Annotated in this window: 220 protein-coding genes, 6 tRNA genes, 3 rRNA genes and 2 pseudogenes (2 of these 231 only partly in view); 142 read left to right on the forward strand and 89 right to left on the reverse strand. The window is 38.6% G+C overall.

Features of this window, described 5'->3' with window-relative positions; translation table 11 throughout:
• Both TOL5_RS02150 and TOL5_RS02155 read left to right on the forward strand, forming a co-directional pair.
• Positions 1-681, forward strand: partial view of a TetR/AcrR family transcriptional regulator gene (locus TOL5_RS02150; protein WP_004826499.1) — the 3' portion only. It extends 21 nt beyond the left edge of the window; only the last 681 of its 702 coding nucleotides appear in the window; the start codon falls outside the window, past its left edge; it ends in the stop codon at positions 679-681.
• A gap of 146 nt (positions 682-827) precedes the next feature.
• A complete protein-coding gene (locus TOL5_RS02155) occupies positions 828-1,784 on the forward strand; it encodes a 2-hydroxyacid dehydrogenase (protein WP_121775465.1) in 957 nt (318 codons plus the stop codon).
• A 124-nt stretch (positions 1,785-1,908) separates the two neighbouring features.
• Here TOL5_RS02155 and TOL5_RS02160 read toward each other — a convergent pair whose 3' ends face one another.
• The 10 genes from TOL5_RS02160 to TOL5_RS02205 all read right to left on the reverse strand — a co-directional run bounded on the left by TOL5_RS02160 (position 1,909) and on the right by TOL5_RS02205 (position 11,463).
• Positions 1,909-2,574 carry a hypothetical protein gene (locus TOL5_RS02160; RefSeq protein ID WP_121775464.1) on the reverse strand — a complete coding sequence of 222 codons (666 nt, stop codon included), beginning with the start codon at positions 2,572-2,574 and terminating at the stop codon, positions 1,909-1,911.
• A gap of 212 nt (positions 2,575-2,786) precedes the next feature.
• A complete protein-coding gene (locus tag TOL5_RS02165) occupies positions 2,787-3,506 on the reverse strand; it encodes a hypothetical protein (protein WP_121775463.1) in 720 nt (239 codons plus the stop codon).
• A gap of 746 nt (positions 3,507-4,252) precedes the next feature.
• A complete protein-coding gene (locus TOL5_RS02170) occupies positions 4,253-4,633 on the reverse strand; it encodes a hypothetical protein (protein WP_121775461.1) in 381 nt (126 codons plus the stop codon).
• 87 nt (positions 4,634-4,720) lie between these two features.
• Positions 4,721-6,034, reverse strand: a complete 1,314-nt coding sequence (locus tag TOL5_RS02175) for a reverse transcriptase/maturase family protein (protein WP_199934952.1) — start codon at positions 6,032-6,034, stop codon at positions 4,721-4,723.
• Positions 6,027-6,587, reverse strand: a complete 561-nt coding sequence (locus tag TOL5_RS02180) for an SLATT domain-containing protein (RefSeq protein ID WP_121775742.1) — start codon at positions 6,585-6,587, stop codon at positions 6,027-6,029. The genes TOL5_RS02175 and TOL5_RS02180 overlap by 8 nt, the downstream gene beginning before the upstream one ends.
• Before the next feature lie 339 nt (positions 6,588-6,926).
• Positions 6,927-7,313, reverse strand: coding sequence for a hypothetical protein (locus TOL5_RS02185; RefSeq protein ID WP_121775743.1), 387 nt, complete (start codon positions 7,311-7,313; stop codon positions 6,927-6,929).
• A gap of 8 nt (positions 7,314-7,321) precedes the next feature.
• Positions 7,322-7,915, reverse strand: a complete 594-nt coding sequence (locus tag TOL5_RS02190; RefSeq protein WP_121775744.1) for a DUF6036 family nucleotidyltransferase — start codon at positions 7,913-7,915, stop codon at positions 7,322-7,324.
• Between the two features lie 2 nt (positions 7,916-7,917).
• Positions 7,918-9,987, reverse strand: coding sequence for a glycine--tRNA ligase subunit beta (gene glyS, locus TOL5_RS02195; protein WP_121775745.1), 2,070 nt, complete (start codon positions 9,985-9,987; stop codon positions 7,918-7,920).
• Positions 9,987-10,964: a glycine--tRNA ligase subunit alpha gene (gene glyQ, locus TOL5_RS02200; RefSeq protein WP_004826512.1), complete on the reverse strand. Its 978-nt coding sequence runs from the start codon at positions 10,962-10,964 to the stop codon at positions 9,987-9,989. The genes glyS and glyQ overlap by 1 nt, the downstream gene beginning before the upstream one ends.
• Before the next feature lie 106 nt (positions 10,965-11,070).
• Positions 11,071-11,463 carry a hypothetical protein gene (locus TOL5_RS02205; protein ID WP_199934993.1) on the reverse strand — a complete coding sequence of 131 codons (393 nt, stop codon included), beginning with the start codon at positions 11,461-11,463 and terminating at the stop codon, positions 11,071-11,073.
• A 262-nt stretch (positions 11,464-11,725) separates the two neighbouring features.
• On the opposite strand from TOL5_RS02205, the gene TOL5_RS02210 reads away from it, so the two are divergent.
• Positions 11,726-13,204 carry an FAD-binding oxidoreductase gene (locus tag TOL5_RS02210; protein WP_121775747.1) on the forward strand — a complete coding sequence of 493 codons (1,479 nt, stop codon included), beginning with the start codon at positions 11,726-11,728 and terminating at the stop codon, positions 13,202-13,204.
• Here TOL5_RS02210 and TOL5_RS02215 read toward each other — a convergent pair.
• Entirely contained in the window at positions 13,173-13,535 is a 363-nt protein-coding gene (locus tag TOL5_RS02215; RefSeq protein ID WP_227544181.1) for a hypothetical protein, read from the reverse strand. The two genes, TOL5_RS02210 and TOL5_RS02215, sit on opposite strands and share 32 nt — an antisense overlap.
• Before the next feature lie 114 nt (positions 13,536-13,649).
• Here TOL5_RS02215 and TOL5_RS02220 point away from each other — a divergent pair, with 114 nt between their 5' ends.
• Together TOL5_RS02220 and TOL5_RS02225 are read left to right on the forward strand one after the other, a co-directional pair.
• Positions 13,650-14,066 carry a lysozyme inhibitor LprI family protein gene (locus TOL5_RS02220; protein WP_373866529.1) on the forward strand — a complete coding sequence of 139 codons (417 nt, stop codon included), beginning with the start codon at positions 13,650-13,652 and terminating at the stop codon, positions 14,064-14,066.
• Between the two features lie 121 nt (positions 14,067-14,187).
• A complete protein-coding gene (locus TOL5_RS02225) occupies positions 14,188-15,288 on the forward strand; it encodes an HPP family protein (protein WP_005035527.1) in 1,101 nt (366 codons plus the stop codon).
• An 82-nt stretch (positions 15,289-15,370) separates the two neighbouring features.
• Here the strand turns inward: TOL5_RS02225 and TOL5_RS02230 are convergent, their stop codons facing one another.
• Positions 15,371-15,631, reverse strand: coding sequence for a PspC domain-containing protein (locus TOL5_RS02230; RefSeq protein ID WP_005035529.1), 261 nt, complete (start codon positions 15,629-15,631; stop codon positions 15,371-15,373).
• 346 nt (positions 15,632-15,977) lie between these two features.
• Here TOL5_RS02230 and TOL5_RS02235 point away from each other — a divergent pair, with 346 nt between their 5' ends.
• The gene (locus TOL5_RS02235; RefSeq protein WP_121775757.1) at positions 15,978-16,640 is read left to right on the forward strand and encodes a hypothetical protein; all 663 of its coding nucleotides are present in this window, start codon (positions 15,978-15,980) and stop codon (positions 16,638-16,640) included.
• A 23-nt stretch (positions 16,641-16,663) separates the two neighbouring features.
• Here the strand turns inward: TOL5_RS02235 and TOL5_RS02240 are convergent.
• From TOL5_RS02240 to TOL5_RS02265, 6 genes are all read right to left on the reverse strand, one after another.
• Positions 16,664-16,739: transfer RNA gene (locus TOL5_RS02240), tRNA-Lys, on the reverse strand.
• A 161-nt stretch (positions 16,740-16,900) separates the two neighbouring features.
• Positions 16,901-16,976: transfer RNA gene (locus tag TOL5_RS02245), tRNA-Lys, on the reverse strand.
• Between the two features lie 90 nt (positions 16,977-17,066).
• Positions 17,067-17,142, reverse strand: a tRNA-Lys gene (locus TOL5_RS02250).
• Between the two features lie 88 nt (positions 17,143-17,230).
• Positions 17,231-17,306, reverse strand: a tRNA-Lys gene (locus TOL5_RS02255).
• A gap of 130 nt (positions 17,307-17,436) precedes the next feature.
• Positions 17,437-19,278, reverse strand: coding sequence for a long-chain-acyl-CoA synthetase (locus TOL5_RS02260; protein ID WP_121775750.1), 1,842 nt, complete (start codon positions 19,276-19,278; stop codon positions 17,437-17,439).
• 331 nt (positions 19,279-19,609) lie between these two features.
• Complete coding sequence (locus TOL5_RS02265) at positions 19,610-23,017, reverse strand: Rne/Rng family ribonuclease (RefSeq protein ID WP_121775751.1); 3,408 nt, start codon at positions 23,015-23,017, stop codon at positions 19,610-19,612.
• Between the two features lie 767 nt (positions 23,018-23,784).
• Between TOL5_RS02265 and TOL5_RS02270 the strand changes: the two genes are divergently transcribed.
• The 4 genes from TOL5_RS02270 (at position 23,785) to TOL5_RS02285 (ending at position 27,033) form a co-directional block, all read left to right on the forward strand.
• A complete protein-coding gene (locus TOL5_RS02270) occupies positions 23,785-24,723 on the forward strand; it encodes an RluA family pseudouridine synthase (protein ID WP_046760427.1) in 939 nt (312 codons plus the stop codon).
• 199 nt (positions 24,724-24,922) lie between these two features.
• Positions 24,923-25,591, forward strand: a complete 669-nt coding sequence (locus tag TOL5_RS02275) for an HAD-IA family hydrolase (RefSeq protein ID WP_042088484.1) — start codon at positions 24,923-24,925, stop codon at positions 25,589-25,591.
• A 77-nt stretch (positions 25,592-25,668) separates the two neighbouring features.
• Complete coding sequence (locus tag TOL5_RS02280; RefSeq protein WP_009586092.1) at positions 25,669-26,379, forward strand: helix-turn-helix transcriptional regulator; 711 nt, start codon at positions 25,669-25,671, stop codon at positions 26,377-26,379.
• Positions 26,380-26,427: 48 nt separating this feature from the next.
• Entirely contained in the window at positions 26,428-27,033 is a 606-nt protein-coding gene (locus TOL5_RS02285) for a glutathione S-transferase family protein (RefSeq protein ID WP_042088481.1), read from the forward strand.
• A gap of 156 nt (positions 27,034-27,189) precedes the next feature.
• On the opposite strand, the gene TOL5_RS02290 is transcribed toward TOL5_RS02285, so the two are convergent.
• The 3 genes from TOL5_RS02290 to TOL5_RS02300 all read right to left on the reverse strand — a co-directional run bounded on the left by TOL5_RS02290 (position 27,190) and on the right by TOL5_RS02300 (position 29,804).
• A complete protein-coding gene (locus TOL5_RS02290) occupies positions 27,190-27,867 on the reverse strand; it encodes a DUF1345 domain-containing protein (protein ID WP_009586086.1) in 678 nt (225 codons plus the stop codon).
• A gap of 290 nt (positions 27,868-28,157) precedes the next feature.
• Positions 28,158-29,063 carry a DNA-binding transcriptional regulator HcaR gene (gene hcaR / locus TOL5_RS02295; protein WP_100886031.1) on the reverse strand — a complete coding sequence of 302 codons (906 nt, stop codon included), beginning with the start codon at positions 29,061-29,063 and terminating at the stop codon, positions 28,158-28,160.
• Positions 29,064-29,354: 291 nt separating this feature from the next.
• Complete coding sequence (locus TOL5_RS02300; protein WP_005035550.1) at positions 29,355-29,804, reverse strand: GNAT family N-acetyltransferase; 450 nt, start codon at positions 29,802-29,804, stop codon at positions 29,355-29,357.
• Between the two features lie 128 nt (positions 29,805-29,932).
• On the opposite strand from TOL5_RS02300, the gene TOL5_RS02305 reads away from it, so the two are divergent.
• The 4 genes from TOL5_RS02305 (at position 29,933) to TOL5_RS02320 (ending at position 33,265) form a co-directional block, all read left to right on the forward strand.
• Positions 29,933-30,871 carry a cation diffusion facilitator family transporter gene (locus TOL5_RS02305; RefSeq protein ID WP_121775752.1) on the forward strand — a complete coding sequence of 313 codons (939 nt, stop codon included), beginning with the start codon at positions 29,933-29,935 and terminating at the stop codon, positions 30,869-30,871.
• Between the two features lie 2 nt (positions 30,872-30,873).
• Positions 30,874-32,004, forward strand: coding sequence for an MBL fold metallo-hydrolase (locus TOL5_RS02310; protein ID WP_004826549.1), 1,131 nt, complete (start codon positions 30,874-30,876; stop codon positions 32,002-32,004).
• A 24-nt stretch (positions 32,005-32,028) separates the two neighbouring features.
• Positions 32,029-32,547: a hypothetical protein gene (locus TOL5_RS02315; RefSeq protein ID WP_009586173.1), complete on the forward strand. Its 519-nt coding sequence runs from the start codon at positions 32,029-32,031 to the stop codon at positions 32,545-32,547.
• Positions 32,548-32,614: 67 nt separating this feature from the next.
• Complete coding sequence (locus tag TOL5_RS02320; protein ID WP_121775753.1) at positions 32,615-33,265, forward strand: hypothetical protein; 651 nt, start codon at positions 32,615-32,617, stop codon at positions 33,263-33,265.
• 2 nt (positions 33,266-33,267) lie between these two features.
• Here the strand turns inward: TOL5_RS02320 and TOL5_RS02325 are convergent, their stop codons facing one another.
• From TOL5_RS02325 to TOL5_RS02340, 4 genes are all read right to left on the reverse strand, one after another.
• On the reverse strand, positions 33,268-33,666 hold the full coding sequence (locus tag TOL5_RS02325; protein ID WP_042087430.1) for a DoxX-like family protein: 399 nt from the start codon (positions 33,664-33,666) through the stop codon (positions 33,268-33,270).
• A complete protein-coding gene (locus TOL5_RS02330; protein WP_151779018.1) occupies positions 33,644-34,099 on the reverse strand; it encodes a thiol-disulfide oxidoreductase DCC family protein in 456 nt (151 codons plus the stop codon). Before TOL5_RS02330 ends, TOL5_RS02325 begins: the two co-directional genes overlap by 23 nt.
• Before the next feature lie 91 nt (positions 34,100-34,190).
• Positions 34,191-35,711, reverse strand: a complete 1,521-nt coding sequence (locus TOL5_RS02335) for a catalase (protein WP_004826559.1) — start codon at positions 35,709-35,711, stop codon at positions 34,191-34,193.
• A 528-nt stretch (positions 35,712-36,239) separates the two neighbouring features.
• The gene (locus TOL5_RS02340; RefSeq protein WP_121775755.1) at positions 36,240-36,875 is read right to left on the reverse strand and encodes a TetR/AcrR family transcriptional regulator; all 636 of its coding nucleotides are present in this window, start codon (positions 36,873-36,875) and stop codon (positions 36,240-36,242) included.
• 81 nt (positions 36,876-36,956) lie between these two features.
• Between TOL5_RS02340 and TOL5_RS02345 the strand changes: the two genes are divergently transcribed.
• Complete coding sequence (locus tag TOL5_RS02345) at positions 36,957-38,615, forward strand: acyl-CoA dehydrogenase family protein (protein ID WP_221260653.1); 1,659 nt, start codon at positions 36,957-36,959, stop codon at positions 38,613-38,615.
• Between the two features lie 212 nt (positions 38,616-38,827).
• Here TOL5_RS02345 and TOL5_RS02350 read toward each other — a convergent pair whose 3' ends face one another.
• Positions 38,828-39,022: a hypothetical protein gene (locus TOL5_RS02350; RefSeq protein ID WP_004718119.1), complete on the reverse strand. Its 195-nt coding sequence runs from the start codon at positions 39,020-39,022 to the stop codon at positions 38,828-38,830.
• Positions 39,023-39,405: 383 nt separating this feature from the next.
• Positions 39,406-40,431: an OmpA family protein gene (locus TOL5_RS02355; RefSeq protein WP_121774962.1), complete on the reverse strand. Its 1,026-nt coding sequence runs from the start codon at positions 40,429-40,431 to the stop codon at positions 39,406-39,408.
• Positions 40,432-40,758: 327 nt separating this feature from the next.
• Between TOL5_RS02355 and TOL5_RS02360 the strand changes: the two genes are divergently transcribed.
• Positions 40,759-40,947 (forward strand): DUF7230 family protein, encoded by a 189-nt coding sequence (locus TOL5_RS02360; RefSeq protein ID WP_004826569.1) that lies wholly within the window; start codon positions 40,759-40,761, stop codon positions 40,945-40,947.
• Positions 40,948-40,965: 18 nt separating this feature from the next.
• On the opposite strand, the gene ptsP is transcribed toward TOL5_RS02360, so the two are convergent.
• Complete coding sequence (gene ptsP / locus TOL5_RS02365) at positions 40,966-43,260, reverse strand: phosphoenolpyruvate--protein phosphotransferase (protein ID WP_004826571.1); 2,295 nt, start codon at positions 43,258-43,260, stop codon at positions 40,966-40,968.
• A gap of 81 nt (positions 43,261-43,341) precedes the next feature.
• Positions 43,342-43,842, reverse strand: coding sequence for an RNA pyrophosphohydrolase (locus TOL5_RS02370; protein WP_005035569.1), 501 nt, complete (start codon positions 43,840-43,842; stop codon positions 43,342-43,344).
• Positions 43,843-44,026: 184 nt separating this feature from the next.
• Between TOL5_RS02370 and TOL5_RS02375 the strand changes: the two genes are divergently transcribed.
• Positions 44,027-44,677, forward strand: coding sequence for an HAD family hydrolase (locus TOL5_RS02375; RefSeq protein ID WP_009586099.1), 651 nt, complete (start codon positions 44,027-44,029; stop codon positions 44,675-44,677).
• 352 nt (positions 44,678-45,029) lie between these two features.
• Positions 45,030-45,272 (forward strand): DUF2789 family protein, encoded by a 243-nt coding sequence (locus TOL5_RS02380; RefSeq protein ID WP_004826578.1) that lies wholly within the window; start codon positions 45,030-45,032, stop codon positions 45,270-45,272.
• A 64-nt stretch (positions 45,273-45,336) separates the two neighbouring features.
• On the opposite strand, the gene TOL5_RS02385 is transcribed toward TOL5_RS02380, so the two are convergent.
• On the reverse strand, positions 45,337-46,194 hold the full coding sequence (locus TOL5_RS02385) for a LysR family transcriptional regulator (RefSeq protein WP_005035575.1): 858 nt from the start codon (positions 46,192-46,194) through the stop codon (positions 45,337-45,339).
• 208 nt (positions 46,195-46,402) lie between these two features.
• Here TOL5_RS02385 and TOL5_RS02390 point away from each other — a divergent pair, with 208 nt between their 5' ends.
• Positions 46,403-47,272: a hypothetical protein gene (locus TOL5_RS02390; RefSeq protein WP_171428656.1), complete on the forward strand. Its 870-nt coding sequence runs from the start codon at positions 46,403-46,405 to the stop codon at positions 47,270-47,272.
• 26 nt (positions 47,273-47,298) lie between these two features.
• Here the strand turns inward: TOL5_RS02390 and TOL5_RS02395 are convergent, their stop codons facing one another.
• Positions 47,299-47,541: a DUF2061 domain-containing protein gene (locus TOL5_RS02395; protein ID WP_004826583.1), complete on the reverse strand. Its 243-nt coding sequence runs from the start codon at positions 47,539-47,541 to the stop codon at positions 47,299-47,301.
• 532 nt (positions 47,542-48,073) lie between these two features.
• Between TOL5_RS02395 and leuC the strand changes: the two genes are divergently transcribed.
• From leuC to leuB, 4 genes are all read left to right on the forward strand, one after another.
• The gene (gene leuC / locus TOL5_RS02400; protein WP_121774961.1) at positions 48,074-49,507 is read left to right on the forward strand and encodes a 3-isopropylmalate dehydratase large subunit; all 1,434 of its coding nucleotides are present in this window, start codon (positions 48,074-48,076) and stop codon (positions 49,505-49,507) included.
• Between the two features lie 20 nt (positions 49,508-49,527).
• Positions 49,528-50,178: a 3-isopropylmalate dehydratase small subunit gene (leuD, locus tag TOL5_RS02405; RefSeq protein WP_005035580.1), complete on the forward strand. Its 651-nt coding sequence runs from the start codon at positions 49,528-49,530 to the stop codon at positions 50,176-50,178.
• Positions 50,179-50,284: 106 nt separating this feature from the next.
• The gene (locus TOL5_RS02410) at positions 50,285-50,854 is read left to right on the forward strand and encodes a hypothetical protein (protein WP_004826588.1); all 570 of its coding nucleotides are present in this window, start codon (positions 50,285-50,287) and stop codon (positions 50,852-50,854) included.
• 41 nt (positions 50,855-50,895) lie between these two features.
• Entirely contained in the window at positions 50,896-51,975 is a 1,080-nt protein-coding gene (gene leuB, locus TOL5_RS02415; RefSeq protein ID WP_121774960.1) for a 3-isopropylmalate dehydrogenase, read from the forward strand.
• 71 nt (positions 51,976-52,046) lie between these two features.
• On the opposite strand, the gene TOL5_RS02420 is transcribed toward leuB, so the two are convergent.
• Positions 52,047-52,454, reverse strand: coding sequence for a hypothetical protein (locus TOL5_RS02420; RefSeq protein WP_058968181.1), 408 nt, complete (start codon positions 52,452-52,454; stop codon positions 52,047-52,049).
• A gap of 379 nt (positions 52,455-52,833) precedes the next feature.
• The gene (gene infA, locus TOL5_RS02425) at positions 52,834-53,055 is read right to left on the reverse strand and encodes a translation initiation factor IF-1 (RefSeq protein WP_004718087.1); all 222 of its coding nucleotides are present in this window, start codon (positions 53,053-53,055) and stop codon (positions 52,834-52,836) included.
• 228 nt (positions 53,056-53,283) lie between these two features.
• Here infA and TOL5_RS02430 point away from each other — a divergent pair, with 228 nt between their 5' ends.
• Entirely contained in the window at positions 53,284-54,294 is a 1,011-nt protein-coding gene (locus TOL5_RS02430) for an AraC family transcriptional regulator (protein WP_004826594.1), read from the forward strand.
• Between the two features lie 92 nt (positions 54,295-54,386).
• Here TOL5_RS02430 and truA read toward each other — a convergent pair whose 3' ends face one another.
• The 5 genes from truA to asd all read right to left on the reverse strand — a co-directional run bounded on the left by truA (position 54,387) and on the right by asd (position 60,394).
• The gene (truA, locus tag TOL5_RS02435; protein WP_004826595.1) at positions 54,387-55,184 is read right to left on the reverse strand and encodes a tRNA pseudouridine(38-40) synthase TruA; all 798 of its coding nucleotides are present in this window, start codon (positions 55,182-55,184) and stop codon (positions 54,387-54,389) included.
• Positions 55,185-55,192: 8 nt separating this feature from the next.
• The gene (locus TOL5_RS02440) at positions 55,193-56,167 is read right to left on the reverse strand and encodes an asparaginase domain-containing protein (protein ID WP_121774959.1); all 975 of its coding nucleotides are present in this window, start codon (positions 56,165-56,167) and stop codon (positions 55,193-55,195) included.
• Between the two features lie 93 nt (positions 56,168-56,260).
• Positions 56,261-57,595, reverse strand: a complete 1,335-nt coding sequence (locus tag TOL5_RS02445; protein WP_221260654.1) for a hypothetical protein — start codon at positions 57,593-57,595, stop codon at positions 56,261-56,263.
• A 48-nt stretch (positions 57,596-57,643) separates the two neighbouring features.
• Positions 57,644-59,113, reverse strand: coding sequence for a FimV family protein (locus tag TOL5_RS02450; protein WP_121774957.1), 1,470 nt, complete (start codon positions 59,111-59,113; stop codon positions 57,644-57,646).
• Between the two features lie 162 nt (positions 59,114-59,275).
• Positions 59,276-60,394: an aspartate-semialdehyde dehydrogenase gene (gene asd / locus TOL5_RS02455; protein WP_005035594.1), complete on the reverse strand. Its 1,119-nt coding sequence runs from the start codon at positions 60,392-60,394 to the stop codon at positions 59,276-59,278.
• Positions 60,395-60,579: 185 nt separating this feature from the next.
• On the opposite strand from asd, the gene TOL5_RS02460 reads away from it, so the two are divergent.
• The 3 genes from TOL5_RS02460 (at position 60,580) to TOL5_RS02470 (ending at position 62,877) form a co-directional block, all read left to right on the forward strand.
• On the forward strand, positions 60,580-61,719 hold the full coding sequence (locus TOL5_RS02460) for an endonuclease/exonuclease/phosphatase family protein (protein ID WP_121774956.1): 1,140 nt from the start codon (positions 60,580-60,582) through the stop codon (positions 61,717-61,719).
• A gap of 313 nt (positions 61,720-62,032) precedes the next feature.
• Entirely contained in the window at positions 62,033-62,350 is a 318-nt protein-coding gene (locus TOL5_RS02465) for a hypothetical protein (RefSeq protein ID WP_121774955.1), read from the forward strand.
• 77 nt (positions 62,351-62,427) lie between these two features.
• Positions 62,428-62,877, forward strand: a complete 450-nt coding sequence (locus tag TOL5_RS02470; protein WP_227544025.1) for a membrane lipoprotein lipid attachment site-containing protein — start codon at positions 62,428-62,430, stop codon at positions 62,875-62,877.
• Between the two features lie 97 nt (positions 62,878-62,974).
• On the opposite strand, the gene TOL5_RS02475 is transcribed toward TOL5_RS02470, so the two are convergent.
• A complete protein-coding gene (locus TOL5_RS02475; protein ID WP_121774954.1) occupies positions 62,975-63,910 on the reverse strand; it encodes a lauroyl acyltransferase in 936 nt (311 codons plus the stop codon).
• Between the two features lie 115 nt (positions 63,911-64,025).
• Between TOL5_RS02475 and TOL5_RS02480 the strand changes: the two genes are divergently transcribed.
• Both TOL5_RS02480 and TOL5_RS02485 read left to right on the forward strand, forming a co-directional pair.
• Positions 64,026-64,577, forward strand: coding sequence for an O-acetyl-ADP-ribose deacetylase (locus TOL5_RS02480; protein ID WP_042085077.1), 552 nt, complete (start codon positions 64,026-64,028; stop codon positions 64,575-64,577).
• A gap of 33 nt (positions 64,578-64,610) precedes the next feature.
• Positions 64,611-65,588: an acyltransferase family protein gene (locus TOL5_RS02485; RefSeq protein ID WP_121774953.1), complete on the forward strand. Its 978-nt coding sequence runs from the start codon at positions 64,611-64,613 to the stop codon at positions 65,586-65,588.
• A gap of 124 nt (positions 65,589-65,712) precedes the next feature.
• Here the strand turns inward: TOL5_RS02485 and TOL5_RS02490 are convergent, their stop codons facing one another.
• Complete coding sequence (locus tag TOL5_RS02490) at positions 65,713-65,928, reverse strand: hypothetical protein (protein WP_010590781.1); 216 nt, start codon at positions 65,926-65,928, stop codon at positions 65,713-65,715.
• Between the two features lie 390 nt (positions 65,929-66,318).
• Here TOL5_RS02490 and TOL5_RS02495 point away from each other — a divergent pair, with 390 nt between their 5' ends.
• Complete coding sequence (locus TOL5_RS02495) at positions 66,319-66,771, forward strand: GNAT family N-acetyltransferase (RefSeq protein WP_121775426.1); 453 nt, start codon at positions 66,319-66,321, stop codon at positions 66,769-66,771.
• 181 nt (positions 66,772-66,952) lie between these two features.
• Here the strand turns inward: TOL5_RS02495 and TOL5_RS02500 are convergent, their stop codons facing one another.
• Positions 66,953-68,860 carry an ATP-binding cassette domain-containing protein gene (locus TOL5_RS02500; RefSeq protein ID WP_121775427.1) on the reverse strand — a complete coding sequence of 636 codons (1,908 nt, stop codon included), beginning with the start codon at positions 68,858-68,860 and terminating at the stop codon, positions 66,953-66,955.
• A gap of 35 nt (positions 68,861-68,895) precedes the next feature.
• Here TOL5_RS02500 and TOL5_RS02505 point away from each other — a divergent pair, with 35 nt between their 5' ends.
• The 8 genes and pseudogenes from TOL5_RS02505 (at position 68,896) to TOL5_RS02540 (ending at position 77,890) form a co-directional block, all read left to right on the forward strand.
• Positions 68,896-69,141: a SlyX family protein gene (locus TOL5_RS02505; RefSeq protein WP_004826619.1), complete on the forward strand. Its 246-nt coding sequence runs from the start codon at positions 68,896-68,898 to the stop codon at positions 69,139-69,141.
• Between the two features lie 126 nt (positions 69,142-69,267).
• Positions 69,268-70,179 (forward strand): LysR family transcriptional regulator MumR, encoded by a 912-nt coding sequence (gene mumR, locus TOL5_RS02510; protein ID WP_004826621.1) that lies wholly within the window; start codon positions 69,268-69,270, stop codon positions 70,177-70,179.
• 339 nt (positions 70,180-70,518) lie between these two features.
• Positions 70,519-71,770, forward strand: a pseudogene (locus tag TOL5_RS02515) (NRAMP family divalent metal transporter).
• Positions 71,771-71,804: 34 nt separating this feature from the next.
• Complete coding sequence (locus TOL5_RS02520) at positions 71,805-72,563, forward strand: LamB/YcsF family protein (RefSeq protein WP_121775428.1); 759 nt, start codon at positions 71,805-71,807, stop codon at positions 72,561-72,563.
• A gap of 12 nt (positions 72,564-72,575) precedes the next feature.
• Positions 72,576-73,382: a putative hydro-lyase gene (locus TOL5_RS02525; protein WP_009586102.1), complete on the forward strand. Its 807-nt coding sequence runs from the start codon at positions 72,576-72,578 to the stop codon at positions 73,380-73,382.
• A gap of 19 nt (positions 73,383-73,401) precedes the next feature.
• Positions 73,402-74,982 carry an urea amidolyase family protein gene (locus TOL5_RS02530; protein WP_121775429.1) on the forward strand — a complete coding sequence of 527 codons (1,581 nt, stop codon included), beginning with the start codon at positions 73,402-73,404 and terminating at the stop codon, positions 74,980-74,982.
• Between the two features lies 1 nt (position 74,983).
• A complete protein-coding gene (locus TOL5_RS02535) occupies positions 74,984-76,723 on the forward strand; it encodes an acetyl/propionyl/methylcrotonyl-CoA carboxylase subunit alpha (protein WP_121775430.1) in 1,740 nt (579 codons plus the stop codon).
• A 129-nt stretch (positions 76,724-76,852) separates the two neighbouring features.
• Positions 76,853-77,890 carry a hypothetical protein gene (locus tag TOL5_RS02540; RefSeq protein WP_058968146.1) on the forward strand — a complete coding sequence of 346 codons (1,038 nt, stop codon included), beginning with the start codon at positions 76,853-76,855 and terminating at the stop codon, positions 77,888-77,890.
• 73 nt (positions 77,891-77,963) lie between these two features.
• Here the strand turns inward: TOL5_RS02540 and TOL5_RS02545 are convergent, their stop codons facing one another.
• Positions 77,964-78,710, reverse strand: coding sequence for an SDR family oxidoreductase (locus TOL5_RS02545; protein ID WP_004826634.1), 747 nt, complete (start codon positions 78,708-78,710; stop codon positions 77,964-77,966).
• A gap of 149 nt (positions 78,711-78,859) precedes the next feature.
• On the opposite strand from TOL5_RS02545, the gene TOL5_RS02550 reads away from it, so the two are divergent.
• The 6 genes from TOL5_RS02550 to TOL5_RS02575 all read left to right on the forward strand — a co-directional run bounded on the left by TOL5_RS02550 (position 78,860) and on the right by TOL5_RS02575 (position 84,763).
• Positions 78,860-79,198, forward strand: coding sequence for a winged helix-turn-helix transcriptional regulator (locus TOL5_RS02550; protein ID WP_004826637.1), 339 nt, complete (start codon positions 78,860-78,862; stop codon positions 79,196-79,198).
• Between the two features lie 106 nt (positions 79,199-79,304).
• Positions 79,305-79,754, forward strand: coding sequence for an ammonium transporter (locus TOL5_RS02555; protein WP_004826640.1), 450 nt, complete (start codon positions 79,305-79,307; stop codon positions 79,752-79,754).
• A 26-nt stretch (positions 79,755-79,780) separates the two neighbouring features.
• A complete protein-coding gene (gene topA, locus TOL5_RS02560; RefSeq protein ID WP_121775431.1) occupies positions 79,781-82,423 on the forward strand; it encodes a type I DNA topoisomerase in 2,643 nt (880 codons plus the stop codon).
• 79 nt (positions 82,424-82,502) lie between these two features.
• A complete protein-coding gene (locus tag TOL5_RS02565) occupies positions 82,503-83,300 on the forward strand; it encodes an NYN domain-containing protein (protein WP_121775432.1) in 798 nt (265 codons plus the stop codon).
• A 5-nt stretch (positions 83,301-83,305) separates the two neighbouring features.
• Complete coding sequence (locus tag TOL5_RS02570) at positions 83,306-84,064, forward strand: hypothetical protein (RefSeq protein ID WP_121775433.1); 759 nt, start codon at positions 83,306-83,308, stop codon at positions 84,062-84,064.
• Positions 84,065-84,199: 135 nt separating this feature from the next.
• On the forward strand, positions 84,200-84,763 hold the full coding sequence (locus tag TOL5_RS02575) for an HdeD family acid-resistance protein (protein ID WP_004826648.1): 564 nt from the start codon (positions 84,200-84,202) through the stop codon (positions 84,761-84,763).
• Positions 84,764-84,899: 136 nt separating this feature from the next.
• On the opposite strand, the gene TOL5_RS02580 is transcribed toward TOL5_RS02575, so the two are convergent.
• Positions 84,900-85,352 carry a carboxymuconolactone decarboxylase family protein gene (locus TOL5_RS02580; protein WP_005035639.1) on the reverse strand — a complete coding sequence of 151 codons (453 nt, stop codon included), beginning with the start codon at positions 85,350-85,352 and terminating at the stop codon, positions 84,900-84,902.
• A gap of 100 nt (positions 85,353-85,452) precedes the next feature.
• On the opposite strand from TOL5_RS02580, the gene TOL5_RS02585 reads away from it, so the two are divergent.
• The 5 genes from TOL5_RS02585 (at position 85,453) to TOL5_RS02605 (ending at position 90,315) form a co-directional block, all read left to right on the forward strand.
• On the forward strand, positions 85,453-86,589 hold the full coding sequence (locus tag TOL5_RS02585) for a glycerate kinase (protein WP_121775434.1): 1,137 nt from the start codon (positions 85,453-85,455) through the stop codon (positions 86,587-86,589).
• Positions 86,590-86,783: 194 nt separating this feature from the next.
• Positions 86,784-88,775, forward strand: coding sequence for an ATP-dependent helicase (locus tag TOL5_RS02590; RefSeq protein ID WP_121775435.1), 1,992 nt, complete (start codon positions 86,784-86,786; stop codon positions 88,773-88,775).
• 85 nt (positions 88,776-88,860) lie between these two features.
• Complete coding sequence (locus TOL5_RS02595; RefSeq protein WP_004826655.1) at positions 88,861-89,112, forward strand: RNA recognition motif domain-containing protein; 252 nt, start codon at positions 88,861-88,863, stop codon at positions 89,110-89,112.
• 312 nt (positions 89,113-89,424) lie between these two features.
• Complete coding sequence (locus TOL5_RS02600) at positions 89,425-89,928, forward strand: DUF6586 family protein (protein WP_004826657.1); 504 nt, start codon at positions 89,425-89,427, stop codon at positions 89,926-89,928.
• Positions 89,929-90,036: 108 nt separating this feature from the next.
• Positions 90,037-90,315, forward strand: coding sequence for a hypothetical protein (locus TOL5_RS02605; protein ID WP_004826658.1), 279 nt, complete (start codon positions 90,037-90,039; stop codon positions 90,313-90,315).
• Between the two features lie 99 nt (positions 90,316-90,414).
• On the opposite strand, the gene TOL5_RS02610 is transcribed toward TOL5_RS02605, so the two are convergent.
• The 4 genes from TOL5_RS02610 to TOL5_RS02625 form a co-directional block, all read right to left on the reverse strand.
• The gene (locus TOL5_RS02610; protein WP_005035651.1) at positions 90,415-92,133 is read right to left on the reverse strand and encodes a cation:proton antiporter; all 1,719 of its coding nucleotides are present in this window, start codon (positions 92,131-92,133) and stop codon (positions 90,415-90,417) included.
• Between the two features lie 182 nt (positions 92,134-92,315).
• Positions 92,316-92,471 carry a 50S ribosomal protein L33 gene (gene rpmG, locus TOL5_RS02615; protein ID WP_003654787.1) on the reverse strand — a complete coding sequence of 52 codons (156 nt, stop codon included), beginning with the start codon at positions 92,469-92,471 and terminating at the stop codon, positions 92,316-92,318.
• Between the two features lie 12 nt (positions 92,472-92,483).
• Positions 92,484-92,720, reverse strand: coding sequence for a 50S ribosomal protein L28 (rpmB, locus tag TOL5_RS02620; protein WP_000048256.1), 237 nt, complete (start codon positions 92,718-92,720; stop codon positions 92,484-92,486).
• 165 nt (positions 92,721-92,885) lie between these two features.
• Positions 92,886-94,334 carry a coniferyl aldehyde dehydrogenase gene (locus TOL5_RS02625; RefSeq protein ID WP_009586118.1) on the reverse strand — a complete coding sequence of 483 codons (1,449 nt, stop codon included), beginning with the start codon at positions 94,332-94,334 and terminating at the stop codon, positions 92,886-92,888.
• 111 nt (positions 94,335-94,445) lie between these two features.
• Between TOL5_RS02625 and TOL5_RS02630 the strand changes: the two genes are divergently transcribed.
• The 5 genes from TOL5_RS02630 to TOL5_RS02650 all read left to right on the forward strand — a co-directional run bounded on the left by TOL5_RS02630 (position 94,446) and on the right by TOL5_RS02650 (position 98,179).
• Positions 94,446-95,138 (forward strand): TetR/AcrR family transcriptional regulator, encoded by a 693-nt coding sequence (locus tag TOL5_RS02630; protein ID WP_004826666.1) that lies wholly within the window; start codon positions 94,446-94,448, stop codon positions 95,136-95,138.
• 83 nt (positions 95,139-95,221) lie between these two features.
• On the forward strand, positions 95,222-96,088 hold the full coding sequence (gene purU, locus TOL5_RS02635) for a formyltetrahydrofolate deformylase (protein ID WP_221260655.1): 867 nt from the start codon (positions 95,222-95,224) through the stop codon (positions 96,086-96,088).
• A gap of 219 nt (positions 96,089-96,307) precedes the next feature.
• Positions 96,308-97,123 carry an energy transducer TonB family protein gene (locus tag TOL5_RS02640; RefSeq protein WP_221260656.1) on the forward strand — a complete coding sequence of 272 codons (816 nt, stop codon included), beginning with the start codon at positions 96,308-96,310 and terminating at the stop codon, positions 97,121-97,123.
• 28 nt (positions 97,124-97,151) lie between these two features.
• On the forward strand, positions 97,152-97,775 hold the full coding sequence (locus TOL5_RS02645; RefSeq protein ID WP_004826672.1) for a MotA/TolQ/ExbB proton channel family protein: 624 nt from the start codon (positions 97,152-97,154) through the stop codon (positions 97,773-97,775).
• The gene (locus TOL5_RS02650) at positions 97,775-98,179 is read left to right on the forward strand and encodes an ExbD/TolR family protein (protein WP_004826673.1); all 405 of its coding nucleotides are present in this window, start codon (positions 97,775-97,777) and stop codon (positions 98,177-98,179) included. Before TOL5_RS02645 ends, TOL5_RS02650 begins: the two co-directional genes overlap by 1 nt.
• A 90-nt stretch (positions 98,180-98,269) precedes the next feature.
• Here the strand turns inward: TOL5_RS02650 and msrA are convergent, their stop codons facing one another.
• The 3 genes from msrA to TOL5_RS02665 form a co-directional block, all read right to left on the reverse strand.
• On the reverse strand, positions 98,270-98,791 hold the full coding sequence (gene msrA, locus TOL5_RS02655; RefSeq protein ID WP_121775436.1) for a peptide-methionine (S)-S-oxide reductase MsrA: 522 nt from the start codon (positions 98,789-98,791) through the stop codon (positions 98,270-98,272).
• A 366-nt stretch (positions 98,792-99,157) separates the two neighbouring features.
• Entirely contained in the window at positions 99,158-99,412 is a 255-nt protein-coding gene (locus TOL5_RS02660) for a hypothetical protein (protein WP_227544123.1), read from the reverse strand.
• Positions 99,413-99,608: 196 nt separating this feature from the next.
• Positions 99,609-99,947, reverse strand: a complete 339-nt coding sequence (locus TOL5_RS02665) for a TIGR01244 family sulfur transferase (RefSeq protein WP_004826681.1) — start codon at positions 99,945-99,947, stop codon at positions 99,609-99,611.
• Between the two features lie 126 nt (positions 99,948-100,073).
• Between TOL5_RS02665 and TOL5_RS02670 the strand changes: the two genes are divergently transcribed.
• The 3 genes from TOL5_RS02670 (at position 100,074) to TOL5_RS02680 (ending at position 101,845) form a co-directional block, all read left to right on the forward strand.
• The gene (locus TOL5_RS02670) at positions 100,074-100,970 is read left to right on the forward strand and encodes an alpha/beta hydrolase (RefSeq protein ID WP_004826684.1); all 897 of its coding nucleotides are present in this window, start codon (positions 100,074-100,076) and stop codon (positions 100,968-100,970) included.
• Entirely contained in the window at positions 100,971-101,402 is a 432-nt protein-coding gene (trxC, locus tag TOL5_RS02675) for a thioredoxin TrxC (RefSeq protein WP_004826686.1), read from the forward strand.
• Positions 101,403-101,476: 74 nt separating this feature from the next.
• Positions 101,477-101,845: an acyl-CoA thioesterase gene (locus TOL5_RS02680; protein ID WP_227561569.1), complete on the forward strand. Its 369-nt coding sequence runs from the start codon at positions 101,477-101,479 to the stop codon at positions 101,843-101,845.
• 71 nt (positions 101,846-101,916) lie between these two features.
• Here the strand turns inward: TOL5_RS02680 and TOL5_RS02685 are convergent, their stop codons facing one another.
• From TOL5_RS02685 to TOL5_RS02695, 3 genes are all read right to left on the reverse strand, one after another.
• Positions 101,917-102,432 carry a nuclear transport factor 2 family protein gene (locus tag TOL5_RS02685; RefSeq protein WP_121775438.1) on the reverse strand — a complete coding sequence of 172 codons (516 nt, stop codon included), beginning with the start codon at positions 102,430-102,432 and terminating at the stop codon, positions 101,917-101,919.
• Positions 102,433-102,570: 138 nt separating this feature from the next.
• On the reverse strand, positions 102,571-103,074 hold the full coding sequence (locus TOL5_RS02690) for a DUF4442 domain-containing protein (protein WP_009586131.1): 504 nt from the start codon (positions 103,072-103,074) through the stop codon (positions 102,571-102,573).
• A gap of 28 nt (positions 103,075-103,102) precedes the next feature.
• A complete protein-coding gene (locus tag TOL5_RS02695; protein WP_004826694.1) occupies positions 103,103-103,591 on the reverse strand; it encodes a YajQ family cyclic di-GMP-binding protein in 489 nt (162 codons plus the stop codon).
• A gap of 91 nt (positions 103,592-103,682) precedes the next feature.
• On the opposite strand from TOL5_RS02695, the gene TOL5_RS02700 reads away from it, so the two are divergent.
• Positions 103,683-103,997 (forward strand): rhodanese-like domain-containing protein, encoded by a 315-nt coding sequence (locus TOL5_RS02700; protein ID WP_005035678.1) that lies wholly within the window; start codon positions 103,683-103,685, stop codon positions 103,995-103,997.
• Between the two features lie 41 nt (positions 103,998-104,038).
• On the opposite strand, the gene mnmC is transcribed toward TOL5_RS02700, so the two are convergent.
• From mnmC to TOL5_RS02720, 4 genes are all read right to left on the reverse strand, one after another.
• Entirely contained in the window at positions 104,039-105,949 is a 1,911-nt protein-coding gene (mnmC, locus tag TOL5_RS02705) for an FAD-dependent 5-carboxymethylaminomethyl-2-thiouridine(34) oxidoreductase MnmC (protein WP_121775439.1), read from the reverse strand.
• Positions 105,950-106,234: 285 nt separating this feature from the next.
• Complete coding sequence (locus TOL5_RS02710; RefSeq protein WP_121775440.1) at positions 106,235-106,759, reverse strand: hypothetical protein; 525 nt, start codon at positions 106,757-106,759, stop codon at positions 106,235-106,237.
• A 4-nt stretch (positions 106,760-106,763) separates the two neighbouring features.
• Entirely contained in the window at positions 106,764-107,066 is a 303-nt protein-coding gene (locus TOL5_RS02715; RefSeq protein ID WP_004826704.1) for a YciI family protein, read from the reverse strand.
• Between the two features lie 27 nt (positions 107,067-107,093).
• Entirely contained in the window at positions 107,094-107,708 is a 615-nt protein-coding gene (locus TOL5_RS02720) for an inner membrane-spanning protein YciB (RefSeq protein ID WP_004826707.1), read from the reverse strand.
• 44 nt (positions 107,709-107,752) lie between these two features.
• On the opposite strand from TOL5_RS02720, the gene TOL5_RS02725 reads away from it, so the two are divergent.
• Positions 107,753-108,604, forward strand: a complete 852-nt coding sequence (locus tag TOL5_RS02725) for a PHP domain-containing protein (RefSeq protein WP_004826709.1) — start codon at positions 107,753-107,755, stop codon at positions 108,602-108,604.
• A gap of 312 nt (positions 108,605-108,916) precedes the next feature.
• Here TOL5_RS02725 and ybeY read toward each other — a convergent pair whose 3' ends face one another.
• From ybeY to miaB, 3 genes are read right to left on the reverse strand one after another with little or no spacing between them, the layout of a single operon-like run.
• Positions 108,917-109,402 (reverse strand): rRNA maturation RNase YbeY, encoded by a 486-nt coding sequence (gene ybeY, locus TOL5_RS02730; RefSeq protein ID WP_121775441.1) that lies wholly within the window; start codon positions 109,400-109,402, stop codon positions 108,917-108,919.
• Between the two features lie 9 nt (positions 109,403-109,411).
• On the reverse strand, positions 109,412-110,521 hold the full coding sequence (locus tag TOL5_RS02735; RefSeq protein WP_121775442.1) for a PhoH family protein: 1,110 nt from the start codon (positions 110,519-110,521) through the stop codon (positions 109,412-109,414).
• A gap of 38 nt (positions 110,522-110,559) precedes the next feature.
• Complete coding sequence (gene miaB / locus TOL5_RS02740; RefSeq protein WP_121775443.1) at positions 110,560-112,014, reverse strand: tRNA (N6-isopentenyl adenosine(37)-C2)-methylthiotransferase MiaB; 1,455 nt, start codon at positions 112,012-112,014, stop codon at positions 110,560-110,562.
• Between the two features lie 286 nt (positions 112,015-112,300).
• Between miaB and TOL5_RS02745 the strand changes: the two genes are divergently transcribed.
• From TOL5_RS02745 to TOL5_RS02760, 4 genes are all read left to right on the forward strand, one after another.
• Positions 112,301-114,274 (forward strand): lytic transglycosylase domain-containing protein, encoded by a 1,974-nt coding sequence (locus TOL5_RS02745; protein WP_009586130.1) that lies wholly within the window; start codon positions 112,301-112,303, stop codon positions 114,272-114,274.
• A 37-nt stretch (positions 114,275-114,311) separates the two neighbouring features.
• Positions 114,312-114,971, forward strand: coding sequence for a ribonuclease T2 family protein (locus TOL5_RS02750; protein ID WP_009586073.1), 660 nt, complete (start codon positions 114,312-114,314; stop codon positions 114,969-114,971).
• Positions 114,972-115,229: 258 nt separating this feature from the next.
• The gene (locus TOL5_RS02755) at positions 115,230-116,216 is read left to right on the forward strand and encodes a malate dehydrogenase (RefSeq protein ID WP_004826724.1); all 987 of its coding nucleotides are present in this window, start codon (positions 115,230-115,232) and stop codon (positions 116,214-116,216) included.
• A 235-nt stretch (positions 116,217-116,451) separates the two neighbouring features.
• Positions 116,452-116,709: a DUF2789 family protein gene (locus tag TOL5_RS02760; RefSeq protein ID WP_009586096.1), complete on the forward strand. Its 258-nt coding sequence runs from the start codon at positions 116,452-116,454 to the stop codon at positions 116,707-116,709.
• A gap of 103 nt (positions 116,710-116,812) precedes the next feature.
• On the opposite strand, the gene TOL5_RS02765 is transcribed toward TOL5_RS02760, so the two are convergent.
• Complete coding sequence (locus TOL5_RS02765; protein WP_004826727.1) at positions 116,813-117,340, reverse strand: hypothetical protein; 528 nt, start codon at positions 117,338-117,340, stop codon at positions 116,813-116,815.
• A 187-nt stretch (positions 117,341-117,527) separates the two neighbouring features.
• Entirely contained in the window at positions 117,528-118,130 is a 603-nt protein-coding gene (locus TOL5_RS02770) for a 2OG-Fe(II) oxygenase (protein WP_058968113.1), read from the reverse strand.
• A 115-nt stretch (positions 118,131-118,245) separates the two neighbouring features.
• On the opposite strand from TOL5_RS02770, the gene TOL5_RS02775 reads away from it, so the two are divergent.
• The 9 genes from TOL5_RS02775 (at position 118,246) to TOL5_RS02815 (ending at position 127,676) form a co-directional block, all read left to right on the forward strand.
• Complete coding sequence (locus TOL5_RS02775) at positions 118,246-119,103, forward strand: 23S rRNA (adenine(2030)-N(6))-methyltransferase RlmJ (RefSeq protein WP_005035691.1); 858 nt, start codon at positions 118,246-118,248, stop codon at positions 119,101-119,103.
• A 163-nt stretch (positions 119,104-119,266) separates the two neighbouring features.
• Positions 119,267-120,094 (forward strand): CDP-diacylglycerol--serine O-phosphatidyltransferase, encoded by an 828-nt coding sequence (pssA, locus tag TOL5_RS02780; protein ID WP_004826732.1) that lies wholly within the window; start codon positions 119,267-119,269, stop codon positions 120,092-120,094.
• 34 nt (positions 120,095-120,128) lie between these two features.
• Positions 120,129-121,214, forward strand: a complete 1,086-nt coding sequence (locus tag TOL5_RS02785; protein ID WP_058968110.1) for a DUF6670 family protein — start codon at positions 120,129-120,131, stop codon at positions 121,212-121,214.
• Between the two features lie 436 nt (positions 121,215-121,650).
• A 16S ribosomal RNA gene (locus tag TOL5_RS02790) occupies positions 121,651-123,189 on the forward strand.
• A gap of 59 nt (positions 123,190-123,248) precedes the next feature.
• A tRNA-Ile gene (locus TOL5_RS02795) sits at positions 123,249-123,325 on the forward strand.
• A 44-nt stretch (positions 123,326-123,369) separates the two neighbouring features.
• A tRNA-Ala gene (locus tag TOL5_RS02800) sits at positions 123,370-123,445 on the forward strand.
• Positions 123,446-123,802: 357 nt separating this feature from the next.
• Positions 123,803-126,693, forward strand: a 23S ribosomal RNA gene (locus tag TOL5_RS02805).
• A gap of 170 nt (positions 126,694-126,863) precedes the next feature.
• Positions 126,864-126,978: ribosomal RNA gene (gene rrf, locus TOL5_RS02810) — 5S ribosomal RNA — on the forward strand.
• The 16S, 23S and 5S rRNA genes sit together here with 2 tRNA genes alongside, the layout of an rRNA operon.
• Before the next feature lie 113 nt (positions 126,979-127,091).
• A complete protein-coding gene (locus tag TOL5_RS02815; protein ID WP_009586409.1) occupies positions 127,092-127,676 on the forward strand; it encodes a hypothetical protein in 585 nt (194 codons plus the stop codon).
• A 492-nt stretch (positions 127,677-128,168) separates the two neighbouring features.
• Here the strand turns inward: TOL5_RS02815 and TOL5_RS02820 are convergent, their stop codons facing one another.
• Complete coding sequence (locus tag TOL5_RS02820) at positions 128,169-131,525, reverse strand: DEAD/DEAH box helicase (protein ID WP_121773930.1); 3,357 nt, start codon at positions 131,523-131,525, stop codon at positions 128,169-128,171.
• A gap of 194 nt (positions 131,526-131,719) precedes the next feature.
• Here TOL5_RS02820 and TOL5_RS02825 point away from each other — a divergent pair, with 194 nt between their 5' ends.
• The 3 genes from TOL5_RS02825 (at position 131,720) to TOL5_RS02835 (ending at position 135,371) form a co-directional block, all read left to right on the forward strand.
• A complete protein-coding gene (locus tag TOL5_RS02825) occupies positions 131,720-132,883 on the forward strand; it encodes an acyl-CoA dehydrogenase family protein (protein ID WP_009586411.1) in 1,164 nt (387 codons plus the stop codon).
• Positions 132,884-132,957: 74 nt separating this feature from the next.
• Positions 132,958-134,127 (forward strand): acyl-CoA dehydrogenase family protein, encoded by a 1,170-nt coding sequence (locus tag TOL5_RS02830; RefSeq protein ID WP_046759554.1) that lies wholly within the window; start codon positions 132,958-132,960, stop codon positions 134,125-134,127.
• Positions 134,128-134,201: 74 nt separating this feature from the next.
• The gene (locus tag TOL5_RS02835) at positions 134,202-135,371 is read left to right on the forward strand and encodes an acyl-CoA dehydrogenase family protein (RefSeq protein WP_046759553.1); all 1,170 of its coding nucleotides are present in this window, start codon (positions 134,202-134,204) and stop codon (positions 135,369-135,371) included.
• 54 nt (positions 135,372-135,425) lie between these two features.
• Here TOL5_RS02835 and TOL5_RS02840 read toward each other — a convergent pair whose 3' ends face one another.
• Together TOL5_RS02840 and TOL5_RS02845 are read right to left on the reverse strand one after the other, a co-directional pair.
• On the reverse strand, positions 135,426-135,836 hold the full coding sequence (locus tag TOL5_RS02840) for a hypothetical protein (RefSeq protein WP_227543951.1): 411 nt from the start codon (positions 135,834-135,836) through the stop codon (positions 135,426-135,428).
• Positions 135,837-135,925: 89 nt separating this feature from the next.
• Positions 135,926-136,525: a TetR/AcrR family transcriptional regulator gene (locus tag TOL5_RS02845; protein ID WP_010591459.1), complete on the reverse strand. Its 600-nt coding sequence runs from the start codon at positions 136,523-136,525 to the stop codon at positions 135,926-135,928.
• A 167-nt stretch (positions 136,526-136,692) separates the two neighbouring features.
• Here TOL5_RS02845 and TOL5_RS02850 point away from each other — a divergent pair, with 167 nt between their 5' ends.
• From TOL5_RS02850 to TOL5_RS02880, 7 genes are all read left to right on the forward strand, one after another.
• Entirely contained in the window at positions 136,693-138,483 is a 1,791-nt protein-coding gene (locus TOL5_RS02850) for an acyclic terpene utilization AtuA family protein (protein ID WP_046759551.1), read from the forward strand.
• Positions 138,484-138,571: 88 nt separating this feature from the next.
• The gene (locus TOL5_RS02855; protein WP_005031233.1) at positions 138,572-139,483 is read left to right on the forward strand and encodes an SDR family oxidoreductase; all 912 of its coding nucleotides are present in this window, start codon (positions 138,572-138,574) and stop codon (positions 139,481-139,483) included.
• Positions 139,480-141,093: an acyl-CoA carboxylase subunit beta gene (locus tag TOL5_RS02860; protein WP_004830334.1), complete on the forward strand. Its 1,614-nt coding sequence runs from the start codon at positions 139,480-139,482 to the stop codon at positions 141,091-141,093. The genes TOL5_RS02855 and TOL5_RS02860 overlap by 4 nt, the downstream gene beginning before the upstream one ends.
• A gap of 99 nt (positions 141,094-141,192) precedes the next feature.
• A complete protein-coding gene (locus tag TOL5_RS02865) occupies positions 141,193-142,350 on the forward strand; it encodes an acyl-CoA dehydrogenase family protein (protein WP_004830333.1) in 1,158 nt (385 codons plus the stop codon).
• A gap of 17 nt (positions 142,351-142,367) precedes the next feature.
• The gene (locus TOL5_RS02870; RefSeq protein WP_221260657.1) at positions 142,368-143,201 is read left to right on the forward strand and encodes an enoyl-CoA hydratase/isomerase family protein; all 834 of its coding nucleotides are present in this window, start codon (positions 142,368-142,370) and stop codon (positions 143,199-143,201) included.
• A gap of 359 nt (positions 143,202-143,560) precedes the next feature.
• Complete coding sequence (locus tag TOL5_RS02875) at positions 143,561-145,501, forward strand: acetyl/propionyl/methylcrotonyl-CoA carboxylase subunit alpha (RefSeq protein ID WP_121773929.1); 1,941 nt, start codon at positions 143,561-143,563, stop codon at positions 145,499-145,501.
• A 154-nt stretch (positions 145,502-145,655) separates the two neighbouring features.
• On the forward strand, positions 145,656-146,321 hold the full coding sequence (locus TOL5_RS02880) for an RluA family pseudouridine synthase (RefSeq protein WP_042089008.1): 666 nt from the start codon (positions 145,656-145,658) through the stop codon (positions 146,319-146,321).
• Positions 146,322-146,915: 594 nt separating this feature from the next.
• Here the strand turns inward: TOL5_RS02880 and TOL5_RS02885 are convergent.
• Together TOL5_RS02885 and trhA are read right to left on the reverse strand one after the other, a co-directional pair.
• A complete protein-coding gene (locus TOL5_RS02885; RefSeq protein ID WP_004830329.1) occupies positions 146,916-148,226 on the reverse strand; it encodes an MFS transporter in 1,311 nt (436 codons plus the stop codon).
• A gap of 137 nt (positions 148,227-148,363) precedes the next feature.
• On the reverse strand, positions 148,364-149,008 hold the full coding sequence (gene trhA, locus TOL5_RS02890; protein WP_005031225.1) for a PAQR family membrane homeostasis protein TrhA: 645 nt from the start codon (positions 149,006-149,008) through the stop codon (positions 148,364-148,366).
• A 101-nt stretch (positions 149,009-149,109) separates the two neighbouring features.
• Between trhA and TOL5_RS02895 the strand changes: the two genes are divergently transcribed.
• Entirely contained in the window at positions 149,110-150,357 is a 1,248-nt protein-coding gene (locus TOL5_RS02895) for a class I SAM-dependent methyltransferase (protein ID WP_100885989.1), read from the forward strand.
• Positions 150,358-150,505: 148 nt separating this feature from the next.
• Here TOL5_RS02895 and TOL5_RS02900 read toward each other — a convergent pair whose 3' ends face one another.
• Complete coding sequence (locus TOL5_RS02900; protein ID WP_121773925.1) at positions 150,506-151,192, reverse strand: hypothetical protein; 687 nt, start codon at positions 151,190-151,192, stop codon at positions 150,506-150,508.
• Positions 151,193-151,302: 110 nt separating this feature from the next.
• On the opposite strand from TOL5_RS02900, the gene TOL5_RS02905 reads away from it, so the two are divergent.
• From TOL5_RS02905 to TOL5_RS02925, 5 genes are all read left to right on the forward strand, one after another.
• Positions 151,303-151,734: a GNAT family N-acetyltransferase gene (locus TOL5_RS02905; protein WP_121773926.1), complete on the forward strand. Its 432-nt coding sequence runs from the start codon at positions 151,303-151,305 to the stop codon at positions 151,732-151,734.
• Positions 151,735-151,760: 26 nt separating this feature from the next.
• Positions 151,761-152,669, forward strand: coding sequence for a pyridoxal-phosphate dependent enzyme (locus TOL5_RS02910; protein WP_121773927.1), 909 nt, complete (start codon positions 151,761-151,763; stop codon positions 152,667-152,669).
• Positions 152,670-152,740: 71 nt separating this feature from the next.
• Positions 152,741-153,400: an HAD family hydrolase gene (locus TOL5_RS02915; protein WP_121773928.1), complete on the forward strand. Its 660-nt coding sequence runs from the start codon at positions 152,741-152,743 to the stop codon at positions 153,398-153,400.
• A complete protein-coding gene (locus TOL5_RS02920; RefSeq protein ID WP_058968521.1) occupies positions 153,397-154,080 on the forward strand; it encodes a hypothetical protein in 684 nt (227 codons plus the stop codon). Before TOL5_RS02915 ends, TOL5_RS02920 begins: the two co-directional genes overlap by 4 nt.
• The gene (locus TOL5_RS02925) at positions 154,081-154,464 is read left to right on the forward strand and encodes a hypothetical protein (protein WP_058968519.1); all 384 of its coding nucleotides are present in this window, start codon (positions 154,081-154,083) and stop codon (positions 154,462-154,464) included. It abuts the gene before it with no gap.
• 12 nt (positions 154,465-154,476) lie between these two features.
• On the opposite strand, the gene TOL5_RS02930 is transcribed toward TOL5_RS02925, so the two are convergent.
• Both TOL5_RS02930 and TOL5_RS02935 read right to left on the reverse strand, forming a co-directional pair.
• Positions 154,477-155,343: a patatin-like phospholipase family protein gene (locus TOL5_RS02930; RefSeq protein WP_100885987.1), complete on the reverse strand. Its 867-nt coding sequence runs from the start codon at positions 155,341-155,343 to the stop codon at positions 154,477-154,479.
• 7 nt (positions 155,344-155,350) lie between these two features.
• Positions 155,351-155,614 (reverse strand): hypothetical protein, encoded by a 264-nt coding sequence (locus TOL5_RS02935; protein ID WP_100885986.1) that lies wholly within the window; start codon positions 155,612-155,614, stop codon positions 155,351-155,353.
• A gap of 421 nt (positions 155,615-156,035) precedes the next feature.
• Here TOL5_RS02935 and TOL5_RS02940 point away from each other — a divergent pair.
• From TOL5_RS02940 to TOL5_RS02995, 12 genes and pseudogenes are all read left to right on the forward strand, one after another.
• Positions 156,036-158,675 (forward strand): annotated as a pseudogene (locus tag TOL5_RS02940) (type VI secretion system Vgr family protein).
• A 1-nt stretch (position 158,676) separates the two neighbouring features.
• Positions 158,677-159,225, forward strand: coding sequence for a DUF4123 domain-containing protein (locus tag TOL5_RS02945; protein ID WP_121775800.1), 549 nt, complete (start codon positions 158,677-158,679; stop codon positions 159,223-159,225).
• Complete coding sequence (locus TOL5_RS02950) at positions 159,225-159,830, forward strand: hypothetical protein (protein ID WP_199935093.1); 606 nt, start codon at positions 159,225-159,227, stop codon at positions 159,828-159,830. Before TOL5_RS02945 ends, TOL5_RS02950 begins: the two co-directional genes overlap by 1 nt.
• 1 nt (position 159,831) lies before the next feature.
• Complete coding sequence (locus tag TOL5_RS02955; protein WP_121775798.1) at positions 159,832-161,178, forward strand: M66 family metalloprotease; 1,347 nt, start codon at positions 159,832-159,834, stop codon at positions 161,176-161,178.
• Positions 161,175-161,780 carry a transporter gene (locus TOL5_RS02960; protein ID WP_221260658.1) on the forward strand — a complete coding sequence of 202 codons (606 nt, stop codon included), beginning with the start codon at positions 161,175-161,177 and terminating at the stop codon, positions 161,778-161,780. The genes TOL5_RS02955 and TOL5_RS02960 overlap by 4 nt, the downstream gene beginning before the upstream one ends.
• A gap of 21 nt (positions 161,781-161,801) precedes the next feature.
• Positions 161,802-162,524 (forward strand): hypothetical protein, encoded by a 723-nt coding sequence (locus TOL5_RS02965; RefSeq protein WP_121775869.1) that lies wholly within the window; start codon positions 161,802-161,804, stop codon positions 162,522-162,524.
• Between the two features lie 35 nt (positions 162,525-162,559).
• Positions 162,560-163,243 carry a hypothetical protein gene (locus TOL5_RS02970; protein ID WP_121775870.1) on the forward strand — a complete coding sequence of 228 codons (684 nt, stop codon included), beginning with the start codon at positions 162,560-162,562 and terminating at the stop codon, positions 163,241-163,243.
• Between the two features lie 60 nt (positions 163,244-163,303).
• Positions 163,304-164,017: a hypothetical protein gene (locus TOL5_RS02975; RefSeq protein ID WP_121775871.1), complete on the forward strand. Its 714-nt coding sequence runs from the start codon at positions 163,304-163,306 to the stop codon at positions 164,015-164,017.
• Positions 163,995-164,720 (forward strand): hypothetical protein, encoded by a 726-nt coding sequence (locus tag TOL5_RS02980; protein WP_042088001.1) that lies wholly within the window; start codon positions 163,995-163,997, stop codon positions 164,718-164,720. Before TOL5_RS02975 ends, TOL5_RS02980 begins: the two co-directional genes overlap by 23 nt.
• Before the next feature lie 27 nt (positions 164,721-164,747).
• Positions 164,748-165,341, forward strand: coding sequence for a hypothetical protein (locus TOL5_RS02985; RefSeq protein WP_121775872.1), 594 nt, complete (start codon positions 164,748-164,750; stop codon positions 165,339-165,341).
• A 44-nt stretch (positions 165,342-165,385) separates the two neighbouring features.
• Positions 165,386-166,093 carry a hypothetical protein gene (locus TOL5_RS02990; RefSeq protein ID WP_121775859.1) on the forward strand — a complete coding sequence of 236 codons (708 nt, stop codon included), beginning with the start codon at positions 165,386-165,388 and terminating at the stop codon, positions 166,091-166,093.
• 168 nt (positions 166,094-166,261) lie between these two features.
• Positions 166,262-166,639 carry an SseB family protein gene (locus TOL5_RS02995; protein WP_009584712.1) on the forward strand — a complete coding sequence of 126 codons (378 nt, stop codon included), beginning with the start codon at positions 166,262-166,264 and terminating at the stop codon, positions 166,637-166,639.
• Here the strand turns inward: TOL5_RS02995 and TOL5_RS03000 are convergent.
• Complete coding sequence (locus tag TOL5_RS03000) at positions 166,628-167,554, reverse strand: tRNA dihydrouridine synthase (protein ID WP_174762195.1); 927 nt, start codon at positions 167,552-167,554, stop codon at positions 166,628-166,630. The genes TOL5_RS02995 and TOL5_RS03000 overlap by 12 nt on opposite strands.
• Before the next feature lie 367 nt (positions 167,555-167,921).
• On the opposite strand from TOL5_RS03000, the gene TOL5_RS03005 reads away from it, so the two are divergent.
• Complete coding sequence (locus tag TOL5_RS03005; protein WP_100885976.1) at positions 167,922-168,554, forward strand: hypothetical protein; 633 nt, start codon at positions 167,922-167,924, stop codon at positions 168,552-168,554.
• Position 168,555: 1 nt separating this feature from the next.
• Positions 168,556-168,756, forward strand: a complete 201-nt coding sequence (locus TOL5_RS03010) for a hypothetical protein (protein ID WP_100885975.1) — start codon at positions 168,556-168,558, stop codon at positions 168,754-168,756.
• An 86-nt stretch (positions 168,757-168,842) separates the two neighbouring features.
• On the opposite strand, the gene TOL5_RS03015 is transcribed toward TOL5_RS03010, so the two are convergent.
• Positions 168,843-169,652, reverse strand: coding sequence for a cytochrome C assembly family protein (locus tag TOL5_RS03015; RefSeq protein ID WP_004830303.1), 810 nt, complete (start codon positions 169,650-169,652; stop codon positions 168,843-168,845).
• A gap of 144 nt (positions 169,653-169,796) precedes the next feature.
• Between TOL5_RS03015 and ffh the strand changes: the two genes are divergently transcribed.
• On the forward strand, positions 169,797-171,203 hold the full coding sequence (gene ffh, locus TOL5_RS03020; protein ID WP_004830302.1) for a signal recognition particle protein: 1,407 nt from the start codon (positions 169,797-169,799) through the stop codon (positions 171,201-171,203).
• A 133-nt stretch (positions 171,204-171,336) separates the two neighbouring features.
• The gene (locus TOL5_RS03025; RefSeq protein WP_009584661.1) at positions 171,337-171,906 is read left to right on the forward strand and encodes an RBBP9/YdeN family alpha/beta hydrolase; all 570 of its coding nucleotides are present in this window, start codon (positions 171,337-171,339) and stop codon (positions 171,904-171,906) included.
• A gap of 40 nt (positions 171,907-171,946) precedes the next feature.
• Here TOL5_RS03025 and TOL5_RS03030 read toward each other — a convergent pair whose 3' ends face one another.
• From TOL5_RS03030 to TOL5_RS03040, 3 genes are all read right to left on the reverse strand, one after another.
• Positions 171,947-172,636, reverse strand: coding sequence for a toxin-antitoxin system YwqK family antitoxin (locus TOL5_RS03030; RefSeq protein ID WP_035300400.1), 690 nt, complete (start codon positions 172,634-172,636; stop codon positions 171,947-171,949).
• Between the two features lie 96 nt (positions 172,637-172,732).
• Positions 172,733-173,464, reverse strand: a complete 732-nt coding sequence (locus tag TOL5_RS03035; RefSeq protein WP_009584667.1) for a type III pantothenate kinase — start codon at positions 173,462-173,464, stop codon at positions 172,733-172,735.
• A 99-nt stretch (positions 173,465-173,563) separates the two neighbouring features.
• A complete protein-coding gene (locus tag TOL5_RS03040) occupies positions 173,564-174,319 on the reverse strand; it encodes a biotin--[acetyl-CoA-carboxylase] ligase (RefSeq protein ID WP_121774435.1) in 756 nt (251 codons plus the stop codon).
• 30 nt (positions 174,320-174,349) lie between these two features.
• Here TOL5_RS03040 and TOL5_RS03045 point away from each other — a divergent pair, with 30 nt between their 5' ends.
• The 7 genes from TOL5_RS03045 (at position 174,350) to TOL5_RS03075 (ending at position 186,016) form a co-directional block, all read left to right on the forward strand.
• The gene (locus TOL5_RS03045; RefSeq protein WP_042088015.1) at positions 174,350-175,153 is read left to right on the forward strand and encodes a sulfite exporter TauE/SafE family protein; all 804 of its coding nucleotides are present in this window, start codon (positions 174,350-174,352) and stop codon (positions 175,151-175,153) included.
• Positions 175,154-175,320: 167 nt separating this feature from the next.
• On the forward strand, positions 175,321-176,016 hold the full coding sequence (locus tag TOL5_RS03050; protein WP_004830296.1) for a GntR family transcriptional regulator: 696 nt from the start codon (positions 175,321-175,323) through the stop codon (positions 176,014-176,016).
• A gap of 13 nt (positions 176,017-176,029) precedes the next feature.
• Positions 176,030-179,482: a chromosome segregation protein SMC gene (gene smc, locus TOL5_RS03055; protein WP_121774434.1), complete on the forward strand. Its 3,453-nt coding sequence runs from the start codon at positions 176,030-176,032 to the stop codon at positions 179,480-179,482.
• Position 179,483: 1 nt separating this feature from the next.
• On the forward strand, positions 179,484-180,521 hold the full coding sequence (locus TOL5_RS03060) for a cell division protein ZipA C-terminal FtsZ-binding domain-containing protein (protein ID WP_121774433.1): 1,038 nt from the start codon (positions 179,484-179,486) through the stop codon (positions 180,519-180,521).
• Between the two features lie 80 nt (positions 180,522-180,601).
• Complete coding sequence (gene ligA, locus TOL5_RS03065) at positions 180,602-182,632, forward strand: NAD-dependent DNA ligase LigA (RefSeq protein WP_121774432.1); 2,031 nt, start codon at positions 180,602-180,604, stop codon at positions 182,630-182,632.
• 70 nt (positions 182,633-182,702) lie between these two features.
• Positions 182,703-183,482 carry a hypothetical protein gene (locus tag TOL5_RS03070; RefSeq protein ID WP_121774431.1) on the forward strand — a complete coding sequence of 260 codons (780 nt, stop codon included), beginning with the start codon at positions 182,703-182,705 and terminating at the stop codon, positions 183,480-183,482.
• A 386-nt stretch (positions 183,483-183,868) separates the two neighbouring features.
• Positions 183,869-186,016 (forward strand): TonB-dependent receptor, encoded by a 2,148-nt coding sequence (locus TOL5_RS03075; protein ID WP_121774430.1) that lies wholly within the window; start codon positions 183,869-183,871, stop codon positions 186,014-186,016.
• Between the two features lie 102 nt (positions 186,017-186,118).
• Here TOL5_RS03075 and TOL5_RS03080 read toward each other — a convergent pair whose 3' ends face one another.
• Entirely contained in the window at positions 186,119-187,183 is a 1,065-nt protein-coding gene (locus TOL5_RS03080) for an SDR family oxidoreductase (protein ID WP_042088027.1), read from the reverse strand.
• Positions 187,184-187,569: 386 nt separating this feature from the next.
• Here TOL5_RS03080 and ftn point away from each other — a divergent pair, with 386 nt between their 5' ends.
• Positions 187,570-188,034, forward strand: coding sequence for a heteropolymeric bacterioferritin subunit Ftn (ftn, locus tag TOL5_RS03085; protein WP_121774429.1), 465 nt, complete (start codon positions 187,570-187,572; stop codon positions 188,032-188,034).
• Positions 188,035-188,188: 154 nt separating this feature from the next.
• On the opposite strand, the gene TOL5_RS03090 is transcribed toward ftn, so the two are convergent.
• A complete protein-coding gene (locus TOL5_RS03090; protein ID WP_121774428.1) occupies positions 188,189-188,758 on the reverse strand; it encodes a peroxiredoxin in 570 nt (189 codons plus the stop codon).
• 131 nt (positions 188,759-188,889) lie between these two features.
• On the opposite strand from TOL5_RS03090, the gene TOL5_RS03095 reads away from it, so the two are divergent.
• From TOL5_RS03095 to TOL5_RS03145, 11 genes are all read left to right on the forward strand, one after another.
• Positions 188,890-189,216, forward strand: coding sequence for a DUF6176 family protein (locus TOL5_RS03095; RefSeq protein WP_046760156.1), 327 nt, complete (start codon positions 188,890-188,892; stop codon positions 189,214-189,216).
• A gap of 126 nt (positions 189,217-189,342) precedes the next feature.
• Positions 189,343-190,062 (forward strand): hydrolase, encoded by a 720-nt coding sequence (locus TOL5_RS03100; RefSeq protein WP_162987678.1) that lies wholly within the window; start codon positions 189,343-189,345, stop codon positions 190,060-190,062.
• Between the two features lie 109 nt (positions 190,063-190,171).
• Positions 190,172-191,491 (forward strand): adenosylmethionine--8-amino-7-oxononanoate transaminase, encoded by a 1,320-nt coding sequence (bioA, locus tag TOL5_RS03105; protein ID WP_121774427.1) that lies wholly within the window; start codon positions 190,172-190,174, stop codon positions 191,489-191,491.
• A complete protein-coding gene (locus tag TOL5_RS03110; protein WP_121774426.1) occupies positions 191,488-192,657 on the forward strand; it encodes an 8-amino-7-oxononanoate synthase in 1,170 nt (389 codons plus the stop codon). The genes bioA and TOL5_RS03110 overlap by 4 nt, the downstream gene beginning before the upstream one ends.
• A gap of 23 nt (positions 192,658-192,680) precedes the next feature.
• Entirely contained in the window at positions 192,681-193,469 is a 789-nt protein-coding gene (gene bioC / locus TOL5_RS03115; protein WP_121774425.1) for a malonyl-ACP O-methyltransferase BioC, read from the forward strand.
• Positions 193,466-194,110: a dethiobiotin synthase gene (bioD, locus tag TOL5_RS03120; protein ID WP_121774424.1), complete on the forward strand. Its 645-nt coding sequence runs from the start codon at positions 193,466-193,468 to the stop codon at positions 194,108-194,110. The genes bioC and bioD overlap by 4 nt, the downstream gene beginning before the upstream one ends.
• Positions 194,111-194,209: 99 nt before the next feature.
• Positions 194,210-194,668: a hypothetical protein gene (locus TOL5_RS03125; RefSeq protein ID WP_004830278.1), complete on the forward strand. Its 459-nt coding sequence runs from the start codon at positions 194,210-194,212 to the stop codon at positions 194,666-194,668.
• A gap of 238 nt (positions 194,669-194,906) precedes the next feature.
• On the forward strand, positions 194,907-195,251 hold the full coding sequence (locus tag TOL5_RS03130) for a YegP family protein (RefSeq protein ID WP_004830277.1): 345 nt from the start codon (positions 194,907-194,909) through the stop codon (positions 195,249-195,251).
• Positions 195,252-195,906: 655 nt separating this feature from the next.
• Positions 195,907-196,371 carry a YybH family protein gene (locus tag TOL5_RS03135; protein WP_004830276.1) on the forward strand — a complete coding sequence of 155 codons (465 nt, stop codon included), beginning with the start codon at positions 195,907-195,909 and terminating at the stop codon, positions 196,369-196,371.
• A 510-nt stretch (positions 196,372-196,881) separates the two neighbouring features.
• Positions 196,882-198,051, forward strand: coding sequence for a low temperature requirement protein A (locus tag TOL5_RS03140; RefSeq protein WP_121774423.1), 1,170 nt, complete (start codon positions 196,882-196,884; stop codon positions 198,049-198,051).
• 28 nt (positions 198,052-198,079) lie between these two features.
• Positions 198,080-198,484, forward strand: a complete 405-nt coding sequence (locus tag TOL5_RS03145) for an NUDIX hydrolase (protein ID WP_004830274.1) — start codon at positions 198,080-198,082, stop codon at positions 198,482-198,484.
• 72 nt (positions 198,485-198,556) lie between these two features.
• Here the strand turns inward: TOL5_RS03145 and TOL5_RS03150 are convergent, their stop codons facing one another.
• The 3 genes from TOL5_RS03150 to TOL5_RS03160 form a co-directional block, all read right to left on the reverse strand.
• Positions 198,557-200,944, reverse strand: a complete 2,388-nt coding sequence (locus TOL5_RS03150; RefSeq protein ID WP_121774422.1) for a glucose/quinate/shikimate family membrane-bound PQQ-dependent dehydrogenase — start codon at positions 200,942-200,944, stop codon at positions 198,557-198,559.
• Between the two features lie 149 nt (positions 200,945-201,093).
• Positions 201,094-202,347 carry a carbohydrate porin gene (locus tag TOL5_RS03155; RefSeq protein WP_121774421.1) on the reverse strand — a complete coding sequence of 418 codons (1,254 nt, stop codon included), beginning with the start codon at positions 202,345-202,347 and terminating at the stop codon, positions 201,094-201,096.
• A 412-nt stretch (positions 202,348-202,759) separates the two neighbouring features.
• Complete coding sequence (locus TOL5_RS03160; protein ID WP_121774437.1) at positions 202,760-203,878, reverse strand: CaiB/BaiF CoA transferase family protein; 1,119 nt, start codon at positions 203,876-203,878, stop codon at positions 202,760-202,762.
• Positions 203,879-204,089: 211 nt separating this feature from the next.
• Here TOL5_RS03160 and TOL5_RS03165 point away from each other — a divergent pair, with 211 nt between their 5' ends.
• From TOL5_RS03165 to TOL5_RS03195, 7 genes are all read left to right on the forward strand, one after another.
• Positions 204,090-205,100, forward strand: coding sequence for an AraC family transcriptional regulator (locus tag TOL5_RS03165; protein ID WP_004724010.1), 1,011 nt, complete (start codon positions 204,090-204,092; stop codon positions 205,098-205,100).
• Between the two features lie 140 nt (positions 205,101-205,240).
• Complete coding sequence (locus TOL5_RS03170; RefSeq protein WP_005031156.1) at positions 205,241-205,714, forward strand: GNAT family N-acetyltransferase; 474 nt, start codon at positions 205,241-205,243, stop codon at positions 205,712-205,714.
• Between the two features lie 92 nt (positions 205,715-205,806).
• Positions 205,807-206,331 carry a GNAT family N-acetyltransferase gene (locus TOL5_RS03175; protein WP_005031155.1) on the forward strand — a complete coding sequence of 175 codons (525 nt, stop codon included), beginning with the start codon at positions 205,807-205,809 and terminating at the stop codon, positions 206,329-206,331.
• 92 nt (positions 206,332-206,423) lie between these two features.
• On the forward strand, positions 206,424-206,906 hold the full coding sequence (locus tag TOL5_RS03180) for a hypothetical protein (RefSeq protein ID WP_227543978.1): 483 nt from the start codon (positions 206,424-206,426) through the stop codon (positions 206,904-206,906).
• A 208-nt stretch (positions 206,907-207,114) separates the two neighbouring features.
• The gene (locus TOL5_RS03185) at positions 207,115-208,320 is read left to right on the forward strand and encodes an acetyl-CoA C-acetyltransferase (RefSeq protein WP_009584685.1); all 1,206 of its coding nucleotides are present in this window, start codon (positions 207,115-207,117) and stop codon (positions 208,318-208,320) included.
• 11 nt (positions 208,321-208,331) lie between these two features.
• The gene (locus TOL5_RS03190) at positions 208,332-210,464 is read left to right on the forward strand and encodes a 3-hydroxyacyl-CoA dehydrogenase NAD-binding domain-containing protein (protein WP_221260659.1); all 2,133 of its coding nucleotides are present in this window, start codon (positions 208,332-208,334) and stop codon (positions 210,462-210,464) included.
• 217 nt (positions 210,465-210,681) lie between these two features.
• A complete protein-coding gene (locus tag TOL5_RS03195; protein ID WP_046760126.1) occupies positions 210,682-211,677 on the forward strand; it encodes a DUF2804 domain-containing protein in 996 nt (331 codons plus the stop codon).
• 130 nt (positions 211,678-211,807) lie between these two features.
• On the opposite strand, the gene TOL5_RS03200 is transcribed toward TOL5_RS03195, so the two are convergent.
• Positions 211,808-212,683 carry a metal-dependent hydrolase gene (locus TOL5_RS03200; RefSeq protein WP_004830260.1) on the reverse strand — a complete coding sequence of 292 codons (876 nt, stop codon included), beginning with the start codon at positions 212,681-212,683 and terminating at the stop codon, positions 211,808-211,810.
• 49 nt (positions 212,684-212,732) lie between these two features.
• Positions 212,733-213,608, reverse strand: coding sequence for a metal-dependent hydrolase (locus tag TOL5_RS03205; RefSeq protein ID WP_121774419.1), 876 nt, complete (start codon positions 213,606-213,608; stop codon positions 212,733-212,735).
• 154 nt (positions 213,609-213,762) lie between these two features.
• Between TOL5_RS03205 and TOL5_RS03210 the strand changes: the two genes are divergently transcribed.
• A complete protein-coding gene (locus TOL5_RS03210; RefSeq protein WP_121774418.1) occupies positions 213,763-214,797 on the forward strand; it encodes an AraC family transcriptional regulator in 1,035 nt (344 codons plus the stop codon).
• Positions 214,798-214,872: 75 nt separating this feature from the next.
• Here the strand turns inward: TOL5_RS03210 and TOL5_RS03215 are convergent, their stop codons facing one another.
• A complete protein-coding gene (locus TOL5_RS03215) occupies positions 214,873-216,198 on the reverse strand; it encodes a Na+/H+ antiporter NhaC family protein (RefSeq protein ID WP_121774417.1) in 1,326 nt (441 codons plus the stop codon).
• Positions 216,199-216,620: 422 nt separating this feature from the next.
• On the opposite strand from TOL5_RS03215, the gene trpA reads away from it, so the two are divergent.
• From trpA to TOL5_RS03235, 4 genes are read left to right on the forward strand one after another with little or no spacing between them, the layout of a single operon-like run.
• Entirely contained in the window at positions 216,621-217,424 is an 804-nt protein-coding gene (gene trpA / locus TOL5_RS03220; RefSeq protein ID WP_121774416.1) for a tryptophan synthase subunit alpha, read from the forward strand.
• Positions 217,421-218,317: an acetyl-CoA carboxylase, carboxyltransferase subunit beta gene (accD, locus tag TOL5_RS03225; protein ID WP_004830255.1), complete on the forward strand. Its 897-nt coding sequence runs from the start codon at positions 217,421-217,423 to the stop codon at positions 218,315-218,317. The genes trpA and accD overlap by 4 nt, the downstream gene beginning before the upstream one ends.
• Positions 218,314-219,603, forward strand: coding sequence for a bifunctional tetrahydrofolate synthase/dihydrofolate synthase (folC, locus tag TOL5_RS03230; RefSeq protein WP_121774415.1), 1,290 nt, complete (start codon positions 218,314-218,316; stop codon positions 219,601-219,603). The genes accD and folC overlap by 4 nt, the downstream gene beginning before the upstream one ends.
• A complete protein-coding gene (locus tag TOL5_RS03235) occupies positions 219,594-220,598 on the forward strand; it encodes an SPOR domain-containing protein (RefSeq protein WP_121774414.1) in 1,005 nt (334 codons plus the stop codon). Before folC ends, TOL5_RS03235 begins: the two co-directional genes overlap by 10 nt.
• Positions 220,599-220,621: 23 nt before the next feature.
• On the opposite strand, the gene TOL5_RS03240 is transcribed toward TOL5_RS03235, so the two are convergent.
• The 5 genes from TOL5_RS03240 to TOL5_RS03260 all read right to left on the reverse strand — a co-directional run bounded on the left by TOL5_RS03240 (position 220,622) and on the right by TOL5_RS03260 (position 224,253).
• Positions 220,622-221,218, reverse strand: a complete 597-nt coding sequence (locus TOL5_RS03240; RefSeq protein WP_005031138.1) for a dual specificity protein phosphatase family protein — start codon at positions 221,216-221,218, stop codon at positions 220,622-220,624.
• 2 nt (positions 221,219-221,220) lie between these two features.
• Positions 221,221-222,036: an MBL fold metallo-hydrolase gene (locus TOL5_RS03245; RefSeq protein WP_042088065.1), complete on the reverse strand. Its 816-nt coding sequence runs from the start codon at positions 222,034-222,036 to the stop codon at positions 221,221-221,223.
• Positions 222,037-222,366: 330 nt separating this feature from the next.
• On the reverse strand, positions 222,367-222,633 hold the full coding sequence (locus TOL5_RS03250; protein ID WP_121774413.1) for a hypothetical protein: 267 nt from the start codon (positions 222,631-222,633) through the stop codon (positions 222,367-222,369).
• A gap of 67 nt (positions 222,634-222,700) precedes the next feature.
• The gene (locus TOL5_RS03255; protein WP_004830246.1) at positions 222,701-223,318 is read right to left on the reverse strand and encodes an L-threonylcarbamoyladenylate synthase; all 618 of its coding nucleotides are present in this window, start codon (positions 223,316-223,318) and stop codon (positions 222,701-222,703) included.
• A gap of 269 nt (positions 223,319-223,587) precedes the next feature.
• Positions 223,588-224,253 carry an elongation factor P hydroxylase gene (locus TOL5_RS03260; protein WP_121774412.1) on the reverse strand — a complete coding sequence of 222 codons (666 nt, stop codon included), beginning with the start codon at positions 224,251-224,253 and terminating at the stop codon, positions 223,588-223,590.
• Between the two features lie 97 nt (positions 224,254-224,350).
• Between TOL5_RS03260 and TOL5_RS03265 the strand changes: the two genes are divergently transcribed.
• The 6 genes from TOL5_RS03265 (at position 224,351) to lysM (ending at position 228,144) form a co-directional block, all read left to right on the forward strand.
• Positions 224,351-224,914 (forward strand): YceD family protein, encoded by a 564-nt coding sequence (locus tag TOL5_RS03265; RefSeq protein ID WP_121774411.1) that lies wholly within the window; start codon positions 224,351-224,353, stop codon positions 224,912-224,914.
• 74 nt (positions 224,915-224,988) lie between these two features.
• Entirely contained in the window at positions 224,989-225,174 is a 186-nt protein-coding gene (gene rpmF, locus TOL5_RS03270) for a 50S ribosomal protein L32 (RefSeq protein WP_004830240.1), read from the forward strand.
• Positions 225,175-225,341: 167 nt separating this feature from the next.
• On the forward strand, positions 225,342-226,328 hold the full coding sequence (fabD, locus tag TOL5_RS03275; RefSeq protein ID WP_121774410.1) for an ACP S-malonyltransferase: 987 nt from the start codon (positions 225,342-225,344) through the stop codon (positions 226,326-226,328).
• A complete protein-coding gene (fabG, locus tag TOL5_RS03280) occupies positions 226,325-227,059 on the forward strand; it encodes a 3-oxoacyl-ACP reductase FabG (RefSeq protein WP_005031128.1) in 735 nt (244 codons plus the stop codon). The genes fabD and fabG overlap by 4 nt, the downstream gene beginning before the upstream one ends.
• 86 nt (positions 227,060-227,145) lie before the next feature.
• Positions 227,146-227,382, forward strand: a complete 237-nt coding sequence (acpP, locus tag TOL5_RS03285; RefSeq protein ID WP_004723957.1) for an acyl carrier protein — start codon at positions 227,146-227,148, stop codon at positions 227,380-227,382.
• A gap of 288 nt (positions 227,383-227,670) precedes the next feature.
• Complete coding sequence (lysM, locus tag TOL5_RS03290; RefSeq protein WP_121774409.1) at positions 227,671-228,144, forward strand: peptidoglycan-binding protein LysM; 474 nt, start codon at positions 227,671-227,673, stop codon at positions 228,142-228,144.
• 177 nt (positions 228,145-228,321) lie between these two features.
• Here the strand turns inward: lysM and TOL5_RS03295 are convergent, their stop codons facing one another.
• Entirely contained in the window at positions 228,322-228,960 is a 639-nt protein-coding gene (locus TOL5_RS03295; protein ID WP_121774408.1) for a peroxiredoxin, read from the reverse strand.
• A gap of 331 nt (positions 228,961-229,291) precedes the next feature.
• On the opposite strand from TOL5_RS03295, the gene secA reads away from it, so the two are divergent.
• A protein-coding gene (gene secA, locus TOL5_RS03300; protein ID WP_009584669.1) for a preprotein translocase subunit SecA crosses the window boundary here: on the forward strand, positions 229,292-230,686 show its 5' portion. 1,326 nt of this gene lie beyond the right edge of the window; only the first 1,395 of its 2,721 coding nucleotides appear in the window; it begins with the start codon at positions 229,292-229,294; its stop codon lies beyond the right edge, outside the window.

Raw genomic sequence — 230,686 nt, forward strand, 5'->3', positions numbered from 1 at the left:
TCAGTTTTAAAGAAAATGACCAAAAAAGTGAGTCAACCAAAACAAGAACGCTCACAAAAAAGAATGGAAAAGATGTTGGCGACTACGCAAGAATTGTTGTTATCCATTGGAATTGAAAAGATTTCTATTCCTGAAATTGCCAATGCTTCTGGCGTTCCTCGTACCAGCATTTATCAATTTTTTCCGACGAAATACGATATTCTGCGTCATATTGCACTCGCACACTTAAATGATTTGGTGAAACAACTGGGAAAGGCTGCCGTTCGCGTTTTAACGGATAATCCCAAAGCAAGCATCGAAGTGTACGGACAACTGCTTTCAGAAAGTATGATTCGGACCACGGCTAAATTTTTCAATGAATCAGAAATTGCCAGCTTACTGATTCTTAGTGGTCCTTTTACACGGCAAGCTTATCTTGAGTATCAAATCGAGTTGAAAAAAGTCAGTGATGGTGTACGTAAAGCATTGGAAATGATTCAGGTGGATAATTATGTCCCTCAACAACCTGATACTTTAACCATTTTGATGGAATTGGTTTTTACCTGTATGAAGCATGGTTATTACAATGAAAGTTATATTTCTGAAGCCATTATTCAAGAAGCCTACCGTATGACCAATGCGTATTTATTGGCACTCAAAAATAACACCTTTGGTTTTCCTCAAGTATCAACACAATCTTAAAATTATTGGATTGGAAAGGGTTGTTTTTAAAGCTGAATAATGACGGTTTACATTTCAAAATATTCTAAAGAGCTGTATGAAAATCAGTGAAATTTTCATGTTATAAACAAGATTGTGCAAATGATTGAAACCACAAGGTAAAGGCAATGAAGGCTGTATTTTTAGATTATGAATCTCTAGACAAAAATGATTTGGATTTTAGTCAGTTAAACGCAGCTTTTGATGAACTTGTGCTTTATCCTTCGACCACGACTGAGCAGGTATTAGCACGTGTAGCGCATGCCGATGTGGTCATCAGCAATAAAGTATTGATTAATGCTGAAACAATTGCACAATCGAAGCATCTAAAGCTCATTTTAATTTCGGCAACAGGAACCAATAATGTCGATTTAGATGCAGCCAAGTCTAAAGGCATCGTGGTGTGCAACTGTCAGGGCTACGGCACATCAGCAGTTGCACAGCATACGCTGACATTGATGTTGGCTTTAGCAACCTCTTTGCTCAAATATGATGGTGCTGTAAAGAATGGGGAATGGAATAAATCTCCAATTTTCTGTTTATTGGATTTTCCTATTGTAGAGTTGTCAGGAAAAACTTTAGGAATCATTGGTTATGGAGAGTTGGGGCAAGCGGTTGCCAAATTAGCTGAAGCTTTTGCGATGAAGGTTGTTGTCGGGGCATTACCAAGCCGTCCACAGCATGAAGAAAGAATTGCTTTTGCTGAGCTACTTCCACAAGTCGATTTTCTTTCTTTACATTGTCCTTTAACTGATGAAACACGTGACTTGATTGATGCACAAGCATTGGACTCGATGAAGAAATCAGCATTCTTAATCAATTGTGCCCGTGGAGGCATTGTGAATGAGCAGGCTTTGGCAGATGCATTAAGACAAGGCAAGATTGCAGGAGCTGCGATAGATGTACTCTCTGTTGAACCTCCGCAACAAGGAAATGTGTTGCTTGCAGAGGACATTCCAAATTTGATCATTACCCCGCACAGTGCTTGGGGAAGTGTTGATGCTCGGCAACGTATCGTAAATCAATTGTTGGAGAATTTTGAGGCATTTCAGCAGGGCAAGGTGATCCGTCGGGTGAATCACTGAGGCTTTAGAATGTCGTTATAATGCTATGGACAAACTTACCACTACAACCTCTCGCTTTAAATTACGATTTTCTCCGATTTTAGCTTTAATCAACTAAGCCTTAATGAACTGATTTTAAGATCATTTATCTTGGTACACCTGCATCATCATCTGTTGAAATGCTGGTATTGGTATTTTGATTTGGCTTGGAGTCTGTTGATGATGGACTCGGTGTGTTGGTCTGGTTCTCTATAGGCAAACTTTGTTTTTTGATTTCAAGCTCAGGTTGTTCGGACTGAACATTTTGCGAAGCTTGTGTTTGAAGTGGTGGTTGTGCAGATACCGTCGGCTGATCTGGGATGTTTTGATTAGAAATGTTTGGAACAATGGCTGTAACAGAGGCATTCGCAGAGTTTGCAGTAGTTGATGATTGACTCAAGCTACCTTGTTCTATTGGCACGTTATAGCTGTTTTTACCCAGCACACGGTCTTTGGTCTGTTCAACCTTTTTGACAGCGGTATCTATGCCTTGTCGTGTATTGTCTCGGGCAATCGTTGCTTGTTCACTGGTATATTTTTTCGTATTTTCAATGGTTTCATCAAATGAAGGTTTGATTTTTTGAATGCCTTTTTCGGTTGCATCTCCTACTTTTTCAGCCGTATTTTGTACTGCTTCACCTGTCTTATGGGCTAGAACTCTAAATATATTGGGGTTATCACCATAAGGTTGTGTATGAGTGTCTGTTTGAGCATAAAGTGATGATGTTGCACATATTGCAGTGATCATACATAAACTTTTCATCTTCACCATGTTTTCATTCCTTTATGATGAATGTCATTAACGCTGTGAATCATATTGAGCAATAGTACTGTTTTATTCAATCACCCGCTTAAACAATAATAAATCAACGACAGCAAAATATAACAATATATGGTTCGTATTATTACTGAGTATTTGAAAGAAAAGCCCACGGATGTGAGCTTTTCATCTTAATATTGTGGGTTAGAGGTCATCAATTGCAATTATTTAGCTGCAACTTTGGCTTCTGTTGATACGCCGACGTTTGCACTACCTACTGGTGTTTTCACATGTGTTTGTGAATTTACTTTAGCACCTGTGTTGGTTGATTTCGGCTTAACCAAGTCTTTGGTTTTTTGCCAAGTTTTACTGGTTGCAGATTTGGTTTTATCTTTCGCTTTTATCGCAGCTTCTTTGGTGTTATGACCTGCTTCTGAACTTAGCTTTTTGGTATTTTCCCAAGCACCTTTGCTGGCTACTTTACCTTTATCGATTCCAGTTTCAACACTTGTACCGACTTTATCAGCAGTATTTTTAGTGCCATCCCAAGCATCTTTAGAGACTTCACGAGTTTTGTCGACACCTTTTTCTACACCAGTACCGACTTTACCTGCTACATTCTTGGTGCCATCCCAAGCATCTTTTGACACATCACGGGTCTTATCGACACCTTTTTCGATACCATCACCGACTTTAACGGCAGTATTTTTTGTACCATCCCAAGCATCTTTTGAGACTTCACGAGTCTTATCGACACCTTTTTCAATACCATGACCAACTTTGTCTGCTGTATTATGGATTCCTTGACCAATATTGCTGAGTAGTCCTCCACCATTTGCATTGACTTCAGCTGATGCATTGGCGCTGACATTTGTATTGGCGAAAATAAGAGGAGAGCTAGCTAAAAGGGCTGTAGCGATCACTGTTGTTTTAAGCATTTTCATAATTAGTTTTATCCTATACCTGAATGAGTTCAAGTTTGAGTGTTGCCTATCATAATGTGAAATTTGAGTGAAAATAGTCTTAGAGATAAAACAGCAACAGCTTATCTACACAGTTTTAACAATAATGTAAAAATTGTGAATAAAGATTAAGATCGAGTTTCTATGAAAAATTTTTATTTTTTATTTTAAAATTCTGATACTTATAAATGAAAACTCACGACTCTAAACGTTGTGTTATTCACATCGTCATCTTGTCATTGAAACAAAAAACACATAAGCTTTGGAATCAATCTATATCTTATTCCTATAATGAACAATATAAAAATCTTAGTGTTGTTGGGTATATTTTTCAGTTTTAGACCGAGTTTTGCCTGTGCTTGTGGGGAAGAAGTCCCTTTCAGTCATCAAATGATTGGCTGGGTTACAACGGCAATCATATTTCTCATTTATTTGATTCCTAGTTTTTATTTTGTAAAATATTTTAAGAAATATAAGCTATCTATCCTACACCTCGTTTTGCCTCATATATTGATGTTAGGCATGCTTTACGCTTTGTTGAATTCTTTTAAATTGGGTTTAAATCCAATTTATTATTGGTTTGCGGATTACCTTCCGAATAGCTTAATTTTTATTGCGATTGGACTCATTGGTGTGATTTTTTGGCTCTATCCCGTGATTTATGTTGTTAAAAAGAGCTAAATGGTTGTGTATTTAGCTCTACGGACAGCGTAAGTCAAGTGCTGAGATTAATTACATTTTTCCAGATTTACTGCTTTAAAATTGTTTTTGAGTGAATTGAAGTTTTTTAGCTTTTCAGCATCTTTAGGATCAAAAACTGTCTGCTTCTGTTCAATATCCGCATCGACATTTGAAAATGCTGAAATCAATTGCTCTCCTTTAAAAATCCAATGTTCAGTTGCCTTTCCTGTTTCAAAGTTCCCTGTAAATTCAATCACACAGTTATCTGTTTGGCGAATGAGTCGAGCAAGATTGTGTTTGGTATTGGGCGCTGCTGAGATATTTTTGTGTTGTTCTAAAACAGTCGGTGCGTTTGGATTGCTGGGTGTTGTTGAGTAGGAGATAAGAAAAATTGTATTGCTAACTCGGTAAGGTACTTTTAATCTCATGAAAGTAGCTTAATTAAAATGATATCAAATGAATAATATAGTTATATGGTCTAAAAATGTCTTAAATTTATATAAAAATAACAAAAACTAAGAAAAATTTCTAAGATCAATTTGTAATAGATTAATTTGTCCTTTCGTTTTTATATGAAAAGCTTCGTTGATTTCTTCCACAGATAAACTTGTTGTTGGGAATTTGAAAACTTTTTCTAGAATATCAATTTTTTTATTTAAAATAATTTTATCAAAGTTTATGAAGTAATTCGAGTTTTTAAAATTAAATCGAACTTCATAGTATGCCTTGGTAAACTTTTTTACTCTATGGTATTGATTTGGATCTAGATTAAAAGTTGACCATGCATTTGAAATAAAAAGATCAATTTTTTTTAGTAATGTTAAATCGTTAATTTGTGAGAAGAAGAAAATCCAACCTTTAGTTTTACCATCATCAATACAACCTGTTATTCTTAAGTTAAGTTGGAAAAGTAAAAAATCAATATTTTTCTCTTTGGCATAACGATATTTTGAAAAACACTGAATTATAGATGTATATAAATTATTTACAGTTGATTTTCGTACAGAAATCAAAGCATTACTAAAAGAATACCCTAAATATTCAAATTTAGTGCTTTTAATTTCCCCGATTTTTGATTTACTAAAATTTTCTTTTATAGGATGGATTTCTAGTTTTAGTTCATAAAAATCTTTTTCAATTTTAGATTTTATGTAATCTAAATTGTCTTCATTAAGTAATATTAATATATCATCTACAAATCTAAAATAACGAATTGAAGGGTTATTTAAGAATTGGGAATCTATTTGGTTTAAAAAAATTGAAGAAAGAATATTGGATATAGCCAAACCTTGAGGAATTCCTCCAATGAATTCATTTTTTTGAGGCTGAAGAGCTTGATTGATTAAATTTAAAGTATTTTCAGATTTAATCTTAATTTTTAGAATTTCAAATAATATATCATGTGATACTGTAGGATAAAAATTTTTTATATCAATTTTTATGAAAAAATCAAAGTCTTTAATACATTGCTTTAATTCATAGACTAAATCTTGAGGCATTCTGTTTGTTAATTCACTAGTATAAATACTCTGTAAATATAGGTGAATTGATTTCAATACAATTCGATCTCTAATTGTTGGGATGTAGATCTCTCTAGGTATTTTTTGCCTTCCTTTATTCAATAATTTTAATTTGTATCTAGAGAATTTAAATGATTTATTTTTTAACTTTCTATGAATTATTTCAATTTGATCATCTAAGTTTTTATTGAATGCAGTATGTGAAATATTGTCTGAGCCAATTGCAAAACTATAATAAATATATGTATAGTATATTTCTTTAAGATTTTCTTTTGTTTGAAAGTCTTTTAAATAAGTTGATTCATGCATATTTTGTTAAGATTGCAGCACTTGTGAATGGTAAAGAGTATAATATTAAAATAAAAAAATAGTACTTTATTTTGTATATTAAACATTCAAAAAAATCTTTAAAAACTAATGGAGGTTCAATATCAATTTTTCGTTTAGATTTTGGCGTTAAAAAATAAATATTTACTCTTGAAATAAAGTGGTCATTTTGGGAGTGATTCTCACATTCATTTAATGTATATTCATATTCTTGATTTATATCTTCGCCATTTTTAGCCCTAATGTATAAGGTATTTAGCTTTTCATAACAGGATTTAACTTTTTCAGCTCTTGATGAAAATTTCTGAGCAGAAACTATGCAGGACATTACTAAAGTTAAAACTGAAAATATTAGCAAGCTTGAGGGGTGAAAAGGGACAAGATTATTTTGATTTAATTGAAGAATTGAAATAGCTACTGTAAAAAATGAAAACCAAATTAATAATAACTGACTATGAAATTCATACTTTAATAATCGAGTTTCTTGCTCAATTTTAGATTTTCTAGTCCACCAAATTTTATCAGATAAATTCATAAGTTACATTTAAGGCAATTATAGTTAGTAATATCCTCTACTAGAGAGAATCAAACCCAAAGGGTTTAAAGATACTGAGATCTTTAATAATCAGTTGCACCTATACGAATATAGATGGAATAAATACATCCTACCTTAAATGCAACTTTTAAATTTTATTATAAAAAAACTACTATATCTAGCGGTTTCTTAAAACTTTTATTATTTAACTCAATACCGAAATTTTCGTAACACTTGTTAGACAAGTCGTATAACTGCACAAGTATAAAATTTGCTTCCAACACATTCTCAAAGAACGTATTCATCGCCTAATGTACAAGACGAAAGAACAAAAGATTTTTACATATGCTCTTGATGATAATGGCGTGTTTGGAGTGTGAGTAATTGTGATTTTAAATGATTTAAATCTTCATCTAAACCCAATTTTTGCGCTAAAGGATCAACTAATTGGTTGGATTTTAAAGGGGGAGTCTGCAAAGACAGATTATCTGCTAAAGACTTCAATTGTTGTCTACGAGATACGCTAGAACATGAATAGCGTCTAAATTTTTCAACTAAGAAAACTAAACGACGTTTTTCAAGAGTATTTAAATTGCTTGTTACAGTGGGTAAGAAGTTTGAATACAATAAAGCTTCGGCAACAGGCTTTACTTCAGTAAATGTTGCTGATGATAATGATTGTTTTAATAATTTAAACAAAGCATGTTCAAATTCTACTTGGTCCATTGTATAAATTAGCCTCTTAACTCTGAAAGAATTGAAACCATATATTGAATATTCGAGTACAATTGTTCAGGCGTCGCATAGTACATTTCAGCATTATTCGCTGATTTTTTAAACGATTCAAGAGAAAATTTATTGTTGAGATATAATTCCTTGATGTCTTGGATATCGCGATCAGATAAACGAGCAAGTTTTGAAATCGCTAAATCTAAACCTGATACTAGGTAGACTTCAACAATACGATTTGAAACCAAAGGAATTGCTCTTTCGACATAATCGGGATCAACAGATGCAAGGCTGGTGTTAAAACTACGGTCGAATTCTAAATTTGTTTCAAGATTATTTTGATCTAAATATTCAATGTCGTTATTTTCTAAAAATAAAAGAATATCTTGTTTCTTTAATTGCTGGATTGCCTGAATTTCTGCATCAATATCATTACTACCACGAGCATTGGTATGAATATGAAATGCACAGCCACCAAAAATATAAGCTTTTATAGCACCATGAGGTAAATTCTGATTATTTTTTGCTATGTAATCCTCAAGCTCTTGAAAGAGCTTGAAGATTGCGAGTGTAATTGGAGAATGACTATAAATAGCCATAATTAGTGCTGTAACACTGAAATATCCGCAACGCTTGTAAATAATTCTCGCAACTGAGCAAGTAAACGTAAACGGTTTGCTTTTAACTCGGCATCATCCGCCATGACCATAACACCTTCAAAGAAAGCATCAATTGGTGCACGAAGAGCTGCCAACTTGGAAAGCGCAGTGGTGTAGTCTTTTGCATCTAAAAGCGGCTGAACAACAGGAAGGATATTTTGAATCTCGCTATAAAGTGCTTTCTCTGCATCTTCTACCAGTTTAGCTTCAATAATCTCACCAGTAGGTGTAGCTTCTTTCGCCAAGATATTTGCAACACGTTTATTTGCAGCAGCAAGAGCAGCAGCTTCTGGTAAATCACGGAAATGATTCACTGCGGTAACACGCTTATCAAAATCTAAAGGTGATTTTGGTGAAAGGGCTTGAACAGCCTGAATCACATCAACGGCAACACCTTGGTCTTCGTACTTAGCACGATAACGACCTTCAAGGAATGCCACAGCATCGGCTAAAGTCTTCGCATGATCTTTCAATACATCGCCATAAGCAGCCAAAGCTAACTTGATGAGTTCTTCAATCGAAACATCAAGATTATTTTCAGTCACTAAACGTAAGATACCAATCGCAGAACGACGTAATGCAAATGGATCTTTCGAGCCTGTTGGCGCTTGACCAATACCAAAAATACCTGTGAGGGTATCTAAACGGTCAGCAAGCGCAAGCGTTGTACCTGTTTTGGTTTTTGGTAGAACATCGCCTGCAAATTTAGGTAGGTATTGTTCACCTAAAGCTTCAGCAACTTCATCATTCTCGCCTTCAATGCGAGCATAATAAGTACCTGCAATCCCTTGCAGTTCAGGGAATTCACCGACTAATTCAGACGTTAAGTCACATTTAGCAAGCAGTGCGGCTTTTTCAGCATCCGCAGGGTTTGCACCTGTGATTGCAGATAATGCCACAGCCAATTTAGCAATACGCTCAGACTTATTCCAAAGTGTTCCTAACTGTGCTTGGAACACCATATTGGCTAATTTATCTTTACGTGATGCAAGTGGCTGCTTTTGATCTTGCAAGAAGAAGAATTCAGCATCTGACAAACGTGGACGTACAACTTTTTCATTCCCTTCAATAATTTGAGTTGGATCTTTAGACTCAATATTTGAAACAGTAATGAAATAAGGTTGTAGTTTATTGTCAGCGTTGACCAAACAGAAATATTTTTGGTTGTCTTGCATGGTCGTGATCAATGCTTCTTGAGGAACAGCAAGGAAACGCTCTTCAAAACTTGCACGAAGCGCAACAGGCCATTCCACCAATGCTGTCACTTCATCACGAAGATCTGCCGGTACAATCGCAGTCGCATTCACTTCATCTGCCAAAGCCTTGACTTGTTGATCAATGATCGTTTGGCGCTCAGCAAAGTCAGCAACAACATAAGCCTGACGCAGAACATCTAAGTACGCATCTGGGTTTGCCAATACAATAGCTTCTGGCGCATGAAAACGATGACCATAAGTCACATTGCCGGTTTTGTGATCTTGAATCGATGCATCAATCACAGCATCGTCTTTCAGCAATACTACCCATTTCACAGGGCGGACAAATTCGGTACGGCTTGCAGCAGAACGCATACGTTTAGCAATTGGCAGGTTATCCAATGCTGTTTGTAAAATTTGTGGAAGTAAAACGTCAAGGCTTTGACCTTTTACATCTTTAAGGAAGCAAACTTTTTCAACTTTACCAGCTTGGAAAGTTGATACTTGATCCGCTGTAATGCCTTGACCACGCATAAAGCCTTCCAAAGCTTTGGTTGGTTTGCCTTCAGCATCATAAGCCGCTTGAACAGCAGGACCATCAAAACGCTTTTGGGTGTCTGCTTGAGCAGCATCCACATTGACGATCTTCAAGGCCAAACGACGTGGTGCAGCATAAGCTTCAATAGCTTCAAATGCCAAACCCGCTTCATTTAGCCCTTTTTCTGTTTCTGCTTTTAAGGCATCACGTAACGTTTTTAAGCTTTTAGGTGGTAACTCTTCACAGCCAAGTTCGAATAAAACAGTATGTTTAGACATTATTTATTCTCCTCAGCTTTTGCTTCTGCTTCAACTTGCGCCTTTAATTGTGCCAATACTTCATCACGTAAATGTGGTTCCGCCATTGGAAATCCTAATTTTGCACGGGCAGCCACATAGCTTTGCGCAATAGAGCGAGCCAAAGTACGGACACGTAAGATATAACGCTGACGTTCAGTGACTGAAATAGCACCACGGGCATCAAGCAAGTTAAAACTGTGTGATGCTTTGATGACTTGTTCATATGCAGGAAGTGGAAGCTCAGCTTCCATTAAACGTGTTGCTTCAGCTTCGTAAAAGTCGAACAGCTCAAACATTTTTTCAACGTTGGCATATTCAAAGTTATAGGTCGATTGTTCAACTTCGTTTTGATGGAAAACATCACCATACGTCACTGTACCGAACTGACCTTTGGTCCATACCAAATCGTAGACAGAATCTACGCCTTGTAGGTACATTGCCAAACGTTCAAGTCCATAGGTAATTTCACCAGTCACTGGATAACATTCAACACCACCTACTTGTTGGAAGTAGGTAAATTGAGTGACTTCCATCCCGTTTAACCACACTTCCCAACCTAAGCCCCAAGCACCCAGTGTTGGAGATTCCCAATTGTCTTCAACAAAACGAATGTCATGGGTTAAAGTATCAATACCGATTGCTTTTAACGAGTCTAAGTAAAGCTGTTGGATATTGTCAGGGTTCGGTTTAAGTACAACTTGGAACTGATAATAGTGCTGTAAACGGTTTGGGTTTTCGCCATAACGCCCGTCTTTTGGACGACGTGATGGTTGAACATAGGCTGCGTTCCATGTTTCAGGACCAAGCGCGCGTAAGAATGTTGCAGTGTGGAATGTCCCTGCACCCATTTCCATATCGTAAGGCTGTAACACCACACAACCTTGTTCAGCCCAGTAGTTTTGTAAGGCAAGAATTAAGCCTTGGAATGTATCAATATGCGATATGGCGCGACTCATGCAGCATCCACTATAAGTATTAGAAAAAATTGGTTCTAAGTATAAGGATTTTGCGGAGGTGTGGCAAAGGTTAGTCTACAAATATTGACGCTCATCGCAGATCAGTTCAGGTGCATTTTTTAAGATTTTCTTTTGAGATCAAATTTTTCATTTGATTGGCCTCTTTTCTTATTTTCATTTCCTGAATATGTGCCTCGATTTCTGCATCTGGGGAGTCTGTATCGATGACGGTTTCAGAGGTAGAATTCTCAGAAATTAAAATGAGACCATCTCTAAAAAAAGCCCAGTCTTTTTCAATGGGCGGGGTATTCTTTACACTTGTTTTTGTTTTTAATAGACAGATTTTACCTTTCTTGATCAGTGTGAGTTCAAGTACGCTTAAAGGGTTGTTTGCAATTTCAATCTGCTGAGTTTCTAAAATTACAGGTTCATTCGATGAAAGGCAGGCGCTAAGAAAAAGACAAGAAGTTAAAGTGATTATAAGGGGTGTTTTGTTCATCATTCATAATTAAAAAGTTAAATTATATATTTGATATTAACATAAAAAAAATCAATTTATTAACTTGTGGATTGTGGACTGTCTTTTGAGTGTTAGATATTAAGCATGGATCAGGGGGATACGATGAGGCTTTATTGCATGTTAAATAAATGAATTATTTTAAGATATTTACCATGACATTTTTGAACCTTCGTTTTATATTTAAGGCTAAAATTTTAATTCAGAACTTCAATCACAATAATTTTTAATAGAATTGATCAAGATGCAAAAACAATATCGAAACAAACTTTGGATAAGCCTTTTACTTATTTTAATTGGTGTCATTTCAATTCCATCCATTCATCTAATTAAGACTAAAATGAATGAACATCAAGCCATGGAACACATTCCAACAGGCTATCGAGATGATGCTAGTCATCTGAATCTAACTAAAGTACATGGTGTAGTGGACGTTGAAACCTCACCACAGGCAATTCAGAGTCAATTAAAAACATTGCTTCAGTATGCCAATGAAAGACATTTAAAAATCTCAATTGCTGGTGCAAAACACAGTATGGGAGGACATACCATCTATCCGGATGGTATTGCATTGAATATGTTGCCTTATCGCCATATGAGTCTTGATGAAAAGAATAATATTTTAACCATCGGCTCTGGTGCAACTTGGGAAGAGGCACTCCGTTATTTAGACCGTTATGGTAAATCAATTGCGGTCATGCAATCTTTTAGTAATTTTTCTATTGGCGGTTCAATAAGTGTAAATGGACATGGTTGGCAAAAAAATTCGCCTCCAATTTCGTCTAGCATTGAATCATTTACATTGATGAATGCGCAGGGGGAGATATTAGAATGTAGTCGTAGAGAAAACCCTGAACTGTTCAAATTGGTGATCGGTGGTTATGGATTATTTGGCATAATTCTCGATGTAAAATTAAAAGTGGTAGACAATGTTGCTTTGGTATTTCACTCTATTGCTGTTTCACCAAAGGATTATTTAGAACAATATCAACGGATTGTGAGTGAAGATACAAACGTGCAGTTTGCATATGGACGGTTACGTATCTCAGATAAACACTTTTTAGAACAAGCCACTTTAAATTATTTTGAAAAAATAGATAAAAAGCCTTTAGCCTTATCACAACAACAAAGTAAAAATGCCGAAACTAAACGTATTGTGTTTCGTGGTTCTGTAGATAGCGAGTATGGTAAGCGTCTCCGTTGGGATCTTGAAAGTAGTCTTAATTCAATATCGCCTTATGCAACATTCAGCCGCAATGAAATTCTAAGTGAAGATGCCTCATTGATTGAAAATAAAGATCCGAACTCAACAGATTTATTACATGAATACTTTATTCCAAAACGCTACTTGGCACAGTTTGTTCAAGATTTAAAGCCTGTTTTAAAACATAAAAAAGTCGACCTACTCAATATTACTATTCGAGAAGTCGAATATGATCCTGATGCTTTTATGAATTATGCACGAGAGGACGTTTTTGGTTTGGTTTTTTTATTCAACCAGAAGAAAACACCACAGCAGGAACAGGATATGCAACAACTGACACGGCAATTGGTCGATATTGTTCTGAAAAATCATGGCACATATTATTTACCTTATCGTTTACATATTCGTCCTGACCAGATGCGACTGGCATACCCACAGGCAGATGCATTTTTCAGTTTGAAGAAAAAATATGATCCTGATGAGCTTTTTAGTAATCAGTTCTATCTACATTATCGCTAACAGAGTGTGGTTGAGAGGAAAATACTTGTAAAAATGCCCAATAACAGCAACCTGAAAATATTGCAATTGCATAGAAAAACCAGTCACTGAATAATTTCCAGATGGGCGTTGGGAACGCGCCCGTAAAAACCAAATAACCAATCATAGTAACAATTAGCCACATCAATAATGAACCCGCGAAAATACTGAAAAAATTGAGCCAATATTTATGTGCAAGCCATAAAGAAAGTGCATATGCAATTGGAATGACGATCACACAGTAAATCAAATAAATCATTAAGCTAATGCCGAATACGGTCAGTAACGACTGCACATCATATTGATGATTCATGAAAAGAAAAAAAGTGATTAATAGGATTAAGCTAATACTCGGCGCTAAAAATAAAGCTTTTAAAATAGATTTATTGCTATATTGAACCATGATCAAAACAACAAAAGAGATTAAATAATGAAAGCATGCCTAAAAATGATTATTTTTTCTACTGTGATTTTTTCCACTTTGCTATATGCGGAAAATCAAAATGTACAGATAGATGTATACAATAAATGTGTTGATCAAACCATAGAAGAACTTGGATTGGGCAATATTAATAATGCTGTTGTAGAAATATGTAGTCATCAAGGCAAAGCATTCTATGAAAAAGAAATTGTTAAAGTGTTGGATCAGATTAAAAAACAAAGTCAAAAAGACAATCAACAAGAACCTTATACGGACCTGATGAAATCTCAACGCTTATGGAAAGCCTATGTTGATCAGGAGTGTCAAAACGCAGGGCGTTATATTGGTTCACCGATGTATGAATTTTGCCCTATGCAAGAATATGGCAAAAGATTAGAGCAGTTAACTGAATATACACGATAAAAAATCACTGTGTGAGAAATATAGTAGAAAAATTTATACAGCTAAGATGGATAATAAATACATCTTATAATCACAACAACGTATAATTCGCACTTCAACAGTGCAAAAGTGCAGGATCGTCGTGTTTCATACGCAACTTGAATGGTTAAATACCTTAAAACCCAATTTTAAAGTGTTACCCCTAAAAGATCGGTTACTTTGTGGCTTAGGCGCACTTTTAGGCTTGGCGATATCTTCACTGATCTGTTGGTATGTATTAGGCGGCTTTAACGCATGGTATATCGCACCGATGGGAGCATCCTCTGTATTGCTATTCGCAGTGCCTGCAAGTCCTCTGGCACAACCATGGAATATGGTGGTTGGAAATACCATTGCTGGTCTGATTGGTGTGACATGTGCACTCTTGATTTCCAATCCAACGGAAGCATTTAGTATAGCCGTTGCATTGTCGATCTTCTTAATGATGAGCACCGATTCATTGCATCCGCCAAGTGGAGCTGTGGCAATTACTGCGGTATTGGGCGGTGATTCAGTACATCAACTGGGCTATCATTTTATTTTCTATCCCGTGTTGATCAACTCTGTATTTTTGTTGGCTATCGCAATTATTTTTAATAGAATGCTAGGCAAACAATATCCCCAAAGTGCACAGCTCAATGTTCGATCTAAAGACCCAACACCAACACAGAAGGTCACCATCCAACCCCAAGATATTCAAGAGGTCTTAGAGTATCAAACTCAGCTTTTAGACATTAGTGAATATGATTTACAAAAAATCATTTTAGAAGCACAAGAGAAAGCCAATGCACGTGCAGTTCATGAGTTTCTTTGTCAGGATATTATGAGTAAAGATGTGATTCGTTTAGACGAGCAGGACGATATTCACCAAGCTTTGGACAAATTCAAACGGGTAAATTTAATGAGTTTACCTGTGGTCAATGCCGCACATGAATTGGTGGGTACATTGGCGCTGTATGAAATTGTGGAATGGTTTAAACGAGCGGCTGATCCACGAGCCTCATGGGAGCACTTTGTCAAACAAATTATGAATCGACAGGTCGTAACTGTACAACCAACACAGCCGATTCAAGATCTTGTGCCATATTTTGTGGAACGGTCTTTTAACTACATTCCTGTGATTGAAAATCAGAAATTGGTAGGGATTATCAGTCGCGCAGATATGATCGCCGCATTGCAACAACAGTTAAATCATCAAAAATAAAGTGATGTTGAATAAAAAAAGCTACAACAGTTTGGGGGAACTGTTGTAGCAGAAAAGGGAAAAGTGTTTAAAAGAATGTTAATTAATGGGTTTTCTCTTCATAAATGGTACGTACGGGACGCTGATAACCTTGATGATCATTCAAACGTAAATTCTGTTTAGGCATCAGTAACCAAAGAATTAGATAGACCAGAATACCTGGGAATGCAGCACTCATACATGAAACAATCACGAAAATGATGCGCAGCAAAGTCACATTCCAACCAAAACGTTCAGCAATACCGCCCATAACACCGGCGATCATATTATGTCGGCTTGAACGATATAAACCAGAATTGGTCATTTAAATCTCCTTAGAAAGTTATCTGTCACAGATCATGCTTTAGCACTATAAGAACAATCTCTGTACTTTTAATAATGGAGTTCTGACACAATTCTTCAAGTAAAGTGCCGATAAAAATTGTTAATACTGTGTAACAATGTTTCTTAAATTATTCAAAATACTGTAAAAAAGCGGACGTAAAGCAAGTGCTGACGGGTTGAAAAAAAAGTGTTTTTTATACTTTTGTAAAAAAAATACCGTGAAGATTTCGAGAAGTGGTACAACGCAATACTATATGCGCATGTAGATGAATGTTTGACATGTTTTTTTACTCAGTATATTTGGGTTATTGGGATTTATGCATTTGATGGTTCATAAAACAAGCTTCCTTGGAATTTTAGGTATAGGCATCTGTAGCCTATTGAGTGCTTGTGATTCTTCAAAATCGAACAGTAAGCAGCAGGGATCTTCTGATTCACAGAATTCATCTAGTGAGATTGCTTTGCAGGAAGCAACACAAGCTGTACCTGCCAGCGATGGCAAGAAGTTGAGTGAAGTTGCGGGGCAGGCGACCTTACCTGCAATGGCAGAGATTAAAGGTTTTGCACCGCAGCGTGAAACCTTACCATCCAAAGCTGAAGAGTTTGTTGGACGCTATCATGTGCAAATCAGCTGTGATGATCCATTTGCCAAGTGTGAACAGGGCAGTGCAGAGTTTATTATCAACTTACTCGCAGATGGAACAGCGCACCGTACATTTGTATATATGGGCAAAATAAGCAATGAAAATAGTGATGTAAAATCAAATCGAAGTTATCAAAAAAATACATGGATTTATGATGACGCGCAGCATGAAATCATTGTAAATCGAATCGAAGGAATTCAATTTTTTTATAAAGTGGATGAGAAAAATAATTTGGTGATGGACATTGATAAAATTCTTAATGGAACTGAAGAGAACCGTTTGTATTTTGCTCAACACCATACAGCGCCAATGAAAGCGTATGTCTTAAAGCGATTTGAGAATTAAAACAGATAGATCGTTTTTAAATTTGGTGGGTTGTGTGGGGGTCGAACCCACGACCAATAGATTAAGAGTCTACTGCTCTACCAACTGAGCTAACAACCCAATACTTGTCTAAAAGTGTTTAAACAAAAGTAAAAGATCAAGCAAAATTTCGAGAACGGCGAAGCATCAAAAAAGATGATGTTTTGTCTAGGTCGGAATATTTGCAGGTTTCATTTCTAGTATAGTACTTAAACAGTACAGAAAGAAGCCCGAAGAAAGAATGGTGGGTCGTCCGCGATTCGAACGCGGGACCAACGGATTAAAAGTCCGCTGCTCTACCAGCTGAGCTAACGACCCTGAGTCAGGATGTATAAAGTATCACTTTATCCGAATCAATGAAAATCTAGATTTTCATTCGGTATCCATGTTCAGATTGAAACATATAGATGGTGGGTCGTCCGCGATTCGAACGCGGGACCAACGGATTAAAAGTCCGCTGCTCTACCAGCTGAGCTAACGACCCTGAGTTAGGATGTAAAGTAAAACTTTACTTAAAGCGACATGAAAATCAGTAATTTTCATTCGATATCCATACAGGTCAAAACAATAAGTGGTGGGTCGTCCGCGATTCGAACGCGGGACCAACGGATTAAAAGTCCGCTGCTCTACCAGCTGAGCTAACGACCCTTTTGTTTTGATGGAGCGTATTTTAGCAAGATATTGATAGAGCGCAAGTAAAAATTAAGAAAGTTTGCAACGTTCGGTTATAAATAACACAAAATCAATTAAAAAAGCCCTGAAAACAGGGCTTTTATTTCTAGAAACGGTATTTATAAGCTTCGATATTGGCATAAACTTCAGCTGTGACATCACAATATGCTGTCGCACTTGGCAATAAAACCAGTAAACGATCAGAAGTTTTTTCAGGATTAAAAGCCTGTTCCTTCAATTTATTCTTCTGATATTTAAATGTTCCAGTCGTTTCTACAATCTGTTGAATACGTAAAAAAACTGGAACTGCATAAGCAGGTAAGTTCTTTTTAAAATCTGTAACCATCTGGCTTAAATCTTGTTCTGTCAGCTGTTCGCCTTCATGTAAGGTAATTGCTGCCATACCTGCACGACCATTGGTATTTGGAATCTCAACGCCGTAAACCACTGCTTCTGTAATCTTGGGATAGTCGCTACAGATATTTTCAACTTCAGTGGTAGATACATTTTCGCCTTTCCAACGGAAGGTATCTCCCAGACGATCAACAAATTGAGCATGACGGAAACCGATATCACGAACCAAATCACCTGTAATGAAATAAGCATCGCCCTTTTTAAAGACATCTTTCATGATCACGGATTTGTTTTTTTCGGGGTCTGTATAGCCATCAAAAGGAGAACGTTTGGTAATTTTACCAATCAGTAAGCCCACTTCACCTTTTTTGACTTTTTGGCAGTAGCCATCTGCATCACGTACTGCTTCGTTACTTTCTTTATCAAACTGTACAATCGCATAAGGAGTAGGTGAAAACCCAACAGTATTATCAAAATTGAAGATATTGCTGAACCCCACATTGCCTTCACTTGAAGCGTACAGTTCAAGAATTTCTTCTACGCCAAAACGCTGTTTAAACTTGTTCCAGATATTTGGACGCATGCCATTACCGATCATTTTGGTAACGCGGTGTGAATGATCAAGTTCGGATGGGGCTGCATCCATAAGATAGCGACAAAGTTCTCCTACGTACCCAATTGCAGATGCGTTAAATTTTTTCACATCTGACCAAAATGCAGAGGTTGAAAATTTACGTCGAATTGCCAAAGCCGAACCACCTGCAATGACGCCACACCAACATACCACCATGCCTGTTGCATGGTAGAGCGGTAAAGTACAGTACATTACGTCATCTTCACCTAAATTTAGGATGTGACCATAGGTTCCATAAGCAAGTGTCCAACGACTGTTGGTGAATATAACCGCTTTAGGTAATCCGGTTGTTCCAGAGGTATAGATATAAAATAATCCATCTTTACCTTTAACATTGTGGGTTGTTGCAGGATTAAATTTAGGGAATGCATCAATTTGCTGTGCAAGATTGACATAGCCTTGTGGTGCACTACCTGGTTCTTTTAAAGTGTCTTGATCTGCAAACCAGTGTAGGCGATCTGAAGCGATGTTTAAATCTTGACGAACTTCATCCACAGCAACACGACATTCCTCTCCCACAACAATTGCCACAGGATTAACGAGGTTGACACTGTGTGTGAGTACTTTGCCTGTTTGTGAAGTGTTCACAAGTGCAGAGGTTACGCCAATTTTTGCTAAAGCGATCACTGTTGCAATCAACTCTGGACGATTCTCGATCATCACAGTGATCACATCGCCTTTTTTTATACCAAGAGAAAGATAGAAATGTGCAATTTGATTTGCCCAAGCATTCAGTTCTTTATAACTGTAGCGTTGGTTTTCAAATAATAACGCATCTCCATATGGATTACGTTTGACCGCACGCTCAAAAGCTAGACCTAGCCCAGCAGGTGTGTTGGGCGTTCTGATATAAGCTTGTTTAAGTCCAGTCAGGATATTTGGAAGCTTATTGATGAGCTGTGGTAAGCGCTCGGCTACATCAGCAAATCCGATGAGATCGGTCTGTGTTGTTTGACTCATATCAATCCTATTTTTTTTTCGTAATCCGATACAATTTCTTAGTGTGTCATTGATCTGCATAAGGTACACATCAACTTTTATGTCATGTCTGCATTTGAGTAAACATGTATACATGATCAGTAGATATTATTCTTAGTTCCAGATTCGAGAATCAAATTGGAAATAAAAACCACCTTATCGTTTAGACATTTGTCTTTTTAATCGTTTAAGACTAGTGCAATCAACCTAATCTGACAAATGTCTTTAAAATCTATTCAAAATAGCAAAAAAACCTAGCCATCGAAATGACTAGGTTTCCTTTAATCGCTATATTTTAAGCAAACTTGCTGAATTACTCCGCAGCAGGTGGTGTCGCTTTTTTCGGTGGACGTCCACGAGGGCGACGAGGGCGAGCAGGCTTTTCTTCTGTTGCTGCAACATCTGTCTTAGATGTTTCTGCCTCATCAGAAGTTGCTGTTGTATCTAAAGCCAAAGCTTGCTGTGCTTTTTGTGCTTTCTCTGTCGCAGCTGTTGCGCTTTTAGACGGTTTTGCTGCTACTGTTTCAGTTGCTGTAGCTGTTTTAGCTGCAACAGGCGCTACTGGGGTTTCTACAGTATTTTCTGTTGGTGCTTTTTCTTCAACAGCTTTCGGTGCAGAAACATCTACAGTTGCTGTGTCTTCTGCTTTAGCTTCAGCTGGCGTTACAGGTTGTACTTGTTCTTGATTTTGCTCAAGTTCAGCCTGATGCTCTTGCTTTGCTTGTACCGCAGCCTGTTTTGCTAAACGACGACGTTCGCGAGGGTCATTGGCTACACGACGGTCATTTTCAGGTTTTGGTGGAGTTAAGTCTAACACTTCAGCAGGTTGTGCTTCTGGTGCTGCTTTTGTAACAGCAACATCACGTGTCACAGGTTGCTTCGCAGGTTCAGCAGTTTCTTGAACCGTTAAGGTTGCAGAATACTCTTCTGTGAACTTAAGCAATGCACGATTGAATGTTGGAATTAGACCAAATTGTTCAATCAATACCGCACAATCATCACCATAGACATGGCGAATCAAAGAACCAACTGAGTACTGGTTTAATGTCGGTACTTGTGAAGGTCTGATCTTTGGTGTTGCTGCTTTTGCTTGTGCTGCTTCACGCTGTTGACGACGTTTTTGACGAGGATCATTGCTCGCACGTTGAACAGGTTGCTGTACTTCAGCTTTTTCAATACTGAGCTCTGGTTCAGCCTGTGCATGCTGATTTTCTTCAACAGGCTTCGCCACAGGTTGAGTTTCAACAGGGCGAGGTGCTTTTGCGACAGTTTCGCCTTTTTCATGACGATCATGTTTCTTCGCTTTTGCAGGTACTGTGGCTTGTTGTGGTGTCAACGCAACAATTTCGCTTTGAGCCTGATCAAGATTGACCACCAATGCAGTTGTCATTGACGCATGTTGTGGTGCATCAATAATTTCAACTTTTGGTTGTTTCTCTTGAGTTTGAGCTAACTCTACAGGCGCGTTGTGAGGCGCTGATTGTTGCTCATCATTAAATACGCTGCTGTCGCGATGGCGATTTGGGCGATTTGGGCGTTGTTGATGATTGCGATCACGACGTGGAACAGCTTGCTCATTGTTGCTATCAGCCTGTTGATCGTGTTGTGAACGCTGTTGTTTTTGTTGGCGACGTTGATCACGTTGCTCTTGACGCTGTTCTTGGCGTTGCTCTTGACGAGTCACTTGAACAACTTCTTCGATCACTTGATGCTGATCATTCGCTTGTTCACGAGACTCTTTATGCTTATTGCGATTTTTGTTTTTATTGTTGCGTTGAGATTTTTCTTCTTTCTCAACATGCTTTTCATATTCACGCGGTTCTGACTTTTGAACAGGTGTATGTGAAAGATAAGCATTTGTTTCAGGAACAATCTGAGCTTCAATCGCTGTTGAAGCATGCTGATTGATTTGACCAAACTGACCACGGCTGACAGCACCACCATTAATCATTTGCTCAATTGCTGCTGCTGCATTATTTGCAGTACGTGATTGATCAATGGTTGCAGCTTGTTTTTGTACAAACAAGTTTTCTAACCAAGCGCATGGGCTTGATGATGTTTGAGCAATTTGTGCTTGTACCGCTTTTTGAGCTTGAGCAGGTTGTTGCTTTCTATTTTGCTTATTGTTTTGAGCTTGAACAGGTGCTGTATTTTGCTGAGTCTGTTCTTCTTCCAAATGCCATTCAGAAGATTGGTAACCCAATTCTTTTTCACTTGAACGTGTTGCTTCTGTACGCTCATAGCTTGTTGGCGCAAAGCCTTCTGGGTTATACGAAATTTCGTAATGTGGTGTTTCTAAATGCGGGTGAGGGAGTACAGTCACGCGTACATTTGAGGTTTGCTCTAAGTAAACTAGGCTGTGACGTTTCTCATTTAATAAGAATGCCGCAATTTCAACAGGCACTTCAACTTGAACTTCACCATGACGCTCACGAAGCGCGATTTCTTCAACCTTACGCATGATTGAAAGAGACAGTGAGCGTAAGTCACGTACCATACCTGTACCGTGACAGCGTGGGCAGACATAACCTGTTGCTTCTTCCAATGAAGGACGTAAACGTTGACGGCTCATTTCCATCAAACCAAAACGTGACAATTGACCGAACTGGATACGTGCACGATCACTTTGTGTTGCTTCACGAAGTTTGGCTTCAACCATACGTTGATTACGTTCTTTAGTCATATCAATAAAGTCGATTACAACCAAACCACCGATATCACGTAAACGTAATTGGCGCGCAATTTCTTCCGCAGCTTCTAAGTTGGTGCTTAACGCAGTTTCTTCTACGTCGTGACCACGTGTTGATTTTGCTGAGTTGATATCAATTGAAACCAATGCTTCAGTTTGGTCAATGACAATCGAACCACCTGAAGGAAGTTTGACTTCACGTTCATAAGCCGTTTGAATTTGGCTTTCAATACCAAAGTGAGCAAACAATGGTTCATTCAAGGTATAGGTTTTGAGTTTATCCAATTGATTTGGCATTACTGCTTTAACAAAGTTATAGGCTTCGTTATATGCTTGCTCTGAATCAATTAAAATTTCTGCTACGTCATCACGTAAGTAATCACGAATTGCACGTGTTACCACACCTGCTTCTTGGTGAACCAACATTGGTGATGGACCAGAGTTCGCTGAGTTTTGAATTTGCGCCCAAAGGTCCAATAAATGTTGTAAGTCGAGTTGTAGTTCTTCTTGTGAGCGACCAATCCCCGCAGTACGTACAATGACACTCATACCACGTGGAGTGTTCAATGATGCCAACATTTCTTTCAATTCTTCACGAACTGATCCAGAAATTTGACGACTGATACCGCCACCTTTTGGATTATTTGGCATAAGCACCAAATAGCGACCAGCAAGTGAAATATACGTCGAAAGCGCAGCACCTTTATTGCCACGTTCTTCTTTTTCAACTTGAACTAAAAGTTCAGTACCTTCTGTGATCAACTCACGAATATTTGAAGTTTGACGAGGGTCTGCTTTGTAGTATGTATTGGCTATTTCGCGCATCGACAAGAAACCTTGACGACCTGCACCATATTCTACAAATACAGCTTCTAAAGAGGGTTCTACGCGAGTGACATGCCCTTTATAAATATTGGCTTTCTTTTGCTCACGGGTACGATTTTCTAAGTCGAAATCATAAAGACGGTGACCAGTGATGAGTGCAACGCGAACTTCTTCTGCATGTGTTGCATTAATCAACATACGTTTCATGGGTGTAACACCTAATAGTGATTCACACCAACAACTCGCTATCTGTTTAAGTGAAGCGAACATCTGAATATTGGATCAAAACTCAAACCATCAGTACATCTATATGATTTCAGTAATGAACCCACTTGTTTTGAGCAAGCTTGGGCTTTTGATACCTGTATTGATGCTGCAATACTTCTTTAATCTTTGCACAATTAAAGTTTTGAGGCTTTCACTGGTACTCAAAGTGGTGCATTGGATGACTGATTTGTTCGTCTTTCACTATCACATTGCTCGAAGAGTCTCTCAACTTTGGTGAGAGCGTCTTGATACGGAATGATCATCGTATCTTTACAAATTGTGCAGTTCCAATGCCTCAAACACTTATGTCCTGAAAAACACTCTAAAGCGACTTGTCTGATGTGTATCAGTTTATGTTTAAAAACCAACGTCTGGGTTGGCGACATATATTTTTAAACAAACCGATTTCTGTACTTTAAGTACAATTAAACGCAACAGTTTGTCTTTTTGCCGATATAATAAAGCCTTCGGCGTCGGCATATTCTTTTGGGACCTTTCCGCATCTGTCGTGAGGTTTACCTTTTATATTCCATTTTCAATGGGTGAAAGGAACATAATAAACTTCACTTACGGTGGTATCCGTGCGCTGACTATAGCAAACCTTGAATCATCTGCCTATGGGCTATACACTTATTTTGTATGAAAAGTATAGTCTAAATGATCAGTTTTTAATCAAATTTTAGTTTTTTATTGGATCACGTAACTGTATGAATTCTACGCAACAATGGCAAAGTGTCACTTGGTTTGAAGTGGACGAGCATCAAGAAGGTCAACGCATAGATAATTTCTTGTTTACGCGTCTTAAAGGTGTGCCAAAAAGTCGGATCTATCGCTTAATTCGTGAAGGGCAAGTACGCGTCAATAAAAAGCGTATTAAGGCTGAAACTAAATTGGCAATTGGTGATCAAATCCGTGTTGCTCCCATTCGATTTGAACAGAAAGATGAAACGGATGCTCCTGTGTCTGATAAAGTCGCACAGAGTTTACTCAGCCGTGTAATTTATGAAGATGAAGGATTGATGGTGGTCAATAAACCTTCTGGAATTGCTGTACATGGGGGGAGTGGCGTAGCGTATGGTTTGATTGAAGGCTTGCGTGCAGCAACAGGCAAAAAATATTTAGAGCTGATTCACCGTATCGACCGTGATACTTCTGGTTTGGTCATGGTCAGTAAAAAACGCAGTACATTAAAAACACTACAAGACTTGCTGCGGGAGCATAAGATTCAAAAAACTTATGCCGCAATCGTGAAAGGGCAGGTCAGTCTGGATCGTCAACTTATTGACCAACCATTATTGCGTTATGAGTTATCTAATGGCGAACGTCGTGTACGTGTGTCAAAAGATGGTAAAGAATCTAAGACGCAGTGGAATGTTGCTGAACGTTTTATGCATGCCACTTTGGTCTATGCGTCACCTCTTTCAGGGCGTACCCATCAAATTCGTGTGCATGGATTAAGTATTGGTCATCCTCTGGTTGGGGATGAAAAATATGGTCATGAGACAGAATATCGCGGACCAAATCCACGTCGCTTATGTTTGCATGCGATGCGCTTGGAAATTCCGGGTTATCCTGTGATTGACGCGCCTTTACCCGAAGATATGCAGAGTTTGGTTGCACAGCTAAGAGCACAAAAGAAAGATTAATTGGATCAAACGATCCTATTCTTTTGCTTTATAACATGTGGAAATTTGATGATGAAATTTCCACATGTTTAAAATAAGTGATGCCTTTAACCTGTCAAGGATGAAAATAAATCAATATCACCTCTCTTGGTCTGTGATACGGTAATCTTTATCGGGAATGTAAAGACCCAATCAACGGAACACATATTGGAAGTAATTCATGCAAAAGCCTGTAGAACTGATTGTCTTTGACTGGGATGGAACATTATTTGATTCAGTTGGGCAAATTGTTGAAAGTTTATTATTTGCTGCAAAAGTCTATGATCAACCCTTAACGCCTGAAGCAGCTAAAAGCATTATTGGTTTAGGGTTGCCTGAAGTGGCACAAGTGCTATTTCCTCAAGTTCCTGCATTGCATGCAGATATTTTGAAGTGTTATGGCGATCATTATGTTGAACACTCTAAAGATGATCAGTGGTTCGCTGGCGTCTCTGAGATGTTGTACGATTTAAAAAATCAGAATATTAAATTGGCTGTTGCAACAGGGAAAAGCCGTCGTGGTCTAGATCGAGTTTTAGCTCAAACACAAAGTCTTGAATTATTTGAAGTCACGCGCGCAGCCAATGAGACTAAATCTAAGCCAGATCCTTTGATGTTGACTGAAATTTTAAATTACACGGGGATGGATGCTACACAGGCGATTATGGTGGGGGATACCTCATATGATCTGGAAATGGCGCAAAAAATTGCAATGCCGCGTGTGGGTGTGAGTTATGGTGTGCATAGTGTTGAGGTACTGAAAACATTTAATCCCTTGATGATTGCCAATAATGTGACTGTTTTACATCAATTTTTAAAGACGCAAATCAATACTTCTGAAGTCGCTTAAATGTCTCTTTACGTTGTTTGTATATGGCAAACAACGTTCTTTACTCAAAAGCAAAAAACATTACAAGAAAATTTTTTATGAGCCGCTCAATACGATTACTCACTTTACTCCAACATTTACGGGAACAACGTTATCCGATTACTGCACGCCATTTAGCCGAGCATTTAGAAATCAGTGTTAGGAGCGTTTATCGGGATATTGAAAGTTTACGAGATCAAGGTGTTCATATCGAAGGCAGTGCAGGTTTAGGTTTTCAGCTCAAAGAAAACTTTTTGCTTCCCCCGATGAGTCTGGATGAAACAGAAGTTGAAGCAGTGTTTTTGGCACTGCATTGGTTAAAATCTGTGCCAGATCCCGCATTGAAAAGTGCCTCACATTCCGTCTTAACGAAGCTCAATGCAGTGCTTCCAAAAAATAAACAGGAATTAATTAATGAAACCATGCTTCGTTCTATCAATCACTGGTTGGCTGTTGATGAAAAAACTGTAGAACAGGTGCGTTTGGCAATCCGCTATCAAGTCAAAATTGAAGTCGATTATTTAGATGAAAAACAGAATATTTCTACACGAGTACTTTGGCCATTTGTGTTGGGCTATTTTAATGACAAAATGCTTTTGGCTGCGTGGTGTGAATTGCGCGAAGACTTTCGAAATTTTCGTTTAGATCGCATTCAAAAAATGCATGTGTCAGAAACAGTCTATCCTGAATTTAAACGTCATCTTTTTCAGGCATGGTGGCAAAAAGAGCAAGAAAGGAAATCAAACACAAACGCTCCTGACAAAAACTGACACAGCCCATGACTATAGTTAAAGGACCACAATAAAGGAATGGAAAAAATGGGCTTAAAACTATATACCAACGCACAATCTAGAGGTCTTGTGATTGAATGGCTACTAATTGAACTTGGTGCTGAATTTGAAAAAATTGAGTTGGCGTATCATACTGAAATGAAATCAGAATCTTATCTAAAAATTAATCCATTTGGGAAAGTGCCAACTTTGGTTGATGGCGATATTGTGATTTATGAAATGGCGGCAATTTGTGCTTATTTGGCAGATAAATTTTTTGATCAAGGTCTTGCACCTGCATTAGATGATCCAAAACGTGGCTTATATTACCGTTGGTTACTCTTTGCTGCTGGTCCGTGGGATGCAGCCAATTCAGATCGCGCATTAAAAGTTGAAATTTCTGATGACCAAAAAATGTATATCGGGTATGGGAATTTTCAGGATACTTATACGGCTTTAATTCAAGGCTTGGAACAAGCTCAACCCTATCTTTGTGGTGAGCAATTTACCGCAGCGGATGTTTTTGTGGGCTCGATGCTATTTTGGCAATTAAAGATGGCACAGATTGAAAGTCATCCAGCAATTGAAAAATATCTTGATGCAGTCAAAAGTCGCAAAAACTTAAAAAATCCTCAAACACTTTTTGCAGAGTAACTTTCAAGACCATGCAAAATCAGGAATTAGACTGGTTTTGCATCATTGTCTCGGAAAGTTGAGGTGTCGCCGACAAATGAGAAATTATATTTTACGGTATGAGTTTTCAACAGTTTTACGATGACATTGATTCGAATTCATGTCGCTATTCAGTATTTAGATAAAACCTGCGGCAACGTTAATACATATCGCCAAAATTGTAGTGTTAAAGCCATAGGCCAAAAGGATATGTAAAATATTTAAGACACGCATTGAGCGAGAAGTAATGGATACATCAGCGGTTTGTGCAGAAGTACCGATCACATAACTAAAATATAGAAATTCAGGATAGGTTGGTTCAGGTGTTTTGGGAAAATCCAATCCGCCATCTTGATGCTTTGCCACAGCCAAATAAAAATCATGTGCATAATGAATGGCAAACACAGTATGCATAAATAACCATGCGAAAATAATGGTCAATATCGCCAAGCTCAAATGCCCAAATTTAAACATTGTATTGCTGGGCATATGTGAGAGTTCAACCACAATTGCAATGAAGCACATCACTAAAGCAAAGATGACCAAAAGTAAAATAATCCACTTACTGGCATCCTGTTGTTGGGCTCGCTTGAGAATGTGGGTTTGATGGGTTGCCCATAAAGTCTTCATGGTCAGTACTAGATAGATCATGATTGCGATATTCCAACCGAATAACAATTTGGTTGACCATGCCCAATCTGTACTTAGCCCCAATACAGCATAAACCACAAAAGTGATAAGAAAAGTAATAAAAAAATAGGGACGAGATTGAATCCCTGTACGAATATGATGAAATGTCGATATCGCCACAATCATTCAGCCTTTACTATCATTGTTATGATTATTCAGAAATATCTTAACTGAAATAGCATCAGATGATGAGACTTATGTTGTCGTTCTTGATTAAAGAAAGTGAAAAGCTTCTAACACTTTGGAGGATATTTTTCTCTAAAATGAGAAATATATGAGATTGAAAGTAACTTATTCAAGTGTATTTGTTGCTTTCAAAGATGAATAAGTTTCGCTGTTTGTGAGCATGAGAATGTCTTAAGCACTCTGTGCGATGAATCATGTAAATACAGCATGATTTTATCCCATAGCAACATTTAACTGTCTATACGGTTGATATCAAGATGGAACGTTTTTGTCAGTAAAGCCATAAATTTTTGTACTGCAACAGCGTGGGTAAGTTTCTTATAGCTGACATATAAGTCTAAATAAGGAAGTTCAACATCTAATGGACGAATGATGGTATTACTCATTGCCAATGGAGCGATATAGCCAGGCACAATACTACAACCGAGCCCCATACCCACAGAATTGATATGAGATAAAATATTGTCTACTTTTTGCACAACATTAAATTCAATATGATGCTGCTTCGCAAAGTCTAAAATAGAATTGTGTAATGTACCTGATGGCTCTTCCGCAGGAATCACAAAATCAACGCCATTGAGTGCTTTTACTGGAATACGCTCGTATTGTGCCAGTGGATGGTCTTTAGGCAAAATAAAAATGAGTGGTTCACGCAATACAAATTTACTTTCGATTGTATCATTATGAAAATTATGCCGAGTAAAGCTGATATCCAAATCACCTTTTTTGATGGCACGTATTTGTTCGTGATTGTCTAAGCTGAGTAGCTCAATCTTTAAATCAGGGTTTTGAACTCTGAGATTGGGCAACACATAAGGGAAGACTTTCATTTCAGCAACAGGTACAAAACCTATGCGTAGTAATTGTTGTTTTGCCTTAGAAACTTGTCGAGCCATGGCAACAGCCTTATCTGCTTGTGCCAAGGTGAGACGTGCTTGCTCAAGAAAAACAGCACCTTCTTCTGTCAGTTCGACTTTCCGTTTGGTTCGATGCAATAGTTTGACACCGACATCTTCTTCAAGATCTTTGATTTGTTGGCTGAGTGAGGGCTGTGCAGTATAAAGCCTCAATGCTGCTTTACTGAAGTTCAGCTCTTCAGCCACAGTAATGAAGTATCTTAGGTGTCGTAATTCCATATAACTCGTCCAAAGAATAATCCAAAAAAAGTCTTATTAAGATTTTGCAAGAGTATAATCGATAAACAATGATCAGGTGAAGATGGTTATAGTATTTAGAAAATAAATGGATTATTAAAACCCATAGGTATTTCAATATAGAAAATCCTCTTTTAAATAATTCTTAAAATATATTAATGAACAGCAATTCAATATTTAATCATTATTCTTTTAACTACAACTTTTTGAGCTTATTACCGTATGAGATGATCTAGATTTATCTCATACGGTATACAGGCTTTATCGTCTTGATTACTTTTTCAGTTTCAAATGCAAAATTGGAAAGGGATTACCTTCCGCATCAAGTTCAGAGCGCGCCATTTGTTGAAAATTATGTTTAAGATAAAACTCTAAAGCGCGAGTATTTTGTTCATTGACATCCACTTCATCCGCACCTAATTCAAAAGCTTTTTGAATCAACAGTGAGCCAATACCTTGATCAAAAAAAATAGGGTTTACAAATAGCATTTCAATTTTTTTATAAGCTAGCCCCATAAAACCTGCAATTTGCTGTTCGCGTTCCACATGAAACAATTTTACATGGTCAAAGTAATGGTGCTGAATGATTAATTCTTTAATTTGCAGAATATGTTGTTCATTTAAAAAATCATGTGTTGCACGTACAGATGCCTCCCAAATTTCTAATAATTGTGGGTGGTGCTTTGAATGAGTCATTAGAATAGGGGTTAAATCAGATTGCATAAAAAGATTCACTCAATTGTGAAAAGCAACAAAAAATAAAAATAAATCACAAGTTGTTTGGTTAATATGAGGCAGGATAGGTATAAAAATCAAATTGATGTATTTGATGATAAAAAGCAGGACAATAAATGTCAGATTCCAACAAAATTGTTGTATATGCAGCACTTTTGGGCAATTTAGCAATTGCTTTGGTAAAGTTCATCGCCGCTTATATCACCAATAGTTCTGCTATGTTGAGTGAGGCTGTTCATTCTGTAGTCGATACACTCAATGAAATTTTATTATTGTATGGCTTAAAGAAATCTCAGCAACCTGCAAATTATCAACATCCTTTTGGCTATGGTCGAGAGTTGTATTTTTGGGCATTTATTGTTGCATTGTTGGTTTTTGCATTGGGTGCAATGGTTTCAATTTATCAGGGTATTCAACATATTCGTCATCCAGAAGTTATAGAATCACCTTTGGTGAATTATGTTGTACTTGGATTTGCAATGCTGTGTGAAGGAACTTCGTGGTTTATTGCCTTAAAAAGCTTTAAGAAAATGAAAGGGAAAATGGGCTATTTTGAAAGTTTCCGCCGCAGTAAAGATCCTACGACATTTACAGTGCTTTTTGAGGATTCTGCAGCATTGATCGGCTTGATCATTGCCTTTGTTGGTATATTATGCGCACAACAGTTTGATTTACCTATACTGGATGGTATTGCTTCAATATTGATCGGTGTGGTTCTTGCAATCTCTGCTTTACTTTTAGCCAGAGAGACGAAAGGACTACTGATGGGTGAAACTGCTGATCCAAAACTGCGTCATAATGTATTAGAAGTTGCTCAGGAAGATCCTGCCGTATATTCAGCAAATGGTGTATTGACTGAACAAATGGGTGCTCATCAGGTGATTGCATCATTAAGCTTAGAGTTTAAAGATGGTTTAACTTCTGATGAGATTGAAGCATGTGTCAACCGAATTGAAGTAAAGATTAAAAGTATTCATCCCGAAATCGTGGCATTATTTGTCAAGCCACAAACACAGCAAGTTTGGCTTGAAAGAATGAAAGGGCGTTTAGAGTAATCATGTCGAAACAAGAGCCAATCGTCCGTTTGGATGATAAAACGGTACAAGACCATACAATGCAAGAAAAGACAATTCAATCTGAGCATATACAGCAATTGCATTATCGAATTGATACTGAAAATTGTTTGTCACACACCTGGTATAAACCTGTATTTAGTGTAATTGGTTCTAAGCAACACAATGGCGAACGTTTCTTTAATGAAGTACGTAAACCACAAGGTCGTAGCCGTTGGGATCTTATGAAGTGGCTGGGAACACGTAAATCCTATACTTGGAATGTAGACACTCAAAAAGAAGCAGCAGAGTTTTATGCAACTAAGCGGCTACTTCCACAAAATCGCCAAGAAGTCGATGATCACGATTGGCAAGTCTGGTTTGTGAGTCATGCCACGGTGTTGGTACAAATAGGTCCTTATAATTTCTTAACTGATCCTGTTTGGGCAGATTATGTCAGTCCAAAACATGGTCGTGGTCCAAAACGCGTTATTCCTGCAGGAATTGCTTTAGAACAACTTCCAGAAATTCATGCTGTTTTATTGAGTCATAATCACTATGACCATATGGACTTAGCAACATTGAGATGGTTGCATAACAAATTTGCGATGCCGATCTACACGGGTTTAGGCAATGCCAGTTATTTACCTAAAGAATTTCATGTGATTGAAATGGATTGGTGGCAATCTGCACTTTTTAAAAACTTAAAAATCGTTTATACGCCAGCACAACATGGTTCTGGTCGTGGTTTACGTGATCAAAATATTGCTTTGTGGGGTGGATTCTCGGTCGTGTCTGAGCATGGTCATTTCTTTTTTGCAGGCGATACAGGCTATGGACCACATTTTAAAGAAATTCAAAAGCGTTTAGGTGCACCACGTATTGCACTATTGCCTATTGGTGCATATGAACCGCGCGCGTTGATGAAATATATGCACATGAATCCACAAGATGCATTTCAGGCACATTTAGATTTACAAGCTAAACGCTCTTTGGCGATACATTACCGTACTTTCCAATTGACTGATGAAAATCGTGATCAGCCTGAACTTGATTTACAAAAGGCCATGAAGAATTCATCTAAAATGGTGAATCCATTCTATTGCATTCGTGAAGGACGTAAATTGGTGGTCTAACTTATATCAATGGTTGAGATAAAAATGATAAAAATAGCTTTAAGTACACTGTTGTTGAGTTTGACATTCACTTCGGTTGTGGCAAAACCTGTAACAGTTGCAGCAACTGATGCAACAGATTGTGTTTCAGATGAGCTGTGTGCTGTTGCAGAACAGTTGACGATGGCAACATCTGAGAGTTCATCATCTGATGATTCTGAACGGATTAAGCCTCTTCATGAAAAATACGATTTAGACACAGGGGATGAATGGAAATTAATTCACCAGCATGCAGATACCCAATTTTTTGAAAGTATCACCACCATATCTGATGGTAATCAACTTATCCAAGCTTGGGTGAAAAGTGTAAATCCGAAAAAACAATATACAATTAATTATTATCAATTATTATGTAAAGATCGGACATTTACTCGACTGGAACAATTTAAGAGTCGAGATGATCAGGATTATAAACGGGTCAAAAGAGTAGAGCATTATCGTCAAACACAACCTTTTGATCAGGCAGGTGAATTGCTTCCAGTTTTAGAAAAGTTATGTTTATAAATTAAAATGGATGAACTTAATTAGAACATAATATTTATGCCTGATTAAAAAAAGAGGGAGCTGAACAATGAATAAAATTCAATGTTTCCTGTTATCACTAGCATTATCTAGCACTGCTTTTGCAGAGAATCAAAATATAAAGATTAATCAAACTGTTTTTGAGTTAAAAAGTGCCTCAAATCAAGATGATGTCGGCTTTATAAGCAATGATATTGAACTTTATCGGCATGGCAAAAAACTTTTAACGCATACCCTATATGCAACATCTGGCGACTGTAGTATCACTCAAATCGAAGTAGGTGATTATGCAGTCAAAGATAATCAGATTATTTTTTATAGTTATTGGGCTGCCGCGGATCGACAGGGGATATGGAGTTATCCCTATGGCGTCCGTAAACAAACTTATACTGTAGATGCAAAGGGAAATGTTAAACTAGTAAGTGCGTTACTTTACGTTGAAGATGTCATGGATGATCCATTAAAGATAAATCCTGACGAAGGCTATCTGCAATTTCTACATCACCCACCAAAAACCAAGCAACAGCAACGTATATTGAATGATTATGTTCAAACTATGCAAACCCAATATAAAGGGCGTTTTGTTCATGGACAGGAACGGGCTTTGCTAATTAAAGAAGTAAAAACCAGATTGGCGAAACAAATTGCTCGTGAAACTCAAGGATGGAAAGAACAGTTTGGCAACAATGCCCGTATGTAAATTTACGAATGTTTAGCAGTGTCCAAAAGCTGTAATGCAACAATCGATAGTGCAGCCATAGCTGTATTCATGATAAAGGGATTAAAACCCTGAACAAAATAGTGTGGATAAACAACTGCAACCACAACGATAAAGAACAGCATTGCCATGATATTTAAATAATGTAGTACCTTTGATTGTCTAAAAATTAAAAACAATATGCCAAATATGATTTCTCCAACGCCAGAGAGTTGAATTAAGCTTGGAATGTTCAGGAATTGAATCCCTGTAAATTCCCAAAACTGCTGTTCTTCAATGACCTTATATATGACTTTAGGCACCAAGCCTTGATAAATCCATAATACAGCTAAAGTGATTTGGATACTCAATAAGGCATGGCTAATTGCTTGAAGTGGATTCATAAACAACATGTTCCAAAAAATGGTGTTGATGATGTGAAGAAATGAATAGGCATTGATCTGTAGTACCAAATAGGCGATAGCGATTTAAAGCGATTCGGCGATACACAAAGTTTCGGATAAACTTTGGAATTAAATAACCAATTTTTAATCCAGAAAAAGGAAAGCCTAGTTCTTCAATGACTTTTAAAAATGCTGTAGATTCACGGCTTGCTTGTCCATTTTTAATCACCAACATAGTGTCAAAGTGTTCAGTGGGCATTTGATAGTAGTTTAAAATGGCTTGACCCAGTGAAGATTGAACGGAAGCCAACTTAAATCTTGCTTGAGTGTCATAGTGAATTAAAAATTTTGCCCAAGCATTGCACAACACACAAATTTCATCGAATAAGATAATGTCATATTGTTGAATGATCTCTTCAATTTTCTGTTGCATGCTTTCACTCTAGATGGGAGCTTTTTTTCAATATAATTGATTTATGGACAATAAAAAACCACCCGAAGGTGGTTTTTCATGTTTCTATCAATTATAGAAAACCAGGATGCCCTTTAGCAGGATCACTGTCTCGAGCAGCTTGCGCATCGGCAACACTGAGCCCTAATGCTTTTGCAACACCTTCGCCGTATGCAGGATCACATGCATAGCAGTTACGGATATGACGATACTTGATGAAGTCTAAGGCATCGCCCATTGCACCCGCCGTATTGTCAAACAAAGCTTGTTTCTGTGTATCATTCATTAAGTTGAACAAGGCACGCGGTTGGCTAAAATAGTCTGCATCATCCTGACGGAAATCCCAATAATCGGCATCACCACTGATTTTTAATGGAGGTTCTTTAAACTCAGCCTGTTCTTGCCATTGACCAAAACTATTCGGTTCATAGTGCGGTAAGCCACCATAGTTGGCATCTACACGACCTTGACCATCGCGATGATTGGAGTGGACAGGGCAACGTGCAGCATTGACTGGGATCTGTTGATAGTTCACACCAAGACGGTAACGTTGCGCATCTGCATAGTTAAAAAGTCGTGCTTGTAACATGCGATCAGGTGAGACGCTGATTCCTGGCACCAAATTACTTGGTGCAAACGCGGATTGTTCAACATCCAAAAAGAAGTTTTCAGGATTTTTATTCAGCTCAAATTCACCAACATCAATCAATGGATAATCTGCATGTGGCCAAACTTTGGTGAGGTCAAATGGATGATAAGGAACTTTTTCTGCATCAGTTTCAGGCATGATTTGAACTTGAAGTTTCCACTTTGGAAAGTTGCCATTTTCAATTGAATCGAATAGATCACGCTGGTTACTTTCGCGGTCTTTTGCTACGACTGCTTCAGCTTCGGCATCAGTTAAATTTTCAATACCTTGTTGTGTACGGAAATGAAATTTCACCCAAAAACGTTCGTTGTTTGCATTGATGAAGCTATAAGTATGACTACCGAAACCATGCATATGACGGAAGCTTTTCGGGATACCGCGATCAGACATTACAATCGTAACTTGATGCAACGCTTCTGGTAATAATGTCCAGAAATCCCAGTTATTGGTTGCACTACGTAGATTGGTTTTAGGATCACGTTTTACGGCTTTATTTAAGTCTGGGAATTTACGTGGGTCACGCATGAAAAATACAGGGGTATTGTTTCCGACAAGGTCCCAGTTACCTTCTTCAGTATAGAATTTTAATGCGAAACCACGAATATCTCGTTCAGCATCTGCTGCACCACGTTCACCTGCGACTGTTGTGAAACGAGCGAACATTTCTGTTTTCTTACCAATGTGTGAAAAGATTTTAGCGCGTGTGTACTGTGTGATGTCATGAGTGACAGTAAATGTACCAAAAGCACCAGAACCCTTGGCATGCATGCGACGCTCTGGAATTACCTCACGTACAAAGTTAGCGAGCTTTTCATTTAACCATAAATCTTGTGCAAGCAGAGGACCTCGTGCGCCTGCCGTTAAACTATTTTGGTTGTCTACAACAGGTGCACCAAAAGCAGTTGTTAGGTGGGTGACAGGGCATTTTTTTGAGTCTTGGCTCATTCTATTTCTCCATTTTTAATTAATCATGTATTCATTTTTGAATAGATGGAATAGATAAAGAATATTCGCTATTACATGACATTAACTGTATTTCAAAAACCAATATAGTGAACAATTGTTAAATCTATTTGTCCTTAAATTAAATGATTAATCTTTTAATTTAAGACACAGGGCAGTACTAGATATCTGCTTTAAATACACAGCTTCTATACGAAGCGTTGTGTGCTTTTTTAAAAGAGACAATTACACTTTAAGTTGAACTTTGATATTTGTAAAATTGATAAAAATATTATATTTGATTTGTTTTTGCGATTAAATGGTTGTGTATACCCATTTACCAGCTAGGAAGAATGAATCAATAAATTTTTGCAATATTGAAATCAAAATACAGCTTCAGTTGGGATAGTGGTCTCTTCTTTAAATCTGAAAGTTAAGATAATCCTGTAGAATTTCCTATAAAACATAAGATATTTCGCCTAAGAAAAGTGAATGGTAAAAATGAAGAGTCATGCGACTATCCTCTTCTTTTTAACTCAGCGATCCTCCCTTATCTGAAATTACGCTGAGTTGCTGAAGGATTTCATTTTCTAAAACTTTCCAATCTTTAAACTCAGGTTCAATCAACAATGTCTGAGAGACAAAACCATAGCAAATCCGTTGTACGTTTAGACTGATCTGTTCGAGTTGTTCATTATCCTGAATAAAAGGTTTAAGTATGTTTTGCCACATCTGTATCATCATGGCATAACTTTTTTGATAAGTTTCTATACTTGAAATCTGCCGTTCTAAGAGAAAAGACTGCGCCCATAAAAACTGTTGGGATTGGATTTGCTCAAGTTGAAAATGAATAATTTGCGCTAAATAGTCAGTAAAACTCAAATCTGTGGATAAGTCATATCTGCTTTGTGCATAACTTTTAAGAGTTTCAGCATTGTTTTTAACATGTTGATAGATGGTTAACGCTATCAAATCTTGCTTTTTAGAAAAATACTCATAAAAGGTACCTAAACCAACACCAGCAAGATCGGTGATTTCTCGAATGGTAATTTTATGGGCAGGATGTTCATGTAAAAGCCGAACAAAGCTTTCAATCAACGCTTCTTGCGTGATACGAGCCCTTGATTGGCGAGGTTTACGACGTACATTGATTGCAGGTAAAGCCATAAAAATAATCCGAACATCCTTGAAGGTATTTTCTTCTATACTGAATGTAATTGGTTAAAACAACAAGATAGGATTTTCAGGATGAACACGCTACAAAATTGGCAAACCCATGAAATCAGTAACCAGTTTGACGAGTTACAAGCTTACAATCTATTTGAAACAGATCAGGTGTTGCAGGAGATATTGCAACGTTATGGCAGTACAGATCAGCAAAACCTCAGTCAACTCGCGCAGATTGTGGGTACCACAGAATATTATCAATATGCCGATTTAGCCAATCGCCATACCCCTGAATTACATGCTTTTGATGCTCGTGGTCGTCGTAAAGATTTCTTAGAATTTCATCCAGCATGGCACCAATGGATGAAGCTCAATCGTCAATTTAATACCCATGCTTATCCATTTAATCATCCACAATCGAGTACCAAATGGGTGGATTGGGCAGCACGTTTCTTTCTGAGTGGGCAAGTTGAGTGTGGCAATTTATGTCCAAATTCGATGACTTTAGGCAGTATTCCACTCATTCAAAATGAACCTGAATTATGGGCAAAAGTGGGTGAAAAACTATTATCTACTGAATATGATGAACGAGATTTGCCAATTGCTCAAAAAAAGTCAATTTGGTTAGGTATGGGGATGACGGAGAAGCAAGGTGGTTCAGATGTTCGAGCCAATCAAACCATCGCAGTACCTGTTGCTGAATCAGGTCGTGGACAGGCTTATCTACTAACAGGACACAAATGGTTTTTCTCAGCTCCCATGTGTGATGCACATTTAGTTGTTGCGAAAACTGAACAAGATGGTTTGGCGTGTTTCTTTGTTCCGCGTTGGTTGGAAGATGGCACGAAAAACAATATCCATGTGCAACGTTTAAAAGATAAAGTGGGTAATCGTAGTAACTCAAGTTCAGAAGTCGAATTTAAAAATGCTTGGGGCATGATGATCGGAGAAGCGGGACGGGGCATTCCCACCATTATTGAAATGGCAAATTATACGCGCTTGACTTGTTCTGTAGGCTCAAGTGCGATGTTAAGACAAGCATTGGTGCAGTGCATTGCCTATACGCGCCAACGGAAAGCTTTTGGTAAACATTTGGCAGAACACCCTTTGATGCAAGCGGTGTTAGCCGATTTAGCCTTGGAAACGGAAGCAGCCATGCAATTGAGCTTTCATTTAGCGCATTGCTATGAAAATACAGATGAATTATCAATGGCGTGGAAACGGATCATGACCCCAGCCGCAAAGTTCTGGATATGTAAACGTACTGTGGAATTGACTGGCGAAATGATGGAAGTTTTTGGTGGCAATGGTTATGTTGATACAGGAATTATGGCGCGTATTTTTAAAGAGGCTCCAGTGAATACGATTTGGGAAGGCTCTGGTAATGTGATGTGCTTGGATGTATTACGTGCCATTCAACGTGACCGCGATTCAATTGAAGTCTTATTTAAATCATTGGCACAAGTCGCATCTCAAGATTCAATTCTACAAAATGAATTACAAGCTTTATTTAAATTATTTGATGGCTTACAAGCAGATGAATTGCAATTTATGGCACGTAGCTTAGTCAGCCGATTAGTTATTTTGGCACAGGCTATTTTGCTGAAACAACATGCACCCGATTTTGTTGCGGATGCTTTTATTGCAACACGTTATAGTGCGTTTTATGGAAGGGTGGTTGGAATGCTGGATGCCAAATCGGTAGATGTAGAAAGATTATTAGGTAGAGCTTTTGCCTAATATCTTTAGCCGTGTAAAAAGGGCATTATTTACATAATGCCCTTCTTTTTAAGCGACTTTTATCAAAGTTCAAACTTAAAATAGGTTATCGGAATTACTTCTGTTTTTTAAGCTTTTTCTTAAGCTTTTTTAATTTACCTTCGTGTTTGGAGATTTTTTCCAAACGTGCTTTGATTTTCTGCTTTAAAGATTTAACTTGCTTAGACATCATGTTACTCCTTAGTTTGAGTATCCGTTGGCTGATGTTTTTTGATAAAACTACGGATAAATTTTCTTAACTCACGTGCTGCGCTGGTGTCCATCGTTTCACAGAGTTGTAAAAACTGATCACGCTCAGCACTGTTAATGCGAATTAAGAGTTGCCCATCTTTTTTATTCACCTTTGTTTTTTTGGGTAATTCAGCCATGACGTATATCCCCAAAGGTGATAATCAAAAATGTATATACAATATATATGCATTTTTTAAGTTAAGCAAATTTATATTATTGAAAATATTTAATATTTTGTGTTTTATTGATTTTTTTGTAATTAATATTCCTTTTGTGTTGATAAGTGATTGTTACTAAAACTTTTATTTTTGAATCAAAAAAGATTTGTAAAATAGCAAATCAATCGCAGGTTATAAGTGGATGATTTATCGTTTTAGAACATCATTTGACTATTTACTTGATTATTCTAGGCAGCATTTTGCTCAGTGTGTTGCATATGCAAGAAATAGATCTTAAACAAAACCCATTGATTTAAAATGGGTTTTGTTAATTTGAGAAATTCAATATTTCATCAGAAAAATTAATGAGACTTAATCAGCTCAACTCGGCGATTTAAAGCTTTACCATTTTCTGTTGAGTTTTCTGCAACTGGTTGAGTATCACCAAAACCTTTTGCAGTTAATCGATTTTGTTGAATCCCAGTATTATCGGTGAGGGCTTTAACAACAGCATTTGCACGCTGTTCTGAAAGGGCTTGATTGTGTTTTGCATCACCTGAACCATCGGTATGACCATTAATAGTTAATTTGAGTTCAGGATTATTTTTTAACAATTGAATGACTTGTTCTATTTGAGCCTGAGATTCAGGCAAAATATTGGCTTGATCTGTGGCGAAGTTGACCTCGATATTGACCTTATTTTCTTTGTCTAAAGCAGTTTTTAATTGATCTGAATTTAATACTTTTGCTGTAATTTCAACAGGTTTTGTTTCAGCAACCAATAAGCCTGCATTTCCATTTCCTGTTTGAGTAAGTTGAAACCAGATATTCTTATTCGCTTGACGAACGACAAAGGTCTGGGTTGGGTTATTAAAAACATCTCCTAAACCAGCAACATAATCTACTTGGAACTTTTGTGGAAGCTTGTCTAACGCTTGTTGAGGAATTTTACTCATTGTAATTTGCTTGCCCCCCAATTGTTGAATTACATTTTCCAAATTACGTTGTAACTCTAAGAAGCTACCTTCTTTGTAATCCTCATTTTGTTGAATAGCTGCGCTATACAATTGCCCTTCAATGTTTTGAATATGTTGACCTGTCCAAAACGGTATTTTCTCAAAATTTACTTTGGTTGCGTCATGAAACTGATAGCCATTCGGCAAGGAAATATAGGGGAATTGACCGAGCGTAATATTTGAAATTGGAATCTGTGAAAGATCAAAAGTGTTCTGAATAGATTCGGTTTTTACTGTTTCTGAGGCAACAGAACTTGCACTTGATTCGGTTGTTATGACTTCAGCTTTCTCAGGTTTACTACATCCTATTAAGCCGAAGGTTGGAAGCACCAACAAGAGTAGAACGCTTGATAATTTTTTTTGATTGAGCACATTATTCTCCAATTTTAACTTATGACCCTATGTTGTATTGAGCATGTTTATATTCAAATTTATGTGCATACTATAGAGAACGGTGTTTAAAATTTATACGTGATTTTTAATTTGATTTGTAAAACTTTAATTGAGTTCAAAAGATATTGGCTGGTGAATATAATCAATTTAAGATCAATCTAAAAGATTGTCTCAATATGATATATACAAGGATTAGGCATTAAATAGTGACAAAGCTGATTAATTTAAATACTTGTATTCTGCACAAAAAAGCGTAATATCACAGTCCCACTCATGAGGTGGTAAATCATAAAATAGGTAAATAAAATGGCAAAGAAAAAAGTCATGCCTGAGGTTGTGATTCACAACTTTGTGGCAAAACACATGCACGAAGTCAACAAGAGTCAAGTGTTTGTAGATCGTAAAAAGAATGCAAAACGCGGTTATGATAAACACAAAAAAGGTCGATATTCTGATGATTATCGACCTTTTTTGTGGACTACGATTTTTGCTTAATCTTAAGAAAAATAAGAATTAAATATTCACTAAACGATTTGATTTTACCATGTCAGCTAGACCATGATGTTTAAAGTAATACTCCATCCAGCTTTTCACCATCAATGGGTTATTCATTGCCACAACTTCTTCAAGTAGCTTTTCTGCATCACTCATTGAAACGTGACAAATCGCCTTACGCACACGTAAGATATTGCTTGAACTCATCGATAAAGTATTGAAACCCATTGCCATCAGCAGAATTGCAGACAATGGATCTCCCGCCATTTCTCCACAGATACTGATTGGTTTATCGTATTTATGACACTCTTGAACCAAACGTGTTAAAGCACGCAAGATGGAGGGGTGAAAGTGTGAGTAAACACTTGAAACACGTGGGTTATTACGATCGACAGCCAGCAGATATTGGATTAAATCGTTTGAACCCACCGAGAAGAAATCAACCAATTCCGCAAATTCACCAATTTGTAAAAGCACACTTGGTACTTCAACCATGATACCAATTTTAGGTTTGGTAATTTTAACCTGTTCTTCTTCTTGAACTGCAATCCAGTCTCGCTCTAGTAAATAGAGGGCTTCTTCAACTTCACTGACACTGGTTACCATCGGCAGTAAAATATGAAGATTATTCAAGCCAATGCTGGCTTTAAGCATGGCACGAATTTGCGAAGAAAAAATTTCAGGGTGGTCAAGGGTAAAACGAATGCCTCGCCAACCCAAAGCTGAGTTTTCTTCTTCAATTTGGAAGTAAGGTAAGTCTTTGTCAGCGCCAATATCTAAGGTGCGCATCACCACAGGTTTATTGGCAAAATGGCTCAACTGTTGACGATAAATAGCACGCTGTTCTTCTTCGCCAGGAAAGCGCTCGCGTAACATAAACGGAATTTCAGAACGATAGAGCCCTACACCTTTGGCGCCACGTTGAACACCACGAACTACATCAATCATCAAGCCTGTATTGACATAAAGCTTAACAGCAACACCATCAGGCGTGATGGCATCTTTGGTTTCGTATTGCTTTAAATCTTTGGCAATTTGCTCTTCTTCTTTTTGAATTTCTTTATATCGTGTGCGTAGACGGCGTGGTGGGTTAACAAAAACACGTCCTTGATATGCATCCACGATCATTTCAACATCATCAAGGGTATTTACGGGCAATTCAGTGACACCCACTACAGTTGGAATACCGAGTGCGCGAGCGACAATCACCATATGTGAGTTAGCTGCACCTTCTGAGGTGACGATTGCTGCAATTTTATCGACAGGAAGCTCAACTAATGCAGCAGTGCTAATCTCATCTCCGATCAGAATACTTTCAGAGGTGATTTCTTTATGACTGGTATCACCTTCTTGTAAGGCTGCTAAAATTCGCCGTCCTAAATCTTTGAGATCAGAAACACGTTCTCGTAAATAATCATCTTCCATTTGAGCAAAGAGAGCAACGTGACGGTCAATCACATGCTTTACAGCGCCTTGCGCCCAACTGCCATCTCGAATAATTTCTTTGATTTCAGTAGGCAAAGCATTTTCATCCAGCATGCGTAAAAACACACTAAACAACGCTCTTTCTTCAGCCATAAGTGAGTCTTGCATTTTGTCATCAAGTGATTGAATTTCTTCACGTACAGAAGCAATCGCATGATCTAAAAGCTTGAGTTCTTCACTAATGTCATCGGCATCACGATCTGGAACAGCAGCAAGGTCCGCGGGAGGATAAAGAATAATGGCACGACCTAGAGCAATTCCTCCTGCACCCGATGAACCTTGGAACGTTTTATAATTAGAGGAGTTACTTGGCTTGCGGAATACATCAATATTTCCAACAGCATGAGCATGTGCAATAACGCCTGATAGCTGTGCACACAAAGTCACTAAAAAAGATTCCGCTGCTTCACTAAAGTCTTGAGGTTCAGTATTTTGAACCACCATTACGCCCATTACTTTGCGGCGATACATGACAGGTACGCCAAGGAACGAATTATAAATTTCTTCTCCCGTTTCAGGGAAATAGGCGAACCGTTCATGCTTAAATGCATTGTCTAAATTGACAATTTCTTCACGTTGACCGACTAAGCCAACGAGACCTTCACCTAATTGTAGGGAAACATTGCCAACAGACTCCTGATTTAAACCTTTGGTTGCCATGAGTACATAGCGTTGATTACGTTCATCTAACAGATAAATCGAGCATACATCTACATGCATTGCTTCAGAAACTTGATTGACCATGATTTCTAAAGATTCATGCAAACTGACCGATGCATTGATCTCTTGTACAATGCGTCTTAAGGTGTCCAGTTGCATGTTCGACATAGGTGTATGCTCCTAATCTAAGCTATGTTTTAAAGCGTTTTCATCAGTATTATTTATAACAGCACTACTTTGAAAAATCATTCATATTTTTGAAGAAATTTCAGGGGTGTAGTGTGGCATTTGCATACATAACTCCATCATCGCTTTACGATAAACATCTCGTTTAAAATTAACCACTTGACCGAGTGGATACCAATAACTGACCCATTGCCATTGATCAAACTCGGGCGGATCAGAGAGATTCAACTGAATATGTTTCGTTGAAGCTGTGAGTTTGAGTAAAAACCATTTTTGCTTTTGTCCAATACAAATCGGATCGGAGTCCGAACGAATGTATCGAAGTGGCAAACGATAATGCAACCAGTCATCTGTCTGGGCAATTATTTGGACGTGCTCGGGTAAGAGCCCAACTTCTTCACGTAGTTCTCTAAAAAGAGCTTGCTCAGGAGTTTCTCCAAATTGGATACCTCCTTGAGGAAATTGCCATGCATTGTGCCCAATGCGCTTTGCCCATAAAACTTGTCCAATATCATTTGCCAAAATGATCCCGACGTTGGGTCGGAAACCTTCTGAGTCGATCATTTGGCTACCTAAAATTTGTTAATTTCATCTGACTTTATATATGGGGACTGACACTCTTTTGTCCAACTCGATAAAGTCAAAGTAATAATGTTGTAAAATTGCTATGATCTTAACGAATTTCTATCGACTAGCGGTGATAGATTTACAATTTTTTTCTTAAATTTCAGTTTAAACGAGTATTTTCATGAAATTGGCGCTGTTTGACTTAGATCACACCTTATTAAATACAGATTCGGACCATTCTTGGGGAGAGTTTTTGGTCAATGAAGGCTTGGTCGATCCAGTTCGCCATCGTGCGATGAATGATCAGTTTTATGAAGATTATAAAGCAGGGCAACTTGACCCGATTGCTTATAATGAGTTTGTTTTTGAGTTTTTGACTCAACATGATAATGACTATTTAACTGAATTACATCAGTTGTTTATGAAAAAAGTCATTCGCGCACAAATGCGCCCGAAAGGCTTTGCTGCGATTCAAAAACACAAAGATTTAGGGCATGCTTTAGTAGGGATTACAGCAACTTCTGATTTTATCACTGCGCCTATTTTTCGTGAATTTGGAATTACTGAAATTATCGCAACCAATGCAGAAGTTAAAAATGGACAATACACGGGCAAAGTCACCAATATCCCATGTTATCAAAAGGGCAAATTAGCACGTTTGGATCAATGGCTTGAGGGACGTGATGTGACTGAATCCTGGGCATATTCAGATTCGATCAATGATCGCTTTTTATTGGAGTATGCAGATCATGCGATTGCGGTAAACCCAGATGATCGTTTAGAAGTGTTAGCCAAAGCACAAGGTTGGGATATTCAGGATTGGTCGATCTAATCCAGCTTGTTCGTTATCAGCAGCACTTCGGTGCTGTTTTTTTATAAAAATCTAGTAAAAATACAGCAGCAGAGTCTGTCATTTAAAACCCAGCAACAGTAAAAAATACAGCATGATTTATGATAAAAAGGTAGCTTTTGAGCTAGATTTATGATTGATTTGCAGCGTTATTCAAGCAATGTATTCGGTCCAATCCTGTTCAAATCACTGAATAGAAAATGCTGAATGGGTAGCTAAATTTGATCTGTTCATCAATTGTAAATATTTTTATAAATGAATATTTTGTGCTTCATTTTCAGTGTAAAAATGCTATGTTGAGCTGAGAACTTTTAAAACTGATGGAGATTATATAATGAGCCAGACACGTCCAAGAATGACCAATTTATTTGAACAACTTGGTTTAGACTCTAGCGAAGAAGCAATTCAAAATTTTATTGAAAATCATCAGTTAGATGCCGACACATTTTTGACTAAAGCTGAGTTTTGGACCGATGCACAACGTCAGTTTTTAGATGAAAAATTGAGTTCTGATGGGGAGTGGGCAACCATTGTTGACCAATTAAATGAGTCTTTGCATGAAGATTCAGTCAAATAAGGCTGGGGATATTCTCAATCTAAATAAAGCGCTCATTATTCAAATAATCAGCGCTTTATTTTTCTTATTTCATCATTTCAATTAATTCCTGAACAGCTCTGGATTGAGTACGTGCAGGATGCCAAACCATTCCCAATTGACGGTTCATCTCGAAATGAAGATCCAACTGTTGTAAATCTTGATTGAGCAAGGTTTTGGGTAAAACAGACCAACCTAAACCGATTGAAACCAGCATGCGAATAGATTCTAAAGGGTTGTTACTCATGGTGGTTTTAGGTTTTAAGCCTTTCTTTTCAAACTCAGCTAAGGTGATCTGACTGGTATACGTCTGTGCAGCTGGCAATAAACTTGGATACTCAATTAAATCTTCAAGTTTAAGATTTCTTTTTTGCGCCAAAGGATGAAAAGGAGCCACAACAAAAACCAAAGGATCATTCCAGATGGTGATGTAACTTAAACGTTCATCTCCCTGAGGGGGCAGGGTTAAAAAAGCAAGTTCCAAGTCGCCTGCCAGCACTTGTTCATGCGCTTGTTCAGAGTCGACAAAATGTACATCCAGTTTAACTTCTGGAAAGAGTTGTACATATTTTTTTAAGTGCTGTGGTAAATGATGTAAACCAATATGGTGACTGGTTCCAATTTTGAGTTTTCCTCTTACTTCACCTTGCTCATGGCTGAGGGTATGGTGAATATCCCCTAATTCATTGAGCCAATTTTTTACTTTGGGCAATAGTGAATGTGCTGCATGTGTTGCTTGAACACCACGTCCTGCGGATTCAAATAGTTTGACACCAAAATATTCTTCTAGACTGTGTATCCGTTTGGTCACAGCAGGCTGGGTAATAAATAGATGTTCTGCTGCCATCGAAATAGAACCAGTTTCCATAACTTTGACAAAAGCTTCAAAAGCAGCGAGATTCATGATCTTTCCATCCATAAAGAATTTTTATGCGTATTTCATTATTGAGAAGTTTTAAGAATTAATCAAAGTAATTTTCACTTTTTTTCGATTTTGGCTATTGTGATCTGTGCTTGGTTACAATGATAAAACTTTCATACAGGTTTAAACTGTACACAGCTAAGTTGACTGATTTATAGTGTGACAATAAAAATAATCGAGGAAATATTATTTGACTCAACCTACTCGAAGCACTATTGATGACTTTCAACAACGCACTCGTGACACATTGCCAATATCTTGGGGAAGATTTCTTGTGATTATGCTGATTCTCGGGGGAATCAGTTTAGTATTGTTATATTTCTTCCAAATTTATTTTCTTACCATTCTTGTCGGCATCATCGGTATATTTTGGTTGAGAGCACGCATACACAGACTACGAAAAATCCGCGCATGGAATGATTTTAAAATTCCTGCTGAAGTTTGGCGGGTATTTAAACAGCGACATCCCAATATTGCGACATCATCATATGCTTATATTGAAGAGGGTTTTAAAGATTATTTAGCGATTCATCTTTTGCGTAAAGATGCGTATGCTATGCCTTCTCATTCTGTAGATGCCTTATGGCATGTATTAATTGAAGAGTTTGATACATTTTATCGAACGATGTGCCTAAACTTCTTAGGTTATGAATTAATTCATCAACCCCATGATCCACTACCGACAGAAGCACAAAGAGCCTCTCAAAAAAAACAATTGCTCAATACATGGCAAAGTACATGCCATTTACATGGTTTAAATCCAGAAAATACTCAAGTTTTACCGAGATTGTTTCAAGTCGATGGTCATATTCGTTGGGAAAAAGGACTGATTTTTAGTTTGCCGTTCATGCTTGGAATGTATAGTCAAATGATGAGCTCCACATCAGACGCTTCTTCTACAGCCACGACATCCTCTTGTTCATCTTCAACCTCGTCATGTTCTTCAAGTTCCTGTTCTGGTTCGAGTTCTTCACATGATTCTGGACACTCTCATAGTCATAGTTCAGACTCTTCATCTTCTTGTAGTAGTTGTAGTAGCTGTGGAGGTGGTGGTGATTAACACCTCCACAGCTACAGTCAATTTATCTAAGCTTTCACTTCTGTTCTTTGAGCAATTTTTTGATCTCTTTTATTCCAGACTTTTTCATGGAAAAAGAATGCAAAGGCTTGAACCGTAGGTTCGAGTAAACTTAATGTCACAGCCATCCAAAAGTTACCCGTCACCACATAAGCAACCAACATTGCGACAGTAATGTGCATGATGTAGTAGCTTAATGTTTTCTTGAAAACGCGTTGATTGTTTTGTAAGAAGTTTTGGATATTTGCCACGAGGTTCACCACTTATTGATTCATTATTTAAATAATAATCATTATCAATTGTAATGTAAAAAGGTTTTTTTGACTCATGCTGATTGGATTTCTAAATAAACAATAAAGAATAATTGAAAAGAGGTTGTTAACCGCCTAGATTAAGGTGAAATAAATCGATGCTCACTTTTATCATTTTATTTAAAAGTTCTGGGAAAAGTGAAAGTTAGGTCATGGTGTAATCGGTGATCTAGCAAACTGATTTCATTGGAGAGCTAGGGGTAATGAGGATTAAACTTTTAACTTCATTTAAGCTTATCTACAATGAATCTTTGAATTTTGATCATGCCTATTATTTGAAAATATGATTTTTTGAGCTGAAAAATAGAGCATGATTTCAAGTCATTTATCTGGCAAAGAATGATATGGAAATAGTTTTAATGGATTCCAAAAAGTTTTTAAACTGATAAAAACGATAAATTAGATTTATGTAAAAACGTGGTTATAATCGACATTAATGAAAGAATTACCCAGTCCAGTGGAGCACATCGACATGGCAGGCGAAAACCAAAAAGCAAAAACCTTATATGATAAATTATGGGATGACCATTTAGTAAAACAACGAGATGATGGCTCTGCATTACTTTATATCGATCGTCATCTATTGCATGAAGTAACCTCTCCTCAGGCATTTGAAGGTTTGCAGCTTGCTGGGCGTAAACCATGGCGTTTGAGTGCGAATGTCGCGACTCCTGACCATAACGTACCCACTTCAACCAAAGAACGTTCTGAAGGAATTGCTGGAATTGAAGATGATACTTCACGTATCCAAGTTCAAACTTTAGATGATAACTGTAAAACATTTAATGTGGTGCAATTTGACATTAATGATATTCGTCAAGGGATTGCACATGTGGTTGGTCCAGAGCAAGGTTTGACTTTACCAGGAATGACGGTGGTATGTGGTGATTCACACACAGCCACACATGGTGCATTTGGTTGTTTGGCACATGGAATCGGAACTTCAGAAGTAGAACATGTATTGGCAACACAATGCTTAGTTCAAAAGAAAATGAAGAATATGCTGGTTCGTGTCGATGGTACATTGGGTCAAGGTGTGACGCCTAAAGATGTGGTGTTAGCCATTATTGGTAAAATTGGGACTGCTGGCGGTACAGGTCATGCGATTGAATTTGGTGGTCAAGTCTTCCGTGATATGTCGATTGAAGGTCGTATGACGGTGTGCAATATGGCTATCGAAGGCGGTGCGCGTGTCGGTATGGTAGCTGTTGATGAAAAAACGATTGAGTATGTAAAAGGTCGTCCTTATGCACCACAAGGTGAGCAATGGGATGCTGCTGTAGCTTATTGGAATACTTTGCATTCTGATGATGACGCACACTTTGATACAGTTGTGGTTTTAAATGGTGAAGAAATTGAACCACAAGTGTCTTGGGGAACGTCTCCAGAAATGGTCGTTCCAGTCTCTCAAGCGGTTCCAACTTTAGAACAAGCCAAAGATGACGTGCAACGTAATGACTGGACTCGTGCTTATCAATATATGGGTTTAAATGCTGGTCAGGCGTTGGCAGATATTCAATTGGACCGTGTTTTCATTGGTTCTTGTACCAACTCTCGTATAGAGGATATTCGTGCAGCTGCTGCTGTAGCCAAAGGTAAAAAAGTGGCTTCAAGTATTAAGCAAGCGATGGTTGTACCGGGTTCTGGTTTAGTGAAACAACAAGCAGAAGCTGAAGGTTTGGATAAAATCTTGATCGAAGCTGGATTTGAATGGCGTGAGCCGGGTTGCTCGATGTGTTTGGCGATGAATGCGGATAAGTTACAGCCTGGCGAACATTGTGCATCAACTTCAAACCGTAACTTTGAAGGTCGTCAAGGGAATGGTGGTCGTACTCATCTGGTGAGTCCAGCAATGGCAGCAGCTGCGGCGATTGCAGGTCACTTTGTCGATGTTCGTTCATTCTAAGCTGGGTTAAGGAGCAAACTATGAAAACTTATACCGTTGAACAAGGTATTGTTGCACCATTAGACCGTGCCAATGTTGATACAGATTTAATTATTCCAAAACAGTTTTTAAAATCAATTAAACGTACGGGTTTTGGTGACAATTTATTTGATGAATTGCGTTATTTGGATGAGGGTTATCCTGGGCAGGATAATGCTAAGCGTCCTAAGAATCCAGATTTTGTTTTAAACCAGCCGCGTTATCAAGGTGCATCTGTTTTAATTTCTCGTGCAAACTTTGGCTGTGGTTCAAGTCGTGAGCACGCGCCTTGGGCATTGGAAGAGTTCGGTTTCCGTACCGTGATTGCACCAAGTTATGCAGATATCTTTTTCAACAACAGTTTTAAAAATGGCATGTTGCCGGTAATTTTGTCTGAAGAAATTGTTGATCAATTATTTAAAGAATGTGCTGCTACTGAAGGCTATCAGCTCACGATAGATTTAGAAGCACAGGAAGTCCGTACACCAAGTGGTGAGGCATTCAAATTCGAAGTAGATCCATTCCGCAAGCACTGCTTATTGAATGGTTTGGATGATATTGGTTTGACTTTGCAGGCAGCAGATGAAATTCGTGCTTATGAAGAAAAAACCAAGCAATCACGTCCTTGGGTATTCGCTGAAATTCAAGGTTGATTTTCAGTGAACATTTTACTCGTAGCGTGAATGCCTAACTCTTGCTAACATGCAAAGCATAACAAAATGAATGTTGGCTCGGTAATGCAAGGGTTGGGGTTGAGCGATGACTAAGTTTTTAGTTCGTGGTGTTTTAATCAGTTTGACAGGTTTAATCTTGAGTGCATGCCAATCAGCACAAATGGTTGATTTGGTTCGTATTAAACAAGCTGAAAAAAATCAGATGAGCCAAAATACAGTTTCAGTTTATTGCTCAGGTGCAGAGCATTGTGAATTTGCGAGATTAAATGATTTGATTATCATGCAGGAAAATACACAGCGTGCGAATCGTAAAGCCATTGATAAAGGTTATCTAAAGCTCACAGGTAAGCCTTTAGATCAAATTGGTGTGTATTTAACGATTCCACCGCAGCAATATGAAATGGTGGTTCGGTTCTATCCAATTACCAAAGATCATGCTGAAGTTTTTCATGTGATTCATGATTTTAAAGCAAATCAAAAATATACATTTAAAATGTATCGCCAAAGATCGCAGGGTGCAGGAAGCTTATTGAATGTTTCCTCACCAACACCACTCTGTGTCGATATGCTCCAAGAAACTCGAACAATTCGCCGTTTCTGTCGTCCTCATAATGCAGTGACAGGGGTGAGCGAATTTGTTGAGCAAAAAATTTAATCTCAAATCAGTATAGATGCTGAATAAAAATGGAACTGCAAATGTCTAAACAAATTTTGATTTTGGCAGGTGATGGTATCGGTCCAGAGATCGTTGCCGCTGCTGAAAAAGTACTTACACGTGTCAATGAAAAATTTAATTTAGGTTTAACATGGGAACATGGTTTATTGGGTGGTGCTGCAATTGATGCTCACGGTGAACCTTATCCAGCAGTCACAGCAGAACAAGCAAAAAAAGCAGATGCAATTTTACTCGGTGCAGTCGGTGGTCCAAAATGGGACACGATTGAGCGCTCGATCCGCCCTGAACGTGGTTTATTAAAAATTCGTAGTGAATTAAACCTATTCGCAAACTTACGTCCGGCAATTCTTTATCCACAGTTGGCAGATGCTTCAAGCCTTAAGCCTGAAATTGTCGCAGGCTTAGATATTCTGATCATTCGTGAACTCACAGGTGGTATCTATTTTGGTCAGCCACGTGGTATCCGTGAGCTCGAAAATGGTGAGAAGCAGGGTTATAACACCGACGTCTATGCAGAGTCTGAAATTAAGCGTATTGCGAAAGTTGCTTTTGAAATGGCGAATTTACGTGGCGGTAAAGTCTGCTCGGTGGATAAAGCCAACGTTCTTGAAGTGACTGAGCTTTGGAAACAAACCGTCACTGCATTGAAAGAACAGCACTATCCAAATATCAATCTTTCACACATGTATGTAGATAATGCAGCAATGCAATTGGTACGTGCACCAAAGCAATTTGATGTGATTGTTACAGGTAATTTGTTTGGTGATATTCTTTCAGACGAAGCTGCGATGCTCACAGGTTCGATTGGTATGCTTCCATCTGCATCTTTAGATGAAAATGGCAAAGGGATGTACGAACCATGTCATGGTTCTGCACCTGATATTGCTGGTCAAAACGTGGCGAATCCGCTGGCAACAATTCTTTCTGTCGCAATGATGCTTCGCTATACCTTCCGTGAAGAAATGGCTGCAAAAGCAATTGAAGATGCTGTAGGGCAAGTGTTGGATCAAGGTTTACGTACAGGCGATATTATGTCGGAAGGGATGACCAAAGTAGGTACTGCTGAGATGGGCACAGCTGTGGTTACAGCGATTGCTTAAGTCTAGATTTTAGATCACTTTCAAAAACACAGCCTAGGCTGTGTTTTTTATTGCTTTGTGATCAAATACATTTAACAGGCTCTCCCCATATATTCAACGGACTCGGCAATATCATTGTTTAATTTAAAGCTGACTTTGCAATTAAAGTTAACATCGTAACTCGGTGTGCTTGCCGTGTCATAGCGAATGACAGGCATTCCCATTGCATTTGAGCCGACCGTTGCATTGCTTCCTGTCATCGGGATATTGATAGGGCGAAGGATGGTATATGTTAATGTGTCATTGGTGGTTTGGATATGATCACTGACTTGATAACCTAAAGCTTTAAAGTTTAGTCCGGCTTGTATTTCAGCGCTGGATTTACCAATAAACTGTTGTAAATATTGATCTAAATTTGCAGGTCGGGTATCAACACTCTGACAGCCTGCAATACTGAAAGCGATCGAAACAAATGTAGAGGTGTATAAATATTTTTTCATCAGCTTCACCCAATCAAGTGAGAGTTTGATTTGAAACGCTCTATGCAATGAGTTTAATCAATCTACAAGCAAGTGTCTGTAGACAGATTGCGAAGTTGGATTGAACCCCTAAGCTTAAATTTGAAATGCGATTAAGGGAAAAGTGACGAAGATGTTGAAAATACACAACAAATAATTAGAGGCAGTGTAAAAATGAGAATTTTACGGATAATTATAAATTGATGACATGTGACGTATGGCAATCAATAAACAGATTTAACAATAGATTTTAGCGTCAGGAACGTAATAACTAGACAATAACAATGTATCGTAAGCCAGATGGTATATTGTATAGATATTGAAAAAGCCACCTAATAGTGGCTTTTGCTTACACTAAAACTTAGCGTGCACGATAAGTAATACGACCCTTAGTTAAGTCATAAGGTGTCATTTCTACTTTTACATTATCGCCAGTTAAAATACGAATATAGTGTTTACGCATTTTACCAGAAATGTGAGCAATCACTTCGTGACCGTTTTCTAAACGTACACGGAACATAGTATTAGGAAGCGTTTCGGTGACAACGCCTTCGAACTCGATAAGTTCCTCTTTATTGGCCATAGCCTACCTGATGATCAAATTGGAAAGGCGCAAATTATAGGCAATTTTTTATAGAAAAACAAGATTATTCGGCATGGGAAGGTGGCAGATGACTTGAAAATAGGCGAACATATTGTTAAACAATTTCTACAAAAAAAAGCGGATAAATATTGTCAGTTCGGTCAATCGACGGTAATCTAAATCAAAGGTTTTAAGTATAAATGAATAACATACAAGGAAGGGCACTGCGTGAGCCAGCTAACTGATGCTTCGGTTGTTTTACGATTAGGCTATCAAGCGATCCGTCGTGCAGGATTGCCGACAGAAGAAATATTATCAAAGGCAGGCGTGGCATTGGGTCAGGTTGATCAAAATGCACGAACGCCATTAAATGCACAATTTGCGTTTTGGGTGGCTGCCGAGGAAGTCAGTAATGATCCTGACATTGGATTACACCTTGGCGAGCATTTGCCTCTTTATCGTGGGCAGGTGATTGAGCATTTATTCATTTCAAGTGAAAACTTTGGTGAAGGACTCAAACGAGCACTTGCGTATCAACGTCTGATCAGTGACGCTTTCCATGCGAAGTTGGTGGTTGATGACAATGGACGTTGTTATTTAACCAATGGTGAACAACCCTGGGGCGAAAATATTGTCAATCGTCATTTTTCTGAGTGTGCCATTTCGGGGATTTTACGCTTCTTTAAATTCATTACTGAAGGGCGCTTTGAACCGATCTACATCGATTTTAACTTTTCTCAAGGTGCTTCAGATGGTGAGTATTATCGTGTGTATGGCTGTCCTGTAAGTTTGGGGCAAAAAGAAACACGGTTGTATTTTGATCCTTCAATTTTAGACTATCCATTGTGGCAAGCTGAACCAGAGCTATTACAGCTACATGAGCAGTTGGCAATTGAAAAACTTCAAGAATTGGCGCGTTACGATTTGGTTGGCGAAGTTCGCCGAGCAATTGGTTCAACTTTGGAGAGCGGTGAAACAACCTTGGAAACAGTGGCGGCTCAACTGAGCATCACCCCTCGTCGGTTACGCACCCAATTGTCAGAAGCCAATACCAGTTTTCAGCAAATCCTTTCAGATTACCGTTGCCGTTTAGCCAAAAAATTATTGGCGAATACCAATGAAAGTGTTGAGCGTATTGTATATCTCACAGGTTTTTCTGAGCCAAGTACGTTCTATCGTGCCTTTAAACGTTGGACCAATGAAACACCTGTTGAATATAGAAAACGTAAACAGCGTTAAGTGCAACGTTTTAATTATTGAGAAATTTTAAACTGCTTTCTAGATAAAAAATCCTTCAATTGTGAAGGATTTTTATCTCATTTGAAAAAGAATTATTCGGGCATATTTAGCCAATGCGGTCCTAGAGGTGGTCGCGGTAATTCAAACTGTTCTGGATAATCTGCATGAATGAAATATAGACCGTCAGGAGGGGCTGTAATCCCAGCGGCTTTACGGTCTTGCGCGGCAAAAATTTCGTCAATGTGATCAATTTCATACAAGCCCTGACCAATTTCAAGTAGACAGCCCATAATGTTGCGAACCATGTGATGCAAGAAGCCATCAGCCTGAATATCCAGAACCAAATAATTGCCATGACGAATTAAACGACAGTGTTTAACATGGCGTACAGGTTGATTGGATTGACATGCCGCAGCACGGAAACTTTCGAAATTATGTGTTCCTTCAAATTTTTGCGCGGCTGCAATCATCTTATCGACATCAAGTGGATAATAAGCGTGGGTAACTTGCTTGTGTAATAAAGCAGGGCGATTCGCTGATTGATAGACAACATAGCGATAACGACGTGCTTGTGCCTTAAAACGAGCATGGAAATCACGATCCATCTCTTTGATCCACTGGATAGAAATATCTTTGGGTAATTGGCTATTAGATCCCATTAACCAGCCACGCATGGGACGAATCGCATTGGTATCAAAGTGAGCAACCATATTGGTGGCATGGACACCTGCATCAGTACGACCCGCACCGTGTAAGATAATGGGTTCATCCGCGATGGTGCTTAGTACTTTTTCCATTGTCTCCTGAATACTACGTACGCCAGGCTGTTGAGTTTGCCAACCTTTATATCGAATGCCACAAAACTCAATACCAATTGCAAAGCGTTGCATAAATACCTCTATTCAGGATGATCATACCAATGGTCATGCCATTGTTGCGAAGTTGGGTATTGTAAATAAATTTTTAGAATTTTGGCATAAAGATCTGCTTGACTGAGTGCATCACTGACTAAAATTTTTGAGTCCTGAATCCATTGGCTAATCGAATAACGTTGATCCATACCGCCTAGAGGGACTTGAGTTGATAAAATAATTTGGCAACCTTTGGCTTGTAAGTTTTTAAAACTTTGGATAATCATTTCATTAACCGCTAAATTTCCAACACCATAAGCCTGAATCACTAAAAATTCTGGAGGCTGTTGAATGAGGCTGTTGAGATTATTTTCAAACTGTAATAATTCAGTGGGTACCATCATCCAATTCACGATATTTAATGATTTGGCTTTTTCAATATGGGATAGCTGGATTTGAATAACAGTTGAGTCATGATCAATAGGTTCTTCCGCTTTTAAGCCTCTGAATGCGTCCAAAGCAGTACTATGGGTTTTTAACGCAGTACGAGCATGAATCACTTGATGGAAGAATGTGAGATAAACACCTACAGGTAACTTGGTGATGGCATCGAGTGCTGTATTTAAATTATCAATCGCATCAGTAAAATCACGTGTGTCATCGCCTTGAAGATTGAGTAAAGGATATTGGCTTCCTGTAAGAATGACATGGCATGATTCAGCGAGGAAACGAGATAAAGTTGCAGCAGCATAGCTGAGGGTATCAGTCCCATGAATCACAACAAAATGTTCAAAATTTTGTAGTTGTAAGCTTTGAATTTGTTGAATCAGCATTAACCAATCAATTGCAGTACATGCACTACTGTCTTTAATACTGGGCGCTTTAAAGCATTCAATTTTCAGTTGAGGTGGGAGAATCCGTTTGAGCTGTGGAATGAATTCATGTTCAGGCATGGGAGCTAAAGGCTCACCAATACACCCAAAAGTTCCACCCATGTAAATTAAAGCAATTTTTTTGTTCATAATAAAAAGCAGCCATGAATGACTGCTTTATCTTAAATCGCTTAGTGATGTCTGACAATTCGTATTATCAAATTGCAACAGACAATAACCTCATCAAGCGATTTGGTTCAGTAAATTTTGTGATTGTTGGCGTTGCTCAGCCGTATATACAGACTCATCCTGTGACAATAATGCACGTGCTGAAGCATAAGCACCTAGATGAATATATTGCTGGGCAAGATCTAAATTAAGCTGAATTTCATTGACTTGAGCAAGCTCAGGAAATGAAGTTAGCAATGGATCAGTTGTTTCAACAGGCGTAACTGCTTCAACTTGGCTAGGTACTTCTAAATTCAACTGAGAAGCTACCGATTCAGGTTCAACACTTTCTGATTTTGTTTCTTGATCAAAAACAAAAGTAGGCTGTGTTTCAACAGGTGTTTCAGCTTCTGTTGGTGTTAATTTAAATTCGAATGCTTGAGGCGCTGCCGTCTGTTCTTTTTCTGGAGTTGCAACAGGCTCAGCAAAATCCAGTTTAAATTCAGGCGCAATTTCAATTTCGACAGGCTTTTCAACCGGCGCAACGATAGGCTCGTTAGGTGTAAAACTAAATTCTAAAGGCGTTATGGTTTCTTTTGCAGTCTCAGTTGTTGGTTTAACTGTTTCGAAAGAAAACTCTACAGTAGGCTGTGGCTGTGGCTGTGGCTGTGGCTGTGGCTGTGTCTGTGGGGATGAATCTAAATTAAATTCGAGCGGTTGTGCTTGTGGCTTTTCTTCTGATTTTTCTTGAGCAACTGATGGGGTGAAGTCAAGTGTCTCAACGTCATTGCGAGTAGGTGTTTCTAAAGTTTCAATAGATGGTGTTGGGGTTGCTTCTATATTGCCAATCAAAGCATCGAATGCAGCAGTATTCTTGACTTCTGGAACAGCAGGCTCTGGTGTAGTTGGAACAAAAGCAATCGACTCAATCGGGCTTTCAGTTTGAGTAGCTTTTTTCTTTTCTTCAGCCTGAGTAACAATATCATCAAGACCCAATGAGCGAATATGGTTAATCAATTGATTCACTGCAAATTCATCTTTTTGTGCTAAATGCACATCCAAGAGGTAAAGATAGAGCTCATGTTGAGCATTATCTTGATTGAGTGCTTGATTGATTTTTGCTTCAGCTGAAAAATAGTTTTTTGCAGCAATCAGTTTTTCGATACTACTTTTTAATTCAGGGCTTAATGGTTTTGTTGCTTGTTGCACCACCACTTCGTTTTCAACAACAGCTGTGCGTTGTTGTTTTTGCGAGGTACGTGCAGTACGTGCTACATTCTTTTTTGACGATTTTTTATTGTTGGTCTTTTTACTCGTCGTATTGGTATTTTCTTTATTGGCATCTTCACGTTTCTTTAAAACGATGGCAACCACCAACAGTAAAACAAATGGAATCACATACAACAACATTTTATTTCCCCTTCATTGAGCACAATGAATCAATTTCCTTAATATATCCTAACTATTTGGCTTCTTTACATTTTGCTGTTGTAATTGCTGTTGCAATTGAGCAAGCCGAGCATTTAATAATTGAATTCGCTGATTCTTTTCTTGTAAAGCCGATGCAAGTTGGGTCACATTCTTCTGTAATTTAACTGTTTTTTCACGAGATGTCATAACTTTTGTAGATAATTCAGCAGTTGTCTGATTCACCTGTGTATTTTGTTTTGCAGAACCTTGTGCAGAAGATTGCTCGTTATCTGCAACCAAACTCATCTCTGCCTGATCTAAACGGTATTTGGCAGAACCAGATTGCTTTTTGGCAATCTGAGGTGCCTTAGGTGGAACTTTAGATTTCGGTTGTGGAACTTGTTGATAACTTGCAGCTAAATTTAATGCAACACCTCGACGGATACGATTGATGTCCCCTTGAATAAAGGCATCTGCATTATTCTCTTTGATTTGACGCATGACTTCAGGAACACTTTGATGTGTTTCTGCTGCGATACGAGATGCAATTTTCCAAAGTGATTCGTTGGCACGAACAACATGTCTTGGTGCTTTGTCTAAACTATTATTGGCGGTTGGTTTATTTTGTTGGGACGCTTTTTGAGTGTCAGTTTTAGGCTTGATCGTATTGGCTTTTTCAGATTTATGTTCAGCAGCAGTTTTTTCTATTTTTTGTGGTTCAGTTTTTGGTGCTGGGGTGTGTGCTGTTTGAGTCTGTTGGGATGATTTTTCAGGTTGTGCAATAGGTTTGGGTTGGATCACCACTTGCGGATTTGCAACAACAGTAGAATGAGTGTCGTCTTTATTGACCGCTACAGAGGTGGTGTTTTGCGAACTTACGCTATTGGTCACCGCAGTTTTTTGCTCAGTTTTTAGTGGGGGAGGCGCAATAACACTGATTGCCAATGATTGTTGAGTATCCGGCACTACATTAGATTTTTTGATTGTTGGTGATGTTACCGTTTGTGGTGTTGTAACTTGGTATTGAGTGCTGGTTGGCAAATTCAATGCAATGTCTTTTTCACTCACAATAATTTGAGGTTTAAGTGGCTGTTCTTTAGCATTGGCATTTACCATAGGTGCAGGAATGTTATTGCGTCCACGTGTTAAAGGTGTTCTTACTTGTTGAATATGTGTAGCACTGCCTTCTTTAACCTTGAGTAAGATATTGAGTTCAGACTCAACAATGGGGCGAGAAGAAGTAATGACGATAACCCCAGTCCCATCGCCAGAACGACGCGTATAAAAATTTAAATGCCCAGGTGCCTGCGCGGTAATTCCAATATGTTGTATATCGTCAGCATCTGCCAAACCCACTTCTATTTTTTCATTTGGATTGGCATTGCTAAATTTCATTTCTGCGTACAGAAGATCCCCAGACCCTGATTGAACTTGAATCGGATCTATCGTAATCGCACTGATTGTTTGCGACGTCATGATGGCTAAAATGGCAATTTTTAATTTGTTATATACAGTCATCTCTATCCATTGCTCTGACAAATTTCAAGGCATCCCAATGATACAATATTTCGCTGTAGTCTATATGTAAATTATTAACATTAGAGTTACACAAATATAGTTACATAAAAAAGCCGATCAAGATAGATCGGCTTTTTCAATGTTTAAGGCTTTTTTGTGACTTTAAGCATTTTTATAGTCAATTAAGATACGTAACATCCGACGTAAAGGTTCAGCAGCACCCCAAAGTAATTGGTCACCCACAGTAAATGCGCCTAAATATTCTTTCCCCATATTTAATTTGCGCAGACGACCTACAGGCACAGAGAGCGTTCCTGTAACCGCTACAGGAGTAAGATCATTCATTGATGCTTCACGTGTATTGGGTACAACTTTTGCCCATTGGTTAGACTGACGAATCATATCTTCGATTTCATCAAGCGGCACATCTTTCTTCAATTTCAAAGTCAATGCTTGAGAGTGGCAACGCATTGCACCAATACGTACGCAGTGACCATCAATCGGAACAATTTGAGCATTGCCTAAGATTTTGTTGGTTTCAACTTGACCTTTCCATTCTTCTTTTGACTGACCACTTTCAAGTTGCTTGTCAATATAAGGAATTAAAGAGCCAGCTAAAGGTACGCCAAAGTTTGCTTTCGGGAAACCTTCACCACGTTGTAATTCGGCAATCTTACTATCAATATCTAAAATCGCAGAGCGAGGATCATCTAACAAGTCTTGAGTATTGTTATATAAATAGCCCATGCCTGTAATCAATTCACGCATGTTTTGTGCGCCAGCTCCAGAAGCTGCTTGATAGGTCATCGCAGTCATCCATTCCACCAAGTTGTGTTGGAACAATGAACCCATACCCATTAACATCAATGAAACCGTACAGTTACCACCGACAAAGGTTTTGATCCCATTGACCAAACCATCTTTGATGACATTTAGGTTTACAGGATCAAGAACAATGATTGCCTCGTCATCCATACGTAGAGTAGACGCTGCATCAATCCAGTAGCCTGACCAACCTTCTGCTTTAAGCTTTGGGAAAACTTCAGAGGTATAATCACCACCTTGACAGGTAATAATGACATCCATTTGCTTCAGACTGGTAATGTCCGTCGCTTCCATAAGTGCTGGAGCAGTTTTACCACCAAAAGCAGGGGCTTCACCACCTGCATTACTGGTAGAGAAATAGAATGGCTCAAAATGAGCAAAATCATTCTCTTCAACCATACGTTGCATAAGGACGGAACCAACCATCCCGCGCCAACCGACCAGACCTACTTTCATGTCACTTTGCCTCGGTGCGTTAAAAAATTAAAAGGGGTTTGAGTGTATCAAAAGGACGTGTAACTGCAATAGCGTACACAATGAAAACACAACTATATTGTGCAATATATCTTGTTTATGATACATGCAAAATTGATATTAATTTATGAATCATTCAAAAATTAAGAATATAAGAGTGACAAAATATGATTTGGATAGAAATCCTTGCTGTGATCGTGATTTGGCTCAGCTTCTGGTCACTGATTCCACGAGATGAATGGTGGTTTAGGGGGGCAGATTTTCCACGACTACAGATTTTATGTGTGGGTTTGACTGCTTTGGTGTTATTGCTATTTTGGGATGCACCTTGGGACTTGGCGCGTGAGATTACTTTATTTTTATTGATTGCTGCTTTGGCTTTTCAGTTAAAAATGGTTTTGCCCTATACCTTTATCTGGAAAAAGCAAGTTCAACATGTGCAACAAGATCAATTGAATCCAGATCAACAGATTTCAGTCATTGTATCGAACGTACTAACGCCAAATCAGCAATATGATTTACTGATTGAGCAAATCGAAAAACATCAGCCTGATCTCGTGCTTACACTTGAGACGGATCAAACATGGCAAAATGAGTTGGCGAAGATCGAAAAAGACTATCCTTATCGTGTGCCTGTTCCTTTAGATAATTTGTATGGCATGCATCTCTATAGCAAGTTAAAGCTGGTCGACAGCGAGGTTAAATTTATTCTCAGCAATGAAATTCCTTCAATCCATACCACAGTGATTTTGCCTTCTGGACAAACTGTACAATTGTATTGCCTGCATCCAAAACCACCCAGCCCGACAGAAGCCAAAGATTCAACTTTACGTGATGCTGAATTATTGATTGTGGGTGATCAAATCAAGGATTTAGATGAAAGCTGTATCGTGATGGGAGATTTAAATGATGTGGCTTGGTCTCGAACAACACGATTGTTTCAACGTATCAGTGGGTTGCTTGATCCTCGTGTGGGGCGTAGATATATCAACACTTTTCATGCCGACTATAAGTTTTTAAGGTGGTCATTGGATCACTTATTTCACAGTACAGATTTTGCTTTAGTTCATATGGAGCGGTTGCCTCATATTGGTTCAGATCATTTCCCAATCTATGTGGTGTTACAATCAAGTCGTATTTTTGAACAAAGTCAAGAGGAGTTGGAACAAACTGACTCTGATGAGCAAGAAGCTCAAGAAGCTATTCAGGAAGGTATTGAAAAAGCAGAAAAAGAAGAGAAGATCGTGACCGATGAATTGGCTCAAGACTATAAAATGGACATGCCATTGTCTAACAAGAAATCTTGAAAAAGGCGATTTTTTGTAAGCAATTTCTTACGTTGATTTAGTCTCTAAGCGGGTAGTATCTGAACACGATTCGTTTTAATCTTTACTCATCGACACATGGAACGAGAACGGAAAATCTCACTAAGGAAGACGAAGTCGATGGAGCAATCATCAAGGATTTGATGTTGGAATGGATAACCACAGTAAAATAACAATAAGATTTGAAAGCACAACCTCATAAACCCGAGTTTTGCAGGACGCAGAACTCGGGTTATGCTTTATTTATAGTATATAATTTGTGATAGACAAGATCGAAAATAAAAATTGAGTCCTTATGTTGCTATCAAAAATCCAAGAATTTGCACTGAGCCTTAAACATTTTACAGGTTTAAGTAGTGATGCTTTGTTTGTCTATGTAGGTTTAATCTTCTACTTTATTGTCGCTGCAATTCATAAACGCCAATTGAAATCCAATATTGCTATGATTCTCACGGTTGTCTTGGCTTTTAGTATTGAGATTTTTAATGTGCGAGCAGATATTTTTGGTAAGGGGTATTGGCGAATTTGGAGCAGTATTCATAGCATCGTTAATATGATTTTTTGGCCTTATGTGATTTGGGCAATGGCTCGCTTTAGAATATGGAAAGGTTGATGACTTCAACCTAAAAATTATATGTATTGATTTTCAATTTTTTAAATACGCTGACTTGAATGATGATCCACAATCAAATGAAAAAAATAATTCTACTATTTTGCTTAAATTTAATTTTAACAGGCTGTGAAAAGTCGAGTGTTGAGATTCAAAAGTCTCAAGAGGTTGAACAACGGCAACAGAACAAACAGAATTTAAATGATTTACAATCCAGCGAGATTTGGGAACGTCTCAATCGCCGTATTTATCATTGCCAGCAACCTTGTTCACGCAAAGATTTAACCGAAATCAGTTTTTCTCAAGCTTCTTCTTATTATTTGCTCATCACTCAAGATCAAACAGGATTTATCGAAGCTTTGAACTCAACTCAAGATGGCATACAAATGAGCATTCTATGGGATGATGGTTCAGGCAAGTCAAAAAATGAAGATTTAGAAATCATTTCACTGGATAAGCAACAGCTCAAAATGAGAGACCAATATAGCCATATCAATACATATCAATTTGTGAAATTTGATGATGATTGAATCGGCTATATTTGTTAGCCCATGTTTGAAACGATATTACAGGATATTTAACTTTGCTTTTTTGATTTTAAAATTTGAGCCAAATAAAAGTAAGAACTTAATAAATTTTTTCATAACCTTCTGGACGGGTTTTAAAACGACGATGGAACCACATATATTGTGTCGGTGCGATCCGAAGCTGATTCTCGATGATTTTATTGACACGAATTGCATCATCTAATTCATCTTCACTCGGTAAGGGCTCGACAGCAGGTTCAATCAAGACATGATATTTTGGATTTTTAATATCTCCATGACGATAAAAATACAAAGGAATCGCCACAGCTTTTGATATTTTTAATAAGCGTCGATGTGCGGTTACTGTTGCCGCAGGTGTACCAAAAAATGGCGCCATCACGCCTTGTTTCAGTCCAAAATCTTGATCAGGGCTGTACCAAATCGCATCGCCTTCCTTGAGGTGGCGAATCAATCCCCGCATATCGTCATGATCAATCTGTGCCTTATAAATGGTTGCACGGCAACGATAAATCAGCATGTCTAACAAAGGATTATTTTGCGGACGATACACCACATCGGGTTCAAAGAATTGGGCACATAAATAACCACCTGCATCGAGCATCGTACTGTGTGTACCTAAAAGTAATATGCCCTGACCTTGTTGTTTTGCAGTTGTAATATGTTCTAAGCCTTCAATACTGACACGATTTTTAAACCACTGCGGGGAATACCATGCATTCAGAGTTTCAAAAACACCAATCATTTGGTCAACAAAGACTTGCCTTGAGTTTTCAAGTACTTGTTCCGATGACCATTCTGGAAAGCAGACTTCCAAATTGCGCACAGTTGTTTCACGGCGTGATTTAAGTCGATCAAAGGCAATATTTCCTAATACCGTCGCGAGTCGGTATTGAATTGCCCAAGGCAAAATCGCCAGTAACATCAAGAACACAATTGCAATCCATATTCCCCAATATTTTGGATGTAAAAACGCCCAATAAAATTTTCCAGGTTCGTATTGAAGCTTTTTACTCATAGCAATTTTGTAAATTTGGGGGTGGTTAAAACTGAAAGAAGTGTAGCATGAAGCCGTTTAAAGAAGAAAACTCGAGATGTGAATCATCATCAACAATGATGAGCAAGGAAGTAAAATGAAAATTATTCGATTAGTTCAAGGTGATATTACACTGCAAAAGGTTGATGCGATTGTAAATGCTGCAAATACCTCTTTACTTGGCGGTGGTGGTGTAGATGGAGCAATTCATCGGAAAGGTGGGGAAGCAATATTAACTGATTGTCAAAAAATCCGTGCCAAACAAGGGGGATGTGCAGTAGGTGAAGCCGTAATCACAACAGCTGGACAATTACCCAGTCGCTTTGTTATTCATACTGTAGGACCGACTTGGCAAGATGGGCAACAAGGAGAAGCTCTACTGCTTGAATCCGCTTATACCAATAGTCTGAAGCTAGCGGAACAACAGCAATTGAATACACTGGCATTTCCCAATATTTCTACAGGAATCTATCGTTTTCCAAAAAATGATGCAGCATCGATTGCGATCAAAGCCACGACAGATTTTTTGGAGCAAACAGCACATTTACAAGAAGTCAATTTTGTCTGTTTTGATTTAGAAAATTTTAAAATTTATCGACAGCTTCTTGCTGAGATTGAGCAAAATCAATTACAGATTTTAGGTATATAATGATGATCAATCATTATTCTCGACCATTTGATCATGAGAGATACTTACTTAGACAGTTGTAAGGCAACCCTTATATTTCTTGTGGTTCTCGGACACTTCCTCGAACGAATGATTGGATGGGATGACTCATTTAACCATGCCTTATTGGGGACTATTTATTTTATACACATGCCTGCATTTATTTTTATTTCAGGCATGTTATTTAACGAAAAAAAATGGCGGAAGAATATTTTATTTTTTATTTCGCTGTATCTACCTTTTCAAATTTTATTTCCTGCCTTTGATGCCATCTGGTCTGGGCAGTTCCAAATCAATTGGAATTTATTTGAACGACCTTACTGGATTCTATGGTATCTGTTGGGCATGATTGCATGGACAATGATTACCCATTTTTTGATAAAAACAAAATTTCCCCTATTGATTGCATTGATTTTTGCTTTATGTATTGGTTTAAGCCCTTGGAACAATTATCAATATTCAATTGGACGAATTTTTAATTTTTTACCATTTTTTGTTGTTGGTGCACTATATGGAAAAGAGATTTTAGTCAAAATTCAGCAAAGTCACTTTAGCCAAGTTTTGAGCCTATCTCTTTTAGGGACGATCGCTATTTTGGTCTATTTCACGCAACTGAATCCATTTTGGTTATATGGCAGTTTGAGTTATTCGCAACTTAAAGTCAGCATACCTGTAGGAATCGGAATGAGACTAGCATGTCTGCTCATTTCATCATTGGGGATTTATGCGACTTTTGTATGGATTAAAAGTTTAAATCAGCACTTTGTACACTTGGGGCAAAATACACTGGCTGTTTATCTATTACATGGATTTGTGGTGATGTTGGTTGCACGTTATTGGCAATTGGATTTCAATCTTTTTATTGAAGTGAGTATTTGTATCATTTTATCTGTTTTGACCTGCTGGATTTTACAACAGTCTATATTTGATAGAGGATTAAGAAAATTATCATTGTGGCTGATCAAGCCTGCTGAAAAATTGGGGTTTAAGTAGAGCAAAAGTTTTAAAATGATCTCTATCTATATTATTTCTAGCGATAAAAATTTAAAAGCTACATCATTGATGTAGCTTTTAAGCATGAGGATCATTGATTTATAAAGTGTTTAAATTCACTTGATTATTTAGTTGCAGCTTTATCCTCTACTTTTTTTGCTGTTGCTGATTTATGAGCAGCTGCATGATGTTTTTTGGCATGTCCAGCTTTATGCTGTTTTTGAACCTGATGTGTTTTCACTGGTTGAGATGAATGTTGTGCTGGTGTTGCTGCCATTGCAGAACCTGCAAAAACTGCTGTTGTAAATGCTGCAATAAGTAATGATGTAACTTTTTTCATGATCATATTCTCACTAAATAATTCGAGATCTGAATTAGATTCGATAGTTGTATATTCAGGCATTTATATGGAAACATCATGAAGTGCTTGTAGCGAAAATCAGTATAAATGCAATGATATGGAGAGAGATGATAGTGGAATGGTAAGTGTTTTAATTTTTTAAGATTTATTTAATTTTAATCCTTAAAGTATTGCGTTCATTTTTGCCTAAATAGAATCTTTAAATTGCTTCATTCATTTTGTTGAATTCGGATCTGATTATTGATAATTTAAAAAATGAAAGGATAAAATTTAAGCAAAATCCAACTTTTTTATATGTTGTATTTTTCAGTAGATAAATTTTATAAAGCTATCTGAAGTTATTTCCCAAATACTAGGAACGATCTATACATGAGCAAAACCATAAGATCTGCAACAGTGAGTGATATTGCTGAAATTTGCCAATTGATTGAACCTTTTGTCGATGAGTTTGCCATTAATGAGAGTGGGCGGCAATTATTTACAGCGCAGATGATTCAAAAAATGGTTGAGAATCCTGAAATTCATTATCTAGTTTATATCGATCAAGAGAAGATTGTAGGGGTAATTGCTTATAAGCAGCCTGCACATATGGTTCATTTTTTTATTTCTAGATTATATCAAGGGCAGGGCATAGGTCGAATCCTGTGGGACTTTGTTTTGAAGCAAGTACAATCGGAGAATATATTCACATTTACTGTGAATTCAAGTTGTCAGGCACAAGGGGTGTATGAAAAATTTGGTTTTAGCAAGAGTGCTGATGTGATTGAAAACCATGGATTACGCTATGTACCGATGTCTTTAAATATTGCTAGAACAACATAATCAAAGTCATTTTATGGTGAAGATTAAATCTGCATTGTTCAATAGTCTGAGATGTTCAATAGTCTGAGATTGAAAGAGTTGATGATGTGATGACTGAATCAATTGTGCTGATTTTTTAGAGCATTGCTACAATAAAAAACTCCGCAGATTTACGGAGTTTTTTGGAAGAAACAATAAAAAATTAACCTTTGGTCATCTCTTCTAATTGATCCCAACGCTCCATTTTTTCCAACAGAAGATCATCGATTTCAGCCAAGCGTTGAGAAGCTTGTGTTGCTGCATCGGCATCTGTGACAAACCATGAACCGTCTGCGAGTTTTTCTGAGAGTTCAGACTGTTCTTTTTCCAATGCCTCAATTTCGGCAGGCAATTGTTCTAAAGCACGTTGGTCTTTATAACTCAGCTTTACTTTCTTGACTGGTGCTTCAACGGCTACTGAGGCTGCTTCAGCTTTGGCGATGGCTTTTTTTACATCACTCTTTTGGTCTACAACTTTTTGATCAGGACGTTGCTCAAGGTAATCTTGATAACCACCAATATATTCATCAATATTGCCTTTACCATCAAATACCCAAGTCGATGTCACCACATTGTCCATAAAGGCACGGTCATGCGAGATCAACAACAAGGTCCCTTTATATTCACTGAGCATTTCTTCAAGAAGCTCTAAAGTCACCATATCCAAGTCATTGGTGGGTTCATCCATGACAATCAGATTGGATGGTTTAAGCAATAGTTTTGCCAGAAGAATACGATTTCGTTCGCCACCCGAAAGGGCTTTAACGGGTGTGCGTGCACGCTCAGGAGAGAATAAGAAATCTTGTAAATAGCTGTAGATATGACGGCGACCACCGTTAACATCCACAAAGTCTGAGCCTTCCGACACATTTGCCATGACTGATTTTTCAAGGTCTAGCGCATTACGCAGTTGATCAAAATAAGCCACTTCAAGTTGTGTACCTGTTTTAACCGAACCCCCATGTTCAAGTTCACCCAGTATGGCTTTTACCAATGTTGTTTTACCGACACCGTTATCACCCACCAAACCGATTCGATCACCACGCAGAACCAATGCAGAAAAATCTTTGATGATTGGGTAGCCATCATATTCAACACGTAAATGTTCAATATCGAAGACTAACTTACCTGAACGATTGGCTTCTTGCGTTGCCATACTGACTTTGCCTTGCTGCGAACGACGAGCTTTAAACTGTTCACGTAAATCTTTTAATGCACGAACACGACCTTCATTACGGGTACGTCGTGCTTTAATACCTTGACGAATCCAAGCTTCTTCCTCAGCCAGTTTTTTATCAAATAAAGCATTTTGTTTTTCTTCTGCTTCCATTTGTTGGGCTTTTAAGTCTAGATATCTTGAGTAGTTGCCTTCATAACTACGTAAAATACCACGATCTAATTCAACGATACGAGTCGCAATACTGTCTACAAAAGCTCGGTCATGTGAAATAAATAACAGCGTGAGATTATTTTGGTCGAGTAAGAATTTTTCTAACCATTCGATACTTTCAACGTCTAAATGGTTAGTCGGCTCATCAAGTAATAAAACATCAGGTTGGGTAAGTAAAGCACGTGCCAACAAAACACGGCGTTTACGACCACCAGATAAATCTGCCAAATCAGCTTCTGGATCTAAGCCCATTTTACTGAGAATAGCATTAACTTTGGTTTCTAAAGCCCAACCATCAAGTAGGTCAAGCTTATGTTGCAAGTTGCCCATGCGGTCACAAGCATCCATATCACCTAATACACAAGCATCACTCGCTTCATGGTATTCTTTGAGGACTTGAGCAGCTTCACCTGCACCCTCAGCGACAATATCCGCAACCTTGCCAGAGTCCATAGGGACATCCTGAGCAAGCATAGAAATGGTGATTCCGTTTTGTAAGGCAATTTCACCTTGATCGGGTAATAAACTTCCCTCAATCAGTTTGAGTAAAGTAGACTTACCTTCACCGTTACGGCCAATCAAACAGACTCGTTCGCCACGTTCTAAATTGAAGTTTGCGCCATCGAGCAGGGCAGGTCCACCAAACGCAAGTTGGACATCCCTTATAGTAATATAGGCCATACGGTTTCCTAAACATCCCACAGTGAGGACTAAAAATGACTAAACATAAAAATCTTGATGATCAGGCGTCATTTTCCGCACCTATCGAAGATTTGCAAGTCCGAATTGCATTTTTAGATGATTTAGTCGAACAATTAAATGATCAAGTTGTGCAACAGAGCTTGGAAATTGCTGATTTAAAAAAACAAATGCAATTACTTTATCAACGTGTAGAGTCCGCTGATTTGTCAGAAGGTATTGCTGCTTTTGATCCAATGACCAATCGTCCACCGCATTACTGAGGAGATAAAATGTAATTTGAATGTTGCTGGCATGATTTAAACTGCTTATGCATTTACACAATTATCCGTTACGCTGGCAAAGGATTTGCATACCGTCATCATTCATACATAAGGTCAAGATGGATCATGAACTTAAAAAACCTTGAAGCATTTTATTGGGTGGTGACTTTAAAAAGTTTTAATAAAGCAGCGACCAAACTTCAAACTACACAACCCGCAATTTCACAAAAAATTACTGCGATTGAAAATGATCTTGGCTTTAAAGTACTAGATCGTAGTTCTCGTCAAATCAAAGCCACCCATAAGGGAACCACATTATTCAAGTATGCTGAAAAATTTATGCGGCTTGAAACAGATCTGGTTGCCGAGCTTACTGAAAGCCAATATTTAACAGGTACAATTCGTTTAGGTGTCTCTGAAACCATCGTACACACATGGTTAGTGGAATATATGGAGCAAGTCCAAAAAGAGTTTCCTAAAGTTTCTATCGAAATCGTGGTGAGTTTGACTCCTGATCTGCAAGAAGGTGTACGCGTAGGGGATTTGGATATGGCTTTTTTGCTTGGACCGACTTTACCCTTTGAATGTATTGAACGTTCACTGTGTGATTTTGAATTAAGTTTTTTAGCATCCCCTTCCTTTAAAGGAGGCATCGGACAAATGTCATTCCGTACATTGATGTCGCATACTATTTTGACTTATCCAAGAATTACTTATCCTTATAAAGAACTCAAAGCTCGAATGAAAGAACAGGCAATAGATGAGCCACTTTCAATTACCAGTTATTCATTGGCAACCTTATTACGTTTAGCTGAACAAGGTTTAGGAATAGCTGTTGTCCCTAAATTGACTGCACTCAAGGAAATTTTAGATGGTCGCTTGGAGATATTGGATACCCCGATTCAGCTCAAGACTTTTCATTTCACTGCAATTTATACTCAGGGAAATAATACTGCTCTAAAGGAAAAACTAACGGATTTGGCGGTGTTGATCTCCGATAAAGCAATGAAAAAGTTGAATGATAAAATTAAAAATTAAGTAATTATTACTGTTGTACTTTATTTTTGATTCATAATTTGATCTTTTAAAGTTCCAAAATTGTCACATTATTGATAATTAGAACTTATCGGTATCTATAATGAATCATTATTAAAATGATATTATTAAAATAAAACATATTAAATTCAATATTTTAAAATTTTATTGCTAATCTTTTTGGCTGATTGTTCTGGCTCATTTCCTATGCTTTTATTTCAAATATAGATTTGGTAGGGCACTACCAAAAAAATCTTCAAGATTTAAAGGATAAAAGAATTTCATATTTTCAGAAAAATTGATGTTCTTTGTTTAACTTGAAATAGCGTTGATTAAGCTCAAATGGATGAGGAACGCATACATGTCTTTATTGAAATCTTCTATATTATCTGACCGTCAATGGGCAATTGTTGCATCGATATTTATGATGGCAACTTCTGCAATGGGTCCGGGGTTCCTTACACAAACTGCTGTATTTACAGTGAAATTAGGTGCAGCATTTGGCTTTGCGATCTTGATTTCTATTCTGATTGATTATGTGGTTCAACAAAATATTTGGCGTGTGGTGACCCTAACTCAGATGCGAGCCTCTGATATTGCCAATAAGGCTTTACCTGGCAGTGGTTATTTACTTGCATTTTTGGTCATTCTTGGTGGCTTCTTCTTTAGTATCGGGAACATTGCAGGTGCAGCGCTTGGCTTAAATGCCTTATTTGGTTTAGACACCAAAGTCGGTGGTGTACTCAGTGGTGCATTGGCTATTCTTATTTTTGCTTCCAGAAAAGCCACACTGGTGATGGACAAAAGTATGATTGTTTTGGGTTTGCTCAAAATTATTCTAATTGTCATTGTCGCCTTTATTGTCATGCCACCCGTGGGACAAGCTGTTCAACAAACTTTCGCGCCTGACCAAATTGATTTTGCGATTATCACCACGATTGTCGGTGGAACCGTCGGAGGCTATATCTGCTATGCAGGTGCACACCGTTTACTCGATAAGGGTGCTGTTGGGCCAGAAAACATTGATGAAGTCGCAAAGGCAGCAACCAAAGGGATCGTGGTTGTTGGGATCATGCGCTATGTTTTGTTCTTGGCGTTTTTAGGTGTGGTGGTCAGTGGTGCAACAATTGATCTAGCCAGCCATGATGCCAATCCTGCAGCACAAGCATTTCAATATGCCGCAGGTACTTTTGGGTTTAAACTGTTTGGTTTGATTTTTTGGGCAGCAGGGATCAGTAGTACCATCGGTGCAGCTTACACATCAGTTTCATTTATTTCAGCTTTTAAAAAGAATCTAAATGCTAAACAAACCAACTATATCACCATCAGCTTTATTTCTTTGGCATTACTGTTGTATGTAGTTTTAGGTGCAACACCAGCTGGATTATTGATCTTTGTCGGTGGTTTTAATGGGCTGGTTTTACCGATTGGTTTGACAATTTTTGTCTATGTCGCTGCATGTCGTAAAGACCTCATGGGCAATTATAACTATCCAAAATGGTTATTGATTTTAGGTGTGCTGACCTGCTTACTGACATGGTGGATGGGATATATGTCATTCACAACAGTATTTAATTATCTCACTAAACTGTAACAATCTAACACTCAATTAAAAAGGAAGTACGCTGATGTTTGTCGATTTAAATAGTGACTTGGGTGAAAGTTTCGGTTCATGGAAAATGGGCAATGATGAGCAAATTTTGCCTGTGGTCAGTAGTGCCAATATTGCTTGCGGTTTTCATGCAGGTGATCCATTAGGGATATTACAAACATTAAAGCAGGCTGTGCGATTAAATGTGTGTATCGGTGCGCATGTTGCTTATCCTGATTTAGTTGGGTTTGGTCGTCGCAATATGGATTTGTCTCGGGATGAGCTGATTGCTGATGTGCTCTACCAAATTTCTGCATTGGATGGGCTTGCCAAAGTGGCTGGTTCGGCAGTGAGCTATGTTAAACCACATGGTGCACTTTATAACACGATTGCCAAAGATGCAGTTCAGGCTGAAGCCGTCATTGCAGCGATAAAAATGTATAACCCCAAGTTGGTATTGGTCGCTTTAGCGGGGGCTAATCTGGTCGATCAGGCGCGTCAAGCGGGGCTAACAGTGGTTTCTGAAGCATTTGCAGATCGTGCTTATAACCGAGATGGTTCATTGGTTTCACGCCGTTTGCAAGGTGCAGTGCTGCATGATGCTGATTTTGTCGCTCAACGCGTGGTGTCTATGCTGAAAAACGGTGGAGTTGAATCCATTGATGGGGTATTTACCCCGATCCAAGCCGATACGATTTGTTTGCATGGTGATACGGCTGGTGCTTTAGAAATGTCTGCTGCGATTAAAGCTGAACTGTTAAAAAATGATATTCAGGTTCGTTCATTTTGTGGATAAAGGAAGATACACATGTTGAAAAATATCAAAGTTGACCCAGCACAGTTAAAAGTGACCCAACAAGCAAGACAGCAAATTCGTGCAGGTTTTGATCGACCTACGGCTGGTATGGCACCGGGTATGACCCAAGTGAATATGATTTCTGTACCCAAAGATTGGGCTTATGATTTCTTATTATATGCGCACCGTAATCCTCAAAGTTGTCCTGTTCTCGATGTTCTAGAAGAAGGTGTTTATGCCACAAAATTGGCATTGGATGCAGATATTCGAACCGATTTTCCACGCTATCGAATTTGGAAAGATGGTGAAATGGTCGATGAAGTGACCGATGCAACTGAGATTTACAATGATCATCCAGATTTGGTGACATTTTTAATTGGTTGTAGCTTTTCTTTTGAAACGGCATTGCAAGATGCTGGTATAGAAGTCCGTCATATTCATGATAAAACCAATGTACCCATGTATTTGAGCAACATTAGTTGCGAACCAGCAGGGCGCATTTCAGGAAATATGGTGGTTTCCATGCGACCAATTCCTGCTGATCAAGTTTCAGAAGCTGTGAAAATTACCGCACGTATGCCAAGTGTGCATGGTGCACCTGTGCATATTGGACATCCTGAAAGTTTAGGTATTCAAGATATTAATCAACCTGATTTTGGTGAAGCATCTCGTATTGAACAGGGCGAGATTGCTGTGTTTTGGGCGTGTGGTGTAACACCTCAAGCAGCTGTAATGAACTCAAAAATTCCATTTGCAATTAGTCATGCACCGGGACACATGTTGATTACCGACATTCCAGATCGTGTCTGGATGGGTTAAAAAAAGAAAGGATCAGTAAATGCGATTTTTATCAGTAAATTCCGATAGTTTCTTGATTGAACTTGCCAGTTTGCAAGAAACTTTGGCGTTATACAGCAAATTGCAAAATTTACACTTGAAAGGAATCAAAGATTTAATTCCTGCTGCAAAGACGATTTTGGTGTTTTTTGATGAGATCAACACTGACTTCAAAACCTTATCGACTTTAATCGGTAGCTTAAATATAGATTTAGATATTCAGCGACATTGCCAGCAAGTGATTATTCCCATTCGTTATGATGGTGAAGATTTAGCACAAGTGGCAGAGTTACAGGGCTTATCTGTCGCAGATTTGATTCGTAGACATCATCAAAGTACTTGGGATGTCGCATTTATTGGCTTTGCGCCTGGTTTTGCCTATATGAATAGTCCTGACCAGCCGTTTACGGATATTCCGCGTTTAAAAACGCCCCGTAAAAAAATTCCATCAGGCTCTCTAGGTTTAGCAGGTCAATATTCAGGCATTTATCCGAAGGATAGCCCTGGCGGTTGGCAATTGATTGGTACAACAACTGAAAAAATGTGGGATTTGGAACGCTCGAATCCTGCACTGTTAAGACCCGGAATGACTGTAAATTTTGAAGATGTGACACGTCATCCTATTTCTGTAGATGTACCAAAACAGATCACCTCGGTGCAAGACAATGGTTCAAAATTACCATTATTTAAACTGACTGCATCTGGATTGCAAACTTCGATTCAAGATGAAGGTCGCTTTCAACAGACCAGTATTGGTGTTGGGACAGCAGGTGCGATGGATATTGATTCTATGCACAGTGCCAATCGAATTGTGGGTAATCCAACTGACACACCCGTAATTGAGATATTAAATGGCGGTTTAAAAGCAAAAATGCAACATTCAGCGGTTATTGCTGTGGCGGGTGCAATTTCAAATATTCATGTGAAATTTGCAGATGGACAAAACGCTGATTTTGAGTGTTATCAACCCATCGCATTAGATTGTGGTGATGAGTTTCACATACAAACTCCTCGTGCTGGACTACGAAATTATCTTGCAGTTCGTGGTGGTTTCGACATTCAGCCTGTTTTAAATAGCTGTTCTTTTGACAGTTTAGCAATTCTTGGTCCACATCCCTTAAAAGTGGGGGATGTGCTTTACCAAGGTCAAGTTGTCCCATCCAATATCACGATCAATGACGTGGCAAAAGCCAATCTCCCTCAACTTGGCGACACGGTTGAACTGGATATTGTGATGGGACCCCGCACGGATTGGTTCGATCAAGACAGTATTGAGAAACTGTGCAATCAATCCTGGTTAGTCACCAATGAAAGTAACCGTGTTGGTTTGCGCTTGTTGGGTAAACAACCACTCAACCGTAAAGTGACCCATGAGTTGGAAAGTGAAGGTACCTGTATTGGCGCTTTACAAATTCCACCAAATGGTCAGCCGGTCTTGTTTATGAACGATCACCCACTTACTGGTGGTTATCCCGTGATTGCCTCGGTTGCTAAACACCATTGGAATCTGGTGGCGCAAATACCTGCAGATTGCCATGTCAAGTTTAGAAAAATTGCCGAATTTGTAGAGATAGAGAATTGAAATGAACAAGCAAAATTATGCCAATGAAAAACTATTAATCGCCAACCGTGGCGAAATTGCTGTACGTATTATTCAAGCGTGTCGTGATATGGGTATCACATCTATTGCCATGTATGCAGATGATGACATCGGCAGCTTACATGTCGAGCTTGCAGATGAGGCATGGGGTTTAGCGGGAGCAACCGCTAAAGAAACCTATTTAAATATCGATGCCATCATTGATGTTGCTAAGAAATCTAAAGCTACGATGGTGCATCCTGGTTATGGTTTTTTATCAGAACGTGCAGAGTTCGCTCAAGCAGTAATTGATGCTGGTTTAAAATGGGTAGGTCCATCTCCAACTGCGATTCAAAAATTAGGAGATAAAATTGAAGCACGTAAAATCGCAGCTTCAGTCGGCGCACCTCTGGTCCAAGGTACACAAGATCCTTTGAACAATGCAGAAGAAGCATTAGCCTTTGCCAAACAGCATGGTTTGCCTATTGCAATTAAAGCTGCTTTCGGTGGCGGTGGTCGTGGTCTAAAAGTGGTTTGGAAACTTGAAGAAGTGAAAGAACTCTATGAGTCTGCGGTTCGAGAAGCCAAGGCTGCATTTGGCCGTGGAGAGTGTTTTGTTGAGCAATATTTAGATAATCCTCGTCATGTAGAAGCACAGGTGATCGCTGATCAGCATGGACATGTGGTGGTGTTGGGGACACGAGATTGTTCTCTACAACGCCGTAATCAAAAACTGGTCGAAGAATCTCCTGCACCATTTATCAGTGATGAGATTTATCAAGAAATCCTTAGTTCTGCAAAAAATATTTGTCAGGCAGCACAATATGTCGGAGCAGGAACAGTTGAATATTTGTTGAGCCAAAATGGTACATTGTCTTTTCTTGAAGTAAATACGCGTTTGCAAGTCGAACATCCTGTGACTGAAGAAACAGCACAGGTAGACTTGGTGGTTGAACAAATCCGAGTTGCATTAGGTGAAGAACTGTCTATTCAAGATACACCAAAGGCACTTGGGCATGCTATTGAGTTCCGGATTAATGCGGAAGACCCAAGTCGTGGCTTTATTCCTGCATTTGGCACATTGAGTCTATTTGAAGCACCTTTTGGTCATGGTGTACGTGTTGATACAGGGGTGCGTACAGGCTCGTTGGTTTCAAGCCACTTTGATTCTTTGATGGCGAAGCTCATTGTGACAGGCTCAACCCGTAAGATCGCAATTGCACGTGCAAAACGTGCATTAAAGCAATTTAAAATCGAAGGTGTTGCTTCTGTTCTTGATTTTCATCGTGCTGTATTGAATGAGCCTGATTTTACTGAAGAATTTAAAGTCCATACTCGGTGGATTGAAAATGACTTTAAGCAGGTATTAAAACCGACGCAGCGAAGTATTCCTCAACATCAGCAAGCGATGACATTGAGCTATATCGAAATTGATGGGAAATTACACCGTTTGGGACTGCCTGCGGGGCTGTTTGCCCAAAATATTATGCCAACGAGTCAACATGTAGAACAAAAAACATCCTTTGAAACTCTACCTGAGCATTTGCTTGCACCCATTAATGGCGCAATCGTGGCATGGAAAGTTCAAACAGGAGAGCACGTCACTGAAGGGCAAGTAGTGGCGATTATGGAAGCCATGAAAATGGAAGTTCAAGTGCTCGCACACCAAAGTGGTCAAATACAAATATCGGCAAATGTGGGGACAACTTGTCAGGCTGATCATGTGATTGCCAGTATTCAATAGTCTTTATACATGTGCAATTTAACCTGAGCGTAAAAATTGGAAATTTATAGTTAAATTTCCAATTTTATTTGACCTTTTACTGAAAGCCCGCTGTAATGCACGCCACTGTTTAATTGCAAACTTTTGACCATGCCGGATACAGTTGTTCTTTTTGACCTTGAAAATAATATGCCTACAGCACCAATGCTGGGTAAAATGGTTGAGCATTACGCTACATTATATCTTTTTAATTGTACTGGGCATTTTCATTATTCACTGACTGATCTCACAGCGCTTTGCAGTTGGATCAACAGTGGTCAAGTGGTGATTTTAGACGTTCCTCAAGCGGCTCAAAAAGAATATGAGTATGCCGTGATTGCAGGGCAATTATTGGCACTCTTAACACCAGATACACAGATCGAAATTATTTCTGCCACATCCACTTGTACGGTGTTGTTGGATATCATCCGTAATGTACATCTCGATTGCCGTCTTGTTCAAATTGATCCGACTGGTCAATTGCCAAGTCAAAAACGACAGCTTCCAAGTCTTGAAACAATTCAAAATAAACCGTATTTACAAATGGTTAAAAAGTATTGTGATGCTTTAGCAAAGATGACAGGAAAGCCGAATACAATTGAAAAATTACGCAACTCTGTTGCCAATACATTGCAAATTGTGCCAGAAAAAGCACAGCATCTTGTAGGAATGCTGATTAATTTAAGAATTGTGAAATGCCTTGATGAACAAATTTCTTATCGGAAAAAGGTCTTAAAACAGTGGATCAGTCTCGATATAGAAAATTCAACTTCTCATGACCAAGCTGATCAACAGCTGGACAAACAATCGCATATTAAATTACATAAAATTGATCAAATTTTAGAAAGCTTACATGCGCATCCGCAACAGGTTATCCAAGAAATAGATGATCAGGAATCACTTGAAGCTGTACAACAGGTGCTGTTTAAAAACTTTGAGCAGATTGATCCTGTTCAAATTGAAGTGATTCATAAACTGAATGATTTAAAAACATCGAAACCCAAAGATATTTATGCATTGCGCGATCTATTGGAAAAAATGTTCCCTAAATCTGATGTTCGTTTATTGCTTAAAGAGTTGATTGAAAAAGGCTATATTTATTGGAATGGGCATGAAGTGGTCTACAGTCATGAAATGTATTTGAATTAATGCTGTTCAAGTAGATGAGAGAAACACTCCAAGAGATCTCTGATCTACTTTCAGATTTTTTGATTTAAATGCTTTACAAGTTGGCAACACCACCATCTATCAATAGTTCTGTTCCAACAACAAAACGAGACTCATCAGAAGCAAGATAAATAAAGGCGTTGGCAATTTCTGTTGCTGTGGCAAGTCTTTGTAGTGGGACTAAATTTTCAATACTGGTTTTGAGCTGTTCAACTTCAGCAGGGCTGTCTGCGACTTTATTCAGTGCAGGTGTAAATGTCGGTCCAGGAGAAAGCAGATTAAAGCGTATTTTATGATTTAACAGTTCCCTTGAAAGTGTTTTGACCAAGGAGCGTAAGGCGATCTTTGAAGCAGCATACACACTGCTTTTTTCTAATGCGATATGAATGCTGGTTGAACCACATAAAATTACTGAACTGTTTGGATTAATCATGGGAAGAAGGCTTTGAATCAAAAAGAAAGGACCTTTTAGATTGGTATTTAACACCTCATCAAATTGTTCAACGCTCCATTGCCCAAAACGTTGATGGTTCACATTGCCTGCATTGATATAAATCACATCAAAGATAAAGGATAATTGCTGTAATTTTTTGAGAAAATCATGCTGTGAATTTAAGTCAGCATGGTCACATGTAAAACCGAAACTTTGCGATCCTAATTGCTGTTGAACTTGTGCAATTTGATTGATATTCCGTCCAGTAAAGACTACTCGTGCACCTTCTTCAATGGCTCGTTGTGCGGCAGCAAAGCCAATTCCACTGGTTGCACCTGTGATTAAAACAGTCTTGTCTTTTAATCTCATTTTTTCACTATAATGTCATTAAGAAACACGTATATTGTGAAAATTTATGCGCAGATGTAAGAACTTACCAAATGGTAACTAAGTCGCTGTTGGGTTTGAAATAGGCTGACATCAGCTTTTATAAATTGTAGCTTTATGTAAGGTGAAAAATGACAACTGTGCAATATGAGCAAAACTGTTCAATTATGCGATTCGTTGCGATATTTTCAGGTAAATGGGTCTTGCCGATTGTTTATCATCTTATACAAGCTCAACATCCTGTGCGATTTAATCAATTACAAAAGGCTTTAGCACCGATTCCTCAAAAAGAACTTTCAAAACAGTTAAAGCTTTTAGAAGAATGCCAACTGATCTCCAAACAGATTTATCCAGAAGTACCTCCACGTGTAGAATATCAAATTACTGCATTGGGAAAATCTTTGGAAAGTTCGATTCGCTCATTGGGTGATTGGATGACGTTTTACGAAAAAAATAGAGATGAAAAATAAGACATTAAACTGACTTTAAAATTACAGATTCGTTGTAATTTTAATTTTAAACTTGCGTTTTATATTCAGCTTATGCAACTCTAATATAGGAATTTAAAGGTGAACTATGGAACACACTGGTCTTTGGGTTGCGCTCGTAATCGTTGTTTTTGTATTGGGCTCAATTTTTGGCTTACGCGTAAGCCCAAGAGAAAAGGCATTAGGTTTAATGCGTGAAAAAGCCCGAAAGATGGGTTTGCATCCGCGTTTGGTGGCTGCGCCAGAATGGACTAAAATCCCAATGGCAACAGAATCTCGTGCAAGTATGGTGGCTTATTATAGTGTACTTATTCCTGATGCACGTTTAGCGCTGATGCGTGCATGTGTCGAAGATGAAAAGCTTCACGTGATTCAAGGTGATGCGAAATTTAAAGATTTTCCCATTGCATTAAAGGGGATTTATGCTATTGATATGCAGGCAAATTGTGTAGGGCTATATTGGGATGAAGAATCTGACCTAAGAGCAACACAACTTGATGATATGAAAGCATATTTACTCAAATTGGCTGAAATTTAACTTAATAATAGGAACAGTGGTTTATTATGGCGAACGCTCCTCGGTCCACATCCAAAAGCACTACAGCAAAATCTCCTGATGCTGGAAAAAAGCGTGCATTAGTGATTGTGGAGTCGCCTGCAAAAGCGAAAACGATTAATAAATATTTAGGCTCAAATTACATTGTAAAGTCATCCGTAGGTCATGTCCGTGATTTACCTACAGGCGGCTCAAGTAAAACAGCAGAAAAAAAGCCAGCAACACGCACCAAGTTGACGGAAGATCAGAAGGCTGAAAAGGCACAATCCGCACTCGTCAATCGTATGGGTGTTGATCCAGAACATGGTTGGAAAGCTAAGTATGAAGTGCTTCCCGGCAAAGAGAATGTTGTTGCCGAACTCAAAAAGCTTGCCAAAGATGCAGATGAAATCTATCTCGCAACGGATTTGGATAGAGAAGGGGAAGCAATTGCTTGGCATTTGAGAGAAGTCATTGGTGGGGATGATAGCCGTTACCATCGTGTGGTTTTCAATGAAATTACCAAAAATGCCATCCAAGAAGCATTTAAACAGCCGACACGTCTAGATTTAAACCGAGTCAATGCGCAACAAGCTCGTCGTTTTCTAGACCGAGTTGTTGGCTTTATGGTTTCACCATTGTTATGGGAAAAAATTGCACGTGGTTTATCTGCGGGTCGCGTGCAATCTGTAGCTGTGAAATTGGTGGTGGAACGTGAACGTGAAATTCGTGCCTTTATTCCTGAAGAATATTGGCAAGTTTTTGCAGACACTAAATCTCAAAAAGATGAGATTCGCCTAGAAGCAGTGAAGCAAGCTGGTAAGACATTAAAATTACAGAATAAAGCGCAAACTGATGCTTTGTTGAAAATTTTAAAAGATGCTGAATATAAAGTTGCCACTCGTGAAGATAAACCGACTAAGGTTAATCCAAGTGCGCCATATATCACTTCAACGCTACAACAAGCGGCAAGTACACGCTTAGGTTTCTCAGTAAAGAAAACCATGATGCTTGCACAACGTTTATATGAAGCTGGTTTTATTACCTATATGCGTACTGACTCAACATTTTTAAGTGATGATGCAGTCAGTATGGTGCGGCAGCACATTGAAACAGAGTTTGGTGCGAAATATTTACCTGCAAAAGCCAATCGCTATGGCAACAAGGCAAATGCACAAGAAGCCCATGAAGCAATTCGTCCTTCAAACGTTGGATTAAAAGGCGACAGCTTGGCTGGCGTTGAGCGTGATGCACAACGTTTATATGATTTAATTTGGCGTCAATTTGTGGCTTGTCAAATGACACCTGCAGAGTATTTATCTTCAACAATTTTAGTGGATGCCAATGGCGTAGAGCTCAAAGCCAAAGGTCGTACTCTAGTTTTTGATGGTTTTACCAAAGTTCGTGGTCAAAACAAATCTGATGATGATGTTCTATTACCAGCCGTAAAAGTGGGTGAAATTTTAAAACTTGAGAAACTTGATCCTTCTCAACATTTCACTAAACCACCTGCACGTTTTACTGAAGCATCATTGGTCAAAGAATTGGAAAAACGGGGTATCGGTCGACCATCGACATATGCTGCGATTATTTCGACGATTCAAGATCGAGGCTATGTCAAGTTAGACAACCGCCGTCTTTTCGCTGAGAAGATGGGTGAAATTGTCACAGACCGTTTGGATGAGAACTTTAACAATCTAATGAATTACGCTTTTACAGCGGATTTAGAAGGTCAGTTGGATAAAGTTGCAGATGGTGAACGTAATTGGAAAGAGCTTCTTGATAGTTTCTATGGCGATTTTAAAAAGCGTTTAACCACAGCTCAAGGTGAGAATGGCATGCGCCGTAACTTACCTGTAGAAGTTGAGGATGTTCATTGTAAAGAATGCGAACGTCCAATGCAGATTCGTACAGGGACGACAGGTGTCTTTCTGGGTTGTTCAGGTTACAACTTACCTCCAAAAGAACGTTGTAAGGGCACGTTGAATCTTACGCCTGTCGAATCACTGGCAGCACTTTCCGATGATGATGGTGCTGAAACTGCCGATTTGATGTCGAAAAAACGCTGTCCAATTTGTGGTACTGCAATGGACAGCTATGTCATTGATGGTGGTCGAAAACTGCATATCTGTGGAAACAATCCAGACTGTGATGGTTATGAACTTGAAGAAGGTGAGTTCAAAATCAAGGGCTATGATGGTCCAACCATTCCTTGTGACAAGTGTGATGGCGAAATGCAGTTAAAAAATGGTCGGTTTGGTCCTTATTTTGCCTGTATGAGCTGTGATAATACCCGTAAAGTGTTGAAGAATGGTCAACCTGCACCACCACGTGTAGATCCAATCAAAATGGAACATTTACGTTCAACCAAACATGATGACTTCTTTGTTCTTCGTGATGGTGCTGCGGGTCTATTCTTGGCTGCAAGTAAGTTCCCGAAAGTACGTGAAACACGTGCACCCAAGGTTGCTGAATTGCGTTCTGTTGCAGATCAACTCGATCCAAAATATCAATTTATTTTGCAAGCACCTGATCAAGACCCAGATGGAAATCCGACATTGGTGAAATTCAGTCGTAAGAATCAAGCACAGTATATTGGTTCGGAAACACCTGAAGGTAAACAAACCAAGTGGTCCTTGGTTTACCAAGATGGAAAATGGGTTGAAGCCTAAGTTTTAATTACTCATAAAAATGCTCACAAAAGTGGGCATTTTTTATATCAATTATTATGGGAGGCGGTATGATAAATGAATGAATAAAAAACTAAAAATTGGGGATATTGTGGAAAATACTAAAAAATTTGCGGTTTTAATTGATGCTGATAATTCATCTGTGAACTCAATTTCGTCGGTATTGGAGGAAGTGGCAAAATACGGGATTGCCAGTGTAAAGCGTGTTTATGGAGATTGGAGCAGTGATTCTCTAAAAAAATGGAGAGAAGTCTTATTGCCGCATGCGATTACACCTGTACAGCAATTTGCATATACCAGCGGTAAAGATGCTACAGATATGATTTTGATCATCGATGCGATGGATTTATTATATGGTGGTGCATTGGATGGCTTTTGTATTGTGTCTAGTGATAGTGATTTTACCCCTTTGGCTTCAAGAATAAGGGAAAGTGGTTTAGTTGTTTATGGTTTTGGGCGTAAGAAAACACCTGAGCCATTTAAAAAAGCCTGTGATAAATTTATTTCGATTGAAAACTTGATTGCTGAAGAGAAAGAAGAAGAAAAACAAAGTACTGAAACTAAAAATAATGAAGATACCAAAAAACCTTCTCCAATCGATAAAGAAGAAACGAAAGCACCCATTGATAAAGCCACTTTAAATTTGATTTATAAGGCGGTAAAAGACAACTCAGATGACAACGGTTGGGCTAATTTAGGTTCTATTGGTACCTATTTAAGTACAGTAAAGCCAGATTTTGATACACGTAATTATGGTTTTTCCAAATTATCAGGTTTGATTCAAAGTTTAGATTTATTTGAAACGCAAGTACGCAGGGGGAATTATATGTTTCTTAAAAAGCGAAAAAAACAGAGCTAAATTCAATGTGGAAAAAACTTCGAATTGCAATTTTATTGATCATTCTGCTTATTGTAGGAATGAATGCTTGGCGAGATATGAATCAAGATTGGACAAAACCGATTGTGGTTTTACTCCATCCGATCAATGCAGATGGACAAGTCTCCACGTCTCATTATATACAGCAAATTTCTGTCGATGATTTACAAGAGATGACGCATTATTTGGCGCAGCAATCTCAACTTTTCCGTGGTCAAGCGCTATCTTTTCATTTTCAGCTTGGGCGTGAATTAAATACTCTGCCGCCAAAGTTTACTGAATCTTCAAGTATATTGAATACGATAATATGGAGTCTAAAGTTCAGGTTCTATGCATGGAACCAACATCAAGCAGCAGATGGAACGCCATCTGTGACCTTGTATTTGAATTATTATGATCCAAAGTTACAGAAAGTTTTAAAGCACTCAACTGCCTTAGAACGTGGGCGTATTGGCTCAGTCAACTTATTTGCCTCACCAAAGCAAAGTGCAAGTAATCAAGTTGTCTTAGTACATGAGTTATTACATACCTTTGGTGCTCAAGATAAATATGATTTATCGACAGGGCAGCCTCTTTATCCAACAGGTTATGCAAATCCTGAGCAACAACCACTTTACCCGCAACAGCGTGCAGAAATTATGGGCGGCTATATTCCACTTTCCCAAAGCAAAAGTAAAACCCCTGAACATTTAGAAGATACCATGATCAGTCGCTTAACCGCACAAGAAATGGGATGGATAAAATAGTATCTAGGGAATGCTATTATTTTGTTGATTTCGTATAAAGGCAATATTTTATATGCTTTAGATGCAGATTTTATACAGACAAGATGCTGAATTAGATCAACAATCAAATCAATGAATAACAAACAAGAGAAGAATATGCGTACAGTCGGAAATGATTTAGTTCGTCACCAACTCCATGAAAACCGCAAATGGTATCTTTTACTTGGGGCATTGTTGGTCATCTTTGGATTGGTCTTATTGGCTTCATTGGGTATGGCAACACTTACAGTTGTCGTACTGTTTGGTGCGTTGATGATGATTGGTGGGGTTTTGCATCTTATCGCAGCATTTAAAATTTTTGATGGCGGGTTCCGCTGGCTTTGGGCATTGTTTGGTGTGCTGTATCTGATTGCTGGATATTATGCATTTAAGTCACCCGTGACTACCGCAGTGGTGCTTACCAATCTTCTGGCAATTGCTTTATTGATTGGTGGTTTTATTCGTATTTTTAATGCTTTTATGCTCAAGCCAATGTCTGGATGGGGATGGACATTATTTTCAGGTTTATTAACTTTGGCAACTGGGGCAATTATTCTGGCTTCACCAGATGCTCCTTTTTGGGTACTTGGATTATTCTTAGGCGTAGATATTTTATTTCAAGGAGTGAATTACCTGACTTTTGCCGCAGCAATTAAGCAGATTCCTCCTGCAAGTCACTAATTTAATCTTTGCTTCTAAAATTGATCAATAATAAAAAAACGCCTGATGTGTTACTTCGGGCGTTTTTATTTTGCCGTTTCAATTGATGAAATTTGATCTTTTCAGGTACTTAATTTAAAAAACGAATGTTTACAACTTATTCAGGCGCAACACGATATTGACTAGAAATAGCAATGCGATTCCATGTGTTAATCACAATGCCAATCCATTCAATTGCAGTAATTTCAGCACTGGATAAATGTTGCGCTGCCTGCTCATAAGCTTGATCAGGAAAATGATGCTGGGCAAGCAATGTGATTTCTTCAATTAAAATTAACGCTGCACGTTCTTTTTGATTAAAGTATTCGCTTTCACGCCAAGCACTGATCAGGGCGATACGATCAGTCGTCTCACCTGCTTTAACTGCATCTTGGGTATGCATGCGCACACAAAAAGCACATTGGTTGATTTGAGAAGCGCGTAATTTCAATAAATGTGAAAAACCTATATCTAGCCCAGCTTGTTGAACTTTTTGCATAGATAAGTTTTCAAGTTCGATGACCGTTTTATAGAGTTCAGGGGCAGTTTTACCGAGATTTATACGTTGCATAATGATTATTTCTTGAGTGTTAATTTTTTCACTTTACAGTTTATTCGCTATAAAAAAATCGTTATGTTATTTTTTGAATATCACCAAAATAAATTTTCTCATGACTAAAGTTTTTGTTCTTGCTCCAGACTCATTTAAAGAAAGTATGACGGCTGAACAAGCCTGTTTTGCAATGCAACGCGGCATTGAAAAAGTCATTGCTAATGCGCAGTTTATTCATGTACCTATGGCTGATGGTGGTGAGGGAACCGTTGATGCTTTAGTCGCTGCTCGGGATGGTCGTAAAGTACATTTTGAAGTCACAGGTCCTTTGATCGGTCAAAATGTTCAAAGCTATTTAGGTTTAATTGATGATGGCAAAACAGCCGTTATTGAAATGGCGATGGCGAATGGTATTCACTTGATCGAAAAATCCCAACGTAATCCTTTAGTGACAACAACGATGGGTACAGGTGAAATGATCAAAGCAGCATTAGGGTTGGGTGTGTCTAAAATCATTATCGGTTTAGGGGGCAGTGTCACCAACGATGCAGGTGCAGGAATGGCACAGGCATTGGGAGCAAAATTTTTAGATAAAAATATGCACATTGTGAATGTTGGTGGTGGGCAACTGGAGCAAATTGAGAGCATTGATATTTCGCAATTGGACCATCGTCTAAAGCAGACCGAGATTATCATTGCCAGTGATGTGACTAATCCTTTGTGTGGAGCGTTTGGCGCTTCTTATGTGTTTGCCCCACAAAAAGGAGCAACACCAGAGATGGTTGAAAAACTTGATCAAAATTTAAAATATTTTGCGGAGTTGGTAAAACATCAATTAAATGTCGATGTTGCCGATGTACAGGGGGCGGGTGCAGCAGGTGGTTTAGGTTTTGGTCTGATGGTATTTACAGGTGCGAAAATACGTTCAGGCGTTGAGCTTGTGATTGAAGAAACTCAACTCGCTGAAAAAGTTGCGAAAGCTGATTATGTTTTGACTGGAGAAGGTGGTATGGATTTTCAGACCAAGTTCGGTAAAACCCCTTTTGGAGTGGCGCAAGTTGCTAAAAAGTTGAATAAACCAGTGATCGCTTTTGCTGGGTACGTGGGGCAAGGAATTGAGGAGTTATACACTGAGGGTTTCACTGCAATTTTTGCAATAGTTGATGGTGCTTGTGACTTACAAACAGCATTGAAGCAAGGTGAGAAAAATTTACAACGTTGTTGTGAAAATGTGGCTCGCTTAATCAATCCATAGTGTTTCTAGATCGAGTAAATTTTGATTGTTTTTTATAGAGGTTGAATCTTTTATCTTCAATATTTCTCGATCTTCGATCTTCGATCTTCGATCCAGAGTAAAGCGTCAATTCACGACTTGATCATGAGCTTAAACTACATAATTTCATGATAGCTCTGCTAAACTAACGACCATCCATAAAGTGATGAGTGAAAATGAGTTTAGCCAACCTGATTGATGAATTAAACCCTCAACAAAAACAAGCTGCTACGACTAAAAACAAGCATAGTCTAGTGCTTGCAGGGGCAGGTTGTGGCAAAACAAAAACCATTGTCGCTCGTGCTGCATATCTCATAGATCAAGGTATTCCTGCCAATCAAATTCAGATTTTGACCTTTACTCGTCGTTCTGCCAGTGAAATTGTAGCAAGAGTAGAGTTGGCATTGGGTGATCAGGCGAGAGGATTACGCGCTTCGACATTCCACACCTTTTGCATGTATCTACTGCGCCGTGCACCGAAAGCATTTGGTCTGGACCAGTTTTCAATCATTGATCGTGATGATCAATTGATGTTATTTCGTTTGATTCGGGGCAAGGATGATAAAAAGAACCCGAATGCTTTACCCAAGCCACAACAACTTTGTGATTTATATTCTTTTGCTCGCAATACCCGTCAAAAACTCAGCTTAGCTTTAGAAAAACAGTTGCCTGAGTTTTTAGAATATAAAGATCAAATTGCTGAAATTATGAAAGAGTACGAAAGCCGTAAACGCACTCGTAGCTTTCTCGATTACGATGATATTCTGGCTGTTGTTGCATCGGCTTTGGCGCAATCGGAGGGATTGGTTGAGTATGTGGCAAGCCTATGTCAATACATGCTAGTTGATGAAATGCAGGATACTAATCCTTTGCAATGGGCGATTTTAGAACCGTTGAAAGAAAAAACCTCATTGTTTTGTGTCGGTGATGATGCACAATCTATTTATGGTTTTCGTGGTGCAGATTTTGAAAACATTCATCATTTCAAAGATCGAGTACCAAACGCAGAGATTTTCAAATTAGAAAAAAATTATCGATCTACTCAAGAGATTTTAGACCTCTCCAATTGGCTATTGGAACAAAGCCCGATTCATTATGATAAAAAACTAGAAGCTTACCGCGGCGATGGTCTTAAACCACGTATGCATGTTTTCCCAAACGAGTTTGATGAAGCAAAGTGGATTGCAATCGACATTAAAGAACGTCATTTGTTGGAAGGCTCGGCATGGAATGATCATATGGTCTTGGTGCGTTCAGCTTTTGCTGCCAGACATATCGAAGCTGCATTTATTCAAGCCAATGTTCCATACCGGTTTATTGGTGGGATGAAATTACTTGAAACGGCACATGTCAAAGACTTATTGAGTTTATTGCGTGTGATTGCCAATCCGCTTGATGATATTGCTTGGATGCGTTTCTTAACCCTTTGGAATGGTGTAGGTGATGTCGGTGCAAGTAAGCTTGCTCAACAGCTGTTACTTGATCCTGATATTGAAAAAATTACGGAGAAACTTGAGAAATTTGGGCGTATTCCAGATCATACTTTGTTGATCATGAAACAAATGAGTGTATTGAAAACTGAGGTTGAGGCTTGTGTGAAGCTTGGTATAGAAGCAATTCTCAATCAGTTAGAAGAGAATTATGCTAAGAAGGATTGGCATAAACGCGTGGGTGATTTTGATCTGGTTAAACAGCTTGCCTCAAAACATAGCCAATTAAGTGAGTTTTTAGAAGAGTATGTGCTTGACCCTGTTTCAATTAGTGAGATCGAACGTCAGTCGCAAGATGATGTGGTAACACTGATTACGATTCATTCTGCAAAGGGCACTGAACAAAAAGTGTGTTATGTTGCCAATGTATCCGCAGGACAATATCCGCATGCACGCGCACAAGGTGATTTTGATGAAGTTGAGGAAGAACGCAGAGTTCTTTATGTGGCACTCACCCGTGCACAGAACGAATTGATTTTAACCAAGCAAAATTTAAACTTTTGGGCGCATCGTCAGACGGATGAACAAGGCAGAGAAATTGAAAGTTATTTCTTCAATGATTTAACTCGAAATTTATGTACAACAGAAACCCATTACAGACAACGAGAACAAACGGTTAGAAGTGCTTTAATCGAGCGACAAGCGATTAATTTAGATTTTGGCATTGATCTGGATTAAACTATAGCAATCGTTTTTCATTCAAAAAGTAGGTAGGCGAGTGCTTTTTGATGTTTTTTGCCTCGTTTATATTTAAGGTTGTAAGATGAAAATTTTAGTTCGCAGTTTAGAACGCACTGTAACAGAAGCTGAATTATTAGAGTTGTTCCAACAATTTGGCACAGTGAAGTCTTGTACATTGGTGCTGGATGCAACCACAGGCAAATCAAAAGGTTTTGCTTTTGTTGAAATGCCACATGGCAGAGAAGCTGTAAAAGCGATCAAGGGTTTGAATACTTTGCGTTTACATGGTCATGGGATTCGTGTCAAAGCTGCTGAAGAAAAACCAGAAGCTTAAATCAAAAGGGAGCAGGGAATGCTCCTTTTTATTGCAAATACGATTTATAAAAAAATATAAGATAATGATTTAAATGTATTTTATTGCTGGATTTTTTCTATTCATTTTATTGACATTCGACATGGATAAAATTTATTGTGATTTTTGTGAAATAAAGATTAAGCTAAGTAAAGTATGTTGACACTTCACAGATACCTGCGACAGTGGACATTTTTTCATGCCTTGTTTATGTAGTTTTAACTGATAACACAGTGCATGGTTGAAATATCAACAGGTGTTATATAGTAAATGCCAAAATCTTAGGGAACATCCATGTCACGTGTAGCTCGCTTTCATGCAGACCGTACCAATCAAAAACTTTATTTTGCTCGTCTTTCATGTATGCAGGCAGAGCAGACAGAAAATGTTCAGCAAGCCCAAGCTCAACGTGAAGCAGCGGTATTTCATCTGCATGGCGCGGTTTTGGCTTTTTTACAGGAACTGGTTCGTTATTATCGCTTAAATGATTTATCTCCTACTCTGAAGTCGATTGAAGAGAACATGGCAGCAAAAGGGCAAGTATCACCTGAAGTTTTGGTGATGCAAAAATTGGCAAAGGAAGGATTTATTGCTGAGCTTAAAAGAGCATATCGACTTTGCCAATATGCACCTGAGCCGAGTGCACCAGAACCTGAAGATGAGACATCTTCTAATTTAATTATTAAAGTGACACAAACACCACAAGCATGGTTGCCAGATACCAGAATTTTAAGAGAATGGCATCGTGATTTATCACAGCTTATTGATGGTTTTCGTAATGAAATGGTTGAATTCTGATCTTTTTGATCAGATTCACTTGAAATTTTGTTTTAAATGACTATATAAAATATCTACAAGATGCAAAGTGCATTCAGTGCTTTGCCCCATGTTGAGCATGGAGGATTTATGTCTATCGAACAGTTAAAAGAGTTATTTGGGAATCAAGAAGCTATTTTGGAGTTAGTACAACTCGAAGGTGGTGAATTGGCATTGCGTAATGCAGGATCTGAAAAGGATCCATTGGTCACGATCCAATTTAATGAAGAAGTGAAAGCGTTATTGGGTGATCAAACACCAGCAATAGCTCAACAAATGATTCAAGCTGCATTATTCGCTTTACTTGAAAAGCAGGCGGATGAATGGCATGCGGAAGTTGTTGATGTGCAGCCGAAATATATGAGCTAGTACAGCTAAGGTTTGGTTTTCTAAAATAAATAAAAAACGCACTTTAAAGTGCGTTTTCTTTGTGACTTGTTTTAAATGAGCTGAAAGCTCAATTCAAATTCAATGCGTTGGTTCATGATGGTGTGCAATTTGAATTTGATTCAAAATATGATTGCTCATATTTTTCGCCATTTCTTCTTTTGCATAATAGACTTCACCAACATTGTCTTTGCGAATAACTTCTGCCTCTTCTTTATTTTCAGCACAAACCAAAACTTGAATTTCTGGATTTAGTAATTTTGCTGTGTCGACAATTTTATGAATATCGACAATATCCATCGGTGAAATAACCAATAGTCTTGCATGCTGAATATGCGCTTGAATAAGGACACTGGGTTCAGTGGCACGACCTGAAACCGCAGCAATACCTTTTTCACGTAAGTTTTCTACGATTTCACGATTTTCTTCTGCGATCACGACTTTAATACCATCTTCCATAAGTGTTTTGGTGATACGACGACCGACTTCACCATGACCGACAATCACCACTTGGTCACGCAAGTAAGCTTGATCGACTTCATCAGGAAGCATTGCCAAAGGATCACCACTACGTTCAAGCAAGCGTGCTAAATGTGAACGTTCACGAATCCAGTTCTGTACAGGCTCAATGGCTGAGAACAGGAATGAGTTTAAGGTAATCGAGAATAATGCACCTGCCAAAATTAAGTTTTGTGCTTCTGGACTGAGTAAACCAAGTGAGAGACCGAGTGTGGCAAGGATAAATGAGAATTCCCCAATTTGTGCCAAACTTGCACCAACAGTCAATGCAGTATTGATTGGGTAGCGAAAGAATAAAACCAACGCCATTGCTGCGAGTGTTTTACCAATCATGATGATGGCAATCACGGCTAAAATATGTAAAGGTTGTTCAATAATAATGCGTGGATCAAACAACATTCCCACAGAAACGAAGAAGAGGATTGAGAAAATTTCTCTTAATGGTAAGGTTTCTTCTTCTGCACGATGACTAAAATCAGACTCTTTTACCACCATCCCCGCAAAGAATGCGCCTAATGCCATAGAGACGCCAAAGATCGCGTAAGAGCCATAAGCAATTGAAACTGCTGCTGCAACCACTGTTAAGGTAAAAAGCTCTCTAGAACCCAAACGAGCGACATATTGCATGATCATTGGAACAAGTCGTTTCCCAATAATGAGCATAAAGGCAATAAAGCCAGTGACTTTGAGTAGCGTGATGCCTAAGGTCATCCAAATGTTTTGATCTGACTCATGCCCTGCGATGGGATGTCCTCCCAAAAGTACTGCGGTTGCAGGAAGCAGAACCAAAACCAGTACCATGACCAGATCTTCGACCAATAACCAGCCAACTGCAATTTTACCATTGATCGAATCGAGTAAACCTTTATCACCCAAAGCCTTCAATAAAACCACGGTACTAGCACAAGATAAACTTAAACCAAAGACCAGTGCAGATCCAAAACTCCATCCCCAAAACATGGAAACAGCTATTCCCAACAAGGTTGCAACTGCGATTTGTAAAATTGCACCAGGTAAAGCAATTCTTCGAACTTGCATTAAATCATTGAGGGAAAAATGCATGCCTACACCAAACATCAAAAACATCACGCCTAATTCAGCAAGCTGATTGGCAAGTGTGATGTCTGCGACCACACCGGGTGTATTAGGACTAATAATAATCCCTGCAATAAGATAACCAATCAAAGGAGGAAGGCGTAAACGTGCAGCGATATAGCCAAAAATGAGGGCTATACCAAAGCCAACTGCAAGCAAAATAATCAGATCTACGTCATGAGGCACTAAATACTCCTTAATTTTTAGGAGAAATCATTCAAAAAATCATTTCTAAAAGGGTATGGCTCTAGTTGAAACCATATAAAATGCACGAATAGTGCCAAATTTGATGAAGATTTTAACAAGTTGAAGAAAAAAAAGGCAAAAAAAACGACCCAAATGGATCGTATTTTTTAAGAAAACTAAAATTATTTAATTTTAGCTTCTTTGAAGATAACGTGTTGACGGATTTTTGGATCAAATTTTTTGATTTCCATTTTTTCCGGCATAGTACGTTTGTTCTTAGTAGTGGTATAGAAATAACCTGTACCAGCAGTAGAAACTAGGCGAATTTTATCACGCATGGTTCAGACTCCTTAGATCTTTTGACCTTGAGCACGTAGGTCAGCAACAACCTTTTCAATGCCCAATTTGTCGATAATACGCATACCTTTAGTGGTTAAACGAAGACGTACAAAACGTTTTTCGCTTTCTAACCAGAAACGGTGGTGATGCAGGTTCGGCTCGAACCGGCGTTTAGTTTTGTTGTTGGCGTGTGAGACGTTGTTACCAACGACTGGACGCTTGCCGGTAACTTGGCAAACCTTAGACATGGTGTAACTCCATTGATTTAGCCAACAGCAAATCTGTATGGCCAGTCAAAATAAAACGGATTGAATTCATTCAAGGGGCGTTTTATACCAAAATTCCGCTTAAAAGACAAGCGGAATTCGTCAAAACGCAATCTGATCTATTGTGATAGATCATGCCTTGATCAGTTAGCGTAAGAAAGTTTTCTCTAAAATTTTATTTAGGGGTTTATCGTAAGGCGCTAAGATGAATTTTAAGCTGAATAGCTTAGGAATAGACATCACTGAACGCTCATGTGATAAACCAAAGAAACCTTCTGGGCCATGATATTTGCCCATACCCGAAGCACCTACACCACCAAATGGTAGATCGTCTTGTGCAACATGGGTTAGAACGGCATTTTGACCGAAATGTCCTGAGTGAGTACGTTGGGAAACATATTCAGCACGAGCATTGTCAAAGTCGAAATAGTATAAAGCAAGTGGACGAGGTCTGCCATTAATAAAGTCAATCACATCGTCGATTTGATCATATTCCATGATTGGAAGGACTGGACCAAAAATTTCATTCTTCATAATGTCCATAGTCGGTAAGACACCTGTTAAGAATGTTGGGGCAATTTTTCGTACAGCGGTTAAATCCTCATGATTAGGATTAATCTCAGTGAATTGAGCGCCTTGTTGACGCGCATCTTCTAAATACCCTTGAATACGATTGTACTGTTTGTCATTGATGATGCTGGTGTAATCCTGATTGTCTCGCAAGGTTGGGTACATTGCTGTAGCGATTTCTTTAAATGAATCAATGAACTCAGCAGTTTTACCTTTAGGCAGGAACATATAGTCAGGTGCAACACAGGTTTGACCTGCATTCCAAAGCTTACCAAATGCAATTCGTTCAGCCACCAATTTTAAGTCGCTAGACGGATGTACAATTACTGGTGATTTACCACCCAGTTCAAGAATAACAGGCACAAGATTCTCTGCCGCTGCACTCATCACTGTTTTACCCACATTGGTAGAACCAGTAAAAATGATTTTATCGAAGGCTAAATGCGAAAAAGCATCAGAAATTTGTCCACCACCATTCACGACTGCAACCAACTCTTGTGGGAATGCTTCTGATAACGCATTTTCAAGCACATAACCAAATTGAGAAGATGAACTGGAAATCTTTAACATGGCATGATTACCAGCAGCCAAGGCGCAAATCAGCGGTCCAACTGACAGTAACAATGGGTAATTCCAAGGTGCGATAATTCCAATTACGCCTAGAGGTTGATATTGCACCCACGCTTTGCCTGGTTGGTGTAACATAGAGACATGGCGCTTAGATGGTTTCATCCATGCTGTTAAATGCTTGCTATAATATTTAATTTGCTCTAAACAGGTAAGTAGTTCACCGATTTTAGTTTCGCTGATTGAACGATTGCCGTAGTCTTGATTGATTGCATCTGCAAATTGATCTTGATATTTTACCAAAACTTTTTTCAGGCGAGCTAAACGTTCAATACGCTCTTTAGCTGTAGGAACAGGATAACGCTGATAAGCAGCTTTCTGTTGTTCAAGCAGATCGTGCATATGTTGAACTTCAGGTGAATAGGAAGTCATTGAATTTGTTTTTGTATGACTGTTCATGACAAACACCATTTACGAATAGGTTAATATAATATATTTTTTAGAGTAAATACTCTAAATAGTCAAGTCACTTTATGTTAGCTTGTGCTAACGGTTAAAAATGGTAATAGGATGTCAAGCTCCAAAACTTTGAAAACGAAAGATCGAATTTTGCAGATCAGTCTGCAACTTTTTAATGAACGCGGAGAGCGTGCTGTTACGACAAATCATATTGCTGCTGAGCTTGGGATTAGTCCTGGAAATTTGTATTATCATTTTCGAAATAAGCAAGAAATCATTAAAGAGTTGATGGAGCAATATCAAAAAGAAACATTAGATATGCTTTCATTACCCGATGACCGTAAAGTCAATGCAAATGATAAGATTCGTTATTTTCAAGTTTTGAGTAGCCAACTGTGGGAATATCGTTTCTTACATCGTGATGTTTATCACTTAATAGAAAATAATGATGATTTTAGAAAAATATATCCTCGTTTCGCTGGAAAAGTGATGCAGCAGGGACAAAAAATTTATCATGCCTTTGTTCAAGCGGGCTTGATGCAGATGACAGCATCTGAAATTGAAGCGTTGATTATCAATATTTGGATTGTACTGACCAACTGGACAAACTTCCTTTATATGTCTGGGCATTTGAGTGATTCCAATCATTTGGATGAAAAATGGATTTGGCAGGCGTTACGTCAAATGGTGTTTTTGGAAGGTCCGTATTTGCGTGGTGAAAGCCGTGAAACCTATGAGCGCTTGTTGGAAAGTTTTGGTTCTTCAGAATTATTTGCAAGTTTATCGGCAGTAAAACACGATTGATGCCGAATCAAGATTGAAAGCTGCTAAAAAAGCGTTAGAATACTCGGCTGTTTTAAACTAATTTATAAGTGATATCCTTCAACATGAACATGACTACTGCCAACACAGCACGTCTACTGATTACTTGTGAAGACAAGCCAGGAATCGTGCAAGCTGTATCGAGCTTTTTGTATCATCAGGGCGCAAATATTACCGCGCTTGATCAATACGCAACTGAAGCTCAGGGCGGACGTTATTTCATGCGTGTTGAATTTGAACTTGACCATTTGCAATCTCGTCGTGAAAGTCTGATCCAAACTTTTGCAAGTAATGTTGCTGAACGCTATAGCATGCATTGGCGTTTAAGCTTGGTGAGCGATATTAAAAAAGTAGGTATCTTGGTCTCTAAAGTCGACCATGCTTTACTTGAGTTACTTTGGCGTCATTCACGTGGCGGTTTACATTGTGAAATCACACAAGTGGTTTCAAATCATGAAGATTTGCGTGAGTCAGTAGAGAACTTTGGTATTCCTTTCCATGTGGTTCCAGTCAATAAAGAAAATAAGCGTGAAGCGTATGCGCAAATTGATGAACTCATGCAAAGCAATGACTTGTTGGTGCTTGCACGCTATATGCAGATTCTTGATGAAGAGTTTGTACAAAAATGGGAAATGAAGGTGATTAATATTCATCATTCATTCTTACCTGCATTTGTCGGCGCTAATCCTTATAAGCAAGCCTATGAAAAGGGTGTGAAGTTGATTGGTGCAACAGCCCATTATGTCACAGCTGATTTGGACCAAGGACCAATTATTGAGCAAGATGTAGAACGTGTAAATCACGATTTTACTGTTGAGCAATTACGTGAATTAGGTCAGGATGTTGAGCGTAATGTTTTGGCAAGAGCAGTCAAATGGCATCTTGAAGATCGTATTATTGTCGATGGCAATAAGACTGTAGTATTTCAATAATATGTGAATATTGGTTAAATTTTTATGATGAAAAAGGGATGCTTTAAGCATCCCTTTTTATTTTTTTATTTGTAAAAATGATAAAAAACGCAAAAAAAGCTGTTGCAAATGAAAACACTTCTCATTTATCATTGTTGCACTTTAATTGTTCTATCCGATGAGCTTAATCTGTAAATTAATTATTTTACAGTTTACTCAATTTTAGGTATTTAGATTCTTATGAGTCAGTCTTCCTCTGCACCACTTCAAACGCCTCCACCGATGAAGAAAAAAGTCCTTGCTGCAGTCTTAGCAGTTATTGTTGGGCATGTAGGTGTATTGTGGGGAATCAGTAATATGAAGGCTTTTGAATTACCTCAAATCAATAAAGAACCTTTAAAAATCAAATTTTTAAAGCTCAAAGAAGATGCTCCACCACCGCCTCCACCTCCTGTTGAACAGATCAAGCCTAAAGTTAAACCCAAGCCGGTAGAGAAGAAAATCGAACCGAAACCGGTGGTTAAACCGAAAATCATTGAACAGAAAAAACCTGTTGTAAATGACGATCGTGCAAGAAAGCTTGAAGAGCAGAAACGTTTAGATGATCAAAAACGTTTAGAAGATCAGAAGCGTATGGATGAGCAAAAACGTCTAGATGAGCAAAAGCGTTTAGAAGATCAAAAACGTTTGGATCAACAGAAGCGTGAACAAGAGGAACGTGACCGTCAGCGTCGTGAGCAAGAACAAAGAAATACGCCACGTAATGTAAGTGATGGACAAGTGTCTTGGAATCGCAGTCCTCGAATTGCAAAAGACCAGTTACTTAAACTGATGTCACCTGAAGATGGTACAAAGGTTGTAAATCTTGAAATTACCGCAGATGCGAATGGAAATATTACCAATGTACGTGTGATCCAATCGAGTGGTAACTCAAGTTTAGACAGTTACGTTGTTAAACAGACACAATCTGCAAAATTTAAAGCCTACAAAGAAAATGGCACTGGTGTACCATTTAAAATTAGGCAGGATTTTGCGTTGTCAGTCTCTAAAAAATGATTTTTTTTAAGAATTAGGAAATGTGCATATGAACTTTTCAGTTTATTGGCAACATGCTGATGCGGTCAGTAAAACACTGTATTTCGTGTTATTGGCAATGTCTATTGCAACGTGGACTGTGTTCATTTTGCGTATTTTGGGCACGCGTCAACTCAAGCAGGTTGCTCAAGACCATCTCGCTCAAGCGTTGAGTGCATTAAAGGCAAAACTTGCACCACTTGGATTTGATCAACGTAAAGCTGTTGCAGAACAAGCCTTATTGCGTCAGATTTCAGTAGAGAAAGCCAATGCTGAAAAGGGTGTTTCTGTATTAGGTACGATTGCTTCACTGGCACCATTTGTGGGTTTATTTGGTACAGTATGGGGAATTTTCCATGCATTGGTTGCTGTCGGTAAAAGCGGTCAAGCAGGTTTAGCGCAAGTTGCAACACCTGTTGGTGAGGCGTTGATCATGACAGGGCTTGGTCTTGCAGTCGCAATTCCTGCTGTATTGGCGTATAACATCTGTGTACGTTTCAATCGCACTTTGTCAAATGAATTACAAGATCAAGCACATGGTTTATTGATTGATACGATGTTGCAGCAAGAATCTTCAACAAAAAAAGTTGAAGCTGAAGCAACAAATAAAGGTTTAGTTGGAGGTCAAGCTTAATGGCTTTTCAATTGGGAGAAGACAACGATTCTGGCATGAATGAGATGAATCTTATTCCGCTGATCGATATTATGTTGGTATTGATGATCATCTTCTTGGTGACAGCAACCGTTGCTAACCCATCGATACCGTTAACTTTGCCGAAAACTACCGCTGAAGTGAATGCTCCACCTCCTGAAGCCATTACGATTAGTATTAATCAGCAAGGCGAAGTGGCTTGGAATGATCAAATCATTACTTTAGATGAATTATCAAAACGATTTGATGAAGCAGGACAAAAAGCTGTTAAACCAGCTGTTCAGCTAAGAGCCGATAAAGAGTCGCGATATGATACTGTTGCACAAGTGATGTCACGTGCAAGTGAGGCAGGATTAAATGATCTTGCGTTTATGAGTGATAATTAATAAATAACAAGAAAATGAAAATATTTTTTAAAACCTCCCAGATGGGAGGTTTTTTATATGGACTTTAAACGCTTTAAATTTTAAAAAGACTTAATCTTTGAGTAAGTCTTGGAATTGGCTATGTAATTTGAGCAGTTTAGGAGGAATGGCAAAATTACAGTATCCCTGTGCAGGGTTTCGAGCAAAGAAGTTTTGATGATATTCTTCCGCAGGATGGAAGATTGGGGCTGGACTGAGTTCAGTGACAATATTTAGCCCATCTGCTTTGAGTTGCTCAATAAAGCTTTCAGACTCGACCTTTTGCTGTTCATTGAAATAATAAATGACAGAACGGTACTGTGTGCCAATATCATTGCCTTGACGGTTTAATGTGGTTGGATCATGTATTGCAAAAAATACAGTGAGCAATTGTTGATAGTTGATCTGTTGTTCATCGAAATCAATCAAAATCACTTCAGCATGATTGGTATCTCCATTGCAAATCGCCTCATAGGTAGGATTGGTTGTATGCCCACCAGCATAACCACTTACCACCTTTTGAACACCTTTAAGCTGTAAAAAAACGGCTTCTGTACACCAAAAACAGCCACCACCGAATAAAGCTTGTTGCATTGAGAAATCCTTTTATTATTGAATAGGAAAAAATATGATCTAAATGATCATAGCGTGAATGATGTGATAGTGTCATATCACTATTTCAGAATAGATAGTATTACAACCTGATTAAGTTGATCAGTCAGTGGAAATTGTAGCTAGATTTAACATCAAAAAAATATAAATAAATTGTCAAAGCTTATTGTATTCGTGTGAGTAACAGACATTTGAAAAAATGCGCTCATAAAAAATTGATTTTATACCAACGAGGTTGTTAAGTTTTTTGTATTCGCTTAAATGCTGGGTGGAGTAGGAGAAAAATTAAGCTTTCCTTTATGAAAATATTTCTTTCCTTCAAAGGATAAATACGATGTGTAATCGTTATCAAGCATAAGAATGACTTTTTTTTTCTGCATGTATTTTGTAGAAGAAATCAGATTCTTTATGCGTTGTAACTTTTATTATTATTCCATTGGATAAAATCGCTTTAGCAGCTTGGAGATCTGTTTTATATTTATATATATCAATACTTTCTTGATCTTCCCACCATGAAATAATAATTTCCATATTGTCAAAAGGGCTATACCAGAGAACCTCAATCGCGCCTTCATCAACCCACACAGGTAGTACAAATGACATTTTGTTCACCAATTATTTATTTTCTATACAATTAACATACGACATCTTATGTGAAATTCTTAAATTTTATTTTTTATCAAAATTTTAAACTTAAGCCATTCCAATAGGCTGAAATGGCTCTTTGGCGATTGTTCATATTCTAAAATCAATCAAGAAATAATGCTTCTCGATGATATTTGTTTCAATGAAACAATCTTTATTCGTCGTCTAATAAGTCCATTTGTTTGGCAATTTGGTAAAGATTATTTGAACGATTGCCTGTGCGACAGAACATAAGGACCGGCTTTGGAAGCTCATTAAAACGATTCGCAAACGTTCTGACATCGACTTCTGTAATTTGTCCTGCAACAACAGGTAAAAATACATAATCTAACCCAGCAGCACGTGCTGCTTCTTCGATCTGTGCGCTGGTAGGCTGTTCTGAACCACCCTCTAAATCAGGGCGGTTATTGATGACAGACTTAAACCCTTTCTCTGCAACTTGAGCAATATGTTCTGGACCTATTTGACCTGCGAAACCAACATTTTCACTCATTTCGTCACTCCTATATTATTTAAAATCAAATATGCTATATATAATAGCATTAAGCTCAGAACTGAGTTTGGACTACAAAAGATTTATAAAAGAAATATCTATAAAAGATAACGCAATGGAGTGTGTATGTACGCATATACAGTTGAACCACTGTATGTCCCGATCGGGCAAGAAGTTATAGCCGCAGATTTTTATCGTCCTAAAAACTTAAAGAAACCAGCTGTAATCATTATGGCACATGGCTTTGCTTGTCTTAGACAATTTAGACTGATTGCGTATGCACAAAAATTTGCGCAAGCTGGTTATGCAGTTGTGCTCTTTGACTATCGTTTCTGGGGAGGGAGTACTGGCTTTCCCCGTGAACTGATTTCTTTACAAAATCAGATGGAAGATTGGAAAACGGTCGTTAATTATGTGGCAACACAAAAGAAAATAAATTCTAAGAAAATGGTGTTATGGGGAACATCGCTCAGTGGTGGTTATGTATTGAGCCTTGCCAGTGAACTTAAAAATGTTCAAGGGATCATGGTACAGGTACCTTATGTAGATGGGGCAGAAACGGCAAAATCATTCCCGATTCAGCAGCTTCCTAAAGCTTTAAAAATATCCAGTCAAGATTATATGGGGGCAAAAGTTGGGATGCTTCCGCGAACCTTACCTGTCGTGCATCCCTATGACCTTTGCTTCATTCCAACCAAAGATAGCTACAACGGTTATATGTCGATTGTACATCCCGATTATTTTTGGAGTGGTGAAGTTCCCGCACGAGTTTTCTTTAATTTAATTCGTTTTAGACCAATTCAGACAGTAAGAAGTATTAATGTTCCTGTGTTATTTATTGCTTCTAAAAAAGATAGTTTTATCCCAATAGAATCCAGTCGAGAAACGGCGACGAACATAGCACCTTTTGTACAATATCATGAGTGGGATATGGCGCATTTTGATATTTATCACGGGAAATGGTTGGAAAAAGCAATTTTGACCCAATTAGACTTTTTACACCAACATATAGGAGTGAGCTAGATGATTATCGTATGTCCATCATGTGGCGCAAAAAACCGTGTTCCTGAAGACAAGCTGAATGCGCAGCCGAGTTGTGGGCAATGCCATCAAAATCTTATACCACTTGCTCCAATTGAATTAAATGAACAGAATTTTAGTAATTTTGTGAGTCACAGTGACTTACCTATCCTGATTGATTTATGGGCAGAATGGTGTGGTCCATGCAAAATGATGGCACCCCATTTTGCCCAAGTGGCGGGCAGTAATCCCAATGTGGTTTTTGCCAAAATTGATACAGAAGCCAACCCTCGTTTGAGTAGTGCATTTAATATTCGTAGCATACCAACCTTGGTTTTAATGAATAAAACCACAGAAGTTGCTAGAATTAGCGGTGCGTTACGGGCTAACCAATTACAAGAATGGTTAGATCAACAATTGAATGCCCTTAAGTAATTCACGGGCTCGGAGTTATTGTGTCAGATTCTCATGTAAAACCTGAAGGTACACTGTCTTTACAAACCATTGCAATGCCAGCGGATACAAACTGGAGTGGTGATGTTTTTGGTGGTTGGATTGTTTCACAAATGGACTTGGCTGGCGCTATTCATGCAGAACGTTTTAGTAAAGGGCGTTGTGCAACTATTTCGATTAATCAAATGACTTTCCTTGTTCCAGTGAAAGTGGGTGATGTGATTAGTTGTTATACCAAAATTTTAAAAGTGGGGAATACCTCCATTCAAATGCAGATTGAAGTGTGGGACAGTCACGACAGTTCACGTGCTGCCAAGCGTGTAACAGCAGGTGTATTCACTTTTGTTGCTGTAGACGTTACAGGGAATAAACGACAAATTCCTGAGGATATCAAACAAAAGCATCTTGCATCACAAACAGTGTGATGGTTTCAAACTAAAAAATCCCAACATCGTTTGGGATTTTTTATGGGCTCGAACAGTACAGATCTACTGTTTCAGAACATGGTGTTTTGATTGGCACTCGTCTCAGGAACGGATTGTCGTACATCCCAGTGTTCAACAATCTTGCCATTTTCAACTCTAAAAATGTCGATGATCGCAACACCTCGATCTTGTGGATTCATTGTGGAATGAACATGTAGAAATACTAAATTTCCTTCAGCGACAGCACGTTTAATCACACTTTTTGCTTCCGGATTGTCTTGAAAATATTGGGTAAAGTAGTTCACAAATGGTGCTTTGCCATCAGGAACACGTGGGTTGTGTTGAATATACTGTTCACCAATATAGCGATCAGCATAAGTTTTGACTTGGTGTTTCTGAAATACACCCTCATAAAAATCAGTCACAAGCGCTTTGTTCTGTTGTGCAAGCTGGTTTGCCGCCACGACTTTTGTGCTGTTGTTAGTGAGGTTAGAGTTGATTTGATTTTGGGCACATGCTGTTAAAAATAAAACAGGACTCAGCATGAGCGTCAATACAATTAATTTACGTGGGATATTGGATTTCATGATTATTCTCAATATTTCAAGATGATGTTTTAACATCATCTTGATGAATAAATATTGATGAATATAGTGACCAATCGTCATTCATTATGGGGACTTTAGTAATTTTTATACTTACTTAAAAGTAAGTTTTATTTACATTTATTTATTTTTTAGGCGATCTTTAGATACCCATGCCCAAACCATTTGGCATTCTACAGGTTCTTTGCCTGATTCATCCATAATCGTAACTGGAACTAGGGTTTCACCCTTTTCAGACGTCTGCATTTCTAAAATTTGTTCAGGGCTAAGGGTAGCTGTTGCTGTCATGTCACCCTTAGATGGGCGTTTGTAGTCAATATGCATACTTTTGATCAATACAATTGAGCTATCAGGAACATTCATTCCTGTCACAAAACCTGTGGCTGTTTCTGCAATTAATGCCATCGCAACAGCGTGTAATTGACCAATATGATTTTGCATAGCGCGATGGTTTTTAATCTCCACCACCACTTTTGAAGAGCTGACCTCGAGGTATTTAATATTGGCTGTACCCACCATAGGGACAACTCGACCAAAGGCTTTACTCCAGAGCGTACTACGAATGCCTTTAGGGAATTTAGAAGTCGCTTTTACAAGTTTAGATAAACGATTGGTCTGAGTCATGTCTTAACCTATAGGGCTATTAAAGACTTTAGTCTTTGAAGTTGTTAAATTGTAAAGGTACACCGAACTGTTGTTCTTTTAAAAACGCCATAACTTGCTGTAATGTATCGCGCTTTTTATCCGTTACACGAATCTTGTCACCTTGGATAGAAGATTGCACTTTGACGCCGCTTTCTTTAATGGCTTTATTAATTTTTTTTGCGGTATCTGAGTCAAGTCCATCTTTGAGTTTGATCACTTGAATAACATTCTTACCTGAAGCCGTCATTTTTTGAGGATCAAGTGCTTGGATATCAACTTTACGTTTAAAGAAATGATTTTCAAGCATGCTATAAACCTGTTCACATTGGAAATCGCTTTCAGTTGAGATTTTAATCTCTTTGGCTTTTTCGTTGATCTCGATAGAAACATCCTGACCACGGAAGTCGAAGCGTGTAGCAATTTCTTTTTGGGTGTTTTGAACCGCATGATTGACTTCAAAAATCTCTAATTCTGAAACAATATCGAAAGATGGCATAGTTTAGACCTTTACAAATAGAAAGAATATCTGAGATGCTAGGGATGTTTTCTTCATTTGCCAAGTGTTGTTTACATCAAAGGAGTGCACAATGATCCGTAAATTAGAAATTACAACATTTGAGTTCCCAGAAGATGCCATTATCTGGGATGTTCGTGACGCAAAAGCCTTTGCTGAAGGTCATGTGAAAGGTGCTGTAAATCAGCCCATCGATAGCCTAAGTGCAGAGAGCTTGACTCAAGTGAATTCGGATCAGTCCATCTACATCTTATGTGGTGGTGGAAGTAAGGCACCTCGTGCTGCTGAAAAATTAGAAAGTTTAGATGGTTCTCGCGATTATGTCGTGCTTATGGGCGGTACTCGTGCTGCACGTGATGCAGGCTTACCATTAGAACAAGGTTCGTAAAAAAGCGCCGAAAGGCGCTTTTTTATTGTCAGTAGATGTGATTAACGATCAACATGATTTGGCTTGAAGTATGGTTTCTTTGGTTTTAGTTTTTTATTGAAACGTTTGACATCCAATTTTCTCAAAAGCGCTTCTGGCACAGGGCAAGCTTCATTTAAAATCATTGCAATCAAAACTTCACTACACAATGGTGCAAATAAAAAACCTTTAGAACCTAGTCCTGAAAAAGTATAAATTTCTTTGTCTTTCTCAACTTTTCCGAGCAATGGGAAATAATCCAAACTCTGCGCACGTACGGATGCACGACCATGCCATTCTGCAACAGGTGCGAGCCTTTCTGCATATTGTGGAAATACACTGTGGATAAGATCATAGTTATGCACATGGTCTTCCGCTAATACTTCACTATCATCTCGATTAGGATAAAAAGAAGCGCCTAAGATCAACTGTTGATCATCAAGTTGCATGCAATAACCGCCGTAGCTATAAGCATGTTTGGGATTGAGTTTGTGTTGACTGTTGTTGAGCCAACTCACTTGCCCACGAATGGGTTTAAGTATGGGAAAGTTTTCAAAAAAATGTTGGCTGTCTTTGGCACAGCAAACAATCACATGATCAAAGTCGCCCAGAGGGCTATGCTGATGATCGAATAAGGTCAGTCGCTGAACATTTGTTTGAGTAATATTTTCGATTTTGGCATGTTTTAATTGAATCAACGGATGTTCAAGAATTTGATCTTTGAGTTGTTGCGGATAGACTGAACCTGCTTGAGTCAACTGCAAACTTTTGTATTGAGTGTGCAGATCGAGTTGTTCTGCTGTTTGTGCTTTAAGTAAATCTTGAGGATATTCACTCGCTAAGTGAAGCAATTCATCCGGATTTTTTTGTGCCAGTTGCTGAACGGCAATCGGACGAAAGGCACTAAAATTTTGATAATGATTAAGCGCATATTGCCAAGCTAAAGTCATTAAATGTTCTGAACTCTGCTCAATCGGGCTGAGTTTTGGATTGAGCAATGCCAAGGGATTACCAGATGCACCTGATAATGGGGCAGATTGCTCGTAAATCGTAACTTGATGTCCACGTTGAGCCAAACCCCATGCACAACTTAAACCCGCAATTCCTGCGCCAATAATCGCAATTTGACGTTGATCAAAATGATCTGTTGAGTTGCGATGATTGTGTAGTTGTAGTTCTTTGCTTTGTTCTGCAATGGTCTCAGGCGCATTCCAAATCGCTTTTAACATCTCGCGTTTATGTCCAAAACCACGTGGACGTGAAATGGTGATACCGTGTTGTGTTAAACCGCGCTTAAGCACGCCTGCTACACTGAATGAGGCAAATGTTGTTCCTATGTCAGAAAGTCTGATGAGATTGTTTAAAATATTGGCTTCCCACATGTCGGGATTGCATGAAGGCGCAAAACCATCTAAAAACCATGCATTGACGGGGTGGGTTTTTGCAATAAGGGGAAAGACATCATGTGCATCACCTAACCAAAGATCAATTGAAAATCGGGCTTCAGGAAAGTTTAAACGATGGCATCCTGCAATTGGTAAGGGGTACTGTTTAATCAGTTGTTGTGAAAAACCTTTTAGCTCAGACCAGACTGCTAAAGCACGGATTAAATCTTGCTTAGACAGTGGGAACTTTTCGACGCTGATGACGTGCAAGTGGCTATGATTATCGGGACGAACCTGTTGCCAAAGTTGCCATAAGGCGAGAATATTGAGCCCTGTACCAAAACCTGTCTCACCTACACAAAAATACTCAAAATCACGCAAAGCCCCCAGTCTGGTTTCAAGGTCATTGCCATTCAAAAAAACATGTCGTGTTTCTAGTAGTCCATTGTCTTTTGAAAAATAGACATCACCAAATTGTTTTGAAATTGGAACTTCAATTCCATCAACACATTGCCAGTCTAAGTCGGCAGTTTGAATGGCATTTGACAACGTGAATTACCTTTTAATGATTGAGATGTGGAGAACGCTTGAAATTATTCATATTCAAAACGATAGAGCATTATGATGCCAACAGATCATGGAGATTTACAACACTTGATTTGACGCTAGATACTATTTACAACTTTTTCCAGTAGGTAAATCGCATTTAAATGTAGTCTAGCTGTTCTAAAACATATTTCAATAAGAATGCCCTGCAGGCATAAAAATGTCGAAAACAACTTTTATACGTGGAGGGCATTAGAGTATCTGGATGAATGCGGTCTTGATCGTGGTTTACCACTGACGACGGCGTTTGGTATAGATATAGCTTGCGATTAAAAAGCCAAGTAATACACCCACGGCAATGGTAGCTGCACCATATAAAAACATTTGTGCGCTTTGTTCACTTTGTAGGACTTGAACCTGCACCCCAAGATTATCATTTTTCAATTGTAATTCTTGGTTCTGTGCCAAGGCTTCTAAATTGGCTTTTTCAAGCTGTTGCAACCGAGTTGCTTGATCTTTAACTAAAGCTTTGACTTTGGCATCTTGAGACGCTTTTTCCTTGACAATTTGTTCAGCAGTCAAAGGTTTATTTTCTTGTGCCTGTGCCTGAGTTTGGACTGTCGCATTTGCACCAGCAACTGCAGGAATGATATTGGGTTTTGGTGGCGCGACAGTTGGGTTCGCCTGAGCGGAAGGCGCTGCTGTCGTTGTTTGAGCTGTGAGTGCCTGTGTTGGCTCTGCCCATAACATAGGAGATAGAAGTATCGTAGAACTTAAAGTCAGACGAAGTAAGCTTTGAACGATAACGCGCATTTTGTTATCCCTTAGGTAATGCTTTATTGAATGGCTTAACATCGATATGACGATAAATTCCTTCTTTAAGGAAAGGTTCGTCTTTCAGCCATTCATCTAATGCCTCACGACTTTCAAAATCAAGAATCATCGTACTGCCATAAAAACCTGCTTGGGGATTTTCACGATCAACGGGCATTGCTCCAGCCACAATAACACGACCTTCAGCATCTAATTTTTCTAGTCGAGCCAAATGCTGTGGACGTACAGCAAGACGTTTTTCTACTGTACCTTCTTGATCAGTACAGGTAATTACAAATAATGGCATGATATTTCTCGATTTTTCTAAAACACTTTATTCGTCGCCTGACTTGAAGTGTTTTCGTAATATAACAAACTGGATAATGATAAAGGAAAACATCACAATCATGTCACCAAATGCTGTAAATTCTCCCCAATATTTGCCGCCTGCAAATAAAAAAGCAAAGAAAACATGTAAACCTGACATCACAATGAACATCGCTGCCCAAGCAAAGTTTAAATTTTTCCAACCTTTTTCAGTCAGGTCTAAAACCGGACCAAATAGTCGTTGAATGAGTGGTTTTTTATCTTTACCAAAATAAGGAGAAAGCAAGAAAGCGCCTGCAAAAACTAAATTCAGAATTGCAGCTTTTAAGCGAATATAGAAGTCATCACTTAACATTAAAGTGATTCCACCAAAAATCACAGTCATAAATAAAACAAACCATTGTTGTTTATCCAGACGGAATTTTTGTGAAATGAATAAAGCACCATAGACAACAAGCATTGAAATAATCAAACCTGTTGTTGCAACAAGAATGTTATTGTTATTTACACCACCTGCTGAGCCGATCAACTGTAGTAAGGGATGATCAACATCTTTGGGATCAACCGTTTTGTATAAATAAAAGAAAATTATGAGGGGCACAAAGTCTAAAAGTGCTTTCATGTTAAAGTATCTAGTCTGTTCAGGTTGATGGGATAGTATAAAAGATGCAAGGCATAGATTTACATACTCACAGTAATATTTCTGATGGAACTTTAACACCAGCATTACTGGTCGAAGCTGCCATCGAGAAAGGCATACATACGCTTGCATTGACGGACCACGATAGCATGGATGGCTTAATACAAGCTGAACAATTTGCAAAAAATCAACCAATTCAAATCATTTCAGGTGTAGAAATCTCGAGTCAGTGGTCTAGACCCGCCACAAAAAAGAGTTATGGCGTACATATCGTTGCACTCAATATGCAAAATCCTGAACCTTTACAACGGCTTTTAACAGCACAGAAAAAAATTCGTGCGGAACGAGCAAAGGAAATTTGTGAGTTGTTGATTCCTTTGATTCACCAAGATATTTATGCCGATGTTGTGGCAAAAGTAGATGGTGAGCCGGATCGAATTACACGAACGCATATTGCGAAAACATTGGTTGAAAAGGGCATTGTACAGCGCGCACAGCAAGCATTTGATAAATACATCAAAGAGGGCAAAAAAGCCTATGTGAAGTTTGATGGTTTAGGTTTGGCAGAAACCATACAGGTGATTCATGAAAGTCAGGGCTTTGCGGTATTGGCACATCCTACACGCTATGATTTATCAGCAACCAATATTCGATATTTGATTGAATTATTTGCTCAACACGGGGGCGATGCTATTGAGTTACCTCCTGCGATTGAAACCGCTTCAACACGCCAAATGGTTGATCGAATGATTGCTGAACATGCATTAAAAGTTTCAGTAGGCAGTGATTTTCATGGAGATAATATGCCCTGGATTAAACTGGGCAATATTCCACACGTGAAAGAAGGGCAAATTGGAATTTGGGAAAGTTTTCGATAATATTTTTTGAAGTCTTAAACGTGCAGTCTAAAATATTTTGTGTCGCTGGTGCTTGGGATTTACTGATGCTGTGTGAGCGCTACAATTCATATCTTTTGAGTCTTCCATGCATTGGAAGGCATCCACATGTCATATGTAAGTACGACCATCTATGATGAAAAATACCAAACTATATGCTTAGGTTGATTTATATTTGGTGATTTTAAGGTATGGCTATGTGTGCAAATGGCGCGTGGTAATGATGTGCATGGATACTGTATTAATGAAATAAAAAATCCTTCTTTTCAGAAGGATTTCAGTTTGATCGGAAGATTAATCTTCTTTTACAGTATATGGGTTTTCGAAACCAAGTTTGTTTAATATTTCGATTTCTAATGCTTCCATTTCTTCGGCATCTTGATCTGAAGTTTCATGATCATAACCCATCAAGTGCAGTGTTCCATGAACCAACATATGGGTAAAATGTTCAATCGGCGTTTTTTGCTGTTCAATGGCTTCTTGCAACACTACCGGGATACAAATGACTAAATCACCTAAAGGTAACGCATCCAAAAGTGGTAGCACTTCTTCAGGAATGTCACTTGGAAAAGACAACACATTGGTGGGTTTGTCTTTTTCACGATATTCAAAGTTTAATTGATGGCTTTCTTCATTATCTACGCAAGCGATTCCAATTTCACAATCTTGATCAACTTCGATATGACGTAAAGTGGTTTCAATGACTTTCTTTAAATAGGCACGTTTGAGCACCAGAGTTGGTGCTTCAAACGATTGTTGTAACGATAAGCTAAGTTTCAAAAACAGTCCTTAAACATTTTCCTGATTTGAAGCAGTTGCATCAAGGTGTTGAGCATCTGCCGCAGAATCATTTTCAGCAATTAAGGCTTCCTGACGTGCTTTACGTTCAGCACGTGCTTCAGCACTTAAACGATATTGTTCACTGTCCCATCCTTCATAAGCTTCGACGATTTTCTGTACCAGCTGATGACGAACCACATCCCGAGAATGGAAACGTGTGATATGAATTTCCTTGATTTTTTCGATGATTCGTAAGGCATGTGCCAGACCAGACTGTTGTCCTCGTGGTAAATCGACCTGTGTAATATCACCTGTGATGACTGCACGAGAACCAAAACCTAGTCGCGTTAAGAACATTTTCATCTGTTCTGGCGTGGTGTTCTGAGCTTCATCTAAAATCACGAATGAGTGGTTTAATGTTCGACCACGCATATAGGCAAGTGGTGCGACTTCAATGACTTGGCGTTCGATAAGTTTTGCAACTTTTTCAAAGCCAAGCATCTCATAGAGTGCATCATAGAGTGGACGTAAATACGGGTCGATCTTTTGACTCAAGTCACCGGGTAAAAAGCCCAATTTTTCGCCAGCTTCAACAGCAGGGCGAACCAAAAGAATACGTTGAATTTCGTTGCGTTCGAGCATGTCGACAGCGGCAGCAACGGCAAGATAGGTTTTCCCTGTACCCGCAGGACCGATCCCGAAAGAAATATCACTCTGTAAAATGCGTTGTACATAACGCTTTTGATTGGCACCACGAGGATTAATTCGACCTTTGCGGGTTTGCAACCAGACTTCATCTAAGCCTGTGTGCTCATTGTCCGAAAGGTCTTCTTGTAACTCGCGGTCAGTTTGACTGCCTTGAATCATTAAATGGATCGTATCAGCACTGATTTCTTGAGAGAGTTCAGCTTCAGCATGCAAACGCTGCAATAAGCCTTCAACTCGCTCCACTGCTTCTAATTCACCATCAATATAAAAGCTGTCGCCACGGTGTGAAATACTGACATTTAAACGTTGTTCGATTTGTTTCAGATGACCGTTATAAGCACCAAGCATGCTTTTTAAACGTTCAACTGAAATACCTGGAAAAGCTACTGTACGTCGAATCGCTGCAGTCAAGAGATATCCTTTTTAAAAGTAAAGTCTATACCCTTACATTACGCCACGTCAGGCTCAAGATTCAAGAGTTCTCCGTAAACTAAATTTAAGGTCTTAATCTCCGTAATCTCAATCTCTGCAAAGCGTCCGACCCAAGAGGCATCACCTACAAATGTTACTAAACGTGTATTGTCGGCTGTACCCACCAATAAATTTGGATCTTTGTTCGAAACATTCTCAACCAAAACGCGTTGAATAGTTCCCAACATAGCATCTGTTTTACGGATACTGGATTGCTTAATCCAATGCTGAACTTTGGCTAAACGTTCCTTTTTCACTTCATCAGGTGTGTCATCTGGTAATTCAGATGCAGGTGTGCCTGGACGCTTTGAATATACAAAACTATAAGAATGGTCAAAGTCTAAATCTTGGATAAACTGGTAAGTCTCTTCAAAATGCGCATCTGTTTCCCCCGGAAAACCGATGATGAAATCTGAAGATAAATGCATATCTGGGCGAACTTTGCGCAATTTGGCAATTTTTTCGATATAAACATCAATGGTGTGATTACGTTTCATCGCTTGTAAAACATCATTTGAGCCACTTTGCACAGGTAAGTGCAAATGTGAAACCATTTGTGGTAAGTCGCGATAGCATTGGATCAAATCGTCATTAAATTCGAGTGGATGTGAGGTGGTATAACGTAAGCGACCAATACCTGGAATTTCTGCAACAAGACGCAATAAATTTGCGAATGTGCAAATTTCGCCTTCAAAGGTCTCACCACGATAACCATTCACATTTTGACCCAATAGACTGATCTCACGCACACCTTTTTCAGCCAAACCTGCAATTTCTGCCAAGACATCATCCAAAGGACGAGATACTTCTTCACCACGTGTGTAGGGAACTACGCAAAATGAACAATATTTCGAACAGCCTTCCATGATAGAAACGAATGCTTTGTAGCCTTCTACGCGCGGTTCAGGCAAAAAGTCGAACTTTTCAATGTCAGGGAATGAGATATCCACCAGCTTAATTTTATCTTTTTTAGGTTTTTCAATTTGATCAACATGTTGATCTAACATTTGCGGTAAACGATGCAAAGTTTGTGGACCAAAAACCATATCAACATAAGGCGCACGCTTTTGGATGTTGTCACCTTCTTGTGAAGCAACACAACCGCCGACACCAATAACAAGATCAGGATTTTTTTCTTTAAGTTTGCGCCAGCGTCCTAATTCCGAAAATACTTTTTCTTGGGCTTTTTCACGGATTGAACAAGTATTCATCAGTAGAATATCTGCATCACTTGGATCGCTTGTGAGCACATAACCGTGTGAGTCGCCTAAAAGATCTGCCATACGATGACTGTCATACTCATTCATCTGACACCCTTGCGTTTCGATATACAGTTTTTTAACCGTACCGTCGGCTGAGGTGTGCTGTGGCTGGGTTACAGTGTTTTCTGAGGCAGCTTTGGCACCATTTGGAATGAAGGTTTGAACCGTCATGGAGGGGTCTATCCTATGAATAAAGGGAATTTTAAATTCGCATTGAGTTTGTTATTTTAACAGACTCGCAAAAGGCGCGCTATTTTACAGCATTTAAATGGAATTCAGGGAAATATTTAAATATCACTGCTAGCTTAAGAACAGTGAGGAACACAAATGAAAAAAATCAAGAAAAACAGAATAGATTATTAATGATGAATCATGAGGTTACATAACACAACAGTAGAAATGGATTAGAATAATTAAACTAGGCACAAATAAGTGCATCAGCAAGTCAAGGCACATCATGCAGGTTGAGAGAAAAACGGTGTTAAAGCAGCAACTTAAGCAAAATAAATTAAAACTTTACCTTTTAGGCACAGTTGCATGCACAAGCCTGCAAGTGACTTATGCTGCTGAAGAGCAGTTTAATGATGCTTTGCGTAATGCGAATAATTCGAGTGCTTTAGAACAGTACCGTGTTTCAATGCAAAATGATGCTTTAGGCTACTATCCTGAATATTGGATGTTGAATGCTAATCTTGCTTTTCAACCTGCTGGCAACATTATTAGCTTTGCGCAACGTTACCCACAATCGGCAATGGCTGAAAAGTTAGCGGCAGACTATGTGGAAGAAAAAGTCAAACAGGCAGATTTTTCAAGTGCCCAACCTGTATTGCAATATGTCACCAATCCAGACCAAGCAGAACGCTGTGCCGTTGCACAAGTTCGTGCCAAAACAGGCGATGCCTTGGTTTTTGCTGAATTCAAAGATGTCTGGCTGACGACCAACACTCAACCTGAATCCTGTAATGGTTTGGGGCGGATGATGTTGTCTAGTCCACTGATGACGACACAAGATCGTCAACAACGTCTTTATGCACAATTAAGAGCAGGACAATCTGGTTTGGCTATAGCGACAGCACAATCAATTGGTATTAATTTATCTTTGACCCAGTTAAATCAAATTCAAGCAAATCCACTCAATTACTTATGGTCAGCACCGAAAACGAATGTGCAAGATTATGCCTATTTAGTGTATGCCTTGGGTCGTGCAGCGGATACAGATTTAACCAGTGCTTTGCAGTCTGTACCTAAGTTGGTTCAGGGTGTGCCAGAAGATGTGCAAAAATATATTTATCGTACTGTGGGCTATATAGGTGGCACAACAGTCATGAAAAATAATTTTAATCGCGAAGTACTGCAAAACTTTGATGCCAGTTATGGCGTGCCTTTTAGCGCTGAAGAAGCTGAGGTGTATGCACGCCAAGCGATACGATTTGGTGCATGGGAAAGTGTGATTCGTGCAATTGACAGTATGAGCGTCACGCAAAAACAAGAAGATCGTTGGCAATATTGGTTAGCACGTGCGTCTGAACAACGTAGTGATGCACAATCGAAAAGAACAGCACGTGAGATTTATCAGCGTTTGGCTATGTCAGGCGATGATTATCATAATTTGCTTGCCAAAGATCATTTGGGGCAAAAATATAATGATAGCCCAGCAAGTGAGCAGCCCTCGACTAACGATCAACAACGTTTAAATAGTGATATTCATTTCCGTCGTGCGTTTACTTTACGTAATATCAATGCCCCAGCAACCTATACCAATAGAGAATGGAATTGGGCTGTACGTCAGGCATACTTGAAGCATGATGATGGATTACTGCTTGCTGCTGCAAAACGTGCCACTGATATGGGTTGGTATGATCGGGCAATTTATGCGGCAGAACGTACAGAGAAGAAACATAACTATACCTATCGTTATGCGACACCACATCAATCTTTAGTCGTTAGCCATAGTCGAAATGCTGGGATTGACCCTGCTTGGGCATATGGTTTAATGCGCCAAGAAAGTCGTTTTGTCACCGCTGCTCGTTCACATGTGGGTGCGGGCGGTTTGATGCAAATCATGCCAGGCACGGCAAAATTGGTGGCGAGACAGATGGGTGAAACATATAATCCTGCTGCACTCAGTGATGCCAATACCAATATTCGTTATGGTACTTTCTATTTGTCAATGATTCATGGGCAATTAAGCAGTAATCCAGTTTTGGCAACAGCAGGTTATAACGCAGGACCAAACCGTGCTAAACGTTGGCAACCTGATTATCAAAATCTTTCAGCAGATCAGTATACAGAGTCCATTCCTTTGAATGAGACTCGTGACTATGTAAAAAATGTGATGACCAATGCTGCGCATTATGGAATTTTATTAGGACAAGGACCTCAAGCCATTGAAAGTCGTATGCCTGTGATTCCAACTCGTGTATCACAATAATCGCTTTAAATTTGGATGAAACTTTGTTGGTAAATCAATGATTTTCAATATTTTGCGTAAATTAAAGAAGTTTTGCACGGCATTGACTGTATGCTGTGCGGGTTTTTTTTTGGTCAATGTGCCGTTACATGCAGCACCGCAATTACAAGGTTATGTGATGCAGGTGCAATTGACGCCAGCGGTTTGTGCCTTGGACTCATCTAAACAAAAACAACGCAAATGTTTAGAAGGATATTCATTAACGATTTCAGGTTTATTGCCCGAAACAACTGAGAGAAATTGCACCACCAATTCATCTGCAAGCTTAACGCCTTTGCAGGCAAAGGTCGTAGCTCGAGTGATGCCAGAGGAAAATGCCCGCATTCAACTTTGGCGGAGTGTGGGGGGATGTGTCCCGATGAATGCCAGTCAGTATTTTAGAACAGTTATCAATTTGGCTGATCGACTTAAAATTCCAGCAGATTTGACCAGTTCAGAAAATAAAAACGTTCAGCACAATGCTTTAAAAACACAATTTGTAAGATTAAACCCAGGAATGAACAACGATAGTATTCGCTTCACTTGTCAAAGTTCATCATCAAATCCAGTATTAACTGAAGTTCAAGTGTGTTATCGGGTCAATGGGCAGTATAAGCAATGCTCGAATCATATTGTTTCAAATTGTCCAAATACATTCTCAATCAAGGGTACATATTAGCCACTGTTGGTATTTTAGATTTTGTGTCTGGTCATCCCTAAAAAGCAGATATATTCACAAATAGAGCTGAATTGTCGTTAGAACCCATTCTTTTTGAGCTATTTTATTTATATTTCCTATCATACTTTTGTTGAAATTCATTCTCTTTTACATGCAAGTGTCAAAGGATTGGAGTACAATCTTTGCCGTTTATGATAATTCGATTAAAACGGATTTAACCGTTTAATCACATTAACGATCCTCATTGGAGATAATTACATGAAGCAACCTGTTCGCGTTGCCGTTACTGGCGCAGCTGGTCAAATCGGTTACAGCTTATTATTCCGTATCGCTAGCGGTGAAATGCTTGGTAAAGACCAACCCGTTATTTTGCAATTGTTAGAAGTTCCATTTGAGAAAGCTCAAGCTGCGCTTAAAGGCGTAATGATGGAATTAGATGACTGTGCTTTCCCATTATTGGCTGGCATGATCGGTACTGATGATCCAAAAGTTGCATTTAAAGATGCTGACTACGCGTTATTGGTTGGTTCACGTCCACGCGGTCCTGGTATGGAACGTGCTGACTTGTTGAAAGTGAACGGTGAAATCTTCATTGGTCAAGGTCAAGCGCTTAACGAAGTAGCAAGCCGTGACGTAAAAGTACTTGTTGTAGGTAACCCTGCAAATACAAATGCTTATATCGCAATGAAATCTGCTCCAGACCTTCCAGCGAAAAACTTTACTGCAATGTTACGTCTTGACCACAACCGTGCGTTAACTCAAATTGCTCAAAAAGCTGGTGTTGCTGTAGCTGACATCAAAAACCTTACAGTTTGGGGTAACCACTCTCCAACAATGTATGCTGACTACCGTTTTGCAACTGCAAATGGCGAAAACCTAAAAGACAAAATCAACGATGCTGATTGGAACGCAAACGTATTCCTTCCAACTGTTGGTAAACGTGGTGCTGCGATCATCGAAGCACGTGGTCTTTCTTCTGCTGCTTCTGCTGCAAATGCTGCAATCGACCATATGCGTGATTGGGCACTCGGCACAAATGGCGAATGGGTAACGATGGGTATTCCTTCAGACGGTTCTTATGGTATTCCTGAAGGCGTAATCTACGGTGTTCCAGTAACTTGTGAAAATGGCGAATACAAACGTGTTGAAGGCTTAGAAATTGACGCATTCAGCCGTGAACGTATGGATAAAACACTTCAAGAACTTGAAGAAGAGCGTGCTGCAATTGCAGATATGCTTAAATAATTAAAAAATTTAATCTATTTAAGATTAGTTTTGAAAAAGCACTCGACATAGAGTGCTTTTTTATTGGTGAAATTGAACACAATACAATGAAACACTGTCTGTTGAAGCAAGCTTTGTTTGAATTTTAATCACAAATTGAAACAAGAAAACCAGAAATACAACTATCTTTTGTATGACCTTTCTTATAAGTTAATTGTATATCTAATGACAAATAAACTTATATAAGGAGGGCGATATGCTCAGGACGAACAAACCATCCTTAGAGTTACTGTTTTCCCAACTGGGTTTAGCCAATAGTCCAGCAGCGATTGAACTTTATGTACGAACCCACCAGCTACCTGCAAATGTGTCTCTACATGAAGCATCATTTTGGAATAGATCTCAGCGTGATTTATTAATCAGTCATTTGGTGCAAGATGATGATTGGGCAATTTGGATTGACGAGTTAAACCAACAACTCCATTTAGATGCTTATAAATTACAAACAGCTTAACGCTTTCACTTTTCCCAAGCGCAACAAAAAAGATGGCTACACTAGCCATCTTTTCTTTTTTAAGGGTTGCCAGTTTATGTCATGGTGACTTTACACCAAATGCTTAGTGTAATTTACTTTGGATCATTTGGCTGAACCAAGGTTCACTTCGAACAGGTTGAAAAGCATGATGTTGTCGAAGTAGTGTTAAATCAAAATCTGCAGTTTTGATATATTTATTTAACCAATGACGAGTCAAAGCAAAATCATGCTTGCTTACAGAAGCATAAGCCAACATAAAGTAAATATCCGCATGCTCATGTTGAGTCATCGGTTTCAAGATTTGCTGTGTGATCAGGGCATAACGCGATTCTTTAGTCAGTTCAAAGTAAATCATATAGGCTTTGGCTAAATGCAAAGAAAGCTGTATATACAATGACATCGGCATTTCTTCGTATTCCAGACGCGCAGTTTCAAGCAATACAATCGCTTCTTGTAAAAAGTGTATCTGTTCCTGTTTTGAATGACTTTGCGTGACTAACTGTAAACGTAGATCACCACGTTCAAGTGCAAGTTCAGGTGTATTGCCTGACAAATACAATTGATCAGTTTCACCAATACGCGAGATGATTTGTTTTGTATTATCAAACATATGCTGAATCCTCTTAATTTCTACACTCTATTATGAGGTTTATTTCAATAATTTAAAGCCGATTACTTTGAGATGGAGCGTTGCATATTTAAATACTCAAGACCAAAATGGTCAAAGCTATTCAATAATCCTAAAAGTTTTATAACTACAAGAATTTGCAATATGGCTGATCTTTTCGTTAAAGCACTTATAGGATAGGGGTATCGCTTCTGAGCCATGCTGTAATTGAAAGCCGTTGATGTTTAGCTTCAAGAACTTCATGCAATAAGTCGCTTTGGAATAAGGCGATTCGATTGGGTTTGGGTTCTAAAGTATGCCATACATTATTTTTGTCTTGTAAATGCAATTTACCTCCCCAGTTATCCTGCCATTCATTATGTAAATAATACACTGTGGAAATCATACGACCATTTTTGCCTTGAGGATTATCTCGATGCAAGGCATAAAACTCGCCTGCGTTATAGCAAGCAAAATGAGCTTCGATTTCTTTGATTCCCAAGTAAAATGTTGCATTGAAAATTTGAACGAGCTGTTGCAACGCTTGGATATGCTGTTGAGCAATTTCTAAATCTTTATTGATCCATAAAATATGATCACTGCGAATCTTGCTGATTACACCATTTTGAATTGCCGCATCACGGAAACGGTTTAAATTTTCGGTACACTCTTGCATCAATTGTTGTACATATTCAGCCGGGTAGGCATGGTCAATAACAGTAAATCCATGTTGATCTAAATCATCAAGAATTTGATCAACATTCCATGACTTTGGGAGGGAAAGTGCTTCCATAAATAACCAAAAATTAGTGTTTGAGGGGCTGTTGCTATATTAGAACAAACGATGGACAGTGAAGAAATATTTTTTCGTGTTAAAATAACCATTGAACTCAGGAATTAATCGAAACATGAATTACCGTCACCATTTCCATGCAGGCAACTTTGCCGATGTCATGAAACATGTGTTATTGCTCCAACTATTGACACGTCTCAATGCTAAAGACAAACCCTATCGTTATATAGATACACATGGTGGTGCGGGCAAATACGATTTATCTACATCTGAAGCGCAAAAATCAGGTGAATTCTTAACGGGCATTCATCGTCTCGTTAAGCTTGATGATTCAATTAAACGCAATGCACCAGAAGGGGTAAAACAATACCTCAAAGTGGTTGAAGATATGCGTGCAGGTTCTGGAAAAGGTGCTTATCCAGGCTCACCTTGGTTTGCACTTGAAGCAATGCGAGATATAGACAAGGCAACAATCTTTGAAATGCAGCGTGATGTGTTTCAGCAATTGTATTTTAATATCCGCGACAAACGTGCAGGCTTGCATGAACGTGATGCATACGAAGGGCTTTTAGGGGTAATTCCACCAAAAGAAAAACGTGGTTTGGTGATGATTGATCCACCTTATGAGTTAGAACGTAAAGACTTTCCGCAATTGGTTGAATTAATCGCTGCTGCATATAAAAAATGGTCTACAGGTGTATTCGCAATTTGGTATCCGATCAAAGACCGTGCCATGATTGAACGTTTTGAAAAGAAAATGATTAAAACAGGGATTCGCCGTCAGTTGATTTGTGAAGTTTGTGTATGGCCTGACGATACGCCAGTTGGATTAAATGGTTGTGGTTTGTTGGTCATCAATCCACCATGGAAATTTTCTGAAGATGCGGATGAAGCATTGCAATGGTTATTCCCACATTTGCGCATGAGTGAAAATGGTGGGCATGCTGCTGTGCGTTGGTTGGTGGGCGAATAATTCATTTCTGGCAATAGCTAGAAAGGTGAATAATGATGCGAATTACAAATTATGACCAAATAGTTTGAGTAATTCGTATCAATTTCACTTAGAAATGAATGTGATAAAATCTTAGGTGAGATATCAACAGCTCCAAAATAAGAGCCATAGATAGGATTCGAAAATGACAAATATAAATAAACCAGAAAGCCCAAACTCTTCAAACCAAGACCTTGGATTTGATGGCATTACTTTTGAGGTTGAAGAGGAAGAGCATACGCATGAAGGGCAAAAAGTAAAACGTCGCGGGATCTATTTGTGGCCTAACCTGATTACAACTTCAGCGTTGTTATCAGGCTTTTATTCCATTATTGCCAGTATGAATGGTGATTTTACTCAAGCGATTTATGCCATTTTCCTTGCAGCATTATTTGATGGTTTGGATGGTCGAGTGGCACGCGCAATTGGTGCACAGAGTGCCTTTGGTGAGCAATTCGATTCACTTTCAGACTTGCTGGCGTTTGGGGTTGCACCTGCTATCTTAATGTATAGCTGGAGTATGCATGATTTAGGTAGAATTGGTTTAGCTGCCTGTTTTGTTTATACAGCTTGTGCTGCATTCCGTTTAGCACGTTTTAACGTACAAATTGGTGTGGTCGATAAACGTTATTTTATCGGTGTTGCGAGTCCTTTGGCTGCAATCATTATTATCGCATGGGTTTGGGTTGGACAAGATTTCAGTTATATTTTTAATCTTAAAGATGGTGCTATTCAGGCAACCAATGCGTTTGTCATTATTGCCGTTGGTTTGTTGATGATTTCCAATATTAAATACTATTCATTTAAAACAGTGGATCGTAAGCGAGTCCCATTCTTTGTATTGCCAATCGCTGTATTTATCCTTGCAGCAATGACTTATAATATTCCTGTAGGCATATTGGTGATTTCAATTATCTATGCTATTTCTGGTTTTGTAACAACATTCTTGGCAAGAAAGAATACGGTTGAATAAGATATAAAATAAAACCTATGGTAAGGAGCTTGATATGCGGTTGTTTCAAGATTTCTTAGATCAGTCTAAACAACTGAATCAAGCTCAAACGCCCACTGAACTTTGCTATCATCCTCCCAAAGATAAATACAAAATTGCGCATCAAAAGTTGGTTTTGGCTAACTTACCGGCTCCATTACATTATCTCAATTTCTATAGTTTGATCGGACAACCGAATAACGCTGTTTTCTGCAATCAAAATGAAATCTCGACCACTGCTTTAGATACTGCCACTGTATTGGGCAGTACAAGTGCCCATATGGTGGGACAACTCAATGGCTATTCGATTCAGAATGATTGTCAGTTTCAGATGGATGATCAATCCAAAGTAAAATTTGAGTTTGGTCAAAAAGAACAGGTTTTTGGAAAAATTCCAAATTTTGTAATGCGAAGGTGGGATAGCGAATTAAGTTTTGATTTAAAGATTACGACTTTGCCTTTGGTTTCGCATTTTATTCATTTGAAATTTGGTTTTGCTGAGAATTGGTCTTTGGTTGCGCACTGTGAAGGTTGTATCCAATACAAAGATCAAAAATATGATATTCAACAATACGCGGCTTTTGAATATATGCGTATGGTGAATTTTCCATATCTTCCTTATGCGCTCTACACTTATCAACTCATTCAATTGAGTGATGAGTTACAAATCATTTGTGTTTATAGTTGTGACCAAATGAATAATACCTTGCATTCTCGTATCTATATGCGAAATATCCAAACACTTGAAGCCAAAATGTTTGATCGACAAGTTGTATTTAATATTCAGCGTGTTTTCCCTAAAGTCAAAACGGTTAACCAACAAGAAATGTATTTGCCCAGAGAGTTTGAGTGGCAATACCAAGATGAAAAAATTTCTATCAGTATCCAAGCTCAAAGTCGGGGTGATTATAAATTTGGTTTAGCGGCAGGTTATGTCGGTAGTTTTAGTTATCAACTGCAAATCAATGAGCAACGCTACCAAGGCGAAAGTGGTTATTGTGAATATATTGATTGTCGCCCTTTAAAGTGGCAAGAAATCGATAAAGAAAATAAATTATCCAGTAAATCGAGCCAACCTGCGCTCATAATGCTTAAAAAATAGATAAAAAAGCAAAAAAAAGGGTGAATTTGAGGAAAAAACATCCATCCGAACAGAAAGATTAAAAAAGGGGGTTGTGTTAGGTTAGGAATGCTGTAGAATGCACATCCATCGGCGGTGATGAAGATTAAAACTTCTGATAAAACAATGACTTGGTTGAATTGATTAAGTTGGGTTTTAGAAAGGAAGTTTAAAAAATAATTTGAAATCACAGTTGACTTTCTAGAGATAGAGAGTAATATAGCCGACCTAGCTTGATGCTGACGAAGCATGAAGAAGATCATTAAGAGAATATGAAGAACAACTTGTGTGGATTTTTACTGATTGATTGATCGAAATATTATCATTGATTGATTGGTTTAAATTACTCGAAGTTTATTTGAGAGAATTTGTCAGAAATTGATGAGCCAGAATTGTGACCTTAAGTCACTAATGATTTTAACTGAAGAGTTTGATCATGGCTCAGATTGAACGCTGGCGGCAGGCTTAACACATGCAAGTCGAGCGGGGGAAGTTGCTTCGGTAATTGACCTAGCGGCGGACGGGTGAGTAATACTTAGGAATCTGCCTATTAATGGGGGACAACATCTCGAAAGGGATGCTAATACCGCATACGCCCTACGGGGGAAAGCAGGGGATCACTTGTGACCTTGCGTTAATAGATGAGCCTAAGTCGGATTAGCTAGTTGGTGGGGTAAAGGCCTACCAAGGCGACGATCTGTAGCGGGTCTGAGAGGATGATCCGCCACACTGGGACTGAGACACGGCCCAGACTCCTACGGGAGGCAGCAGTGGGGAATATTGGACAATGGGGGGAACCCTGATCCAGCCATGCCGCGTGTGTGAAGAAGGCCTTATGGTTGTAAAGCACTTTAAGCGAGGAGGAGGCTCTTTTGGTTAATACCCAAGATGAGTGGACGTTACTCGCAGAATAAGCACCGGCTAACTCTGTGCCAGCAGCCGCGGTAATACAGAGGGTGCGAGCGTTAATCGGATTTACTGGGCGTAAAGCGTGCGTAGGCGGCTTTTTAAGTCGGATGTGAAATCCCCGAGCTTAACTTGGGAATTGCATTCGATACTGGGAAGCTAGAGTATGGGAGAGGATGGTAGAATTCCAGGTGTAGCGGTGAAATGCGTAGAGATCTGGAGGAATACCGATGGCGAAGGCAGCCATCTGGCCTAATACTGACGCTGAGGTACGAAAGCATGGGGAGCAAACAGGATTAGATACCCTGGTAGTCCATGCCGTAAACGATGTCTACTAGCCGTTGGGGTCTTTGAGACTTTAGTGGCGCAGCTAACGCGATAAGTAGACCGCCTGGGGAGTACGGTCGCAAGACTAAAACTCAAATGAATTGACGGGGGCCCGCACAAGCGGTGGAGCATGTGGTTTAATTCGATGCAACGCGAAGAACCTTACCTGGTCTTGACATAGTAAGAACTTTCCAGAGATGGATTGGTGCCTTCGGGAACTTACATACAGGTGCTGCATGGCTGTCGTCAGCTCGTGTCGTGAGATGTTGGGTTAAGTCCCGCAACGAGCGCAACCCTTTTCCTTACTTGCCAGCATTTCGGATGGGAACTTTAAGGATACTGCCAGTGACAAACTGGAGGAAGGCGGGGACGACGTCAAGTCATCATGGCCCTTACGACCAGGGCTACACACGTGCTACAATGGTCGGTACAAAGGGTTGCTACCTAGCGATAGGATGCTAATCTCAAAAAGCCGATCGTAGTCCGGATTGGAGTCTGCAACTCGACTCCATGAAGTCGGAATCGCTAGTAATCGCGGATCAGAATGCCGCGGTGAATACGTTCCCGGGCCTTGTACACACCGCCCGTCACACCATGGGAGTTTGTTGCACCAGAAGTAGGTAGTCTAACCGTAAGGAGGACGCTTACCACGGTGTGGCCGATGACTGGGGTGAAGTCGTAACAAGGTAGCCGTAGGGGAACCTGCGGCTGGATCACCTCCTTAACGAAAGATTGACGATTGGTAAGAATCCACAACAAGTTGTTCTTCATTGATGTATCTGAGGGTCTGTAGCTCAGTTGGTTAGAGCACACGCTTGATAAGCGTGGGGTCACAAGTTCAAGTCTTGTCAGACCCACCAAGTCTACTGAACACAGAAGAGCAGATATATTAAGATCTTAAGCTGGGGACTTAGCTTAGTTGGTAGAGCGCCTGCTTTGCACGCAGGAGGTCAGGAGTTCGACTCTCCTAGTCTCCACCACTACTACGCAGTTACCTGATAAAAAAAGATTGATTATAGAAATTAATGAACTGAAGTTTATAGAGTTTATTAACTTCTGTGATTTATCACAGTGAACTACTTGCTGACGAGGCGGTAGAGAATCATTAACAGAATATATTTGAGTTGAAATAATTGTTTAACTCGTTTTATGAAGCTTAACAAGCAATTGTTAATGTGGAGTGAAATGAGAACTAGCGATAAAACTGAATCAAGCGTTTTGGTATATGAATTAAATTGAAGCTGTACAGTGATTAAGTTCACAAGCAACAAATAGAAGTGGTTAAATCCACATTGTTGATCCTCCTTGTAGGGATTAACGACTGTTTGGGGTTGTATAGTCAAGTAATTAAGTGCATGTGGTGGATGCCTTGGCAGTCAGAGGCGAAGAAAGACGTAATAGCCTGCGATAAGCTTCGGGGAGGCGGCAAATATCCTGTGATCCGGAGATTTCTGAATGGGGAAACCCACTTACCATAAGGTAGGTATCGCATGATGAATACATAGTCATGCGAGGCGAACGAGGGGAAGTGAAACATCTCAGTACCCTTAGGAAAAGAAATCAATTGAGATTCCCTCAGTAGCGGCGAGCGAACGGGGATCAGCCCATTAAGTTATATGTGTATTAGCGGAAAGCTCTGGGAAGTGCTACCGTAGAGGGTGATAGTCCCGTACACGAAAGTGCACATATAATGATGACGAGTAGGGCGAGGCACGTGAAACCTTGTCTGAATATGGGGGGACCATCCTCCAAGGCTAAATACTCCTGACTGACCGATAGTGAACCAGTACCGTGAGGGAAAGGCGAAAAGAACCCCTGTGAGGGGAGTGAAATAGATCCTGAAACCGCATGCATACAAGCAGTGGGAGCCAACTTGTTTGGTGACTGCGTACCTTTTGTATAATGGGTCAGCGACTTATATTCAGTAGCAAGGTTAACCGTATAGGGGAGCCGTAGAGAAATCGAGTCTTAATAGGGCGTTTAGTTGCTGGGTATAGACCCGAAACCGGGTGATCTATCCATGAGCAGGTTGAAGGTTGGGTAACACTAACTGGAGGACCGAACCCACTGTCGTTGAAAAGCCAGGGGATGACTTGTGGATAGGGGTGAAAGGCTAATCAAACTCGGTGATAGCTGGTTCTCCCCGAAAGCTATTTAGGTAGCGCCTCGGACGAATACCATAGGGGGTAGAGCACTGTTTCGGCTAGGGGGTCATCCCGACTTACCAAACCGATGCAAACTCCGAATACCTATGAGTACTATCCGGGAGACAGACTGCGGGTGCTAACGTCCGTAGTCAAGAGGAAAACAATCCAGACCGCCAGCTAAGGCCCCAAAATTATAGTTAAGTGGGAAACGATGTGGGAAGGCATAGACAGCTAGGAGGTTGGCTTAGAAGCAGCCACCCTTTAAAGAAAGCGTAATAGCTCACTAGTCGAGTCGGCCTGCGCGGAAGATGTAACGGGGCTAAAACTATATGCCGAAGCTGCGGATGTATACATTGTATACGTGGTAGGGGAGCGTTCTGTAAGCCGATGAAGGTGTGTTGAGAAGCATGCTGGAGGTATCAGAAGTGCGAATGCTGACGTGAGTAACGACAAAACGGGTGAAAAACCCGTTCGCTGAAAGACCAAGGGTTCCAGTCCAACGTTAATCGGGGCTGGGTGAGTCGACCCCTAAGGCGAGGCCGAGAGGCGTAGTCGATGGGAAATTGGTTAATATTCCAATACTTCTGTGTAATGCGATGAGAGGACGGAGAAAGTTAAGTCAGCCTGGCGTTGGTTGTCCAGGTGAAAGGTTGTAGGCATGCATCTTAGGCAAATCCGGGGTGCTCTATGCTGAGAACTGATAGCAAGCGAGTTTACTCGTGAAGTGGCTGATACTATGCTTCCAGGAAAAGTCTCTAAGCTTCAGTTACACAGGAATCGTACCCGAAACCGACACAGGTGGTCAGGTCGAGTAGACCAAAGCGCTTGAGAGAACTCTGCTGAAGGAACTAGGCAAAATGGTACCGTAACTTCGGGAGAAGGTACGCTGCTGACGGTGATAGGACTTGCTCCTTGAGCTATTGGCAGCCACAGAAACCAGGCCCCTGCAACTGTTTATTAAAAACATAGCACTCTGCAAACACGAAAGTGGACGTATAGGGTGTGATGCCTGCCCGGTGCTGGAAGGTTAATTGATGGGGTTAGCGTAAGCGAAGCTCTTGATCGAAGCCCCAGTAAACGGCGGCCGTAACTATAACGGTCCTAAGGTAGCGAAATTCCTTGTCGGGTAAGTTCCGACCTGCACGAATGGCATAATGATGGGGGCGCTGTCTCCAGCAGAGGCTCAGTGAAATCGAAATCGCCGTGAAGATGCGGTGTACCCGCGGCTAGACGGAAAGACCCCGTGAACCTTTACTGCAGCTTGACATTGAACTTTGATCTTACTTGTGTAGGATAGGTGGGAGGCTTAGAAGTAGCGACGCCAGTTGCTATGGAGCCATCCTTGAAATACCACCCTGGTAATATTGAGGTTCTAACTCTGTCCCGTTATCCGGGACGAGGACCATGTCTGGTGGGTAGTTTGACTGGGGCGGTCTCCTCCTAAAGAGTAACGGAGGAGTACGAAGGTGCGCTCAGCGTGGTCGGAAATCACGCGTAGAGTATAAAGGCAAAAGCGCGCTTAACTGCGAGACCCACAAGTCGAGCAGGTACGAAAGTAGGTCTTAGTGATCCGGTGGTTCTGTATGGAAGGGCCATCGCTCAACGGATAAAAGGTACTCTGGGGATAACAGGCTGATACCGCCCAAGAGTTCATATCGACGGCGGTGTTTGGCACCTCGATGTCGGCTCATCTCATCCTGGGGCTGAAGCAGGTCCCAAGGGTATGGCTGTTCGCCATTTAAAGAGGTACGCGAGCTGGGTTTAGAACGTCGTGAGACAGTTCGGTCCCTATCTACCGTGGGCGTTGGAAATTTGAGAGGATCTGCTCCTAGTACGAGAGGACCAGAGTGGACGAACCTCTGGTGTACCGGTTGTGACGCCAGTCGCATCGCCGGGTAGCTATGTTCGGAAGGGATAACCGCTGAAAGCATCTAAGCGGGAAGCCTACCTCAAGATAAGATTTCCCTAGGACTTTATGTCCTCTAAAGAGCCGTTGAAGACTACGACGTTGATAGGTTGGATGTGGAAGTGCGGTGACGCATGAAGCTGACCAATACTAATTGCTCGTGAGGCTTGACTATACAACACCCAAGCAGTTGTATATGAAGCATCATTTGATTCATAAAAGATCAAAGATACTTGATTTAGTTGTAAAGCTAGTTACAATAACCAACTCAAATGTTCTTCTGTTAAACTCATTTGGAACAAAGTAAGGCATACCCATAAGACCCGAAAAAGTCCATAACAGTTTGCTGGCGACAATAGCAAGAGTGAACCACCTGATCCCTTCCCGAACTCAGAAGTGAAACCTCTTAGCGCTGATGGTAGTGTGGGGTTACCCATGTGAGAGTAAGTCATCGCCAGCTTTTAATTCTTAAAACACCCTCAACTAAAATGTTGTGGGTGTTTTTTTATGCGTAAATCAAAGAAAATAATGTTGATAATCAGTTTAATACAAGAATAGAGTAAGGATGTTGAAATGGAAAAAGAAATATATATACTTTTAGGCGCTACGATTACTGCTTTGTTTGGTTATATCGTTGCGCGTTATACTAGTGGAATTCAATTAAAAATAGCACAAAAAAATTCCGAGAAAGATATTCAGCTTCAATTGGATCGTTTAGCCAATGAGCGATTAAAGGATGAAGTTTCTTTAGAACGGGAAAAATTGGAGATATTGCATAAAATTCTCTCAATCATTTCTTTTGAAAATTCACAAACCATGAGCTATATCAAATTACCAGAGACTGAACTTACAGATTTCCGTAAAAGATATATTGAAAACTGTAATCGTCTTCATGATGCACATGCAATAACAGATTTATATTATCCCGAAATGTCTGATTCAATAAGAAAAATATTTGGTCAAGCAAACTGTTTTTGGGGGTATCAGGAAAGTGTTATGCAAATTGACATTAAAGCAAATAACCAAGGATGGCACGAAAATCTATCAAAAGTTTTAGAAGCTGGTAAGGAGATTAATCAACATGTACAAAATCTACAATATAGGATTGCTGAAAGAGGTAGAGAGCTTAACAAAGCTCTAAAACTAGTCAACTTTTAAAAGTATTGATTCAATGTTAATGATAAGAAATATTGAGTTATTACTAATAGCCACTTATCCCAATCATTTCTCAAAGGGAGTGGGAGCATCAAGAATATGATGAAGATTCAATCTCGTTTTTTTATTTATAGAAGATTTTAATAAATAATTGAATACAAAAAGAAAACCCCATCATCCTGATGGGGTTTTCTTCGTATTGGTGTGTTAGATCTGACTCCTGTCGAATCTCACGTTCCTGATGCTCAGACACTTGGTTATTGTTGTTTTGTCTGGGAAACTTCCTGTTCCCGATAACGATAGAATAGGTGAATTTAAAGCAGCCGTATATTCGCTAAGTTCGGCAGAAGTTGTAGGTAAATGCTTACATTGAACGGATTAGAAAATTGCTGTTAACAATTTAAATAAGCATTTACTCGTGGATATTATGCAAAATTCCATGCTGAATGAAAGCATTGGCTAGATAAAAAGTAATGCTTAACTAGGTATTTAGTTTCAATCCAACAAGCTCATGACATCATCTTCAGACAATTTCACTTCATTTTCATGATCAATACTCAATACAGATTTGGCAAGATCAGCTTTATTTTTCTGTAAGGCTAAAATCTTTTCTTCGATACTTTGGTTGGTAATCAGTTTATAAACAAAGACAGGTTTGTCTTGACCGATTCGCCATGCACGATCTGAAGCTTGATCTTCAGCAGCAGGGTTCCACCATGGATCAAAGTGAATTACAGTGTCCGCAGCAGTTAGGTTTAGTCCAACGCCACCCGCTTTTAAACTGATCAGGAAAACAGGAATTTCTCCTGATTGGAATGCAGTAATCACTTCATCACGTTTTTTGGTTTGTCCTGTCAATTTTACATTTCGAATATTTAATGCTTTTAAATGTTCTTCAATGAGTTGAAGCATGGTTGTGAATTGAGAAAAAATTAAAATCTTGCGTCCTTCTTCAACCATGCCTTGGACCATTTCTAATAAATGATCCAACTTAGCAGATTCGACATTTTGATTTTTAATTTGATCAAGCTGTAAAAGGCTAGGATGGCAACATACTTGTCGAAGTTTGAGTAAGGCACTCAAGATCTGGATTTGACTACGATGAAAACCTTTGGCTGCAATGAGTTCTCGGATATTCTTTTGCATTGTTGCACGAACAGCCTCGTAGAGTTTAGATTGCTGTTCATTCATGTCAATATTGACTTCAATTGTGGTCTTTTCTGGAAGTTCTTTGGCAACTTCTGTTTTTAAGCGGCGCAACATAAATGGTTTAATACGTGAAACAAGCTTAACTTTTGTTGGAATATCAGCATGCTTTTCAATAGGATTTCGATATTTTTTATTAAATAATTCTTGGCTATAAAGAAAACCAGGCATAAGGAAATGGAATAAAGACCATAATTCACCTAAGTGGTTTTCCATCGGTGTTCCAGTCAAACACAGACGATGTTTAGCCTTAATTTGACGAACTACTTGAGATGCTTTAGCCCGTGGATTTTTGATGTTTTGTGCTTCATCCAGAATCAGTAAATGGTACTGGTGTGGCAATAAAAATTCTTCATCACGACCAATTAATGGGTAGGTACTTAGTACCACATCCGCATTGTTAATATCTTGAAAATATTCCAAGCGATCTTGACCTTGAAGGACTAAAACCTTTAATTCAGGGGTGAATTTTTCAGCTTCTTTACGCCAGTTATGCATTAAAGATGTGGGTGCAATAATCAAGGCTGGGCGTTGTTTCAATCGCCCTGCTTGTTTTTCTATCAGTATATGCGCAAGTGTTTGAGCTGTTTTACCTAAGCCCATGTCATCGGCGAGGATACCGCCATGTTCAGTTTCACGTAAAAACTGTAACCATGCTAAACCTTGCTGTTGATAAGGACGTAATTCTCCTTGAAAGCCTTCAGGTGTCGCAATTTGATGTTGATAACTACTTTGCAACTTCTCAGCAAATATTTGTAACCGTTCGCTACTTTGCCACGGCATGCCCAAATGATGTTGTAAATCCAAAAATTGTGCAGCATCGTATTGGTCTAATGAGGCAGACTCTGGATGGCGTAAAATTTCTTTCAGATAAATCAAAATAGGTTTGATGTCCTGAACCTTTAACGCCAATTGAGACTGAGCTTCTCTTAAATGAACAATGAGAAAACTTTCATCCTTCATTTGTGCAATATAATCATCTTCTAAGAGATGAGGATTATGTTGAATGGCGTAGCCCAATAAGTCGATTAAATTATAAGTTTGCCCATGTACATCTTGAATGGTTGCGCCAACATTAAACCAATCTTGCTTTTTTTCAGATTCGGTTAAAGATAACTGCAAATTTTGTGTGGCGCGTAAGTTGAATTGGCTATCGGCAGTGTGCTCAACTTTCCAACCGAGAAGTTCAATTTTATTTTCAGGAATCAGTTGATCAATCCATGCAGTAGGATCTGCACAAATAATTGATTTTTCAGTAATGTTATCAAACGCAGGTCTCTTGCTTTTCGGTATTTTGGTGATCCATTGTAGGGATGGAATAGCGTCCATTAAGGTCGCAATATATTGTTTTTCTATGACAAGATCACGTTGTTGTCGTACCGTTTTTTGTTGGACGTTACTGACAAAACATTCATCTGGAAAACCAGCTTTGATTCTTCCAGCTTGGTATTCAAATTCGATTTCTGCAAAAGCATAGTGGTGCATATGACCTAAGCGATCATATTGTGGATGCGTACCAAAACGTAAAATTGGCGTTGGTTTGCCAGTTAGGATATCTACATTTTGTGTAGATTGAGCTTGTGGAAAATCTTCAAAACATGAATAAGGTTGGATGGCTTGTTGAAATTCAGGCATAAGTTCAACAGGCATCTGAGGCATGTTCAGCAGTTCTTCAATCATTTCACTAGAATATGAAGATTCAAGCGCACCCACTTGGTTTTTGAACAAATCTAAATAGCTTAAAGGGTGAGAATGAATAATATAAATATGTTGTGCATGTTCACCGGTAATTTTTAATTGTTGATCATCAAAAAAATGTGCTTTTAATTTTTCAGTTTGTTGCTCAGGTTTAGATTGCCAATTAAATTCGATTTTATAGTTCTGTTCAGACCAAGTTAATGCTGGTCTTTGTACATCCAGTCCATAACAATCACCACTCAAAATTGCAGTTTTAAGATGTTCCTGATAAATACCCGAAATATCCCATGATGAAGGATAAAAATGGGCATTATTGAAATTTAACTTTGCAAAAAAATAGAGGTGACTAAAGATTTTCTTTTCTTCTGGACTGACTTTTAGGCGTTCATTAAGCACATTGTCATAACTGGTATACAGTGCTGTATCACGAATTTTTCCATCTTTATTATGGCGAGCTTTGTATACGCAAAGTTGCAGTTGAGCCGAATTATTTTTGGCCTGAAAAATATATACCAGTTGATGCGGTGTTTTTTTTGTGGCTGGCTGAATTTGAGCCAATTGTTGTTTAAATTGATTTAACCAAGCTTTTGCTGTGCCATGTGCAGTTTGATTGGCTGTTGCTGAAGTTTGCTCTGAATGGTTTAAATTTTGTCGACTCAGTGCATTCGACATTTCTTGATCATAAAAATAACGGGCTAATGCTGCCGCATGTTTACAATCATAGGCTACAGGACAACTACAGTCGGTATCGACGATCTGATTTTTTAACGGATTATAAATAACTGCCGTTTCATAATAGTCGGTCCCTTGAACTTGTGCCTCTATCACTAAATTGTCACGGTCAGGATAAATTTCTAGAGATTTAAGATCAATTTTTTTGACATAACTCAAGCTTCGTTGAATAGTTGCCGGGCTAAAACGAGATAAAAATTGATTCAGTGTCGCCATTATTTCTAGAGCTAAAAATTAAAATGAAATTATTAAGAGTGTAACGGATTTTTGAAATGGAAGCTGAAATTAATACATGAGTTTTCAGCAAAATTGACATGTTTTTAATTATAAATTGATCATTTCTGCAACTTTAAATGCTTTAAAATCTGTCAGTATAAGTTTTTAAAAATAATGCTGGGAAGCACATCAAGATGAAACATAACCCAATTTACTATACAGATCAGCATTTTGCCTTTGCAGACTCAGTTCGTAAGTTTGTTCAAAAGGAGTTAATGCCACATATCAATGAGTGGGAAGAAGCTGAAACATTTCCAAAAGAACTTTATCAAAAAGCAGCTGAAATTGGCTTGTTAGGCATAGGTTTTGATGAACGCTATGGTGGAATACCTGAAACTGATGCTTTTCATGTCCTTTTATCTTCCATTGAACTTGCTAAAACTGGTTCAGGCGGTTTGTGCGCTTCTTTATTGTCACATTCAATTGGCGCACCGCCGATCAATCATTTTGCTTCAGATGAAATTAAAGAGACAGTGCTGACGCAGATTTTAGCAGGTGAGAAAATCTCCGCTTTAGCCATCACTGAACCATCTGGTGGCTCAGATGTCGCGGCGTTGAAAACTAAAGCACTACGAGATGGTGATGATTATATCGTGAGTGGAGAAAAAACGTTTATTACTTCGGGCATTCGTGCAGATTACTATACGGTCGCTGTACGTACGGATGTAGATGCCAAAGGTCCAAATGGTATTTCAATGTTATTGATTGATGCGCATAGCAAAGGCATTAGCAAGTCAAAATTGGACAAAATGGGGTGGTGGGCTTCAGATACTGCGCATTTACATTTTGACCAAGTCCGTGTTCCAGCACATCATTTATTAGGTGCTGAAAACATGGGGTTTTTGGTAATTATGAATAACTTTAATATGGAACGATTTTTTCTTGCTGCCAGTAGTTATGGTTTTGCATTAACTTGCTATGAGGAGGCCTTGGAATGGGCACGAGAACGTAAAACCTTTGGCAAGCGTTTGTTAGACCATCAGGTGGTTCGTCATAAACTTGTGGATATGGCGACTCGTCTTACCACCACACTGGTTTTATTGGAAGATACAGCTTATCGTCTGGGAAAACCTGAAATGCAGGGTAATGAATTGATTGCTCAAATCTGTATGCTAAAAAATGTGGCAACGCAGACCATGCAATTTTGTGCAGACGCAGCTGTACAAACTTTGGGGGGGATGGGGTTTATGCGTGGAACGAAGTCTGAACGTATTTATCGTGATGTTAAAGTGAATATGATTGGTGGAGGCGCAGAAGAAATCATGAAAGATCTCGCCAGTCGTCAATTGGGCTATTAGAATTTGAGTAATTGGTTAAGATAGTATTGTATGGAAAATAAAGTGTCATAAAAATAATCAGGGAACAACAAGAGATGGATCATTTAAATAACCCGATTTACTACACCGCTGAACATCGTGCATTTGCTGACAGTGTGAAGAAGTTTGTGGAAAAAGAAATCAGCCCTTATGTCAATGAATGGGATGAGGAGGGAAGTTTTCCACGAGAACTTTATCAAAAAGCTGCATCCATAGGACTACTGGGTTTAGGGTTTGATGAAGATCATGGAGGAATACCAGATGCAGATGCATTTCATGTGTTCCTTGCAGCAGTTGAAACAGCTAAAGCGGGTTCAGGCGGGGTACATATCTCACTGATGATTCATACCATTGGAACGCCTCCGATCCATTATTTTGCACAGCCTCATATTCGTGACCAAGTGATGCCACAAATTATTGCAGGTGAGAAAATCTCCGCTTTAGCCATCACCGAACCATCTGGTGGCTCAGATGTCGCGGCGTTGAAAACTAAAGCACTACGAGATGGTGATGATTATATCGTGAGTGGGGAAAAAACGTTTATTACTTCGGGCATTCGTGCAGATTACTATACGGTCGCTGTACGTACGGATGTAGATGCCAAAGGTCCAAATGGTATTTCAATGTTATTGATTGATGCCCATAGCAAAGGCATTAGCAAGTCAAAATTGGACAAGATGGGGTGGTGGGCTTCAGATACTGCACATTTACATTTTGATCAAGTCCGTGTTCCAGCACATCATTTATTAGGTGCTGAAAATATGGGGTTTTTGGTGATTATGAATAACTTTAATATGGAGCGTTTTTTTCTTGCTGCAAGTAGTTATGGTTTTGCACTAACTTGCTATGAGGAGGCCTTGGAATGGGCACGAGAACGTAAAACCTTTGGCAAGCGTTTGTTAGATCATCAGGTGGTTCGTCATAAACTTGTGGATATGGCGACTCGTCTTACCACTACACTGGCTTTACTAGAAGATACAGCATATCGTCTGGGGAAACCTGAGATGCAGGGCAATGAATTGATTGCTCAAATCTGCATGCTAAAAAATGTGGCAACGCAGACCATGCAATTTTGTGCAGATGCAGCAGTACAAACTTTGGGTGGGATGGGATTTATGCGTGGAACGAAGTCTGAACGTATTTATCGCGATGTTAAAGTGAATATGATTGGCGGAGGCGCAGAAGAAATCATGAAAGATCTCGCCAGTCGTCAATTGGGTTATTAGAATTTGAGTAATTGGTTAAGATAGTATTGTATGGAAAATAAAGTGTCATAAAAATAATCAGGGAACAACAAGAGATGGATCATTTAAATAACCCGATTTACTACACCGCTGAACATCGTGCATTTGCTGATAGTGTGAAGAAGTTCGTGGAAAAAGAAATTAGCCCTTATGTCAATGAATGGGATGAGGCGGGAAGCTTTCCACGAGAACTTTATCAAAAAGCTGCATCCATAGGACTACTAGGTTTAGGGTTTGATGAAGATCATGGCGGAATACCATATGCAGATGCATTTCATGTGTTCCTTGCAGCAGTTGAAACAGCTAAAGCGGGTTCAGGCGGAGTACATATCTCACTGATGATTCATACCATAGGAACGCCTCCGATCCATTATTTTGCACAGCCTCATATTCGTGACCAAGTGATGCCACAAATTATTGCAGGCGAGAAAATTTCTGCGCTGGCAATCACTGAACCTACTGGTGGTTCAGATGTTGCTGCCTTACAAACTAAAGCGATACGAGACGGTGACTTTTACCTGCTCAGTGGAGAAAAAACCTTTATTACTTCAGGCATGCGAGCTGACTATTACACCGTTGCTGTAAGAACCAATCCAGAAATAAAAGGTGCCAATGGAATTTCGATGCTATTGGTGGATGCGCATAGTGAAGGTATTACCAAATCTCCGTTAAAGAAAATGGGGTGGTGGGCTTCAGATACTGCCCATTTGCATTTTGATCAGGTCAAAGTGCCTGTAGAAAATCTTCTAGGAGAAGAAAACGCAGGTTTTAAAGTGATTATGAAAAACTTTAATATGGAGCGTTTTTGGTTAGCTTCTATGGCATATGGTTATGCGTTGGTATGTTATGAAGAAGCTTTACAGTGGTCTAAAGATCGAAAAACTTTTGGTAAACGCTTGGTTGATCATCAAGTGGTACGTCATAAACTGGTGGATATGGCAACGCGTTTAACCTATACGCGTGCACTGTTGGAAGATACAGCTTATCGTATGGGTAAAGCTGAATTACAGGGAAGTGATTTAATCGCACAGATTTGTATGTCGAAGAATGTTGCAACACAATGCATGCAATTTTGTGCAGATGCCGCGGTACAGACGCTTGGTGGAATGGGCTTTATGCGTGGAACGAAGTCTGAGCGAATCTACCGTGAAGTGAAGGTTAATATGATTGGCGGTGGTGCAGAAGAAATCATGAAGGATTTGATCAGTAAGCAGTTGGGGTTTTGATTTTTTGCAAATTAAATGATCTATTTATGATGATATGCCAAAGGAGAATCTCTTTTATTTTGGGGTAATTTTTAAATGATTTCGAAGTTTAATTTTCCGTAAGTCGGGCGTTATTCTCCAACACAGCGTGTAAGCTGAATTTCCACATGCCCAATAACAAATCGTCGTTGCATGAATGTCGAGGTTATCTTCTAAAAGCTGAAGAATTGTGTTCCATTGCTGATCTGAATCTAGCGTTTTAGAAGACTCCTCAAACGATTGTAAAATCGTTTCCATCAGTGCAAATTTTTCGTCTTCATTGAGTTCATTTGAAAGATAAGCATCTATAAATTCATCAATACGATTTGGGTCAGCAACCTCATATTCCCAATCTTGCATAAAAGCATCATAGGGTAAATTAAAGCGTTGAGCCAATGCGTGAATTGCCGAAGCGGTAATGTATCGTTGAGAGTATGTTTTAAACATTATTTTTGTCAGTTTTATCATGAAAACAAAACTTATTTTATTTCGAATTTCAAAAAATAAGAAATTGACGCAGAGAAATCAACCAACATTTATTTCAAAGCCATACTTAAAACGGTTTCAGTCAATTCATCCATTGTCATTTTACCGTTGGGTTTATACCACGTGACTGTCCAAGCAATTGCACCCCCCAATAAGCGACGCCAAATAAAAGCATCATGTTGGACTTTATTGAGTTCACGTAGCTTTTCAATCACAGTCAGCCAAATATCTTCATAAGCATTGCGAAGTTTAAGCAACTCATCCTGTCTTGGTTTAGATAAAGCAAACCATTCATAAACCAGAACAGCCATCGCTGAACCTGTATCGCCGCTAATAGAGATCAGTTCAGCTTTAATTAAGTGTTTCAATTGTTGCTCAGGATCATCTGATATTTTAATCGCATCCAACAGACGAGCATGATTATAAATAATGGTCTGTTGCATCACATGGGCAAGAATATCATCCTTACTTTTAAAATGATGAAACAAGCTACCTGATTGAATTCCAATAAAATTGGCTAACTCACGCACAGTTGTTTTGGCATAACCTTGTTTGTGAAAAAGGTAAGCAGCACCCAGCAATAAACGACCTCTAGGGCTGTCATCAAAACAGGCAATCGGTTGAATATCATTGATTGAATTAGCGATCATCGGATCATTTTTTTCCATAAAGTTAAGCCATTTTTTTATTGTTTGAAATGCGTTTTAACACATTTGCCAATTCAGGATAACATTTTGCACTTTACAAACCAAGCGCTTGCTTGGTAAATTGATGCATAAATTTTATTCAGAACAATCAAAACAAGATAGGTGTGAAAATGGACGATCAGCGTATTGTGAAAATTGGATGTGCCTCAGGTTTCTGGGGCGATACCAATACTGCCGCATTTCAACTGGTACATATGTCTGACATTGATTACCTTGTGTTTGATTACCTTTCTGAAATCACCATGTCAATCATGGCAAAAGCGATGATGGTCAATCCTGAGCATGGCTATGCTTTAGACTTTGTTAGTCGCGTGATGACACCATTACTTAAAAAAATCAGCGATAAAAATATTAAAGTGATCAGCAATGCAGGTGGTGTGAATCCTTTGGCTTGTCGTGATGCTTTGCAAAAAGTGATTGATGCTCAAGGCTTAAATTTAAAAATTGCTGTGGTATTGGGAGATGACTTACTCGCTCAACAGACCACTTTAAAAGCACAAAATATTCAAGAAATGTTTAGTGGAGAAAACTTACCCGATCAGCTTGCAAGTTGTAATGCCTATCTCGGTGCAATTCCAATTTGCGATGTTCTTGATCAAGGCGTAGATATTGTGATTACAGGACGGGTGGTGGACTCTGCTGTCGTACTTGCACCCTTATTGCATGAATATCAATGGTCTTTTGATGATTATGACAAACTTGCCCAAGGTGCTTTGGCTGGTCATATCATTGAGTGTGGTGCGCAATGCACAGGGGGGAATTTCACCGATTGGCGTTTGGTCCAAGGTTTTGACAATATGGGATTTCCGATTGTTGAAGTTAAATCCGATGCCTCATTCATTGTAACTAAACCCAAAGGTACAGGGGGACTGGTTTCGACTGCGACAGTTGCTGAACAAATTGTTTATGAAATCGGTAATCCTCAAGCCTATTTACTACCCGATGTCACTGCGGATTTTAGCCAAGTAAAATTACAACAACTCGAACAGGATCGGGTTTTGGTTATTGGTGCAAAAGGTCGAGCGCCCACTCAGCAATATAAGGTCAGTGCAACTTACCCAGATGGATATCGGGTGTTGGTAAGCTTTTTGATCGCAGGGCGTGAAGCACCAGAAAAAGCTCAGGTGATTGCAGATGCGATCCTTAATAAATGCGAACGTGTTTTAGCTTTACGTTCAGTGCCGCCATTTTCTGAAAAGTCTGTTGAGATATTGGGCACTGAAAGTACTTATGGGGGCAATGCAAAACCTATTCAAAGCCGTGAAGTCGTGGTCAAAATTGCAGTAAAACATATGTTTAAAGAAGCATGTCTGTTTTTTGCTTCGGAAATTGCACAAGCATCTACAGGAATGGCACCTGCACTGGCAGGCATCGTTGGCGGTCGCCCTAAAGCCTCACCCGTGATAAAACTCTTTTCATTCTTAGTGGACAAATCAACACTCAATATAGAAATAGATATTGCTGGACAGCGCCATAAAGTTGAAATTCCATCAGGTTCAAATGAACAGACCTATGATGTATTGCCTGTTGGAGACATTGCCCAATTCTCAGGTCAGGAAATAACGGTTCCTTTGGTTGAAATCGCTCATGCGCGTAGTGGAGACAAGGGTAACCATAGCAATATTGGGGTGATTGCACGTCAAGCTGAATATTTGCCTTGGATTCGTGCCAACTTGACTGAAGAAAATGTCAAAGCATATATGCAGCATGTGTTAGACCCACAAAAATCTCAAGTCATTCGTTATGAAATCCCCGGATTGAATGCGCTGAATTTTATGCTGGAAAATGCACTGGGTGGCGGTGGAATTGCCAGTTTACGTATTGATCCGCAAGGCAAAGCTTTTGCACAACAACTGTTGGATATGCCTGTCAAAATTCCTAAACATTTAAAGCCCGTATAAGTTTCTGGCAAGGTGGAATTCTTTGCCTTGATCAAGCAGAGGCTAAGGAAATAAGCAATCTAAAAGAAAACAAATTGGAAATAAAACAATGCATTATCACTCAATATTTAGATCGGATGCTTTTCAAGATAAAGTCATTATTGTGACAGGTGGTGGCTCTGGTATTGGTCGCTGTACTGCGCATGAGTTGGCATCTTTAGGTGCTCAAGTTGTTATTACTGGGCGGAAAATTGAAAAGCTCAATAAAGTAAGTCAAGAAATCATTGAAGATGGTGGGAAAGTACATCAGATCGTTTGCGATAACCGTGAAGAACAACAAGTCAAAGACATGATTGCTGAAGTGATTGAAAAATTTGGCAAACTTGATGGTCTGGTGAATAACGCAGGTGGGCAATTCCCTTCAAACTTAGAAGGTATTTCAGCCAATGGATTTGATGCCGTGGTACGCAATAACTTGCATGCCACTTTCTACTTAATGAAAGAAGCATATAACCAGTGGATGGCAAAACATGGTGGCAGTATTGTCAATATGGCAGCCGATATGTGGGGAGGCATGCCAGGGATGGGACACTCAGGTGCAGCCCGTTCTGGTGTGGATAATTTGACCAAAACAGCGGCTGTAGAATGGGGACGTTCAGGTGTTCGGGTGAACTGTGTCGCACCAGGATGGATTATCTCATCGGGAATGGATAATTATTCAGGTGATTTTGCCAAATTTATCATTCCAAGCTTGGCAGGTAATGTGCCACTCAAACGTATGGGAACAGAGTCCGAAATTTCTTCAGCAATCTGTTATTTGCTCTCAGAAGCGGCAGGTTTTATTTCTGGAGTTACACTCCGTATCGATGGAGCAGCTTCTTTAGGGACGCGTATGTATCCATTGGCGGATGCTGTGAATAGCGAATCATTCAATGGCTTCCATCGTGCTTTTATTCCAGATGTACTCAAAGAACAATTAGGCAATTCATCAAATAACTCAACAATAGGAGAAAATACATGACTGTTCTCCAATCCGAAATTGCAGTCGGCAGTGAGCAATTTGAACAGAATAAACAAGCATTATTGAATCAAATTGCTGAAGTGCGTGCAGTTCAAAATAAGAACATTGAAAAGTCTTATGCTGCCAAAGCTAAATTTGATAAAAAAGGCAAAATTTTACCACATGAGCGTGTTCGTCTAGCCTTAGATGCGGATTCCCCTTTTGTTGAGTTGTGTGGTTTAGTCGGCTACGGCATGCATGATGATAAAGATGGATCTGATGCAGGAGGGGGCATTATTTCAGGGATTGGATTTGTCAGTGGTGTTCGCTGTCTGATTTCTGCAAGTAATAGTGCGATCAAAGGTGGGACGATGTCTCCGATGGGAGTTCAAAAAACCTTACGCCTACAAGCGATTGCTTTCGAACAAAAATTACCGATGCTGACCCTGACCGAAAGTGGCGGTGCAAATCTCAACTACGCGGCTGAAGTATTTACCTATGGTGGAATGACCTTTGCCAATCAAGCCAGACTTTCTGCGGCAGGTCTACCCCAAGTTTCTGTAGTACATGGTAATGCAACAGCGGGTGGGGCATATCAACCGGGCTTATCTGATTATGTGATTGCTGTGCGCAAACAAACCGAGATGTTGCTTGCAGGTCCTCCTTTGCTTTTGGCCGCTACAGGTGAGGTTGCAACTGCTGAAGAACTCGGTGGTGCGGAAATGCATGCACAGGTTGCTGGAACGGCTGAATTCTTGGCTGAAAATGACGCTGATGGAATTCGTATTGCACGTGATGTATTTGAACATCTCAATTGGAAAGAGCAAACGCAAAAACTCAATTTAAATTATCAAGAGCCACGTTACCCTGCTGAGGAATTGCTCGGCATTATTCCTGCAAATCCCAAACAACCTTTTGATATGAAGGAAGTGATTGCACGGATTGTCGATGATTCTGATTTCTTCGAAGTGAAGCAAGAATATGATGCATTGACCGTGTGCGGTTGGGCAAAAATTGGTGGATTACACATTGGTATTATTACCAATAATGGACCGATTACTCCTCAAGGGGCAACCAAAGCCGCTCAATTCATTCATCTCTGCGAGCAAACCAAGCGTCCTTTACTGTTTTTACATAACACCACAGGTTTTATGGTTGGAACAGATGCAGAACAAAACGGCATCATCAAACATGGTTCGAAGTTGATCCAAGCAGTAGCAAATACGACGGTCCCAAAAATCTCAATTGTTGTTGCGGGGTCATATGGCGCAGGAAATTACGCCATGTGTGGTCGTCCACTGTCACCACAATTTATCTTTGCATGGCCCAACTCACATGTGGCAGTCATGGGTTCTGCTCAAGCAGGTAAGGTGCTACGGATTGTGGCTGAAGGTAAACAGAAAGCTTCAGGCATGGAGCCGAATGAACAGATGTTAGACTTTTTGGAACAAAGTACAGCCGCAAAATTAGAACAACAGTCTACCGCCTTATTCAATACCGCAATGCTTCATGATGATGGAATTATTGATCCAAGAGACACACGCAAAGTATTGATTTTTTTGCTTGAAACTATTTACGAAGCTGAACATCGAAAATTGAATCCAATACGATTTGGAGTGTCAAGGCTTTAAAAATTCCCCATTGTGGAACTCAACATATCTCACCTTTAAAAAGGAAGAATGTCCCACCTGATCAAAGAAAGGTTGGAGAAATTAGATTAAGGAAAAACAATGAAATTTACACCAGAACATGAAGCATTACGCCGTACCACACGCCAGTTTGTTGAGACCGAACTCAATCCATATATTCCGACATGGGAGGTCGAAGGGCGTTTTCCAATTCATGATGTTTTTAAAAAGCTGTCTGACTTAGGGTTATTGGGAATTTGTAAACCTGAAGAAAATGGAGGGTTGGGCTTAGATTATTCATATAACCTTGTGGTGGCTGAAGAACTTGGGCGTGCAGCTTGTGGTGGCGTACCTTTGGCGATAGGTGTGCAAACAGATATGGCAACCCCTGCTTTGGCACGTTTTGGAAGCAAAGAATTACGAGATGAATTTTTAACTCCTGCAATCGCAGGTGATTATGTTGCCTCTATAGCAGTATCAGAAGTTCATGCGGGTTCAGATGTTGCGGCAATTAAAACCACTGCTAGAAAAGACGGTGATGATTATGTCATCAATGGCAGTAAAATGTGGATTACGAACTCATTACAAGCAGATTTCTTTTGCTTACTTGCCAACACCTCTGATGACAAACCGCATGTCAACAAATCAATGATTATTGTTCCTGCAAAATCCGCAGGCATCTCATTCTCAGAACCTTTAAATAAGCTAGGCATGCGCTCAACCACCACCGCAGAAGTCTATTTTGACAATGTTCGTGTACCACAGCGTTACTTGGTGGGTGCTGAAGGCATGGGCTTTATGATGCAGATGATGCAATTTCAAGAAGAGCGTATGTGGGCGGCTGCCAATGCCATTGGTGGTTTAGAGAATGTCATTCAGCAAACCATTCAATACACCAAAGAACGTAGCACATTTGGACAACCTTTGATCAACAACCAATATGTACACTTTCGTTTTGCAGAGTTAATGACAGAAGTCGAGGCTTTACGTGCTTTAACCTATCGTGCATGTGAAATTCATATTGATGGTGGTAATGCGACTGAAATAGCGTCTATGGCAAAACTCAAAGCAGGGCGTTTAACCCGTGAAGTGGCTGACAGTTGTTTACAGTTTTGGGGTGGCAATGGCTTCATGTGGGATAACCCTGCTTCTCAACTGTATCGAGATGGGCGTTTAGGCTCAATTGGTGGAGGCGCTGATGAAATCATGCTCGGTATTATTTGTAAACTGATGGATATTTTACCGTCTAAGCGTAAATAAATAGGGAGAATATCGATATGACACTTTCAGCATCTCTAGTAGCGCAGGTATTTGATTCAAGTATAGAACTTGAGCAAGAGGGCAGTATTTTAACTTTATGGCTTAATCGATCTGACAGTCGTAATGCGATGAGTTTGAATATGGTCAAAGCGATTCAACAAGTATTCCAAGTCATCGAACAAGATTTATCAATTCGTGCGGTCATTTTACGTGGTAAAGGTGGGTATTTTTGTGCAGGTGGTGACATTAAAGATATGGCACAACTGCGTGGCGAGGCAATGAATCTAGGCTCTCATCAACCCTATGTCGATTTTAATCGTCAATTTGGACATATGATTCAACAAGTTGATCAAGCTCCACAAACCGTAGTTGCTGTATTAGAAGGCGCAGTGTTGGGTGGTGGTTTTGGTTTGGCTTGCGTTTCAGATATTGCAATCAGCCTTGCGGATGCCAAATTTGGTTTACCTGAAACTGGTTTAGGGGTGATTCCTGCGCAGATCGCACCTTTTGTAGTCAAGCGAATTGGCTTAACACAAGCACGTCGTTTGGCGCTGTTGGGATCACGTTTTGAAGGTCATACCGCCTTGAAAGTTGGTGTGGTACATGAAGTCGTCGAGAATGAAAAAGCATTGGAAGTGTTATTGGTTGAAACTATTCAGCAAATTAAACGGACTGCGCCACAAGCCTCTCGTATGACCAAAGCATTATTGCATCGAACCTTAAATGAGCCTTTAACGGCACTTTTGGATGATGCTGCACAGCAATTTGCGCAGGCTGTCGGTGGAGAGGAAGGCATGGAAGGGACTATGGCATTTATACAAAAACGAGAACCGAATTGGTTTGATAGATAGCCAAGACATTAGGATAGATTTTAAGTGGGCGACTTATCATTAGGGGCTGTTGACATTTCATAAATGGCTTGCGTTGTAGGTTAAAATTGAGCAGGCAAGGCATGAAACGAAGAGAATAACGAGTTTATTTTCAAGTTTCATAACATAGTCTGAGATAATTTTAGCCACAACCCTTCGGGACTAGTGTGTTTTTTGCCGATTCGTTGTTACGAACTACTTATTTAGAATGACTAAATTTCGTATTTCGTGCCTAGAATCGCCTAAAAAACACACGTAGTCGCAAACATAGACGAATTGTCAACAGACCCTAACATACAGATAATCAACGCAATAGAATATAAAAAACAGGAAAAACGAGAATGGCATTTTCAAAAATATTGGTGGCGAATCGTGGTGAAATTGCTGTTCGCGTAATGAAAACAGCAAAAGCAATGGGCTATCAAACAGTCGCTGTGTATTCAGATGCAGATCGTCATGCACGGCATGTACAGCTTGCAGATGAAGCTGTCTATATCGGTGCGTCAAAGGTTTCAGCATCCTATCTTTCTATAGATAATATTATCGAAGCATGTCAAAAAACAGGAGCAGATGCCGTACATCCCGGTTATGGTTTTCTTTCTGAAAATACTGACTTTGCCGCAGCGTGTGCTGAAAATAAGATTACTTTTATCGGACCGCCTGCTTCCGCGATTGAATTGATGGGAAGTAAACGACTTTCAAAGATTGCCATGATTCAGGCAGGTGTGCCTTGTGTGCCTGGCTATGGAGGTGATCAGCAAGATATAGACTACTTAGAACAACAAGCCAATCAAATTGGCTATCCATTGATGGTCAAAGCATCCGCAGGGGGCGGTGGGAGAGGCATGCGTCTGGTTCAACAATCAGCCGATATTGTCGAAGCCTTAAAAACAGCACGTTCTGAAGCTGAAAATGCATTTGGTTCAGGTGAGCTCATTCTTGAAAAAGCGGTGATTGCCCCTCGTCATGTTGAAATTCAGGTTTTTGGCGATACACATGGCAATTATGTCTATCTGTTTGAACGTGATTGTTCGATTCAACGCCGTCATCAAAAGGTGGTTGAGGAAGCACCTTGTCCAGTCATGACTGAAAGCTTACGCCAACAAATGGGGGAGGCTGCTGTAGCCGCAGCAAAATCTTGTAATTATGTCGGCGCGGGAACAGTCGAATTTTTATTGGATCAATCGGGTGAATTTTACTTCTTGGAAATGAATACACGTTTGCAAGTTGAGCATCCTGTAACTGAGTTGATTACTGGACTAGATCTCGTGGAATGGCAACTCCGTGTTGCCAATGGAGAAATCCTACCACTTCAGCAATCTGAGTTGAGCTTAACAGGACATGCAATCGAAGTTCGTTTATATGCAGAAGATCCTCGTCAGGATTTTTTACCTCAAACGGGGCGAATATACCGTTGGCAAGCTGCGGAGCTGCCTCATGTACGCATTGATCATGGTTTGCTTGAGCAGGATGAAATTAGTCCTTTTTATGATCCAATGGTGGCGAAAGTCATTGCCTATGGTAAAACCAGACAAGATGCTATTCGGCTATTGGCGCGTGCTGTAGATGACTGTGTTCTTTTGGGAGTAAACAGCAATAAACAGTTTTTGGTAAATTTGCTTAGACATCCGATCATTGTCAAAGGTGATACCAACACGGCGTTTATTCAAGAGCATTTTCAAACGGATCCAAGTCTACATCCGCAAACATTAGCTTTAGAGCATTTGGCTGTCGCAGCAGCACTATTCACCAATGCTTCCACTCAAAGCAGTTGGAATACAGGGATTGCTTTATCTTTACCGTTGAAATTGAAACATGACGATCAGCACATAGAGGTACTGGTAAAACGTGATCAAAACTTAGTGGGTGTTGAAATTTGTGGACAGACCTTTGACATCCACTTGATTGAGCAAAATGCACAACAACTGATTTATGAAACACATTCGGTACGTCGTTTAGTCGACTATGTCTTAGATGGAAATCGATTATATTTAGATGCCGTAAATGGCAATATTGCGGTTGAAAATGTTACTTATGCACCACCAGAAAGTACAGATATTGTTGGGGATGGTAAAATCCGTGCTCCAATGGATGGTGCAATCATCAATATTCTTGTCAATCCTGGAGATACTGTTTCTAAAGGGCAGACTTTATTGATTTTAGAAGCAATGAAAATACAACAGCAGATTAAATCTGATGTGGATGGTGTGGTTGAAGAGGTCGTGGGGCAGGTTGGGCAACAGGTGAAAAAACGACAGCTGGTTTTAAATATTCAGGCTTGAGCTGTTTTAGGTTGAATGATGTTGGTTTGATATAAAACTTCAATATCGTTGGATATTGGAGTTTTATTTTTGCAAAGTAATCTCTTTGTTGTTCCCTTGACAGCTTTTCAGTCTGTTGCTATTTTTCGGCAATTCTTATCAATACACAATCCACATGCCCATTGATGATGGCTTTGTTTATCAGCCACCTTTAGACCCACTCGAAATTATTTTTGAAGATGATGATTTTGTCGCTATTCATAAACCTGCAGGTTTATTATCTGTTCCCGGACGTTTAGCTGAACATCATGACAGTGCTTACTTTCGAATATTAGCACTATATCCAAATGCCAAAATCACGCATCGTCTGGATATGGCAACTTCAGGCATTTTGCTTTTCGCTAAGCATCGTGATGCTGAAGTGGCAGCCAGTAAAATGTTTCAAGCAAGAACAGTTAAAAAGAATTATATTGCTTTGGTTCAAGGGGAAATCAATAGTAATGGTCAAGTTGATGTGCCACTCATTACTGATTGGGAGAATCGTCCCCGTCAGATTGTGCATTTTGAATTGGGAAAACCTGCACAAACTTTGTTTGAATCAGTAAGCTATGATGCTGAAAAGGATATCAGCCGAGTATTACTCACTCCGATTACAGGACGCTCACATCAATTACGCGTACATATGCAATATATCGGACATCCGATTATTCGAGATAAGCTGTATCATCCTGAACCCTTCAATACTGATTTAACTCGTATGGCGCTACACGCAAGTTATTTATCATTTATGCAGCCGTTTACCAATCAGCTTGTGGAAATCGTCTCTAAGCCAGATTTTTAGCCACATTAAATTAACGTGAATTCGATGCAATTAAATCTTCAACTCATTGAAAGATAATAAATCTATGTAGATTTTTTCTGGATTTTCATCCGATTTTAGGATGAGGAGCGGAGCTCTGCAAGGGTTCGCCATACTTGTTTTGGCATGAGGAGCGAAGCTCCGTAAGCGCCACCATCAATATAGTTTCATTTCTCTTGATCAATAAAATGAAGGCGATCAATAGATTGTTTGATGATCTAAAGCTTGCACTGCCACGCTTTAGTGCTAAAGTTTAAATTCTTTTGCGTAAGCGATGCCTCACTTTTTCAGAAATGAAAAGTGACAAAAATCTTTCGTTGAGCGAGGGGTACATCCTTTACCCCCGCTCAACATGGCGACATCCATGTCGCCTCACGATAGCAACAACATCAATGATTCAAAAAGTACAAAATAAATGAATCATCCAAATCACTTATATGAATAATCAGGCAGTTTGACTGTATCACCTTTCATCAAGAATTTTTATCGAACTCAGGTTAAATTAAATTTGACTAAGCTCAAAAAATCAATGAAAAAGCCTGCAAAATTGCAGGCTTCTTTGATCTTATCGCGCGATTAAACTTGGTTGTTTACATCATCATTTTTAGTTTCACGAATTGCCAAGAATGCCAAAAGCGAAAGAATAGATGCAGCTGTTAAGTAGTAACCAACAGCTTGTAAACCGTACTTGGTCGCAAGCTCTGTTGCGATTAAAGGAGCAAATGATGCACCTAGAATACCCGCCAAGTTAAAGGTTAATGCTGACCCTGTATAACGAACAGAAATCGGAAAGATTTCAGATAAAACAGTCCCAATCGGTCCATATGTCATGCCCATTAGTGCTAAACCTACACATAAGAACAAGAACACAATCACTGTACTACCTGACTCAAGCATACTTGCAAACACTAAACCAAACAGTGCTGAGGCAACACATACCCCGATTGAGGTTGCTCTACGTCCAAATTTCTCAGCAAATACAGCCGACAGTGGAATAAAGGCAGCAAAACAAAGGGTCGCAACAAGTTGCATTTCTAAGAATTGTGCACGAGAGTAACCCAGTTGTTTGGTTCCCCAGTTGAGCGCAAATACAGTGGTCAGATAGAACACAACGAAAGTACAAACCGCCGCAATTGTGCCAAGGAATAACATTTTATAATGTTTGGTCACAACTTCTTTAAACGGTACGTTTACTTCTTTTTGCTTGTTCAATACTTTTTGGAAAGCAGGAGTTTCATGCAGTTTTAAACGAATATATAAACCGACAATCACCAATGCAGCACTTGCAAGAAATGGAATACGCCAGCCCCATTGCATAAAGTCTGCTTCAGACATCAATGCGCCAAGACCAAGAAAAGAACCTGTTGCAAGAATAAAACCAATCGGTGCACCTAGCTGTGGGAACATCCCATACCAAGCACGTTTGCCTTCAGGCGCATTTTCAGTAGCAAGTAATACTGCACCTGACCATTCACCACCCAAACCTAAACCTTGACCTAAACGACAGAGAGCAAGTAACAGTGGAGCAGCAATACCAATTTGAGCATAAGTTGGAAGCAGACCAATACACACTGTTGAAATACCCATAGTCAACAAGGCTGCGACTAGTGTTGCTTTACGACCAATACGATCACCTAAGTGACCAAACACAGCAGCACCAATTGGACGTGCAATAAATGCAATAGCAAATGTCGCGAGTGATTGAATGGTTGCCGTCATCGGATCTGTACTTGCTGGAAAGAACAAGTGTGGAAAAATCAGGACTGCGGCAGTGGCATAGATATAAAAATCGAAGAACTCGATTGTTGTACCGACAAGACTTGCGAAAAGAACGCGAGTTTTTGAATTTGTTTGAATTTCTGGAGTAGCAATAGTTGATGACGCCATGGTGAACCTTACACTTTTAAAAGTAAAACGAGTCTTTAAAGCGTAATCTTTTTAAAAAAGGCGTAATTTCTTAAAAAAACAACGAGATCAACTCAAATCCACTCCATCAGGGTCACTGAGTTTTGAGTGTCTATGAATTAAATGACGTAAAGATAGATTGCAAGGAAATGTGATCCTGCACCGATCAGAACAAAGATATGCCAAATAGCATGTGTGTATCTTACGCTTTTTAAGGCATAAAACAATGCGCCTATTGTATATGCTAAACCGCCAATGACCAATAATTTTAATGCTTCTGGTCGCAAAAACTGTTGCATATCATCCATAACGAGCACAGCAAGCCATCCCATAATTAAATAGGCAGCCAAGGAAATCTTTTCAAAACGATGGATGAATATTAGCTTGAATAGTGTTCCAATAGCAGCGATCACCCAAAGTGCAATCAGTAAGTAATGAGCTTTAGCTGTTGGAATTGCAATCGCCAAAAATGGTGTATATGTTCCTGCGATTAAATAATAAATCGCCGTATGGTCAAGTTTTTTATACCAATGTCGCTTTTTTTCATCGACAGCAAAGTGGTAAATTGCTGAACTTGAGAATAATAGAATCATACTCAATCCATAAACAACCAACCCAAAAAATTGCCATCCGTGTAGATCATGTCCCTTAATCAGCATAAATACAGTCGCAATTGCAGCCAAAATTGCACCAAATGCATGACTCAAAGCATTGATGCGTTCTTCGTGTGCGGCATAAGTATGAATCATTTGATCATTCGACATTAGATTTTATGACCTTAAAAATACACTTGTATAGTAATGCAGTTTTACCTTTAAAGTAAGACGTTTTAAAATAGGTAACTTAATTAATACGAGTTTTGATCATGTCTGATGTCGCGAGTTTATCTGTGCAAGAACAACAGTTTTTTGATAGCGTACAGCAAGCTATTGATAATCAAAATTTAGATCGTTTAATTTTAAGTCAGTATAAAGGTGAATTGACTGATTTGGAGAAAATGACCTTTCGAGTCATCCAATTACAACAAGAGTCTGTTTTGAGTTGTTTATATCGTTATAAAACCAATGATATTACAAAAAACTATCCTTTATCCGATGCTTTAAGCACGATTCAGCAGTTGGCAGAACAGTGTAAACAAGCCAATTTATTTACCGATGAAGCAGAGATACAGCTTAAAAAGAATAAGAAGAAAGCCTTACTCACAGTAAGCAAAAACAAAGCGGGCAAATCCCCTAAAACTGAACAGCAAGCACACGACCGTAGTAAACAGCGTTTTGTCGATCAACAGAGTTATTTCCTACAACCGCTTGGAATTACCGATGCCAATGCACAAGTGATTCCAAGCATGGCACGTAAATGGAAGCAGATTAATAAATTTATTGAAATTTTCTCAGGGGCATTGACCCAGATACTACCACAAGAACTACGCGACCAGACACAATCTCAAGAACAGCCATTAAAGGTGGTAGATTTTGGTTCAGGCAAGGGGTATTTGACCTTTGCTTTGTATGATTATTTGACTAAACATCATCAAACTGCTGATGTGACGGGGGTAGAGCTGAATGATAAAATGGTGAAGTTCTGCCAAGACGTGGCAAAAGCCTCAGGTTTTGAGCAATTGGACTTTTTCCAAGGGGACGTAAGAACCTATCATCCTTCACATCTGGATGTGATGATTGCCCTACATGCCTGTGATGTTGCAACGGACTTTGCGATTCATACGGGGATTCGTTTAAATGCACAAATGATCATGTGCGCGCCATGCTGCCATAAAGAATTACGACCACAGTTGAAAAGCCCACAAGTTTTACAACCGATGTTGCAGTTTGGTATTCACGCTGGACAACAGGCAGAGATGTTAACAGATACGATTCGTGCTTTATTACTCAAAGCCTATGGCTATGAAACCAAAGTTTTTGAGTTTGTTGCTTTGGAACATACCAGTAAAAATAAAATGATTTTGGCAACGAAACGTAAAGATTTTGTTGAACCAGACCCTGCCGTTCTGGCACAGATTCAAGCCTTGAAAACTATGTATGGCATTCACAAGCAATCCTTGGAATTGTTGCTGAATAATCAATGGGATCAACAAGATATTGGAGAAAAGTGCTGATTAGAGCATAGCTGAGAAGTGGATTGATTTTGTACAAATTGAAACACCTGATACTTTGTATGGGCTAGGCGTAAGTTTATACGCTTAACCCATAGTGACCTGATATTTAGGTACAAGGAAATACCAAGATCAGGTCAAAGTTTACATGCTATTCTTGGTTGGTTTTATTGAGTTCAGCTTCTGTTTCACCTGCTGTTTTTTGAGCAACAGTATCAGGGAAATATTGTGGATTATCCATTTCTGGAATCAATTGTCCGTCTATCTTATGAATCAAGATACTGGTTGCGAATACTTCACGTGGTGCTTTATTGATGAGATCAGTTAAAAAGTCTGTACCTTTCGCAACGGATTTTACTTCACTGTCTTTACTGTCTCGTACAGGCATTTGAATATTATCAAAATTAATGACCGGAACTTTACAGCTTAATGGAACTTGAAAATTGTCATTATTTTCAATGATCTTGCCGCTTTGTTGACAGCTTTTATATGCAGAGCCTTGCGCTTTTAAGTGACGTTCAAATGCAGGTGCAACAATTTTAAAGTCATCAGCATTGAACTGTTCTTTAAGAATCTCCTTCATTTGTTGAGATGCCGTTAATTGCTTTTCAGCACTTTCATCACTGTTCTTTTTTGCTTCAGCTTCTGAAATACCTGCCATTGCCGCAGCCATTTTTATATTGAGTTGGTCTTGGTGATCTTCTTGAGAAAATAATCCGATCATACTTTGTGTGATCACTTTGACACGATCTAGTTCGGATGCTTTAGCGTAAATACTTTGAGTGGAGAGTAAAATTGCGCTATAAAGAAATACTTTAAATTTTTGATTTAGAAACATAATTATTCTACAAGTTTGGTTAAGTAAGTGATAATGAATGCATTGTCAGCATACAGTAGCATAATTTGAAACAATCAATGATCAATTTATTGGGTATTAGGATTTAACAAATGAGCCGATTTGAAATTCAATCAGGACCTTGGAGCCAACTTCAATACGATGCAGAATTGATTCGTAGAAAGGTTTTTATTGAAGAACAAAATATCAGTGAAGCGGAAGAATGGGATGATCAAGATGCTGTTTCATTGCATTTTGTCATGTATGAGCAGAATCAACCCATTGCAACTGCGCGGTTATTACAAAATGACAGTATTGGGCGCGTTGCGGTATTAAAAACATACCGTGGTGCAGGGATCGGTAAGCTGCTTATGCAATATATTATTGATGTTGCAAAACAGGAAGGTAGAACCGTACTTAAACTATCTGCGCAAGCCTATGCGACAAAATTTTATGAGAACTTGGGTTTTCAATTACAAGGTGAAGCATATTTGGATTGTGGAATCCCACATATCGATATGTACCAAAATTTAAAAAATAGTTGAAATCAAGCAAGAGAATATCATCATCAATGCTCAGTATAAAAACCCCGTTAATACAGTCACTCGTTTTAAGTCAAATCAATCAATGTCAGGTATGGCTAAAAATGGAGGCTTTACAACCTGCTGCTTCTTTTAAACAGCGAAGTATTAGTTATGCATGTCAAAAATATTTTGAGCAAGGCGCTCAGCGATTTGTCAGTTCTTCAGGGGGAAATGCTGGTTTAGCTGTTGCTTATACAGGACGACAACTCGGTGTTCCTGTAACAGTCGTTGTTCCTGAGACTACAGCACAACGCGCTCGAGAGTTAATTGCTCAACAAGGCGCTGAAGTGTTTGTACATGGTGCTTCATGGGGTGAAGCGAATGCATTAGCACAGTCTTTATTAACACAAAACGATGTTTTTATTCCCCCTTTTGATGACCCACTGTTATGGGAAGGTATAATCCCAATGATTGATGAAGTGATTGCTGAGGGGGTTATACCTGATGCCGTCGTTTTATCAGTTGGTGGTGGAAGCCTACTTTCCGGTGTGGTTGCAGGTTTAAATAAACATGGGCTAGGGCATGTTCCAGTTTATGCCGTTGAAACACAGGGCACGGCATCTTTAAATGCATCAATGATGGCTAAGCAGCATGTTGAGTTGGATTGTGTAAGCGGTATAGCGACCACTTTGGCTGCAAAAAAAGTCTGTCAAAATGCATTTGAACTGAGTCAACAATTTGATGTACACAGTCGAATTGTTTCAGATCAAGAGGCTGTCAATGCATGTCTAAAGTTTGTTGATGATCATCGTCTTTTGGTTGAACCCGCATGTGGCGCAACACTATCTGTACTTTATGATCAAAAAATTCAGTTTAAATTATCTGATCAGGTTTTGGTTATAGTCTGTGGTGGAGCAGGTATCACCTTAGAGACATTACAAGGATTTAATGGATAAACTGATTGAATCAGGCATAAACCTTAGATATTTTTTGAATGGAATATTTTGATTATTGAGTAGACGATAAAATGATACAAGCTGTATTATTTGATTTAGATCAAACACTTTTAGATCGAACTTCCTCACTTGTGCAATTTTTAAATTGGCAACTCAATACATTAAGCCTTGTTCCACTGTCACAACAGCAAAACTTTATTCAACGTTTTATTGCTCTCGATGCGAATGGTGCTGTGTGGAAAGACAAAGTTTATGCACAACTCATTCAAGAGTTTCAGATTTCCAAATATACAACACAAGATTTGCTTGCGAGTTATATTCAAGATTTCAACAAGTTTTGTGTGGCTTTTCAAAGTGTTGATTCGGTACTTGATCAATTGGTTAAGACTAATTTTTCGCTTGGGCTCATTTCCAATGGTCGGAGCCCATTTCAAGAGCGTAATTTTCAGGCATTAGGATTAGAGAAGCTTTTCTCTAGCATTATCGTTTCAGAAGCCGTTGGGTTAAGAAAGCCTGATCCCCAAATTTTCCTGTTGGCGTGTCACCAACTTGAACTTATGCCTGAGCAATGTATTTTCGTGGGTGATAATGAAGTTGTTGATATTGTGGGGGCAAAATCTGTCGGTATGCAGACCATTTTATTTGACCCAGAACAAAAAGTAATATCGACACAAGCAGATCATCGTGTAAAGTCTTTTCAAGACATACTTAGTATTTTAAAAATAAAATGAACAGATTATATAAGCATGGCATGGTACGACTTCAGGTTTTATTTTTATTTGGAGTCGTATTTCAATTCAGTGTATTTACACATGCCGAAACACAGCAATCAGCACCATTACCTTATGAGGTGCAGGTGGAAACAAAGCCAAAAATTTATGACCCAGCGACACAGTCGCGGATTCGAGTCTATCGAAAGGGTGCGACAAAAACTTTAATTCAACATTCATTTGATTGTGCAGGAAGAAAAGCTGGGATACGGGATTACTTAAGTGGAAATGGTGCATTATCTGCGCTCAAAGCGTATGCGAGAATCGCCTTTAATATCGAAGAAGGGATGCCACGTAGTGCAATGCAGAAAGAAGCTGAAAGCAATGCGATGCGAACCTACCAACTGATTTCCTATAAAGAGTTTATTTTAAATGCAGATCAACCTGTGAATTTATATGGTTTTGTATTTGGAGCGACTGATTCATCTCGGACGAAAGCACAAGTGATTGATCAATGTGTGGATGCTGTTGCTTCTTTTAGACCTCAGGCTGGGCATGATTACGAAATTTTAGGTCAATATCAAAATAACCAATGCCAATTTCAAGTATTTGATCTCAAAACCAATGCTCAAATCTCAGTTTCTGACAAACTTTATACTTGCCCTGAAAAGTCATGGAAGTTTTGGAAAAAGGACCATTAGATGAAGTGTTTGATTCATATTTTGGGATTGATGTTGACTGTGACTGTTCCTAATTTTACTTGGGCATCTTATGTCAACCACTGCTTATTGAGTGCTAAAGTCTTAGATGTGAAAGCCCCAACAATAGATAACATCAACAATCAATACCAAGATAAGCTTGTTAAAAGTCAATTATTCATCAACATAAAAGTGCTTAAAGCAGAAAAGCATGGAAGAGCGGATAGTGGATGTCAAACATTCGTCAATCAAACCATGAAAACAAAAATTGAACATCCACTTCCAGTGACTTTAAGAAAAGGTCAAATCATTGAGATAGAAAGTATCACCAAAGATGCATTTCCTCGTGAAGGGTATGACACAACATACTTGTTGAAGACAAACTAAACTAAAAAGACTTTATGCTTGTTTGGAAAATCTTTCCCAATCTTCGATGGCTTTGCGACCACAATCCAAGCCAACTTCATAGGTATATTGCAATTTTCGTTTATCCTTGCATAAACGACCAGCTAACATTTTATCGTCAGGTGGACAAACTTCTAAAATACCTTGCTGATTATTTTGACGCATAAAATCGATAGTTGCGTTATAACGTTGGCAACGTTGCTTAAGACTATCTGAAAATCCAGCATATTGATTCATTAAATATTTGGCAAAAAATTGGTCTGCTTTGCTACTGGCTTTGAAATAGCTTTGGGTTCGAGTACGTATAACCAATAAGTTTTTAATATTACTTTGCTGAGCTGCCCATTGCACTGGAAGAGCATCTGCGACACCACCATCAAAATAAGGCTCATCAAAAATATCAACAGCTTTCCTTGTAAGATAGGGAATAGAGCTTGAGGCACGTAACCCGTCAATAATATTGTCTTTCCCTGCACGTAAATATTCGGCATGACCAGATCGAGCATGAGTCAAGACCATGTAAAAATCAGGATTTTGTGCAAATAGCGTGTTTTGATCTAAAGGGTTTTCCTTTTCAACAGTATCCCACATCCACTGCATATCTAATAAATCACCGCCTTTAAAAAAACGACCATAGCGGATAAATTCAGGACGCAGTGAATGGTCGAGGTATAGTTCAATATTGCGACCGTGTTGCTTGGCAAGATAATTAGCAAGATTGGTTGAACCTGATGAAACACCCACAAATAGATCAAATGGATTGAAGTTTTGTTGTAGAAAAGCATCGAGTACGCCACAGGTAAAAGCGCCACGCATACCGCCCCCTTCTACAACAAGGGCATTACGTAAATTAGTCATCATTGATTACTTAACGAGAAGATTCTGTATGGCTATCATTATGAGGCATATTTTTCATTTGTTGATCAGACATTTGCCTATCATGGTTTGAGTGTTCAGATTCTGTGTGTGCTGTTGTATGAGAGCTTACTTTGTTTTGTTGACTCGGCATGTAATCAGGTTCATTACTTACAGCCATATAGAAAAACAATAGGAAAAGACAACTAAAAATCGTAGCAAAAATAACAGCTTTCGATTTCCATAACGGTTTTTTGGGAGTTTTTATATCGTTCATAGGAAAATGCCTAATAGAATGAACTATAGCAATTATTTTATCTCAAAAATTCTATTGATAGTGTAGCTTGAAGAAGAAAGACATAAAATAAATATGACTTTCTAGTTAGAGAAGAATTAACAATGATTAGCGCTAAGCATTAGCCTATGGTAGCTCAACTTTCCATCCTTCAAATCATATCAATTCCTATCATTTTTTTTAACTTATTTCTCAATGTTTATAACATCACCATTCAAATTAAAACTTAAAATATCAAAATAATAATGAGATTTAGTTTCTTTATTTTTATTTAACTTTTCAACAAATAATAAAAAAATGTATTTGAATTTAAGGACTTTAGTGTATGAAATTGTTTCTTTGAATAGAAAAAAAATGATTTTGATTTATAATAAGCTCAACTAAAAATGAATAAATTATTAAAATGAATAGCTTAGTAAATAGTATTTATAAAGTATTGGATCAGTTAGGATTAACCGCTCAAAAAAGAGCTTTGCACATTCAGTTTAGCAATCCTGATTTGACTGCCCAAGTGTTCTTACAACGCATTGATGGACAACATGCCATCAATCAAGGCGTGTCTGTGGAACTGATCTGTCTTGCAACATCTGCAAATATTCCACTCAAACAGTTTATCGGTTGCCAAGCTGCAATCGACCAAGTCACCGACCGCGGACAACTGTTCCGTACCACAGGCATCATTACCGAAGCTGCACAGGGACAAAGTGATGGTGCACTGACGGTCTATAAGCTCAAACTTGAAGATGCGACGTCACTGTGGCATAAACGCCGTAATAGTAGAGTGTTTATGAATAAGTCAGTGATACAAGTCATTGAAATACTTCATAAAGAATGGCAGAAAAGAAGTCCGCTGTTTGCTGCTAGTCTGAGTTTAGATAAAACTGGGCTGACCAAAGACTACGATGTTCGTCCATTGATTATACAGATGAACGAAAGCGACCACGATCTACTTACTCGTTTGATGAGAAGTGAAAATTTAAGCTGGTTGATTGATGAAGCCGAACTCAATGTTGCCAACATTTCAGCACCGATCCAAGCCCAAAAACTACGTTTAATTGATGACAACAGCCAATACACTGCGCTAGAACGCAGAAGCATCCGCTTTCACCGCAGCTCCGCGGTAGAACAGCAAGACACGATTACATCATTTACAGGTATACGTTCACTCCAACCGACTTCAGTACATATTCACCGTTGGTAAGCCGATATTCTTGAAACCGAAGAAGGTGCTGGCAATGTACAAAGCAAACATCAGCACAGTGACCAGTACGACAACGCCAGTCTAGGCTTAGAACAAGTATGGCACTTTAGCCCTGCATGGGTACCTGACCTGAATGGGGAAGATGGTGCAACGGCATCAGGCAACAGTCAGATCGAACGCTTTAACCAAAACCTTAGCAACTACTACGATGCCCAAGCCAAACAATTCACGGCAATATCGACGGTACGAGATGCACAAGTCGGCTATTACCTTGAGCTAAAAGGGCATCCTCAAATCGATCAAAAAGATTCTGCCGATCAGCAGTTCTTGATCATCTCCAAAACCTTTTATAACCAAAATAATTTACCCAAAGACCTCAACGAACAAATCACTCGTTTAGTTGAACAAAGCCATTGGCAGCTCAACAGTATCCCCACAAACAACAGTGAAGAACGCCAAGCCAATCAGCTGATCTTACAACGCAGAAACATCAGTACAGCGCCAGAATACAACCCACTCAAACACCGTCCAGTGGCGTATCCACAACGCGCCAAAGTGGTTGGTCCGAGTGGAGAAGAAATCCATGTAGATGAATGGGGACGTATCAAGGTTCGCTTCCTCTTTACCCGCAATGAAGACCATAGCCATGATGGTGGTGCAGGCTCGAATGACAATGATACCGACTCAGCTTGGGTTGATGTATTGACGCCATGGGCAGGTGAAGGTTATGGAGCTCGCTTCCTACCGAGGATTGGGGAGATTGTTGTTATCGACTTCTTTGATGGCAACATTGACAGACCATTTGTAGTAGGTCGAATCCATGAAGCACAACGCAGCCCGAGCAAGTTTGATGACAAAGGCAAGTTGCCCGATACCAAGAAGTTGGCAGGGATTAAAAGTAAGGAATATCAGGGCAGCGGCTATAACCAACTGAGATTTGACGATACCAGCAACCAGATCAGCAGTCAGTTACACAGCAGTCATGGCGCAACTCAACTCAACCTTGGCAACCTCAGTCATCCAAAAGAGACAGATAGTAGTGAAGGGCGAGGAGAAGGCTTTGAGCTAAGAACGGATCAATGGGGTGCGGTACGTGCAGGTCAAGGCTTACTGCTGAGTACCCATGCACAAGATGGGGCATCAGGTAATCATCTAGATACAACCGCAGCCAAAAGTCAGCTAGAAAGTAGCCTGAACAATGCCAAAGCCTTAAGTGAGGTTGCTAAGAACCAACAGACCGATCCTTTAGAAGTCTTGAATGAGTTAAAACAATTCCTGAATCAAATAGAAAAAGGTGAAAAAGATAAAGCCGATGCATTTAAACAAGCCTTGATGGTTTTAGCCTCGCCGAATTCAATTGGCTTGTCGAGCAATGAAGACATTCATATCTCTGCGGATAAACAAATTAGTCATAGTGCAGGGGATAGCATCAATCTGAGTACACAAAAGAATTTCTTGGTGCATGCACAAAACAAGATCAGTGTGTTTGCAGCACAGGAAGGTGCAAGGCTTTATGCTGGAAATGGTAAAGTGGAGATTCAAGCCCAAGGAGATGGTGCGGATTTGATTGCTCGTAAAGGTATTCAAATCATTTCGACTGAAGATGTAATTGAAGTTAAAAGCTTAAAAGAAATTATTCTTACATCTGGCACTTCACAATTAAAAATTAATGGCTCAGGCGTATTTGTCACGACTGGTGCTATGTTTGAAGTTAAGGCTGGACAGCACAGTTTTATTGGTGGAGCAAAAGTAGATTATTCATTGCCTACTTTCTATGAAAATATCTGTAAGCCATGCCTTTTAAATGCCGCAAAGTTTGGAATGGCATTTGTAGATAAATAAAATGAAAAGAGAAATTATTCCATTTAAACAGATACAGCGCTGCATCGAAGATTATCAACATGACTTGAATATGTATTTAATCTTGGATGCCGCACAAGTTTCAGATCAAGCCTTGTCATTTATTCATGAGTTTCAAAATGACTCAAGGATAGAATTCTATTCCTTATTTTCAGGTACCACAGAGGGGAATGCACCTTTTGAAGTCGCACCTGTTCTTTTACTCATCCATGATTTAGATCTTTTCAATGATGAGAGATTTAACTTTATTCATCAAACGTGGAAAGACGAACAGGCGCTCAATATTGTATTGAGCTCATTAGATCTGACTCAATTTGTTAAGAAAATGAAAAGTTATTTAACGGTTGAGTTTCCTGACGGAACCCAAAAATTATTTAGATGGTTTGACCCAAGAATCATCAAGAAAATTCATAAAATACTGCAAGATGAACAGCTTGATGAATTTTTTCAAGGCATTGAGCGTTGGGTGATTGCAATTCGAAATTATCAGGATGTGTACACGAATCAATTAATGATATTGGAGCATGCTTGATGTTTGTATTGAGCCAAGAAAAACTATTTGAACTTGATGTTGAACAAAACAAAGAGTTTTTATACGACTTAGTTTATGAAATTATTAAGGAAAATCCAGTATTAAAGCTGAATGGTCAATTCGATCAGTTATTAGGACCTATCCAGACGCTAGTTGATCAATATCTTGAAAAAGGAATCAACCAAATCAACACACTCAAATATATGGTGAAAAGCCATGTGTATTTGGGAATGGATTATCCAACTGATCCGCAATTTGCTTGGATAGAAAATGAAATGCAGCCTCACGATATTGGGGAGCAAGTCACTTATGTCGAGGCTTTCGATAAACTTTTAGAAGACTATAAGAAACGTGTTTTAGGGCAAGATTTCAACTTTTTTTTAACAGCAATAGCTCAATTAAAACAGAATCTTATTCAAATAGATCATCGAGAAAAATTTTCAATTCTTTATCCAGAAAAAGCTGAGTTTTTAAGAGAAAAAGGTGTATTTGATTCTCTTCAAGATCATTATTCAAATGATCTTCAATCTTATAGCGCATATGTGCTAGGAAATGAGTTTGATCATAATGTCTTTATAAAAAATATAACGCATTGGGAGGTGTAAGATGGGTGTGGGTGGCGCAAGTCCGACAGCGGGTACTTCGTGTGCAACGTGTTTAAGGAAGTTTACGGTGCATTTTAGGCATAATGAAAATGATTTTGATGGTGGATATGGATTTGACTGGTTAAGAAATGAGTATATTAATAATTTTAAAAAAGTAGATGGTATACATTATAAAAAAACATTCAAAGGAAATATTTCAGAACTTCTTGCAATTTATTTGGAGGGGCAAAAGACACTAATACGACCACATGGTTATAATTATATACCAGCATGGTTAGCAATTTTTCCAAAAACAACGAGTAAACAAAGTGCATCTGGGTCGCAGGAAATTAATAAAAATGGAGTAGACTTAAATTTAGAAATTGTTCAATTTAGTAGTGATGAAAGGGATCCTCTTACTAATGATGGAACCTCAATAGAATTATTAGCTACAAGTGATTTTATAAAATTGAATCCATCTAAATTTGATATTAAGCAGTTAATTTCTAATAGAAAAAATAGAGAAATCGATAAAATAAATAATAAAAATGAATTTTTTTATGAAAATACTAAGATAGTAAATATAAAATGTGAAGGTGGAGCTTTAAATCAGCATGAAGAGATCAATGTATTTGCGGTAAAGAATGGTGTAAGAGAGAAAGTAGGAAAGTTAATGTTATATAAAAATAATGATATTCTAAAACTAGAATTAAATTTTATTGATGTAATTAGCGATAATTACTCGATAGATAAACCAAATGATTATGAATATTATTTAAAGTTTAAGTCATACAATCAGGCTTTGATAAGAGCAGAGAAAAGATTGGAAACAAAATTTAACTTATTAGAACTAGCAAAGAATAATGAGGATGTTGCAGGTTTCTTGGCAGAAGTAAATTCAAGTAAACAATTAGATATTGATTATTTAGCAAATAGATTTGTTGATTTGTTTGATAAATATGGTGGCAAATATAGACCAATAGACGATCAAAAATATTTAAATATAAATGATGATGGACATACTAGGACTTATATCTTTTATACGAATATATCTGCTGGGAACGTTAATGGGTATGCGCCATCAAGAATGGAAGGGAGGCAAATGAAATGGGGGAATGCTATAGTTGTATTTAAGCAAGCACATACTAGAATGGACGTATTGGTACATGAAATTGGGCATAGTTTAGGACTACCACATGTTTTTGAAAAAAATAACAATAAATTTGAATTTTATCAGGGACAATCAGGTAACTTAATGGATTATACTTGGTTTTATAAAGAATCAAAACAGATTGTTAGTAAAATTACTAGAAAGTATTTTAGTAAATTTCAGTGGGATATTTTGAGAAGTGATAGGAGTCTAAAATGAAAAAGATTTTCTTAACAGTTTTTTTTATTTTGTGTGTGTCTTGTTCTTCTGAAAATAAAGGCGATACTCAATTAGAGGCTCATAGTGTCAATAAAAAGAATATAAATGATCCATGTTTTAATTCAGATTGTACACCAGAGAAATTTAATTCGCCTTACTATAAAATTCCATATGAGAAGTTAAAGGATCTTGAATTTTTAAATTATGAAAATTTTGGCACTGTTTTATTAAGCAAAGATGTCTTGAGTAGTGAAATTTTGAAGGGATATAGTTTTAAAGATAAAGATAACTCGAATTATATAGATCTTGAAAATGAAGCTATGTTAACAATTAATCCAAATCCATCAACAGGCAAGGTTAAATCGATAGATTATGAATTTTTAACGTGTTCATCAATTCAATTAATAGATAAAGATAGAATAAAAAAAATTATAAACATTTTTAAAAATACTAAAGTTAATGAAGGTTTTTTTAAATTTGATATTAATAACATTAAGGAAGGTTTTTCAACTAATACAATTTACAATAGAGATAATATTGTTTATGAAATTTCATGTGATATTAAGTCACAGAATGGTCAATTTCATATTTATAGAAAATAAATTTTTAAGTGATTTAAGATAATGATTTTTAATAAGGGTAATTACAAGATATATTTAGGGTTGGTTCTAGCTTTTGCTGTTGGCTGTGATGGGAAGGTAATAACGAATGATAGTAAAGATATAGATTTGATAAATAAGTTCTGTCTTAATAAAGAACCTAATGTAAATCTAGATATAAATAAGTATTTACCTTCGGAAAGTTCAATGGAAAATCCTATAAAGAAAAATTTAGGAATAAGTGTAGTGAATTTTTTTGATAAAATTCAAAATGCAAAAACATTGGATAATATGAATATATATGAAAATCAGGGGTATATTGATATTATTGATGATAATTATGATTCAATAGGCAAGATTATAATAATTCCAGATGGAGAATATGTCAAATATATTAATTTAGAAGTTGGATCTGCTCCTGATATTTTTAAAAAAGAAATTTTAAAGAAAACGATAATAGATGTAATAAATGTGTTGAATAATCATGGTGATTCAGAGATTGCCTACAATAAGATGTTAGAAGACTTGTTGGTAAATATGAAAAATGGTGTGTTTAATTTAAAAAATGGTATCTATTCAGGTTCTTTTAAAGATAATGAAATTGTATATGAGATTTCAACAATTAATAAAAAATTTATTGCTTCTAAAGTTGCTAGTGGTGAAATTAAGGATGTTGATTGTAAAACTAGAAAATACCATGATTATAGTGATATAGAGCTTTCGATTTTTTCAATATATAGAAAATAATTTATATATTTTATAGTTTTTTAGGCAGTGTTTTTATGAAATTTTTAATTTTGATATTAACGATTTTTTTAATAAGCGCATTTGCTTTTTTATTTAAATCGAATAATAATGATTGTATAGTAGGGAATAGTGAAAACTCAAATGTTGGGAATAGTTACGATGTAAGAGTTGGGAAAAATATTTCTAGATTTGTAGATGAAAATAAAATTTTTTTAAATTATAATCAAAAAGAAATAATTAATAGATATAAGAAATTAAATAGCAATTATATGGTGTTAAAGGTTTTAGATAAACTTCCTGTTGAAGTGGGGTTCGCAGATGGTACTGTAGGTAATAATATGGAAGATAATAAGAATTATATGTCTAATCTAGATGTAAATATAAACTTTAAGACAGGTTACATATTCTTTAAAAGCACGAATTATGTACCCTATGATAATAAAATTGAGAATAATATTGCTAAAATGCTAGGTGACCAAGTTTATGTGATCAATGCAAATAAAGTGGATCATAAAAATTTAGATGAAAATATTAAACTTTTTATTAAAAAAATTGAATGTAGTACTTCATCACAAGAAGAAGTGGTAGAATGGAATATAAATGATATGCATATCATATTAGAAGCATCAGGAAATAAAAATGAAAAACAAAATAGTCTTTTTTTTACAGTTTATTTTACAAAGAAAACGGATAAAAAGTATGAAACATCAATATATTAGTTTTATTTGTGTGGTGGTTAATTTTGTTTTAATTTATGTAGCATGTGATGAGGTGTAATATTGATCAGGATAATTCTAACTATCATACTAAGCACTTCTTTATTACAAGGCTGTTCATCTAAAGAAGTATTAAGTTACCTATGCAAAGTTGATGGTAAAAAAGCAAAAAAAGAGAAATATCAAAATATAGAAAAGAATCTGTCTAGAGATATTAATTTATTTGTTGTGAATAATGATTTGTATTTGGACTATAATTTTAAAAAAATATATAACAAGTATAAAGAGATGAATTCAAATTATCTAAAGTTAAAAGTTATTGATCGATTATCTGCTGTACAAGGTTTTGATAATGGAGTCGTTCATAATGAAAATTTTGAAGATAACGACCATCATATGTCTACGCTAGAAGTACGAACTACTGGGCAAGGTCCAAATACAAACTTTTACTCCAGTGATAATTTTGTGCCATTTGATGATAATATCCATAAAAATATTAATCAATCAATTACAGATCAGGCTTTTCTAATAGGTATTGCAGCTTTAGACAAGAAAAATATTAATGAATTCATTGAAAGTTTTTTAACTAAAGGGCGCTGTCAAGGTGGAGATAAATATGGAAAAGTTGTTTCTGAAAGAAATTTTAATGGTGTTCATATCATTTTAGAGTCGGAGCCAGAGTGGTTTGTAGGAAAAGGACAAGTCAATAGTTTTGCTTATACTGTTTATTATACCAAGGCGACAGATAAAATTTATGAAAAATCATTGTATTATTAAAATTAAAGCCATATTTTTAATACTTTTTTCTCTGGCATGCTATGGCTGTAAGAATAATATTGAAGATTCTAAAAAATATTATATTTTTAAGAGTACTACAGAACATCAAGTCGTTCCAGAAATAGATTTCAGTAAAAACTCACCTGTAAATCAACTTAAATTGGAAGAGATTCCTGTTAGTTTTTCTAAAATCGAAAATGCAATCTTAACTTCAGGATACATTGAATCAAATAAAGATGCTTCAATAGTTCATAAACGATATGAAATAGAGCCAAACTCATATGGTATAAATAAGATTTTCTTTTATAGTCAAGGTGTTGAACTACCTGAAATTTCTTCTACAGTGTATTCAACTGGAGAAAACTTAAAGCATCAACGTAAGATCGTTATTTATTTGGGTCATGATTTTGACAAATCTATTGGAAAATATAAAAAAATTAATTTGAATCCAGAAGTTCCCATTATTTATGCTAAAGTTTTAGGGCTAAATGAGACAGATTCAAAGAAAGTATATGAAAAATTACTACATGAACATATTGCTGATATAGAGAATGGAATAAATAAATATGGAGATTTTTTAGTTACGAATAGAATTAAAGTTTCTGATTATTGGTTTGAATTCAATACTGAACAAACACATAATAATACTACTTTTTATATTTACAAAACCAATGGTACACCTAGGGTAAATGCTACTGAATAATATAACTTTTAATTGTGAAAATTTAAAATGGGTAAAATATTTTTAATTGTTTTTCTTGCTTTTTTACTATCTTATGATTTTAATGCGAAACCTAGTATTTACTTAAAAACTATGGGAGAGTATGAGCACAAAATAAATGATCCTTGTTCAAGTGCCGATTGTACACCTAGAGCTTTATCCACACCATATCATCGTATTGTTTTTACTGAAAGAAAAAGAATTGATAAGGTTGTCTTTAAAGATTTTATTGGTGGTTTGGTCTATAAGAAAGTCATAACTGAAAATGATTATAGAAATGTAAATTTTGATGATAATTTTAATTCTTTGACTATTTTAATTAGAAATTCTATTCTAATTGTTAATCCATATTCAGGCGGTTCAGGTGTTAAATCTGTTGAATATAGATTTGAGAATTGTAATCAAATTTCTGATTTTGATAAAAATAATATCAGGAATATTCTAAATTTAATTAATTTTGATAAAACAGATAAAGATTTTTATGATTTTAGCAAGAATGGTGGTGAAATAATGATTAATAATTTTTACGAGAAGGGAGTTGGCTTGGAGGTGAATTGTGATCCAAAGAATAATTCTGGACAAGTAAATATATATCGCAGATAAATATTAATTTTTTTTATTTCAAGTGATTTTTTTTGGTTAAGTTTATGAAATATAATATTTTTGTTTGGAGTGGGGTGGTATTTTTAATTAGTACTTCTGTATCGTACTATAGTTATGGAACGAATGTAGATCAGCGTTTTTTTATTTTTGAAGATAAAAATAAATCAGTGTTATCAACAGAAATAAATTATTCAAGATTTGCACCAGTCAATCAGCTGAATTTGAATGCAATGCCAATAATTTTAGATAAAGTTATAAAAAATATCGAAAAATTCGGATATGTGAATAATGAAGTAGCCAAAAACAGTCGACACTTTGAAGTGATTTCATATGGCGGAACAGTAAAGAAAATCTATTTTTTTGATGGTGTCAGTGATACACCAGAGCTCTTCTCTGAAATTTATGCAGCGAATCCTAAATTCAATAAAATCAAAAGTATTCGATTAAATCTGAGTGCAGGGTATAATGGAAATAGATTTGAAAAAATCAATATAGATACTACTATTCCTATAAGTCTTGTTTCATCATTAAACATAGTTGATGAGAGGAAAGCGAAAAAAGTATATACATCACTGATGAATCAGCATCTTTTAAATATCAAAAACAATGTGAATGTATATTGTAATTTTTTAGTGACGACTAGAGTAAATGTTCAAGATTATTGGTTGGAATTTAATACTGAACGCATAAAAAATAATACCTATTTTAATATTTATCAGAGTAAAGAAGTGCCTGAGAAGTGCGGCTTTTAAAAGTGAATAAGGGCATTAATAAAATTTTGATAATTTTCAAATTTGATCATATAGCACTTAAAATAGTGGGTAGTGTAAGCATCATATGACCCAAGTGATTATTCTGGTCAATTCCATATCTATCGAGAATAAGCTATATTAGCAACACCAGAATAGATAATATATAACATGTCAAATTTACAACAACTTTTTGCTCAAACTCAAGAAAACTACGAATTGATCCCTGATTTCATTGATCAACTTTTAGCATCAGAAATTTATTGTCTAGCGACGCAGGACAAAGACAAGAACGTTGAATTCCGCATTTTGGAAACACCAGAAGGTGATCAAGCCATTCCATTTTTTATTGAACTTGAAACCATCCAAAATGATATTGGTGCTGATGTTGAATATATTGCTTTGAATACACGTCAGTTTTTTGAAATGACCAAAGGGGCAACCTTAGTATTGAACCCAACCTCAGCATTATCAAAAGAATTCCAACCTGAAGAGATCAAAGCTATTTTAGAAATTGATCAAATAGACTCTAATAATTTAAGCATTTAATTTTTCGAGTACTTCATCAATTTTTTTCATACGCTTAATTTCATCCCACAATGCCTTGGCTTCGGGGTAATGCTTAGACATCATTCCAAGCCATTGTTTATAACGCCCAACCATATTCATTTCTTTTTTATAGGTGCCGTTCAAAAAACGAATCTGTAAATTTAATAATTCTGACCATGTAATCAGCGGCTCATCTGTATTTTTACGGATGCATTGTGTTAAGTCTGGTGTCGTGACTGCACCACGCCCAATCATTAGATCTTGGCATCCTGATTCAAGTTGGCATTGCTTGGCATCGGCATTGGTCCAAATTTCACCGTTGGCAATCACATTGATTTTAATGGCTTCACGAATAGGTTGAAGTTGATCCCAAAAAGCAGGTGGCGTATAACCGTCCGCTTTGGTTCGAGCGTGTACTGTAAGCCATGAAGCGCCAGCATCTTCTATGGCATGCGCATTTTCAAGGGTAAAGTTTCGATCCATGTAACCCAAACGCATTTTGGCAGAAACTGGAATGTGTTGTGGAACAGCATCACGTACTGCTTTAACCAACTCATGTACAACCTCAGGCTCATCGAGAAGTACGGAACCTCCTCGATGACGGTTGACTGTTTTTGCAGGACAACCAAAATTCATATCGATGGCAGGTGCGCCAAGCTCGGCAGCACGTACGGCATTGGCAGCCAGCATTTCAGGATTATTTCCTAGAAACTGTACATGTACAGGTGTTCCAGCAGCAGTTTTCCCTTCATTTTTGAGCTCTGGGCAGTAGCTATGGTAAATATGATCAGGTAGGACAGAGTCTGTTACACGGATAAACTCAGTCACGCACCAGTCGAAACTACCGACATGCGTTAAAACATCACGCATGATGGGGTCAGTTAAGCCTTCCATGGGAGCAAGAATGAGTTTCACAGTGGAGTTACCCGATCAGATAAAAACAGCGTTATACGGTTTTTTTAATTAGATGTCTAGTAAATTAATTGAAGTATAAAGAAATAAGTTAATGAAAATTATTTTTTATAAATTTAAGAAATATTTATTATAAGTAATAAAATATTATAAAAGTAAAGTTTTTTTGAAACCTTTTGTTAAAAAATAATTTTTTTCTAATATTTATACTTAAAAAATTAAATTTTAAAATGTAATTCAATAATAAGAAAGGGAGAGAAATAATTTTAAAAAATAATAGATTTATATAATAAACTGATAAAGGGAAAATATCATGAGGTGTCTAATATATTTGTGTAGCCTTTTATTTTTAACAGGATGTACGAACCTAGTGACTCAAAAAAGAGCGCTGGTTGTAACTGATATAAAGAATCCTAATGTTAAAACGATGAGTATTCCAATAGATATTCGTTTGTCTCGAAGTTTTACAGCTTCAGATGGAAAAATTTATATTTGTGACCAACCTATGCCAGATGTTGCTAGATCAGATTCTTTTGGATCAAAAGGAAATCTTAGTGCAAAGTTGGCTGATTCAGGAGGAGTATTGAAACAAGATATAGGAGGAGAGGGCAACATTAATTCATCAACTGCGGTTTTACAATTGAATGGACGATCTTCTGCCGTATTATTAGCTCGTGATTTAATGTATCAAATATGTCTTAGTGCAGCAAATGGGACTTTTGCTGCTCAGCAAGAACTCTTTAAAGATATTTTAAAGATCGTGGATAAAGTTGCAGATAAGGAGAAAGCAACAGCACAGTCAAATCAGTTAGCGACACAGGCTCTAATTTTGAGACCAGAAATTGTTGAAAATAATAGGAATGCCTTACTTGGAGTGAGTTTAGTTGGTATTGCCAAAACTTATCATAAATGTTCAGTTGATGCGGAAAAAAATAAAGATCAGTCGAATAGTTGTGATAATGAATTGAATAAGGATATTAAACAAAAAATAGAGGGAAAATGAAATGCAAGCAGAAAATTTATCAAATGAACTCTTAGATTATTTAATGACGCCACCTAAAACATTTTTATATTGGCGCATTAAGGATACTTATCTAATAGTTGCTATTATTGAAAAATGGGATGAAACAACAATCACATTAAAAACTGAAGAAGGAATGGTTTCTAAGGAAAAACGTACAGATGTTAAAATAATGGTTCCTTAACGCGTATGCCTTATTTTTATAATAAAAATAAGGCATACTTTATTCTAGTTGTTTATATCATATTTTCAATAAAATTAGCAGGTGATTTAACGATGCAAAATCATTTCTAAAACGAATTTAGAACCGATAAATCCAATTGCCAGTAAGAAGAATCCAATCATGGTAAAGCGAATGGCTTTTTGACCACGCCAACCAAACTTATAGTGACCGATTAACAATGCACCATATACAAACCAAGACACAATACTAAAAACTGTTTTATGGGCTAAGTGTTGGGCAAAGAAATCATCAATAGTAAAGAAACCAAAACATAAGGCTACAGTGAGTAGAACAAAGCCTGTGATTAACATATCAAAAAGTAAAGATTCCATTGCTTGATAGGCGGGAAGGAAATTCACCCAAATACGTTTTTTCTGTTTCTTTTTTAATTCACGATTTTGAAACCAAATCAGTACAGCTTGTATGGTTGCCATGAGTAAAACTGCATAGGCGGATAAGGACAAGATGATATGAATGTCTAATCCTAAAGAGTGCTGTTCGATGAATTGATCGGGTTTACTAAAGCCAAAACCTAAAATCAATCCAAAAGCAGCAACGGGAATCCCAATCAAATTGAGTGAAAGTACAGGTCGATAGGTACTGTACAACATACTTAAAAGTAACATTAAAGCGGAGGTAAACGACATCAAATTAAAGACGTCATAATTAATCCCTAGTGGTGTAAGTATATCGTTATGCAGTACACTTGCATGTAATATCAGCCCTAAACCTGACACGATGCCAATAAACCAAGGGTTTGCAGGACGTTTAGACATTAAGTGCATAAACAAATACCAAAACGAAGAGGTATAGGCAATTAATGCTAAAATCGTATAAACCAAGGGTAGGCTAATCATGTCAAACCTTTTTCAGGATGATGAATATTCATGCTATATGATATAAATTCTATGTGAACTACAGTATCCTATAGCATCTTGAGCATAAATTTTCTATTTTAAGAAAGATTTTTTTGCTACTAGCTATTTTAAGCGGATTTTGCAATGTTTGATACCTTAACAGAACGACTCACGCAGAGTCTCAGAAATGTTACTGGCTCTGGGCAGCTAACCGAAGATAATATTAAAGATACCTTACGTGAAGTGCGTATGGCACTTCTTGAAGCCGATGTTGCTTTGCCTGTAACTCGTGAGTTTATTGCGAAAGTTAAGGAAGAAGCATTGGGACAAGAGGTGATGACCCAGCTTTCACCAGGTCAGGCTTTCGTTAAAATTGTTTATGATGAACTCACCAAAATGATGGGTGAGGCGAATGAAAGCCTAGATTTAGCTGCTAAACCACCAGTTGTGATTCTTTTAGCAGGTTTGCAAGGTGCTGGTAAAACCACCACTGCTGCAAAACTTGGACGTTTCTTAAAAGAACGTCAAAAGAAAAAAGTCGCCATGGTTTCTGCCGACGTTTATCGCCCTGCCGCAATTAAACAGCTTCAAACGGTTGCTGGTGAAGTTGGTGTTGATTTTATTGAGTCAGATGCTGCTGAAGATCCAATTAAAATCGTACAGCGTGCCATCGGGCAAGCCAAAATTAATTTTAACGATGTTTTGATTGTCGATACCGCAGGTCGTTTACATGTCGATGATGACATGATGGACGAGATCAAAGCATTACATGCAGCAGTTGCACCAACAGAAACACTGTTTGTTGTCGATGCAATGACAGGTCAAGATGCTGCAAATACAGCCAAAGCCTTTAATGATGCATTGCCACTTACAGGGGTCATTCTGACTAAAACTGATGGCGATGCACGTGGCGGTGCGGCGCTTTCAGTACGTGCAATTACAGGTAAGCCAATCAAATTCTTAGGTATGGGTGAAAAACTCGATGCCTTAGAACCATTCCACCCAGAGCGTGTTGCACAACGTATCTTAGGTATGGGTGATGTGCTTTCTCTTGTCGAAGAAGTTGAACGTAAAATCGACAAAGAAAAAGCCGAGAAGATGGCGAAAAAATTGCAGAAAGGCGGAAACTTCAATTTTGAAGATATGCTGATGCAATTTGAACAAATGAACAAAATGGGCGGAATGATGGGCTTCTTAGATAAGTTGCCTGGTATGAGTAATTCAGGGATACAAGACGCGATTGCACAAGCAAACCCTGAAAAACAAGTGAAAAAAATGGAAGCGATTATTCAATCGATGACCATTAAAGAACGTCGCAACCCTGATTTAATGAATCCAAGCCGTAAAAAGCGTATTGCTGCTGGGTGTGGTATGGATGTTGTTGAAGTGAATAAACTGATTAAACAACATGCACAAATGGCGAAAATGATGAAAAAATTCGCCAATCCATCGGGTATGGCAAAAATGATGCGTTCTTTAAGTGGAATGCAAAAGCAATTTGGTGGCGGTGGTGGTATGGGACCACTATTTGGAAATAATGATAAGAAGTAAGTCTCTATTTCTTTTATAAAAAGCGCCTTAGGGCGCTTTTTTGTTGAATAAAAACAACATACTTCTCTTTATTCTTTAGATATTGTGATACGATTGATTAGGTAAAATTTAAACTACTGATAAGAAAAGATCTATGAAAAGAGTTTTGATCGTACACGGTTATCATGCTTCTTCAGAGGATCATTGGTATCCATGGCTTAAATTACAAATACTTGCGACGGGAAATGAGTGTGAAATTGTTCAATTGGAGCAGGCAGATCATCCTCAATATGAAGTTTGGAAACATAATCTGGTACAACAGATTAAAACACTAAATGAAGATGTGATTATTGTTGCTCATGGTCTAGGTTGTATTGCAAGCTTAGCTTTTCTTTCTAGTGAATTACTTGGAAGAAAATTAGGCGCATTATTTTTAGTGGCTGGGTTTAACCAAAATTTACCGACATTGCCAGAGCTTAATTTATTTTTAAACAGCGCTCGCATAGATGATGCTTTACTTCGATTAAACATCGTTCATCGTTTTATATTTTTTTCCAACAATGATCCTTTTGTTCCAGCACCATTCAGTATTCAACTTGGGCATTTATTGAATACTCAAATGATTGAAGTGAAGGGTGCGGGGCATTTTATGGCAGCGGAAGGTTTTAATACGCTCACCATCCTTTGGGAAAAGCTGGTTATTTTACTCAACTCGGAATCATGAACGCAGGCTGTGGGGTGAAATTATTTCATAGATTTTAGAATTATTGATCGGTAGTGAATTGTAAATATAATTCCTCAAGAATGTTTTGAGATTGTACTTCGTCATCAACAAGTTGACCTTGTTGATCCCAAACCCTGCTCTCAACAATGGTATTATCTTCACTTGGGTTAATTTTGAGTTCGGCTGCGATTTTGCCATTTTTATACCAAATTTTTTGAATGATGGTCTGGTCATCAATATAGCTTTCTTCCAATCCAAGTTGCTTATTGGGATAAAAGTTTTCAGCTTTTCCAATAGGCTGTAGGTCTTTATAACTGGCTTTGAAATTGATCGTTCCATTCTCATAATAACCCGTTACATTACCATCAATATACTTTCCATCAAAACTGTTTAACCCTTGAGGTTCTTTAATCCAAAATGGATCAGATTGTTTTTTGTGGCTGTTTTGATAGAAATCTTGTACTAAAAAGCGCCCATCTTTGTCTCTGCCTAATAGTTTCCTAAAATAGCCATTTTCTACTGGTTGAAGTGAATAACCTTGATCCATGACTGATGAGCCACATGAGCATTCTTCATCACCTGCATCTGGTGCAAAATAGGCAATAATCGCTTCATTGGTTGCAAGAGTTTTAGAAAGGTTTGTTGTGCTTGATGTGGTAGAAAGTTGACTACAGCCAATCATGCTTATGCTGATGAGGCAGGTACTTAACAATACTGGGATTATTTTCATGATGAATTCTCTTTATGGTCTTTTTTAATGCTCTTTTTGAGAGGGTGATATATTTAGATCGAGCATAAATCATTCATCATGAAAATGTATGTAGATTTAATTTGTCTGTCGATCTATATAAAACTGTAAGCCTTTGAGTAACAAGTCTGTTTCAATGCGAGGTTGATACTTCTCAAGGAACTGAGCAAACAGATAAGCATCACCGCCCGTTAAAATCAGCTTTCGAGGTTGTTGTTCAAGCACTTTTTCAATCGTGCTTAATAAACCCAAGAAAATCCCATGATGGACAGCATCTATGGTGTTGCGACCAGGGCTTAACTCTGAAAATGCAGCATCGGGAATTTTAATTCCTTTGGTTTTTTGAATCAAAGAGTCTCGCTGTAAATAGAGATTAGGAAGAATATAACCGCCTAAATGTTGAAAACCTTGTGTTAAATCAATGGTTAAGGCAGTACCACAACTGATTACACATAAATCTTCTTCAGCTTTTGCAACTGCTAAAACTTGTAACCATCGATCAATTCCGAGCTGTTCGATGTGGTCATAACCACAGCGTAAGCCAGCATATTCTGCATGGACTTTGGCAAAAGTGACCGGAATATCCAGTAACTTCAAAATCTGGATAATACGTTCATTGTTCTTTTTATCTTGAACAGATGAAATGCCGATGCTGTCTAAACTTAAACTACGAAAATGTTGGATTAAACCAAGTAATAAATCCGCAGGAGATTGCAAGTGCAATTCGGCTGCTTGCTCGATGATTTGGTCATTTTCAGTGATCCAATATTTTAGCCGGGTATTTCCAATATCTAACCAAAGTGCTTTCATTAACAGAACTCGTATGGGGGATACAATGAGGAGTCGCTTTAGATTGAATCCTCATGCTTTATAAATCAAATGTTTCGATAAGATCAAGCAGACATAAACTTATGACTCCGCTAAACGTAAACGTCCTTGGTATACACTGACTAAGCCTTGAGGTGTCACTAAATTGAGTGCGCCATCATCCGAAATCCCTTTAAAAATCCCATGGATTGAATTATGGACTTGTTCAAAATGTACCGCTTGATCCATAAACGCAGCATAATGATTGAATCGTGCAGCAAGGTTATAACAACCATGATCAAACCATTGCCCAGCTTGTTGAATCGCCAAATACATTTCAGAAATGATTTGAATGCGGTTCGGGAACTGGAGACCTAATTGCATTACTGAGGTGGCTTGTTGGGTAATATTTTGCTCAGAAACCGGAAATAGATTGATGCCTATTCCAACAATTGCCTGCTGTGGTGAAATCGGTTCGACCAAAATCCCCCCCCATTTACCTTGTGAACTATAGAGATCATTGGGCCACTTAATTTGTAATCCAGTTAAGCCCTTCAGTGACGGCATTTGTAAGATATTTAAGGCAATTTCTAAGGCTAAACGCCCATCTAAGGGTGTTCGAGTTTCAAGCAATGTGCTTAAATAAATATTGCCGGCTGGGGAGACCCATTCCCGTTGGTGCTGACCTCGCCCTTGAGTCTGAGTTTCACTACAGACCAAAACCGTCTTGACGCCACTAAGCGCAATCTCACGTACATCATCATTGGTTGATGTTGTTGTCTGTTTTAAAAGCAGCACTTCGGGGAGCTGATGTGCTTGTGTAAGCAGTTGTCTAAGATGACGAGTCTCTAAATCCATGTTGAATCTGAGAAGAGTGAAGGAACATTTATGGAGTTAATCATATATTTAGGTATTGGTGCAATCGCTGGATTCGCCGCTGGTTTATTTGGTGTTGGTGGTGGCTTAATTATTGTACCTATTCTTTATGTGGTGTTTACCAAAATGGGTTACGATCCATCGGTCATCATGCATATGGCATTGGGGACTTCGCTGGCGACAATTATTGTTACCTCTATTAGCTCTGTCACTGCACACCATAAAAAGGGCGCAGTACTTTGGAATGTTTTTAAAAATCTCGCACCAGGTTTAGTACTTGGCTCATTCATTGGTGCTGGAATCGCGGATATTTTATCTGGGCAACATTTACAGCTGATTATCGGTGCCTTTGCACTTTGGGTGGCATTTAAAATGTTTAAAGGGGCAAATGTTCAGGTCGATGAATCTAAACAATTGCCTTCAGCACCTAAACAAATGCTTGCCGGTAGCGGAATTGGGATTGCTTCTGCAATATTTGGTATTGGTGGTGGAAGTCTGACAGTACCTTATTTAAATAAAAATGGTGTGGTCATGCAGAAAGCCGTAGCGACTTCAGCGGCTTGTGGTTTACCGATTGCAATAGCAGGGGCGTTAGGTTTTATGTTCTTTGGTGCGCAAGAGCAGACTGAGATTAAAAACGCGATTGGTTATGTGCACATTTATGCGTTCATTGGGATTAGTGTGATGAGCTTTATCACGGCTAAATTAGGAGCAAAAGTTGCTCATGCACTTTCACCTGCAATGTTGAAAAAATGTTTTGCATGTCTACTCACATTGGTTGGTCTTTATTTTATTTATCAAGGGATTATGAAGTAAGTTGTTGCTTGATATCCGATCAATAGCACTTCTCCCTTAAGCAAAGTTGACTTAAAATGCATTAAAATTGTCGGACAATGTCATGGTTTATTTTGAATTAAATCAGGTAAAACTAAAATAATGACAATTGACATTGTCCAAGAATAATAAACCGAGATAGGAACGATATGCATTTGGAAGAAGTGGACAGCCTTTCAGAACAAATTGCCAAACATATTAGCGAACAAATCATTAGTGGCGAATTGGTTGAAGGTGAACGTATACAAGAACTACGTATTGCCAAAGAACTGGATGTCAGTCGTGGCTCGGTACGCGAAGCCCTTTTGCTTTTAGAAAGAACGCATCTAATTGAAATTTACCCACGCCGTGGAGCAATCGTATCTGAAATGTCCGCACAACAAGTGCGAGCATTGTTTGATACCAGTGCTTTATTATTGGGACAGATTGTGCAACGGATGAGTGAAACATGGCGCAATCATGAAGCTGAGGCAATTCAACACATGATGAATCATTTGGTTGAACAGGTAAAACAAGGCAATACAGAAAAATTTTATGATGGTATTTTCCAATTTCTCTCTGCTCAGCAAGATATGGTGGGTAATCCATATCTGATGAAGTTTTATCGTGAGCTGTTACCATCACTACGTAGAAGTTATTTTTTAACCTTAAATACTTCAAGACGCGAGCTTCAAGAAGCATTAGAATTACTTAAGTTGGTGATTGATGCAATTTTAATCCGAAAATCACAACAAGCTACTTTATTTATGGAAGATTTTTGTCGACACTTGCGTAATCTCGTGTTGGAATCTCTGACACGGATGAAACAAATTGAACTCGCTTGGGCGCGGAGATCGCGTCGGTAGTAACTAGGACATTATGCGTTTAAGCAGCTTAAAACTTTCAGGCTTCAAATCGTTTGCCGATAGTACAACATTACAATTCAAAGATAACCGTACCGCGGTCGTAGGTCCAAATGGTTGTGGTAAATCCAATGTGATTGATGCCATTCGTTGGGTCATGGGGGAATCCAGTGCACGCCAGTTACGTGGTGGCAGTATGCAGGATGTTATTTTTACTGGAACGGCAAAGCGAAAGCCTGTCGGTATGGCAAGTGTAGAATTACGCTTTGAAAATACCTATGGCAAGCTTGGCGGTGCGTATAATGCTTATACGGAATTAGCCGTTCGTCGTCAGGTCAATCGCGACGGTAAATCTGAATATTTTCTCAATGGAACCAAATGTCGTCGTCGTGATATTACCGATATTTTTCTGGGTACAGGTTTAGGACCGCGTTCATATGCAATCATTGAACAAGGGATGATCAATCGTTTGGTCGATGCCAAACCAGAAGAAATGCGTGTTTTTATTGAGGAAGCTGCGGGTGTTTCTCGTTATCAAGCGCGTCGTCGTGAGACATTGCAACATTTAGAGCACACGACCCAAAATTTAGATCGTCTAGAAGATATCGCCTCAGAACTCAAATCACAATTAAAAACATTAAAGCGCCAGTCTGAAACTGCGGTTCAATATAAGACTCTGGAAACTGAGATTCGTACCCTCAAGATTGAAATTCTTTCATTTCAGTGTGAACGTAGTTCTCGTTTGCAAGAACAATATACGGTTGAAATGAACGAACTGGGTGAACATTTTAAATTGGTTCGTTCCGATATGAGTACCTTGGAACATGATCTCACCTCTACCAATGAACTGTTTCAGCGTTTAATTCAACAATCGACGCCATTGCAAAATGAATGGCAACAGGCAGAGAAAAAACTGTCTGAGTTGAAAATGACCTTGGAGCAAAAACAAAGTCTGTTTCAACAAAATTCAGAAGCTTTGGGTAGTTTTGAGCAACAAAAAGCGCAAACCAAAGAAAAAATCCAATTGATGGAGTTGCAATTAGAAACGTTGCATAGTCAATTGGATCAACAAGCTGAACAGTTAAAACAATCTGAGTCTGAAACTCAACAAGGGACACAAGCATTTAGTGATTTAAAAGCACAGCAGTTGCAAGCACAACAACACTATGAACAGGTTAAAGTTCAAGTTGAAAAGCAACAGCAGCAAAAAGCTCAGATGCAAGCACAGCTTGAGCAACTTGCCAAAAATGTCGCACGTATTGAGCAGCAAAAAGAAACCTTAAAAACTCAAGCAAGTCAGATCCAAAGCCAATTTCAGACTGAAGATTTAGTACAACTCGAACAAGACAAAGCTGTAGCGCAAGCAAGTATTTTGCAATTAGAGCAGAGTATTGCTGAAACTAAAATGCAATTAGAACAATTGCAAGAACAAATCAACCAGCAAAAAACGCTGATTTCGAGTTTGAAATCTGAATTACACGTTTTGCAGTCAGAACAGAAAAATTTAAATCAGCTCATTGCAAAGCATGCGGTCAAAACAGATATCCATGCAGTGCAATTGATGCAGGTTTTGCAGTTAAATGATCAGGGTAAAGCACATGCCAATTTGATCGAAAAATTCTTAGCCAAGTGGTTATCAGCAGAAGTTTTAGATCAAAGTGCAGATTTTGCTGACAGTTCAGCACGCCAGCTTAAAGCATTACAAGGGTTAGAAAAAATCCAGTTGTCAGGTCTGGTTTGTTTAGCGGACTGGATTGAGTCACCGCAGTATTCATTATGGAATCATGTGGCGATTGCTGAAAATAAGGCGCAAGCACTGACAGTTCAATCACAGCTCAAGACAGGACAAAGTATATTAACCTTGGACGGTTATCATGTCGGTCAAGACTGGATGATTGGTCTGTTCTTTGATGAATCCAGTCAAGCAGCTCAAGGTGCATTAAGCCATCGTATTCGTATTGAAGAAATTGAGCATCAGCTTGCCGATCTACAGCCTAAACTGATAGATGCTGAACATGCTTTGCCTCAACTCAGCCAAAGTTTTGCTGAGTTGCAAAAACATATTCAAATAGATCAAGATGCACTCAAGCAAGAGCAAACGCGAGTACAACAGTTTGATGTACAAATTGCCAAACAGCAAAGCGCCTCGCAAGCATTTGAACTACATAAAGTCCAGCTGAATAATCAGTTGCAACAACTGGATGAGCAACTTGAAGAAGATGCAATGCAAAAAGATGATCTTGAGATCGATATGCATTCGGTCATTCTCAAACTTGAGCAAAATCTTCCAGAATTTAAGGCACTGCAATACAAGTTGGATGAGTTAAATGAGCAAGTAGAAGAACAACAGCAGCAATTACAACTTAAACAGCAGGACTTTGAAACGACCCGTCGTTTGGCTGAGCAAAATAAACAGCAGATTGAATTATTAGACAAAGATCTGTCTTTTTCTAAAACTCAATATCAACAAATTATTGCTCAAATGGAACAAGCGAAGAAATTTGTTGATCCTATTCAGTTGGAGTTACCAAGCCTAGAGTCGCAATATGCTGAGCAAGCACAGCAAACTGAAAAGTTGCAGAAGACTTGGAGTGAGTGGCAAGTTGAGTTGAACAACATTCAGTCAAAACAACAGCAGCTTACTGAAATGCGTCATTTGCACCAACAGAACGATGAACAATTGCGTAGCAAGCTAGAAGAACGTCGTTTGGCTTGGCAATCGGCAAAATCGGATTTACAGCATTATTCTGATCAATTGAAAGAAATGAATGCTGAAATTAAGCAAGGTGTCTTGATTGATTTGCCTGTACACCAAGAGAAGTTTGAAAAAGCACAGCGTCAATTTGAAAAACTAGGCGCGGTTAACCTTGCAGCTTCAGAAGAATATGAGGAAGTGTCCAAGCGTTTTGAAGATTTAAGCCATCAAATGCAGGACTTGGAAAATACCGTTGGGCAATTAAAAGATGCCATGAAAACAATTGACCAAGAAACCAAAAAACTGTTTATGGGAACTTTTGATCAAGTCAATTCAGAGCTGAAAGTTTTATTCCCTAAAGTTTTTAATGGTGGTGAAGCGAGTTTAAGCCTTGAAGACGATTGGCAGTCTGGCGTAAAGTTAATGGCGCGTCCACCAGGCAAGAAAAACAGTTCTTTGGCATTGTTATCAGGTGGCGAAAAAGCTTTAACAGCACTGGCATTGGTGTTTGCGATTTTCCGATTAAATCCTGCACCATTCTGTGTTTTGGATGAAGTTGATGCACCTTTAGACGATGCCAATGTAGGACGCTTTTGTAATTTGGTAAAAGAGCTTTCTGATCAAGTGCAATTCATTTACATTACACATAATAAAGTTGCAATGACGATGGCAACCGATTTGCTGGGGGTGACGATGCCTGAACCAGGCACTTCAAAACTCGTCACTGTGAATTTGGAAGAGGCAAGAGAGTACGGTTTAGCCGCGGAGTCGTAGTATGGAAATCACCACAATTATTGGAATTGTTGCTGCCGTAATCATCATTCTGGTTGGTTTGAGAATGATGCTACGAAAGCCAAATGATGCAGCACCTTCTCTTGAGTCTGAGTTACACATCAATGCTGACTGTCAGCAACCTGTGATTCCTCGTCATGTGCGTGATCAGTTACAGATTGCACGTGCTACGCCAGAACAACAACGTGTTGAACCGAATTTAAATGCACTAGACTCCGTTGATGTTGCTGAAGAAAAAGTACAAAAGCTTGATGATGTTGTTCAAGATGCAAATTCAACGCAGTCAACTGAAGTAGATTCAATTAAAGATATTGATCAAAATGATCCAGCAAATGTTGAAGCGTATCAGAAAACTGATCATGCTGAATCTGAAGCATTGAACCGCACTGATTTATCTACAAAAACTGACGAGAATTCGTCTGTAGATACCATTGAATCAGACAAAAGTGTTCTAGAGAAAGAAAAAGAGTCAGTATTTCAACTCAATGCCAATGTAGAAACTGCTGAAATCAAAGAGTTTGATGAAGAAAGTAGTATTTTGGATGTGCATCTCAATGAACAGCAAAAATACGATGATGAAAGTGTGCTTTCAAAAGCGGAAACGATTATTGCGTTAAATGTATATCCAAACCCACGTAAAGCATTGTCAGGTGATAAGACACTTAAAATGCTTTTGAAGTATGGTTTACGTTTTGGTGAACTTTCTTGTTTTCATCGTTATGAAAACCCGGAGGAAGAAAGCCATTTACTGTTTTCTGTGTTGCGGGTGACAGACAACGGACCTGATGGATTTGATCTTGAAACTTTGTCGACTGAGCAAGTACAAGGATTAGCATTTTTCTTGGCATTGCCACACTCAGATGTGCAGAAAGGTTTTGATACCATGGTCAGTATTGCCGGTTTAATCGCTCGTGAGATTGATGGTACGGTCTATGATGAGAACAACCTTGAGTTTACACCACAGTTGAAAGAGCATTGGCGTCATAAGGCGATTGATTATCGCTCAGGGCATGACGCTTAGCATAAGCGTATATTTACTTTATAATTGGTATTCAAAATTTTAGGCGGAGTTATCCGCCTTTTTAGATGGTGAAATAATTTATGGAAAATAATCCTGTCGTGACGCAAATGCGTCAATTGATTCAGCTCATAGCCAAACATAACCATGCTTATTATGTGATGGATCAACCTAGTATTGAAGACAGTGAATATGATCAGCTATTTCATCAACTCAAAGCATTAGAACAGCAATATCCAGACTTAGTTCAGGCAGATAGCCCTGTGAATAAAGTCGGAGGTAAACCGCTGGCTAAATTTGAAACCATTACTCATACCGTACCAATGTTGTCATTGGGCAATGTGTTTAATCAAGAAGAACTGTTTGCCTTTGCTCGTCGTATTGAGGAACGCTTACCCAACCAGAAAATTCAATATGATGTGGAGTTGAAATTTGATGGATTGGCGATTTCACTTTGGTATGAAAACGGTGTGTTGACTCGCGGTGTAACCCGTGGGGACGGTGAAACAGGCGAAGTGATTACTCAAAATGTCAAAACGATTCGCAATCTACCCAAAGTGTTGTCTTCTGACAAAGTTGCAGTACCTCGTTTGCTAGAAGTTCGTGGCGAAGTGCTGATGCCTAAAGCTGGTTTTGAGCGATTGAATGCTGAGAATGAAGCCAAAGGTGAAAAAACATTTGCCAATCCTCGCAATGCCGCAGCAGGAAGTTTGCGACAGCTAGATCCAAATATTGCTGCATCACGACCTTTAGCATTCTATGCATATGGGATTGCACAGTGCGAACCTAATCATGGGTTAAGCTCGATGTCAGCAAGCCTTGAATGGTTGACTAATTTTGGCTTTGCCGTGGGCGAACGTCATTTTATTTGTGACAGTATTCAGGAAGTTCAAGAAAAATATCAGCAAATCAATCAAGAGCGTCCGAATTTGGCAGTTGAAATTGACGGAATGGTCATTAAGGTGGATGACCTACAACAACAACAAAAGCTTGGTTTTTTAAGTCGAGAGCCACGTTGGGCAACAGCCTATAAATTCCCCGCCGTTGCTGCTTTGACAACAGTTGAAAATATTGATTGGCAAGTGGGGCGAACTGGTACATTAACCCCCGTAGCTCGTTTAAACCCTGTGGCTGTGGGTGGTGTCACCGTTTCAAATGTGACTTTGCATAATATTGGTGAAATCCATCGTTTAGATGTTCGAATTGGCGATACTGTAAGTGTCTATCGCAGTGGTGATGTGATTCCCAAAGTTGAGAAAGTTTGGTTAGAGTTTCGTCCAGACGATGTGGTTGAAGTGCATTTGCCCGAAAACTGTCCTGTATGTTCGTCACCTGTGGTGATGCCAGAAGGTGAGGCTTTAGCTCGATGTTCAGGTGGTTTGTATTGTTCAGCACAGCGTATTGAAGCCATTCGACACTTTGTTTCTCGTAAAGCGATGGACATTGACGGTCTAGGTGATCGTTGGGTGGAGTCATTACTTCATCTTGATTTATTAAAAGATGTTGCTGATATTTATCACTTACATGAACATCGTGAACAGCTATTGACCATAGAGAAAATGGGCGAAAAATCTGTTCAGAATTTACTGGATGCCATTGAAAACAGTAAGAAAACAACCTTGGCTGCATTTATCTATGCACTTGGAATTCGTGGCGTTGGTGAAACGACAGCGCGTATGCTTGCCAATACATTCCAAACCTTTGATGCAATTCGCCATGCTGATCTCGAAGCCTTGAAAAAGACACCAGATGTGGGTGGAATTACAGCTGAATGGATCGTCGATTTTTTCCAAGCCTCACATAATCTTGAAGTTATTGATCGGTTACTGGCGGCAGGAATTCACTGGGATGCTCCAATAGCTCCAACACGTCAGCCTTTAAATGGTGAGAGTTGGGTGATTACTGGAACACTAGCAACGATGGGGCGTGATGATGCGACTCAGATGCTTCAAGCTTTAGGTGCTCGTGTGAGTGGCAGTGTTTCAAGTAAAACCAAATGTGTGGTTGCTGGAGAAAAGGCGGGTTCTAAACTCGAAAAAGCAGAAAAATTGGGGATTCCAGTGTTAGATGAGCAAGCCTTTTTAGCGTTGATGGCTGATTATGGTCAAGCTTAAATATGCTTGAATAAATTCCTAAGCTATTGTAAAGATACATTCTGTGTGTCTTTACAATCATCTTTAGGTCATGAAAATAATAAAACGATATGTTGCTTGCTTTCTACTGTTATTGCCAACAACCTCAGTTTTTGCCGTGAATGATTGTGAGCATACGAGTGGTTTAAAACAGTTGGATGAGCATTTAAATCAATCCATTGAAAATGATTTATACCACTATTGGTATTTACGAATTAAACATTTTAACGAATTCATGCTTAGATACTTTGAACAGGATCAACAATCGGTAAATGACTTGATTTGGTCAAAACAATATACACAAGCCCAACTCAAACAAAAACTGGTACAAAAAAACCAAAACATCTTCCATGATTTGAATACTCAGTTTGTCAAAATTGCTCAACAACAACAGGCGAAAGAAACAGAATTGGATGATGTTTACCACTATATTGCCAATTATGAAAAGTTATTAGAACCCTATATCGCAATGCAATTAGATAAACAACAAAAGCAACTTTTGATGGTTTATGATGCTCAGAAAGATCAAGCGATCAATGCGCTTTTTCAGTATGACATTCAAGAGGACGAATTATTAAAACAACAGATCCAACAAAATTTTCATTTTAACTTTACAGAAATTAAGACGTTAAATCAGGAACATGATCAGGACAAACGAATTTCATATTGCCAAATGAAGCTGATGTTAAATCAACAAAAAAGTGTGATCTTAGAATATGCGATCGGTCAATTTGTTGATGAGCCAGATGTGTTGCTCATGCCAACTGAATTTAATGTGAATAGGTTGAATGTGGGATATGAAAATATTGGGCATTACTTAATCGTGCAATAATCAGTTTCTTCATAAAGCTTGAAAAAGTAATTTTTGGGAAGACGTTTAAATGTATTTTAGCTTGATCAAGCATGAAACCTTGATCATGAGATAAAAATAAATCTGTAAGACTTTTATTTGCAACACCAAGCTTTACATGAAAAATTTACATCAATTAAGCTAGGCGATGCTTAGCCATAGAAAGCGATTATTCATATTTCATGGATACTTAAAAGTATTGAATACTATTTTGGATGGCGAAGAAGTCTCATATTTTTTTATATGATAATCATTCCTATTTATTAGAATTTTCCATTAAAAAAAGTTTTAGATGAAAAATTACAATATTTAACAATAGTGATAGTGTATATAATAATCATTATCAATTGAAAAATAAATTTTTGAATATGAAACTTTTTTCCCAAACTCTTTTAGTTAATTCTATTGCGGTTGTTCTTTTTGGTGGGGGTACTCTACAAATAGCTTTGGCTGATACGGAGGTTTCAACCTTACCGACAATCAAAGTTGCTGCTGAAAAACAGCAAGAGGAGGCAACTTTTGCCAATGGCACTTTGAAAAAAAATACCCAGTTAGGACCATTGGGCAACAAGCAAATTATTGATACCCCATTTAGTATTAATAGTTATTCTGAGCAGCTGATTGAAAACCAACAAGCAAATACTGCGGGTGAAGTCTTAAAAAATGATGCCAGTGTAAGAACGACGACCAATCAAGGGCATCTCAATGAAAACTTTAAAATCCGTGGCTTTGATGTCAATCATGAGGATTTAAATTATAACGGCTTTTATGGTGTAGCCCCTTATGGGCGTATGCCAACAGAGTTTTTAGAATCCGTTTCAGTGCTTAAAGGACCAAATGCATTGGTCGCGGGTGTTGCTCCTACAGGAAGTGTGGGGGGCATTATTATTGGTCATTCAAAACGAGCCGATAAAGAATTAACACGTGTTTCAGCTGCATATGAAGACGGAGGATATTACCAATCGGGATTTGATGTATCACGTCGTTTTGGTCAAGAGAAAGAATTTGGACTACGTGTAAATGGTGCTTATGCAGATGGTGAGCATATCATTGATGGTATGAATGATCGTCAAGCACTGGGTTCAATTGCTGCCGATTACACTACAGATAAAGTCAAAATTAACTTAGATGCATATGCGGTAAAAGGAAATCGTAAGGGGGGCTCACCTGCAATGGTTGCGATGGGTGGAAAGGGAAGTGTTAATCAGGTTCTTGCCGCACCAAAAGGTGATTTAAACTATTTCTCAGACTTAAAAGGCAATACCAACAGCCAATTTGTGGGGTTATCTGGTGAATATAAATTTACCCCTGATTTAAAAGCATTTGCGGGTATTGGTTATGTTGAAAAATCATACGATGGGCATCTTTTTGGTACGCGTATGATTGTGAATAATGTCAATGGAAATGCCACATCTCAATATTATCGCGTGGGTTCAAAAGAACATAACACCGCAGCAAACTTTGGCTTTGAGGGGAAGTTTGATACAGGTTCTATTCAGCATACATTAGGTTTACGTGCGGATTATTTAACGCGTCAGTATACCCAACATAAAGCAGCAACCAGTTCGAGTTTTACAACGAATTTATACCATCCATCCAATACCGGAAGGATGCCAACAACTTATCCTGAAATTGTGCCTTATGGTGATAATGAGTATGTGAGTTACACCTTAACTGACCAGATTTCAATGCTAGATGATAAGTTGCAACTCATTTTAGGTGCTCGCTATCAAGATATTGATACAAACAACTTGGTTAAAAAAACATCTTATAATTCAGATAAACTTTCTCCAAGTTTGGGCATTGTGATTAAACCCTTTGGCGAGGATCTGTCTTTTTATGCAAGCTATGTCGAGGGTTTAGCAGAAGGCGTGACGGTCTCTGAGATTACCTATCCGACTGCAACCAATCAGGGAGATACGCTTGCACCATACCAGACTAAACAATATGAATTGGGCGCCAAATATCAATGGGGTTCATGGTTAAACACTGTGGCGTTGTATCAAATTGAAAAGCCAGAGGTATATCAGGACACTATAACAAATAAGGTTAAAGATGATGCTGAGACTCGTTCACGTGGTATCGAATGGTCTTTCTCTGGAAATGTAACAGATGCATTATCTTTAATGGGGAGCTTGGCTTATATCGATGCGGAATACGTGAAATCTGGTAAAACAGCGATTCAGGGAAATAACGTTTATGGTGTTCCTGATTTTACTGCCTCTTTGGGACTTGATTATGCGATTCCTCAAATTGACGGTCTCAATATAAACACGCGTGTGAGTTATGTGAGTGAACAATATTTGAATGAAGAGAACAGCTTAAAACTTCCTGATTATACAATTGTTGATTTAGGTGCACGTTATAAAACTAAACTTGGTGGGGTAAATACCACATTTCTTGCCAATGTTGATAACGTGACCAATAAAAAATATTGGGAAGGAGTTTTTAATTCAAATTACGCTTTGGTGGGTGGTGCTAGAACATATAAAGTTGGTGTAACCTTTGATTTCTAAGCCTAGCTGATTTTGAGCGTGATAAAACAACAAGCCTTTTTCATATATGAAAAAGGCTTGTTGTTTTAAAGAAAACTTGTATGGCTGAAATGTTGGCAGACGCTAAATATATTTTTTCACCACACCATCATCAAGCAATTGTTGAAAATGTTCCACTAAACTGGTCTCAATATCACGATAGTGGATGCCCAATTCTTTGATACTTTTATCTGCATTAAAGAAGATCGGATAGCCCATATTCTTTTCAATAAAGTCACGTGAATAACCAAATACAGGTCCAATAAATTTAAAAGCTTTTTTCGGAACTTGATTGCGGGGAAAAGGAAATTTTTGTCCAAAATTTTGACGTAAAATTTTTCCCATTTCCAAGAGACTGAGTGAGCCACCACTAATAATGTAGCGACCAGACGCGTGTGGGTTAAACGCGGCTAAAATATGCGCATCAGCTACATCTCGAACATCAACAATACCATTCCACATCGGTGGAACACCAAATAGCGTCATTCCGTTGGCAAATTGTTCGAGGACTTCAACACTGCCTGACTGAGTATTTGCCGTTAGTGATGGTCCAAGCACTAAAGCTGGATTTACACAAATAAGCTCCCAGCGATTTTGTGCTTCTGCCATTTCCCAAGCTTTTCGTTCAGCCATGACTTTAGAGTAAGGATAAGGTTGATGGGTCGTTGAACTGGTTGTGTTCCAATGGGACTCATCAAACTGATTGTGTTCAGTTTTTAATATATCGATTGCATCACCATAGGTTGAAGCAATACTTGACGTCACAATGACACGTTTTACAGAATCTGTTTTATTGACGCTATTGAGGACATTTTCTGTTCCTAAAATTGCAGGCTCAATAATATCTTTAATGGCATCTTTATAGTTGGTCACTACAAATGGTGATGCCATATGTAATACAACTTCACAACCTTGCATCGCCTCATCGAAAGAATCTTTTTCTAGCAGATTGGCTTTGAAAAGCTTAAGTGTTCCTGTGCTTTGCTGTGCTATTTTTTCGAGATGGGCAAAGCTTTGTTTTTTATTTAAATCCCGTACAGTTGCATGAACGGTATAACCTTGCTCCAATAGTTTTTGAATCACCCAACTCGCAATATAGCCTGTTGCACCTGTGACCAAAATCGGGGCTGAAATATTTCCCTGAACCATTATTTTTTCCTTCTAATTTTTAATATTCAATATCATAAATATTAAGGCGAATGTTGTCTTGAAATATTAGCATTAAAAAAATTAAAAAAGTGATCGCTTGAGTTTAGCGATTAAAATTTAATAGAAAACAAAATCATGATGGCAAATAAGAAGCATTTTTAATGGTTACAAAATAAATCATTGTCATTTTTAGCAATAAATCGCCATCAAAAGTATGGTGAATGATTGCAAGAGGTTATTTTATATATAGAAAATTACTTATTTGAATTGCAAATGCGTATGTTTCTCATTTTAATTTTATAAAAATCATAAACTTACACATTTTGCCTTTTGCAAATTTTATAAAATTTGCCCATACTATTGCAAAAGAATGTGGAGTAATTGAAATGCGTGGCAATCCAGAAGTCGTAGACTATCTAAATATGTTGATCGGTGGCGAACTGGCTGCTCGTGATCAATACCTCATTCATTCTCGTATGTACGAGGATTGGGGCTTAAGCAAAATTTATGAGCGTATCGATCATGAAATGCAAGAAGAAGCTTCACATGCTGATGCTTTAATTCGCCGTGTACTTTTCCTTGAAGGTACACCGAATATGAATCGAGATGATATCATCACTGGTGAAGATGTGGTGACTTGCTTAAAAGCAGATTTGGCGTTGGAATATCATGTGCGTGAAAAACTTGCACAGGGTGTAAAACTGTGTGAAGAAAAAGGTGACTACGTTACCCGTGATATGCTTCGTCAGCAAATGAATGACACAGAAGAAGACCATACGTATTGGTTAGAAAAACAATTGCGTTTGATCGAATTGATTGGTTTACAAAACTATATTCAGTCGCAAATGTAAGAGTTGCTGTATGAGATCAAAAGCCTTTAGATTTTATCATCTAAAGGCTTTTTTATTGGTGTCGAGCTATTTCAGCACCAAACAAGCTCAATCATTTGTTCGATGTTTAAGTGCTAATTAAATAGCATGCCATCATAGCTAAGGCTTTATACAATTATTTTTTTGAAAATTTTTGGATATCAGCAAGCACTTGATTTGCGTGCGTTTGAGTATTTACACTGCTGTAGTGATACACAATTGAGCCTTGAGGATCAATTAAGAAAGTTTCTCTTTTTGCGATTTTGGTAATTCCGAGATTACGCACAATCCCAAACTGATTCGCCAATTGGTGATTGGTATCCGCAAGAATCGGGAAATTGAGTCCCAATTTTTCTGAAAATTTCTGATGAGATTTTACATCATCCAAACTTACACCAAGCACTACAGCATTATTCTTAATGAATTGTGGGTAGAGTGATTTGAATTGATTGGCTTCTTGAGTACAACCAGGTGAATCATCCTTTGGATAAAAGTACAGAACGACCCATTTACCTTTATATTGACTCAGTTCATGCCATTTTGAATTTTGATCTTGTAGTTTAAAGCTGGGCGCAGGTTTTCCAACCCATTGTCGCTCTGATTCATAAGAAGAAAAAATTGAATTTTCAGCATGACTGACCTGATTCAACATCAACAGGGTAGAAATAGAAAGTAACCCTATACCTAATATTTTAAGTGATTTCATTGTATATCCTTTGCTGCGTTGAGCCTAAATCCATACTAACAAAGTTTAGCTGTACAGCGCGTGGAGAAATGTTGGCTTTTATTTGAAACGCCTTTATGATTTTTAAAGTTGTATATCATCAAGAGAAAAATATGGACGTCGGTGCAGTACTCATCCAATTGAAAATGGATAAGAAAGATGATGTGAGGGCATGGCAGGAAATATTACATCGTAGACAAGCTGAGGCAATACAGACACTTGTCGCTGAAGGTGTGCATGTAGAATCATGGTTTCATGTGGAACTGGATGGTCTTGACTATTTGATTGCTTATACTCGTGCCGATGATATTTCTAAAGCGCATGAAACATCTAGAAATAGTCAATTTGCAATAGATCAACTCCATCAACAATTTAAAAGTACATGGGCAAAAGTGATTCCTGCAAGCTTATTGGTTGATTTAGATGTTAAGCAACAATAACTAAAAAATTGACATTAATGTTTTGATTTTTAGATACTAATTCTGGCGTTGTAATCAGATCTGTTGTTCTATTATTTTAAGCATGCTCTAATCAACGCTTCTGATGATTTTTAACAGTGATTTGAATTGAATCGACGTATTTTACTGATTACTGGTTGGGGCGGTGGAACAAAGCTGCTCATGGCATTACAACAACGCTTAGAACAGCAAGGTCATGCCGTTGAGCTGATTAATATTTTTAATGCCTTGGATCAACAAGTCTTACAACACTTTGTTGAAAAGGCTCAATCCTTTGATGTGATTTGTGGCTGGTCTTTAGGTGGGCAGTTGGCAACCTTGTTGGTCGACCAAATCGAAAAACAATATCAGCAAAAGAAGATATTGATCACACTGGCTTCAAATCCATGTTTTGTCGCAAATGCTGAATGGCAAGCGGCAATGCCTCAAACTACATTTCAAAACTTCAAACAATCCTTTGTAGATGATGCAATTGCCACACTGAAAAAATTTGGTTTTATGGTGTGCCAGGGCAGCGAAACCAGCAAAGCAGATTTTGCTAAATTGCAAAGTTTGATTCAGCCACAAAATTTAGAACTATTAAAACAGGGTTTGTTGTGCTTAGAGCAATTAAATCATGTTGAGATCTTAAAAAATTATACTGGAAAGCAATATCACTTGTTTGCAGAGCAAGATTTCTTAGTTAGTCACAAAGTCTTTGAGAATTTCCAGAAATTCAATGCAAAGTTTTTGGATGTTGAACTATTTACAGGTTCACATGGGCTTCCAGTTTTTAATTTTGAATTGGTTTCTGACAAAATCTGCCAATATTTACAAAAAATAGAATAAATCATTGGATGAGTGGTAAATCTCGCAATTTATTTTTATTCCCTGTAGGTTTAACATCGGTACACTGTTTTGCTGTAACTGCTTTACCTATGGATACTGGAGTAAATGGATGACCGATTTAAACAACCGAGCGAACGAATTGGTCGCAGATGATCTAGGTTTTGATCGTGAACATCTTTGGCATCCTTATACGTCCATGACACAGCCCTTACCCAGTTTTAAAGTCAAAAAGGCGTTTGGTGCAACAATTGAACTTGAAGATGGTCGTCAACTCATCGATGGTATGTCCTCATGGTGGTGTGCGATTCATGGTTATAACCATCCTGAATTAAATCAAGCAGTCACCGATCAACTCCAAAATATGTCACATATTATGTTTGGCGGATTTACCCATGATCCTGCGATACAATTGGGAAAGTTGTTGCTTGAAATCACTCCGCCTAGTCTCGACAAAATTTTCTTTGCAGATTCCGGTTCTGTTGCAGTTGAAGTCGCATTAAAAATGGCAGTGCAATATTGGTCTGCTCAAGGCAACGCGCTAAAAACCAATTTTGTCACCCCCCGCTCTGGTTATCATGGTGATACATGGAATGCGATGTCTGTCTGTGATCCCGTAACAGGTATGCATCAAATTTTTGGATCAAGTTTACCCAACCGTTTTTTTGTCCCCGCACCCAAAGTTGGTTTTTATGAAGAATGGGATCAACAAGATATAGCGGCACTTGAAGAAACTTTGGCAGTACATCATGCCAGTATTGCAGGTTTGATTCTTGAGCCGATTGTACAAGGTGCGGGAGGGATGCGTTTTTATCATCCTGAATATTTACGTCAAGCCAAATTGCTCTGTGAGCAATATGATGTTTTATTAATTTTTGATGAAATTGCAACTGGCTTTGGACGCACAGGAAAATTATTTGCATGGGAACATGCGCAAGTCGAACCTGACATCATGTGTATAGGTAAAGGTTTGACGGGTGGATATATGACCCTTTCAGCGACGATTACCTCAAAGCAGGTGGCTGAAACGATTAGTCAGGGAGAGGTGGGGGTATTTATGCATGGTCCTACTTTTATGGCAAATCCTTTAGCTTGTGCTGTGGCGGTAAAAAGCACTGAATTACTCATCAATCAAGATTGGCAAAACAATATTCAGCGTATCGAAACTCAGCTTAATCGCCATTTGACACCATTACAATCACTCAAGCATGTTGCTGATGTCCGTGTATTGGGAGCAATCGGTGTGGTTGAACTCACTGTTAATGTAGATATGAAAACCTTACAACAAGAATTTGTACGTCGTGGTATTTGGGTTCGTCCGTTTGGTAAATTGGTTTATGTGATGCCGCCTTATGTGATTAAGGACAGTGAGCTTGATATTTTACTTACACAGTTGGTTGAAGTTGTCAGCGGTATGGAGCAAAACATATGAGTGCAACCAATAGATTGCTGGACCACTATGCCAAACAATTGGATGAGCTAAAGCAACAAGGAAACTTTCGACAATTTAGTTCAAATATCCAGCAAGGTCGGGAGATATATATCCATGATCAGCGAATGCTAAATTTCGCTTCAAATGACTATTTAGGTTTGGCTTCTGACCTTGATCTAAGAACGCAATTCTTTGATGAAACGCCAAATGCTCAGCGCCGAATGAGCTCTTCATCTTCACGTTTGTTGACGGGGAATTTTCCAGAATATGAATTGCTAGAAGAAAGTTTAACTCAAGCTTTTAACGGTCGTGCTGCGTTGCTGTTTAACAGTGGCTATCATATGAATATTGGTATTCTGCCTGCTCTTACTGATAGTAAGACACTGATTCTTGCTGATAAATTAATTCATGCTAGCATGATTGATGGCATCCGTTTGTCATCCGCAAAATATGTGCGCTATCGACATAATGATCTCGAACATTTGGCTCAATTGTTGCTTAAATATCATGATGATGAGGCTTTTGAGCGGATTATTGTGGTGACTGAATCCATTTTTAGTATGGATGGTGATGAAACAGATTTAACAAAATTGGTTGAGATTAAAAAGCAGTTTTGCAAAGTCATGTTATATGTAGATGAAGCACATGCAATCGGTGTTCGAGGTGAGCACGGTTTGGGTTGTGCTGAGCAATATCAAGTGATCGAAGAGATTGATTTTTTAGTTGGAACTTTCGGTAAGGCAATTGCATCAGTTGGTGGCTATTTAATTTGTCACCCAGTCATTCGAGCGTTTCTGATTAATTCGATGCGTCCTTTGATTTTTAGTACTGCTCAACCCCCAGTTTGTATGGCTTGGACAAATTTTATCTTTCAGAAAGTTTTAGGTTTAAATCAATTGCGCCAACATTTATACAATACCAGTGGGTACTTACAACAGGCTGTACAAGCGAAGGGCTTTGATTGTCCATCTACTTCTCATATTGTTCCCGTGATTATTGGCGACTCAAGCCAAACAGTGATGAAGGCAAAAACTTTACAAGAAGCAGGGTTTTACATTATGCCTGTACGTCCACCGACTGTTCCACAACACGGCTCAAGGTTACGTATTTCTTTAACTGCTCAAATATCTCGAGCTGATTTAGATCAGCTGATTCCCCTATTGTAAGCAGAACGTATTGTGAGCTGAATGTGAAATCTCTAAAACTTGATACGTCACAGATTGCGTTGCGTTTTGCGCAGGCAGGGCAGAGCTATCCAGAACAAGCAATCGTGCAAAGAAAAATTGCTCAGCATTTGTCTGATTTAATCACCCAATATGGTGTTGGTCAGTATGACAAAGTATTTGAAATTGGTTGTGGTTCAGGAAATCTAACCCAACTTTTGATACAAAAATTCAATATCAAAGATTTGATTTTGAATGATCTCTATGAAGATGTTCAGCAGCATTTTAACTTTAATGTAATAAGTAACTCTCAGGTAAACTGGTTAATTGGAGATATTGAACAACTTGAGTTTCCACAAAACTTGAACTTGGTTGCTTCAAGCTCTGCCCTACAGTGGATAAATGATTTAGATGCGATTTTTAAACAGGCGTTTCATCATTTAACAGCACATGCTGAGTTGTGTTTTTCGAGTTTTGGTCAGCACAATTTGCGAGAAATTAAAAGCTTAACAGGGCAGGGATTGAGCTATTTATCTATCGAGGACTTACAGGCTAAATTGCAGAAAAATGGTTTTGAAATTTTGCATTTATCTGAGCAGATTGAACAGTTGACTTTTACCCATCCCAAACAAGTTTTACAACATTTAAAAGCCACAGGTGTAACCGCAACGGCTTCTTCATTCCGTTGGACAAAGCAAAGTCTTATGGATTTTTATCAAAATTATCAACAGTTTTCATATGTTGATGAGGCAGGAGTACTTCAGTATCGCCTGACTTATCATCCTATTTATTGTATCGCGCGGAGAATGTCATGACTGGATCAGTTTACTTTATTAGTGGAATAGATACGGGGATTGGCAAGACCTACTCGACGGGATATTTAGCAAAATTGTGGAATGCGCAAGGGCGTAAAACTATTACTCAAAAGTTGATTCAGACTGGTAATACAGATATATCAGAAGATATTCAACAACATCGAGAAATTATGGGCATGGGCTGGTTTCCAGAAGATGAAACCAAACTGACCATGCCAGAAATTTTTACTTATCCTGCATCACCACATTTGGCAACACAAATAGATGGACGTGAAATCGACTTCCAAAAAATTGAATCTGCCACAGATCAACTTGCACAAAACTATGAAGCTGTTTTATTGGAAGGTGCTGGTGGTTTGATGGTGCCACTCACTACAGAGCTGCTGACAATTGATTATATCGCTCAGAAAAAACTGCCAGTGATTTTAGTGAGTTCTGGTCGTTTAGGGAGTATTAATCATACGATTTTAAGTTTAGAAGCATTGAAGAGTCGTGATTTAGAGTTGTATGCGCTTGCCTATAACTTAAATGATGAATCTCAGGATGAACTAATTTCAAAAGATACCGCAGAATATTTAAAAGCCTATTTAGGAAAACATTTTCCGAACAGTATCTGGATCGATATTCCAGTAATCTCATGATAAAGCACGGTATCAAGTGCTTGATGCTGTATAAAAATACTTTGCTTTCGAGAGTAGGTTTTAACTTGAAAGCGCTTAAACAGAGAGAGGATGCTGCTGATGAGTTTTAAAATTCAAATCGAATTATTGAATGAGTCTGAACGCTCTTCTTTAGATTTTGAAAGTAATGCATCCACTCAAATTTTAAATAGCTTTGATCAAATTGATTGGTCGAAACAAGCTGTTTGGGGGATGTTAGAGCAACATCAAGGCGAGTTTCCCTTTTTTCAGGTTGAGCAGATACAGAGTGGGCGTAAGTTTGGTGGTCTTTTGATTGCCTACAGTCACGATCAATATAATTTTAATGTGCATGCAGAACTGTATCAAAAACAGCAAAAGTCACATCTTTTTGGTTTATTTAAATCTGAAAGCATGCCAAGCTTTGATAACGATGATGTGCCTTTTGAGGTATTTCGTGACTGTTTGGAAAAGTTTTTGCGTGGCAATGATTCCGAAATTGAACGACTACTCAAGATAAAATATAAAAGCTATGGTCATACAGATGCTTTTAGTCGATAAATGATTGAACATTAAATTGTAATGAGGAAATTAACTAAAGGTATGTTTCTGTTTGATAATAAAGAATATTTAAAAATTTTTCTAATCGCTTCTTATCGTCGTTACATTCAGCATAAAGTGACAACAAATTAGTCTTTTTAAAAAATCAAAAGTCATTTATATTTCATATCAGTAGCGTAATTTATATCCAATAAGCGCTGTGTAATAAAATAAACTGAAAACAATCAAGAGGTGAGCCATGTCAGGATGGTATGAAATTAGTCAAGCAAAAGATGGTCAATATCGCTTTGTATTGAAAGCAGGAAATGGAGAAATTATTCTTACCAGTGAATTGTATAAAGCAAAGGCTTCAGCACAGAACGGTATTGCTTCTGTTCAAAAAAACAGCCCCGATGATGCTCGTTATGATCGCCTTGAAGCCAAAAATGGTAAACCCTACTTCAATTTAAAAGCCGCAAATCATCAAATCATTGGAACGAGCCAATTTTATTCGGGCGACGCAGCGCGCGATAATGGGATTGAATCTGTAAAGAAAAATGGTCCTTCTGAGAAAATTAAAGATTTAACTGAGCAAGCAGAATAGACTGTTAAATTTTTCTAAAAGAGCATGTGATTTACATGCTTTTTTTATGGCAATATTAAGTTGATTAAAAATACCATTATTTATCAAGATTGATCAATTTAATGAAATTATTTAAATAATTTTTAATTAAATTGTTAAGTTTAAAATTACAATTTTGACATAAATCTAGAGACATATTCTAAAAAGATAGAATATAAAAATATCGAGAGTGTTATATTTACTAGCTTTGCATTTACTTTTAAATCTTAATTGAGTTTTTATCATAAATTTATATGACTATTTTTAAGCATTTTTAAAATTTAAATATGTTATGGTCAATTTATTATCAAATTAAGATCACTGTATCGGTTTGGTATTATTGAGTTTTAATAAATAATTTGCGATTAGGGTATTTGACCATTTAATCAAATACTTTTCGGAAAATATGTGAATTAGATTGAGTATTTTTAAATATTGCTAATGTAATGAAAAATTATATCCATGGAGTTGGGTGAGTGTATCTAGATTATAGGAGATATTCCATAAAATAATCATATTGGAATAATCACAAGAGATAGGTTTGATTTAGATTCAGCAGTCACTTAAATAAACACTAATATAATTCACATAATATTTATTAAGTGTTAAATTGGTCACAAATAAGTGAGGTTTCTCGATGAAAATAGAAATCGCTGGTAATTCACAAATTGCTGCTGAGGTTATTTCCCAAATTCAAATATGGGATGCTGCTGTTGTTGGTAACAGTCTTGAACACCTCTTAGATCAATGTGCACAAGATGTCAGTCTGTTTGACGTCAGTACTCAAATGGATGGTATTCACGCCTATAAACAAGAATGGGAAAAGTTTAGCCCTTATTTTAGCGAGAATATAAAAATTGTTCGACGTAATATGAAAATATATGCCTCAAACGATTTGGCCATCCTGCATTGTCATTCTAAAGTGGAAAATACGGCACTGAAAGATAAGTTACAAATGCCTTGGTGTCGAACCACATTATGTCTTCAAAAGAAAGAAGGGCAATGGTTGGTGGTACATCAACATATCTCAATGCCAATAGATATGATGACTGGCAAAGCCATTATGTTAAAAGACAAGGCAAAATTGAGATTAGTGGTATAAATTAATCTTTATAACTGATGTAACGCAGTAACTCTAAAATTAAATTTTGGAGCTAGATGAATATGGATACGCGAAAACGTCATCCGCAATTGCTTGAGGCAGGACTCCTTCTAATAAGTAAAGTTTCTGCGAAACTTTGAATATTTTGACGATAGTGAACGAGTTCTGCGGTGAGCAGCGATGTCGCTGCGCAAGATGGTTACCCTTGCGGAGCTTTGCTCCTCATGCCAAAACAAAAGTACCTCGAGCCGAAGGCTATTCCATAAATTTAAACTTTGGATGTAAGACTCCGTTGTGTAAATTTAGCTTTTTCTTTTTCACCTACTTAATTTAAATCAAGTGCGTAACACCAGTTTATAAAATAAACGCTCTTTCTTGGGCGTTTATTTAAATTCAATAGCAATCATTTGAAGTGGCAAAAAAGATTTTTCAGTGCTTGTTGGTTTGCTACTTGAATCACTGATCGACTTTTGAAAAAATCATGAAAATAATCTCAAAATGTGAAAAATAATGCCAAATTCATGGTTTGCAAAATATGGTTGGTTAAAACCCTTAGCTCCTCGTAATCCTCATGAGCCGCATCGAGTGGCAACATCTTTAGAATTGTTGTTTGATTTGATTTTTGTGGTGGCAATCGCAACAGCAGGGCAGCAATTACATCATAGTATTATTGAAAACCATTTATCACATGGTTTATTGCTTTATTTCATGGTGTTTTTTGCACTGTGGTGGGCATGGATGAATTTTAGCTGGTTTGCCTCGGCTTATGACAATGATGATGTGTTTTATCGCATCATGACTTTTGTACAAATCATCGGTTCTTTGGTTATGGCGGCTGGCATTCCGAGTGCTTTTCAGCAGCAAGATTTTGATGTGATTATTATCGGCTACGTCATTATGCGCCTTGGATTGGTAACACAATGGTTTCGGGTTGCGAAAAATGATCCAGAGCGTAAGCAAACGGCTTTGAGATATGCTTTTGGTATTATCCTTGTGCAGATTGGTTGGTTACTTTTTCATTTTTCGCCGATTCATTTTACCCTATATCTATTTGTGCTTTTGGTGATTGCAGAACTCAGCGTCCCTATCTTTGCCGAAGCACATAATATGACACCTTGGCATCCGCATCATATTTCAGAGCGATATGCATTGCTCACCATCATTGTGTTAGGTGAGTCGATCATAGGATGTTTTGCAGCAATTTCTGATGCTTTAAATAATCAGCTGTTAAGCCAAGAGTTGATCTTTTTAACCATTGGTGGCTTATTGATCATGTTTACCATGTGGTGGGCGTATTTTGATCACGATGTTGCTGAAAGATTGAATAGTCGTAAACGTGCATTCTCATGGGGGTATGGTCATTTTTTTATTTTCGTGAGTATTGCTGCATTGGGTGCCGGCTTGGCTGCTGCCGTTGATGTTGTGACCCATAAAGCTGAAATTTCTGCTGAGATCGTGACATATTTTATTGCAATTTCTTTAATTTTATATAGCGCTAGCCTGTGGTTATTACAGGATATTCATCATTTGTCTGGTATAAAGAAATGGTTTTATCCAATAACCGTTGTCATTGTGCTGTGTATTCCTATGATATTGCATCAAACGGGCTATGCTGTATTTGTGATCGCCATCATTTATGCATTACGTCTTATTTTTTCAAAATGTTATTTAGCAAGATAAGCAGAGTCTTATGATCAGGGTGGAGTAAATGGGGTTTCATGATTTTTACCGAATGAGTTCACATGCTGTTATTTTCAACGAACAACAGCAAGTCCTCTTATTAAAGGCAACTTATGCAGATTGTGCATGGGGTTTACCTGGTGGAGGATTGGATCAAGGTGAAACAGTACATGAAACGTTACGCCGTGAATGCCAAGAGGAATTGGGTTGTGATGTGAAGATTGAATATCTATCCGGTATTTATTATCACCCTACCGTTAATTCCCATGCCTTTATTTTTAAATGTACTTTACCAAGTGATCAACAGATTCATTTAAGTGAAGAGCATTCTGAATACCAATGGTTTGATTTTGATCAGCTTTCCCCTGTACAAAAAATTAGGGTCGAAGATTGTTTTAACTTTGATGGTCAGGTTATCAGCCGGTCATTTTAAGGTGATGTCTCTTTTTCGGAAGCAATAAAAAACAGGTCATCAAGACCTGTTTTTTATTCTCAGTTCATTACCTTATTTATCTGGTAGGGCATAAGCGACAATAGAGTCACCCATCTTGGTCCCAAATGAACCATGTCCACCTGCCATGATCACAACATATTGTTTGCCGTTGCTTTCATAGGTCATTGGGGTTGCTTGTCCACCTGCAGGCAAACGACCTTTCCATAATTCATCACCATTGGTGACATTAATGGCACGAATATAATCGTCTTGCGTTGCGCCAATGAACATAACATTACCGGCTGTTGAAATAGAGCCACCTAACATTGGTACACCCATTTTGAACGGTGGTAATGGAATCCCTGGCATACTGTCACGAATGGTACCGATACGACGTTTCCATGCGACATCATGTGTTTTTAAATCGACACCAGCAACATAGCCCCATGCAGGTTGTTTACATGGTAAGCCGAATGGTGAAAGGAAAGCGCTGATTTCAACACCATAAGGAACACCATACATCGGTTGAACACCTGCTTCGGTACCTGCACCTTTTGCTGTTTGCTTACGGTTAGGGTCAGCTGGAATCAATTTACTGACAAATGGCAGTCCAATTGGGTTCATCACAGCAATTTGACGATCAGGGTTCAGTGATAAACCGCCCCATTCAAATACACCTAAATTACCCGGGAAAACGAGCGTGCCATTTTCTGAAGGCGGTGTATAAATGCCGTCATAATTTAAACGATGAAACGAAACACGACAGATTAATTGGTCAAACATGGTTGCGCCCCACATTTGTTTATCTGTCAATTTATCTTTTGGTGCTAAGTTAAAGTCTGAGAATGGTTGAGTTGGGGAATAGAATTCGCCTTTGGTTTGTGGACCACGTTTTACAGTTTGTGGTACTGGACGTTCATTAATCGGAACGATAGCTTGACCATTGCGACGGTCTAAAACAAAGGCATTTCCTGTTTTGGTCAATACATAGATGGCAGGAACAGTTTGTCCTGTTTTATCTTTAATATCAGCCAAGGTTGGTTGAGACGGTACATCCATATCCCATAAATCATGGTGAGTGGTTTGGAAGTTCCAGACCAATTTACCTGTCGTTGCATTCAACGCTAACATTGAGTTGGCATAACGCTCATGCAGTTTGGTACGGTTGCCGCCCCAGATATCAGGTGTACCTACACCAGTGGGTACATAAACAATATCGAGTTTTGCATCATAGGCGAGTGGTGCCCATGCATTTGGTGAGTTGTTGACATATTTTTGACCAGGACCTGGAATTTGGTTTGGATCTTCAGCACCTGTGTCAAATACCCAAAGCAAAGCACCTGTATTCACGTCATAACCACGAATCACACCAGAGGGTTCTTGCGTAGAATAGTTATCGGTTGTTGAACCACCAATGATAATGGTTGTACCCGTAACCACTGGTGGAGACGTTGGAATATAGCCACCTGGATAAGGGAATGGCATATCTTTTTGCAAATCAACTTCACCGTTATGACCAAAGTCAGAACATGCTTTACCTGTATCAGCATTTACGGCAACGATACGACCATCGTTTACAGGTAAAATGACTTTACGTGGGCATTCTGTTGAAGATGATTTTTTTGCTTGCAGGCTTGTTGCAAAACCTACAGTGTTATTTGCATCGTAGTAAGAAACACCACGACAGGTTAAGTGTTGGAAAGTATTATCTGATTTAAGTTTTGGATCAAATACCCACTTTTCTTTACCTGTAGAGGGATCAAGAGAAACCAATTTTTGGTGGGTCGTACACAAATACATGTTATTGCCGATTTTAATCGGAGTAACCTGATTGGTTGTTTCACCAGAGTCATTCTCGGTTTTTGACTCGCCTGTATGATAAGTCCATGCAACTTGCAGGTCTTTCACGTTGTCCGAGTTAATTTGGTTCAATGGAGAATAACGTAAACCTGATTGAGTGCGCCCATATGCAGGCCAATCCGCATCAGCGATTCCATCAATTGGAGCAGGGGTTGGTTGTTTTGCGGATAATGTCCCACGAATTTCTTGTGGATCATTAAAGATCGAATATGCCATCACGGCAATCGTGATTGCCAAAGTACCAGAAAGTGCAATTTTAGCGCCTTTGGCATTGAAACCACGGGTAACTGCTGGAATAAGTAACCATAAACCAAACACGCCTAAGATGTCTAAACGAGGCGCAAGTGCGAAAAAGTCAGAGCCGACTTCCCAAAGCCCCCATACCACAGTACCGAGTACCAATGCGGCATAGACATATAAAGCAGAACTGCTTAACTTACGTAATAAAATTGCTGTTGCAATGAACAGTATGCCTGCGATGATGTAGTACCAAGACCCACCAAGTGCTGCAAGCCATACGCCACCAATAAAGAGGACTAAACCAAATACAATCGCAATCACAATGGTAAATGTTCTAAATCCTGAAGATGGAGTTTGCATATTGACCACCTATCTATTTAATTAATTTTGAATGCTTAATCATTCCCATAAGGTTTGATGAAGCAGAGAACTTAAAAAACTAGACTTTAAATATTTTAATGCCTTGGGAGAATATATGAGTAGGCATCAAAATATTTATCGTCTTCAAACTAAAATGCAGTTTGCAATTTAATGCCGCCAACCCACGCATTTTCGCCATTTTTATATGCGCCGACATGGCGGATATACTGTACATTTGGACGAATTGTGAGCCAGTTGGTGGCATGTACACCATAATAAACTTCGGTGTTATATTCTTCGTCTTGTTGACGAATCTGAATATGATTGACATCAGAATTGATGCTAATACGGGAAAAGCCAATGGCGATGTCATCTTGAGGGCGAGCATCAAATGGACCTTTATAGACCAGCCCAATATTTTGCATATTGTCTACCGTATTGGTTTTTGAGTCATGAAAAGTGACATTGACAAAACCTGTTAAGCCGCGATTTACATTCCCTTGATGTGTGGTGAGTTGTTGTTTTGCAACGACCCATCCACCTTGCTTATGATCGGTTTGATTTGGTTTTTTGATGGTTGGTGCATCTGCTGTACTGTAGTAGTAGCCCAAACGATACTCGCCAGGTAAATTGGCTGTGCTAAGTTTAGGTTGCCAAACCACTTCTGCTGGAATAATTGCGCCATGAGAACCATCTGTGCTGAGGTTGAAACCTTTACTACGCTTTAAGTTCTCAGGATTATATTCATAAGCGCCAATTTGCGCATAAAGTTCAGGGGTGAGATTGTATTTCGCTCGAATTGCCCATTGACTGACAGGCCAGTTGTACCATTGATCACCAACCCAGTTCCCCACTTGAGAGCCACAGAGTGCAAGGTTTTGAAAATCACAGTCAAAGCTGTTAAAATCCTCGCCTTCGCCAAAACGACCCACTTTAATATCTAATTTTTGATCAAGAAATTTTTTCTTGATCCAGAAATCAGTAAGGCGCCAAGTTTGACCTCGTCCCCAAACTTCTTGGGTGGAGCTGAGTTGTCCAGCAAGTGCGTCTGAGGTTTGTGAAAGTGAGCGACCATTACGTTCAGTGATGGTGATTTGGGCTTCTGTATCTTTCCAACCCAATACTTTCTCTAAGTCGATATGGGTACCCAATGCAAACTGATCTGCATACTCGGTACCGTGGCTTGAATGATTTTTTGAATCCAGTAATGTGGCTAATTCGCCAGTATAACCAAAACTGAAGTCATAACCTTTTTGTTGCAACTCGGTTCGCTTACCGTTCCAGTTGCCAAGCATCCACGGACTTTGTGGATCAAATGCATCAGCTGCCTGTGTACTTTGAAAAGAACAACATAAAGACAATAGGCTGATTGCCCCATAAAAGTAACCTTTAGATTTATTCATATTTGGTGACCTTGATAACACTTTGTAACTAATTATTTATGATACTCTCATATTTGTATAAAAATCTATTAATTTTGACTTTTAATTGTAATTTATGTAAATAGTTTATCGTATGGTGATAATTCTTCGTAAATACATAATTAAAATAAGGGTATCTTTGTGGTTAATTTATTCTGTTGTTTTTGTTCGACTAAATCTATTTGTATAGTGCTTGAAATGAGTATGAAATGTAGGGGAGGAGGATTTTAGAGGCACTAAGAAGCAGGAATAATGAAGCATCATCAGAACACCTGTGTAATTGATTAGTATCAAGATTACACAGGATGCTCTGCTTACAATTCATACAAATTGTAAATAAAATGACCAATTTGTAATTTTATTTAACTTAAAAGATGTTGTAGTTAGTGTGCTGCTACCAATTTCCTTCGCCGAGTTGCTGACCAATATATTGATAACGCATTTGTGATCTTGAAAATTTTATTGGACATGCTAACTGGGGTTCGGTTTGATCTGCATTGGCTTTTAATGGAACATTGATCACCCAACCGCGTTCTTTGGAAATTTTGGAGTTTAGGGCTTCATCCAAACTTAAAACTGGCTCTACGCAAACATCCAGTTGGCTAAATAAATCGTTCCATGTTGCAAGTGTTTGAGTTTTAATCTTTTCTCGAATTGCTTGTTTGACCATTTGGCGGTCTTCAGGGTCAAAAGAAGTACCTTTTTCTAATAGAATTGGCAGTTCGAGCGCTGTTGCTAAACCTGTCATAAATTGTGGTTCTAAACTACCGATCGATAAATAACGATCATCGGCAGTTGCATAATAATCATAGAATGTACCGCCATTCAGTTGCTCTAACTCACGCTGTTGATGTTGCCCACCTGCCAAACTGGCAGCGGCAGCCATATTGTTGAGCCCAACCACACAGTCTGTCATAGAAATATCAATGTACTGTCCAAGTCCACTATTTTGACGTTCGACCACAGCCGCAAGAATCCCAATCACCGCATGTAATGAACCACCTGCGACGTCGGCGATCTGAATTCCCATCGGTGGTGGTCCACTGTCTTGACGACCACAATGCCCCGCGATTCCAGATAGTGCAATATAGTTAATATCATGTCCTGCCTTATCTTTATATGTGCCGGATTGCCCATAACCAGTAATCGAGCAGTAAATCAGACGAGGATTAATTTCAGACAAGGTTTGATAGTCTAAACCCAAACGTTGCATTACTCCGGGACGGAATTGCTCAACCACAATATCGTATTGAGAAATTTTTTCCTTGACCTGCGCTATACTGGCAGGATCTTTTAAATCTAAGGTGACAGATTGTTTGTTTCGATTCAGATAACTATGTGATGTTGCTTGTCCATTTGCATAGGGAGGAAACAAACGAACCAGATCTGGACGAGTAGGTGACTCGATATGGATCACTTCTGCACCTAAGTCGGCAAGATATAAAGTTGCGAATGGACCGGGTAATAAAGTCGAAAAATCGAGTACTTTCAATCCCTTTAAAGCGCTTGTCATGATTGTTTTTACCAATATAGTGTTGATTTTACATCCATAATAGAAATATAAAATTAACAAAACAATGTCATGTTCAGCCATTTACCTTGATCATTTCGGCAATTTATGATGTAAAAAGGTGATCTGCACTGTTGTAAATCGCCAATAAAACATTTTTTAGCGTCATTTAGGTCAATTGTTAGTGAACATCAAAGAGAGTGAAGGATTTACCATGAGTCGTGATACGATCAGTATCCATTTTGTGAATGCAGCCTTAACCGGTGTAAAACGTTTAGGAATGGACGTTGATACTTTACTTTCACATGTTGGCATAGAAGCAGAATTACTGCGTCAGCCTAAAGCACGTATTTCACCAGAGCAATATACTCGCTTCGTGAAAATGTTGTGGATGGTTACCCAAGATGAACATGTTGGATTTGATATTCAACCACGTCGTCTAGGCTCTTTTGCCATTATGTGCCAATTGATCATCCATGCTAAAACATTGGGTGATGCTTTAGAACTATCCTCCCAATTCTATAAATTATTTGGTGATGAATGGTCTGTAGCAGTTGAACGAGATAAACATGAAGCGCGTTTGGTGCCTTTGATTCCAAAAACCATGGACCCTGACCACTTCATTACTGAAAGTATGCTGATGATTTGGCATGGTTTGGCATCTTGGTTAATTGAGCGTCGTATTCCTCTGGAGCGTGTACATTTTGGCTACCCACGCCCAAATCATGCAGATGAATATGATGCATTATTCTTTGCACCTGTCATGCAGTTCGACATGCCTCGTACGGAAATTACCTTTGCTGCCGACTATTTAGACCTGCCGATTCGTCAGGATGAGGCGAGTTTAGAAGAGTTTTTAAAAGCTGCACCTGCACAACTTTTGGTGAAATTTAAAAACACCAATTCGTTGACATCACGTATCCGTGAAGTGTTGAAGAGTCAGATCGGCGAGGAAATGCCGACCTTGAATGATGTAGCATCCATGTTGTATTTATCCCCACAAACTTTGCGCCGTCGTTTAGCAGCTGAAGGTAAAAGCTATCAAGGTGTTAAAGATGCATTACGCCGTGATGCTGCTATTCATTTGTTATTAAATCCAGATTTAACCCTTGAAGATGTGGCTCAACAAGTTGGTTTTAGTGAAACCAGTACCTTCCACCGTGCATTTAAAAAATGGACTGGGGTTACGCCGGGGCTCTATCGCCAATTACATGGTTATCACTGATGACAACATGATGAAATCAAAAACTATTTTTTGATTATCCTCCGCCCAAGTTTGACTTGGGCTTTTTTATGTCTAAGCATTTTGTCGATGCATTTTCTGATATATGATGGAAGGGGTTTAAACGATAGGGCATTAAAAAAATGATTAAGCTCGGGCAGTTTGATGAGATACAAGTACAAAACTTGCTTCGCATTCATTTAGCAGGCATGCATGAGAACTCACCAATTGAACATAGTTTTGCTTTAGACCTTTCCGCATTACAACAGCCACAGATCAGTTTTTATACCCTTTGGGATCAAGATGAGCTTTTGGCATGTGGTGCTATTCAAGAACTCTCGCCAATTCATGCCGAAATCAAATCCATGCGGACTCATCCTCAACATTTAGGTAAAGGCGCAGCGACTACAGTTTTAAAACATCTTTTGCATATTGCGCAGTTTAGAAAATATCAAAAATTGAGTCTTGAAACAGGAACACATCCCTCTTTTGATCCAGCAATTCATTTGTATAAAAAGTTTGGATTTATCAAAGGTGATGCTTTCTCAAGCTATCAAGCCACCGAATTTAATCAGTTCTATCATTTAGACTTGTCTGTTACATCGCTCATTGCATGATATTCTGTAAAGCGGAGATGTATGTCAATTTCAAACTTTTTAAGTGGGGAGTTTGATCATACTTAACGCTAAATGTATGGCTAGATCAATAAATGACATGTTTAATTAGAACAATTGAAACTTTAGATATTCCACGCTTAATTGAAATTGAAAAATCAGCAACGCAAGCTTTTTTGAATATTCCTGCACTTGCTTGGTTAGCAGACAGCTCAATTTTATCTGTAGATGACCACATGCAGTTGATTTCAAAAGCGTATGGCTTTGTTTCGGTAAATCTTGATAATCAAGCCACTGGATTTTTATATGCCGAAAAACAAAACCAAGATTTATATATTATTGAATTAGATGTGGATGGGACATTGCAAAAGCAAGGAATTGGACGGCAATTACTGGAATACATTATCGATTTTGCTCGGAAGCATGATTTTTCAAATCTGACATTAACGACATTTAATGATGTGATTTGGAATCGCCCATTTTATGAGAAGTTAGGTTTTCAAAAGCTGGATGATGATCATTTACCAGATTATCTCCAAAAAAAAATTCAACATGAGGTTGAATGCGGTTTTCTTCGAGAAAGCCGTTGTGCGATGACATTGGATGTTTTATCCATTTAAAATGAATACAGTATGAATGTTAATTTGTTTACTGATGATTTTTGATTATATTTAGGACTCAAGATTTGGTGTAGAACAGTATGTGGATGTTGATGAGAACAATCTCAGCTTATCGTTTTATTGACATTATTTTAGGTATTTTTACCACTTTAGAAGATGCCGAAAAGGCTAGAATACAGTATATGACATACCGCAAAGTTCACGATCCTTGGCATGATCAAGCTTATCGTGAGTCATCTTTAGCTGATGATCTCCGTATCATTGCTGTGGATGGTAATTTCCGAAATGGGGAAATTGTTTTTGAAATTAGTGAATATATTGAGGGTTTTGGGCAAATTGTAAGGGCTTTAAAAGCAATTACGCTCACACAAGCTGAAGCGATTGCATGTATTCAACGATTAGAAGCTGTTGAACATGAATTTCCTCAATTTGCGGAAATAGACTACTTAAAAATAGGGACATTACATTCAGATTTAAGTGAAGATCAACCCATCAGCTATCCAAGGAATGAAACTGATTTAGCCCAGACAGGGAAAAGAGAATTCAGTGATATTCTCGATATCGATTTTGTTTAGCAACATGATTTTAATGCTGATATGAGTTTTAGTAGGTAATGAGCAATGTTTGGTGCTGATATATGGGCATTTAAATCTCTTTAATTTGCCACTTTTTTCAATTGACAAAAAATATCAAGCGACTATTCCGTTCTCGTCATTGATCTCTCGACTTTATAAAGTACACTCGAAGCACATAACAATCTAGAAGTCATAAGAAGGAACAGCTATGAGCGAGGCTTACATCATTGATGCCATTCGCACACCACGCGGAAAAGGAAAGAAAGATGGATCACTCTATGAAGTGAAGCCAATCACTTTATTAACAACATTACTCAATGAATTGAAAGATCGCCACCAATTGGATACTTCCAAAGTTGATGACATCGTATTGGGTTGTGTGACGCCAATTGCAGATCAAGGTGGTGATATCGCAAAAACTGCTGCGATTGCAGCAGGTTGGGACAATGATGTTGCAGGTGTACAAATCAACCGCTTCTGTGCATCAGGTTTGGAAGCGGTGAATATGGCTGCTCAAAAAGTCCGTTCTGGTTGGGAAGATGTTGTGGTTGCGGGTGGCGTAGAGTCGATGTCTCGTATTCCAATGGGCTCAGATGGTGGACCTTGGGCGCTTGATCCTGAGACCAATTTAAAATCACATTTTGTTCCTCAAGGGATTGGCGCTGATTTAATTGCAACACTAGATGGTTATAGCCGTTCGGATGTCGATGAGTTTGCTGCGAATTCGCAACGTAAAGCAGCGGCGGCGCAAGCAGCAGGTTATTTTGATCAATCTGTTGTGGCGGTAAAAGACAAAGCAGGGGTGATGATTCTTGAAAAAGATGAATTTATTAAGCCACTCACTACAGCGGAAGGCTTGGCAAAGCTGAATCCAAGTTTTGAAATGATGGGTAGCATGGGCTTTGATGCGATTGCTTTACAGCAATATCCAGAAGCACAGAAAATTAACCATGTACATCATGCAGGAAATTCATCAGGAATTGTGGATGGTGCGGCTGTGGTGTTATTGGCATCTGAAAAAGCAGTAAAAGAACAAGGTTTAAAACCTCGTGCCAAAGTGTTGGCGACTGCTTTAGTTGGAACAGATCCTACCATTATGCTGACTGGTCCAGCACCTGCTGCGCGTAAGGCATTGGCAAAAGCGGGTCTGACCATTGATGATATTGATCTATTTGAAGTGAATGAAGCTTTTGCATCGGTTGTGATGCGCTTTATGTCTGAACTTAACGTTCCTGCTGAAAAAGTCAATGTCAATGGTGGTGCAATCGCCATGGGGCATCCTCTGGGCGCAACAGGTGCAATGATTTTAGGTACATTGTTGGATGAATTAGAACGTCAAGGGAAAAAGCGTGGTTTAGCAACCTTGTGTGTGGGTGGTGGCATGGGTATTGCGACCATTATTGAGTTGGTTTAAGGAGAAGAATAATGAGCGCAATTCAATATGAAAAAAATGCAGATGGCATTGTCATTCTAACAATGGATTCTCCAAACCAATCTGCCAACACCATGAATGCTGATTTCCGTGTGGCTTTAGAAAATGTTGTTTCAAAACTTAAATCTGAAACTGACCTCAAAGGTGTGATTTATCGTTCTGCAAAAAAGACATTCTTTGCTGGCGGTGATTTGGATGAACTCATTGAAGCAACACCAGAGCATGCGACTGAATTCTTTAACATGACTGCAAAACTCAAAGATGATCTACGTGCAATTGATACTTTGGGAGTACCTGTCGTTGCTGCGATTAACGGAACTGCTTTAGGTGGTGGTTGGGAAATTGCGTTAAGTTGTCATTATCGTATTGCTCTTAACGATCCTAAAATCAAATTAGGTCTGCCTGAGGTGACGCTTGGCTTATTACCTGGCGGTGGTGGTGTCGTACGGATGGTACGACTACTCGGATTGCAAAACGCTTTTCCATTTCTGATGGAAGGGAAGCAATTTGGGATGGATAAAGCAAAATCTCTCGGTTTAGTTAATGAACTTGCTGAGAATGAGCAAGACATGCTCGACAAAGCCATTGCTTGGATTAAGGCGAATCCGAAATCACAACAGCCTTATGATGTAAAAGGCTATAAGATTCCTGGGGGAGATCCAAAAACACCGGCTGTTGCGCAAATTCTTGCTATTGCACCTGCCATGTTAAGAGATAAAACCAAAGGATGCTACCCTGCACCAGAAGCAATCATGGCTGCCGCAGTAGAAGGGGCACAAGTTGATGTAGATACAGCTTTCCGTATTGAAAATCGTTATTTCACTTACCTTGCAACAGGGCAAGTGGCGAAAAATATGATCGGTACATTCTGGCATGGTTTAAATGCAATCAAAGCTGGCGCAAGTCGCCCTAAAGATATTGCAAAATGGCAGGCGACCAAAGTTGGTGTGTTAGGTGCAGGCATGATGGGTGCAGGTATTGCCTATTCAACAGCGATCAAAGGAATACAAGTTGTTCTGAAAGATGTATCTGTTGAAAATGCTGAAAAAGGCAAAGCATATAGCCAAAAACTTTTGGATAAGCGTGTCTCACAGGGGCGTATGACGGCTGAAAAACGTGATCAAGTTTTAAGTTTGATTACAGCAACCGCTTCTGCAGAAGATTTAAAAGGCTGTGATTTGATTATCGAAGCTGTTTTTGAAAATCAAGATTTGAAAGCCAAAGTGACTCAAGAAGCTGAACAGTTCTTGGTTGATGGTGGTGTGATGGCTTCAAATACTTCAACATTACCGATTACGGGTTTAGCCAAAGCTTCTAAAGATGATACTCATTTTATCGGTCTGCATTTCTTCAGCCCAGTCGATAAAATGCAATTGGTGGAAATCATCAAAGGTAAGAATACTTCTGCTGAAACTTTAGCAAAAGCCTATGACTATGTGCAGCAAATTGGTAAAACGCCTATTGTTGTCAATGATAGTCGTGGTTTCTTTACCAGTCGTGTCTTTGGCACATTTGTACAAGAGGGTTTACGTCTATTGCATGAAGGTGTCCATCCAGCACGCATTGAAATGGCTGCATTGAAAGCAGGTATGCCAGTGGGTCCACTTGCCATTCAGGATGAAGTTGCATTAACGCTTTCTGAACATGTGGCGAAAGAAACCCGTAAAGCACTGCAAGCAGAAGGTAAAGATTTACCACTTTCAGGTGCAGATGATGTGATTGAAACCATGATTCATACCTTTGAGCGTAAGGGTAAAGCAGCAGGTGCAGGTTTTTATGAATACCCAGAAGGTGGGAAGAAGCATTTATGGGAGGGTCTAAGCCACTGGAAGAAAGATGTAGTTATTTCTGAGCAAGAAATGATAGATCGCTTCCTGTTTGTTCAGGCATTGGACACTTTACGTTGCTATGAAGAAAATGTTTTGGAATCTGTAATTGATGCCAATATTGGTTCGATTTTTGGAATAGGTTTTGCGCCGTGGACAGGAGGTGCGATCCAATTCCTCAACCAATATGGTCTGGAAAAAGCATTGGCTCGCGCAAACGCATTAGAAGCAAAGTATGGTGAGCGTTTTAAAGCACCACAGAAATTGATAGACCAGATTCCCGTAGGGAAAATTATCTGATCAATTGATCTCATTGAAAAATAGGGCAATTGCCCTATTTTTTATTATCTTATTTTGATTAAATACTATACATTTGTGACACTTTTCTTCAATATAATGCGCGAAACCATTTTTACGATTTGCGATCAATCAGATTGCTATATGTGGAAAAATAGCAATAATCAAAATATCGACTAAAGTCTAATATTTCCCTTATACAAAAGGATTGGGAATTCACATGGATTTAATACAAAGCAACGGTCAGCCACGTTATGGACGCTTTAAAGAAGTGCCCAGCAAAATTAATGTTCATGATTATGTCTATAAAACACCCTATGGAAAAACATTAACAGGCTGGCGCAAGCATTTAAAATATAAAAAGTTTAAATTTTGTGGTATTCAGCACGAACAATATTCAATTGGGATTGCAATAGCAGATATTGGTTGGGCTGGACACGGTTTCATCTATATATATGATCATACCAATCAAGAGGTTTTAGAGTGGAATGCCAATACCATTTTAGGACGTGGTACTTCACTTGATGAACAGCCTTTATATAGCCAAAGCCATTTTAGTAAGTCGCCGTTTGAATTCGAAATGCAACATGCCAATGGGGTGCGTTATATCCGTGCAACCCGTCATGGTGAGGAGCAGTTAAAAGCACGAATATTTTGTGCTGGTACTGAACCTTTAAGTCTATGTAGTCCTAATGGCATAAATGGTTGGACCTATACTCAAAAGAAAACAACATTGGCTGTTGAGGGTTTTTTTGTTGATAAGCATAAAGAATTGATTCATTTCAATGATCAATCATTGGCTTCTTTAGATGATACCTGTGGCTTTTTAAGACCTGAAACGGCTTGGTTTTGGCTTTCTTGTAATTTTTGGGATCAGCAAGGTCAACGTATTGGCTTAAACCTTGCATCAGGAGTAAATGAAAGTTTTGGTAATGAAAACTGCCTTTGGATCAATGGTGTACTCTATGCAGTTGCGGATGTATTGTTTGAAAAAATAGATACCAATGTATGGTCAGTACGTTCCCTAGATCAGAAACTCAATCTTCACATAGAAACGGGTTGGCGTAGATTTGAGAATTTAAACCTACGTTTGGTGGGGAGTCAATTTAGCCAATGGCAATCACGGATCAGTGGTAGCATCGAATCAGAAACAGGTGAAACCATTCAGCTTAATCAAGAATATGGTTTGCTTGAACAGCATTATGCAAAGTGGTAAGACTTCGTTTCGGAATTAAAATATTGGATTGTGCGTTCAGGGCAAAAAAAGCAACATAAGAAGGGTTTGGATAAAATCTTATGTTGCCGAAAAAGAAATTGATCAGCTAGGGGGTAATTATTTCAATGTCTTATTGGGCTGCTTGCCAAAACGCTTCACCCGCTTCAATTGGATCATTGGTTTCAGCCAAAGTATCTACCCAGACTTGATATTGTCGGATCACAGGGTGCTGACTCGGATGAAAATCGGCTTTAAACCAATCTAGGTATTGCTGACGCATGGCAGATAATTTTCCAGACTTGCCAAAGAACCAAGGAATACCTTTGAGCGCAAATTTGGCGCGTTGTAAGCGACTAAAGCCGTCATGTTTTAACATCACATTGGCACGATAAAAAGTGAAACCAAACATTTGTAGTGTTACAAAAGCTAGCGCGAATTTACGCAGATTCTCTGACACTTCGCCCACTTCTTTCATCACATCAAAAGCTACATCACGATGCTCCATTTCTTCAATTGAGTGCCAAGCAAAGAGTGCGCGTACAAAGGGATGTACATCAGCTAAAGTTTCTTTATGACTATAAAAAGTTTCTGCCATAAGTGCGGTGAGGTGTTCTGCTGCAGCCGTCATGGCAATGTTGTATTGCTTAGAGCGATGTTTGAGGATGTACTCAAAATGTTCACCCATAAACTGAACAAACTGATCTACAGGCATACCTTGGCGTTGCATTTCCTGATTCATTTTGTCATGGGCTAGACCGTGTTGTGCTTCTTGCTTAATGAAATCTGTTACGCGTTGTTGTAAATCTGGATCGGTGATTTTATCGCGAAGTGCTCGTACACTTTGGATGAAATAGCGTTCACCGACAGGAAAAGTCAGGCTAAGTGCATCAAACATACGTGTTCGGAAAGGGTCGTTGTCGAACCAAAAACGTGGAACTTCATTTAATCTAAAATCTAGATTTGTTCGGACTACAGGATCAACTTGGTGTTGTACATATGCATTCATTATTTTATTCTCACATTTACCCATCAACAAAGGTGTAGCATAAGCAGACTTATAAACCTGCTTGCCAAAATGCTTCACCTGCTTGAATTGGATCATTGGTGGCAGCCATGGTGTCGACCCAAACTTGATATTGGCGAATCACTGGATGTTGGCTAGGGTGGAAATCTTTTTTAAACCAATCCAAATATTCACTTCTCATTGCTGAAAGAATACCTTGCTTTCCAAAGAACCAGGGTAAGCCTTGAGCCGCCATCTTGATTCGTTCTAGACGGCTGAAACCATCATGCTTCAACATGATATTGGCTCGGTACAGCGTGAAGTTGAACATCATGATTGTGGTAATTGCCAAAGCGAAACGGCGTAAATGATCTGGAACTTCCCCCACTTGTTGCATGACATCAAAGGCCACATCTCGATGTTCCATTTCCTCAATAGAGTGCCATGCTAACAAAGCGCGAACATAAGGATGTGCTTCAGCTAAAGTTGCTTTATGACGATAAAAAGTTTCTGCCATAAGTGCGGTTAAGTGTTCCGCTGCAGCTGTCATAGCGATGTTGTACTGTGGAGAACGTTGGCTGAGTTCAAATTTAAATATTTTCTGTAGAAGCTGAATAAAACGATCAACAGGCATTCCTTGGTCTTTCATGACTTGGTTCATTTTGTCATGTGCCATGCCATGTTGAGCCTCTTGACGAATAAAGTCAGCAACCCGTTGTTGTAAATCTGGATCAGTGATTTTATTGCGAAATAAACGAACACTTTCAATAAAGTAGCGCTCTCCATCTGGAAAGGTTAGGCTCAAAGCATCAAATAAACGTGTACGGAATGGATCTCCGCCAAACCAGAAGCGAGGAACGTCTTCAAGCTTGAAATCGAGCTTGGTGCGAACGACTGGGTCCACCTGATATTTAACTAATGCATTCATTTTGTTTTACTTGCATTGCTTTCGATGATTTCAGTATGTCGGGAAATTGCAGCTTTGTTTTGACAGATATTGCCAATTTTTATACATTTTATGACAGAATGAAAATTTAGAATGTCAAATTGGTTGATATGTAGAATTGAAAGAGTGCAAGGATATGCAAGAGCTTCAGATTCCGAACGGCTATTTCCATCTCTGGCAGATGTACTTGGCTGAACGAAACGTGGATGTTATCACGCTTGATTTTTTGCAAGCAGATGAAAAACAACATTTGCTGAGTATCCTGTCATTACCTATTGATACACAATCGGCTTATTTATTCTTTCACCAATTGATTGAAAAAACCAAACAGGCTTTCGATTGTCCACAAATTGTTTTTGAAATGGCGGAATATGTTCGACCAGAACATTTTGGAGTGTTGGGTTATATGGCATCCCGAAGTACCACCGTTGCCGAGGCATTACAAAATATTATGCGCTTTAGTCGCTTGGTGATTGATGGTGATGAAGTAATTCCCATGCAGATGCAACAAAAAGGGCAGTATGTTCATTTAATTTGGCCATTTCACCATGATAAATATATTTTAATTAATGAATTTACCAATGCGCTGATGATGCATCTTGCACGGAAAATCGTACCCCCAAATCAATTTCCCCTACAAGCAGTATACTTTGCACACGCCCCACAGATGGCACTCTATCATTATCAAAAGTTCTATGCTTGCGAGGTGCTATTCAATCAACCTCACTATAGTTTTGTATTGCGTATGGAAGGCTTGGAACTGAAGATACAACAAGCTGACCCATCTTTGATGCAGCTCTTGGTCAAGCAGGCAGAAGAAGCGATCGCAGCGAAACCTCGCTATAAAACCATTGCCCAGCAATTGCATATTATCGTGGCGGAGTATTTAAAACTCAAAGAACAAGCGCCAAAGATTGAGGATGTTGCACAGGAACTACATATTTCGACACGTACTTTACAAAGGCAACTCAGTGACTTAGACACTTCTTTTAAAAAAATTGTTGAAAGTGAACGGATGAAACGATGTGAATTTTTACTGAGTGGTGACATACAACTTTCTGAAATTGCAATGCGTTTAGGTTATTCGGATCAGTCCGCTTTAGCCCGAGCCTATAAAGCATATAGTGGTCAAACGTTGTTAGAAAAAAAGCAAGATTTAAAGTCTTCATAAATGCTTTGCAAAAACTAACTTAGACAATATGGCGGTAGGCTAAGTTAATTTTTTCATGCCTATTATTTATGAATTCTATTTTAATTTTGGAAATCTAAATGCGATAGCCAAAACTGCAAATATTGCCAATACCCAGCAGTAATAAATGGAGCTGATGAGTTCCACAGGTGAAAGTTTAGCAATTGAACATGCGAGTAGAAGTTGTGCACCATAGGGAATAATGCCTTGGATCACACATGAAAAAATATCCATGAATGCAGCAGCACGTTTGGGGTCTACACCATATTCTTTGGCAACTTCTCGTGCCATATCACCAGATAAGATAATTGCCACAGTATTATTGGCAACGAATAAATTCGAGAAAATCACCAAAAAGCTAATACCAATTTCACCTGCACGTTGTCGACCAATATTAAATCGTCGGGTTGCAGAATAAATCCGTTGAATTAACCACTCTAAACCACCTTCCTTTTGCATAATGGCAGAAAGTCCACCTAAAAACATGGAAAGTAGCGCAACCTCAAACATTCCCACAAATCCGTCATAAATTGCGTTATTTAATTTGAGTAAATCCAATTCAGGCTTTGCAACCAGACCGATTAAGACAGAAAGGACAATACCAATCGTCAACACAGCAAGCACGTGCAAGCGGGTAAAAGCCAAAAAGAAAACAGCCAAATAAGGCACAATCAACCATAAGTTATAGCTTTTATACTCAATGAATTGAGATTGGTGACTGGTCAAAAAATAAATCATGATGGTGATGATTGCAGCAGGAAGTGCAATCCAAATGTTGACCCGAAATTTGTCGCGTAGCTCTACATTTAAACTTCTCGTTGCCGCAATGGTGGTATCTGAAATCATCGATAGATTATCACCAAACATTGCACCACTAACCACTGCACCTATGGCATAAATGGGCTGAATCGCTGTGGCTTGGGAGAATCCAAACGCAATCGGAGCACAAGCTGCAATTGTGCCCATTGATGTTCCCATTGCAGTTGCAATAAAAGCTGAAATCACAAACAGCATGGGCAAGACAAATGTCGGTGGAATGATGGATAAACCAAATTGAACAGTTGAATCCACACTTCCAATGCTACTGGTCACACTTGCAAATGCGCCAGCCAACATGAAAACCATAAACATGAGGATCAAATTTGGATGGCTTGCACCATTTAAAAATGCTTCAATTGCTGAGTTTATTTTTCCTTTATACAGCAAAATCGCCAATATAATCGCAGGCAACGCTGCGATTGGGGCTTTGACTTGATAAAAAGCAAATTCAGTACCAATGATGGTATGGTAAATACCGCTGCCTAAAAAAATGGCTAAAAATACAATAAGTGGTAATAGCGCAAGCGCACTGGCTTGCACTTTAGCCTGTGGGAGTGTGGTCATAAGAGGAGATAAAAAATCAGAATCCCGCGTAGTATAAACAGCTTTTGCAATTTCTGAAAAATGATTGTGTATCTTCTAGAAGTGCTTTTTTTACCCTATAGTTATGATTTATTTTTATTTTTTAAAAAATATGTGGGATTTTCATTATATTAAAAATAGGTAACTTTGATCATTGTCCTCATTTTGAAAATAGCGCTAAATGTACATATGGGTTGTTTTATTATTTGTCATATAAAACAAGATACGTTTGAGCGACTATGTGACTCTATCCTTTGAGTAAAAAATAGCGTTACAATGCAGTGTCTTGTATTTATACATTTGGATGATGGAAGATAATAAGTCAATGAATTTTAAATTCATCTCAGTTGTCTGATCATCTAAAAACTCCTCAAGTTTGAACAATTCAAGGAATGTACAATCCTATGTCACGTTTAGCCACTCGTTTTGCACAACTTAAATCTCAACAGCGTAAGGCTTTGGTTTCTTATGTGATGGCGGGTGATCCACAACCTCATGTAACGGTACCATTGTTGCATCAGATGGTTGAAGCAGGCGTAGATGTTGTAGAACTTGGATTACCATTTTCCGACCCGATGGCAGATGGTCCTGTAATCGCACTTGCAGCAGAGCGTGCTCTGGCTGCCGGCACCAACACACTTGATGCTTTGAATATGGTCAAAGCGTTTCGTCAAAAAGACACCACTACACCTGTTGTTTTAATGGGATATTTAAATCCTGTTGAAGTCATTGGATATGAAAAGTTTGTGGCTTATGCCCATGAATGTGGCGTAGATGGCGTGTTGCTTGTGGACTTACCTCCAGAAGAAGCAAAAACATTAGATGACGTATTGCAAAAATACGATATGGATCAGATCTTTTTGCTCGCACCAACCTCTACTGAACAGCGTATTCAACATGTAGTAAATCAAGCCCGTGGTTTTATTTACTATGTGTCTCTAAAAGGTGTCACTGGTGCTGCAACATTAGACTCAACTGAAGTCGCAACACGTATCCAAAAAATTAAAACCTTTACCGATATTCCTGTTGGTGTAGGTTTTGGAATCAGTGATGCTGCTTCTGCTAAAGCTGTTGGTCAAGTTGCAGATGCTGTGATTGTTGGAAGTGCTTTTGTCAAACCTTTTGCAAATCTTGCACCAGAACAAGCTGTTGAAGCAGCAGTGAATAAAGTCAAGGAGCTTCGAGCGGCGCTCGATGAGTTAGTATGAATCAAGAAGTGAAATCAGGGAAAATCCTCAGCGCAATTACGCCGTGGACAGATCGTAAAGTTCCAGGCATTGATGTGCCTGATCAACAACAAACACTCAAAGCGACGTTTACTGAACCAACCATTGAATGCCCTGAATGTCATGCACTCGTGACTCGTACAGCGATGTCTTTTAATGCTTATGTTTGTCCGTCATGTGATGAACATTTGAAAATGAAAGCACGTGATCGTTTGAACTGGTTCTTTGATCAGGTTAACAATGAACTTGGTCAAGAGTTTGTTGCAAAAGATCCGCTACATTTTGTCGACAGTAGACCTTATCCAGCGCGTTTAAAAGAAGCGCAGGATAAAACAGGTGAAACTGAAGCGCTAGTCGCCATGCAAGGGCAGTTGAAAAATATTTCAATGGTGGCTTGTGCTTTTGAATTCGACTTTATGGCTGGATCAATGGGTACTGTCGTGGGCGATCGCTTTGTACAGGCTGCTGAAAAAGCCATTAAAGACAAACAGCCATTAATCTGTTTTGCAGCTTCTGGCGGTGCACGTATGCAAGAAGGCATGTTGTCGCTTATGCAAATGGCACGTACTTCAGCCGCAGTTCAAAAAATGAAAGATGCACATCTACCTTATATCGTGGTGTTGACACATCCTGTTTATGGAGGTGTTACTGCGTCTTTGGCGATGTTAGGCGATGTTCAAATTGCTGAGCCTAAAGCGATGATTGGCTTTGCTGGTAAGCGCGTTATCGAACAAACCGTACGTGAGAAACTTGAAGAACCGTTCCAACGTGCGGAATTTTTGCTTGATCATGGGGTGGTCGATCAAATTGTTCATCGTCATGCATTACGTGATACTGTATATCGTATTGTAGCGAAACTGATGAACTTGCCTTGAACAACGAAACAGCACCTTTAAATACTGATAAATTACAAACATGGCTCGATTATTGGAGCCATGTTCACGTTACAGGAATTGATTTAGGCTTAGAGCGAGTCATTCCTGTAGCTGAACAACTCGAAATCATGCGCCCCTCAGCAAAAGTGATCACTGTTGCTGGCACTAATGGTAAAGGATCAACCACAACCACCCTCGCTGCCATACTCAATGCGCAAGGTTTGAATGTAGGTCTATATCAATCCCCACATATTTACAGATTCAATGAACGTGTCAAATTGGCTGGTCAGGAAGTTGATGATCAAACTCTGATTGATGCTTTTGTTCAAGTTGATCAAGCACGTCGTATCTGCAATTTTTCATTATCCTTTTTTGAAGCAACCACACTGGCAGCATTTGTTATTTTTAAACAGAAACAATGTGATGTTTGGGTGTTAGAAGTAGGGTTAGGTGGACGTTTAGATGTGGTCAATGTGATTGACCCAGATCTCGCTGTGATTACCAATATTGGTTTAGATCATACCGACTGGTTGGGCGATACGATTGAAAAAATTGCTTTTGAAAAAGCAGGAATTATTCGTCCAAATATTCCTGTCGTCTTTGGTGGCTTACAAGCAATGCCACAAGCGATTCAGGACAAAGCACAACAATCTAATGCTCAGTTATATGCTGTAAATCGTGATTATTTTTATCAGCTATCTGAAGATGGTCAGACTTGGAACTTTGCAAGTTCAGGTACGACTTTGAAATTTCCAACAGGGCAGCTTGCTTTAGAAAATATTTCTACTGCTGTCGCCACAGTTTTACTCAGTGATTTAAATGTTTCGCAACAGGCAATTGCTCAGGGAATCAAAAAGGCACAATTGGCTGGTCGTTTTGAAATTAGAAAAATACAAGATAAAACAGTCATCTTTGATGCGGGACATAATCCGCATGGTGTTGAATTTTTGTTAAAGCAATTGCGAAAATTCTTAGAATACAATAAACAGTACACAGAAGTTGTCTCTATTTTTTCAATGTTGTCTGACAAAGATATAGATTCTGTGGTCAAGTTGTTGAAAAATACTGTCTTAAAGTGGAAAATTGCTCCATTAACTGTGCCTCGTGCAGCATCAATGGAACAGTTGTACATTGCATTGCAGAATGAGACAGTTGAACAGTTTGATTGTGTACAAGCCGCATTTCAATCAGCGCTTGCAGAAACCAATAATAATCAGCTGATTTTGGTGTGTGGTTCGTTCCATACCTTAGAAGCGGTCTGGGAGTATTTAGAAGAATGTCAATGAATAACAAACAACGCTGGATGGGCGGTGTTGTTTTATTAAGTGGTGGTGTTCTATTGGCGGCATTGCTTCTAAAAGGTAAAGAAGAAATCCACCAAAGACAGGCTGAAACACAACCTACAAGTCAAACTCAGCCAAACAAAACTACGCCTGCAGGCGAGGCTGTACAATTGCAACCATTGACTGTGGATGTTGCAACAGAAAAACGTCTGTTGGAAGAACAAAAGCGTGCTCGTGAAAAAGCTGTGGCTGAACAAGAAGCCAAGGCTGCTGAGTTTTTACGTATGCAACAACAGGCAGAGGCTGATGCTGCACGTAAAGCTGCTGAAGAATATGCTGCTGCAAATGCAAGACGTGGTGCAGCAGCGGCAGCTCAAGAGGGCGCAGATATTCCTCCTGAGCTAGTACAAGATGAAAAAGCCAAAGCGCAACAGAAAGCAACTGAACAGAAACAGCTTGAGCAACAAAATGCACAGTTGAAGCAGAAAGCCGAAGCTGAAAAAAAGCTCGCTGAGCAGAAGCGACAAGCTACCGCAGAAGCAGAGCGTAAAGCAGCTGAAGAGAAAAAACGTAAGCTAGAAGAACAACAGAAAGCTGACGAGAAACGCAAAGTAGAAGCTGAAAAGAAAGCTGCTGCTGAGAAAAAACAAGCTGAAGAGAAAAAAGCAGAAGCTGAGAAAAAGCGTAAAGCTGAAGAAGCTAAAAAGAAAGTTGAGGCAGAAAAAGCACGCGATTTACTGGAAAATGGTGATAAACAATGGATGGTACAAGTTGCACTTGCGGCCAATGAGGCCAATGCTGATGCAGTCGCTGCAAAGCTCCGTGCCAAAGGGTATAAAGTCACCAAAAGCCCAACCTCGAAAGGTATTCGTATCATGGTTGGACCATCTAAAGATCGAGAGTCTGCTGATGCATCACGTAAAAAGATCAATGCTGATGCAAGTTTAGGCATGAAATCCGCTTGGGTGATCGAATGGGTTCCTTTGGATCGCCGTTAAGAGCTGATGTTAAGTGCTATAGATTAGGTCGCTAAAGATGGATTCGTGAGTTGCTCACGGATCCATTTTATATTTTCAGGGGTAAAAAGTTTTTCAATATTGCTCCAAATTGGATGAAAACCATAACCACCATGTTTCATTTCTTTTAATGCATCATCGACTGACCAATTCTCAAAAATAATACGATACATGGCAACACTTGCACCCGTACGATCTGAGCCGTGATAACAGTGAATAAGAACCTTTTGCTGCTTTTTCTCAGCTGTTTGAATCGTTTTCATGACTTGAAGTAAATCATCACGATCGATTGCCCAAGTGTTGATTGGAATATGTACCAATTGAAAATCTTGTTGTGCCAAAACAGTTTTATCTCTATCACGGCTCCTTAGATTGATGACCACAGCAATATCATGCTCTTTTAAGGCAGGAATAATCTCTGTGCTGGGCTGTTCACTACGGAAAACGCTGTCACTAATACGATAAAAATTATGCTGTTTATTCACCACAGTGCCCCATTGCTGTGGGCGTTGGTGATCAGGAAGTGCTGATGTCGTCATGCAGCCCACAAACTGTAAACTTAAGCTGACTAAGACGGTAGAGGCGAGTAATTTCAATTTCATGATTATTTTACAAGGTAGCGGTCAAGTTCAACGGGATCATGCGCACAAATTATTTCGATGCGAGGCTCATTGTGTGCCAAACGTTGGATTTCAGAAAGTGTTTTTAAACGAGCGGTATTATTTTCTGCAAATAAGCGTTCAAGTTTATCCAAAAGCGGAAGTTTATGATTTGGATCTAATTCCAAATGGCTGTAATAGGCATCACCACAGAAGAATACCCATCCATTGTGTTGTTTAATCGCAATACCACAGTGTCCGGTGGTATGTCCCAGTAACGGAATCAATAAGATTTCATCATTAAACATATGAAAACCTTGAACTTTGTGAAAATTAAACCAAGATTCTCCATTCTTGGGCTCAAGAAAGTTCCAGTGACGATGATTTTTAAATTGTTGTGGGCGATAACGTAATTTATTCATCATCGAGAGTTTCTGAGCTGCATTATATTCACTGGATAGAATATGAATCGTGGCTTGAGGAAAGTCTGAAATTCCTCCAGCATGATCTAGGTCTAAATGACTGACCAAAATGTGTTTGACATCAGAGGGTTGAAAGCCGAGTTGTTGAATTTGTGCAAGTGCGGTTAATGTAAAATCAAATTGAATAGCACTGACCTTTGAAAATAACTTGCCTAGGCGTGCTTGAGGGTGAAGATAATCTTGAGTCCCAAATCCTGTATCAATCAGTACTAAGCCTTTATCGGTTTCAACTAAGAGGCAGTGGCAGACCATTTTTGCATGTAAGCCCTTTTGCCCATAAATGGGCGCACAGATTGGACACATCGTTCCACAATGTAAATGATGAATGTTGTATATCATAATGATGCTTTGTTTTTAGGATTGTGCTTTGTTTATAAACTGAATTGAAAAAAATACCAATCTAAAAATACAATTGTTGTGTAATTGATATCGGGTAAATCACAGCCCATACAATGGATTTTTTTAGCGGTTATAGCTTGAAACAGTAAAGTCTTTATTTCTCTATGTTGAAAAATATCAATTTTACTTTTAATCGACATGGTCTTGTTACTGGGGATTTGAATGCTTTTTCCCAAAGTTTCTATTCATCATTGATAACTTTGAGTTTGATTTGTTGCTTATGTTAGATTTGATTAGTGCAAAGTGTTTTTGTATATCATATTAAATTTGTTAGGTATTTATATTTTTTTCAAGGCAATATTCGATAATTAAATAACAAATTTCTCTTAAACATACATTTCGAGTTTCAAACTGCAAGGCTAAGCGTTTTAGTTCATTGGTTGTTGAAAACAATTGAAAACTTTGGGCTAGAGGATTTTCAACTAAAGACACAGATTGCATGCTCACTTGTGCTTCAGGTGTCCAAGGCTCTTCAACAAATAAAATTTGATCATTTTGAAGATTATTCATATTCAATAAGGTGGTGAATAGATCCATCGCATCTTACTTCTATCAAGCCTTGATTTTTTAGGATTACTGATCAATGGTTAATGGAATCTAGCGCTTATTCAAAAGCGCTGACATCGCCCACACCACGACGAACAATTTCTGGATTTACTCCAGAGAGATCGACAATACTGGTTGTGGTTAAAGTTCCCAAACCACTGTCAATAAATACATCAATGCGTTTTTCCAATAATTGTTCAATATCGTAGGGATCATCCATTGGTGCATCTTGACCGGGTAAGATCAAGGTACTTGTCAGTAAGGGTTCTCCCAACTCTTTTAACAGCATTTGACAGACAGGATTACTTGGAACACGTAGACCAATGGTTTTTTTCTTTGGATGCATTAAGCGACGCGGTACTTCACTGGTCGCAGGTAAAATATACGTGGTGACTGCAGGTGTATTGGCTTTAAGTAGTCGATACATTGCATTGTCTACTTTGGCATAAGTGGCGATATCTGATAAGTCAGCACAAATAATGGCGTATTGATGTTTGGCACCTAAGCCGCGAATCTGAGCAATACGTTCCATCGCATTCTTATTTCCAATCTGACAGCCTATGGCATAAGCCGCATCTGTTGGATAGACCACAACATCACCTGCTCGAATTCTTTCTACAGCTTGACTAATTAAACGTGGTTGAGGATTGTCAGGATGTACTCTTAAATGCAGCATATTTATTCTCCTGATTTATTATCTATTGATATATGGTATTGAAAATAAATGGTTAAGAACACCATTATTTGTAATTTTATTTGAACTCATTCATATTTTAATAATATTAGAACGATGGCTCAGGTATTTTAGCTTTTGAATATGACATTCACTATAATCTATGTCGATCTAGTGCGAATGAGTGGACTCTGATTGCCAATTATATCGCCAGCCATAGGATCAAGATGGCGAAATGAGTTGGTAAAGATGTTTGAGTTAACTTATTTTGATTAACTGTCTAAATCATTTCGGTTGAACTCAGTGCTTTGTAATGTTTTGCCACCTCGAGTGTATGCACAAATACATTCAATAAAGTATTTTGCATCGCGAGGAAGTTTAGCTTCACCTGAAAAAAAGTGTTGTACCTGAGCATAAACATGATCTTTAAATCTAGCACCATCACCCCCTTCTCCAGTGAGATTATCCAGTGAGACTCGAAACTTTCGTCCAAATGCTTTAGAAAATAGCCATTCTATAGCTTGAGGTTTGATTTCGACCTGTTCAAACAAGGCTTGTTGCTCAGATGTACGTCCATCTGGCGCATACCAATAGCCTAAATCAGGTAACAATCGACGTTGTTCACCTGCAATGGTCCAATGACTAATTTCATGTAAAGCACTATTAAAAAATCCATGTGCAAATTGAATACGTGTAGGCTGGTCTTTTGTTGCAGGAAAATATTCAGGTTCAAAATCACCACGAACAAGTATTACATTTAGGTGGGAAAACCAACGATTAAAGTGTAAGATAAGCCAATCTACTTGCTGGGCTTCTGTTTGCAAATTCTCCCATTGGGAGCGTTGCACATCGGTCACTTCCAATGTGTTTTCAGAGGTTAAGCGGGTGTTAAATTGTAATGAAGTAGTGACTTCAGGTTGCGGCTGCAACTGATGCATGGCTTGTATTACTCAAGAGATCTGTCTAAATAAGTACAAAATTGTATCTTAATCTTTGACAGAGTACCTATGAATTTGTAGAATTGCCGCCTTAATTATGTCAGCAAATACCTTTCCGGCACAGATAGAGCCGTTTAAATGGGCTGAACAAGGCTTTACATGGTCAGGTACACTGCCATTGTCTCGCTTTGTTCGTATTTCCCGTGAAGCTGTTGGATCAATTGATGATCAATTGATCAATATAGACTGTAAGCTATCAATGGATGCGTATCATCGTATCGTATGGTTGGATGGTCATGTAGATACTAAAGTTCCAATGGAATGTCAGCGTTGTCTGGATTCTGTTGAAATTCCTCTGGTTTCTGATTTCCATTTGGCTTTAATAGATGATGAGTCACTGATAGAGCGCTTGGATGAGGATGCTGATTTCATCGTATTAGGTGAAAGTGAAGCAACAACCAAGGGAGATTATTTAACCAATACTCCTGCAATTGTTGATTTACTCGCGCTTTTAGAAGATGAATTGTTATTGTTGATGCCTTTGTCTCCTAAGCATGACGCTTGTGAACATAAGCATCAGCCAGCCGTTCAGGACATTGTTGAAGAAAAACGGGATAACCCGTTTGATGTTTTGGCAAGTTTGAAGGGTAAACTTAACTAAATTTTGTGTTATACTGTTAAGTTAAGACAACCGAATTTGTTCTGATCCATTTTTTCGATTTGTAAGGAGCCATCATGGCCGTTCAGCAAAACCGTAAAAGTCGCTCTCGCCGTGACATGCGCCGTTCACATGACGCTTTAACCGAGAATGCATTAACTGTAGACCAAACTTCAGGTGAAACTCACCGTCGTCACCACGTGACTAAAGATGGTTTCTACCGTGGTCGTCAATTATTCGCTAAAGCAGCTGATGCTGAATAATTGTTGACGCATTAGGCGTAAGCTTAGTGAAAAAATGGGAGCGAAAGCTCCCTTTTTTTTGTTTTGTATATGCGTATTTTTTGTTGTATTTCGCAATTAAATAAATTTTTTTTTTCTGTAAAATTGCCGCATCGGAAACGATCAAGATTAAATAAGGGACTTTTTATATGTCTGCCAAACGACTCGAACAAGCAGCTCAAGCAACAAAAACTGCATTTTTGTTTCCAGGTCAAGGGTCACAAAAAGTAGGTATGCTTGCTGAACTTGCAGAACAGTTTAGTGGTGTACAAGAAACCTTTGCTGAAGCTTCAGATGCCATTGGTTTTGATTTATGGCACATTGCGCAAAGTGGTGAGGGTTTAGATCAAACTGAAAACACTCAACCTGTACTATTAACAGCCAGTATTGCGCTTTGGCGTGTATGGTTGGATCTTGGTGGTGTTGCACCAAAGTATCTTGCAGGTCATTCATTAGGTGAGTACAGCGCCTTGGTTGCTGCAAATGCAATGACATTGGCTGATGCAGTTAAATTGGTCAATCTACGTGGTCAATTGATGCAATCTGCAGTACCTCAAGGGCAAGGTGCAATGGCTGCGATTCTCGGTTTGGAGGATGCAAAAGTCATTGAACTGTGTGAACAAGCCAATGTGCAAGGGCGTGGCTCAGTTGAAGCGGCAAACTATAATGCACAAGGTCAAGTTGTTATTGCAGGGGATAAGACGCTGGTTGAAGTGGTTATGGTTGCGGCAAAAGAGAATGGTGGCAAAGCGATTGCTTTACCAGTATCCGTACCATCTCATTGTTCGTTGATGAAACCTGCTGCTGAACGGTTTGCAGAAGCTTTGGAACAAACTGCCATTGAGCTTCCAAGTATTCCTGTAATACAAAATGTCAATGCTGAAATTGCCACAGATACCACACAGTTACGTCAGGCGTTAACAGCGCAATTGTACCAATCTGTACAGTGGACCAAAACCATGCAATTCATACAAGATCAAGGTATCCAGTATGTTGCAGAGTGCGGACCTGGTAATGTACTGGCAAATTTGGCAAAACGTTTACCTAATATTGAAAAAGCATTTCCACTTGATACGCAAGCACGTATGGAAGATGCACTGAATGCTATCTTAGTGGCTGAAGGGAAAATTGCATGACACAAGAACGTAAAGTTGCATTAGTGACAGGCGCAAGCAGAGGAATTGGTGCTGCCATCGCTCAACAATTAATTCAAGATGGTTATTTTGTTGTCGGTACAGCAACATCTGAAGCAGGTGCAGAAAAACTTTCTGTGACTTTTGCAGAGCAAGGTGTAGGCGCAGTACTTGATGTGCGCGACGGCACAGCCATTGATGCATTGGTATCTGACATTGAACAAAAATATGGTTCAGTGATGATATTGGTCAATAACGCAGGGATTACCAAAGATAATTTATTATTGCGTATGTCTGAAGATGATTGGGACGATATTCTCAACATTCATCTCAAGGCTGTTTTCCGTTTGTCTAAACGTGTATTGAAAGGTATGACCAAAGCTCGCTTTGGACGTATTATCAATATTAGTTCTGTGGTTGCTCATTTTGCTAACCCAGGTCAAGCCAATTATTCAGCGGCAAAAGCAGGTATTGAAGCGTTTAGCCGTAGCCTTGCAAAAGAGATGGGTAGCCGTCAAATTACAGTGAACTGCATTGCTCCAGGTTTTATTGCGACTGAAATGACTGAGCAGTTAAGCGAAGACATTCGTAAAAAAATGAGTGATCAAGTTGCCTTAAACCGCTTTGGTCAACCACAAGACATTGCGGATGCTGTGAGTTTCTTGGCTTCTGACAAAGCTAGTTACATTACAGGCACAGTATTACACGTAAATGGTGGTTTATACATGGCGTAATGCGATGTATAAACTTTGAAAAAAGTAAATATTCAATTAAACTATCAGGCAATTAAAAGCCGCCACAAGCAATGAGGAGAATTCCTGTGAGCGATATCGAACAACGCATTAAACAAGCTGTTGCAGAACAATTAGGTATTAAAGCTGAAGAAATCAAAAACGAAGCATCTTTCATGGATGATTTGGGTGCGGATTCTTTAGACCTAGTAGAACTTGTTATGTCTTTCGAAAATGACTTCGACATCACTATCCCTGATGAAGATTCTAACGAAATCACGACTGTTCAATCAGCAATCGACTATGTAACTAAAAAACTTGGTTAATGTGTTGATTGTATAACACGTCGTTGTTATGCGTAAAAACCACCGTAAAGGTGGTTTTTTTATTGCTGGATATTTTTAAAGATGAAATCAAGCTTAATCACCTAAACAAAATATTTGATCATGCTGAAATAATTCTAAAATCAAAAAAATAGTGGTTACATACGGTTACTTTTCTGTCACTAATGACTACGCATTTCGCTGTTTTTTTTCGCTATAAAAATAGAGTTTATAATTTTTTATAAAAGTTCACAGTAAAAACAAGTTCCAAATAAAATATGGAGAACATAAATGGGTCTTTTTGATTTCGTAAAAGGTATCGGTAAAAAAAATACAGCGCCTGCTGAGCCCCAAGCTGCACCAGCAACACCAGCAGAACCTTCTGCACAAGAAGTTGCGAACAAACTCCTTGGACTCGTGAAGAGTTTGGGTCTGTCTATTGACGGTTTATCGGTGAGTTATAATTCTCAAACAGACTTAGCTACTGTTCGTGGACAAGTACACAGCCAAGCAGATAAAGAGAAAATTGTTCTTGCGATTGGTAATGTTGATCATGTTGCTCAAGTGGATGATCAAATGACTGTTGCTATACCAGAGCCAGAAAGTAAATTCTATACGGTGAAGTCAGGTGATAATTTGTCAAAAATTTCAAAAGAATTTTATGGTGATCCAAATCAATACAATAAAATTTTTGAAGCAAACCGCCCATTACTGAAAAATGCAGATGATATTTTTCCTGGACAAGTTTTGCGTATTCCAGCTTAAGTGCTGTCGATAGAATTAAAGGCACTTCGGTGCCTTTTTTTGATTTTAGACTCAGTCTTGTGTTAACGAGGAGTGTCTTGGTCTTGAATAGAGAAATGGCATAAAAAAGATCACATATAAAATGTGATCTTTTGAAAGAGTAGTTAGTTTAAATAAATGACGTAGTTGCGGGTTATTTTATTTGTTCGGTTGTGGTGTAAGACGTAAATAAGGTTTAACCGCCGTATAGCCTTTTGGGAAGCGCTCTTTCAACTCCGCTTCATCTTTGAGTGAAGGTACAATCACAACATCCTCACCATCTTGCCAGTTGGCGGGTGTTGCTACTTTATAGTTGTCTGTGAGTTGTAATGAATCAATCACCCGCAAAATTTCATGGAAATTACGCCCAGTTGATGCTGGGTAGGTAATAATGAGGCGTACTTTTTTATTGGGATCAATAATAATTAAAGAGCGAACGGTTAAAGTTTCACTGGCATTGGGATGAATAAAATCATAAAGCGTTGAAACTTTACGATCTTTGTCTGCAAGTATCGGAAAGTTCACCTGAGTATTTTGTGTTTCGTTGATGTCGTTAATCCATCCGCGGTGTGATTCAACATCATCTACTGAAAGGGCAATAGCTTTTACGCCACGTTTTTCAAATTCACTTTTTAACTTTGCAGTATAGCCAAGTTCAGTGGTACATACAGGTGTGTAGTCTGCAGGGTGCGAAAACAGAATTCCCCAGCTGTCGCCCAAATAATCATAGAAGTGAATGGGTCCCTCACTGGAATCTTGGGTGAAATCTGGTGCAATGTCACCTAGTCGTAGCGTCATGATAAAAACCTCAAAATTAAAAAATCATCTGTTATTTAGCTCGTCCAAAATACTATTGCGCAGTTTTTTTATAATTAAAAATAGTGTTTTTTTATTTCTTTATGAAAAAAACAGATATGTTGGTGTGTTGATGTGAAAAAAACACAGAATTGCGCACGACCTCGCTGTAAATATCGGTTAAATTTGCTACATTAAGGCGCTTTAACTCATGCGTACCCAACTGGTCGTCAGATTTTTTTGATTGGATTTGTGCAAAACCCTTGTACTTCAAATTTCTAACACCATAATATCGTCTGAGAAAAATTTATTTTACAAGATTTAGAGAGTTTATATGTTGGCAAGTCTGATCGGAGGAATCTTCGGTACTAAAAACGAGCGCGAACTAAAACGTATGCGTAAAATTGTCGATAAGATCAATGCGCTCGAGCCGACGATATCTGCACTCAGCGATGCAGACTTATCTGCAAAAACTGAAGAATTCAAACAAAGATATAAGAATGGTGAAAGCCTAGATAAATTAATGCCAGAAGCATTTGCCGTATGTCGTGAAGCAGCAAAGCGTGTTATGGGTATGCGTCATTATGATGTGCAGCTCATTGGTGGTATTACTTTGCACGAAGGTAAAATTGCTGAGATGCGTACAGGTGAAGGTAAAACCCTGATGGGAACTTTGGCTGTTTATCTCAATGCAATAAGTGAGCAAGGCGTTCACGTGATTACGGTTAACGATTATTTGGCACAACGTGATGCTGAATTAAACCGTCCGCTTTATGAGTTCTTGGGTTTAACGGTTGGCGTGATTTATTCAATGCAATCACCAATCGAAAAAGCTGAAGCTTATCGTTCAGATATTACTTATGGTACCAATAACGAATTTGGTTTCGATTATCTTCGCGATAACATGGTTTTCTCTATGGCAGAGAAAAAGCAACGTGGTTTAGTTTATGCGATTATTGATGAGGTCGATTCGATCTTGATTGATGAAGCGCGTACTCCGTTGATTATTTCTGGTCAAAGTGATGACTCATCACAATTGTATGTCGCAATCAATAGTATTCCACCTAAGCTTCATGCACAGAAAGAAGAAAAAGTTGCAGATGGTGGGCATTTCTGGATTGATGAAAAACAACGCCAAGTGGAAATGACTGAAGTCGGTTATGAAACTGTTGAAGATGAATTGATCAAAATGGGCTTGTTGGCTGAAGGCGAAAGCTTGTATTCACCATCAAATCTTAACCTTGTTCATCATGTCTCAGCAGCAATTCGCGCGCATTTCTTGTATCAACGCAATGTTCACTACATCGTACATGATGGTGAAGTGATTATTGTTGATGAAAATACAGGTCGTACCATGCCGGGACGCCGTTGGTCAGAAGGTCTACATCAAGCAGTTGAAGCAAAAGAAGGCTTGGATGTTCAACCTGAAAACCAAACTTTAGCGACAACAACATTCCAGAACTATTTCCGTTTATACAAAAAGCTTTCAGGTATGACAGGTACCGCTGATACTGAAGCTGCGGAAATGAAAGAAATTTATGGCTTGGATGTTGTACTTATTCCAACGCATCGCCCAATGATTCGTAATGACCAGAACGATTTAATTTATTTAAACCGTAATGGTAAATACAACGCGATTATTGAAGAGATTCAAAAAATCCATGAAGCTGGTGTTGCTCCAATCCTGATCGGTACTGCAACGATTGAAGCTTCTGAAATTTTATCAGAT

It is taken from the genome of Acinetobacter sp. Tol 5, from assembly GCF_019702905.1.
Lineage (GTDB): Bacteria > Pseudomonadota > Gammaproteobacteria > Pseudomonadales > Moraxellaceae > Acinetobacter > Acinetobacter bereziniae.

Excerpts from the sequence above, each read along its gene's own strand:
- TOL5_RS02685 (WP_121775438.1), bottom strand. The coding sequence starts at position 102,432 with ATGAAATCCAATATCCCACGTAAATTAATTGTATTGACGCTCATGCTG.
- TOL5_RS02910 (WP_121773927.1), top strand. The coding sequence starts at position 151,761 with ATGCTCAGTATAAAAACCCCGTTAATACAGTCACTCGTTTTAAGTCAA.
- TOL5_RS02535 (WP_121775430.1), top strand. The coding sequence starts at position 74,984 with ATGAACAAGCAAAATTATGCCAATGAAAAACTATTAATCGCCAACCGT.
- TOL5_RS02680 (WP_227561569.1), top strand. The coding sequence starts at position 101,477 with ATGCCAGCGGATACAAACTGGAGTGGTGATGTTTTTGGTGGTTGGATT.
- TOL5_RS03015 (WP_004830303.1), bottom strand. The coding sequence starts at position 169,652 with ATGATTAGCCTACCCTTGGTTTATACGATTTTAGCATTAATTGCCTAT.
- glyS (WP_121775745.1), bottom strand. The coding sequence starts at position 9,987 with ATGTCTAAACATACTGTTTTATTCGAACTTGGCTGTGAAGAGTTACCA.
- TOL5_RS02230 (WP_005035529.1), bottom strand. The coding sequence starts at position 15,631 with ATGACCAATTCTGGTTTATATCGTTCAAGCCGACATAATATGATCGCC.
- TOL5_RS03215 (WP_121774417.1), bottom strand. The coding sequence starts at position 216,198 with ATGACCACACTCCCACAGGCTAAAGTGCAAGCCAGTGCGCTTGCGCTA.
- TOL5_RS02235 (WP_121775757.1), top strand. The coding sequence starts at position 15,978 with ATGGTTCATAAAACAAGCTTCCTTGGAATTTTAGGTATAGGCATCTGT.
- TOL5_RS03125 (WP_004830278.1), top strand. The coding sequence starts at position 194,210 with ATGAGTTTTAAAATTCAAATCGAATTATTGAATGAGTCTGAACGCTCT.
- TOL5_RS02185 (WP_121775743.1), bottom strand. The coding sequence starts at position 7,313 with ATGGACCAAGTAGAATTTGAACATGCTTTGTTTAAATTATTAAAACAA.
- TOL5_RS02205 (WP_199934993.1), bottom strand. The coding sequence starts at position 11,463 with ATGAACAAAACACCCCTTATAATCACTTTAACTTCTTGTCTTTTTCTT.
- TOL5_RS02175 (WP_199934952.1), bottom strand. The coding sequence starts at position 6,034 with ATGCATGAATCAACTTATTTAAAAGACTTTCAAACAAAAGAAAATCTT.
- TOL5_RS02660 (WP_227544123.1), bottom strand. The coding sequence starts at position 99,412 with ATGTCATTTGTACTACCTGTGTGGGTTGATGAAGGCGCGATTGAGGTT.
- TOL5_RS02900 (WP_121773925.1), bottom strand. The coding sequence starts at position 151,192 with ATGTTTCTAAATCAAAAATTTAAAGTATTTCTTTATAGCGCAATTTTA.
- TOL5_RS02540 (WP_058968146.1), top strand. The coding sequence starts at position 76,853 with ATGCCGGATACAGTTGTTCTTTTTGACCTTGAAAATAATATGCCTACA.
- TOL5_RS03185 (WP_009584685.1), top strand. The coding sequence starts at position 207,115 with ATGAGCGAGGCTTACATCATTGATGCCATTCGCACACCACGCGGAAAA.
- TOL5_RS02990 (WP_121775859.1), top strand. The coding sequence starts at position 165,386 with ATGAAATATAATATTTTTGTTTGGAGTGGGGTGGTATTTTTAATTAGT.
- TOL5_RS02815 (WP_009586409.1), top strand. The coding sequence starts at position 127,092 with ATGGAAAAAGAAATATATATACTTTTAGGCGCTACGATTACTGCTTTG.
- TOL5_RS02265 (WP_121775751.1), bottom strand. The coding sequence starts at position 23,017 with ATGAAACGTATGTTGATTAATGCAACACATGCAGAAGAAGTTCGCGTT.
- TOL5_RS02885 (WP_004830329.1), bottom strand. The coding sequence starts at position 148,226 with ATGGCGTCATCAACTATTGCTACTCCAGAAATTCAAACAAATTCAAAA.
- TOL5_RS02845 (WP_010591459.1), bottom strand. The coding sequence starts at position 136,525 with ATGATCGCTAATTCAATCAATGATATTCAACCGATTGCCTGTTTTGAT.
- TOL5_RS03240 (WP_005031138.1), bottom strand. The coding sequence starts at position 221,218 with ATGAAATTGAAATTACTCGCCTCTACCGTCTTAGTCAGCTTAAGTTTA.
- TOL5_RS02260 (WP_121775750.1), bottom strand. The coding sequence starts at position 19,278 with ATGAGTCAAACAACACAGACCGATCTCATCGGATTTGCTGATGTAGCC.
- TOL5_RS03135 (WP_004830276.1), top strand. The coding sequence starts at position 195,907 with ATGAAAATAGAAATCGCTGGTAATTCACAAATTGCTGCTGAGGTTATT.
- TOL5_RS02860 (WP_004830334.1), top strand. The coding sequence starts at position 139,480 with ATGACTGTTCTCCAATCCGAAATTGCAGTCGGCAGTGAGCAATTTGAA.
- TOL5_RS03210 (WP_121774418.1), top strand. The coding sequence starts at position 213,763 with ATGCAAGAGCTTCAGATTCCGAACGGCTATTTCCATCTCTGGCAGATG.
- TOL5_RS02925 (WP_058968519.1), top strand. The coding sequence starts at position 154,081 with ATGAAGTGTTTGATTCATATTTTGGGATTGATGTTGACTGTGACTGTT.
- TOL5_RS03260 (WP_121774412.1), bottom strand. The coding sequence starts at position 224,253 with ATGCATCAGTTGCAGCCGCAACCTGAAGTCACTACTTCATTACAATTT.
- ligA (WP_121774432.1), top strand. The coding sequence starts at position 180,602 with ATGGAAAATAATCCTGTCGTGACGCAAATGCGTCAATTGATTCAGCTC.
- TOL5_RS02440 (WP_121774959.1), bottom strand. The coding sequence starts at position 56,167 with ATGAACAAAAAAATTGCTTTAATTTACATGGGTGGAACTTTTGGGTGT.
- TOL5_RS02980 (WP_042088001.1), top strand. The coding sequence starts at position 163,995 with ATGAAAAATCATTGTATTATTAAAATTAAAGCCATATTTTTAATACTT.
- TOL5_RS03140 (WP_121774423.1), top strand. The coding sequence starts at position 196,882 with ATGCCAAATTCATGGTTTGCAAAATATGGTTGGTTAAAACCCTTAGCT.
- TOL5_RS02335 (WP_004826559.1), bottom strand. The coding sequence starts at position 35,711 with ATGAGCCAAGACTCAAAAAAATGCCCTGTCACCCACCTAACAACTGCT.
- TOL5_RS02345 (WP_221260653.1), top strand. The coding sequence starts at position 36,957 with ATGAACACGCTACAAAATTGGCAAACCCATGAAATCAGTAACCAGTTT.
- rpmG (WP_003654787.1), bottom strand. The coding sequence starts at position 92,471 with ATGCGTGATAAAATTCGCCTAGTTTCTACTGCTGGTACAGGTTATTTC.
- TOL5_RS02870 (WP_221260657.1), top strand. The coding sequence starts at position 142,368 with ATGACACTTTCAGCATCTCTAGTAGCGCAGGTATTTGATTCAAGTATA.
- TOL5_RS02590 (WP_121775435.1), top strand. The coding sequence starts at position 86,784 with ATGAGTTTAGCCAACCTGATTGATGAATTAAACCCTCAACAAAAACAA.
- TOL5_RS03235 (WP_121774414.1), top strand. The coding sequence starts at position 219,594 with ATGTCAATGAATAACAAACAACGCTGGATGGGCGGTGTTGTTTTATTA.
- TOL5_RS02955 (WP_121775798.1), top strand. The coding sequence starts at position 159,832 with ATGGGTGTGGGTGGCGCAAGTCCGACAGCGGGTACTTCGTGTGCAACG.
- TOL5_RS02310 (WP_004826549.1), top strand. The coding sequence starts at position 30,874 with ATGTCGAAACAAGAGCCAATCGTCCGTTTGGATGATAAAACGGTACAA.
- TOL5_RS02750 (WP_009586073.1), top strand. The coding sequence starts at position 114,312 with ATGATTTTCAATATTTTGCGTAAATTAAAGAAGTTTTGCACGGCATTG.
- TOL5_RS02495 (WP_121775426.1), top strand. The coding sequence starts at position 66,319 with ATGAGCAAAACCATAAGATCTGCAACAGTGAGTGATATTGCTGAAATT.
- TOL5_RS02755 (WP_004826724.1), top strand. The coding sequence starts at position 115,230 with ATGAAGCAACCTGTTCGCGTTGCCGTTACTGGCGCAGCTGGTCAAATC.
- ftn (WP_121774429.1), top strand. The coding sequence starts at position 187,570 with ATGCGTGGCAATCCAGAAGTCGTAGACTATCTAAATATGTTGATCGGT.
- TOL5_RS02715 (WP_004826704.1), bottom strand. The coding sequence starts at position 107,066 with ATGCCATTATTTGTAATTACCTGTACTGATCAAGAAGGTACAGTAGAA.
- TOL5_RS02905 (WP_121773926.1), top strand. The coding sequence starts at position 151,303 with ATGAGCCGATTTGAAATTCAATCAGGACCTTGGAGCCAACTTCAATAC.
- TOL5_RS02325 (WP_042087430.1), bottom strand. The coding sequence starts at position 33,666 with ATGAATCCACTTCAAGCAATTAGCCATGCCTTATTGAGTATCCAAATC.
- TOL5_RS02785 (WP_058968110.1), top strand. The coding sequence starts at position 120,129 with ATGCGGTTGTTTCAAGATTTCTTAGATCAGTCTAAACAACTGAATCAA.
- TOL5_RS02855 (WP_005031233.1), top strand. The coding sequence starts at position 138,572 with ATGCATTATCACTCAATATTTAGATCGGATGCTTTTCAAGATAAAGTC.
- TOL5_RS02410 (WP_004826588.1), top strand. The coding sequence starts at position 50,285 with ATGACTAAGTTTTTAGTTCGTGGTGTTTTAATCAGTTTGACAGGTTTA.
- TOL5_RS02270 (WP_046760427.1), top strand. The coding sequence starts at position 23,785 with ATGAATTCTACGCAACAATGGCAAAGTGTCACTTGGTTTGAAGTGGAC.
- TOL5_RS03040 (WP_121774435.1), bottom strand. The coding sequence starts at position 174,319 with ATGGATTTAGAGACTCGTCATCTTAGACAACTGCTTACACAAGCACAT.
- TOL5_RS02960 (WP_221260658.1), top strand. The coding sequence starts at position 161,175 with ATGAAAAAGATTTTCTTAACAGTTTTTTTTATTTTGTGTGTGTCTTGT.
- TOL5_RS02695 (WP_004826694.1), bottom strand. The coding sequence starts at position 103,591 with ATGCCATCTTTCGATATTGTTTCAGAATTAGAGATTTTTGAAGTCAAT.
- TOL5_RS02505 (WP_004826619.1), top strand. The coding sequence starts at position 68,896 with ATGACTAAACATAAAAATCTTGATGATCAGGCGTCATTTTCCGCACCT.
- TOL5_RS02170 (WP_121775461.1), bottom strand. The coding sequence starts at position 4,633 with ATGAGATTAAAAGTACCTTACCGAGTTAGCAATACAATTTTTCTTATC.
- TOL5_RS02575 (WP_004826648.1), top strand. The coding sequence starts at position 84,200 with ATGCGTACAGTCGGAAATGATTTAGTTCGTCACCAACTCCATGAAAAC.
- TOL5_RS02630 (WP_004826666.1), top strand. The coding sequence starts at position 94,446 with ATGTCAAGCTCCAAAACTTTGAAAACGAAAGATCGAATTTTGCAGATC.
- TOL5_RS02465 (WP_121774955.1), top strand. The coding sequence starts at position 62,033 with ATGTTGCTATCAAAAATCCAAGAATTTGCACTGAGCCTTAAACATTTT.
- rpmF (WP_004830240.1), top strand. The coding sequence starts at position 224,989 with ATGGCCGTTCAGCAAAACCGTAAAAGTCGCTCTCGCCGTGACATGCGC.
- TOL5_RS02350 (WP_004718119.1), bottom strand. The coding sequence starts at position 39,022 with ATGGCTGAATTACCCAAAAAAACAAAGGTGAATAAAAAAGATGGGCAA.
- TOL5_RS02520 (WP_121775428.1), top strand. The coding sequence starts at position 71,805 with ATGTTTGTCGATTTAAATAGTGACTTGGGTGAAAGTTTCGGTTCATGG.
- TOL5_RS02360 (WP_004826569.1), top strand. The coding sequence starts at position 40,759 with ATGGCAAAGAAAAAAGTCATGCCTGAGGTTGTGATTCACAACTTTGTG.
- TOL5_RS03295 (WP_121774408.1), bottom strand. The coding sequence starts at position 228,960 with ATGACGCTACGACTAGGTGACATTGCACCAGATTTCACCCAAGATTCC.
- glyQ (WP_004826512.1), bottom strand. The coding sequence starts at position 10,964 with ATGAGTCGCGCCATATCGCATATTGATACATTCCAAGGCTTAATTCTT.
- TOL5_RS02700 (WP_005035678.1), top strand. The coding sequence starts at position 103,683 with ATGATCCGTAAATTAGAAATTACAACATTTGAGTTCCCAGAAGATGCC.
- TOL5_RS02920 (WP_058968521.1), top strand. The coding sequence starts at position 153,397 with ATGAACAGATTATATAAGCATGGCATGGTACGACTTCAGGTTTTATTT.
- TOL5_RS02420 (WP_058968181.1), bottom strand. The coding sequence starts at position 52,454 with ATGAAAAAATATTTATACACCTCTACATTTGTTTCGATCGCTTTCAGT.
- TOL5_RS02460 (WP_121774956.1), top strand. The coding sequence starts at position 60,580 with ATGATTTGGATAGAAATCCTTGCTGTGATCGTGATTTGGCTCAGCTTC.
- bioA (WP_121774427.1), top strand. The coding sequence starts at position 190,172 with ATGACCGATTTAAACAACCGAGCGAACGAATTGGTCGCAGATGATCTA.
- TOL5_RS03090 (WP_121774428.1), bottom strand. The coding sequence starts at position 188,758 with ATGAAATCACTTAAAATATTAGGTATAGGGTTACTTTCTATTTCTACC.
- TOL5_RS03165 (WP_004724010.1), top strand. The coding sequence starts at position 204,090 with ATGAGTCGTGATACGATCAGTATCCATTTTGTGAATGCAGCCTTAACC.
- TOL5_RS02720 (WP_004826707.1), bottom strand. The coding sequence starts at position 107,708 with ATGAAAGCACTTTTAGACTTTGTGCCCCTCATAATTTTCTTTTATTTA.
- smc (WP_121774434.1), top strand. The coding sequence starts at position 176,030 with ATGCGTTTAAGCAGCTTAAAACTTTCAGGCTTCAAATCGTTTGCCGAT.
- TOL5_RS02305 (WP_121775752.1), top strand. The coding sequence starts at position 29,933 with ATGTCAGATTCCAACAAAATTGTTGTATATGCAGCACTTTTGGGCAAT.
- msrA (WP_121775436.1), bottom strand. The coding sequence starts at position 98,791 with ATGCAACAAGCTTTATTCGGTGGTGGCTGTTTTTGGTGTACAGAAGCC.
- TOL5_RS02210 (WP_121775747.1), top strand. The coding sequence starts at position 11,726 with ATGCAAAAACAATATCGAAACAAACTTTGGATAAGCCTTTTACTTATT.
- accD (WP_004830255.1), top strand. The coding sequence starts at position 217,421 with ATGAATCAAGAAGTGAAATCAGGGAAAATCCTCAGCGCAATTACGCCG.
- TOL5_RS02875 (WP_121773929.1), top strand. The coding sequence starts at position 143,561 with ATGGCATTTTCAAAAATATTGGTGGCGAATCGTGGTGAAATTGCTGTT.
- TOL5_RS02215 (WP_227544181.1), bottom strand. The coding sequence starts at position 13,535 with ATGAATCATCAATATGATGTGCAGTCGTTACTGACCGTATTCGGCATT.
- ptsP (WP_004826571.1), bottom strand. The coding sequence starts at position 43,260 with ATGTCGAACATGCAACTGGACACCTTAAGACGCATTGTACAAGAGATC.
- TOL5_RS02525 (WP_009586102.1), top strand. The coding sequence starts at position 72,576 with ATGTTGAAAAATATCAAAGTTGACCCAGCACAGTTAAAAGTGACCCAA.
- TOL5_RS03030 (WP_035300400.1), bottom strand. The coding sequence starts at position 172,636 with ATGAAAATAATCCCAGTATTGTTAAGTACCTGCCTCATCAGCATAAGC.
- TOL5_RS02530 (WP_121775429.1), top strand. The coding sequence starts at position 73,402 with ATGCGATTTTTATCAGTAAATTCCGATAGTTTCTTGATTGAACTTGCC.
- TOL5_RS03080 (WP_042088027.1), bottom strand. The coding sequence starts at position 187,183 with ATGGTTCAGGGAAATATTTCAGCCCCGATTTTGGTCACAGGTGCAACA.
- TOL5_RS03190 (WP_221260659.1), top strand. The coding sequence starts at position 208,332 with ATGAGCGCAATTCAATATGAAAAAAATGCAGATGGCATTGTCATTCTA.
- TOL5_RS02275 (WP_042088484.1), top strand. The coding sequence starts at position 24,923 with ATGCAAAAGCCTGTAGAACTGATTGTCTTTGACTGGGATGGAACATTA.
- pssA (WP_004826732.1), top strand. The coding sequence starts at position 119,267 with ATGACAAATATAAATAAACCAGAAAGCCCAAACTCTTCAAACCAAGAC.
- TOL5_RS02480 (WP_042085077.1), top strand. The coding sequence starts at position 64,026 with ATGAAAATTATTCGATTAGTTCAAGGTGATATTACACTGCAAAAGGTT.
- TOL5_RS02625 (WP_009586118.1), bottom strand. The coding sequence starts at position 94,334 with ATGAACAGTCATACAAAAACAAATTCAATGACTTCCTATTCACCTGAA.
- mumR (WP_004826621.1), top strand. The coding sequence starts at position 69,268 with ATGAACTTAAAAAACCTTGAAGCATTTTATTGGGTGGTGACTTTAAAA.
- TOL5_RS03035 (WP_009584667.1), bottom strand. The coding sequence starts at position 173,464 with ATGAAAGCACTTTGGTTAGATATTGGAAATACCCGGCTAAAATATTGG.
- topA (WP_121775431.1), top strand. The coding sequence starts at position 79,781 with ATGGCGAACGCTCCTCGGTCCACATCCAAAAGCACTACAGCAAAATCT.
- TOL5_RS03010 (WP_100885975.1), top strand. The coding sequence starts at position 168,556 with ATGCAAGCAGAAAATTTATCAAATGAACTCTTAGATTATTTAATGACG.
- TOL5_RS03250 (WP_121774413.1), bottom strand. The coding sequence starts at position 222,633 with ATGGATCTATTCACCACCTTATTGAATATGAATAATCTTCAAAATGAT.
- TOL5_RS03245 (WP_042088065.1), bottom strand. The coding sequence starts at position 222,036 with ATGATATACAACATTCATCATTTACATTGTGGAACGATGTGTCCAATC.
- TOL5_RS02840 (WP_227543951.1), bottom strand. The coding sequence starts at position 135,836 with ATGTTTAAAACATACTCTCAACGATACATTACCGCTTCGGCAATTCAC.
- TOL5_RS02915 (WP_121773928.1), top strand. The coding sequence starts at position 152,741 with ATGATACAAGCTGTATTATTTGATTTAGATCAAACACTTTTAGATCGA.
- TOL5_RS02830 (WP_046759554.1), top strand. The coding sequence starts at position 132,958 with ATGGATCATTTAAATAACCCGATTTACTACACCGCTGAACATCGTGCA.
- TOL5_RS02835 (WP_046759553.1), top strand. The coding sequence starts at position 134,202 with ATGGATCATTTAAATAACCCGATTTACTACACCGCTGAACATCGTGCA.
- TOL5_RS02645 (WP_004826672.1), top strand. The coding sequence starts at position 97,152 with ATGAACTTTTCAGTTTATTGGCAACATGCTGATGCGGTCAGTAAAACA.
- TOL5_RS02470 (WP_227544025.1), top strand. The coding sequence starts at position 62,428 with ATGAAAAAAATAATTCTACTATTTTGCTTAAATTTAATTTTAACAGGC.
- leuD (WP_005035580.1), top strand. The coding sequence starts at position 49,528 with ATGAAAACTTATACCGTTGAACAAGGTATTGTTGCACCATTAGACCGT.
- TOL5_RS03155 (WP_121774421.1), bottom strand. The coding sequence starts at position 202,347 with ATGAATAAATCTAAAGGTTACTTTTATGGGGCAATCAGCCTATTGTCT.
- TOL5_RS02190 (WP_121775744.1), bottom strand. The coding sequence starts at position 7,915 with ATGGCTATTTATAGTCATTCTCCAATTACACTCGCAATCTTCAAGCTC.
- TOL5_RS03145 (WP_004830274.1), top strand. The coding sequence starts at position 198,080 with ATGGGGTTTCATGATTTTTACCGAATGAGTTCACATGCTGTTATTTTC.
- TOL5_RS02300 (WP_005035550.1), bottom strand. The coding sequence starts at position 29,804 with ATGCAATCTGATTTAACCCCTATTCTAATGACTCATTCAAAGCACCAC.
- TOL5_RS02595 (WP_004826655.1), top strand. The coding sequence starts at position 88,861 with ATGAAAATTTTAGTTCGCAGTTTAGAACGCACTGTAACAGAAGCTGAA.
- TOL5_RS02490 (WP_010590781.1), bottom strand. The coding sequence starts at position 65,928 with ATGAAAAAAGTTACATCATTACTTATTGCAGCATTTACAACAGCAGTT.
- TOL5_RS02945 (WP_121775800.1), top strand. The coding sequence starts at position 158,677 with ATGAAAAGAGAAATTATTCCATTTAAACAGATACAGCGCTGCATCGAA.
- TOL5_RS02775 (WP_005035691.1), top strand. The coding sequence starts at position 118,246 with ATGAATTACCGTCACCATTTCCATGCAGGCAACTTTGCCGATGTCATG.
- trxC (WP_004826686.1), top strand. The coding sequence starts at position 100,971 with ATGATTATCGTATGTCCATCATGTGGCGCAAAAAACCGTGTTCCTGAA.
- lysM (WP_121774409.1), top strand. The coding sequence starts at position 227,671 with ATGGGTCTTTTTGATTTCGTAAAAGGTATCGGTAAAAAAAATACAGCG.
- TOL5_RS02565 (WP_121775432.1), top strand. The coding sequence starts at position 82,503 with ATGAATAAAAAACTAAAAATTGGGGATATTGTGGAAAATACTAAAAAA.
- TOL5_RS02970 (WP_121775870.1), top strand. The coding sequence starts at position 162,560 with ATGAAATTTTTAATTTTGATATTAACGATTTTTTTAATAAGCGCATTT.
- TOL5_RS02155 (WP_121775465.1), top strand. The coding sequence starts at position 828 with ATGAAGGCTGTATTTTTAGATTATGAATCTCTAGACAAAAATGATTTG.
- TOL5_RS03205 (WP_121774419.1), bottom strand. The coding sequence starts at position 213,608 with ATGAATGCATTAGTTAAATATCAGGTGGACCCAGTCGTTCGCACCAAG.
- TOL5_RS02770 (WP_058968113.1), bottom strand. The coding sequence starts at position 118,130 with ATGGAAGCACTTTCCCTCCCAAAGTCATGGAATGTTGATCAAATTCTT.
- TOL5_RS02865 (WP_004830333.1), top strand. The coding sequence starts at position 141,193 with ATGAAATTTACACCAGAACATGAAGCATTACGCCGTACCACACGCCAG.
- trhA (WP_005031225.1), bottom strand. The coding sequence starts at position 149,008 with ATGTCGAATGATCAAATGATTCATACTTATGCCGCACACGAAGAACGC.
- TOL5_RS02600 (WP_004826657.1), top strand. The coding sequence starts at position 89,425 with ATGTCACGTGTAGCTCGCTTTCATGCAGACCGTACCAATCAAAAACTT.
- TOL5_RS03255 (WP_004830246.1), bottom strand. The coding sequence starts at position 223,318 with ATGCTGCATTTAAGAGTACATCCTGACAATCCTCAACCACGTTTAATT.
- TOL5_RS02710 (WP_121775440.1), bottom strand. The coding sequence starts at position 106,759 with ATGCGCGTTATCGTTCAAAGCTTACTTCGTCTGACTTTAAGTTCTACG.
- TOL5_RS02930 (WP_100885987.1), bottom strand. The coding sequence starts at position 155,343 with ATGATGACTAATTTACGTAATGCCCTTGTTGTAGAAGGGGGCGGTATG.
- TOL5_RS03170 (WP_005031156.1), top strand. The coding sequence starts at position 205,241 with ATGATTAAGCTCGGGCAGTTTGATGAGATACAAGTACAAAACTTGCTT.
- TOL5_RS03095 (WP_046760156.1), top strand. The coding sequence starts at position 188,890 with ATGGACGTCGGTGCAGTACTCATCCAATTGAAAATGGATAAGAAAGAT.
- TOL5_RS02180 (WP_121775742.1), bottom strand. The coding sequence starts at position 6,587 with ATGAATTTATCTGATAAAATTTGGTGGACTAGAAAATCTAAAATTGAG.
- TOL5_RS03075 (WP_121774430.1), top strand. The coding sequence starts at position 183,869 with ATGAAACTTTTTTCCCAAACTCTTTTAGTTAATTCTATTGCGGTTGTT.
- TOL5_RS03025 (WP_009584661.1), top strand. The coding sequence starts at position 171,337 with ATGAAAAGAGTTTTGATCGTACACGGTTATCATGCTTCTTCAGAGGAT.
- TOL5_RS02895 (WP_100885989.1), top strand. The coding sequence starts at position 149,110 with ATGTCTGATGTCGCGAGTTTATCTGTGCAAGAACAACAGTTTTTTGAT.
- TOL5_RS02995 (WP_009584712.1), top strand. The coding sequence starts at position 166,262 with ATGTCAAATTTACAACAACTTTTTGCTCAAACTCAAGAAAACTACGAA.
- fabD (WP_121774410.1), top strand. The coding sequence starts at position 225,342 with ATGTCTGCCAAACGACTCGAACAAGCAGCTCAAGCAACAAAAACTGCA.
- TOL5_RS02985 (WP_121775872.1), top strand. The coding sequence starts at position 164,748 with ATGGGTAAAATATTTTTAATTGTTTTTCTTGCTTTTTTACTATCTTAT.
- TOL5_RS02385 (WP_005035575.1), bottom strand. The coding sequence starts at position 46,194 with ATGAATCTCGCTGCTTTTGAAGCTTTTGTCAAAGTTATGGAAACTGGT.
- TOL5_RS02880 (WP_042089008.1), top strand. The coding sequence starts at position 145,656 with ATGCCCATTGATGATGGCTTTGTTTATCAGCCACCTTTAGACCCACTC.
- TOL5_RS02650 (WP_004826673.1), top strand. The coding sequence starts at position 97,775 with ATGGCTTTTCAATTGGGAGAAGACAACGATTCTGGCATGAATGAGATG.
- TOL5_RS02500 (WP_121775427.1), bottom strand. The coding sequence starts at position 68,860 with ATGGCCTATATTACTATAAGGGATGTCCAACTTGCGTTTGGTGGACCT.
- TOL5_RS03180 (WP_227543978.1), top strand. The coding sequence starts at position 206,424 with ATGAGAACAATCTCAGCTTATCGTTTTATTGACATTATTTTAGGTATT.
- hcaR (WP_100886031.1), bottom strand. The coding sequence starts at position 29,063 with ATGGAATTACGACACCTAAGATACTTCATTACTGTGGCTGAAGAGCTG.
- asd (WP_005035594.1), bottom strand. The coding sequence starts at position 60,394 with ATGAAAGTAGGTCTGGTCGGTTGGCGCGGGATGGTTGGTTCCGTCCTT.
- TOL5_RS03060 (WP_121774433.1), top strand. The coding sequence starts at position 179,484 with ATGGAAATCACCACAATTATTGGAATTGTTGCTGCCGTAATCATCATT.
- TOL5_RS02280 (WP_009586092.1), top strand. The coding sequence starts at position 25,669 with ATGAGCCGCTCAATACGATTACTCACTTTACTCCAACATTTACGGGAA.
- TOL5_RS02820 (WP_121773930.1), bottom strand. The coding sequence starts at position 131,525 with ATGGCGACACTGAATCAATTTTTATCTCGTTTTAGCCCGGCAACTATT.
- TOL5_RS02370 (WP_005035569.1), bottom strand. The coding sequence starts at position 43,842 with ATGATCGACTCAGAAGGTTTCCGACCCAACGTCGGGATCATTTTGGCA.
- TOL5_RS02160 (WP_121775464.1), bottom strand. The coding sequence starts at position 2,574 with ATGGTGAAGATGAAAAGTTTATGTATGATCACTGCAATATGTGCAACA.
- TOL5_RS03110 (WP_121774426.1), top strand. The coding sequence starts at position 191,488 with ATGAGTGCAACCAATAGATTGCTGGACCACTATGCCAAACAATTGGAT.
- ffh (WP_004830302.1), top strand. The coding sequence starts at position 169,797 with ATGTTTGATACCTTAACAGAACGACTCACGCAGAGTCTCAGAAATGTT.
- TOL5_RS02445 (WP_221260654.1), bottom strand. The coding sequence starts at position 57,595 with ATGTTGTTGTATGTGATTCCATTTGTTTTACTGTTGGTGGTTGCCATC.
- TOL5_RS03200 (WP_004830260.1), bottom strand. The coding sequence starts at position 212,683 with ATGAATGCATATGTACAACACCAAGTTGATCCTGTAGTCCGAACAAAT.
- TOL5_RS02340 (WP_121775755.1), bottom strand. The coding sequence starts at position 36,875 with ATGGCTTTACCTGCAATCAATGTACGTCGTAAACCTCGCCAATCAAGG.
- TOL5_RS03160 (WP_121774437.1), bottom strand. The coding sequence starts at position 203,878 with ATGACAAGCGCTTTAAAGGGATTGAAAGTACTCGATTTTTCGACTTTA.
- TOL5_RS02950 (WP_199935093.1), top strand. The coding sequence starts at position 159,225 with ATGTTTGTATTGAGCCAAGAAAAACTATTTGAACTTGATGTTGAACAA.
- TOL5_RS02665 (WP_004826681.1), bottom strand. The coding sequence starts at position 99,947 with ATGAGTGAAAATGTTGGTTTCGCAGGTCAAATAGGTCCAGAACATATT.
- TOL5_RS02690 (WP_009586131.1), bottom strand. The coding sequence starts at position 103,074 with ATGACTCAGACCAATCGTTTATCTAAACTTGTAAAAGCGACTTCTAAA.
- trpA (WP_121774416.1), top strand. The coding sequence starts at position 216,621 with ATGTCACGTTTAGCCACTCGTTTTGCACAACTTAAATCTCAACAGCGT.
- TOL5_RS03195 (WP_046760126.1), top strand. The coding sequence starts at position 210,682 with ATGGATTTAATACAAAGCAACGGTCAGCCACGTTATGGACGCTTTAAA.
- TOL5_RS02850 (WP_046759551.1), top strand. The coding sequence starts at position 136,693 with ATGGACGATCAGCGTATTGTGAAAATTGGATGTGCCTCAGGTTTCTGG.
- TOL5_RS02545 (WP_004826634.1), bottom strand. The coding sequence starts at position 78,710 with ATGAGATTAAAAGACAAGACTGTTTTAATCACAGGTGCAACCAGTGGA.
- TOL5_RS03050 (WP_004830296.1), top strand. The coding sequence starts at position 175,321 with ATGCATTTGGAAGAAGTGGACAGCCTTTCAGAACAAATTGCCAAACAT.
- TOL5_RS03175 (WP_005031155.1), top strand. The coding sequence starts at position 205,807 with ATGACATGTTTAATTAGAACAATTGAAACTTTAGATATTCCACGCTTA.
- TOL5_RS02165 (WP_121775463.1), bottom strand. The coding sequence starts at position 3,506 with ATGAAAATGCTTAAAACAACAGTGATCGCTACAGCCCTTTTAGCTAGC.
- truA (WP_004826595.1), bottom strand. The coding sequence starts at position 55,184 with ATGCAACGCTTTGCAATTGGTATTGAGTTTTGTGGCATTCGATATAAA.
- TOL5_RS02570 (WP_121775433.1), top strand. The coding sequence starts at position 83,306 with ATGTGGAAAAAACTTCGAATTGCAATTTTATTGATCATTCTGCTTATT.
- miaB (WP_121775443.1), bottom strand. The coding sequence starts at position 112,014 with ATGACGGTTCAAACCTTCATTCCAAATGGTGCCAAAGCTGCCTCAGAA.
- TOL5_RS03265 (WP_121774411.1), top strand. The coding sequence starts at position 224,351 with ATGTCAGCAAATACCTTTCCGGCACAGATAGAGCCGTTTAAATGGGCT.
- purU (WP_221260655.1), top strand. The coding sequence starts at position 95,222 with ATGAACATGACTACTGCCAACACAGCACGTCTACTGATTACTTGTGAA.
- bioD (WP_121774424.1), top strand. The coding sequence starts at position 193,466 with ATGACTGGATCAGTTTACTTTATTAGTGGAATAGATACGGGGATTGGC.
- TOL5_RS02760 (WP_009586096.1), top strand. The coding sequence starts at position 116,452 with ATGCTCAGGACGAACAAACCATCCTTAGAGTTACTGTTTTCCCAACTG.
- TOL5_RS02475 (WP_121774954.1), bottom strand. The coding sequence starts at position 63,910 with ATGAGTAAAAAGCTTCAATACGAACCTGGAAAATTTTATTGGGCGTTT.
- TOL5_RS02725 (WP_004826709.1), top strand. The coding sequence starts at position 107,753 with ATGCAAGGCATAGATTTACATACTCACAGTAATATTTCTGATGGAACT.
- TOL5_RS03150 (WP_121774422.1), bottom strand. The coding sequence starts at position 200,944 with ATGCAAACTCCATCTTCAGGATTTAGAACATTTACCATTGTGATTGCG.
- TOL5_RS02670 (WP_004826684.1), top strand. The coding sequence starts at position 100,074 with ATGTACGCATATACAGTTGAACCACTGTATGTCCCGATCGGGCAAGAA.
- fabG (WP_005031128.1), top strand. The coding sequence starts at position 226,325 with ATGACACAAGAACGTAAAGTTGCATTAGTGACAGGCGCAAGCAGAGGA.
- infA (WP_004718087.1), bottom strand. The coding sequence starts at position 53,055 with ATGGCCAATAAAGAGGAACTTATCGAGTTCGAAGGCGTTGTCACCGAA.
- TOL5_RS02825 (WP_009586411.1), top strand. The coding sequence starts at position 131,720 with ATGAAACATAACCCAATTTACTATACAGATCAGCATTTTGCCTTTGCA.
- TOL5_RS02765 (WP_004826727.1), bottom strand. The coding sequence starts at position 117,340 with ATGTTTGATAATACAAAACAAATCATCTCGCGTATTGGTGAAACTGAT.
- TOL5_RS02580 (WP_005035639.1), bottom strand. The coding sequence starts at position 85,352 with ATGCAACGTATAAATCTCGGTAAAACTGCCCCTGAACTCTATAAAACG.
- TOL5_RS02290 (WP_009586086.1), bottom strand. The coding sequence starts at position 27,867 with ATGATTGTGGCGATATCGACATTTCATCATATTCGTACAGGGATTCAA.
- TOL5_RS02315 (WP_009586173.1), top strand. The coding sequence starts at position 32,029 with ATGATAAAAATAGCTTTAAGTACACTGTTGTTGAGTTTGACATTCACT.
- TOL5_RS02330 (WP_151779018.1), bottom strand. The coding sequence starts at position 34,099 with ATGCAACAGAAAATTGAAGAGATCATTCAACAATATGACATTATCTTA.
- TOL5_RS02380 (WP_004826578.1), top strand. The coding sequence starts at position 45,030 with ATGAGCCAGACACGTCCAAGAATGACCAATTTATTTGAACAACTTGGT.
- leuC (WP_121774961.1), top strand. The coding sequence starts at position 48,074 with ATGGCAGGCGAAAACCAAAAAGCAAAAACCTTATATGATAAATTATGG.
- TOL5_RS02935 (WP_100885986.1), bottom strand. The coding sequence starts at position 155,614 with ATGAACGATATAAAAACTCCCAAAAAACCGTTATGGAAATCGAAAGCT.
- TOL5_RS02555 (WP_004826640.1), top strand. The coding sequence starts at position 79,305 with ATGGAACACACTGGTCTTTGGGTTGCGCTCGTAATCGTTGTTTTTGTA.
- rpmB (WP_000048256.1), bottom strand. The coding sequence starts at position 92,720 with ATGTCTAAGGTTTGCCAAGTTACCGGCAAGCGTCCAGTCGTTGGTAAC.
- TOL5_RS02485 (WP_121774953.1), top strand. The coding sequence starts at position 64,611 with ATGAGAGATACTTACTTAGACAGTTGTAAGGCAACCCTTATATTTCTT.
- TOL5_RS02585 (WP_121775434.1), top strand. The coding sequence starts at position 85,453 with ATGACTAAAGTTTTTGTTCTTGCTCCAGACTCATTTAAAGAAAGTATG.
- TOL5_RS02285 (WP_042088481.1), top strand. The coding sequence starts at position 26,428 with ATGGGCTTAAAACTATATACCAACGCACAATCTAGAGGTCTTGTGATT.
- TOL5_RS02550 (WP_004826637.1), top strand. The coding sequence starts at position 78,860 with ATGACAACTGTGCAATATGAGCAAAACTGTTCAATTATGCGATTCGTT.
- TOL5_RS02605 (WP_004826658.1), top strand. The coding sequence starts at position 90,037 with ATGTCTATCGAACAGTTAAAAGAGTTATTTGGGAATCAAGAAGCTATT.
- leuB (WP_121774960.1), top strand. The coding sequence starts at position 50,896 with ATGTCTAAACAAATTTTGATTTTGGCAGGTGATGGTATCGGTCCAGAG.
- TOL5_RS02640 (WP_221260656.1), top strand. The coding sequence starts at position 96,308 with ATGAGTCAGTCTTCCTCTGCACCACTTCAAACGCCTCCACCGATGAAG.
- TOL5_RS03045 (WP_042088015.1), top strand. The coding sequence starts at position 174,350 with ATGGAGTTAATCATATATTTAGGTATTGGTGCAATCGCTGGATTCGCC.
- TOL5_RS03130 (WP_004830277.1), top strand. The coding sequence starts at position 194,907 with ATGTCAGGATGGTATGAAATTAGTCAAGCAAAAGATGGTCAATATCGC.
- TOL5_RS02745 (WP_009586130.1), top strand. The coding sequence starts at position 112,301 with ATGCAGGTTGAGAGAAAAACGGTGTTAAAGCAGCAACTTAAGCAAAAT.
- TOL5_RS03070 (WP_121774431.1), top strand. The coding sequence starts at position 182,703 with ATGAAAATAATAAAACGATATGTTGCTTGCTTTCTACTGTTATTGCCA.
- TOL5_RS02965 (WP_121775869.1), top strand. The coding sequence starts at position 161,802 with ATGATTTTTAATAAGGGTAATTACAAGATATATTTAGGGTTGGTTCTA.
- TOL5_RS02320 (WP_121775753.1), top strand. The coding sequence starts at position 32,615 with ATGAATAAAATTCAATGTTTCCTGTTATCACTAGCATTATCTAGCACT.
- TOL5_RS02450 (WP_121774957.1), bottom strand. The coding sequence starts at position 59,113 with ATGACTGTATATAACAAATTAAAAATTGCCATTTTAGCCATCATGACG.
- TOL5_RS02375 (WP_009586099.1), top strand. The coding sequence starts at position 44,027 with ATGAAATTGGCGCTGTTTGACTTAGATCACACCTTATTAAATACAGAT.